186 protein-coding genes, 3 tRNA genes, 5 pseudogenes and 2 riboswitches (2 of these 196 only partly in view) are annotated in these 228,914 nt (G+C 60.8%); of the genes and pseudogenes, 81 read left to right on the top strand and 113 right to left on the bottom strand.

Translation table 11 applies throughout. The features are described 5' to 3' along the window. From ACNAZA_RS03810 to ACNAZA_RS03820, 3 genes are all read left to right on the top strand, one after another. Positions 1–493 carry the final stretch of a xanthine dehydrogenase family protein molybdopterin-binding subunit gene (locus ACNAZA_RS03810; RefSeq protein WP_415795095.1) on the top strand. The gene continues 1,757 nt to the left of window position 1, outside the view, so only the last 493 of its 2,250 coding nucleotides appear in the window; its start codon lies beyond the left edge, outside the window; it ends in the stop codon at positions 491–493. A 319-nt stretch (positions 494–812) separates the two neighbouring features. Then, positions 813–2,936: an elongation factor G gene (gene fusA / locus ACNAZA_RS03815; protein WP_415795097.1), complete on the top strand. Its 2,124-nt coding sequence runs from the start codon at positions 813–815 to the stop codon at positions 2,934–2,936. Between the two features lie 138 nt (positions 2,937–3,074). Beyond that, positions 3,075–3,560, top strand: coding sequence for a VOC family protein (locus tag ACNAZA_RS03820; RefSeq protein ID WP_415795099.1), 486 nt, complete (start codon positions 3,075–3,077; stop codon positions 3,558–3,560). Between the two features lie 58 nt (positions 3,561–3,618). Here ACNAZA_RS03820 and ACNAZA_RS03825 read toward each other — a convergent pair. Continuing rightward, positions 3,619–3,812 (bottom strand): annotated as a pseudogene (locus ACNAZA_RS03825) (transposase); the annotation flags it as partial. 126 nt (positions 3,813–3,938) lie between these two features. Beyond that, positions 3,939–6,038 carry an autotransporter-associated beta strand repeat-containing protein gene (locus ACNAZA_RS03830; RefSeq protein ID WP_415795100.1) on the bottom strand — a complete coding sequence of 700 codons (2,100 nt, stop codon included), beginning with the start codon at positions 6,036–6,038 and terminating at the stop codon, positions 3,939–3,941. A gap of 487 nt (positions 6,039–6,525) precedes the next feature. Here ACNAZA_RS03830 and ACNAZA_RS03835 point away from each other — a divergent pair, with 487 nt between their 5' ends. Continuing rightward, positions 6,526–6,894, top strand: a complete 369-nt coding sequence (locus ACNAZA_RS03835) for a DUF1428 domain-containing protein (RefSeq protein WP_415795101.1) — start codon at positions 6,526–6,528, stop codon at positions 6,892–6,894. 479 nt (positions 6,895–7,373) lie between these two features. Here the strand turns inward: ACNAZA_RS03835 and ACNAZA_RS03840 are convergent, their stop codons facing one another. The 5 genes from ACNAZA_RS03840 to ACNAZA_RS03860 form a co-directional block, all read right to left on the bottom strand. Beyond that, the gene (locus ACNAZA_RS03840) at positions 7,374–7,865 is read right to left on the bottom strand and encodes a DoxX family protein (RefSeq protein WP_415795103.1); all 492 of its coding nucleotides are present in this window, start codon (positions 7,863–7,865) and stop codon (positions 7,374–7,376) included. Beyond that, positions 7,858–8,646 (bottom strand): HvfC/BufC N-terminal domain-containing protein, encoded by a 789-nt coding sequence (locus ACNAZA_RS03845; protein WP_415795104.1) that lies wholly within the window; start codon positions 8,644–8,646, stop codon positions 7,858–7,860. The genes ACNAZA_RS03840 and ACNAZA_RS03845 overlap by 8 nt, the downstream gene beginning before the upstream one ends. Beyond that, positions 8,630–9,520, bottom strand: coding sequence for an MNIO family bufferin maturase (gene bufB / locus ACNAZA_RS03850; protein ID WP_415795105.1), 891 nt, complete (start codon positions 9,518–9,520; stop codon positions 8,630–8,632). Before bufB ends, ACNAZA_RS03845 begins: the two co-directional genes overlap by 17 nt. A 69-nt stretch (positions 9,521–9,589) precedes the next feature. Then, positions 9,590–9,955, bottom strand: coding sequence for a BufA1 family periplasmic bufferin-type metallophore (locus tag ACNAZA_RS03855; RefSeq protein WP_415795106.1), 366 nt, complete (start codon positions 9,953–9,955; stop codon positions 9,590–9,592). 123 nt (positions 9,956–10,078) lie between these two features. Next, positions 10,079–10,615 carry an RNA polymerase sigma factor gene (locus ACNAZA_RS03860; RefSeq protein WP_415795107.1) on the bottom strand — a complete coding sequence of 179 codons (537 nt, stop codon included), beginning with the start codon at positions 10,613–10,615 and terminating at the stop codon, positions 10,079–10,081. A 562-nt stretch (positions 10,616–11,177) separates the two neighbouring features. Between ACNAZA_RS03860 and ACNAZA_RS03865 the strand changes: the two genes are divergently transcribed. The 4 genes from ACNAZA_RS03865 (at position 11,178) to ACNAZA_RS03880 (ending at position 13,718) form a co-directional block, all read left to right on the top strand. Further along, complete coding sequence (locus tag ACNAZA_RS03865) at positions 11,178–11,669, top strand: hypothetical protein (protein ID WP_415795108.1); 492 nt, start codon at positions 11,178–11,180, stop codon at positions 11,667–11,669. Positions 11,670–12,220: 551 nt separating this feature from the next. Then, positions 12,221–12,427: a hypothetical protein gene (locus ACNAZA_RS03870; protein ID WP_415795109.1), complete on the top strand. Its 207-nt coding sequence runs from the start codon at positions 12,221–12,223 to the stop codon at positions 12,425–12,427. A gap of 111 nt (positions 12,428–12,538) precedes the next feature. Then, complete coding sequence (locus ACNAZA_RS03875) at positions 12,539–12,886, top strand: RNA recognition motif domain-containing protein (RefSeq protein ID WP_415795110.1); 348 nt, start codon at positions 12,539–12,541, stop codon at positions 12,884–12,886. Between the two features lie 313 nt (positions 12,887–13,199). Beyond that, positions 13,200–13,718, top strand: coding sequence for a DUF1697 domain-containing protein (locus tag ACNAZA_RS03880; RefSeq protein ID WP_415795112.1), 519 nt, complete (start codon positions 13,200–13,202; stop codon positions 13,716–13,718). A gap of 233 nt (positions 13,719–13,951) precedes the next feature. Here ACNAZA_RS03880 and ACNAZA_RS03885 read toward each other — a convergent pair whose 3' ends face one another. From ACNAZA_RS03885 to ACNAZA_RS03900, 4 genes are all read right to left on the bottom strand, one after another. Continuing rightward, complete coding sequence (locus tag ACNAZA_RS03885; RefSeq protein WP_415795113.1) at positions 13,952–14,476, bottom strand: GNAT family N-acetyltransferase; 525 nt, start codon at positions 14,474–14,476, stop codon at positions 13,952–13,954. 107 nt (positions 14,477–14,583) lie between these two features. After that, positions 14,584–15,816 (bottom strand): acyl-CoA dehydrogenase family protein, encoded by a 1,233-nt coding sequence (locus ACNAZA_RS03890; RefSeq protein WP_415795114.1) that lies wholly within the window; start codon positions 15,814–15,816, stop codon positions 14,584–14,586. Positions 15,817–15,839: 23 nt separating this feature from the next. Beyond that, positions 15,840–16,835, bottom strand: a complete 996-nt coding sequence (locus tag ACNAZA_RS03895) for a Bug family tripartite tricarboxylate transporter substrate binding protein (protein WP_415795115.1) — start codon at positions 16,833–16,835, stop codon at positions 15,840–15,842. A gap of 30 nt (positions 16,836–16,865) precedes the next feature. Then, a complete protein-coding gene (locus tag ACNAZA_RS03900; protein WP_415795116.1) occupies positions 16,866–17,711 on the bottom strand; it encodes an IclR family transcriptional regulator in 846 nt (281 codons plus the stop codon). Between the two features lie 114 nt (positions 17,712–17,825). Between ACNAZA_RS03900 and ACNAZA_RS03905 the strand changes: the two genes are divergently transcribed. Continuing rightward, on the top strand, positions 17,826–19,037 hold the full coding sequence (locus ACNAZA_RS03905; RefSeq protein WP_415795117.1) for a CaiB/BaiF CoA transferase family protein: 1,212 nt from the start codon (positions 17,826–17,828) through the stop codon (positions 19,035–19,037). Between the two features lie 56 nt (positions 19,038–19,093). Here ACNAZA_RS03905 and ACNAZA_RS03910 read toward each other — a convergent pair whose 3' ends face one another. After that, on the bottom strand, positions 19,094–19,918 hold the full coding sequence (locus ACNAZA_RS03910; RefSeq protein WP_415795118.1) for an IclR family transcriptional regulator: 825 nt from the start codon (positions 19,916–19,918) through the stop codon (positions 19,094–19,096). Positions 19,919–20,175: 257 nt separating this feature from the next. Here ACNAZA_RS03910 and sauS point away from each other — a divergent pair, with 257 nt between their 5' ends. From sauS to ACNAZA_RS03925, 3 genes are all read left to right on the top strand, one after another. Then, on the top strand, positions 20,176–21,615 hold the full coding sequence (sauS, locus tag ACNAZA_RS03915) for an acylating sulfoacetaldehyde dehydrogenase (RefSeq protein ID WP_415795119.1): 1,440 nt from the start codon (positions 20,176–20,178) through the stop codon (positions 21,613–21,615). After that, complete coding sequence (locus ACNAZA_RS03920) at positions 21,612–23,189, top strand: AMP-binding protein (protein WP_415795121.1); 1,578 nt, start codon at positions 21,612–21,614, stop codon at positions 23,187–23,189. The genes sauS and ACNAZA_RS03920 overlap by 4 nt, the downstream gene beginning before the upstream one ends. 220 nt (positions 23,190–23,409) lie before the next feature. Next, positions 23,410–24,714, top strand: coding sequence for an MFS transporter (locus ACNAZA_RS03925; RefSeq protein WP_415795122.1), 1,305 nt, complete (start codon positions 23,410–23,412; stop codon positions 24,712–24,714). A gap of 181 nt (positions 24,715–24,895) precedes the next feature. On the opposite strand, the gene prpF is transcribed toward ACNAZA_RS03925, so the two are convergent. Genes prpF through prpC form a run of 4 tightly spaced genes read right to left on the bottom strand, consistent with a single transcriptional unit; the run spans position 24,896 to position 30,626 of the window. Next, positions 24,896–26,092: a 2-methylaconitate cis-trans isomerase PrpF gene (prpF, locus tag ACNAZA_RS03930; RefSeq protein WP_415795123.1), complete on the bottom strand. Its 1,197-nt coding sequence runs from the start codon at positions 26,090–26,092 to the stop codon at positions 24,896–24,898. A gap of 54 nt (positions 26,093–26,146) precedes the next feature. Beyond that, positions 26,147–26,722 (bottom strand): 2'-5' RNA ligase family protein, encoded by a 576-nt coding sequence (locus tag ACNAZA_RS03935; protein WP_415795125.1) that lies wholly within the window; start codon positions 26,720–26,722, stop codon positions 26,147–26,149. Positions 26,723–26,731: 9 nt separating this feature from the next. Beyond that, positions 26,732–29,383 carry a Fe/S-dependent 2-methylisocitrate dehydratase AcnD gene (gene acnD, locus ACNAZA_RS03940; protein WP_415795126.1) on the bottom strand — a complete coding sequence of 884 codons (2,652 nt, stop codon included), beginning with the start codon at positions 29,381–29,383 and terminating at the stop codon, positions 26,732–26,734. Between the two features lie 40 nt (positions 29,384–29,423). Beyond that, complete coding sequence (gene prpC / locus ACNAZA_RS03945; protein ID WP_415795127.1) at positions 29,424–30,626, bottom strand: bifunctional 2-methylcitrate synthase/citrate synthase; 1,203 nt, start codon at positions 30,624–30,626, stop codon at positions 29,424–29,426. A gap of 154 nt (positions 30,627–30,780) precedes the next feature. Here prpC and ACNAZA_RS03950 point away from each other — a divergent pair, with 154 nt between their 5' ends. Beyond that, entirely contained in the window at positions 30,781–32,262 is a 1,482-nt protein-coding gene (locus ACNAZA_RS03950; protein ID WP_415795348.1) for a short-chain fatty acyl-CoA regulator family protein, read from the top strand. A gap of 189 nt (positions 32,263–32,451) precedes the next feature. Here the strand turns inward: ACNAZA_RS03950 and ACNAZA_RS03955 are convergent, their stop codons facing one another. Beyond that, on the bottom strand, positions 32,452–32,952 hold the full coding sequence (locus tag ACNAZA_RS03955) for a flavodoxin family protein (protein ID WP_415795129.1): 501 nt from the start codon (positions 32,950–32,952) through the stop codon (positions 32,452–32,454). Between the two features lie 405 nt (positions 32,953–33,357). Between ACNAZA_RS03955 and ACNAZA_RS03960 the strand changes: the two genes are divergently transcribed. Both ACNAZA_RS03960 and ACNAZA_RS03965 read left to right on the top strand, forming a co-directional pair. Then, a complete protein-coding gene (locus ACNAZA_RS03960) occupies positions 33,358–35,820 on the top strand; it encodes a putative bifunctional diguanylate cyclase/phosphodiesterase (RefSeq protein WP_415795130.1) in 2,463 nt (820 codons plus the stop codon). A gap of 85 nt (positions 35,821–35,905) precedes the next feature. Continuing rightward, entirely contained in the window at positions 35,906–36,235 is a 330-nt protein-coding gene (locus ACNAZA_RS03965) for a YnfA family protein (protein ID WP_415795131.1), read from the top strand. A gap of 333 nt (positions 36,236–36,568) precedes the next feature. Here the strand turns inward: ACNAZA_RS03965 and ACNAZA_RS03970 are convergent. From ACNAZA_RS03970 to ACNAZA_RS03995, 6 genes and pseudogenes are all read right to left on the bottom strand, one after another. Next, positions 36,569–36,861 (bottom strand): annotated as a pseudogene (locus ACNAZA_RS03970) (transposase); the annotation flags it as partial. Positions 36,862–37,126: 265 nt separating this feature from the next. After that, on the bottom strand, positions 37,127–37,882 hold the full coding sequence (locus ACNAZA_RS03975) for an SDR family NAD(P)-dependent oxidoreductase (protein WP_120970347.1): 756 nt from the start codon (positions 37,880–37,882) through the stop codon (positions 37,127–37,129). 174 nt (positions 37,883–38,056) lie between these two features. Then, the gene (locus tag ACNAZA_RS03980; RefSeq protein WP_415795133.1) at positions 38,057–39,016 is read right to left on the bottom strand and encodes a CobW family GTP-binding protein; all 960 of its coding nucleotides are present in this window, start codon (positions 39,014–39,016) and stop codon (positions 38,057–38,059) included. Further along, positions 39,013–40,680, bottom strand: a complete 1,668-nt coding sequence (locus tag ACNAZA_RS03985) for an amidohydrolase (protein ID WP_415795134.1) — start codon at positions 40,678–40,680, stop codon at positions 39,013–39,015. Before ACNAZA_RS03985 ends, ACNAZA_RS03980 begins: the two co-directional genes overlap by 4 nt. A gap of 91 nt (positions 40,681–40,771) precedes the next feature. Further along, positions 40,772–42,070 carry an MFS transporter gene (locus ACNAZA_RS03990; protein ID WP_415795135.1) on the bottom strand — a complete coding sequence of 433 codons (1,299 nt, stop codon included), beginning with the start codon at positions 42,068–42,070 and terminating at the stop codon, positions 40,772–40,774. Between the two features lie 45 nt (positions 42,071–42,115). After that, positions 42,116–43,291, bottom strand: coding sequence for a porin (locus ACNAZA_RS03995; RefSeq protein WP_415795137.1), 1,176 nt, complete (start codon positions 43,289–43,291; stop codon positions 42,116–42,118). Between the two features lie 319 nt (positions 43,292–43,610). On the opposite strand from ACNAZA_RS03995, the gene ACNAZA_RS04000 reads away from it, so the two are divergent. From ACNAZA_RS04000 to ACNAZA_RS04015, 4 genes are read left to right on the top strand one after another with little or no spacing between them, the layout of a single operon-like run. Next, positions 43,611–44,027: a Zn-ribbon domain-containing OB-fold protein gene (locus tag ACNAZA_RS04000; RefSeq protein ID WP_415795139.1), complete on the top strand. Its 417-nt coding sequence runs from the start codon at positions 43,611–43,613 to the stop codon at positions 44,025–44,027. A gap of 3 nt (positions 44,028–44,030) precedes the next feature. Beyond that, on the top strand, positions 44,031–45,182 hold the full coding sequence (locus ACNAZA_RS04005) for a thiolase family protein (RefSeq protein WP_415795140.1): 1,152 nt from the start codon (positions 44,031–44,033) through the stop codon (positions 45,180–45,182). Between the two features lie 16 nt (positions 45,183–45,198). Next, complete coding sequence (locus tag ACNAZA_RS04010; RefSeq protein ID WP_415795141.1) at positions 45,199–46,143, top strand: Lrp/AsnC family transcriptional regulator; 945 nt, start codon at positions 45,199–45,201, stop codon at positions 46,141–46,143. A 43-nt stretch (positions 46,144–46,186) separates the two neighbouring features. Further along, positions 46,187–47,743: an AMP-binding protein gene (locus ACNAZA_RS04015; RefSeq protein WP_415795142.1), complete on the top strand. Its 1,557-nt coding sequence runs from the start codon at positions 46,187–46,189 to the stop codon at positions 47,741–47,743. Between the two features lie 408 nt (positions 47,744–48,151). Here ACNAZA_RS04015 and ACNAZA_RS04020 read toward each other — a convergent pair. After that, positions 48,152–48,709, bottom strand: a pseudogene (locus ACNAZA_RS04020) (AraC family transcriptional regulator). 104 nt (positions 48,710–48,813) lie between these two features. Between ACNAZA_RS04020 and ACNAZA_RS04025 the strand changes: the two are divergent. Then, positions 48,814–49,626, top strand: coding sequence for a sulfite exporter TauE/SafE family protein (locus ACNAZA_RS04025; protein WP_415795144.1), 813 nt, complete (start codon positions 48,814–48,816; stop codon positions 49,624–49,626). An 88-nt stretch (positions 49,627–49,714) separates the two neighbouring features. Here the strand turns inward: ACNAZA_RS04025 and ACNAZA_RS04030 are convergent, their stop codons facing one another. Then, complete coding sequence (locus tag ACNAZA_RS04030) at positions 49,715–50,494, bottom strand: DsbA family protein (protein ID WP_415795145.1); 780 nt, start codon at positions 50,492–50,494, stop codon at positions 49,715–49,717. A gap of 120 nt (positions 50,495–50,614) precedes the next feature. Between ACNAZA_RS04030 and ACNAZA_RS04035 the strand changes: the two genes are divergently transcribed. The 3 genes from ACNAZA_RS04035 to mnmH all read left to right on the top strand — a co-directional run bounded on the left by ACNAZA_RS04035 (position 50,615) and on the right by mnmH (position 54,338). Further along, positions 50,615–51,238, top strand: coding sequence for a retropepsin-like aspartic protease family protein (locus ACNAZA_RS04035; RefSeq protein WP_415795146.1), 624 nt, complete (start codon positions 50,615–50,617; stop codon positions 51,236–51,238). A gap of 285 nt (positions 51,239–51,523) precedes the next feature. Then, the gene (locus ACNAZA_RS04040) at positions 51,524–52,903 is read left to right on the top strand and encodes an alanine/glycine:cation symporter family protein (RefSeq protein ID WP_415795147.1); all 1,380 of its coding nucleotides are present in this window, start codon (positions 51,524–51,526) and stop codon (positions 52,901–52,903) included. 367 nt (positions 52,904–53,270) lie between these two features. Beyond that, on the top strand, positions 53,271–54,338 hold the full coding sequence (gene mnmH, locus ACNAZA_RS04045) for a tRNA 2-selenouridine(34) synthase MnmH (protein ID WP_415795148.1): 1,068 nt from the start codon (positions 53,271–53,273) through the stop codon (positions 54,336–54,338). A gap of 87 nt (positions 54,339–54,425) precedes the next feature. Here mnmH and ACNAZA_RS04050 read toward each other — a convergent pair whose 3' ends face one another. Next, positions 54,426–55,043, bottom strand: a complete 618-nt coding sequence (locus ACNAZA_RS04050; RefSeq protein WP_415795149.1) for a LysE family translocator — start codon at positions 55,041–55,043, stop codon at positions 54,426–54,428. A gap of 205 nt (positions 55,044–55,248) precedes the next feature. Here ACNAZA_RS04050 and ACNAZA_RS04055 point away from each other — a divergent pair, with 205 nt between their 5' ends. Together ACNAZA_RS04055 and ACNAZA_RS04060 are read left to right on the top strand one after the other, a co-directional pair. Continuing rightward, a complete protein-coding gene (locus ACNAZA_RS04055; RefSeq protein WP_415795350.1) occupies positions 55,249–56,658 on the top strand; it encodes an aminotransferase-like domain-containing protein in 1,410 nt (469 codons plus the stop codon). Positions 56,659–56,763: 105 nt separating this feature from the next. Beyond that, positions 56,764–57,543, top strand: coding sequence for a hypothetical protein (locus ACNAZA_RS04060; RefSeq protein WP_415795150.1), 780 nt, complete (start codon positions 56,764–56,766; stop codon positions 57,541–57,543). Here ACNAZA_RS04060 and ACNAZA_RS04065 read toward each other — a convergent pair. From ACNAZA_RS04065 to ACNAZA_RS04130, 14 genes are all read right to left on the bottom strand, one after another. Beyond that, positions 57,540–57,872, bottom strand: coding sequence for a cupin domain-containing protein (locus ACNAZA_RS04065; protein ID WP_240467001.1), 333 nt, complete (start codon positions 57,870–57,872; stop codon positions 57,540–57,542). The genes ACNAZA_RS04060 and ACNAZA_RS04065 overlap by 4 nt on opposite strands. A 108-nt stretch (positions 57,873–57,980) precedes the next feature. Beyond that, positions 57,981–58,394: a hypothetical protein gene (locus ACNAZA_RS04070; protein ID WP_415795152.1), complete on the bottom strand. Its 414-nt coding sequence runs from the start codon at positions 58,392–58,394 to the stop codon at positions 57,981–57,983. Positions 58,395–58,465: 71 nt separating this feature from the next. Then, complete coding sequence (gene amaB, locus ACNAZA_RS04075) at positions 58,466–59,998, bottom strand: L-piperidine-6-carboxylate dehydrogenase (protein WP_415795153.1); 1,533 nt, start codon at positions 59,996–59,998, stop codon at positions 58,466–58,468. Positions 59,999–60,038: 40 nt separating this feature from the next. Further along, a complete protein-coding gene (locus tag ACNAZA_RS04080) occupies positions 60,039–61,130 on the bottom strand; it encodes a saccharopine dehydrogenase family protein (RefSeq protein WP_415795155.1) in 1,092 nt (363 codons plus the stop codon). Positions 61,131–61,410: 280 nt separating this feature from the next. Next, complete coding sequence (locus ACNAZA_RS04085; RefSeq protein ID WP_415795156.1) at positions 61,411–61,743, bottom strand: cupin domain-containing protein; 333 nt, start codon at positions 61,741–61,743, stop codon at positions 61,411–61,413. 4 nt (positions 61,744–61,747) lie between these two features. After that, positions 61,748–62,644 (bottom strand): 3-hydroxyisobutyrate dehydrogenase, encoded by an 897-nt coding sequence (gene mmsB / locus ACNAZA_RS04090; protein ID WP_415795157.1) that lies wholly within the window; start codon positions 62,642–62,644, stop codon positions 61,748–61,750. Between the two features lie 74 nt (positions 62,645–62,718). After that, the gene (locus ACNAZA_RS04095) at positions 62,719–63,138 is read right to left on the bottom strand and encodes a DUF488 domain-containing protein (RefSeq protein WP_415795158.1); all 420 of its coding nucleotides are present in this window, start codon (positions 63,136–63,138) and stop codon (positions 62,719–62,721) included. A gap of 18 nt (positions 63,139–63,156) precedes the next feature. Beyond that, entirely contained in the window at positions 63,157–63,648 is a 492-nt protein-coding gene (locus tag ACNAZA_RS04100; RefSeq protein WP_415795159.1) for a TfoX/Sxy family protein, read from the bottom strand. 34 nt (positions 63,649–63,682) lie between these two features. Then, positions 63,683–64,849: an acyl-CoA dehydrogenase family protein gene (locus tag ACNAZA_RS04105; RefSeq protein WP_415795160.1), complete on the bottom strand. Its 1,167-nt coding sequence runs from the start codon at positions 64,847–64,849 to the stop codon at positions 63,683–63,685. A 74-nt stretch (positions 64,850–64,923) separates the two neighbouring features. Further along, positions 64,924–65,283, bottom strand: a complete 360-nt coding sequence (locus tag ACNAZA_RS04110) for a lysozyme inhibitor LprI family protein (protein WP_415795162.1) — start codon at positions 65,281–65,283, stop codon at positions 64,924–64,926. Between the two features lie 170 nt (positions 65,284–65,453). Then, positions 65,454–66,977 carry a CoA-acylating methylmalonate-semialdehyde dehydrogenase gene (locus tag ACNAZA_RS04115; protein WP_415795163.1) on the bottom strand — a complete coding sequence of 508 codons (1,524 nt, stop codon included), beginning with the start codon at positions 66,975–66,977 and terminating at the stop codon, positions 65,454–65,456. Positions 66,978–67,214: 237 nt separating this feature from the next. Next, complete coding sequence (locus ACNAZA_RS04120; RefSeq protein ID WP_415795164.1) at positions 67,215–68,720, bottom strand: c-type cytochrome; 1,506 nt, start codon at positions 68,718–68,720, stop codon at positions 67,215–67,217. Between the two features lie 5 nt (positions 68,721–68,725). Beyond that, positions 68,726–70,507 (bottom strand): GMC family oxidoreductase, encoded by a 1,782-nt coding sequence (locus ACNAZA_RS04125; protein ID WP_415795165.1) that lies wholly within the window; start codon positions 70,505–70,507, stop codon positions 68,726–68,728. A 3-nt stretch (positions 70,508–70,510) separates the two neighbouring features. Continuing rightward, positions 70,511–71,221 carry a gluconate 2-dehydrogenase subunit 3 family protein gene (locus ACNAZA_RS04130; protein ID WP_415795166.1) on the bottom strand — a complete coding sequence of 237 codons (711 nt, stop codon included), beginning with the start codon at positions 71,219–71,221 and terminating at the stop codon, positions 70,511–70,513. Positions 71,222–71,529: 308 nt separating this feature from the next. On the opposite strand from ACNAZA_RS04130, the gene gntR reads away from it, so the two are divergent. After that, a complete protein-coding gene (gene gntR, locus ACNAZA_RS04135) occupies positions 71,530–72,609 on the top strand; it encodes an HTH-type transcriptional regulator GntR (RefSeq protein ID WP_415795167.1) in 1,080 nt (359 codons plus the stop codon). A gap of 64 nt (positions 72,610–72,673) precedes the next feature. Here gntR and ACNAZA_RS04140 read toward each other — a convergent pair whose 3' ends face one another. The 5 genes from ACNAZA_RS04140 to ACNAZA_RS04160 form a co-directional block, all read right to left on the bottom strand. Further along, positions 72,674–73,660, bottom strand: coding sequence for a Bug family tripartite tricarboxylate transporter substrate binding protein (locus tag ACNAZA_RS04140; RefSeq protein WP_415795352.1), 987 nt, complete (start codon positions 73,658–73,660; stop codon positions 72,674–72,676). 183 nt (positions 73,661–73,843) lie between these two features. Beyond that, positions 73,844–74,488 carry a maleylacetoacetate isomerase gene (gene maiA / locus ACNAZA_RS04145; protein WP_415795169.1) on the bottom strand — a complete coding sequence of 215 codons (645 nt, stop codon included), beginning with the start codon at positions 74,486–74,488 and terminating at the stop codon, positions 73,844–73,846. A gap of 9 nt (positions 74,489–74,497) precedes the next feature. Beyond that, positions 74,498–75,205, bottom strand: coding sequence for a fumarylacetoacetate hydrolase family protein (locus tag ACNAZA_RS04150; RefSeq protein WP_415795170.1), 708 nt, complete (start codon positions 75,203–75,205; stop codon positions 74,498–74,500). 129 nt (positions 75,206–75,334) lie between these two features. Further along, positions 75,335–76,465 carry a cupin domain-containing protein gene (locus ACNAZA_RS04155; RefSeq protein ID WP_415795172.1) on the bottom strand — a complete coding sequence of 377 codons (1,131 nt, stop codon included), beginning with the start codon at positions 76,463–76,465 and terminating at the stop codon, positions 75,335–75,337. A gap of 23 nt (positions 76,466–76,488) precedes the next feature. Then, positions 76,489–77,694 (bottom strand): 3-hydroxybenzoate 6-monooxygenase, encoded by a 1,206-nt coding sequence (locus ACNAZA_RS04160; protein ID WP_415795173.1) that lies wholly within the window; start codon positions 77,692–77,694, stop codon positions 76,489–76,491. Between the two features lie 251 nt (positions 77,695–77,945). On the opposite strand from ACNAZA_RS04160, the gene ACNAZA_RS04165 reads away from it, so the two are divergent. Both ACNAZA_RS04165 and ACNAZA_RS04170 read left to right on the top strand, forming a co-directional pair. After that, a complete protein-coding gene (locus tag ACNAZA_RS04165; protein WP_415795174.1) occupies positions 77,946–78,527 on the top strand; it encodes a MarR family winged helix-turn-helix transcriptional regulator in 582 nt (193 codons plus the stop codon). Between the two features lie 9 nt (positions 78,528–78,536). Then, positions 78,537–79,433, top strand: coding sequence for a LysR family transcriptional regulator (locus tag ACNAZA_RS04170; protein ID WP_415795175.1), 897 nt, complete (start codon positions 78,537–78,539; stop codon positions 79,431–79,433). Between the two features lie 202 nt (positions 79,434–79,635). Here ACNAZA_RS04170 and ACNAZA_RS04175 read toward each other — a convergent pair whose 3' ends face one another. The 7 genes from ACNAZA_RS04175 to ACNAZA_RS04205 all read right to left on the bottom strand — a co-directional run bounded on the left by ACNAZA_RS04175 (position 79,636) and on the right by ACNAZA_RS04205 (position 87,241). Continuing rightward, positions 79,636–80,067 carry a type IV pilin protein gene (locus ACNAZA_RS04175; RefSeq protein WP_415795176.1) on the bottom strand — a complete coding sequence of 144 codons (432 nt, stop codon included), beginning with the start codon at positions 80,065–80,067 and terminating at the stop codon, positions 79,636–79,638. 13 nt (positions 80,068–80,080) lie between these two features. Continuing rightward, positions 80,081–83,482, bottom strand: a complete 3,402-nt coding sequence (locus tag ACNAZA_RS04180; RefSeq protein WP_415795177.1) for a PilC/PilY family type IV pilus protein — start codon at positions 83,480–83,482, stop codon at positions 80,081–80,083. Further along, on the bottom strand, positions 83,482–84,021 hold the full coding sequence (locus ACNAZA_RS04185; RefSeq protein WP_415795178.1) for a pilus assembly PilX family protein: 540 nt from the start codon (positions 84,019–84,021) through the stop codon (positions 83,482–83,484). The genes ACNAZA_RS04180 and ACNAZA_RS04185 overlap by 1 nt, the downstream gene beginning before the upstream one ends. A gap of 7 nt (positions 84,022–84,028) precedes the next feature. After that, positions 84,029–84,781 carry a PilW family protein gene (locus ACNAZA_RS04190; protein WP_415795179.1) on the bottom strand — a complete coding sequence of 251 codons (753 nt, stop codon included), beginning with the start codon at positions 84,779–84,781 and terminating at the stop codon, positions 84,029–84,031. Then, positions 84,778–85,341, bottom strand: coding sequence for a type IV pilus modification protein PilV (pilV, locus tag ACNAZA_RS04195; protein WP_415795180.1), 564 nt, complete (start codon positions 85,339–85,341; stop codon positions 84,778–84,780). The genes ACNAZA_RS04190 and pilV overlap by 4 nt, the downstream gene beginning before the upstream one ends. Next, positions 85,334–85,885 (bottom strand): GspH/FimT family pseudopilin, encoded by a 552-nt coding sequence (locus tag ACNAZA_RS04200; protein ID WP_415795181.1) that lies wholly within the window; start codon positions 85,883–85,885, stop codon positions 85,334–85,336. The genes pilV and ACNAZA_RS04200 overlap by 8 nt, the downstream gene beginning before the upstream one ends. Before the next feature lie 663 nt (positions 85,886–86,548). Further along, positions 86,549–87,241 carry a glutathione S-transferase gene (locus tag ACNAZA_RS04205; protein ID WP_415795182.1) on the bottom strand — a complete coding sequence of 231 codons (693 nt, stop codon included), beginning with the start codon at positions 87,239–87,241 and terminating at the stop codon, positions 86,549–86,551. A 452-nt stretch (positions 87,242–87,693) separates the two neighbouring features. Here ACNAZA_RS04205 and ACNAZA_RS04210 point away from each other — a divergent pair. From ACNAZA_RS04210 to ACNAZA_RS04230, 5 genes are all read left to right on the top strand, one after another. After that, positions 87,694–87,770, top strand: a tRNA-Gln gene (locus ACNAZA_RS04210). A gap of 574 nt (positions 87,771–88,344) precedes the next feature. Then, the gene (locus ACNAZA_RS04215; RefSeq protein ID WP_415795183.1) at positions 88,345–89,175 is read left to right on the top strand and encodes a transporter substrate-binding domain-containing protein; all 831 of its coding nucleotides are present in this window, start codon (positions 88,345–88,347) and stop codon (positions 89,173–89,175) included. A gap of 88 nt (positions 89,176–89,263) precedes the next feature. Continuing rightward, positions 89,264–89,932, top strand: coding sequence for an amino acid ABC transporter permease (locus ACNAZA_RS04220; RefSeq protein ID WP_120968197.1), 669 nt, complete (start codon positions 89,264–89,266; stop codon positions 89,930–89,932). Positions 89,933–89,935: 3 nt separating this feature from the next. Continuing rightward, positions 89,936–90,721, top strand: a complete 786-nt coding sequence (locus ACNAZA_RS04225) for an amino acid ABC transporter ATP-binding protein (protein WP_415795185.1) — start codon at positions 89,936–89,938, stop codon at positions 90,719–90,721. A gap of 91 nt (positions 90,722–90,812) precedes the next feature. After that, positions 90,813–91,289, top strand: a complete 477-nt coding sequence (locus ACNAZA_RS04230) for an Lrp/AsnC family transcriptional regulator (protein ID WP_120968193.1) — start codon at positions 90,813–90,815, stop codon at positions 91,287–91,289. Positions 91,290–91,429: 140 nt separating this feature from the next. On the opposite strand, the gene ACNAZA_RS04235 is transcribed toward ACNAZA_RS04230, so the two are convergent. Beyond that, positions 91,430–92,689 (bottom strand): NAD(P)/FAD-dependent oxidoreductase, encoded by a 1,260-nt coding sequence (locus ACNAZA_RS04235; protein ID WP_415795186.1) that lies wholly within the window; start codon positions 92,687–92,689, stop codon positions 91,430–91,432. Between the two features lie 208 nt (positions 92,690–92,897). Further along, positions 92,898–93,956, bottom strand: coding sequence for a selenide, water dikinase SelD (gene selD, locus ACNAZA_RS04240; RefSeq protein ID WP_415795187.1), 1,059 nt, complete (start codon positions 93,954–93,956; stop codon positions 92,898–92,900). Between the two features lie 346 nt (positions 93,957–94,302). On the opposite strand from selD, the gene ACNAZA_RS04245 reads away from it, so the two are divergent. From ACNAZA_RS04245 to ACNAZA_RS04260, 4 genes and pseudogenes are all read left to right on the top strand, one after another. Beyond that, positions 94,303–94,803: a regulatory sequestration protein YfiR gene (locus ACNAZA_RS04245; RefSeq protein WP_415795189.1), complete on the top strand. Its 501-nt coding sequence runs from the start codon at positions 94,303–94,305 to the stop codon at positions 94,801–94,803. Beyond that, entirely contained in the window at positions 94,800–96,032 is a 1,233-nt protein-coding gene (locus tag ACNAZA_RS04250) for a diguanylate cyclase DgcN/YfiN (protein ID WP_415795190.1), read from the top strand. Before ACNAZA_RS04245 ends, ACNAZA_RS04250 begins: the two co-directional genes overlap by 4 nt. 2 nt (positions 96,033–96,034) lie before the next feature. After that, positions 96,035–96,538, top strand: a complete 504-nt coding sequence (locus ACNAZA_RS04255) for an outer membrane lipoprotein YfiB (protein WP_415795191.1) — start codon at positions 96,035–96,037, stop codon at positions 96,536–96,538. Between the two features lie 207 nt (positions 96,539–96,745). Beyond that, positions 96,746–96,949, top strand: a pseudogene (locus ACNAZA_RS04260) (DUF4287 domain-containing protein); the annotation flags it as partial. A 362-nt stretch (positions 96,950–97,311) separates the two neighbouring features. On the opposite strand, the gene fabF reads toward ACNAZA_RS04260, so the two are convergent. Then, on the bottom strand, positions 97,312–98,583 hold the full coding sequence (gene fabF / locus ACNAZA_RS04265; protein ID WP_415795193.1) for a beta-ketoacyl-ACP synthase II: 1,272 nt from the start codon (positions 98,581–98,583) through the stop codon (positions 97,312–97,314). A 108-nt stretch (positions 98,584–98,691) separates the two neighbouring features. On the opposite strand from fabF, the gene ACNAZA_RS04270 reads away from it, so the two are divergent. Next, positions 98,692–99,294 carry a TetR/AcrR family transcriptional regulator gene (locus ACNAZA_RS04270; RefSeq protein ID WP_415795194.1) on the top strand — a complete coding sequence of 201 codons (603 nt, stop codon included), beginning with the start codon at positions 98,692–98,694 and terminating at the stop codon, positions 99,292–99,294. A gap of 179 nt (positions 99,295–99,473) precedes the next feature. Here the strand turns inward: ACNAZA_RS04270 and ACNAZA_RS04275 are convergent. The 8 genes from ACNAZA_RS04275 to ACNAZA_RS04310 all read right to left on the bottom strand — a co-directional run bounded on the left by ACNAZA_RS04275 (position 99,474) and on the right by ACNAZA_RS04310 (position 110,379). Further along, a tRNA-Sec gene (locus ACNAZA_RS04275) sits at positions 99,474–99,569 on the bottom strand. A 156-nt stretch (positions 99,570–99,725) separates the two neighbouring features. Then, a complete protein-coding gene (gene selB / locus ACNAZA_RS04280; RefSeq protein WP_415795195.1) occupies positions 99,726–101,648 on the bottom strand; it encodes a selenocysteine-specific translation elongation factor in 1,923 nt (640 codons plus the stop codon). 96 nt (positions 101,649–101,744) lie between these two features. Continuing rightward, positions 101,745–103,208 (bottom strand): L-seryl-tRNA(Sec) selenium transferase, encoded by a 1,464-nt coding sequence (gene selA, locus ACNAZA_RS04285; RefSeq protein ID WP_415795196.1) that lies wholly within the window; start codon positions 103,206–103,208, stop codon positions 101,745–101,747. Positions 103,209–103,306: 98 nt separating this feature from the next. Further along, positions 103,307–104,281 (bottom strand): formate dehydrogenase accessory protein FdhE, encoded by a 975-nt coding sequence (gene fdhE, locus ACNAZA_RS04290; RefSeq protein WP_415795198.1) that lies wholly within the window; start codon positions 104,279–104,281, stop codon positions 103,307–103,309. A gap of 82 nt (positions 104,282–104,363) precedes the next feature. After that, positions 104,364–104,990 carry a formate dehydrogenase subunit gamma gene (locus tag ACNAZA_RS04295; RefSeq protein WP_415795200.1) on the bottom strand — a complete coding sequence of 209 codons (627 nt, stop codon included), beginning with the start codon at positions 104,988–104,990 and terminating at the stop codon, positions 104,364–104,366. Next, positions 104,987–105,916: a formate dehydrogenase subunit beta gene (fdxH, locus tag ACNAZA_RS04300; protein WP_415795201.1), complete on the bottom strand. Its 930-nt coding sequence runs from the start codon at positions 105,914–105,916 to the stop codon at positions 104,987–104,989. The genes ACNAZA_RS04295 and fdxH overlap by 4 nt, the downstream gene beginning before the upstream one ends. 10 nt (positions 105,917–105,926) lie before the next feature. Continuing rightward, on the bottom strand, positions 105,927–108,992 hold the full coding sequence (gene fdnG / locus ACNAZA_RS04305; protein WP_415795202.1) for a formate dehydrogenase-N subunit alpha: 3,066 nt from the start codon (positions 108,990–108,992) through the stop codon (positions 105,927–105,929). A gap of 214 nt (positions 108,993–109,206) precedes the next feature. After that, positions 109,207–110,379: an AI-2E family transporter gene (locus ACNAZA_RS04310; protein ID WP_415795203.1), complete on the bottom strand. Its 1,173-nt coding sequence runs from the start codon at positions 110,377–110,379 to the stop codon at positions 109,207–109,209. Positions 110,380–110,596: 217 nt separating this feature from the next. Here ACNAZA_RS04310 and ACNAZA_RS04315 point away from each other — a divergent pair, with 217 nt between their 5' ends. From ACNAZA_RS04315 to ACNAZA_RS04335, 5 genes are all read left to right on the top strand, one after another. Continuing rightward, positions 110,597–113,476, top strand: a complete 2,880-nt coding sequence (locus ACNAZA_RS04315) for a 2-oxoglutarate dehydrogenase E1 component (protein ID WP_415795205.1) — start codon at positions 110,597–110,599, stop codon at positions 113,474–113,476. Positions 113,477–113,538: 62 nt separating this feature from the next. Next, positions 113,539–114,780 (top strand): 2-oxoglutarate dehydrogenase complex dihydrolipoyllysine-residue succinyltransferase, encoded by a 1,242-nt coding sequence (gene odhB, locus ACNAZA_RS04320; protein ID WP_415795207.1) that lies wholly within the window; start codon positions 113,539–113,541, stop codon positions 114,778–114,780. Between the two features lie 101 nt (positions 114,781–114,881). Next, positions 114,882–116,309, top strand: a complete 1,428-nt coding sequence (gene lpdA, locus ACNAZA_RS04325; RefSeq protein WP_415795208.1) for a dihydrolipoyl dehydrogenase — start codon at positions 114,882–114,884, stop codon at positions 116,307–116,309. A 154-nt stretch (positions 116,310–116,463) separates the two neighbouring features. After that, a complete protein-coding gene (gene zapE / locus ACNAZA_RS04330; RefSeq protein ID WP_415795209.1) occupies positions 116,464–117,561 on the top strand; it encodes a cell division protein ZapE in 1,098 nt (365 codons plus the stop codon). Between the two features lie 60 nt (positions 117,562–117,621). Further along, positions 117,622–118,404: a hypothetical protein gene (locus ACNAZA_RS04335; protein WP_415795210.1), complete on the top strand. Its 783-nt coding sequence runs from the start codon at positions 117,622–117,624 to the stop codon at positions 118,402–118,404. 199 nt (positions 118,405–118,603) lie between these two features. Here ACNAZA_RS04335 and ACNAZA_RS04340 read toward each other — a convergent pair whose 3' ends face one another. Next, a complete protein-coding gene (locus ACNAZA_RS04340) occupies positions 118,604–119,383 on the bottom strand; it encodes a PP2C family protein-serine/threonine phosphatase (protein WP_415795211.1) in 780 nt (259 codons plus the stop codon). 110 nt (positions 119,384–119,493) lie between these two features. Here ACNAZA_RS04340 and ACNAZA_RS04345 point away from each other — a divergent pair, with 110 nt between their 5' ends. Beyond that, complete coding sequence (locus ACNAZA_RS04345; protein ID WP_415795212.1) at positions 119,494–121,542, top strand: ATP-dependent DNA helicase; 2,049 nt, start codon at positions 119,494–119,496, stop codon at positions 121,540–121,542. A gap of 70 nt (positions 121,543–121,612) precedes the next feature. Here ACNAZA_RS04345 and ACNAZA_RS04350 read toward each other — a convergent pair whose 3' ends face one another. Further along, entirely contained in the window at positions 121,613–122,407 is a 795-nt protein-coding gene (locus ACNAZA_RS04350; RefSeq protein WP_415795213.1) for an outer membrane protein assembly factor BamD, read from the bottom strand. 227 nt (positions 122,408–122,634) lie between these two features. On the opposite strand from ACNAZA_RS04350, the gene dnaE (ACNAZA_RS04355) reads away from it, so the two are divergent. From dnaE (ACNAZA_RS04355) to clpA, 3 genes are all read left to right on the top strand, one after another. Beyond that, complete coding sequence (gene dnaE / locus ACNAZA_RS04355; RefSeq protein WP_415795214.1) at positions 122,635–126,177, top strand: DNA polymerase III subunit alpha; 3,543 nt, start codon at positions 122,635–122,637, stop codon at positions 126,175–126,177. 261 nt (positions 126,178–126,438) lie between these two features. Then, entirely contained in the window at positions 126,439–126,807 is a 369-nt protein-coding gene (clpS, locus tag ACNAZA_RS04360; RefSeq protein ID WP_120968148.1) for an ATP-dependent Clp protease adapter ClpS, read from the top strand. 63 nt (positions 126,808–126,870) lie between these two features. Next, complete coding sequence (clpA, locus tag ACNAZA_RS04365; RefSeq protein ID WP_415795215.1) at positions 126,871–129,195, top strand: ATP-dependent Clp protease ATP-binding subunit ClpA; 2,325 nt, start codon at positions 126,871–126,873, stop codon at positions 129,193–129,195. A 156-nt stretch (positions 129,196–129,351) separates the two neighbouring features. Here the strand turns inward: clpA and ACNAZA_RS04370 are convergent, their stop codons facing one another. The 7 genes from ACNAZA_RS04370 to cyoA form a co-directional block, all read right to left on the bottom strand. Further along, positions 129,352–129,888, bottom strand: coding sequence for a response regulator transcription factor (locus ACNAZA_RS04370; protein ID WP_415795216.1), 537 nt, complete (start codon positions 129,886–129,888; stop codon positions 129,352–129,354). A 52-nt stretch (positions 129,889–129,940) separates the two neighbouring features. Further along, entirely contained in the window at positions 129,941–131,242 is a 1,302-nt protein-coding gene (locus tag ACNAZA_RS04375; RefSeq protein ID WP_415795217.1) for an ATP-binding protein, read from the bottom strand. A gap of 116 nt (positions 131,243–131,358) precedes the next feature. Then, positions 131,359–132,144, bottom strand: a complete 786-nt coding sequence (locus tag ACNAZA_RS04380; RefSeq protein WP_415795218.1) for an SURF1 family protein — start codon at positions 132,142–132,144, stop codon at positions 131,359–131,361. A gap of 8 nt (positions 132,145–132,152) precedes the next feature. After that, positions 132,153–132,578 carry a cytochrome o ubiquinol oxidase subunit IV gene (cyoD, locus tag ACNAZA_RS04385; RefSeq protein WP_415795219.1) on the bottom strand — a complete coding sequence of 142 codons (426 nt, stop codon included), beginning with the start codon at positions 132,576–132,578 and terminating at the stop codon, positions 132,153–132,155. Further along, positions 132,579–133,211 carry a cytochrome o ubiquinol oxidase subunit III gene (gene cyoC, locus ACNAZA_RS04390; RefSeq protein WP_415795221.1) on the bottom strand — a complete coding sequence of 211 codons (633 nt, stop codon included), beginning with the start codon at positions 133,209–133,211 and terminating at the stop codon, positions 132,579–132,581. Then, the gene (cyoB, locus tag ACNAZA_RS04395; protein WP_415795222.1) at positions 133,204–135,210 is read right to left on the bottom strand and encodes a cytochrome o ubiquinol oxidase subunit I; all 2,007 of its coding nucleotides are present in this window, start codon (positions 135,208–135,210) and stop codon (positions 133,204–133,206) included. Before cyoB ends, cyoC begins: the two co-directional genes overlap by 8 nt. 62 nt (positions 135,211–135,272) lie before the next feature. Then, the gene (gene cyoA / locus ACNAZA_RS04400) at positions 135,273–136,319 is read right to left on the bottom strand and encodes a ubiquinol oxidase subunit II (RefSeq protein WP_415795223.1); all 1,047 of its coding nucleotides are present in this window, start codon (positions 136,317–136,319) and stop codon (positions 135,273–135,275) included. A 338-nt stretch (positions 136,320–136,657) separates the two neighbouring features. Between cyoA and ACNAZA_RS04405 the strand changes: the two genes are divergently transcribed. Continuing rightward, positions 136,658–137,998, top strand: a complete 1,341-nt coding sequence (locus tag ACNAZA_RS04405) for an MFS transporter (protein ID WP_415795224.1) — start codon at positions 136,658–136,660, stop codon at positions 137,996–137,998. 111 nt (positions 137,999–138,109) lie between these two features. Here the strand turns inward: ACNAZA_RS04405 and ACNAZA_RS04410 are convergent, their stop codons facing one another. After that, on the bottom strand, positions 138,110–139,111 hold the full coding sequence (locus tag ACNAZA_RS04410) for a Bug family tripartite tricarboxylate transporter substrate binding protein (RefSeq protein WP_415795226.1): 1,002 nt from the start codon (positions 139,109–139,111) through the stop codon (positions 138,110–138,112). Positions 139,112–139,323: 212 nt separating this feature from the next. Between ACNAZA_RS04410 and ACNAZA_RS04415 the strand changes: the two genes are divergently transcribed. Then, complete coding sequence (locus ACNAZA_RS04415) at positions 139,324–140,235, top strand: LysR family transcriptional regulator (protein WP_415795227.1); 912 nt, start codon at positions 139,324–139,326, stop codon at positions 140,233–140,235. A 111-nt stretch (positions 140,236–140,346) separates the two neighbouring features. Here the strand turns inward: ACNAZA_RS04415 and ACNAZA_RS04420 are convergent, their stop codons facing one another. Beyond that, entirely contained in the window at positions 140,347–141,147 is an 801-nt protein-coding gene (locus tag ACNAZA_RS04420; protein WP_415795228.1) for an IclR family transcriptional regulator domain-containing protein, read from the bottom strand. Positions 141,148–141,333: 186 nt separating this feature from the next. On the opposite strand from ACNAZA_RS04420, the gene pobA reads away from it, so the two are divergent. From pobA to ACNAZA_RS04440, 4 genes are all read left to right on the top strand, one after another. Then, positions 141,334–142,509, top strand: coding sequence for a 4-hydroxybenzoate 3-monooxygenase (gene pobA / locus ACNAZA_RS04425; protein ID WP_415795230.1), 1,176 nt, complete (start codon positions 141,334–141,336; stop codon positions 142,507–142,509). A 224-nt stretch (positions 142,510–142,733) separates the two neighbouring features. Further along, positions 142,734–143,501, top strand: a complete 768-nt coding sequence (locus ACNAZA_RS04430; RefSeq protein ID WP_415795232.1) for a 2OG-Fe dioxygenase family protein — start codon at positions 142,734–142,736, stop codon at positions 143,499–143,501. 275 nt (positions 143,502–143,776) lie between these two features. Then, positions 143,777–144,166, top strand: a complete 390-nt coding sequence (locus tag ACNAZA_RS04435; RefSeq protein WP_415795233.1) for a hypothetical protein — start codon at positions 143,777–143,779, stop codon at positions 144,164–144,166. A gap of 137 nt (positions 144,167–144,303) precedes the next feature. Continuing rightward, on the top strand, positions 144,304–144,741 hold the full coding sequence (locus ACNAZA_RS04440) for a universal stress protein (protein ID WP_120971070.1): 438 nt from the start codon (positions 144,304–144,306) through the stop codon (positions 144,739–144,741). A 163-nt stretch (positions 144,742–144,904) separates the two neighbouring features. Here ACNAZA_RS04440 and ACNAZA_RS04445 read toward each other — a convergent pair whose 3' ends face one another. The 13 genes from ACNAZA_RS04445 to gcvT form a co-directional block, all read right to left on the bottom strand. After that, positions 144,905–145,882 (bottom strand): Bug family tripartite tricarboxylate transporter substrate binding protein, encoded by a 978-nt coding sequence (locus tag ACNAZA_RS04445; RefSeq protein ID WP_415795234.1) that lies wholly within the window; start codon positions 145,880–145,882, stop codon positions 144,905–144,907. Positions 145,883–146,435: 553 nt separating this feature from the next. Continuing rightward, positions 146,436–147,191 carry an SDR family NAD(P)-dependent oxidoreductase gene (locus tag ACNAZA_RS04450; RefSeq protein WP_415795235.1) on the bottom strand — a complete coding sequence of 252 codons (756 nt, stop codon included), beginning with the start codon at positions 147,189–147,191 and terminating at the stop codon, positions 146,436–146,438. A 101-nt stretch (positions 147,192–147,292) separates the two neighbouring features. Continuing rightward, entirely contained in the window at positions 147,293–148,006 is a 714-nt protein-coding gene (locus tag ACNAZA_RS04455; RefSeq protein ID WP_415795236.1) for an ABC transporter ATP-binding protein, read from the bottom strand. Then, positions 148,006–148,773, bottom strand: a complete 768-nt coding sequence (livG, locus tag ACNAZA_RS04460; protein WP_415795237.1) for a high-affinity branched-chain amino acid ABC transporter ATP-binding protein LivG — start codon at positions 148,771–148,773, stop codon at positions 148,006–148,008. Before livG ends, ACNAZA_RS04455 begins: the two co-directional genes overlap by 1 nt. 58 nt (positions 148,774–148,831) lie before the next feature. Further along, a complete protein-coding gene (locus ACNAZA_RS04465; RefSeq protein WP_415795238.1) occupies positions 148,832–150,070 on the bottom strand; it encodes a high-affinity branched-chain amino acid ABC transporter permease LivM in 1,239 nt (412 codons plus the stop codon). Continuing rightward, complete coding sequence (gene livH, locus ACNAZA_RS04470) at positions 150,070–150,996, bottom strand: high-affinity branched-chain amino acid ABC transporter permease LivH (protein WP_415795239.1); 927 nt, start codon at positions 150,994–150,996, stop codon at positions 150,070–150,072. The genes ACNAZA_RS04465 and livH overlap by 1 nt, the downstream gene beginning before the upstream one ends. A 99-nt stretch (positions 150,997–151,095) precedes the next feature. Further along, entirely contained in the window at positions 151,096–152,217 is a 1,122-nt protein-coding gene (locus tag ACNAZA_RS04475) for a branched-chain amino acid ABC transporter substrate-binding protein (RefSeq protein ID WP_415795240.1), read from the bottom strand. A gap of 266 nt (positions 152,218–152,483) precedes the next feature. Continuing rightward, on the bottom strand, positions 152,484–153,149 hold the full coding sequence (locus tag ACNAZA_RS04480) for an RluA family pseudouridine synthase (protein WP_415795241.1): 666 nt from the start codon (positions 153,147–153,149) through the stop codon (positions 152,484–152,486). Then, positions 153,136–155,319, bottom strand: coding sequence for a PAS domain-containing hybrid sensor histidine kinase/response regulator (locus ACNAZA_RS04485; protein WP_415795242.1), 2,184 nt, complete (start codon positions 155,317–155,319; stop codon positions 153,136–153,138). The genes ACNAZA_RS04480 and ACNAZA_RS04485 overlap by 14 nt, the downstream gene beginning before the upstream one ends. Positions 155,320–155,566: 247 nt before the next feature. After that, positions 155,567–156,316 carry a sulfite exporter TauE/SafE family protein gene (locus ACNAZA_RS04490; RefSeq protein WP_415795243.1) on the bottom strand — a complete coding sequence of 250 codons (750 nt, stop codon included), beginning with the start codon at positions 156,314–156,316 and terminating at the stop codon, positions 155,567–155,569. A gap of 100 nt (positions 156,317–156,416) precedes the next feature. Beyond that, positions 156,417–159,320, bottom strand: coding sequence for an aminomethyl-transferring glycine dehydrogenase (gene gcvP, locus ACNAZA_RS04495; protein WP_415795244.1), 2,904 nt, complete (start codon positions 159,318–159,320; stop codon positions 156,417–156,419). A gap of 89 nt (positions 159,321–159,409) precedes the next feature. Further along, entirely contained in the window at positions 159,410–159,784 is a 375-nt protein-coding gene (gene gcvH, locus ACNAZA_RS04500; protein WP_120968102.1) for a glycine cleavage system protein GcvH, read from the bottom strand. Positions 159,785–159,914: 130 nt separating this feature from the next. Beyond that, entirely contained in the window at positions 159,915–161,048 is a 1,134-nt protein-coding gene (gcvT, locus tag ACNAZA_RS04505) for a glycine cleavage system aminomethyltransferase GcvT (protein WP_415795245.1), read from the bottom strand. Between the two features lie 80 nt (positions 161,049–161,128). Continuing rightward, positions 161,129–161,233, bottom strand: a riboswitch (glycine riboswitch). Between the two features lie 25 nt (positions 161,234–161,258). Continuing rightward, positions 161,259–161,374: riboswitch (glycine riboswitch) on the bottom strand. Positions 161,375–161,807: 433 nt separating this feature from the next. Between gcvT and ACNAZA_RS04510 the strand changes: the two genes are divergently transcribed. Then, complete coding sequence (locus tag ACNAZA_RS04510; RefSeq protein WP_415795246.1) at positions 161,808–162,263, top strand: Lrp/AsnC family transcriptional regulator; 456 nt, start codon at positions 161,808–161,810, stop codon at positions 162,261–162,263. A gap of 126 nt (positions 162,264–162,389) precedes the next feature. On the opposite strand, the gene ACNAZA_RS04515 is transcribed toward ACNAZA_RS04510, so the two are convergent. From ACNAZA_RS04515 to ACNAZA_RS04535, 5 genes are all read right to left on the bottom strand, one after another. Beyond that, positions 162,390–163,865: an amino acid permease gene (locus ACNAZA_RS04515; RefSeq protein WP_415795247.1), complete on the bottom strand. Its 1,476-nt coding sequence runs from the start codon at positions 163,863–163,865 to the stop codon at positions 162,390–162,392. A gap of 538 nt (positions 163,866–164,403) precedes the next feature. Then, complete coding sequence (locus ACNAZA_RS04520) at positions 164,404–165,198, bottom strand: ABC transporter ATP-binding protein (RefSeq protein WP_120968096.1); 795 nt, start codon at positions 165,196–165,198, stop codon at positions 164,404–164,406. Positions 165,199–165,223: 25 nt separating this feature from the next. After that, positions 165,224–166,108, bottom strand: a complete 885-nt coding sequence (locus ACNAZA_RS04525; protein WP_415795248.1) for an ABC transporter permease — start codon at positions 166,106–166,108, stop codon at positions 165,224–165,226. 122 nt (positions 166,109–166,230) lie between these two features. After that, positions 166,231–167,199 (bottom strand): ABC transporter substrate-binding protein, encoded by a 969-nt coding sequence (locus tag ACNAZA_RS04530; RefSeq protein WP_415795249.1) that lies wholly within the window; start codon positions 167,197–167,199, stop codon positions 166,231–166,233. Between the two features lie 585 nt (positions 167,200–167,784). Next, on the bottom strand, positions 167,785–169,491 hold the full coding sequence (locus ACNAZA_RS04535) for an electron transfer flavoprotein-ubiquinone oxidoreductase (protein ID WP_415795250.1): 1,707 nt from the start codon (positions 169,489–169,491) through the stop codon (positions 167,785–167,787). Between the two features lie 249 nt (positions 169,492–169,740). Here ACNAZA_RS04535 and ACNAZA_RS04540 point away from each other — a divergent pair, with 249 nt between their 5' ends. From ACNAZA_RS04540 to ACNAZA_RS04555, 4 genes are all read left to right on the top strand, one after another. After that, positions 169,741–170,163, top strand: coding sequence for an acyl-CoA thioesterase (locus tag ACNAZA_RS04540; protein WP_415795251.1), 423 nt, complete (start codon positions 169,741–169,743; stop codon positions 170,161–170,163). 310 nt (positions 170,164–170,473) lie between these two features. Next, a complete protein-coding gene (locus tag ACNAZA_RS04545; RefSeq protein WP_415795252.1) occupies positions 170,474–171,871 on the top strand; it encodes a dicarboxylate/amino acid:cation symporter in 1,398 nt (465 codons plus the stop codon). A 76-nt stretch (positions 171,872–171,947) separates the two neighbouring features. Further along, on the top strand, positions 171,948–173,900 hold the full coding sequence (locus ACNAZA_RS04550) for a sensor histidine kinase (RefSeq protein WP_415795253.1): 1,953 nt from the start codon (positions 171,948–171,950) through the stop codon (positions 173,898–173,900). 23 nt (positions 173,901–173,923) lie between these two features. After that, positions 173,924–175,258 (top strand): sigma-54-dependent transcriptional regulator, encoded by a 1,335-nt coding sequence (locus ACNAZA_RS04555; protein WP_415795254.1) that lies wholly within the window; start codon positions 173,924–173,926, stop codon positions 175,256–175,258. A 44-nt stretch (positions 175,259–175,302) separates the two neighbouring features. Here ACNAZA_RS04555 and ACNAZA_RS04560 read toward each other — a convergent pair whose 3' ends face one another. Further along, positions 175,303–175,893: a peroxidase-related enzyme gene (locus ACNAZA_RS04560; protein ID WP_415795256.1), complete on the bottom strand. Its 591-nt coding sequence runs from the start codon at positions 175,891–175,893 to the stop codon at positions 175,303–175,305. A 233-nt stretch (positions 175,894–176,126) separates the two neighbouring features. Here ACNAZA_RS04560 and ACNAZA_RS04565 point away from each other — a divergent pair, with 233 nt between their 5' ends. From ACNAZA_RS04565 to ACNAZA_RS04575, 3 genes are all read left to right on the top strand, one after another. After that, entirely contained in the window at positions 176,127–176,603 is a 477-nt protein-coding gene (locus ACNAZA_RS04565; RefSeq protein ID WP_415795258.1) for a DUF421 domain-containing protein, read from the top strand. A 219-nt stretch (positions 176,604–176,822) separates the two neighbouring features. After that, on the top strand, positions 176,823–177,686 hold the full coding sequence (locus ACNAZA_RS04570; RefSeq protein WP_120968078.1) for a transglutaminase-like domain-containing protein: 864 nt from the start codon (positions 176,823–176,825) through the stop codon (positions 177,684–177,686). 150 nt (positions 177,687–177,836) lie between these two features. Continuing rightward, positions 177,837–178,340 (top strand): DUF6882 domain-containing protein, encoded by a 504-nt coding sequence (locus tag ACNAZA_RS04575; protein WP_415795259.1) that lies wholly within the window; start codon positions 177,837–177,839, stop codon positions 178,338–178,340. Positions 178,341–178,444: 104 nt separating this feature from the next. Here ACNAZA_RS04575 and katG read toward each other — a convergent pair whose 3' ends face one another. Both katG and ACNAZA_RS04585 read right to left on the bottom strand, forming a co-directional pair. After that, complete coding sequence (gene katG / locus ACNAZA_RS04580; protein WP_415795260.1) at positions 178,445–180,643, bottom strand: catalase/peroxidase HPI; 2,199 nt, start codon at positions 180,641–180,643, stop codon at positions 178,445–178,447. A 335-nt stretch (positions 180,644–180,978) separates the two neighbouring features. Next, entirely contained in the window at positions 180,979–181,521 is a 543-nt protein-coding gene (locus ACNAZA_RS04585; RefSeq protein WP_120968072.1) for a PAS and helix-turn-helix domain-containing protein, read from the bottom strand. A 74-nt stretch (positions 181,522–181,595) separates the two neighbouring features. On the opposite strand from ACNAZA_RS04585, the gene ACNAZA_RS04590 reads away from it, so the two are divergent. Together ACNAZA_RS04590 and ACNAZA_RS04595 are read left to right on the top strand one after the other, a co-directional pair. Next, positions 181,596–182,303 carry a CoA transferase subunit A gene (locus tag ACNAZA_RS04590; RefSeq protein WP_415795261.1) on the top strand — a complete coding sequence of 236 codons (708 nt, stop codon included), beginning with the start codon at positions 181,596–181,598 and terminating at the stop codon, positions 182,301–182,303. Positions 182,304–182,305: 2 nt separating this feature from the next. Beyond that, positions 182,306–182,947, top strand: coding sequence for a 3-oxoacid CoA-transferase subunit B (locus ACNAZA_RS04595; protein WP_415795262.1), 642 nt, complete (start codon positions 182,306–182,308; stop codon positions 182,945–182,947). A gap of 81 nt (positions 182,948–183,028) precedes the next feature. Here the strand turns inward: ACNAZA_RS04595 and ACNAZA_RS04600 are convergent, their stop codons facing one another. The 3 genes from ACNAZA_RS04600 to ACNAZA_RS04610 are packed head-to-tail and all read right to left on the bottom strand — an operon-like array spanning position 183,029 to position 187,197. Next, entirely contained in the window at positions 183,029–183,913 is an 885-nt protein-coding gene (locus ACNAZA_RS04600) for a hypothetical protein (RefSeq protein ID WP_415795264.1), read from the bottom strand. Next, positions 183,910–185,460: a hypothetical protein gene (locus ACNAZA_RS04605; RefSeq protein WP_415795266.1), complete on the bottom strand. Its 1,551-nt coding sequence runs from the start codon at positions 185,458–185,460 to the stop codon at positions 183,910–183,912. Before ACNAZA_RS04605 ends, ACNAZA_RS04600 begins: the two co-directional genes overlap by 4 nt. 24 nt (positions 185,461–185,484) lie before the next feature. Further along, positions 185,485–187,197, bottom strand: coding sequence for an OmpA family protein (locus ACNAZA_RS04610; RefSeq protein WP_415795267.1), 1,713 nt, complete (start codon positions 187,195–187,197; stop codon positions 185,485–185,487). 649 nt (positions 187,198–187,846) lie between these two features. Between ACNAZA_RS04610 and ACNAZA_RS04615 the strand changes: the two genes are divergently transcribed. The 4 genes from ACNAZA_RS04615 to dnaE (ACNAZA_RS04630) all read left to right on the top strand — a co-directional run bounded on the left by ACNAZA_RS04615 (position 187,847) and on the right by dnaE (ACNAZA_RS04630) (position 195,253). Beyond that, a complete protein-coding gene (locus tag ACNAZA_RS04615) occupies positions 187,847–189,193 on the top strand; it encodes an HD-GYP domain-containing protein (RefSeq protein WP_415795268.1) in 1,347 nt (448 codons plus the stop codon). A 150-nt stretch (positions 189,194–189,343) separates the two neighbouring features. After that, positions 189,344–190,255 carry a translesion DNA synthesis-associated protein ImuA gene (imuA, locus tag ACNAZA_RS04620; RefSeq protein WP_415795269.1) on the top strand — a complete coding sequence of 304 codons (912 nt, stop codon included), beginning with the start codon at positions 189,344–189,346 and terminating at the stop codon, positions 190,253–190,255. 11 nt (positions 190,256–190,266) lie between these two features. Further along, the gene (locus ACNAZA_RS04625; protein WP_415795270.1) at positions 190,267–191,835 is read left to right on the top strand and encodes a DNA polymerase Y subunit UmuC family protein; all 1,569 of its coding nucleotides are present in this window, start codon (positions 190,267–190,269) and stop codon (positions 191,833–191,835) included. Between the two features lie 7 nt (positions 191,836–191,842). Then, a complete protein-coding gene (gene dnaE / locus ACNAZA_RS04630; RefSeq protein ID WP_415795354.1) occupies positions 191,843–195,253 on the top strand; it encodes a DNA polymerase III subunit alpha in 3,411 nt (1,136 codons plus the stop codon). Between the two features lie 246 nt (positions 195,254–195,499). On the opposite strand, the gene ACNAZA_RS04635 is transcribed toward dnaE (ACNAZA_RS04630), so the two are convergent. Next, entirely contained in the window at positions 195,500–195,934 is a 435-nt protein-coding gene (locus ACNAZA_RS04635; protein WP_415795272.1) for an NUDIX hydrolase, read from the bottom strand. Between the two features lie 755 nt (positions 195,935–196,689). After that, positions 196,690–197,130: a hypothetical protein gene (locus ACNAZA_RS04640; protein WP_415795274.1), complete on the bottom strand. Its 441-nt coding sequence runs from the start codon at positions 197,128–197,130 to the stop codon at positions 196,690–196,692. A gap of 499 nt (positions 197,131–197,629) precedes the next feature. Between ACNAZA_RS04640 and ACNAZA_RS04645 the strand changes: the two genes are divergently transcribed. Beyond that, positions 197,630–198,619: a Bug family tripartite tricarboxylate transporter substrate binding protein gene (locus ACNAZA_RS04645; protein WP_415795275.1), complete on the top strand. Its 990-nt coding sequence runs from the start codon at positions 197,630–197,632 to the stop codon at positions 198,617–198,619. 138 nt (positions 198,620–198,757) lie between these two features. On the opposite strand, the gene ACNAZA_RS04650 is transcribed toward ACNAZA_RS04645, so the two are convergent. Further along, positions 198,758–199,549, bottom strand: coding sequence for an alpha/beta hydrolase (locus ACNAZA_RS04650; RefSeq protein WP_415795276.1), 792 nt, complete (start codon positions 199,547–199,549; stop codon positions 198,758–198,760). A gap of 430 nt (positions 199,550–199,979) precedes the next feature. On the opposite strand from ACNAZA_RS04650, the gene ACNAZA_RS04655 reads away from it, so the two are divergent. Both ACNAZA_RS04655 and ACNAZA_RS04660 read left to right on the top strand, forming a co-directional pair. Then, positions 199,980–201,329 (top strand): C4-dicarboxylate transporter DctA, encoded by a 1,350-nt coding sequence (locus tag ACNAZA_RS04655; protein WP_415795355.1) that lies wholly within the window; start codon positions 199,980–199,982, stop codon positions 201,327–201,329. Continuing rightward, positions 201,326–202,075: a GntR family transcriptional regulator gene (locus ACNAZA_RS04660; protein ID WP_415795278.1), complete on the top strand. Its 750-nt coding sequence runs from the start codon at positions 201,326–201,328 to the stop codon at positions 202,073–202,075. The genes ACNAZA_RS04655 and ACNAZA_RS04660 overlap by 4 nt, the downstream gene beginning before the upstream one ends. A 154-nt stretch (positions 202,076–202,229) precedes the next feature. On the opposite strand, the gene ACNAZA_RS04665 is transcribed toward ACNAZA_RS04660, so the two are convergent. After that, the gene (locus ACNAZA_RS04665; RefSeq protein ID WP_415795279.1) at positions 202,230–204,461 is read right to left on the bottom strand and encodes an AsmA family protein; all 2,232 of its coding nucleotides are present in this window, start codon (positions 204,459–204,461) and stop codon (positions 202,230–202,232) included. A gap of 120 nt (positions 204,462–204,581) precedes the next feature. Here ACNAZA_RS04665 and ACNAZA_RS04670 point away from each other — a divergent pair, with 120 nt between their 5' ends. The 5 genes from ACNAZA_RS04670 to ACNAZA_RS04690 all read left to right on the top strand — a co-directional run bounded on the left by ACNAZA_RS04670 (position 204,582) and on the right by ACNAZA_RS04690 (position 211,114). Next, positions 204,582–205,499: a pseudouridine synthase gene (locus ACNAZA_RS04670; protein ID WP_415795281.1), complete on the top strand. Its 918-nt coding sequence runs from the start codon at positions 204,582–204,584 to the stop codon at positions 205,497–205,499. A gap of 82 nt (positions 205,500–205,581) precedes the next feature. Further along, entirely contained in the window at positions 205,582–206,130 is a 549-nt protein-coding gene (locus tag ACNAZA_RS04675; protein ID WP_415795282.1) for a TetR/AcrR family transcriptional regulator, read from the top strand. A gap of 4 nt (positions 206,131–206,134) precedes the next feature. Continuing rightward, positions 206,135–208,336 (top strand): MFS transporter, encoded by a 2,202-nt coding sequence (locus ACNAZA_RS04680; RefSeq protein ID WP_415795283.1) that lies wholly within the window; start codon positions 206,135–206,137, stop codon positions 208,334–208,336. Positions 208,337–208,364: 28 nt separating this feature from the next. Continuing rightward, on the top strand, positions 208,365–209,615 hold the full coding sequence (locus ACNAZA_RS04685; RefSeq protein WP_415795284.1) for an HlyD family secretion protein: 1,251 nt from the start codon (positions 208,365–208,367) through the stop codon (positions 209,613–209,615). 29 nt (positions 209,616–209,644) lie between these two features. After that, positions 209,645–211,114, top strand: coding sequence for an efflux transporter outer membrane subunit (locus ACNAZA_RS04690; protein ID WP_415795357.1), 1,470 nt, complete (start codon positions 209,645–209,647; stop codon positions 211,112–211,114). A 36-nt stretch (positions 211,115–211,150) separates the two neighbouring features. On the opposite strand, the gene ACNAZA_RS04695 is transcribed toward ACNAZA_RS04690, so the two are convergent. From ACNAZA_RS04695 to ACNAZA_RS04705, 3 genes are read right to left on the bottom strand one after another with little or no spacing between them, the layout of a single operon-like run. Further along, on the bottom strand, positions 211,151–211,594 hold the full coding sequence (locus ACNAZA_RS04695) for a hypothetical protein (protein ID WP_415795285.1): 444 nt from the start codon (positions 211,592–211,594) through the stop codon (positions 211,151–211,153). 56 nt (positions 211,595–211,650) lie between these two features. Beyond that, positions 211,651–212,562, bottom strand: coding sequence for a heme o synthase (gene cyoE, locus ACNAZA_RS04700; protein ID WP_415795286.1), 912 nt, complete (start codon positions 212,560–212,562; stop codon positions 211,651–211,653). Between the two features lie 30 nt (positions 212,563–212,592). After that, positions 212,593–213,762, bottom strand: coding sequence for a COX15/CtaA family protein (locus ACNAZA_RS04705; RefSeq protein ID WP_415795287.1), 1,170 nt, complete (start codon positions 213,760–213,762; stop codon positions 212,593–212,595). Between the two features lie 495 nt (positions 213,763–214,257). Between ACNAZA_RS04705 and ACNAZA_RS04710 the strand changes: the two genes are divergently transcribed. Next, positions 214,258–214,331: transfer RNA gene (locus ACNAZA_RS04710), tRNA-Gly, on the top strand. Positions 214,332–214,639: 308 nt separating this feature from the next. Here the strand turns inward: ACNAZA_RS04710 and ACNAZA_RS04715 are convergent. Then, the gene (locus tag ACNAZA_RS04715) at positions 214,640–215,056 is read right to left on the bottom strand and encodes a hypothetical protein (RefSeq protein WP_415795288.1); all 417 of its coding nucleotides are present in this window, start codon (positions 215,054–215,056) and stop codon (positions 214,640–214,642) included. 344 nt (positions 215,057–215,400) lie between these two features. Here ACNAZA_RS04715 and ACNAZA_RS04720 point away from each other — a divergent pair, with 344 nt between their 5' ends. From ACNAZA_RS04720 to ACNAZA_RS04730, 3 genes are all read left to right on the top strand, one after another. Further along, the gene (locus ACNAZA_RS04720) at positions 215,401–217,116 is read left to right on the top strand and encodes an amidohydrolase (protein WP_415795290.1); all 1,716 of its coding nucleotides are present in this window, start codon (positions 215,401–215,403) and stop codon (positions 217,114–217,116) included. A gap of 476 nt (positions 217,117–217,592) precedes the next feature. After that, positions 217,593–218,261: a hypothetical protein gene (locus ACNAZA_RS04725; protein WP_415795291.1), complete on the top strand. Its 669-nt coding sequence runs from the start codon at positions 217,593–217,595 to the stop codon at positions 218,259–218,261. A gap of 87 nt (positions 218,262–218,348) precedes the next feature. Continuing rightward, on the top strand, positions 218,349–218,741 hold the full coding sequence (locus ACNAZA_RS04730; RefSeq protein WP_415795292.1) for a YfeK family protein: 393 nt from the start codon (positions 218,349–218,351) through the stop codon (positions 218,739–218,741). An 81-nt stretch (positions 218,742–218,822) separates the two neighbouring features. Here the strand turns inward: ACNAZA_RS04730 and ACNAZA_RS04735 are convergent, their stop codons facing one another. The 7 genes and pseudogenes from ACNAZA_RS04735 to ACNAZA_RS04765 form a co-directional block, all read right to left on the bottom strand. Next, entirely contained in the window at positions 218,823–219,458 is a 636-nt protein-coding gene (locus ACNAZA_RS04735; protein ID WP_415795293.1) for a CatB-related O-acetyltransferase, read from the bottom strand. 108 nt (positions 219,459–219,566) lie between these two features. After that, positions 219,567–222,758: a tetrathionate reductase subunit A gene (locus ACNAZA_RS04740; protein WP_415795294.1), complete on the bottom strand. Its 3,192-nt coding sequence runs from the start codon at positions 222,756–222,758 to the stop codon at positions 219,567–219,569. Between the two features lie 105 nt (positions 222,759–222,863). Next, positions 222,864–223,910: an NrfD/PsrC family molybdoenzyme membrane anchor subunit gene (gene nrfD / locus ACNAZA_RS04745; RefSeq protein ID WP_415795295.1), complete on the bottom strand. Its 1,047-nt coding sequence runs from the start codon at positions 223,908–223,910 to the stop codon at positions 222,864–222,866. Between the two features lie 12 nt (positions 223,911–223,922). Next, positions 223,923–224,786, bottom strand: a complete 864-nt coding sequence (gene dsrO / locus ACNAZA_RS04750) for a sulfate reduction electron transfer complex DsrMKJOP subunit DsrO (protein WP_415795296.1) — start codon at positions 224,784–224,786, stop codon at positions 223,923–223,925. A gap of 247 nt (positions 224,787–225,033) precedes the next feature. Then, a pseudogene (locus tag ACNAZA_RS04755) lies at positions 225,034–226,074 on the bottom strand (MBL fold metallo-hydrolase). Positions 226,075–226,186: 112 nt separating this feature from the next. Beyond that, entirely contained in the window at positions 226,187–226,750 is a 564-nt protein-coding gene (locus ACNAZA_RS04760; protein WP_415795298.1) for an NUDIX hydrolase, read from the bottom strand. A 136-nt stretch (positions 226,751–226,886) separates the two neighbouring features. Then, positions 226,887–227,582, bottom strand: a complete 696-nt coding sequence (locus tag ACNAZA_RS04765; RefSeq protein ID WP_415795299.1) for a fumarylacetoacetate hydrolase family protein — start codon at positions 227,580–227,582, stop codon at positions 226,887–226,889. A 147-nt stretch (positions 227,583–227,729) separates the two neighbouring features. On the opposite strand from ACNAZA_RS04765, the gene maiA (ACNAZA_RS04770) reads away from it, so the two are divergent. Continuing rightward, the gene (gene maiA, locus ACNAZA_RS04770; protein WP_415795300.1) at positions 227,730–228,395 is read left to right on the top strand and encodes a maleylacetoacetate isomerase; all 666 of its coding nucleotides are present in this window, start codon (positions 227,730–227,732) and stop codon (positions 228,393–228,395) included. Beyond that, positions 228,395–228,914, top strand: the 5' portion of a protein-coding gene (locus ACNAZA_RS04775) for a purine nucleoside phosphorylase YfiH/LACC1 family protein (protein WP_415795358.1). 398 nt of this gene lie beyond the right edge of the window; the window shows 520 of its 918 coding nt (coding positions 1–520); it begins with the start codon at positions 228,395–228,397; the stop codon falls past the right edge of the window. The genes maiA (ACNAZA_RS04770) and ACNAZA_RS04775 overlap by 1 nt, the downstream gene beginning before the upstream one ends.

Consider the following 228,914-nt stretch of genomic DNA (forward strand, 5'->3'; position numbering starts at 1 on the left):
CCACCGCGCCGCGCTGCAGCTGGCGGTGGACAAGAGCGGTTACGGCAAGCGAAAACTGCCGGCCGGCCGTGCCTGGGGCGTGGCGGTGCATGAATCTTTCAACACCGTAGTGGCCTATGTGGTGGAAGCTTCCGTCAAGGACGGTCAGCCGGTGCTGCACCGGGTCACCAGCGGCGTGCACTGCAATCTGGCCGTCAACCCGCGCAGCGTCGAAGCACAGGTGCAGGGCGCAGCGGTCATGGGTTTGTCGATGTGCCTGCCCGGCGGCGCCATCACCTTGAAGGACGGTGTGGTGCAGCAGAGCAACTTCGGCGACTTCGCTGTACCCCGCATCACCGACGTACCGGAGTTCGAAGTGCATATCGTGCGCAGCGCCGATGCTCCCACCGGCATGGGAGAGCCCGGTCTGCCGCCACTGGCACCGGCCTTTGCCAACGCCATCGTTCAGCTCACCGGCAAGCCGCTGCGCCAGCTGCCTTTCAACCTGGCTTGAACGGGGCCGCATGGGCGTCAGTTGCTGAGCGGCTCTCCGGCTTGGCGGTGGACACTTCACCGCCAGGCTTGGTGCGCATCAGCGACTCGCCGTGGCCGCTCTTGTAGCGGCGAGCTGACGCTTTCTTCCGCTTGTGCAAAGCTGTGCGATACGCCACATTAAGAGCCATGGCTCATCGGTGTTGCGTGGATTTTTACGCGTCGCTGGTTTGTCATATTGACAGTGCGACCGTGTTCGCACACCCAGCGTGACCCACTTTCGTCATGCTGTCGGCGCTGCGGATATGGCGCCTTTTTTCTCACCGTCAAGGGAGGTTGTCATGGCTCGTCATACCCCTATAGAGCACTATCGCAACATCGGCATTTCCGCGCACATCGATGCCGGCAAGACCACCACGACCGAGCGCATCTTGTTCTATACCGGTGTCAATCACAAGCTGGGCGAAGTGCATGACGGCGCAGCCACCATGGACTGGATGGAGCAGGAGCAGGAGCGTGGCATCACCATCACCTCGGCCGCCACCACGGCTTTCTGGTCCGGTATGGAGCACAACTTTCCTGCCCATCGCATCAACATCATCGACACGCCGGGTCACGTGGATTTCACCATCGAGGTCGAGCGTTCCATGCGCGTGCTGGACGGTGCAGTCATGGTGTATGACTCCGTGGGCGGCGTGCAGCCCCAATCCGAAACCGTCTGGCGCCAAGCCAACAAGTACAAGGTGCCGCGCCTGGCCTTTGTGAACAAGATGGACCGCGTTGGTGCAGATTTCTTTCGCGTGCGCCAGATGATGATTGATCGCCTCAATGCCCACCCAGTGCCTGTCGTGATCCCCATCAGTGCAGAGGCCGATTTTCACGGTGTGATTGATCTCATCAAGATGAAAGCCATCTTCTGGGATGATGAATCGCAGGGCGTGAAGTTCGAGTACCAGGACATCCCCGAGTCGCTTCAGGCCAGCGCCAATGAGTGGCGGATGAAAATGGTGGAAGCTGCTGCTGAGGCCACCGTGGAGCTTACCGACAAGTACCTGGAAACCGGTGATCTCAGCGCTGCCGAGATCACCGCAGGTCTGCGTCTGCGCACCATTGCCACCGAAATTCAGCCCATGCTATGTGGCTCTGCGTTCAAAAACCGGGGCGTGCAGCGGCTACTCGATGCCATGATCGAATTCATGCCGTCTCCGCTGGATGTGCCGCCGGTGACGGGTCATAGCGAAGACGACGATGCCAGCGAAATGCTGGTGCGGCATGCGGACGACAATGAAAAATTCGCCGCCCTGGCTTTCAAACTCATGACCGACCCCTTCGTGGGGCAACTGACCTTTGTGCGCGTTTACTCAGGCGTGCTGTCCAAGGGCGACGTTGTCTACAACCCCATCCGGGGCAAGAAGGAGCGCATAGGCCGAATTGTGCAAATGCATGCCAACGCCCGCCAGGAAATCGATGAAATCCGCGCCGGCGATATCGCTGCCTGCGTGGGGCTCAAGGATGTGACCACGGGCGAGACGCTGTGCGATCCTTCTGCTCCGATTGTGTTGGAAAAAATGTCCTTCCCTGAGCCGGTAATCGCACAGGCGGTGGAGCCCAAGACCAAGGCCGATCAGGAAAAAATGGGCTTGGCGCTCTCGCGTCTGGCGGCGGAGGACCCCTCGTTCAGAGTGCGCACCGATGAGGAGTCGGGGCAGACCATCATCGCCGGCATGGGCGAGCTGCATCTGGAGATCATCGTTGACCGCATGAAACGCGAATTTCACGTGGAGGCCAATGTAGGCAAACCTCAGGTCGCCTACCGGGAAACCATTCGCAAGAAAGTCACGGATGTGGACGGCAAGTTCGTGCGCCAATCCGGTGGCAAGGGCCAGTACGGCCATGTCGTGTTGACGGTGGAGCCCATGGAGTCGGGCAAGGGCTTCGAGTTTGTTGACGAAATCAAGGGCGGCGTGGTGCCGCGCGAATTTATCCCCGCCGTGGAAAAAGGCGTGCGCGAGGCTTTGACTTCGGGCGTGCTGGCCGGCTACCCGGTGGTGGATGTACGCGTGCGCCTGACTTTTGGCTCCTACCACGACGTGGATTCGAACGAGATGGCTTTCAAGATGGCCGCCATTCTGGGCTTCAAGGAGGCGGCCAGAAAAGCCAGTCCGGTGATTCTGGAGCCCATGATGGCTGTGGAAGTGGAAACGCCCGAAGACTACGCCGGCACCCTGATGGGCGATCTGTCGTCGCGCCGCGGCATGGTGCAAGGCATGGATGACATTGCCGGCGGCGGTAAAACCATCAAGGCCGAAGTGCCGCTGTCGGAGATGTTTGGCTATGCCACGCATTTGCGCTCCATGACGCAGGGCCGCGCCACCTACACCATGGAGTTCAAACGCTACTCGGAAGCGCCAGCGCAGGTGGTTGCAGCGATTTCTTCTTCACCGTCTGCCAGAAAGTCGGGCTGAACCTACTGGTTGAACAGGTGCAGTTAATAGCACCGGAAGCCCAGTCTGAATGTCCGGATGTTCGAGAACTCGTTGCCGAAAAAACGCTTTTTATTCAGTCGTTTAGACCTAACGTCAGTTGACAAGGAATCTAGCACCATGAGCCCCAAAAACACGGTATGCCTTTGGTATGTGGGTGATGCGCTGGAGGCGGCGAACTTCTATGCCCAGACTTTTCCGGACAGCTCTGTGGGAGCGGTTCACCGCGCGCCTGGCGACTATCCCGATGGCAAAGAGGGCGATGTGCTGCTGGTGGAGTTCACGGTCGCCGGCGTGGCCTGCGTGGGCCTGAACGGCGGTCCGCATTTTCAGCACAGCGAAGCCTTCTCATTCCAAATCGCAACCGACGACCAGGCCGAGACCGATAGACTCTGGAACGCCATTGTCGGTAATGGGGGCCAGGAAAGTGCCTGCGGCTGGTGCAAGGACCGCTGGGGTATCTCCTGGCAGATCACGCCGCGCATCCTGTTGCAGGCCATCGCCAATTCCGACCGCAGCGCCGCCCAACGTGCCTTTGAAGCCATGATGCAGATGGTCAAGATTGATGTGGCGACGATCGAGGCGGCAGTCAAGAACGCAGGCTAGTTTCTGTCGTTGTCGGGTGACAGCGTTAATGGAAACCGCAGGCAGAGTCACGCCACGTGAGCCGGGTGTTCTCCATTTCAGCTCTTTGAGGCGCGTGGCATCCAAGACGTTCATGCTGCCGAACTGACTGGGCCGCAGGTAGTTGCTGGCTTCCGAGAAGCCGTGCTTTCGGCGCAGCTCGGCCATGCTCAAACCGGCTTTTGCTTCTCTCAGGAAGTCAATGCTCTGCTCTTCGGAGAATCGCTTCTTCATATCCCAGCCAAGCGCTACTCAAAGTTGGGGCGGCGTCGCAATTTCCGTAGTGACTGAAAAAGTCCAGGCTTCAATATGAGAAAGGCCTGCGCCACAAAATCGCGCAGGCCTTTGCACTTGGTCCGATCAGTTGGCCAAGGTAATGGTCACGCTGGTATCGGCATAGCTCACAGTGGACTTGGCAAAGCCGTCCACCACCACATTGGCGAACTTGTTGTGCACGCCTTTGGCGGTCAGCACCACAATTTTGTCGCCCGTCTTGGGCGTATATCCGCTGATGAAGTTCAGATTCAAAGCACCGGCCAGTGCTGCATGGTCAGCCACAGCCAGCGTACCGGCGGTGCTGCTGGATAGCGCCAAGTTCAACGTCCCCGACTTCTGTGTGTAGGGGCCGGCCACCTTGATCTGGTTGCCGTTGGTCGCGAACGTACCGCCATCGATGTACATCGCGCCGGTGCCTATCGCCGTAGCAGAATCCGCGCGCAAGGTTCCTACTGAAACCACGGTGCCGCCACTATAGGTGTTGGCGCCTGTCAATGCCAGGGTGCCGGTTCCCCGCTTGGTCAGCTTGCCTGCACCGCTGATATCGTTGCGCCATTGGTCAAAAGTACAGAAACCCGAAACACAAAAGCCTTCGGTGCTGTTGTTCATGGTGACGGTTACATCGGCCTCCAGCTTGCCGTAGCCGCTGGCTGCATCGAACAGGTTCAGGCGGCCAAAGCCTTCCTCATCGTCAAGCACCGGGTAGCCGGAATCAATGGCCGTGGTTTTGAGCACGGCCCGTCGCTGCTCTGCCGTCAGATAGGGGAAGCGGGTTTCCAGCAGGGTTTCCATTCCCTTGGGCACCACGGCAGGTTTGCCAGCCTTGGTCTTGTCTTGTGCAAAGCCGAATGTCAGCCGCCTGAGGTATTCAGCCTTGGCATTCGCGAAATCCGCAAAGCGGTCATCACTGACCTTGGCCGAGTGCGCAACATTCCAAAGCTCCACGCCGGTACTCACGCCCAGCTTGGTACGCAGTTGTGCTTGCGCCTGCTGAAACACGACCTGACGCTGCGCTTCGGTATAGGCCAGACCGCGATCACCGGCACCCTTTAGAAAAGGCATCCATACCGACGAGCCGAGCATACGTCCGCCCATGACACCTAGTGCCGAGTGCATGCCGGCACGGATGCGGTTTTCGCCTGCTTCCAGCCCACGCGCCACTGCTTCATGGAAGCGCTGTGGTGCCACGTAAGCGATGGCCATCGAGTAGCGCACGAACTCAGCGGTATGGCCGCTGGGGAAGTCGGAGTCCTGCTGAGCCTTGGTCTGGGCCGCGGGCGCATCATCGCCAGCAGCGCGACGCGACAGCAGCTCGGGCAGGACCTTGACTATGGGAAGGCTGCTGTCTGCAGCCGACCAGCGATAAGGGCGGGCAAATTTGTAGAAGCCTTTGGGTCCGTTGTCCGACGCGATATTGCCGACCGTGGCGTTGTCAACGAACTGAAGCACCGCCCCGAACTCGGGGTTGGTTTGGGTATTGGTGTCGCCCCAACCGGAGCTGGGATTTTTGGCCAGATCATCCCAGGCCTTGCCCAGCGGCCCTAGCGAGCCACCCATGACCGTGCGCGTGACCTTGTTGCCGGTGTCGTCCAGCTTGATGTCTTCTTTCTGCGCGTCGGTGTAAGTGGTTTGCGTGGTCAGCTTGGAAGAATACGCCATGTTCTGCAGAAACAGCTCGCTCTTCTTGACCGTTCCAGTGGTCCCCGCTGTTGGAGCTTGGCCTGGCGTGCTGTTGGTGTTGTCTGCCGTGAGCACATGCCAGACACCGTTCCAGGTAGTAAGACCGAATGCATCGCAGGCTTCTTTTCCGATAACGTTGGTATCCGGTGTGGTCGCGCCAGCTGTAAAGATTCCCGCGTAATCGGACTTCTTGAAGCCGTTCATCTTTCGCTCGGAAGGCTCCCAGATATCGAGGAAGCCCGACAGAATGCGCAGCGTGCTATTGGTGGTGTGATCGGCATAGCAGGAGTTGTTGCCACTGGCCGTTGCATCATGTCTGCCGGAGTTAAAGACGGTGGCGTCTTCGCGGTACTTGGGCACATCCGTGCGCGATGCAGGCATGCTGGTCGCAGTTTGCGGTGTGACATTGATCGTTTCCGTGCCCAGCCCCGTGGGTGGACCGGGAATGACATAGCCTGCAACCGTTTCTTCATCGCCACCGCCGCCGCATGCGGCCAGGGTCAAGAGAGTTGCCAAGGCGACGGCACGAAGAGCGAATTTTTTCTTATGTGATGAAAAACGAACGAAAGTTTGCATACGCGAGCTGATTTCAAAGGCAAATAAGCGCGCAATGTTTATGGAAAATAATGAATCCTCTGTGACATATCAAGTCAGCGAGTCATAGTTATTTCTCATGCTGACTCACGTGGCTGTAAGTTGTGCTTTGCACCGACCCTGATTCGAGGTCATTCGAAAAATTCGACACCGAAGACAGGGCTCCAAATGCAAAGATTGAAGGCCAAGAAGCATGTGCATTGACCGCACTGGTCCTTCAGGTTGCCGTTCGCCCGACGTCGCGCTATAGACAATGTTGAAAGGCCATGCTCGGCTCGGATGGCTTGAGCGTGACCTGCGAGCGCAAAGGGTCGAGCACTACAGTGCTGAGCCTGGCGGTTATTCTGTAGCGGTGCTGTTTAAGCACTGGCCGTTCAAACTTAGCAGGAGTGAAAACATGTCATATATCGATGGTTTCGTGATCGCTGTCCCCACCGCTAACAAGGAAAAATTTATTGAGCACGCACGCAAGCTCGACCCGATATTCATCGAGCTGGGCGCAATCCGTGTGATCGAGGGTTGGGGTGATGACGTTCCTGATGGGAAAGTCACCGACTTCCGACGCTCAGTGCAGGCCACGGCCGAGGAGACGGTGGCTTTTTCCTGGGTTGAATGGCCGGACAAGGCTACGCGTGACGTCGCCATGAAGAAGATGATGGAAGATCCGCGCATGGATCCATCTGCCCCCGGCAACCCGCCCATGCCCTTCGATGGAAAACGCATGATCTTTGGGGGCTTCGAACAGGTAGTCGAAGTGAAGGCTTAAGGGCTATTTAAGGCCGTGTTCTGCCACGGCTTCCGACCAGAAGCGGACATGGTGATCTTTCTTGGGAACGTCCGCTTCCGTGGTTTCGTCGCATTTGAGCGATTACCTACATCGGTTGCTTGCGTTCGCGACGGTCACGAATAGCCTCCAATATACCTATCAGCCAGCAGGCGGGACAGCCTCTCATCAAGTAGATGGCCAAGCCCAGCAGACCTATCGCAGGCCAAAAGTGCGGCGTGATGGCGACAGCGCCGGCAATGGAGGCTGCCGCCAAAGCGCCGCGGAACAGTTGTGTCGATAAGGAAGTGCTGCAATACATGATGGGTTCCCTGTTATCTGCGAAATTGCGTTGAACAAACCAGGAGTTGCCGATGCATCCAGCCACCCGATAGTTCGTTCCCCTGGCCCCTAGAAGAGCAATACCCATCGAAGCAGGACGGTGCCGGCGGATGTTGTGAGCCCCAGAGATGATGGAGCGGCTATTGCACAGCCTTTGCTATCCAATGATCGAGTGACAGTCGACCCGGCCCGACGGCAATCAGCGCGATGGCCATCGTCGCCCAGGGCAAGTGAAAGTTGGCCCAACCGTCCGGCACGATGAGCTGGATCACCGCAGTCATGCCCAGCAGCCCAATGGCGCTGAAGCGTGTGCCCAGACCCAGGATCAGCAGGATTGGAAAAATGATCTCCGCCGAGCCGGCGGCCAAGGCGAGGATTTTCGGGGCGGGAAGGTCATAAACATGACCGAGGATGTGCAGCTTGAACTCTTCTTCGAAGAGAAAGGTGGTCACCGGAGACAGGGACAGAAAGCCATCCCATTTGGTGAGCCCGGATTTGAAGAAAGGCAACGCCAACGCCACCCGCAAAAATATCGGTGCAGCGATGGCTGCCGCCTTCGTCATTCCCGCCAGCGTACAGTTCACCATGCGAGGCAAACCGGTCAACTGCTTCACTTTTGGTACATCAATCATGATGGCTCTCCCCTGTACCCAGGTTGAAGCCCACGAAGGCCCCCATCTGGATTAGTTCCCGCAAGTTCTCTGACAAGTCGAACTCGGCATCGGTAGCCAGCGCGGTTTCCAACGCTTGCGCTAGCGTCATGCCCTGAGCCAGCGCAGCCATGAAATCATGGCTCGCAGGGAGTATCTGGCGTACATCCACCTCGGCGTCGGGGCGTAGCACCAGCGTGTCCTGGGATTCCGCGAGGTCGACCGGCTCCGGTGTGCCATCGGCGGCATTCATGCGCCAGATCGTGAAGGCTGGAAATGGAGAGCGCAGCAGGCGCACCGATGGGTGGAGCCTGAAGCGCAGAAACAGCGCTTGCTCGGGAGGTACGCCCGCGAACGCGCTGGGTAGTAAAGATTCCTCATCGCGTGCGTGGTATGCGTCGGTCCCGGCACGCTCGATGCGGGCCACGTCGGCGAGATAAGGAAGGGATGCGGCCGGCGGGAAGGACGCAATGAAATCCGGGAACTCGGCGCCGTAGTGCAGCAGCACGGGCGACCTAGGGGGATGGGCTGCGGCAAAAACACGAGCCATCCCCATGAAGAATTCATCCCCCACCAACTTGGCGGTGCAGGGAAAGCTCGCACGCAACGCATTGGTCAATCCGATGAAGACGTTGTTGCGGTAGACGTTGAAACGCCTCGTGCTCGGCTCGCCATCGGGGCCGAGCAGGCCCACGGGCGCAGGGAGGCTGGAATCGAGCAGCGCCGCAGCGAAGGCCTTCTGACGCTCAGCCAAGCGAGCCATAGCGTTGCTCCTTCGTTCCAACATCCATCTGCGCCTCGGCCATGACCGCCTGCGCATGTAGTTCGAGCCAGGCGGGCATGTTGGCATCCCATTCAATCAGCGTAGGCATCGGCCCGATCTGCTGGATGACCTGTCGAAACAGACGCCAGACCTGCTGGTCCACAGCTCTGTCGTGTGCGTCGATCAGCAAGGGATGACCTTTCTCGTCCGTCTGGCGGGCGTGGCCGGCGAGATGGATCTGTTGAACCTGGCCAAGGGGGAAGTCGTCAATGTAGCTGGAGGCATCCCACTGCTGGTTCGTGCTCGCCACGAAGGCATTGTTCACATCCAGCAGCAGGCCGCAGCCGGTTCTTTGGGCGATCTCGCGGATGAAATCCGTCTCGTGCCAGGTGCTTTCCTGGAACCAAAGGTAGGTCGCAGGGTTCTCCAGCAGCATCTGCTGGCCCAGAACGTCCTGCACCTGGTCGATGTGATGGCAAATGCGGTTCATGGCCTCGTCGGTATAGGGCACCGGCAACAGGTCGTCGAGGTAGCAGCCCTCATGCGAGGACCAGGCAAGGTGTTCAGAAAACAGACCGGGTTCGTAGCGCACTATCAGTGCCTTCAGGTGCAGTAAATGCGCAAGGTCGAGCGGCCGATCGGCGCCGATGGACAGGCCCACGCCATGCAGCGACAGAGGGTAGCGCTCGCGGATAGCCGTCAGATAGCGGTGAGGCGGGCCGCCGGCCCCCATGTAATTTTCTGCATGGACCTCGAAAAAGCCCACATCGGGCTGGGTCTCGAGGATGGTGCGGTAGTAATCGGCCTTAAGGCCGATGCCTGCGCGGGCGGGAACATCCCCTTTGGCGACACGTGGAATTTGGTGTAAGCCCATGACGACCTCGTTTCTATCTCGCTGGTGGACGGTAACGCCATGCTCCGCCCACCGGATCGGACGCTAGCCTCAGGACTTGGCTTCGAGGCTGCCGTAACCATTGGGTGTCGAAATCGTCGTGCAGGTGCCCTTGGCGACCATCTTCCAGGCATTGCCTTGGTAGTCGGACATGCTGGTACCCGCGCAGGTGGTTCCGGCGCCGGCAAAGCAGTCGTTCTGCCCCTTGAGGGCGACGCCATAGCACTTCTCGAACTTGCCGGTTTTCATCGTCTCCATGTTCTTGGCGCGGGTCTCCATCATCATTTTTTCCATGTCAGCCTTGCTCATGCTCTTCATGTCATGGGCAAAGGCCGGAGCGGAAACTACGCTGAGTGCGGCAACAAAAGCCGTGGCAACGGCTGCTGACAACATGTGGTTTGACACTTGGTTCGACATTTCAATCTCCTAGCAAATGCTGATGCAGCCGGATGAGCTGCGGGTGGTCGACTGGCTATTGCCAGCCTCACTTACTAAGAGTCGGCGAACATGCAAAACGGTTCGAAGAAAAACAAAAAGACATCACCGGCCGGGCTCTGTGCCCAGCATGTATTCGCGCACCAATGCGCGGGCACGGTGCAGTCGGCTTTTGACCGCACTGGAAGGTTCGTCCAACCGCTGCGCAATTTCTGCGATCGTCAGTTCCTCAAAGTCGCGCAGCAGCACTACTTCGAGGTAATGAGCCGGCAGCGATTCCAAGGCGCGCGCAAGGTCTATCCTCAAATCATCGCTGGGCCGGCTCAGCAGCAACTCTTCCGCTGCCTCGTCAGGTAATGGTTCGTGCCTGAACATCATGCGAGAGAGCTTGCGGCACTCATGCTTGATGATCGTGAACAACCAGGAGGAGAAGGCGGCGGCGGCTTTCAGTCCGCTGACCTTGCGAGAAATAATCAGCAAGGACTCCTGGACAGCGTCATCCACGTCGCTGGCATGGCAGTGCTTATATGCATAACGGCGCGCATCGGCCTGGCATACCGCCAGCAATTGGGTGATGGCGACCGCGTCGCCCGATTGCGCAGCAAAGATAAGGTTGTCGCGTGCACTAGCTTGAATTCGCATGGTTTGCTCCCCCACGTTGCCATCCAGAGAACTCCTGGAAATAGATCCGTCTGCTCCGAGGAACTCAGTGAGACAACTGAGGCATGGCGCTATTGCATCCGGGTTGGTGTCTCCGAGCTTTGGCCTTCTGGTACACACCTGTGGCAATCAAGGCAAGTGCAGCCACGATGCATACAGGACAGGCAAAACCTGCCAGAACAGTCGTTGCCGCAACATACCCACCCAGCCCCAAGCCCAGCCCGAGATAGAGCGTACTGTCGTACGAAGTTCTTTGGTCGGCTGCCGCATAAGTTTCTTGTTTCATATGGAAGACTTCCAGGTCGGCTTTCGCTTTCGAACGACTGCACGTTGTGCTGCCACTTGCTCCTTAGAGGCGTCGATACGAGGAAACGGTTCGGTCGATCCGCAAAATTGTTGAACGCGCGTCCAAAAAAAGCCCCTGCGTCGACCAAATCAGAGCATGTGTAGCCCAAGACGCCCGACCTTGGGATAGACCCAGTCTCACAAAACTGTATAAAGAAACAGTAGACTTGGGACTTGATTGCTCCAAAAAAGTCCAGACATGTCAGTAGAAATCGAACAAGAAGACGTCTCAATCTTCGAAGACCGCCTTTGGCATCACAAGGGCTGGGAAGCCCGCGTCATCAAGAATGAAGACGACGATGGCTGGGCAGTGTCAATGACCCAAGACGGCCAAGCGGAAGCAGCTTTGGTCGGCCCATGGACCATGGGGCGTGACAAGAAGAATCCTAAGCCACTTGACGTGTCGGCCTTCAACACGCTGGTGAAGACTGCCAGCGAAGTCATACGCCGGCATGAGCAGCACCAGGCAGCGCTGTTGCATAAAGCTATCCAGATCGAAGTTCGCGGATTGCGCGTAACGGTGGCTCTTGATATTGAGCCCGATGAGGAGAACCCCTCTGCGACTCTCACTGCCACCGCAGCGGGCGGCAGCGCGTTGGCCATGGTACGAGTCCGGCCGGACCACAACCTCACCCGTGCGTCCGCACAGCGCTGGGCAGATGCAGGCTACCCACGTGATAGCGAGGACTAAACCTCAGAATAAGGCTCTTGTTTCGCATCATGTGCGGTTCGACCCTCAGTGCTCAGGAACGACGGCTTTGATTCTAGAGGAGTGTTGAACTGGACATCGATCAAAGGAGCCAGGGTTGTGCACCCGGCTACCGCTCAAAAGTCAGATGGGCCTTTTAGGGTGACTGATGTGCATCGCAGCTTGGCTTTCCGCTTGATTGCGGACTCATGTTTGAGCACCTAAAAGCAGGCCATTGATAAGCAGGAGTTATCGAGGCTGGAGCAGTAGCCGGGCGAAAGAAGCACCATCACACAAAAAGATAGTTAAAAACCAAAAATAATAAAATTTTCCTTTTTTATAAAAAACGCTTATGATGGGCTTCGTTGCAAAATAACTTCAACTAGTCTGAACGCAACGCCTGTTAGAGGTCAAAAAATCCTCCAGCAAGAATTTTTCTGCGAGATTTATCGCACCGTTGGCTGCCGAGCAGCAGCCAATCGAGTTATCGAAAGCTCATGCAGGCCTATCGGGCTGCACTCTGATTGAACTAGATTCCACTCTCTCCTATTGCTATGGGCAAGTACTTCGTTACGCCCTCATCCCACAAGACCCATTGCGGTCGCTTTCAAGCTTCCTTCGCACTTCAGCGCACAAGGCAAAACAGCAGCTACTGCCGTGTTTTTCGCTTTGACAAAACATTTGCCTCGACCGAAGCAGCAAAAATCTATGCTGTGACTCAAGGCTGGCTGCAGACGTCCCTGCCGCCCTCAACGTGCTGAGCCTTTAACAAACGCTCAACCTCATCCGGTTGCTACGGACTCCCACTCCCCACAGCCATCGTCAAACGATGCGTCAGTTTTTGACACATCATTCATAAAAAGGCTCCTTCCATGAGCACCAAAATCTACGTTGGCAACCTGCCTTACTCCGTGACCGATGCCAGCCTGAAAAGCAACTTTGCTGAATTCGGCAGTGTTACTTCAGCCAAAGTCATGATGGACCGCGAAAGCGGACGTTCTAAAGGCTTTGCTTTTGTAGAAATGGCATCTGCAGACGCTTCTCAAGCTGCTATTGCTGCGCTGAATGGAATGTCCGTTGATGGACGCTCGATCGTCGTCAACCTTGCGAAACCTCGCGAAGAAGGACGTGGATCCAGTGGCAATCGCGAATTCCGCGCCAGCTCTCGACCCAATGTTGGCTATGGCAACGATGGCTATGGCGGTGGATCCGGCTACTGATTTAGCCACACACCCAAGAAAAACGCCCCACGCTTGAGGGCGTTTTTTTATGCCTAGAGGTTGGTACCGATAGGCCGGGTGAATCGACCAGATTTTATAGACCGTTGGATGACTGCAATGGGGCGGGCAGCGGCAGATACGCTAGAAGCGGGCGCCCGTGACTTCCCGCATGCATCTGCTCTCAACGGCGCGGTGTGCTGAATCCCTAGCCGACGCTCTTCTATCATTGACCCAGCAGCGGGCAAGAACACCACCTTGCATTTGCTGTTGGCCTCCATATGCTTGGCGGTTTGCCATCTATTACGAGAGAACCATGTCGCGATACATTGCCTTTCTTCGCGGCGTCAGCCCGATGAACGCCCGGATGACCGAGCTTAAGCGTTGCTTCGAGGCGGCAGGCTTTCTTGAAGTGAAAACGTTGCTCTCCAGCGGAAACGTCGTGTTCAACGCGCAATCGTCCTCGCTGTCTAGCTTGGAGCAACGCGCCGAGCATGCGATGCAAGCTGAGCTGGGCCACGGCTTCGACACCTTCGTGCGCCCGGTTTGCTATTTACAGGAGCTCATTGACTCTGACCCCTTTGCCGAGTTCAACCTTGCTCCTTCGGCCAAGCGGGTCATCACTTTTCTCCGCAGCCCGGTGTCGCCAGACTTGAAGCTGCCCATAGAGCGTGACGGTGCAGGCATTGTCAAGGCCAATGCCACGGAGGTCTTTAGCGCCTACGTGCCTGATCCGAAGAAAGGCCCCGTGTTCATGCGCCTGCTTGAACGCTCATTCGGGAAGGACATCACCACTCGCACGCTCGATACGGTCATCAAGTGTGCCAAGGCATAGGTTTCATGCGTCAGGTGATCCTCGCACCGCCTAGCTGAAATGGATCGACGGCACCATTTCGACGTCGATGAAAGCAGACTTTGTGATCCGGCAGGAACCCACACTTCCCATGAGTGTCCGGTTTGAGAGAAGGCGCGCATGTCAGGCCAGAGTATCGCTCTGGGTCATTTGTAGCATATTGCTATGTTAATGGTAGCAATATGCGATTTGATCGATTGGGCTAGAGCCTGTTTTTATTCAAAAGCCGGATGAAAGCCGATTTCACCTTGCATGGGGGCGTCGGCCACAAAGGCCAGAGCCTGAAAATACGCGGGCGGCACGCCGGGGACGGTAAAACCATGGTTTACATGAAAGCCAAAGCGCCCGTAGTAAGTCGGCTCGCCCAGCACCACCACGCCGCTGACGCGGTTCGGATTATTTGAATTTCGCTGCTGCAGGGTTTGCAGCGCCTGGCGAATCAGCTTGCTGCCAATACCCAGGCTTTGGCGCTCAGGTGCAACGGATACCGGAGCCATGCACAGCCAGCTGCTGGCCTGGCCGTTGATCTGCACGGGTGAAAAGCCCACATGGCCGACGATTTGCCCATCCTCTTCGGCCACCAGCGACAGGGCCAGCGCCTGTTCGCTGCGCAGGCGGTTGACGATGCGGTGCTCGGTCGTTCCCTGGCCCGGGGCGTGATGAGGATGGTTGTCAAAGGCGGCAAGAATCAGCTGCTCGATGGCCTCTATGTCTTGCGCGGTTTCGGTGCGGATCAGCATCGGTGAAAGCGTTGAAAGTGTTCAGGCTCCCATCATGCAGGCAAAACCCGCATGAAACAGCAGCCGAACGCGGTGCGATTCAGCTGCCTTGTCCACTCGACTGGCGGCTAGTAGTCGACCAGCGAACCCTCACGCAAGCTGGGGTTGCGCTGCGCGCTGCTGCTGCGGCGCACCACGTCGCGGCCGATGACGGTCTTGTGGACTTCGCTGGAGCCTTCGCCGATCTGGTTGAGCTTGGCATCCCGGAAGAAGCGCTCCAGGGGGAAGTCTTTCATATAGCCTCGGCCGCCGGTGAGCTGCAAGGCATCCGTCACCACTTTCATGCACAGGTCGGTGGCCTGCTGCTTGGCCATGGAGGCATAGATGGACACATCGCCATCGCCGCGGTCGTACTTCTGGGCCGTTATGGTCAGCAAGGCGCGGGCGGCTTCGATCTGCGACACCATGTCCGAGAGCATCCACTGCGCGCCCTGGTGGGCTCCCAGTGTCTTGCCAAACAGCGTGCGGTCGTTCATATAGGTGGCGGCAATTTCCACGGCACCGATGGCGCGGCCCAGGGCCATGGCCGCATGGCCCATGCGAGCACGCAGCAGCGCGTCCTGGGCCAGCTCGAAGCCGTCGCCGATCTTGCCAAGCAGATTGGCGGCGGGCACGCGAACGTTCTCGAATTCCAGAGAAGAGATGGGCACGCCATACCAGCCCATCTTGTCCACCTCTGGGCTGATGGCAAAGCCTGGGGCATCCCGGGGCACCAGCACCGCGACAAAGCGCGAGCTATCCGTCTCCAGGCGACCCACGACCATGAACCAGTCCGCCGTGGTGCCGCGGGTGATGAATTTCTTGCTGCCGTTGACGACAAAGTGCTCGCCTTCCTGGCGAATCAGGGTCTTCAAGCCGCGCACGTCCGAGCCGGCCTCGGGTTCGGTAAGTGCAAAGGCCGCCTGCAGCTGGCCAGAGCGCAGGCCCGGCAGCAACTGGTCCTTCATGCCGGGGCTGGCCCCCGCGACGATGGCCCGGCATGACAGATCCGCCCCCGTGATCAGCGAAGCCGAAGCGCTGCAGACGCGTCCCAGCTCCTCGATGATGCGTATGCGCAGCACCTGGCGGGCATCGGTGCCGCCGTACTCCACGGGAAAGGCGCTACCTATTACGCCCTCATCGGCGAGCAGTCGGAAAGTGTCCCAGGCAAATTCGTCCTTCTGCGCCACTTTATGGGCGTTGGGGCCGATATGGCTGACCACCAGGCCACGCACCTTGTTCAGCATCTGCAATTCCTGCGGATTCAAATCGTGCAGAAAATGCTCGCCAAAAAGCCGGCTCACCGTGTTTGTCTGATTCATTTTGTGCTCCTATCAATGGGTTTTTAGCTATTGGCCTGTATGCCGGCGCGTTTGATGACCTCGGTCCATACCGAAACTTCCTGTTTAAGGAATTCATCAAAGGTGGCTCCCGACTGGGGTGCACCCTCCAGGGCCAAGTCCTTGAACTTGCTCTGCACTTCGGCCAGCTTGAGGGCGGAAGCCACATCCGCAGACAGCTTGCTGACAATGGCTGGTGGCACTTTGGCCGGCGCCAGCAAAGCCAGCCAGGTACCGACCTGAAAGCCGGGCAGGCCTGCCGCCTCGGCTACCGTGGGCACATCGGGCAGGGCGGAGGAGCGGTAGTCGGTCGTGACGGCCAACGCTCGCAGCTTTCCCGCCTTGATATGCGGCAGCGCCAGCGAGGTGGACATGGGCATCATGTCCACCCGACCCGAAAGCAGATCCGTCATGGCCTCGGGCTGGCCTTTGTAAGGCACATGCGTGAGCTGGATATGGGCCATCTGGTTCAAAAGCTCGCCCGTCAGGTGCGAGGAGGTGCCCAGGCCCGAGCTGGCATAGGTGATGCTGCCGGCGTCCTTCCTGGCTAGGCGGAGGAACTCCTGCATGGTTTTGGCTTTCACACTGGGGTGCACCACGATCACATTGGGAATGGCGCCAAAGCCTGCGATGCCTTTGAAATCCCTGACGGGATCCCAGGCGGTGTTTTTCTGAAAAAACGGCATCACGGCATGCGAGGGCGACACCATCAGCAGCGTGTATCCGTCAGCGGGAGACTTGGCCACAAAGTCCGTGCCAATGGCGCCGCCAGCGCCCGTGCGGTTCTCTACCACCACGGGTTGGCCGTATTGCCTTCCCATGCGCTCGCCTACCACGCGGGCAATGGAGTCCACCACGCCACCTGCGGGGTAGGGCACGATGATGCGAATCGCCTTTGCCGGATACGCGGCGCTCTGGGCCCATGCCCCCAGTGGCTTGAGGGCGCTGCCGGCGACCAGTGCTGCGGCAATGCCGACCATGGACCTTCTTGATTCGTTCATGTCTTGTCTCCTTGAATGGTTTTCATCTCGCTAACCAGGGTTCAGTCCGTATGAGGTTTCGATCTCGTGAACGGTTTGCTTGAGCAAAGGCAAAACCTCGCTGACGAGCTTTTGCTTGGCATTCTTGTGGGCGTACAGCGTGCCGTTCATCGACAGCGGCGGCTCGCCGGGTGCGCCTTTCAGTGGCACGGCAATCGCATACAGCTCACGGTCCCAGGCGCCTGAGGAGAGGCAGTAGCCTTGCTCGGCAAAACGCTTTTCGTCCTCATCAAGGCTCTGGCTGTATTGGGCAAACAGCTCGCTGTCCTGCACTTTCAGGTAGTTCAGCAGCGCCACTTTCTGGACGCGCGGCAGGCCATGGATGAGCACATGACCCATGGAGCTGACCAGCAGCGGATAGGTGGAACCGATATCGGGCAGATACTCATTGCGGCCATCGGCACGTACCGAATCCACATAGACGATGTCGGTGCGATCCCGCAAGCCCAGGTTGACCGTGCAGCCCGTCTGCCTGGCGATATGGGCCATGAGCGGCTTGGCCAGTTGCCGGGTCTTCATGCTGGCCAGCAACGGATGGCCCAGTGCCAGCACGCCCGAGGCCAGGCGGTATTTTTGGGTGTCCGCATCCTTGGACATATAGCCCAGCAGCCCCAGGGTGTAGCTCAGGCGGGACACCGTAGGTTTGGGCAGGCCGGTGCGGTCGGCAATCTCGCGATTGCTCAGCACCGGGTGGGTGGCGGTGAAAGCGCGCAAGACTTCCAAGCCGCGCGCCAAGGTCATGGCGAATTGGCGGTCTAAAGCCAGATCGTGGGGGTTGATAAGCCCTGGAAGAGTGATGGAGGACACTTTGCGCTGCTTGGATGAATCTGCGGTCATGGTTGGTCACCTGGGTTTTGCCGTCAATGAAGTGTTTCGCATATCGAAACAAACATTGTTCCTTGCAGGCGGGCTCTGGATACTGGTGACTTCATCCAGATCACAAAGCCTCCAATGACAACTACGCAAAACTCCAAAGGTGCTCTACAGGGAGTGCGCATCCTGGACATGGCCACCGTGCTGGCCGCGCCGGTGGGCGCCACCCTGTGTGCCGATCACGGTGCAGAGGTCGTCAAGCTGGAACTGCCCGATGGCAGCGATGCCTTGCGCGGCCTGCAGCCGGTCAAGGACGGCTCGCCTCTGTGGTGGAAAGTGGCCAACCGGGGCAAGAAAGGCATCACCCTGGATGTGCGCAAGCCGGAGGGGCGGGAGATCTTTCTGGAAATGATTGCCGGCTTTGACGTGCTGATAGAGAACTTTCGCACGGGCACGCTGGACAATTGGGGCCTGGATATCGAGACTCTGCACGCTCAAAACCCCAGGCTGATCGTGGTGCGGCTTACGGGCTTCGGCCAGACGGGCCCGTACTCCCAGCGGCCGGGATATGCCCGCATCTTTGAGGCCATGAGCGGCTTTACCAATCTGACCGGTGAGAAAGGCGGCACTCCGCTGCACAGCAACTACCCCATAGGCGACTATGTGGCGGGTCTGTTTTGTGCTTTTTCCGTGGCCATGGAGGTGGCCCGGCTGCGTGGCGACCCATGCTTAGCGGGCACGGAAGTGGATCTGTCTGCCACCGAGGCCTTGTTCAGACTGCTGGACCCATTGGCCGTGGAATACGAGCAGCTGGACTATGTGCGCGGGCCCGAGGGCAACTGCGCCAGCTATACGGCGCCGTCGAATATGTACCGCACACGCGATGGCCGCAGCCTGTCGCTGGTGGCCTCGTCCAATCCCATCTTTGCCCGGCTGTGCGAGGCCATGGGCCAGCCGCATCTGGCACGGGATTCGCGATTCAGCACCAACCCGGCCCGGGTCAAGCACCTGGCGACTCTGGACAAGATCATTGCCGACTGGTTTGGCGAGCACGACATGGTGGACGTGGTGCAGGCGCTGGAGGCGGCCCAGATTCCGTTCAGCAAGACCAACTCCATCGTGGACATTTTGCAAGACCCGCACTTCCAGGCCCGTGGCGCCGTGTTGCGTCTGCCCGACCCTGACTACGGTTCGGTCCCTGGCCCCTGCATTGTTCCCCGTGTCGCAGGGCAGGTGCTGGAGGCACCGACCGCCGGGCCCGAGCCCGGCCAGCACAACGCCGAGATCTATGGTCGTCTGGGAATCGCTCCGCAGCGGCTTGAGCAACTCAGGGCTCTGGGGGTGGTCTAGCCCGGTCTTTCACCGAGAGGCGAGCGCAGCCGATATTGGCGTTCGCCGCCGGGCCCTTACGGCTGCAGCAAAACCAGCGGTGATTCTGCAGCCTCCAGCGGCTGAGGCAAGAGTTCGTCCGGCGCATCAAAGGTCTGTGCGAGTCGCTCGGCGACCCGGTGCAGCTCCGGCACCCACTGCATCAGATCGGCAATGGAAAACTGCTGCGCGCTGACCTGAATGGCGAGCGCGGCTCCGGCTCTTTGCGCACTGAGCATCACCGGAACGGCGATGGCGACCACGCCGGGAATGTATTCGCCCACATTCACGCCAAAGCGGCGTTTGCGCGTCTGCTCCAGGTCGGCGCGCAACGCGTCCGCCTCGGAAATCGTCCGCTCGGTCCAGCGTCTCAGGGGCAGGCGCTTCAGCAGGCTTTCGCGCTGCTGTTTGGGCAAAAAACTCATCAGCAATTTGCCGCTGGCCGTGCAGTGAAATGGCACTCGCGTGCCGGGCGCGAGCTTGGTGCCGGCGTTCCAGTTGGCCTCCACACGATCCAGATACACCACGGCATCGCCGCTGGAAATGGCCAGATTGCAGCTGGCCTGCACTTTGTCTGCCATCTCCTGCAAGATAGCGCGCCGCGCGGCGGCCGGGCCGGTGGTCATCAGCATATTGATGGCCATCTGCCGCACTCGGCTGGAGCACACATAGTGCTTGCCCGGCCCGTCACGGTTGACCAGCCAGGCGTTCTCCAGCTGCTTGAGCAGCCGGTGCACCGATTGCTTGGGCAAGTCCATGCGGTTGCTGATTTCCATGAGCGTGAGCGGCTGTTGCGCTTGCGCCAGCAACTCCACGATGCGAAAGGCGCGTATGGCTGCGGCGTTGGATTGGGTCGATGTCATGAAACTTCACCGTGGGGGCGCATTGATGGCCTGCGATGGGGGCGTGCTGCGTTTGGGCACGTAGCTGCATGCAATGCATGACAGGGATGGGGCGATCTTGTCCCGAAAAATGCATTTTTGAATACGGATTGCCCCGCACATCGCACAAAACGCAAATAACGGGACGCGCGAATTTGCCAAGCGTCTAGTCTGGGATTCAGACAGGCCCCAGGGCTTGATCTTCGACCCGCCAGACAACGATTTTCAAGGAGCAAGCAATGCAAGTGCAGGAGGCCCAAAGAGATCCGCTGCAAGCCACGCAGCAGGTAGTCTCAGATCTCGTCAAACGTGCGCGGGCAGCGCAAACCAGCTTCATACAACTGGGCCAGCAAGGGCTGGACGATGCAGTCTCGGCCGTGGGCTGGGCGATCATGGAGCCAGGGCGCAATCAACGGCTGGCAGAACTTGCCGTCCATGAAACCAGCCTGGGCAAGGTGGACGACAAGATCACCAAGAACCACCGCAAGACGCTTGGCTTGCTGCGCGACCTCAAAGGCGTGCGCACTCATGGCGTGATCGAGGAGGACAAGCTCAAAGGCATTACCGCCATCGCCCGTCCGGTCGGCGTGGTGGCGGCCATCACGCCATCCACCAACCCGGGCGCGACGCCGGCCAACAACATCATCAACGCGCTCAAGTGCGGCAATGCGGTGATTGTTGCGCCTTCGCCCAAGGGGCTGGGGGTGAGCAAGATGCTGGTGGACTTCATCCAGGCCGAGCTGCGCAAATGCCGTCTGCCCGTGGATCTGGTGCAAACCCTGCCCAGCCCCATCAGCAAGGCGCTCACGGCAGAGCTCATGCAGCAGGCCGATCTGGTGATCGCCACCGGCTCGCAGGCCAATGTGCGCATGGCATATACCAGCGGCACACCGGCGTTTGGCGTGGGAGCGGGCAATGTGGCGTCCATCGTGGACAGCTCGGCCGATCCGCAGCAAGCGGCTGCCCTGATCATTGCGTCCAAGACCTTCGACAATGCGACCAGCTGCTCGTCCGAGAACAGCATGGTGTTGCTGGACGACATCCGCAGCGAAATGCTCAAGGCCATGAGCGATCGCGGCGCCCTGCTGTTGACCGGCCAGGAGAAGGCGCGTCTGCAGCAACTGATGTGGCCCAACGGCAAGCTCAGCGATGTGGTCACCGGCAAGTCAGCCCAAGTGATTGCCGAACTGGCCCAGATCGACTGGCGCGGCCGCATTGCACTGGATGCGCCCACGGCGTTGATGGTGGAGGAGAGCGGTGTGGGCAGCGAGCATCCGTTTTCTGGCGAAAAGCTCTCGCCCGTGCTGAGCGTCTACAGCGCTCAGTCCTTCAACGATGCCTGCAGCACCGTGCGCAAGATCTACGGCTATATGGGGGCCGGGCACTCGGTCAGCCTGCACTCCGATGATGACGAACAGGCGCTGTATCTCGCGCACAGCCTGCCGGTGGCGCGGGTCATCCTGAACCAGGCGCACTGCTTTGCTACCGGCGGCAACTTCAACAACGGCCTGCCGTTCTCGCTGTCCATGGGCTGCGGCACCTGGGGCGGCAACAATTTCTCGGACAACCTCAACTACCGTCACTACATGAACGTGACGCGGGTGGCGCGCACGATTGCCGAGAACAAGCCAACCGTGGAAGACATGCTGGGCGACTACTTCCGGAGGTATGGCGTATGACCATCATCAAGCAACTGGGCAACATGGCCGAGCTGATCGAGGCCCGCGCCGCCGAACGAGGATCCGAGCCCTTTATGCTGGATGCGCCAAGCGGGGCCGCGCTTTCCTTCCAGCAGCTGAAGGAGGAGACCGACAAGCTGCGCAAAAACCTCGAAGCCAGCGGGCTTCAGCCTGGCGACAAGGTGTCGGTTTACATGCCCAACGGGCCGCTGCCGGCTATTCTTTTGCTGGCCATCATGGCCAGCGGGCTGCAGGTCAACCCCATCAATCTACTGAGCCAGCCCTCGCAGCTGGTTTACGTGCTCTCGCACTCCGATACCCGGCTGGTGTTTACCTGCAAAGAGTATTTGCCAAGCCTGGCCCAGGCGCTCAGGCAGGTGGAGCGCGAAGTGGCGGTGGTGGTCTGCGAGCCGGACTCCATGCAAGTGCCCGTCGTGCCCGTCGCGCCGGCTGTGGCCGGCGTGTCAGCGTCACCTGCTGCACCGCGTGTGCCTTCGGGTGTGCTGAGCGGTCAGCAGATACAGGCTGATGAGCCCGCGCTCATCATGTACACCTCGGGCACCACCGGCGTTCCAAAGGGCGTGCTGCTCAGTCATGCCAATCTGCTGGCGAATGCAAGCAGCACTTCCGAGGCCCACCAGCTCGGCGCGCAGGATCGGGTCATGGTGTCGCTGCCGCTCTATCACATTAACGCCCTGGTGGTGGCACTGATCACGCCGCTGTTTCATGGCGGTTCGCTGGTCATGTCGCCCCGGTTTTCGGCCCGCACCTTCTGGGCCGATGTCTGTCAATTCCGTTGTACCTGGATCAATGTGGTGCCAACCATCATTGCCTACCTGCTCAACGATGAAGCGGGTACCCAAGGCCATGACCTCTCGCAGTTGAAGTTCTGCCGCTCCGCTTCGGCAGCGCTGGCACCCGAGCACCACCGGGCATTTGAGGCCCGTTTTGGTCTGGGCATCATAGAAACCATGGGCCTGACGGAAACTGCGGCCCCGGCTTTCAGCAATCCCCTGGAGGCCAGCGCCAGACGCGTTGGCAGCGTGGGCCGCCCCACAGGAACGCTGGCCGCCATCATGGGCGCGGATGGACAGTTTCTGGCCGCCGGCGAGCGTGGCGAGATCGTTTTGCAGGGGCCGAATGTGATGCTGGGCTATTACAAGGACCCCGTGCGCACACAGGAATCCTTCACGCCCGACGGCTGGCTGCGCACCGGCGATGTCGGCTATCAGGATGCCGACGGCTTCTTCTACGTCACCGGCAGATCGAAGGAGCTGATCATCAAAGGCGGTGAAAACATTGCTCCGCGTGAGATCGATGAGGCCGTTCTCAAACACCCCAAGGTGCTGGAAGCCGCAGCCGTGGGGGTGCCGCATCCCGAATACGGCCAGGAAATCGCCGTCTACCTGGTGATGCGCGATGGTGCCGAGTTCGATGCGGCCGACATGCGGCGCCACTGCCTGGCCGAGCTTGGCAACTACAAATGCCCCAGCCGTTTTGTGCTGATGAACGAGCTGCCGCGCGGCCCCTCCGGCAAGCTGCAGCGCCTGCGGCTGCTTGAACCGGCCGCCTGATTGACGGTGCAAGCCTTGCCGCTTGGCAGGGCTGGTGTTTCAACCCCTTTCTTTGTGGAAGGCCGTTGTGTTCTCTGGATTGCAGCTCCCGCAAGAGCTGCGACGTATTGCTTGTGTTCGCGTGCGGACAGCGCACCAATGCGGCTGCCGCCATCTACCGTGAAGTGAACAAAGGCCGGCCGGGCGATTTTTGCCCGGACCGATGCCAAAGGAGACAAACATGCAACGTAGAGTCAAAACCCATCACATGATTTTGGGTGTGATGTGTCTGATGTACTTCATCGCCTATATCGACAGAGTCAATATGTCGGTCGCAGCGCCCATGATCAAGGAGGAAATGGGCTTGAGCACGCTGCAGCTCGGCCTGGTGTTCTCGGCCTTTGCCTATCCCTATGCCGCCATGCAGATCGTGGGCGGGTGGCTGGCCGACCGCTTTGGGCCGCACAAGGTGCTGGTGGTGCTGTCGCTGATCTGGGGCACGGCAACCTTGCTGACCGGCTTTGTCGGCTCGTTGGTTTCCCTGCTGGTGCTGCGACTGGCGCTGGGCCTGGGCGAAGGCGGCGCCTTTCCCACCGCTACCCGCGCCTTTACCTACTGGATTCCGCTGACCCAACGCGGCTTTGCCCAGGGGATTACGCACTCGTTTTCGCGCCTGGGTGGTGCGGTCACGCCGCCGCTGGTGATCGTCATCATCGCGCTGGCCGGATGGCGGGAATCCTTCATCGTGCTGGGCGTGGTCAGCCTTGGCTGGACGGTGCTGTACTGGCTTACTTTCCGCGACACGCCCCAGCAGCATCCCCGCGTGACGCCGCAGGAGCTGGCCGAAATCAACGAGGGCCGCACGGACAAACCCAAGGAAGACAAAGGCCCGACGCCCTGGAAGCGTCTGATTGGCGGCATGTGGAAAGTCACACTGGTGGACTTTTGCTACGGTTGGACCTTGTGGGTTTTCCTCACCTGGTTGCCTTCCTATCTGAAAGATGCGCGCGGTTTCAATCTCAAGGAAATGGCTTTGTACACGGCGCTGCCGCTGCTGGCAGGGGTGGTGGGCGACACGCTGGGCGGCATCATCTCGGACAAGCTGCTCAAGCGCACCGGCAATCTGCGCTTTGCACGTATCTCTGTGTTGGTGTTTGGCATGGTCGGCGCTCTGGTCTTCATGGTGCCCATGATCTCGGCGGAAAACGCGATGACGGCCGTGTTGCTGCTGTCGGCCTCGTTCTTCTGTCTGGAACTGACCAATGCGGTGCTGTGGAGTCTGCCTATCGATATCGCCGGTGATTACGCAGGCACGGCATCCGGCATGATGAACACCGGCTTTGGCGTGGCGGGAATGATCTCGCCCGTGGTCTTTGGCTATCTGATTCAGACCACCGGCAGCTACACCTTGCCCTTCATGATTTCGGCTGGCCTGCTGGGCCTGGGTGCGGTCATGGCGCTGTTCATCAATCCCACGCAAACTGTCAAGCGTCCGCCACGCGTCGCGCCCGACGCCATGCCGCTGCCCAGCGCCGGTATCGCCTGAGTTGGCCTCAGGCACAAGGCATAAAGCCAAACCCATGAAAAACCGCCACGCGGTCTGCGTGGCGGTTTTTTGCTTGATGACGGCGCTCAAGAGACGGGCTTAAGGCCTTTTATCTTGATATCCATCTCAATTTCATAGCTGAATGCGCTTGTACATAAAGCGCTATAACCTGATTTGATGGTTATTTCGCTTGCAACACCTGGTCGGGGACCCGAATCCAGCCTTCCATCAAAATCCGCGCGCTGCGGCTCATCAAGGCCTTGGTGACCTGCCACTGACCGTCCACCTGTCTGGCCTCGGCACCCACACGCAGCGTGCCCGAGGGGTGGCCAAAGCGCACCGCGCTGCGCTCGCCGCCACCGGCTGCCAGATTGACCAGGCTGCCCTCAACCGCAGCTGCCGTGCCTATGGCCACCGCTGCCGTGCCCATCATGGCGTGGTGCAGCTTGCCCATGGACAGGGCGCGCACGACCAAGTCTATGTCCTGGCTGTCGATGGCCTTGCCGCTGGATGCCGTGTAGCTTTGCGCCGGGGCGACAAAGGCAATCTTGGGCGTGTGCTGGCGTTTGGCGGCTTCGCTGAGTTCCTGGATCAAACCCATGCGGATGGCGCCGTGGGCGCGAATGGCCTCGAAGCGCTGCAGTGCTTCGCTGTCGTTGTTGACGGCGTCCTGCAACTCGCAACCGGTGTAGCCCAGCTCTTTGGCGTTCAGGAAGATGGTGGGAATGCCTGCATTGATCAAGGTGGCGGCAAAGCTGCCGACGCCGGGAACGTCGAGGCGATCGACCAGATTGCCCGTGGGGAACATGCTGCCCCCATCGTCACCTTCATCGGCCGGGTCCAGAAACTCCAGCGCCACCTCGGCCGCGGGAAAGGACACGCCGTCCAGTTCAAAGTCGCCGGTTTCCTGCACCTGTCCGTCGCTGATCGGCACATGGGCAACGATGGTCTTGCCGATATTGGCCTGCCAGATGCGGATGGTCGCTATGCCGTTGTGGGGGATTCTGTGGGCTTCAATCAGTCCCATATGAACGGCGCAGGGCCCTACGGCGGCGCTGAGGTTGCCGCAGTTGCCGCTCCAGTCCACAAAGGGCTGATCGATGGCGACCTGGCCGAACAGATAGTCCACATCGTGACCGGGCCGCGTGCTTTGGCTCAGGATCACGCCCTTGCTGGTGCTGCTGGAGGCATTGCCCATGCCGTCAATCTGCTTGCCATAAGGGTCTGGGCTGCCCAGGGCGCGCAAAAAAATGGCATCGCGCACGGCGCCGGCTTGCTGAGCCGTTTCAGGCAGGTCTTGCAGCTTGAAGAACACACCTTTGCTGGTGCCTCCGCGCATATAGGTGGCGGGAATGCGGATTTGCGAAGTGAGAGACATGGGATGGCAAAAAAACAAGGTATTCAAGGCTCAAGCCAGGGCTTGAGCCTTGAGTCAGTGAAACAGGCGCAGTTGTTGGGGACGAGGCGGAGAGCCGGAAGCCAATGGCCAGCGATGCAACACCTGGTAACGTAACTGCTTGCCTGTGCCGGTTCGCTCGACCAGCTGAATTTCGTCGATCAGCCAGTCAACAGGGTCGATACGCCGAGTGGGCAGGGCATGTAGAGCTCTGTAGCTGATGGTGATATGCGGTCTGTGACCGCCGTCCTTGAAGCCGTGAGATGCCGATTCGGTCTGCAGCATTGTCAGCAGCTGGTCGAAAGGCTGGGGACGCCCGCGGGTACACAAGGACCAGTGAATGTGCTCGCCTTCTTCGCCGCGAATGCGGTTAAAGCTTAACTCAAAGGCCCGCAGTTGCGCCGCCTGGACGGCATTGCCTGCGGCCAGCAAGGCGAGCAGTGCTTCTTGTCCGGAATCAAACGGGCCACACCAGGTTTGGTGCCAGTTATCTGGCGAGAACATGCGATCGCCCAGCTCTTTATCCAGGCCTAAGGCGCTGATCTGGGCACGCAAGCGACGACGTACCGGGCTTTGGGGCTGGGTGACAATCAGTATGCGTGCCTGGTTCATGGCTGCTCCTTAGCTCACAAGTTCAGCCGTTGACCTGGACTTGGCTGCAATGCTGTCCGTCAGGAAGTCCTGGGCAAAGCGCTGCAGCACGCCACCGGCTTCATAAATCGAAACCTCCTCCGCGGTATCGAGGCGGCAGAGTACCGGTACCTCGGTGCGGGCACCTGAGGTGCGCTGGATATGGAGTGTAAGCGCGGCCTGGGGTCGGCGTTGGCCAATGACATCAAAGGTTTCGCTGCCATTCAGCCCCAGTGTGTGGCGGGTCGTTCCCGGAAGGAATTCCAGCGGCAGCACGCCCATGCCGACCAGATTGGTGCGGTGAATGCGCTCAAAGCCCTCGGCCACAATCGCCTCCACCCCGGCTAGGCGCACGCCCTTGGCCGCCCAGTCTCGGGAGCTGCCCTGGCCGTAGTCGGCCCCGGCCACGATGATCAGCGGCTGCTTGCGCTGCATATAAGTTTCTATCGCTTCCCACATGCGCATGACCCGGCCCTCGGGCTCGACCCGGGCCAGCGATCCCTGGCGCACCTTGCCGGCGTCGTCCAGCACCATTTCATTGAACAGCTTCGGGTTGGCAAACGTGGCGCGCTGGGCCGTGAGGTGGTCGCCGCGGTGGGTGGCATAGGAGTTGAAGTCTTCCTCGGGCAGACCCATTTTGTGCAGATACTCACCGGCGGCGGAGTCCAGCTCGATGGCGTTGGAGGGCGAGAGGTGGTCGGTGGTGATGTTGTCCGGCAATATGGCCAGTGGGCGCATGCCGCGCAACTGGCGCTCGCCGGCCAGAGCACCTTCCCAGTAAGGGGGGTGGCGGATATAGGTCGATTGCGGGCGCCAGTCGTAAAGCGCTTCCGCCTTGGGGCCGTGGTCGGCCTGGATGGCAAACATGGGCTCGTACACGGCGCGAAACTGCTCGGGCCGGACGGCGGCCTTGGCCACGGTGTCGATTTCCTCGTCGCTGGGCCAGATGTCCTTGAGGCGGATTTCACGGCCCTGGTGCCGGCCCAGCACATCGTTTTCGATATCGAAGCGAATCGTGCCCGCAATCGCATAGGCCACGACCAGCGGCGGCGAAGCCAGAAAGGCCTGCTTGGCCTGCGGGTGAATACGGCCGTCAAAGTTGCGATTGCCCGAGAGCACGGCCGTGGTGTAGAGCTCGCGCTCCCTGATTTCCTGCGCTACGGCGGGGTCCAGAGCGCCGCTCATGCCGTTGCAGGTGGTGCAGGCAAAGGCCACCACGCCAAAGCCCAGGGCCTCCAGATCGCCCATCAGGCCGGCTTGCTGCAGATACAGGGGCACGGTCTTGGAACCCGGGGCCAGCGAGGATTTGACCCAGGGCTTGCGGCTCAAGCCCAGGTTGCGGGCATTGCGTGCCAGAAGACCTGCGGCAATCACATTGCGCGGATTGCTGGTGTTGGTGCAGCTGGTGATGGCCGCAATGATGACGGCCCCATCAGGCATCTGGCCCGGCGTGTCGCTCCAGGCGGCGGCAATGCCCTTGGCAGCCAGCTCGCTGGTGGCCACGCGGGCGTGCGGGTTCGACGGCCCGGCCATATTGCGCACCACGCTGGAAAGATCAAAGCGCAGCCTGCGCGCGTACTCGGCGTTTTCCAGCGCCTCGGCCCAGAGCCCGGCCTGCTTGGCATAGGTCTCGACCAGCTGCACCTGGGCGCTCTCGCGGCCGGTCAAGCGCAGATAGTCTATGGTCTGCTCGTCAATTGCAAACATGGCGGCCGTGGCGCCATACTCGGGCGCCATATTGGAGATGGTGGCGCGGTCGCCAATGCTCAGGCTTCTGGCACCCTCGCCATGGAACTCCAGATAGGCTCCCACCACTTTTTGCTGGCGCAGAAACTCGGTCAGGGCCAGGACCATATCGGTGGCGGTAATGCCGGCCTGGCGCTTGCCGGTCAGTTGCACGCCGATGATCTCGGGCAGGCGCATCCAGGAGGCGCGGCCCAGCATCACGTTTTCGGCCTCCAGTCCGCCCACGCCCACGGCGATCACGCCCAGCGCATCGACATGGGGCGTGTGGCTGTCGGTGCCCACCAGGGTATCGGGATATGCTTCGCCATTGATAGCATGGATCACAGGGCTCATGCGCTCCAGATTGATCTGGTGCATGATGCCGTTGCCCGGGGCAATCACCTCCACATTCTTGAACGAGCGCTTGCACCAGTCTATGAAGTGAAAGCGGTCTTCGTTGCGGCGCTCTTCAATGGCGCGGTTCTTGGCGAAGGCCTGAGGGTCGTAGCCGCCGCACTCCACGGCCAGCGAGTGGTCCACTATCAGCTGCACGGGCACGACAGGATTGACGGCTGCGGGATCGCCACCTTGTTTGGCAATCGCATCGCGCAGCCCGGCCAGATCGACCAGCGCCGTCTGACCCAAAATGTCATGGCAGACCACGCGGGCCGGAAACCAGGGGAAGTCGCGCTCGCGCTTGCCCTCCACGATCTGCGTCAGGCATTCGGTCAGCATGGCCGGATCGCAGCGGCGCACCAGATTCTCTGCATGCACGCGGCTGGTATAGGGCAGGGCGGCCCAGGTGCCTGGGCGAATGTCATCGACGGCGGCGCGGGCGTTGTAGTAGTGCAGCGCGGTGCCGGGCAGGGGCTGGCGGTAGATGTTGTGGCTATGGTTTTGGCTTGGGGGCGTGCTCATTGTTCTGTCGGCTTTCGTTGGCGTAGTTCAGTGGTGCAATTTATTGCCGCTCAGCGATGGGCACAAACTGCAGATCGTCCGGCCCGGTGTAGTGGGCGCTGGGGCGGATGATCTTGTTGTCCTGGCGCTGCTCGATGATGTGCGCCGCCCAGCCGCTGGTGCGCGCGATCACGAACAGCGGGGTGAACATGGCCGTGGGAACGCCCAGCAGGTGGTAGCTGACGGCGCTGAACCAGTCGAGATTGGGGAACATGTTTTTCACTTCCCACATCACCGACTCCAGCCGTGCGGCAATGTCATACATCTTGGTGCTGCCGGCCTCGTCCGATAGTTGCTTGGCCACGCCCTTGATGACCACGTTGCGTGGGTCGCTGACGGTGTAGACCGGGTGGCCGAAACCGATCACCACTTCCTTGGCCTGCACGCGGCGGCGGATATCGGCCTCCGCCTCGGCGGGGTTGTCATAGCGTTTCTGGATTTCAAACGCCACTTCGTTGGCGCCGCCATGCTTGGGGCCGCGCAGCGCGCCAATGGCTCCGGTGATGGCGGAATACATATCGCTGCCCGTGCCGGCTACCACGCGGGCGGTGAAGGTGGAGGCGTTGAACTCGTGCTCGGCATAGAGATTGAGCGAGGTGTGCATGGCGCGAACCCAGCTTGGGGAGGGCTTGGTACCGTGGAGCAGCTGCAGAAAGTGGCCGCCAATGGAGTCGTCGTCGGTCTCCACCTCAATCCTGCGGCCCGAGTTGCTGAAGTGGTACCAGTACAGCAGCATGCTGCCCAGCGATGCCATCAGGCGGTCGGCGATGTCGCGTGCACCCGGCAGGTTGTGGTCGTCTTTTTCGGGCAGGGCACAACCCAGGGCGGAGACGCCGGTGCGCATCACATCCATGGGGTGGCTGGCGGCAGGCAACTGCTCAAGCGCGGTCTTCACGCTGCCGGGCAGGCCACGCAAGGCCTTGAGCTTTGACTTGTATGCCTTGAGTTCGGCCTGCGTGGGCAGCTTGCCATGGACCAGCAAATGGGCGATTTCTTCAAACTCGCAGACTTCGGCGATGTCCAGAATGTCATAGCCGCGGTAGTGCAGATCGTTGCCGGTCTTGCCCACGGTGCACAGCGCGGTATTGCCTGCCGTTACGCCGGACAGCGCCACGGACTTCTTGGGCTTGAAGGCGGCTGCCGAGGTGGCCAGCAGCTGTGCCGTGCTGGAAGTTTGTGTGCCGGGTTCGCTCAGAGTGCTCATGCGGGGTCTCCTTGAAGATGGATGGAAGGCAGTCTTGTCTGCCATAATTCGCAATCTACGCAAACACATGGTGCAGAGATAGAGCTGAATTGGCGAAATCTTGCGAATGAAAAAACCATGAATTGCAAAGTTTGCGAATTTTTCAGGAGACATGGTGGCCAAGACATTCATGGGCGTGCGCCTGCGCAGCCTGCGTGCCGAGCGTGGCATGACACAGGCGGCATTGGCCCAGGCGCTGGAGCTTTCGCCCAGCTATCTGAACCAGATCGAGCAGGATCAGCGCCCGCTCACGGTGCCGGTGCTGCTCAAGATCCACAAGGTGCTGGGTGTGGATATTCAGCAGTTCTCGGAAGACCAGGAGGCGCGCCTCCTGGCCCAGCTGCGCGATGCGCTGGCCGCCATGCCCCTGCCCGAAGCGGCCGTGCCCCTGCCCGAGCTGCGGGAGGTGGCGGCCAAGCTGCCGCATCTGGCCCAGGCATTGCTGGCCATGCACCAACGTCAGCTGGCCGATGCCCAGAGGCTGGAGGCGCTGACCGCGCGCCTGGGCGACGGGCGTTCCGAGCTTGAAGACGGCAGCAAGCCGCTGTTGGCCGAGCCCGTGCGACAAATGCCTTTTGAAGCTGTGCGTGATTTTGTGTTTGCCCACCGCAACTACTTTGATACGCTGGACCGCGCAGCCGAAACCCTGGCCCAGCAAGCCAGGCAAGACAGTGCCGTGTCAGGCACCAGCCTGCAGGAATGGCTGCAAAACCGGCTGCAGCTGCGACACAGGGTGCAGCTGCAGCGCGGCAGCGATGCGAGCGCGAGTCAGCACAGCCACCGCCGCTTTGATGCCGCCATGCGCACGCTTTATGTGGCCTCCCAGCTGCGCCCGGCTCAGCAGGCGTTTCAACTAGCGACCCAGCTGGCGCTGCTGGAGTTCGAGAGCTTGATTGAAGAGCAGCTGCAATCGACGCTCTGGCCCATGTCGGCACAGGACGAAGCCACGCGCCGTCTGGCGCGCATGGGCCTGGCCAACTATGTGGCCGGCGCGTTCATCCTGCCTTATGGCGTGTTTCTGCAGGCCGCCGAGAGTCTGCAGTACGACATCGATCTGCTGGCCCGGCGTTTTGACGTGGGGTTTGAAACCGTGTGCCACCGCCTGTCCACCCTACAGCGGCCGCAGGCACCTGGCGTGCCTTTCTTTTTTATCCGGGTGGATCGTGCGGGCAACATCAGCAAGCGCCAGTCGGCCACGCATTTTCATTTTTCCAAGACGGGCGGCACCTGCCCGTTGTGGGGGGTGTACGAGGCCTTCACCCAGCCGGGGCGCATCGTGCCGCAGCTCGCGTCCATGCCCGACGGGCGGGTGTATCTGTGGATTGCCCGCACCATCACCCACCCGGGCCAGGGATGGGGGGCGCCGGGCAAGACCTTCTCCATAGGCCTGGGCTGCGATTTGCAGCATGCCGCGCGGTTGGTGTATTCCAAGGGGCTTGATCTGCGCAATCTGGAGGCGGCCACGCCCATAGGCATGGGTTGCAAGGTGTGCGAGCGCAGCGCCTGTCCGCAGCGTGCCTTTCCGTTCGTGGGCAAGCCGCTGCGTGTCAACGAAAACGAAAGCGGCTTTGTGCCCTATGGGGCTTTGGATGGATGAATTGCTCCTAGATCCGGCGCATCAGACTGGATAGACAGATGGCAGGCCAGCTGGCCCGTATCTTGCATATACAAAATCTGGTGCGGCTGCGAGCAGCCGATTTGTCTGAACAGGCGACGGTTTTTCGATTCAGAACTGCCTTGAGCCGATATTCATCATACGGTTTGCGCTATGAAGTTAATACCAGAGTCAGAACACTCCCAATACCAGACCTGTGGCAAAAGCCTGGCCCAGCTCCTGACAGAGTTGCAGATCGGCGGTAGAAATGTGTTTGGGGGCCAGTATGGCTTCGGGCGTTTGCGCGTGAGTGCAGATGATCAGTGGCTCGGCCACGGGCTTGAGCCGCCAGCCGGTGGCAATGCGCTCAATCTGCCTTGCGGCATTGTGGCCGTCGCTGCCGGCGCAGATCAGGCTGGCATATGGCCGGCCTTGTATGCGATCCAGAGCGCCGTAATAGCTGCGGTCAAAAAAGTCCTTCATCAGACCGCTGACGGCGGCCAGATTTTCGGGCGTGGCAAACAGGTAGCCGTCGGCCGCCAGCATTTCGGTAGGGCCCGCTTCGGGTGCGCGCAGCATGTGCACGGCAATGCCGTCTTCCTGCTCGGCACCGGCACGTGCCGCCTGCGCCATCTGCAGGGTGCCGCCGGTGAGCGAGTGATAGACGATGAGCAAGGTTTTGCGTGCTGGCATGTGGACATTGTGAGCAGGGTGGATAAATCAGGTCACTCAAGGGGTCTGGATGCCGAGATAAAGCATTTTTTGTTGTGTAAAACACACAAAATCCAACTTATTCATGAACCAGCGGTAAACCATCCATTTGTTTGACAAAAATTGACCTTTGTCATGCCATTTTTGTGACCTTGTCCGATGCTTGTGCGTCCGTCAGCAACGAGATAGCGCATGCGGCCTTGTCGGTTCTGCTTGTGCGATGTCTGGCTGGACCTCGGTCACGCGCCGGGTCCTCATGGCTTCAGCAGCCGTTTTCGTGGGTTTTATCCTACAAAATTTGGGATGACTGATGGACCCGGTGCGATGGCGGTTTGCCCCCCCGGTGGTCTGCATTTGTTTCGGCATTCCAGTTTCTGCTCACCTTCCATGCCTTCTTTGGATTCCAACCCGTCGTTGATGCCGCGCTTGCCTTGGCCTGCTTGGGTCGTGCTGCTGGTCGGCATGGGCGTCAGCACGGCTGGCAGCTGGGTGGTTTTCCGTGCCATTGGGAGCAGTGCCCATCTGCGGCTTTTGCCCTGGGCTGTTTTGTTACTGGGGGCGTTGGCCAGCGTGTTGGCGACGGCTTTGGTGGCACTTTGGTTGCAGCGGCGCGAGCCCTGGCATGCCAGGCTCAGGCGCAATACCCGTGCCATGCGCGACAGCGATGCCCGCTTTCAGGATCTGTGCGAGCAGGCCGCACTGGGCGTGGTGCAGGTCGACAGCATCAGTTTGCAGGTGCTGAGCGTCAATCAGCGCTATTGCTCGCTGACCGGTTATGCAGCGCACGAGTTGCTGCAGCGCAGTGCTCTGGACCTGTGCATGCCGCAGGAGCGCGGCGAATTTTTGCGTTTGCTCAAGGCCTTGATAGCAGGCGAGATACGCGATATTCGGGGCGAGCACGTATTGGAGTGCAAGGACGGCAGCCAGGTCTGGGTGGAAGTGAATGTCTCGCTGATCGGCTTGCAGCAGCCGCGCCAGATCCTGGCCTGGGTGCAGGACATCAGCGAGCGCAAGCGATTGCAGCAGCTGGAACAGCAAGGCCACCGGCAACTGCGTCGCCTCATGCAGCGCCTGCCCGTGGGCCTGGTGATGGAAGCGCACGATGGGCGGCTGGTGTACTGGAACGAGGAATTTTTGCGTCTGGCCGGCAATGCCAGCCGGCCCGATGCGAGCAGCGACCAGTGGTGGCAGCGCATGTTTGACAATCAAGCTGCGCGCGAGCGCATACGTCAGCGCTGGAAGAACGCCACCGGCAAGGCCAGGGCGGCTCTGAATGCCACCAGCGCCGAACCGACAGTTTGCCATGTGGCCACGCAGGAAGTGCTGCTGCTGGGCAATGATGGCCAGCGCCGGGCTGTGGCCTTGAGTGGCGTTTTGCTCGATGAAGGCTGTTTGATGGTCTTGCAGGACCAGAGTGAACGCAAGGCCGCCGAGCAGGAAGTCAAACAACTGGTGTTTTATGACCCTGTGACCGGTTTGCCCAATCGCCGTCTGCTGGAAGATCGCATGCAGCATGCCCTGGTGGCCGTGCAGCGCCGCAACGGCTTTGGCGGTGCTCTGGTGCTGGATGTAGACAACCTTAAGAGCTTCAACGAAAACTTCGGCCAGGCGCATGGCGATGCCGTGCTGCGCAGTCTGGGTGAGCGGCTGCAGGCCGGTGTTCCCGCCGGCGCCACGGTAGCGCGCCAGCGCGGTGATGACTTTGTGGTGATTCTGGATGATCTGGGCGACGACCCCGTGGCCGCAGCTTCGCGTCTGGAGTCGCATGCCCAGCACCTGATGGAGAGGCTGCGCGTTCCCCTCAGGGTGGACGGCGTGCAGCACCATGTCACTGTCAGCATGGGGATCAGCCAGTTCGGTGGCAAGGCCTTGAATGCGAGCGAGGTGCTGCGTCGTGCCGAGATGGCCATGTACCAGGCCAAGGGCCTGGGCCGCAATATGGTGCAGTTTTTCGACCCCCAGTTGCAGACGGCCTTGCAGTTGCGCCGTTCGCTGGAGCAGGACATGCGCGAAGGGCTGGAGCAGCAGCAGTTCGAGCTCTTCTATCAACCTCAGGTCGAGAGCGGTCAGGTGGTGGGGGCAGAAGCCTTGCTGCGCTGGAAGCATGTGCAGCGCGGTTATGTTTCTCCCGGCGAGTTTGTGCCGCTGGCGGAAGAAACCGGCTTTATTTTGACCCTGGGCGACTGGGTGTTGCGCAAGGCCTGCCAGCAGCTCGCATCCTGGGCGCGCCAACCCGCTTTTGCCCAGATGACGCTGGCCGTCAATGTCAGCCCCAAACAGTTTCACCAGCGAGATTTTGTGCAGCGCGTGCTGACTGCATTGGCCGAGCACGGCGCGGACCCCAGGCTGCTCAAGCTGGAACTGACGGAAGGGCTGCTGCTCACCGATGTGGACGACACGGTGGCGAAAATGGTCAGGCTCAAATCCCACGGCATAGGCTTTTCGCTAGATGACTTTGGCACCGGCTATTCGTCGCTCTCGTATTTGAAGCGTTTACCGCTGGACCAGTTGAAGATCGACCGCAGTTTTGTGCACGATGTGCTGAGCAATCCCAACGATGCCTCGATTGCCCGCACGATTGTGGCGCTGGCCGCCAGCCTGGGCCTGCACGTGATTGCCGAAGGTGTGGAAACCCAGGAGCAATGCCGTTTTCTGGCCGATATCAACTGCCACGCATGGCAAGGCTATCTGATGAGCCCGCCGGTGGCCGTTGCCGCATTTGAAGAACTGGTGCGCAATGCGCGCGCTCATGAGTCTCTCAAGCCCTGCATGCATACGGCCGCCGATGTTGTGGCGGGTGGGCCTGCCATGTCTGCAGCGCAGGCATCGGGAACCGAGTCGGTTGCCTGACGGATTCGATGGTGACCTCTGGGGCCGTGTGCCTGGCGCAGCGCAGGCACAATACCTGCCCCTGTAATCAGAACCCTGCCGATCTGTGACCGAAGTTAAAACCCTGCTGCTTTTTGCTCTTACCGCCGTGGCCGAGATCGTGGGCTGCTATCTGCCCTGGCTCTGGCTCAAGCAGGGCGGCAGTGCCTGGCTGCTGCTGCCTGCGGCAGCCAGCCTGGTGGCGTTTGTCTGGCTGCTAAGCCTGCACCCGGCCGCCGCCGGCCGTGTCTATGCCGCTTACGGCGGCGTGTACGTGAGTGTGGCCCTGGTGTGGCTGTGGCTGGTCGATGGCATCAAGCCCACGGCCTGGGATATGGGCGGGGTGGCCGTTTGCCTGCTGGGCATGGGCATGATTGCATTCGCGCCGCGTGCGTGAGGCATAGACGATTTCTTGCGCCATTGGGTGCGTAAGCCGCCATAGATAGCGCGGCAGTCACTGCAATTGGAAATCCGGTAACGCGTGGACGGCTGAAAACGCCCCATTGCTGTCCCCCGAACTTTGACTACAGATAACCGGTGTGCAGCGGTTGCGGTCCGCCAGTGACCTGACGAGGAAGAGCGGCTCTCGGCCAAAAGCAGTCGGTCGTGACACCAGCTTGACCGACTGCTTCAGCTGTTAGCCGTCATCCCGTTATGGTCGATCGATGAGTGCGGCCACTTTTACCGGTCATTGGACTATTCACTTCCCGAGTAACTGCAGCACCATCAAGTACGGCACATGGAATTGGAGACTACGCTGGCGGCGGCAAACTGTGCTGAAATCCGGTACGGGCCAGAGCAGTCCTGACAAATGCAAAAGGGACTCCACCATGCCCATGGCTTGGCAGCCGAACAGAGGTTCTTGATGGTCAAGCAAAAATGAATGGCAGCATCCGAGAACTTCGGGCCTCGCCCGCGTTTGTCGAGTCAGATGGTCAACGAGCCCCGTGACTTCAAAGCGGCGTTGTAGCTGGACCAGTTGATGGTGCGGTAGCAGGGGCTGGAACTGCGGAGTTTGCTCATGCAGCGAGCCTACCGGCTCAAGCGGACTAGTTTATGCAATAACGCCGGTTTAAGAAAAAACACCCTGCAGTTGCATACTGCCCTGTCGAACTGGTGGATGGCTCGTGCTCGCTTGCTGGTGAACCACCTCATCCAAGCCGATGAGGGTGGTCTAAAAGATAAGATGCCCGCGAAATGCGGGCATCTTGGGTGTGATGAAGTGTGGGTCAAGAGACCCATCCAAGCACTACCAGGCTTGCATTCGTTTATGCAGACCATCCTTGGCTCATGAGATCGTGGAACCCCCATCTGGCGCTTGAATCGAACCAGTCGTCATACGAGAGTCGTCTGATGCTAGATAGAGCGCAGTGAGCGCAATATCTTCAGGGTAAGCGAGGCCCAGATGATTTCGTGAGGCATGTCCACTTGCTCCGACGGCCGTCTTGATTCGCTCGGCCACGCGTGGCGTCATCGTTATAGTTGGCGCAATGGCGTTGACACGAATACGCTTGGAGGCAAACTCAACAGCAAGGGAGCGTGTGAGTGCCGCGACACCTCCTTTGGCGGCGGTATAGCAATCCACGCCGGGACAGCCAATCAACGCCACGTTCGAAGTTGTATTAATGATGGCTCCTCCTCCCGCCCTGACGATGTGAGGAATGACAAGTTTGCAACCGAGGAAAGTACCCCAGAGGTCAAGCTTGATGGCTCGCCAGAACTCGTCAACGGGTGCGTCGACCACATTGCTGTCTCGCGGAGTGGAACCTCCCGCATTGTTGTAGAGGATGTTGATGCTCCCGAAGGCGGACAAGGCCATGTCGATCATCGCCAACATGCTTTGTTCCTCGGTCACATCGGTACGCACCGCGATAGCGCGTCCATTGGTGTTTGCAATCTCCTCCGCAACTTTGCAAGCACCCTCGTGATCAATGTCTGCGATTACAACATTAGCGCCCTCGCGAGCGAACAGCAATGCTGAGCTGCGGCCAATGCCACTCGCCGCGCCCGTGATAATGGCAGTTTTTCCTTCCAGACGGCCCATTTAATGATCTCCTTGAAGAATCGTTGTTTAGAGAACGTGAAACTGTTTAACTAGCTTTTTCTGAGCTCAAATGAAAGATGCATGCAGTCGCAATGGCGTGTAGTTGCGCAGTTGAGCTCCGCCACTTTTACCGGTCCATTTCCCGAGTCACTACTGCACCTGAGGTGCTGAAGGTTACTGCGCCCGTGCCCGCGCAAACGCCTGGTCCAGCACCCGGAGGTCGAAATCTGCGGGCATGCCAATGGCCACCAACTGCGCTTCGTCGCCGGCACGATATTCAGGCGCAGGCGTCAACTGCCAGCGCCGGCCGGCCCATTGCAGCATTTGCCATTGCTCGGGCGCGTTGGACAGACGCACAAAGCCTTTGATACGCAGGACTTCAGCGGGCAGCTTGTCGAGCTGCTCTTGCAGGCGTTGAGCATCTAGCAGGCCCCGATCCAGGCATTGCCAGCGAAAAAATGCCGTATCGTGTCGCTTGACCTGCCAAGATCCAGGCTGACCCAAGCGTGCACTGCGCCCGTGCCCCCTCTCCTGCGGCGTGTGAAGCAGCAAGTCCAACGGCAGCGCGCCGTTCACGGCATTCAGGATGGGGGCACGTGGTGCGGTTTCGGCCAGCCAGGCGTGCAGTTCGCTGCGCTTTGCCGGGCTGATCAAATCGGTCTTGTTCAGCACCAGCATGTCGGCGGAGCGCAGTTGGCTCAAAACGACCTCTCCGACATAGCGGTCCCGCGCATGCTGGCGTACGGATGCGGCATCCACCAGCACGATCACGGCGTCCAGTCGCAGGCGCGGCCCTATCAGGCCGACCTGGGCAACTTTCCAAGGATCGGAGACGCCGCTGGTTTCGATGATGATGCGCTCGGGCGGCTGTTCCATGACACGCAGCAGCGCCTGGGAAAAGTCGCCTCCTACGCTGCAGCACATGCAGCCATTGGTCAGCTGTATGACGTCTCCAGACCGCCAGGCAATCGCGTCCGCGTCGATGTTCACGCTGCCGAAATCGTTGATCAACAGCGTGGTGCGCTCGCTCAAACCGCTGCTCAGGATATGGTTGAGCAGCGTGGTCTTGCCCGCGCCAAGAAAGCCGCCGATCACCGTCAGGTCGGTGACGCTGGAATGCAGAGCGGCCGTCATGCCTGATGCGCGGGCATGACGCGCCCACCCAGTACCGTGCCCCAAACCCGCACATCCTTGAGCCGTTCGGGAGCCACGACCAGCGGGTCGTCTTCCAACACTGCAAAATCTGCGAACTTTCCGCATTCGATGCTGCCGATTTCATGGTCCATCTTGAGCGTCCAGGCCGTGCCCAGCGTGATGGCATGCAAGGCATCCGCAACACTAATGCGCTCGCTCTCACCCAGCACACGCCCCGACAGGGTCAGCCGGCTGGTCGCACACCAGGCGGTGAACAAAGGCCCCAGCGGCGTCACCGGTGCATCCGAGTGCATGCCGAAAGGCACGCCACAGCGCAAGGCGCTCGCTGCGGGGTTCATGCGCTGCGCCCGCTCCGGACCCATGGTCTTGGCATAGTGGGCGTCGCCCCAGTAATAGATATGGTTGCTGAAGAAGTTGGCGCACAGACCCAGCTCGGCCATGCGCGCGAGCTGGGCTCCATCCACCATCTGGGCATGTTGCAGCGTATGCCGATGGCCCTGGCGCGGGTGCAGAGCCAGCACCTGCGAGACCGCGCCAATGGCCACTTCGGAGGCTTCGTCGCCATTGGTGTGCATATGCACCTGGAAGCCTTCGCTGTGGTAGCTCGCCAATTGGCTGGCAAGCTGGGACGGTGGCAGCAGCCACAGGCCGTTGCCGCTGGAGCCGGTGTTGCCCGGATTCTGGTAGTAATGCGGCCAGCGCAGGCGTGCGGTAAAACCCTGAATGGAGCCGTCCAACACCAGCTTCACCAGACCGAAACGCAGCTTGTCCGAGTTGTGCGCGCAGACCGCTTTTAGATGGGCCGGTCCCTCCTCGCCCTTGAACAGCATAGGTGCGAAGGCCGGCAGCAGGCGGATAGGAAAGGCCGGGTCATCGGTGGCGGCGCGCAGATGCGCCACACCGCTCTCGCTCAGGGGGTTGGCCAGATCGGTCGATGTTGTGATGCCAACCCGCCGCGCGACGTGCGCGAAATTCCAGGCCGTGTCCTTGTTCTCGCCCAGGCTGAAACCGGCTTTTTCACTCAGCAGCTGGAGCACCGGAAACATGGCAGCGAACTCCTGCAACTCGCCCGTGGGCTCGCCACTTTCATCCTTGGGAACGCCTTCAATGGCCGTGTGACTGCCCATGCCCACGGCGGCCAGCGTGGCGCGATTGACGTTGAGTAGGTGGTTGCTCATGTGCAGCACCACCACCGGGCGCTCGCGCGACACACGGTCCAGGTCCCGAGCCGTCATGCGCGGTTCATCGCCGAAGAAAATGGGATCGAAACCCCAGCCAATCAGCGGCCGCTGTGGGTCGTTCAGTTCCGCCTGGGCCGCCGCCAGCCGCGCCACCACTGCATCGATGGATTGCAGTCCCGGCCAGACCTTGCCACTGGGGTCGCGGCGGTCGAAATAGCCGACGTAGATGTGCTCCCACATACTGCCTTCGAGCAAATGGGCGTGGCCTTCGACGAAGCCCGGCATCAGCACCTTGTCGGCGAAGCGGTCGTCCCATGTTGCCGGGCCCCAGCCGCTGACTTCATCGCGGCTGCCAACCGCCAGGATGCGACCGTCGCGCACGGCGACATGGGTCGCTTCGGGGCGGCTGCGATTCATGGTGATGATTTTTCGAGCACTGAAAATGACGGTGCTGGCTTGCATAGGGAGCCTCCTCCAATGTAAGAAAGGCGGGCGATAGACAGCGCCAACCTGGGATCCTGCACGCGAGGGCGCAGGACGGGGATTCTGTTGGTCAGCGTGCCTTGTGCTCGCGGAACAGCAGCAGCGCCGTATACGAAATCGCGCCACATGCCATCAGGAACCAGGCCGGCACCAGCGGGTCTCCGCTGACGCGGATCAGCCAGGTAACCAGCAACTGGGCGCAGCCGCCGACCACGGAGACGCCGAAGCTGTAGATGATGCTCAGTGCGCTGGCCCGCACTTTCACGGGAAAGGCTTCCAGCAGCAGCAGCAGGAAGGCGCCACTGCCCATCGAGACGATGGCCATCATGCCGCCCAGCAGCAGCAAGGCTTCCCACAAGGCCTGCGTGCCCGTGAGCATGCTGAACAGCGGATAGACCAGCAGCGGCGGCAACAACATGGTGACCAGCAGGATGGGCTTGCGCCGCTGCATGCGGTCGGCCAGCATTCCCGAGAACGGCACGACAACCAGCAGCACGGCACTGGCGACAATGCTGGTCAGGTAGGAGGTGGAACTTGGGAAGTGCAGCTGCTGCATCAGATAAGTCGGCATGTACAGCACCACGATGTACAGCATCGACGAGTTGAGCAGCATCATCAGGATGCCCAGCACCACCGGGCGGCGATAACCTTTCCACAGATCGGTCAGCGGCGTGGCTGCGGCACTGCGGGTGGTATCCAGCGTCTCCGACATCTGCGCGCGGATGTACAGGCCCACGGGCGCAATGCTGAGGCCGATGGCAAAGCCTATGCGCCAGCCCCAGGACTGGAACTGCTCGGGCGGAATGTACTTGGTGAGCAAGAATGCGACCAGTGCGCCGGCCAACGTCGCAGCCCCCTGGCATGCGGTTTGCCAGCTGACCACATGGCCGCGCGAGCCTGTTGAACTGGACTCCATGGCCAGCGTGGTCGCTGCGCCGAACTCGCCACCCAGCGAGAATCCCTGCAGCAGTCGGCCCACCAGCAAGATGATGGGCGCGGCAATGCCGATCTGGCTGTAGGGCGGGCAAATGGTGATCAGCAATACCCCGAGGGCCATCAGCATGATGGTCACGAACAGCGTCTTCTTGCGACCATGGCGATCCGCCATGCTGCCGAAATACAGGCTGCCCAGCGGACGAATCAGAAAGCCGACGGCAAACACGGCCACTGACAGCATCAAGGCGCCGTAATCGCCGGCTGGTGCAAAGAACTGCTGGCCGATGACGATGGCGAAATAGCTGAAGATGGTGTTGTCATAGACCTCCAGGCCGCTGCCCAGGGAGGTCGAAAGAATCAGTTTGAAATTGGATTTGCGCGCAGGCGCTGTGGCCGCAGGCGCATTGATGCTTGCGTCGATGGACATGGTCATAGGTGTTCCCCCGCTTTCGGCCGGACCGCAGTCCGGCCTCAGAGTTTAGAAATGGTGGGTAATTCCAATGGAGGTGGACACCACGGACTTGTTCACGGCTGGCAACGGGAATGCATTGGCGCTATCGAAGTTGTAGGTCTGTGCGGATTTGGACCCGTTCTTGACAAAGCCCACGCGCGCATAAAGTGAGGTGCGCTTGGAGAAGTAATAGTCTTCTCCCAGCGTCATGCCCCAGGCGTGGTTGCCTGGCTGGGTCGTGTCGCGGTAGCCAATGCTGGCGCGCAGCAGATGACGGTCAACGCGTTTTTCCGCGCCCAGCGTCAGCATCTGGGATGAGAAGTTGCCCGCAAAGCGCGGCCGATTCCACAGATAGGCCGCAGAGCCGGTGAAGCTGCCGAAATCGTGCAGATAGGTCAGCAGGGCGTTGTCCGTGCGCACCGTCGGCTCCTGCGTGGCATCGCGCAGGCAAGGCGTCGAGGAGTTGGCACTGGCTTCGCAGTAGGTTTGCGAGTAGGAGGCTGTCGCGATATTGGTGGCATCGCGGTAGCTGATAGTGACCGAGGCGTTCTTGGTTCGGGGTCCTACCGTCGGATTGCTCTTGAACGCATAAAAGGCATTCACGCTGAAAGGCCCGAGTTGAGGCGTGGTGTAGCTAATGGAATTGTTAACCCGTGCCAGATCGACATAGGAGCCGTAGCCCAGGTCCGCATAGCCTGCCAGATAGCTAAAGATGGAGTGGCGGGCGCTGGCCAGAAACACGTCGGAGCCGATGGCCATCGCACCTTCGCCGCTCAGTTGCCGCCCCAAGGACAGATTGCCCCAGTGCGGGCTCGCCAAGCCGACATAGGACGCGCGGTTGAAGTAGGAGGTCTGGCTCTGTGCCGTACCGCTGTCGGCATTGAAAGCGCTTTCCAGGCGGAAGAACGCCGTCAGCTGGCCGCCCAGGTCTTCCTGACCATAAATCCCCCACTTGGATGCAAAGACATTGCCGCTCTCTATGCGCAGCAGGCCTTTGCCGTTGCCTCGGGTGTAACCCAGCCCCGCATCCACGGTGCCATACAGCGAGAGCATGTTTTTGCCCGGGATGACGCCGAAGACGCCAGGGCCTCCGCCAACAGCTTTCAAACCCATGATGTCGCGCATCGAATTGCCATCCGCCCAGGCTGGCATCAATGCAGCGCTGAAGGCGGCTGCGAGAGCTGCTCGTTTGATGTATCCCATATGTCTCCTTGAATCATTTTTTATCGATTTCACAGGGCTTACACGGTGGTGCGGGCCGGGGCCCGCTTGTCTCCATCGCCGGGTCAGCGCGGCCTGCTTTTGCGGCCGCCTTTCCCGTGAAGAATTCTAGGCATGAGTCTTTATTTTTTGCAAGCAAAACACAAACATAAAAATGTTACATGCATGTTTTGGACTTTAATATTTTTGTATTTCCACGCAATCATGTTGTAATATTTAAAAAATAAGTCGTATTGAGCTTTTCGTTTTTTGTGAATTCAGCCCGCCCGCAAGGCAGCGCTCCCCCCTGTAGGAGATGACCATGATTGAGATATCCGAGGCGCCCCTGGCGCACCCAAGCCTGTACGGAGTTGCACCGGGCGGCGCACCGATGGTCTTTGCCGCACGCTGTACCCAATGCAGCCGGATCGGCTTTCCTCGACAGAGCTATGGCTGCGAAGCCTGTGGCGCGCATGGCGAGGCGCTGGCCGATGTGGACCTGCCGGCCACTGGCGAGCTGATTTCTTTTGCCGAAGTGCACCGCCACCACGGCACCGATATCGACACCCCGTTCGTCATGGCGGAAATCCGCCTGGACAGCGGGCTGCTGCTGCGCGGCACGCTGGCACCGCAGCACGCGAACGGGCTCAAGATCGGCGTGCGCCTGTGCGGCACTCTGATCGCAGGCAAGCGACCGGGCGCTGCGCTCGAGTTGCGTTTTGCACCGGAAGGGAGCTGAATCATGCGCAATGCACTTTCCGCTCTGCGGCCGGTCTACGTGATCGGCGTCGGCAACCACCGCTATCAGCGTCGCTCGCAAACCTCCTATGTGGAGCTCGGACTCACGGCCGTGCGCGCCGCGCTGGCCGATGCCGGCATCGCCTGGCCCGCCGTGGAATCGGCTTATCTGGCTAGCACTCAGCTGGACATGTCGCCGGCCCGTCCCATGCTGCGCCACCTTGGATGCACCGGCATTCCCATGCAGCAGGTCGAAAATGCCTCGGCTTCAGGCTCTACCGCCTTTCGCAATGCGGTGATGGACGTCGCTGCAGGCATGAGTGAAATTTCCTTGGCTGTGGGCGTGGACAAACCCCGCTCCCTGACCCTCGGGCAGACGCACAACGGACTGGATTCGCTGGAGCGCGATCGCGTGTCACCCTTCACGCATTTCGCGCTGTTAGCCGAAAAATACGCGGCAGAGTCCGGCGCTACAGCAGCCGATTTCGCCCGGGTTGCGGTCAAGAATCTGGGTAATGGCGCGCGCAACCCCTGGGCGCACCGGCAGCAAGCCTACAGCCTCGAAGAGATCATGGGCGGCGATCCGGTGGCGGGCTTTTTGACTCCGCTGCAATGCTGCCCTGTGGGCGAAGGCGCAGCTGCCGTGTTGGTGGCCTCGGAGCAGGCCTTGCGCCGCTACGGCATTGAGCCGCCGCGGGCACCTCGCGTGCTCAATTCCACGGCGCGCAGCGAGCGCCTGTACCCCGATGCCACCGGCTGGGATGCGGCACTGACTCAGGAAACCGTGCTGCAGGCCTACGCCGAAGCCGATGTCAGGCCGGAGCAGCTCGACATTGTCGAAATGCACGATGCCTTCACGGTCGAAGAGCTGCTGTATGTCGAGCAAATGGGCTTGTGCGCACCCGGCACGGCTGCGGCCGAGTTGCGCTCCGGTGCCTTCGACATTGGCGGACGGGTCGCGGTGAGCCCCTCGGGTGGCTTGCTGGCCATGGGCCATCCTCTGGGCCCGACCGGCCTTGGGCAGATCTGCGAAATCACCCGCCAATTGCGTGGTGAAGCCCAAGGCCGCCAGCATCCGGGCGCCCGCACCGCCATGGCCCAGATGCTCGGAGCCGGCGCAGTCTGTGTGGTACATATTCTTCGCAACGAAACCTAGAGGCGAGGAAAGCACCGTGGAGAATCATCGGCCCGATGGCCTGGACTTTGACATCATCCGGCAACTGCGCGAGGACGGCCGGCGTCCCGCCAAGACGATTGCCTTGGCGCTTGGCATTACCGAAGCGACGGTGACTTCGCGCATCAACGCGCTGAGCGAAGCCAACGTCATGCGGGTCATGGCCCAGCGCAATGTCGCGCACCTGAAAACGCGCCTGTTCTGCTTCATCCGAGTCTGGATACGCGGACGCTCTGCGCAGGACGTGGCGACAGACATCGCGGCTGTTGCGGGCGCGGGGTCGGTGATGCTGATGATGGGCAGCCCCGAGATTCACATCACGGCGCTGGTCGAGGACAACGACGGCCTGCTGGCCTTGCTGCAAGAGCATATAGCGCAGGTGGAGGGCGTCGCTCGCCTAGATGCTTGCGTGACGCTCAAGGCCTACAAGTACCGCTACGACGTGGTGGTCCTGAGTTCAGCCCTGTCATTGGGCGAGCCTCAGGGTGATCCGCTGGACGATGCCATCATCCACCAGCTGCAGCTCGACGGACGTATCAGCAACCGCGAGATCGGGCGGGTGCTGGACGTTTCGGCCAGCACCATTCGCGAGCGTGTAAACCGCATGCTCACGAACCGGCAAATCCATATCGGCGCTGTGTGTGACTACCGCAAGATCGGCTTCGAGATCGCCGCCATGGCCTACCTCCAGGTGGAGCCCGCCCGAATCAAGCAGGCGCTCAAGCACCTCATGGAGCGCAAAGAGATCGGTCAGGTCAGCGCCATCAGCGGAAGCTCGAACATCTACGTGATCCTCGCCGCACGCAGCCTTGAGGATTTGTTCAGCATGGTGCGTCTCACGCTGGAGACCACCCCGGGCGTGATCGAGAGCACGGTGAGTTTGGTCACCCAGTCCATTAAGCACCGCGCCGACCTGATCAGTCTGGTCGAGTCGCCGGACTGATTTCACAACGCATAACGATTTCAACAACAACGGAGACACAGGAATGGCAATCATCGACTTCTTTGACCGCGGCTGGCAACGCAATCCGAACGGCGTTGCTTACGCCATGGATACGCGCAAGTTCACCTTCCAGCAGACAGGTGTTCTGTCTTGCCAGATTGCGAATGCCTTGCTGGCCCGAGGCCTGGCGCGCGAAACCAAGTGTGCCGTCTGGTCGCTGAACGACCCGGTGGCCTGGACCTGCGTACTCGGTGCCTGGCGTGCTGGCCTGGCCTGGGTTCCGATCAATCCGCGCAGTTCGATGGCCGACAACGCGCAACTGCTCGATGCCTTCGACTGCGAAGTACTGTTCTTCCAGCAAGCATTCTGGCCGGCGATTGCCTCCATTGTGGACAAGCTGCCCCAGCTGAAACTGCTGGTCTGCATCGACGGCGAAGCCGGTTCGGCGATGCGCCTGGAGACTTTGATCAAGGGTCAGCCCGAAACCCCGCCGCCCATCCATTACGCCATGGACGATGTGGTCGCCGTGCAGCCTACTGGCGGCACGACCGGCGCGCCCAAGGGCGTGATGAACACCCACCGCAGCGTGCAAATCATGGTGGCCCACGCCATGATGGCCTGCCACTACGGGTCTGGCGATGTGCCTGTGTTCCTGGCGGCCGCACCGATGACGCATTCGGCCGGGCTGGCCTCCTTGGCCTGCACTGCACAAGGCGGCACGACAGTGATCCTGCAGCAGGCCGACCCCGCCGGCCTGTGCGAGGCCATCGCCCGCCATCGGGTGACCGAATTGTTCCTGCCGCCTACGGTGATCTATGCGTTGCTGAGCCTGCCCGATATCCGTACGCGCGACTTTTCCTCACTGCGCTACTTCCTCTACGGCGCGTCGCCCATGTCGGTCGAAAAACTGCGTGAAGCGATTTCCGTCTTCGGCCCTGTGATGACGGAGTTCTACGGCCAGACAGAATGCCTGGGTACTATTTCCATCATGCGACCCGCAGAGCATTTGGTGGACAACCAAGTGGCCGACGACCTGCGCCTGTCCTCCTGTGGTCGGATTTCGCCGCTGGTGCGCGTCGCCATCCTCGATGACGACAGAAAGCCCTGCGCACCCGGCATGCCCGGCGAGATCTGCGCCAGCGGCGATCTTCTGATGAAAGGCTATTACAAGGCCCCGGAGAAGACCGCCGAAACCATCATTGATGGATGGCTGCACACAGGCGACATCGGTTACCTGGATGCCGATGGTTACCTGCATATCACTGATCGCAAAAAGGACATGATCATCACCGGTGGCTTCAATGTCTATCCCAGCGCCGTCGAGCAGGTGATCTGGGCTCACCCTGCGGTCCAGGATTGCGCTGTGATCGGCGTGCCCGACGAAAAATGGGGTGAGGCAGTGAAGGCTGTGGTCGAGCTTAAGCCCGGTTGTTCTGTCCAAGCCGAAGAACTCATTGCACAGTGCAAGAGCCGCCTGGGCAGCGTGCAGGCGCCAAAGAGTATCGACTTCGTCGCAAGCCTGCCGCGCAGCCCCAACGGAAAAGTCCTGAAAAAAGACATCCGTGCGCCTTACTGGATGAGCACCCCGCGGGTGATCTAAAACTGAACCGGCCAGCCTTGCCTGTTCAGCTTGAAGCCTCAAGGCACATGCTTGCGCCAACTACTCTGTATGACTGTTATGTAGAAGTGTCTGGAAGCTCGTGATCGAACATGACATACAGTAATCGCTAGAAAGCAGACCTTGGGCGATGGAACGCGAATGGCTACAACGGGTCGACAACAGTCAGCCAGGCGGCCCAGTGCGGACGGCGGCACCCAGCCTAAACCTGCCGTTCGTGGCCACGTGCCGGATGGCAGCTCCTGGCCGAACTCCGCCGTTCACATGCTTCATCACAGGGGCAGCGAGATGCCATCACTTTGCCGTCTAGTCACAAATTGTCATCGACAGTCGCAATGACTTTGGCGCACTACGCCGTGCCTGCGTGCGGAAAGTCCAGGTGGTCGCAAGCTAGAGGACTGTTGAGCCCGCGTTTTCGGATGGACTGAATCCCAGGCGCCGTTTGAACATTGTCGAGAACGTTCCCGGGGCTGTCGTAACCTAGCTCTAGAGCGACCGCAGTCACGGCCCGCCCCTCGGCCAGTCTGGCAAGTGCCGCGATCAGACAGGCGTGCTGGCGCCACTCGACGAATGCCATTCCCGTCTGTGAGCGGAAAAAGCGGCTGAACGTGCGTTCGCTCTGGTACAACAGCTGTGCCCAATCGGCCGCCAGGACCCGGATGTTTGGCGCATAAAGAAACTCCACGCACAGCACCTGGCTCTATGTACAGGCTGCGCGTGCTGACACCAACCATGCGCACCCGATGCGGCTTCATCGCAGGTATCCAGACCCTGCAGTGCGGCGGCACCATCGGCGGTGCCTACCTCCATGAGACCGGTTGCGCCATAGAGAAACTGGGCACGTCTATGACTGTGCATTTCCAGCAGCATGCCGGGCGCATAGTCCGTGCCTATGGCGAGTACGTCGCGCTCGATGCTGTCGACTCCACTCAGGGGCACATTTTTCATCCGCATTCCTTATTGGCCGAAACGCAAATATGGTTGACCTAACTTCGAAAGTGGGTCAGAGCGCAGAGCCATAACCTCGCAGTTCTTGACGAACGAGGATGTTTATGGAGTTCTTAATTTTGTTGACGGCCTGCGGCACTCTCGCAGGCGTGACAACGGTGCTGTTTGGCTTTGGCGGCGGTTTTGTCGTGGTTCCGCTGCTCTATCAGGCGCTGCAGTATCTGCCCGGGTCCGCAGAGCCGGGAGCCTCGCATGCGATGCAGATCGCGGTCGCCACCTCGACCTGCGTGATGATTTTTGGCTCCGCGCTGGCCACGGCAAAACATCAGCGTGCAGGCTCGCTTGATTGGTCTGTGATACGGCCTCTGCTGGCATTCATTGCCATTGGCAGTGCTCTGGGGGCGGCGGTCGCGACAGCCATTGAAGGCGGCTGGCTGCGCTGGGTTTTCATCGTCTACGTCAGCTTGACGATTCTGGATTGCTGGTTCAGACCCGGCTTTCTCTCGCAGCCAAGAAAGGTGGATACATCGACTCCCGCGAGGAGGGCGTTGACAGGTGTTGTCATAGGCTCGATTGCGGCGCCGCTCGGAGTCGGTGGTAGCGTGATGACGGTGCCCCTGCTGCGCCGTCAAGGCGTGAGCACGACAGGGGCGACAGCCACGGCCAATCCGCTGTCTCTGCCAGTGGCGCTGGTGGGAACTGCGACTTACGCCGCAATCTTCTGGGAGGTCATGCCGTCCCAAAGCAGCGGGTATCTGGGCTATGTGGACTTGCGCGCGCTAGTGGCTCTGGTCCTTGGCTCATGTGTGGGGATTCGCTTGGCCTCTGCGTTCATCGGATGCATTCCCGATCACATTCATGCCCGGGTGTATATAGGCTTGCTCATGGCTGTGGTGCTTGCAATGCTTCTGGCCTAGCCCGGCGTACAAAGCCCCATGCAAGCCTGCTCCCCGGGGAGGCAGGTCTGCATCGGAGCGATGCTTGTGAGGTGATGTCTGCTATGGCTTAGCGCGGTGGCAGTTCACAGCCGTCGGGGCCACAGCCGGGTTCTGCGGTGTCATCGGCCTGTGTCTTTTGCTTGATCTGAGCCACTTGTTCGGCCCACTCGGCCAGCTGTGTTTTCCAGCCGTCCACATCGCCCAGCCAGGAGCCCATGTCGATGCGCTGCACGGCGCGCTGGCCGGCTTGCTCGGGGTGATCGAATTCCAGCGCCAAAGTGGGAAAGCCCTGTCCTTGCACCATGCCCAGCCACTGGCGGCTTTCTGCAATGTGTTTTTGCGTTGCAGCGCCCGATAGACGTGCGTAGACAGCTTCAAAATCTGTAGCGTCTAGGCCCATGTCCTCGGCCAGTGCGCGCAGCACGGCGGCCTCGCTGATGCGCTTGCCATCCACGTAGTGGGCTTTTTGCTGGGCATGCAGCATCTCCAGGCCCTTGCCGGCCAGCTCCTCTGCGGCCAGCAAGGCCGTGGTGGGGGGCTCGGAATCCAGCGGCGCGCCTATATCGTTGAGCAGGCCGTTGAAATAGCCGTCACCAAACGGCTGGCCCGTCATTTCGGCAATGCGCTGATCGCTGGACATCACATAGTCGCGCCAGTCGGCGGTGATGGTGCGGGTGTGCTCGCCCGTCAGCATGCCTCCGCCATGCCATTGCACGGCAATGCCGGGCACGGTGCGCGCCGCGTCGACCAGGGGCGCAGCCCCGTAACACCAGCCGCACAGCGGATCAAAAATATAGTGAAGCACCAGTGGTGGCAGGTCTTGGGACAGTGGCTGTGTGTTGTTCATAGGAGTGAATCGGGAGCTAGAGGGCTGGCAAACTGCAATCAATCGTCAATGTAGTGGCTCAGGCGCCAGCCATGCCTTCAGTGACTGTGATGACCTTGGCACGATGTAGGCAAAATGGCCGTGAAATTCCTGTCCTCACGGCCCACGCTGCCCGCTTTGCTTTCATTGCCTCAATCTATGCGCCTGAACGCCTCTCCGCCCCCATCTCCTGCGCCCTCGGGCTCGAACGAACCCACACCCCAGTCGGTTGCCCGGCGCAGCACCTTGTGGTTTTTGCTGTTCTGGCTGTTGCTCATGGGCGTGATGTACTGGAGCATGCAGTTTTTTCTGGAGCCCTCACATGCCAAGGTGCAGGCCGATGGCTCGGTGCGCATAGAGCGCGGCCATGACGGGCACTTTCGGGTCAAAGGCAGCATCAACGGGCAAAGCGTTACCTTCATGGTGGATACGGGAGCGTCCTCGGTCAGCGTGACGGACGCACTGGCCGAAAAAGCCGGCTTGCAGGGCGGTGAACGGGCGCGGTTTCGCACGGCCAACGGCGAGCGCGAAGGCCGCATCGTGCTGGCCGATGAGGTGAAAGTAGCCAGCCTGACGGTGCGCAATCTGCGGGTGGGTACGGGCTATACGGGTGAAGATGTGGAAGACGCTTTGCTGGGCCAGAATTTTCTGCGCCACTTTGATGTGCAGATGAGTGGCGACCAGATGCTGCTGCGCCCCCGCAAATCGGGCGGCGGCGCGCAGTAAGCCAATCAGCCGGCACCGTTTCAATCAAAGTCTGGCACTCAGTGTCTTGAGCCGTATTGGGCCGTATTGGGCCGTATTGGGCGCGACTGGGCTCTGGCGGGTTTACAGTTGTCCGCTTTGCCAACCGGCAAACAGAAAACGGCTGTCTTGGCCGGCCCACATCCGGGCGTTCGAGGCGGTTGGGGCCACGCTCATGGGTGAAAGACATGTTCTTGGAGCTGTTGCCATTCGCTGTGCAACCCCAGAACGCGTTTCAGCGTTGCGCAGCTCATCGCTGAACTTTCAATGGACTGGCTGACTCATTTATTCAAGACTCTGAACGACCTTGTCTGGGGCGTTCCCATGATCGTGCTCATACTGGGCACGGGTTTTTATCTGCAAATTCGCCTGGGCTTCATGCCGCTGCGCAACATCGTGCGCGGCTTTCGCATGATCTGGCGCAGCCGCCGACCCGGCGATGCGGCCGATGGCGACATCACCCCTTATGCGGCGCTGATGACGGCTTTGTCTGCCACCGTGGGCACTGGCAATATTGCCGGCGTGGCCACGGCGATTGCCGTGGGCGGCCCCGGCGCCTTGTTCTGGATGTGGATGACGGCCTTGCTGGGCATGGCCACCAAGTACGGCGAAGTGGTGCTGGCCGTCAAGTTTCGCGAAAAAAATGATCGCGGCCAGTGGGTGGGCGGGCCTATGTATGCCATCAAGAACGGCTTGGGCCCTCGCTGGAAGTGGCTGGGCACGCTGTTTGCGCTGTTTGGCGGGCTGGCCGGTTTCGGCATTGGCGCCATGGTGCAGTCCAACGGCATTGCCTCGGCCATGCACAGCGCATTCGGGTTGGAGAACTGGGTGACCGGTCTGTGCATTGCCGTGCTGACCGGCGCGGTGGTGCTGGGCGGCATCAGCCGCATAGGCGCGGTGGCCGAGAAGCTGGTGCCCGCCATGTGTCTTGCCTATGTGGGCTGCGTGCTTTATGTGCTGGGCGTGTATGTTGATCGTATTCCCGCCGCTTTTGCGCTGATTTTCGAGCAGGCCTTCAATCCCACGGCAGCGACAGGCGGCTTCCTGGGCTCCACCGTGCTCATGGCCATCCGCATGGGGGTGGCGCGCGGCATCTTCTCCAATGAGGCGGGTCTGGGTACCGCCGGCATTGCACAGGCTGCTGGTGCCACGCGCGACCCGGTGTTTTCGGGTCTGGTGGGCATGATGGGTACCTTTATCGACACCATCATTGTCTGCACCATGACCGGTCTGGCAATTGTGGTCAGCGGTGTCTGGAGCTCGGGCGCCACGGGAGCCTTGCTCTCCACGCAGAGTTTTGAGGCCGCCATGCCCGGCGTGGGCAAATATGTGCTGGCGCTGTGCCTGTCCGTGTTTGCCTTCACCACCATTCTGGGCTGGGCCTATTACGGCGAGAAATGCTGGACCTATCTGGTGGGTACGGTTTGCGAAATCCCGTTTCGCCTGCTCTGGACTGTGGGAGCTTATGTCGGCGCCGTCGCCACGCTGGATCTGGCATGGCTGGTGGCCGATACGCTCAATGCGCTGATGGCGATTCCCAATCTGCTGGCGCTGCTGCTGCTCTCGCCCGTCATCGTCAAGTTGACGCGCGAGTATTTTGCGCGCGACGCTCAGAAAGATCAGTCAGGCCTGATTCCTAATAAGTGAGCGCGATGCGTATATCTGGAAAGGGCTGAAGCTAATTTTCATTGAAATTAGGGCTCCAAGGCACGGGGCGCAGAGGTTCTGGCAGCTGGGCCCCGTGCGGCTTTAAGGCAGCGCCAGGCCTTGCGGCAGCGGCTTCTGCGAAAATGCAGGCCTCTTCCAGGGAAGGCGGCGCCCGCATCATGTGGCTGTCCGTCGTGCGTATCGAGGCTCGATCCATTCCTTGTCCGTGCCTGCGCTCGCTTGTCAGCCGCAGGTCTTGTCGCAATGCCTAGCCTCGAGTCAGACTCTGTCTGGCTGTCGCCCGAACCTTGAGAGCTGCCGCCCAGGCACCTCCATGCCGGGCCGTGGCGCAAATGGATCGCCTGCCGTGTCCCATCGCCAGCCCGTACGTGTGCCTGAACGTCATCAGTTTGAAACCCTGATCGATGCCCGCACGCCTGCCGAATTTGAACTCGACCATATTCCCGGAGCCATCAACTGCCCCGCGCTCAGCAATGAAGAGCGGGTGCAGATTGGCACCATCTACAAGCAAGTCAGCCCGTTCGAGGCCAAGCGTCTGGGCGCGGCCATGGTGGCCGCCAATCTGGCGCGGCATCTGCGCGAGACTTTTTCCGACAAGCCCGCCAACTGGAAGCCGCTGGTCTATTGCTGGCGCGGCGGCCTGCGCAGCGGCTCCATGGTCACCTGGCTGCGGCTGGTGGGCTGGGATGCCCAGCAACTGGCGGGCGGCTACAAGGCTTTTCGCGGCCATGTGATCAGCCAGTTGGACAGCCTGGTGCCCCAGCTGCAGCTGCAGCTGCGCGTGCTGTGCGGTGCCACGGGCAGCGCTAAGACTCGCGTGCTGCACGCCTTGGCCGAGCATGGCGAGCAGGTGCTGGACTTGGAGGGCTATGCCAGCCACAAGGGCTCGCTGCTAGGCAATCTGCCCGGTATCGAGCAGCCCAGCCAAAAGCGCTTTGAGACCTTGCTGTCCGAGCAGCTGGAGCGTTTCGATCCCTCGCGTCCGGTGTATCTGGAGGGCGAAAGCGCCAAGATAGGCCGGCTGGGCGTGCCCCTGGTGCTGGTGGAGCATATGCGCAAGGCTGCGGTCATCGATGTGCGTGCCACCACCGAGGCACGTCTGTCCTATCTGCTGCGCGACTACGCCTATCTGGGCGACGATCCGCAGGCGCTGGCGCAAAAACTGGGCTGGCTCAAGGAGCTGCAAGGCAATGAGACCGTGAGCCGCTGGCAGGCCTGGGCGCTGGAGAAAAACCTGGCCCCGTTGTTTGAAGAGCTGATGCTGCGCCACTACGACCCGCACTATGAGCGTTCCCAGTCCAACCATTTCAGCCAATGGTCAAAGCGTGCCCTGCTGGAAACCGACGATTTGTCGGATCTGGGCATTGCCTCGCTGGCTGGACGCTGCCTGTTGCTGGAAAAAGCGGAAAGCTGAGCCTTGTGGGCTGGCAGGCCGGTCGCTGCCAGGACTCTAGACAACAAGCGCCCTTAGCTGCCATGGCTTCGGCGCTTGTTGCCGGTTTTAACCGTGGCTTGCCAGTATCGGCAGCAGGGACAGCATCAGCAAGCCCGCCATCAGCCAGTTGAAGCTGCGCAAGGCCTGGGGCGTGCGCAGGGCGCGGCCTACGGTGCTGCCAAATAGCGTCCAGACGCTGATGCTGGGGTAGTTCACCAGGCCCAGCACCAGGGCCGAGAGCACCAGATTGGCAAAAAAACCTTCACGTGGCGTATAGGTCGCAACCACGCCAACGGCCATGATCCAGGCCTTGGGGTTGACCCACTGAAACGCCGCAGCCTGCCAGAAGCTGAAAGGGCGGTGTCCTGCGTGGCCTTGATCCACACTGCCCGAGCGCGCAATCTTCCAGGCCAGCCAGACCAGATACGCGGCGCCCACATATTTGAGCAGGGTGTACAGGCGCGGCTCGGCTTCAAACACGGCGCCCAGACCGGCGCCGATCAGCAGCACCATGACCACCACGCCCAGGCAGATGCCCAGCATATGGGGCACGCTGCGGCGGTAGCCAAAAGTGGCTCCCGAGGCCGTGAGCATCACATTGTTGGGGCCGGGTGTGACGGAGCTGACAAAGGCGAACATGGCCAGTGGCAGCACAAAGGAGAGGGAGTCGGGCAGGGCAGTCATGGGAAGCACCGTGGATCAAAAGGCTGGGATGCTGTTCATGTTAATGGCATTAATCTGTACAGTAGCAGTACACTTGATGGGCCACTCAATAATCTGGCCTGCTTGTTTTATCCATACACTTTGCGAAAGCCCATAGAAAGCCAACACCATGCGCAACCCTGCTGATTTCGTGCTGCCAGCCTCGCTGCCTTCTCAAGCCTCCTTCATGGGCTGGCAGCCGCTGCGCTCGAGCAGCCTCAGCCTGGTGGAGCAATTGGTGGAACACTTTGGCAGCCTGATACGCAACCACGGCCTGCGCACCGGCATGCGTCTGCCTTCGGTGCGAGCGCTGGCTGAAAGCGCGGCCGTCAGCCGCGATACCGTGGTTCAGGCCTATGACAGACTGACCGCCCAAGGTCTGGTGCAGTCGCGCCGCGGGGCCGGATTTTTTGTCGCCGCCCAGCGCAGCGTGGCCACGCCTGCGGCCATGCCGGGTGCGACGCTTGCGCAAGGCGCGGCGTTTGATACTGCCTATCTGCTGCGCGGAATGTTTCGCCCGGGCTCCGAGCTTTCGGGCGGCGCGGGCCTGCTGCCGGCCAGCTGGATGGATGAGGACATGATCACCTCGGCCATGCGCTCGATTGCGCGGGCGCAGAGCCCTGGCTTGCTCAGCTATGGCGTGCCCCAGGGCTTTTTACCTTTGCGCCAGCAGATTGCTTCCATTCTTCAGGCGCAGGATGTTCCCGCACATCCCGAAACCCATTTGATGACGGTCAGCGGTGTGACCCACGGGCTGGACCTCATCATGCGCAGCTTTTTGCAGGCCGGCGATACGGTGCTGGTGGAAGACCCGGGCTGGTTTCTGATCTTTGGCCGTTTGACCGCCATGGGGGTGAATGTTGTCGGCGTGCCGCGCCTGCCCGGCGGGCCCGATGTGCAGGCGCTGGAGAGTCTGGCGCAGCAGCACCAGCCCAAGCTGTTTTTCGTCAACACCGTGGTGCACAATCCTACAGGCCAGACCTTGTCCATTGGTGTGGCGCACGAAGTGCTGCGCATCGCGGAGCGCCATGGCTTTTATCTGGTGGAAGACGATACCTATAGCGACTTTCTGCATGGCGCACCGATCCGCCTGGCCACGCTTGACCGGCTGCAACGGGTGCTGCTGGTGGGCGGTTATTCCAAAACCCTGTCCGGCGGGCTGCGTGTGGGCTATGTGGCAGCCAAGCCCGAACTGATTTATCAGCTCACAGATCTGAAGTTGCTCGGCGGCCTGACTTCTGCCTTGCCAAGCGAGCAGATCGTGCACCGCATTCTGGCCGAAGGCAGCTACCGCAAGCATGTGGACCGCCTGCGCGAGCGCGTGGACAAGGCACGCAGCCGCTGCCTGCGCAAGCTGGAACAACTGGCATGTCATGCGGCGTTTGAGCCCGTAGCCGGTACTTTCGCCTGGGTGGACTGCGGCATGGACACTGAAGTGCTGGCCCGCCATGCGGCAGAGCATGACCTGCTGCTGGCGCCGGGCGTGCTGTTTTCGCCGCGCCAGGCGCCCAGCCGCATGCTGCGCGTGCCGGTGTCCATGGCCGATCAGGCCTCCAGCTGGACGCTGCTGGAGCAGTTGCTCAGGCAATACCGTTGAGGCGGGTTGCCCTTCAATGCCAGGCATGAGCTTCATTCACGATTGATCACAATCGAGAACTGCGCAACGCGGAGCTGATCAGTTGGCTGCTGTTATGTTGTGACCATGACAGCAGCCAGATTCCCATCCCATGCCGCCGCCTTTTTTTACGCCGCCCCGCCGGCAAGGCGGTGCACGGCTTGGCTGTCATTGCTGCTTGTTATGGCTCTGGCCGCCTGCTCCAGCGCACCCACCACGCACGGAGAGGTGGAAGGCGAGAGCTTCCACGGCAAGGAGTTGCTGCAGTCCGACAGCAACCGCATGGCCACGCTGGCCATGAAAGAGAACCTGGAGAGCCTGTTTCTTCTAATGGACAAGCTCTACCGCCGCAACCCCGCAGAGTGGAAGAAGACGGCCGCCAGCCGCGAGGCCGCCGTTGCCTATGTGCGCATAGCCATCATGGAGCGCCAACCCTGGCTGGAGTTGCAGGAAAAGCGCGATGTGGCGGCGCTCTCGCTGGCGCTGCAGCCCACATTTACGGGGGACAGGGTGGCAGCTTTTGTTTATGCCGCAGCCGACACCATCATCACCGCCCATGGTGGCCTCACCTCGTTCACACTAATCGATGGGCTGGATCCGCAGCATGTGTTCAATGCTGCGCGCAATCTGGAGATTGCCAACTGGATACTGAATTCGCGCAAAGCCGCAGACGGCAAACCTTTGCTGCTCTCCAACCAAGCTGACGATGCACAAAGCAATCTGAGTTACGAGCGCGAGATGGGCAAGATCATAGGCCGGCTGGACCTGTTGGCCAGCTACACCACCGAACGCTATCGCCGCTCGGTGATCGGCTACGGCCAGGGACTGGTTGCCGGGCCGTTTTTGCAGTTCTTGCCGGTGCGCTAAAGGTCGCAGAGCACAATGGTGGCAATTGCCGAAGAGTCTTCTATGGCGCGCACGGCATGCGGCATATTGGATGGCAGATGCATCAGCTGCTTGGGGCCCAGTTCATGGATGCTCTGGCCGATCAGCACTTCAAGGCGCCCCTCAAGACAGTGCAGGCTGACACTGCCCGGCACTCTATGCGGCGGCAGGGTCTGGCCGGTGCGCAGTACCACGCGAATGACTTCCAGATCTGCCGCCTTGAAGAGTACGCTGGAGTGTGCGCATGAGAGCTTGGCGCCGAACGGAGCGACATCCAGAGCGCGGGCGGGCGTGGAGTGTTTGTGGTCCATGACAGCACCTTGGCGAAAGCGGCAATAGCACATTGTCACCCGCTTGCGGCGCAAGTTCAATCGCAGTTTGGTGACAAAGCTTTAAGGCTTGGACTTTGGCCCCAGTCTTTATCCCGGCGGTGGCGCTGAAATTGCATGGCCCCAGTGTTCGAGCAGGGTCAGATAGGCCTGATGGAAGAATTGCCTGGGTGCTTGAATGTTCCAGTTGCTTGGCAGATAAAAACCGTGCTCCTCATCGTCCTCCAGCAAGGCGACGAAGGGGTATTGAGGATCTTGCAGTGTGGCTGCCAGCGCTTGAGTCAGTGCCGCCCGATGTGCCGCAGTCCAGCCCTTGTTTGCCAAGGCCGTAAGCAGATGGCGCTCGAAAAGCAGTCGCAGCTGGGCATTGTCGTTAGGGTCGTAGGCATTGAGGTCCTGGCCCAGTGATTCCTCTCGGTCATAGACATCAAAAGGGCCGAGGATCATGGCTGGTGAGGCCTGGAATTCGATGTCGCTGTCGGGGTGTAGCAGAAGCTTGGCCATGGTCGCAGGCGGTTCGGATGATTGAGATTATCCGCTGTCAAAGATCCTGCGCGCCTGCACGCAGATGGCGTTCACCCAAAGTGAATGCCCTGGGCCAGCGGCAACTCGCGCGAGAAGTTGATGGTGTTGGTGGTGCGGCGCATGTATTGCTTCCAGGCATCCGAGCCGCTTTCGCGGTCACCACCGGTTTCCTTCTCGCCGCCAAAGGCGCCGCCAATCTCGGCCCCGCTGGGGCCTATGTTGACGTTTGCCATGCCGCAGTCAGAGCCTGCGGCACTCAAAAACATCTCCACCTCGCGCAGATCGTTGGAGAAGATGCAGGACGACAGACCCTGGGTTACGTCGTTGTTGCAGGCAATGGCTTGCTCCAGCGTCTCATAGCTGAGCACATAGAGCAGGGGGGCAAAGGTTTCCTGCTGCACGATGGCAGTTTGTGCCGGCATGTCCACAATGGCGGGTGCGGCGTAAAAGCCCTGGGGGAACTGCTGCTCCAGCAGGCGCTGGCCGCCGGTCAAGAGCTTGCCGCCCTGCTGAAAGGCCTGGGCGATGGCCTGTTGCATAGCTGCAAATGCTGCAGCATCGATCAGCGGGCCCACCAGGGTGTCGTTATGCAGCGGATCGCCTATGCGCAGGCTGCTATAAGCCTTGAGCAGCTTTTCCAGCAGCACCTGTTTCACATCGCGGTGCACGATCAAGCGCCTTAGCGAGGTGCAGCGCTGACCGGCCGTGCCTACCGCACTGAAGACAATTGCACGCACGGCCAGATCCAGATCTGCGGCCGGGGTGACCACCATGGCGTTGTTGCCGCCCAGCTCCAGAATGCGTTTGCCAAAGCGTGCTGCCACCTTGGGCCCCACGGAACGGCCCATGCGGCTGGAGCCGGTGGCCGACACCAAGGCCATCTGAGGGCTGTCCACCAGCGCCTCGGCCACATCGCTGCCGCCCAGCACGATTTGTGCCAGACCCTGCGGCGCCTGGTTGCCGAACTGGGCCGTGAATTGCTCTATGGCGCGTTCCAGTGCCTTGAAGGTGGCCAGGCCCGACAGCGGCGCTTTTTCCGAAGGCTTGAAGACCAGCGGATCGCCGCAGACCAGGGCCAGCGCAGCATTCCAGGCAAATACGGCACTGGGAAAGTTGAAGGCCGTGATGACGGCCACTGGCCCCAGCGGGTGGTATTGCTCCATGATGCGGTGGCCGGGCCGCTCCGAAACAATGGTCTTGCCATGCAGCTGGCGCGACAGGCCCACGGCATATTCGCAGATGTCCACGCCTTCCTGCACCTCGCCCAGGCCTTCCTGCACGATTTTGCCCACTTCACGTGAGATCACATGGCCTATGTCCGCCTTGCAGCGGCGCAGCTCCTCGCCCCAGAGCCGTACCAGCGCGCCGCGCACGGGCGCTGGCACCAGACGCCACTGCTCAAAGGCCTGCGTCGCGCGCTCAATCACGGCCGGCATGGCCGCTGCGGGTTGGGCGGCCAGCCGGGCAAGTTCAACCCCATCGATGGGCGAGCGCACGTTGATGTCGTTGCCCTGGTAGCTGGGCAGATCAATGCCGCAACGCTTCAAGACGGCCTGAAAGTCGGTGAAGGAGGTTTCAGTCATGGGCATCCGGTGTTGAAGTGGGTGAGAGGGCATCAAGGCATCAATTCACCAAGCCTTGAAAGTAGGAGCCCACGCGGGTCGCCATCAAATCGTCAAGCGTGCATTGCTCCTGGCGTACAAAGCCCTGCTGCGGCAGCTTGCCCGTGGCAAACAGCTCCACCGCACCCAGCATGCCGGCAGCGGTGGTCAGCTCGATGGCCGTGCGCTGCTTGCCGCGCAGCGTAGTTCCGTAGATGCGGGCGCTGCGGGTCAGTTGCTCCAGCTTTGCACCCCGCATGCCGGTGGCCATGGCCGCGATCACCACCATATCGTCACGGCTGTGGGGCACAGCGCCTTCGAGCACCTGGCGCAGCAGATCGCGCCGCTCGATCAGACGCAGACCGTGCAGTAGCAAATGCATGGCGTCGCGGTGACCGGGGTGTCGTATGGTCTTGTAGTTCAGATTGCGCACGCGGCCTTGCAGCGTCTCGCACAGCGTGCCCAGGCCGCCCGAGGTGTTGAAGGCCTCGAAGCTCTCGCCATCCAGAATCAACGTTTCCACATTCTCCAGCGGAGGCACGGTGACGGGCTGGCCGTTGGCAATGGTGTTGCAGGGCTTGCAGTACTCGTTGATGACGCCGTCCACGCTCCAGGTGAAGTGGTAGCGCAGCGCATTGGTGGCATGGCGGGTCAGCGCGCCCACGCGCAGCTGCAGATCGAAGAGTTCTTCGAACTGCTGGGCCAGATGGCCGCCCAGAATGCCTATCAGCCCCGGGGCCAGGCCGCATTGCGGCATCAGCACCGAGCGCGCCTGCGGCGCCAGCGCCTGGATGGCGCGCATGGCGGCCACGTCTTCGGTCAGATCAAAGTAGTGAACGCCATGCAGCGCAGCAGCCTGGGCCACGCGCGCGGCGCAAAAATAGGGCAGGGCGTTGATGACCAGGGAATGCTGTTGCAACACCGCAGCCAGCGCCGCGTCGTCCTGTATGTCCAGCTGCAGCGTCCGGATCTGCGCATCGTTGCGGGTTGATGGGGGCTGCATATCGGCCAGCGTGACGGTGGCACCATGTAGCTCGGCGGCCATGTCGGCGATGGTCGAGCCAATCTTGCCGGCACCGAGGATGAGAATGTCTTGTCCGGGCAGCTTCATCATGGATAACTCCTTGAGAGCAACGCAACTGTTTTTTCCTCTGCAGGCATCTTAAACACAGGGCCGCGGTTTGCACTAGCGATGCAAGCGTCAGCAGGCGCCGATTTGCAGGGGCAGACCAGAAGCCTGATGGCGACTGCCGGCTTGAAAAACAATAGCTTCCAGCGCTTATGCGATAAGGGCTGGAAGCTTAAAAGACTGAAAATCAATGCCTGAGGGGCAGCACACGACCACTGACAGATCGTGCAAGGCGTGCACGTCGCATTTGTACATTGCGAGGCCGCTAGCGGGCGTGCAGCGCTATGGTGAGCAAGGCCGATGAGTCTTGTTCGGCCTCGATCGCATGCATGGTCCCGGCCGGCAGAAACAGCATCTGCCCTGCGGCCAGTGACTGGCGGCTTTCACCCAGCTTGATGGTGAGCAGCCCCTCTATGCACTGAAGCGTCATCTCGCCCGGAGTCTGATGGGCGGGCAGGCGCTTGCCTGCCAGCAGAACCAGACGAATCACTTCCAGACTTTCGGACTTGAAGAGCGCGGTCGTCTGCTGGCTCCCCAGCCTGTTGCCAAAGGGCTGTACTCCAATGGGAACACCGGGGCTGGCGTGCTGGAGAGCCATGGCTTCAGGCCTTTTTCTGCAGCATCTTGATGACGCTGGAAAAGTCCTCTGCACCGTGTCCGGACAGGCTGTGGGCGGCGTAGATGGAGCGTGCCAAGCCGCCCAGCGGCGTGCTGGCCTGGGTGGCGATGGCGTTTTCCTGGGCCAGGCCCAGGTCCTTGAGCATCAGATTGGTACCGAAGCCGCCTGCATAGCCTTTGCTGGCCGGGGCGTTCTCGTGCACGCCGGGGAAGGGGTTGTATTTCTCCAGTGCCCAGTTGCCGCCCGAGCTGCGGCGCATGATTTCCGAGAGGACTTTGGGGTCCAGGCCGTTGGCCACGCCCAGGGCAATGGCTTCGCTGGTGCCCACCATCAAAATGCCCAGCAGCATGTTGTTGCAGATCTTGGCCGTCTGGCCGGCGCCCACCGCACCTGCGTGGAAGATGTTGGCCCCCATTTTTTCCAGCAAGGGCTGGGCGCGTGCCAGCTGGGCGTCGCTGCCGCCGACCATAAAGGTCAGCGTGCCGGCAATGGCGCCGCCGGTGCCGCCGGACACGGGGGCGTCGATGAAGTCAATGCCTGCGGCGGCAGCGGCCTTGGCCACTTTCTGGCTGGTGCTGGCCGCAATGGTGGAGCTGTCTATGATCAGCGCGCCCCGGGCTATGGCTGCCAGCAGACCGCTCTGGCCGTCCTTGCCAAGATACAGGCCTTCCACATGCTGGCTGGCGGGTAGCATGGAGATTACGACCTCGGCACCCTGGACGGCCTCCAGCGCGCTGGCGGCGCTCTGGCCGCCTTCGGCCTTGACGCGCTCCAGTGCCTCGGCGCTCAGGTCGAAGGCCTTGACGCTATGCCCTGCCTTGACCAGATTGATGGCCATGGGTGCGCCCATATTGCCCAGACCGATAAATGCCACTTGCATGCTTGTCTCCTTGGTTTGTTATCAAAATCAATAGCTGCTGGCGCTGTATGGATTAGTGCTGGCAGCTTGTTTTCCTAGTTCTCAATCGCTGCACCCTTGCCTGCCAGCAGCGAACGCAAGATGCTGCGGTGGCAGTGGTTTTCATCCTCGCAATAGCAGCCCAGGGCAAAGGCGCTGGACTGCGACAGCGCGGCCAGCAGGGCAAGCGTGTGCTCGGCGGCGGGCTCGGCCAGCTGTTTGCGAAACTGTTTTTCAAACTGCTGCCAGAGCTTGTCGGCCTGGGCCGTCTGGCCTGCGGCGCGCAACTTGATGGACTCCTGGGCCTGGGCCATCAGTTCGGCCTGAGGCGAGAGTTCGGGGTACCAGACGTCGTAATAGTTGCGGCTGGCAAATTCGGCCTTGGGCACACCGCGCGGCGGTCGGCGCACCGTGCCTATGCGCAGACCTTCACCGGGGGCGCGATCGCTGCCTAGCTGAATAATGCGTATGGGCATAAGCGCTGTCCTTGCTGCTTATTCGCTGCCGAAGATGGGATGCGTCTTGCGCCGACCGGTTTTGCCGGGGCTGGCGGACGTGTCTGCCGCCTCCTGCTTTGAAGGCGGGGTTGAAGGCGACAGCTTGCCGCTCTCGGTGGCAGAGCCGTCGGCTTTTTTGCGTTTGGGCGTGGCCTTGGCCAAAGGGTTGAAGGCCAGAGCGCCCTGAATCCAGTATTGCCAGGCCTCACGCGTGGCATAGCCGCTGGGGCCGACCCGGAAATAGCCGTCCATCAGCCCCTTGCTTGACAGCGGCCGCACACCGGCCATCTCTGCCACCTGGGCATGGCTGCCCGGCGACAGGCGCACCAGCAGCTCGTCGTTTTCCACGCCCAGGCACATCTTGCCGTTGACCATGAACACATGGCAGCCGAACATGGTTTTCTCTTCCACCTCGGCGCAATCCGCCAGCGCATCGCGCACGGCATCGATCAGCTGCAGGGTTTCGGGATCCAGTGGGCGGCGGGGCATGGCGGTGCTTGTCAATGAGTTAGTGACAAAGAGCTTAGCGAATCACCTCGCAGGCATCGCCGTCGAGCATGCGGCGGGCAATGATGACGCGCATGATTTCGTTCGTGCCTTCCAGAATCTGGTGCACGCGGGCGTCGCGCATCAAGCGCTCCAGCGGGTATTCGCGGATATAGCCGTAGCCGCCGTGCAGTTGCAGGGCCTCGTTGCAGACCATAAAGCCCGCGTCGGTGGCAAAGCGTTTGGCCATGGCGCAGTAGGTGCTGGCGTCGCGTGCACCGGCATCGAGTTTGCTGGCGGCCAGACGCACCATTTGCCGTGCGGCCACCAGCTCGGTGGCCATATCGGCCAGCTTGAACTGCAGGGCCTGAAAGCTGGCGATGGGCTTGCCGAACTGCTTGCGCTCCTGCATATAGCTTTGGGCCTGGGTCAGCGCCCCCTGGGCTGCGCCTACCGAGCAGGTGGCGATATTGATGCGCCCGCCGTCCAGCCCCTTCATGGCAATCTTGAAGCCTTCGCCTTCTCTGCCCAGCAGGTGATTGGCGGGAATGCGCACATTGTCGAAGTTGATGACGCGCGTGGGCTGGCTGTTCCAGCCCATTTTCTCTTCCTTCTTGCCGTAGCTCACGCCTTCGGCATCGGCAGGAACCACAAAGGCGCTGATGCCGGAGGCGCCCGAGTTGGCATCGCCGGTGCGGGCCATCAGCACCAGCACGTCGGTGGAGCCGGCTCCGCTGATAAAGGCTTTGCTGCCGTTAATGACATATTCGTTGCCCACCAGCTCGGCCCGGGTCTTGAGCGAGGCGGCGTCCGAGCCCGCGCCGGGCTCGGTCAGACAGTAGCTGGCCAATTTTTGGCCGCTGGTGAGCGCCTCGCCCCATTGCTCGCGCACGGCGTCGGTGGCCCAGGTGCCCAGCATCCAGGTCGCCATATTGTGGATGGTGATAAAGGCAGTGGTCGATGGATCGACGGCGGCCAGCTCCTCGAAGACCAGGGTGGCATCCAGGCGCGGCAGAGCCAGGCCGCCGGCGTTTTCGGGCGCATAGAGACCGCAAAAGCCCAGCTCGCCGGCCTTGGCGATGGCGTCGCGCGGGAAGATGCCTTCGCGATCCCACTCGGCCGCATGCGGAGCCAGCTCGGCCTGTGCGAACTGGCGGGCGGTATCGGCAAAAGCGCGCTGGTCTGCAGTCAGTTCAAAGTCCATCTTCAGTCTCCTTTATTGTTCTAATTAGCTTCAGGCGCTTATGGATCAAGCGCATTCAGCTATTGAATTCATAGTCATTGCGGTGGCCCCTGGTGCAGCCACTGCTTGAGCACGCCGTCGCGGGCCTGGATCTGCTGGGCTAGGCACTCGTGAAAGCGGCGCGGCCAGTCGGCCTGGGCTTCAAAGGCGGCCTGCGATTTTTTGCACAGCAGATTGCGGTCGCGCGTCCACTCGTTTTGCTCCTTGCGCAGAGCCGGCCGCTCATGGGCCGAGAGTGCGCGCATCACATCGCCATACAGAATCTGGTTGTCGGTGTCGGCTTGCTGAAAGCGCTTGATGGCGCAGGCATTGGTCTGGGCCACCGTGCCGCCGCTGACGCAGTCGGCCCCGGCCTGGGCATGGGATAGTGGGCTGAGGAAAGCAGTCAAAACCATAGCTGTCAGCGCTCTTGTATTAAAGGCTGCAGCCCGTTTTGATGTGAAATGATGAAAGGCAGAAATCATGCTCCCATCATCGCCGCAGATGGGGGTGCCAGAAGTCGCGCAGCACAAGCCCTGCCGTAGGTCTGGCGGGTTTGCGCTGCGCTGCTTCATGAGGCCTGGTCTTACTTCAAGCTGATGGTGGTGTTAACGCCATGGCTGGTGGTGGAATCGTCAAACCAGCGTGCGGTAATCGTCTTGGTCTGGGTGTAGAACAGCACGACCTGCTTGCCGTAGGGGCCCAGATCGCCCAGCTTGGACGCGCGGCTGCCGGTAAAGGAGAACAGGGGCACGGGCACGGGAATTGGCACGTTGATGCCGACCTGGCCCACGTCGATGTCTTCCTGGAACTTGCGCGCTGCCGCACCGCTTTGGGTGAAGATGGCCGTGCCGTTGCCGTTGGGGTTGGCATTGATGAGCTCGATGGCGTCATCCAGCGTATCGGCGCTGGCCACAGCCAGCACGGGGCCGAAGACTTCGTGCTCGTAAATGCTCATGCCAGGCTTGACGCCGCTGAAAATGGTGGGCGCCACAAAGTTGCCTTTCTCGTAGCCGGCCACCTGGGGCTTGCGGCCGTCGAGTTCCAGCACCGCGCCGTCGGCCACGCCGCGCTCGATCAGGCCTTCCACACGCGACAGGGCGGCGCAGGAGACCACAGGGCCCACATCGGTGCCGGCTTCGGTGCCGCCAGAGACCTTGAGCGTCTTGGCCTTGGCCACCAGATCGGGAATCCATTTTTGTGCTTCACCCACCAGCACCACCACCGACAGCGCCATGCAGCGCTGGCCCGCAGCACCGAAGGCGGCGCCGGCAATGGCGTTCAGCGTCTGCTCCTTGTTGGCATCGGGCAGCACGATGGCGTGGTTTTTGGCGCCCATCATGCATTGCACGCGCTTGCCGGCCAGCGAGGCGCGGTTGTACACATGGGTGCCGACCTTGGTGGAGCCCACAAAGCTGATGGCCTTGATATCGGGGTGGTCGCAGATGGCGTTGACCACGTCTTCGCCGCCATGAATCACGTTGAGCACGCCGGGCGGCACGCCGGCTTCAAGCGCCAGCTCGCACAGGCGCATGGTGACCATGGGGTCTTGCTCGGAGGGCTTCAAGACAAAGGTGTTGCCCGTGGCAATCGCCATGGGGAACATCCACAGCGGAATCATGGCCGGGAAGTTGAACGGCGTAATGCCTGCGCACACGCCCAGGGGCTGCATGATGGAATAGGTATCGACGCCGTTGGCCACGTTGTTGGCCAGCTCGCCCAGCTGTAGCGTGCCGATATTGGCCGCATGCTCCACCACTTCCAGGCCGCGGAACACATCGCCTTCGGCATCGGGCAGGGTCTTGCCCTGTTCGGCCGTCAGCAGTGCCGCCAGCTCCTTCATGTTCTCGCGGATCAGCTGCTGCAACTTCAGGAAGATACGGGCACGTGCGCCTATGGGGGTTTTCTTCCAGGTCTTGAAAGCCTGCTGGGCGTTGGCCACGGCAGCGTTGACTTCCTCGGGCGTGGCAAAAGGCACGCGGGCCAGCACTTCCTGAGTCGCAGGGTTGACCACATCGCGCCATTGCGTGGTTTTGGATTCGACCAGTTGCCCGTTGATCAGCAACTTGACCGTGGGTGCCAATACCTTGGCGGATGTAGGTGCGTTCATGCCGTGTCTCCTGGATTGCGCCGATGGGAAATCGTTGCGCGTGGTTGATTTGTGCTCCATGGTATGTGTGCGCATTTGCGCAGGCAATAGCAAATGCTGCACATAGGGTGTGCAAATGTGCACGAGTTGTCACTCTCTCTGCCAGCGCTGTCGCGCAGGCAAAGGTCTTGTGGCCGCTGCATGAAAAAGGGCTGCCGTAAAGGCAGCCCTAGGCTAGCGGCGCGGCTTGGGCGCGCCTCAGTGCTTTGCCGCTTTTTCTTGCGCAGCGCGTACCTTGCTGACCTGGGAGGCCGAGACCTGGCCTGCCTGGTTGCCCCAGCCTGCGCGTACAAAGCTGCTCACATCGGCCACCTGCTGGTCGCTCAGGCGCCAGCCAAAAGCGGGCATGGTGAAGGTGGAGGGCCGGGTGCGGGTGGCCGGGAGCTTGTGGCCTTGCAGCACGATGGCTACCAGATTGCTCGGGTCGCCGGTCAGCACGGCCGTATTGCCAGCCAGGGCGGGGAACACCTGGGCATAGCCCTTGCCGTCGCTGCGGTGGCAGGCGGCGCAGTTGTCCAGGTACAGGGCGGCGCCAACACGGCTGACATCACCCTTCCACAGCGCATTGGCCGTGTCGTCGCTGGCGGCGAACTGGCCGCCGTCGCCGCCAGAGCGGCCTGCGGGCAGGCTTTTCAGGTACACGGCCATGGCTTTGAGGTCGCTGTCGCTCAGGTACTGCGTGCTGTGCTCAATCACCTCGGCCATGCCGCCGAAGACGGCGCTGTGGTCGTTGCGCCCGGTTTTGAGCAGGGCGACGATATCTTCCTCGCTCCAGCGGCCCAGGCCGTCCTTGTCGTCGCGCAGGCTTTTGGCAATCCAGCCGTCAATGGGCGCATTGCCGCCCGCCAGGTACAGGTCTTCGCCAGCGGTCAGGGCTTTTTCGGCCATGGTGACGGAGCGGGGCGTGTGGCAGGAGCCGCAGTGGCCCAGGCCTTCGACCAGATAGGCGCCGCGCAGCTTGGCATCGACCGTGGGGGCCACGGCCGCCGCGCTTTGCTGCACCTGGGCGGCATCGGGCGCAAACAGGGCGCGCCAGATGCTCAAAGGCCAGCGCATGGACAGCGGCCAGGGGATGTCGTTTTCCCGGGTCTGACTTTCCACCGGCTGCACGCCCTTCATGAAGTAGGCATACATGTCCTGCATGTCCTGCTCGGTCACCCGGGCGTAGGAGGGATAAGGCATGGCCGGGTAGAGGCTGCCCTTGTCCTTGGCATAGCCGTGGCGCACAGCCTGGTCGAAATCGGCAAAGCTGTAGCTGCCGATACCGGTTTTGGCGTCGGGCGTGATGTTGCTGGAGTACATGGTGCCAATCGGCGAGGCCATGGCCAGACCACCGGCAAACGGCTTGCCGCCGGGGGTTGTGTGGCAGGCCACGCAGTCGCCCATGCGCGCTAGGTATTCGCCGCGTATCAAGGCATCGCCGGAGGTGGCGCCTGCAATCGGCTGGGTCGGCAGATGGGGCGCCACGGTCACCATGGGCTGCGGGCCTTCCTGTCCATGTGGCGGCACCAGATTGCTCTTGGCTGCTGTGGCTGCTGCTGCGGAAGTTGTAGCTGCTGGCGCAGCATGGCTGCTCGCCTGAGCTTGTTTTTGTCCCCAGGCGCTCAGGCCCAGAATGCTGCCGGTCGCGAGCACGGCGGCAAGCGCCGTGCCTTGAACGAAGCGGGCTTTGCGCGAGGAGAATGGCTGGTTTAGCATCTTCATCCTCCTCAAGCCTTGAGCAGCGCGCCGGGCTGCTTGAGGTATTGCGTGCGAATCGCCTTGGCCGACCAGTAGGCCAGCGCCGCTACCAAACCGGTTGGGTTGTAGCCCAGGCCCTGGGGAAAGGCCGATGCGCCCAGCACAAACAGATTGTGTGCATCCCAGTTCTGCAGATAGCGGTTCACGGCACTGGTCTTTGGGTCCGTGCCCATGATGGCGCCGCCGTTCAGGTGCGTGGTCTGATAGCTGGTGGTGTCAAAGCGCGAGCCGGGCTTTTTGCCATAGATGCCTATGGCATGGCCACCCATGGCCTTGGCAATGCCGCTCATCTTGTCGGCCATGAACATATTCATCTTGATGTCGTTGGGCTGCCAGTCCAGCGTCATGCGCAGCAGCGGGTTGCCGTAGGCGTCCTTGTAGATGGGGTCCAGGCTCAGGTAATTGCTGCGATAGCTTTGGTGGGCGCCATGGGCGTCCATCGATACGTGATGGGTGTAGTGTTCGGCAGTGGATTTTTTCCACGCGCTGCCCCAGCTGGGCGTGCCGGGCGGTGTGACCGATGCCGAAATCGGCTTGGTGCCGCCCTGGTTGAGCCAGAAAGGCGAGCCGCCCACAAAGCCTGCAGCTCCGTGGTCGAAGTTGCCGGCATTGAAGTCATCGATGGCAATGCCGTTGCCGCCGGCGCCCATGAAGGGGTTGGTGGTGTGGCTGTTCTTGTCGAAGAACACCTTGATGGTGGCCATGTTCTGGAAGGCAAAGTTCTTGCCCACTACGCCGGTATTGCTGTCGGGGTCGTAGGGCTTGCCGATTTCCGACAGCAGCAGCATGCGCACATTGTTGAACTGGAACATGCACAGCGCCACGATGTCGGCGGGCTGGAAGACTTCCTGGCCCATGGAGTCGATATAGGTCACGCCGGTGACCGATTTGCCGTCGGCCGACTTGTTCACGCGCGTCACCTGGCATTGTGCACGCAGCTCGAAGCGGGGATCCAGGCGTAGCGCGGGCAGGATGTTCACATTGGGCGAGGCCTTGGAATACATATAGCAGGCATAGCCGCTGCAGAAACCGCAGAAGTTGCACGGCCCCATCTGCGCGCCATAGGGGTTGGTATAGGGCCCCGAGGTATTGGCCGAAGGCATGTTGTAGGGGTGGTAGCCTAGAGATTCGGCGGCCTGGCCGAACAGCGAGGCCGACACCGAGTTCTTTTGCGCAGGCAGGGGGAAGTCGCTGGAGCGATCAGGTGCAAAAGCGTTGCCGCCCTTGGCCATGCGCTTGCCGTTCACCGTCCAGGCCGAGCCCGAGGTGCCGAACACTTTCTCGGCAAAGTCGAAATGCGGCTCCAGCTCGTCGTAGCTGACGCCGAAGTCCTGAATTGTCATGCCTTCGGGAATGAACTTCTTGCCGTAACGCTCTTCATAGTGGCTGCGCATGCGCAGCTCCATGGGGTCCACACGAAAGTGCACGCCCGACCAGTGCAGGCCCGCACCGCCCACGCCGTTGCCCGGCAGAAAAGCGCCGAGCTGGCGATTGGGCAAGGCCACATCCTGGCTGCTATGGCGGATGGTGACGGTTTCTTTGGAGATGTCCACAAACAGCTTGCGGCGCGAGTTGTAGGTCAGCTCGTCCATGGTCTGCGGATACACGCCATCGGGGTCGGTGTCCTGCATGGGGCCGCGCTCCAGCGCCACCACGTTGAGACCGGCTTCGGTCAATTCCTTGGAGAGGATGGCGCCGGTCCAGCCGAAGCCCACCACCACCACGTCTTTTTTCGCTAATGTCTTTGCCATCTCTTATCCCCGCAGGCCCTTGATCGAAACTGGCGGCAGCGGATATTTCTCGTCCCGCTCTATCCAGTCCATGAAGTCGGCGCGTGCGCCGGGAAAGCCTATGAGCTTCCAGCCCACCATGTCCTTGTTGCCGCCGTGAATGGGGTCGCTGAAAAAGCCTTCGCGGGTATTGCCCCAGAGCATGGAGAAAAAGGTGGCCGAAGGCAGGCTGTCAAAGCCGTCTATGCCGTTTTGCATGGCCGTCAGCGCCTTGTCCTGCGCATCTGCAGGCAGGTCGGCAAAGGGCTTGCCCATGTCCTGGCTGCACCAGGCGTTGGCCGCAGCAATGCCCAGGCGGTAGATCTCGCGCGCATTGAGCTTGAGCTGGTAGCCCATCTCCTTGGGAGCCGAAGGCTGGAACGGGCCTTGCATATACCAGTTGGCACCGGCCGCCCAGGGGGTGTTCATCTGGCGATCGATGAACTCGGGCACGCCGGCTTCCAGGGCGCCAGGGCCCAATTCGTCCTGGGGAATCAGCCGGGCCACTGCGGCCTGGAGAAAACGGTATTCCTCGGCGCTGAAGTAGCTGGGCTGGTAGGTGGCAGCCTCTGCCAAAGCCGTGTTGACGGGCGTGCCGGGAACGGGCGGCAGGTGATTGGGCTGACTGGCAACCAGGGTGGCGGCCCCGCCAGCGGCTGCGACAGCCGCCACGGGGATGATGGGCAGGGATTTCATGAAGAACGCACGCCGCTGCGGACTTCCCAAAGATTTGCTGTTATTCATCATATATAAGTGTTAGCGCTAACATTGTAATCATGCAAAGCAAATCTCTGCTTTGGATCAAGAGATTTGGCGCTTGTATGGGCTAGATGTCGGTTGGCTGTAACCGGGGTTTTGGCGAGTTCTTGATTGGTAAGTCATACAAGAATGAGGCCCTAAGCGTGTAGCAAGCGGCTGCAAATGCGGCGTCGGAGCTGCGGCAACTGCCGGGAGTGCTGCCCATTAGCGCTAACATGGCCCGCAAACTTTCAGAGGACTCTGCTTTGTCTGCTCGCCGCCCCGATAAACCTGCCCGCTCCGATAGCTCTGACCAGGCGCCCGCACCACGCGCCCGTTCCCCGCGTGCCAGCGGCCGCGTCACCTTGCAGGATGTGGCGGCGCATATCGGAGTCAGCGCCATGACGGTATCGAGAGCGCTGCGCGGCGGAGCCCGGGTCGATCCGCAGCTGCTGCAGTCCATACGCGAGGCGGCGCAGGAGATGGGCTATGTGCCCGACCCGGCCGCGCGTGCCCTGGCCTCCCAGAAAAGCAACCAGATCCTGATGCTGGTGCCCATGCTCTCCAACACCTTGTTTGTGGAGCTGATCGAGGCGGCCCATGCCGTGCTGTTTGCGGCGGGCTATCAGGCCATGATCGGTGTGACCCACTACGACCGCGAGCAGGAGTTGCAGCTGCTGCAGTCCTATCTGCCGCTGCGCCCGGCCGGTCTGCTGGTGACGGGCTTTGAGCAAAGCCCGCAGGCACAGACGCTGCTGGAGCAAAGCCGCGTGCCCTGCGTGCACATGATGGAACTCAGTGACGCCGCCGAGGTGGCTAGCGTGGGTTTTTCGCAGCAGCAGGCCGGGGCCGCCATGACTGCGCACCTACTGGACAGAGGCTATAGACGCATTGCTTTTTGCGCGGGCCAGCTCGATGCGCGGGTGATGCAGCGGGCCAGCGGCTGGCGGCAAACCCTTCAGCGCGCCGGCCTCTATGCGAGCGAGCTGGAAATCATGTGGCCGCAGCCCACGTCCATGGCCATGGGCGCCCAGTTGCTCCAGGCCACGCTGGCGCAGGACCCCACGGTAGATGCCATCTTTTTCTGCAATGACGACATTGCCCAGGGCGCTTTGCTGCAGGCCTTGCGCCTGGGCCTGGATGTGCCCGGCAAGCTGGCCATTGCCGGCTTCAACGACTTGCCCGGCAGCGACCAGATGATTCCACCCCTGACCACCATCCGCAGCCCGCGTGCGCGGATAGGCGATGAAAGTGCCCGGCTGTTGCTGCAGCTGCTGGACGGCAAGGCGCCCGCCGTGCTGCGCAGGGATCTGGGCTATGAGCTGGTGGTCAGGGCCAGCAGCTAGCGACAGCTGCCGTTCATGCGGCGTTGACCGGATTTGCTATTGACCCAATAGCGGGAAACGCCTGTCAATCCAGGCTGATATGCGCTTTTTCAATCAGAAGCTTGTATTGCTCTGACTTTTTCTTGGCGAACTGCTGCATCTCGGCCACCGTGAAGCCCATGGGCTGGAAGGCAAAGGTGGCGAATTTTTCCTTGACCTGGGGGTCTTGCAGCACGGCCACCACATCGGCGCGAATCTTCTCGCGCACGCCGGCATCCACGCCCTTGGGCGAGAGCAGGGAGACAAAGGAGTTCACATCCAGCTCGGCCGGGCCGCCGGCTTCGGCCACGGTGGGCACCTCGGGCATTTGCGCAATGCGCTTGGGCGCGGCCACGGCCAGGTAGCGGATCTTGCCGCTTTTGTAGATGCCCTGGCTGGAGGGCAGGCTGGCAAAACTCCAGGCCGGATCGCCGTTGGCCACCGAGGTGAACAGCTGGCTGACCTCGCGGTAAGGCACGTGGGTCATCTTGCTGCCGGTCAGGTAGTCCAGCCATTCGCCGCCCAGATGGCCGGGGCTGCCCACGCCCCAGGAGCCGTAGCTGACCTTGCCGGCATCGGCCTTGGCGGCCTTGATCAGATCCGCCATGTTTTTCCAGGGCGAGGCGGTGGGCACGGCCACAAAGAAAGGTGTCAAAAACAAGGGGGCCACGGGGTCGAAGTGATCCAGCGTGTTGAAGTTCCTGTTCTTGTACAGATAGGGCAGGGCCGAGATATGTTCGCTGTCCAGTTGCAGCAGCGTGTAGCCGTCTGGCTTGGCGCGGCGTGCATATTCAATCGCCACAAAGCCGCCGCCGCCGGGGCGGTTGTCCACGGTCACACCTTGCTTCCAGCGTGTGGCCAGCTTCTCGCCCACGATGCGCAGCACGGCGTCAGGCCCGCTGCCCACGGCAAAAGCGGTGACCACGGTCACCGGGCGGCTGGGGTAACTGGCGGCTGTGCTCTGCGCCTCAGCGCCACCCGCCAGAGCTAGCAAGGCCGCGCCCGCCACCAGACTGCGCCTATTCAATTTGATAGCTGTATGCGCAATATGGGTGTGGGCTGGGATGTTGTTTTGGTCATTTTTCACAGTTTGTCTCCTGGTTGAAAATTTTTGCTGTTCCTGCAGATAACCAAAGAGCGGCTTGCGCTGAGGCAAGCCACCGGGCAAGGCCTGTGGGGGCGGTTGCCTTGCTTCTGTCTCTCTCTCTCTCTCTCTCTATCCCCCGGCATCCGGCTGGGCCAGCGGTGCGGCCTTGGCAAACGCGGGCAGGGCATTGCAGGCCGCATCCACGGCGCTGATCAGCGGCCAGCGGCCCATGTCGACGCCAAAGCGGCGGGCGCTTTCCACCTGGGGAATCAGATAGACATCGGCCAGCGTGGGCGCATGGCCAAAGCAGAAGCTGCCGCGCTTGCCGTCCTGGGCCAGCAAGGCCTCGATGGCATCAAAACCGGCGCTGATCCAGGTGGCGCACCAGGCATTGACGGCGGCTTCGTCGGCACCAAACTGCTGGCGCAGCGTCTGCAGAATGCGGCGGTTGTTGATGGGGTGGATGTCGCAGCCCACGATGGCCGCCAGGGCACGTACCTGGGCGCGTGCCTGGGAACCTTCGGGTAGCAGGGCGGGAGTCGGGTACTGCTCTTCCAGCCACTCGATGATGGCCGGCGACTGGATCAGGGTCTGGCCGTCGTCCAGTGTGAGCGCCGGTACCAGGCCTTGCGGGTTGACGGCCTTGAAGGGCGCCTCGGCCTGCTCGTCCACGCGCAGATCGACGGGAATGTAGTCGGGACTCAAACCCTTGAGGTTGAGCGCAATGCGCAGCCGGTGCGAGGTGCCGCTGCGAAAAAAACTATAAAGCTGCATGCTGGCGTCTTACTCGGGCTGGCCCACGGTCAGGGCGATCTCGCCCACGCCTTCCACGCGGCCCGTGATCCGGTCGCCGGGCAGAACGGCGCCCACGCCTTCGGGCGTGCCGGTATAGATCAGGTCGCCGGGTTGCAGGTGATAGAACAGCGACAAATCGGCAATGATTTCGCGGATGTTCCAGATCAGCTTGTTCACATCGGACTGCTGCTTGACTACGCCGTTGACGGACAGCTCGATGGCGCCGGACTCGATCACCTGTCCGGGCATGGGCACCACGGCTGTGGCCACGGACGATTGCTCCACATCCTTGCCCAGATCCCAGGGCCGGCCCTTGTCGCGCGCCACCAGTTGCAGATCGCGGCGCGTCATATCCAGGCCGCAGGCATAGCCGTAGATGTATTCATGGGCTTCGCTTGCCGCAATGCGAAAGCCGGCTTTGCCTATGGCCACCACCAGCTCCATCTCGAAGTGATAGTTCTGGGTTTCGGGCGGGTAGGCCACGGTGGCGCCGGATTCAGTCAGCGTCTGCGGGGCCTTGGTGAAGTAGAAAGGGCGCTCCACGCTCTTGTCCACGGGGCGACCCATTTCCACCGCATGGGCGTGGTAGTTGCGGCCCACAAAGAACAGGCGGTTGATGGGCAGGCGTTGCTCGCTGCCTTGCACGGGCAGGGATTGAACCGGAGCGGGAGTCCAGAGATAGTTGGCTTGGGTCATGGGAGAAATTCCTGGTTGGTGATCGGTAAAAAATGCTTGAAACCGGCGCGTACTTGGTGTGAGACAGCAAGCAAGAGCCGCCTCGCAGCGAGGCTGTCGTCCCCCTTCAGGGGGAAGGCGCGCAGCGACTCAGGGGGTCTCCGTCCTATATGCGTTAACAGCTTCAAAAATAGGGGTGTCGGCAAAGCGGAACAGATCGAGCTGGGGCTGATCGGCATCGCAGCGGGCGGTGAAGGGCTGCCAGGAGGGCACGACAAACATGTCGCCGCGGCGCACCTGCCATTGCTTGTCGCCCACGGTGACCTGGCCCTGGCCGTCAAAGACCTGGAACACGGCCGAGCCCACCTCACGCCTGGGCTGGGTCGCCGCACCGCTTTGGATGCGGTGCATTTCGCAGCGAATCGTGGGCAGCACATCGCGGCCGTTGGTCGGGTTGGTGTAGCGCACGGCGGCGTGGCCGGGGCTTACGGTGGCGGCATAGCCTTCGGCTTCCAGCGCCAGCTGCTCGCTCAGGGCGCGGTCCGTGTCCACCCAGCGATAGGCCAGCAGAGGCGTGGCGGCGGTGGGCTCCGGATGCGCTACCGGGCGCAGGCCGGGGTGAGCCCACAGGCGTTCCGAGCGCGAGAACCGGGGCTGGATGCGCTCATGCGCATCCAGATGCAGGCGGCCGTGCTCGAAGAACTGGGACTCTGTGTAGTAGGCAAACGGAATGTCCAGGCCGTCAATCCAGGCCATGGGCTTGTCGGCGGCGTTGTGGTGGGCATGCCAGTTCCAGCCGCCCTGGGGCAGAAAGTCACCGCGCGACATGCGCACCGAGTCGCCGTTGACCACGGTCCACACGCCTTCGCCTTCCACCACAAAGCGAAAAGCATGTTGGCTGTGGCGGTGTTCGGGCGCATCTTCGCCGGGCATCAGGTACTGGATGGCGGCCCAGAGCGTGGGGGTGGCAAACGGGCGCCCGCCCAGTGCCGGGTTGGCCAGGGCAATGGCGCGGCGCTCGCCGCCACGGCCCACGGGTACGATGCGGCCGGCCTCGTCGGCCAGCTTGAGCAGATGGTCCCAGCGCCACAAATGGGGCAAGGCCTGGCTTTTGGGGTGGGCGGGCATCAGGCCGCCAATTTCCGTCCACAGCGGCACCAGCATTTCCTGCTCGAAGCCGCGGTACAGCTGCTCGAGTGCGGGTGTGGGTTCGGGCTGGCCGGGGCCGGCCACGGCCGATAGCTTGACGGGGGAGGGAGGTGTTGTTTCTGTATGGAGCATGGCGCTTGCTTTTTTGGGTTGACTCAGTCTTTGGCCAGGCAGGTTTCAGCCGTCCAGCCGTACAGCCATTCCATGGCGTCATAAAAACGCCCGGGCTGACGGCCTTTCCACAAGTCGTTGCGCACTAGGCGCTCCACTCCCTTGGCGTGGAAGATGCGGCCCATTTCTCGCGCCGAAAGCACCACACGTGCCGTACGGGCAATGCGCGAGCGCTCATAAAGTTGTAGCGTTGCAGGCCAGTCGTGCTGGCAGTGCTTGAGGGCCTGGCCCAGCGTGACGGCGTCTTCGAGCGCCATGCAGGCACCCTGGGCTATGTATTGCAGCGTGGGGTGGGCGGCATCGCCCAGCAAGGTGGTGCGGCCGAAAGTCCATTGGCCTATGGGTTCGCGGTCGGCCGTGGCCCAGCGCTTCCAGCTCTTGGGCAAGTCGATCAGCTGGCGAGCGCGCGGGCAGCAATCCTGGAAATAGCTTTGCACTTCCTCGCGGCTGCCTTCGCGCACGCCCCATTCCTCGGCCTCGCGGCTGTGAAAGGTGACGACCACGTTGTATTGCTCGCCGCCGCGCAGCGGGTAGTGCACCAGATGGTAGTTGGGGCCTACCCAGATGCTGGCGGCATTCCAGCGCAGATCCTGAGGAAAGTCGGCTTTCTCGACCACGGCGCGGTACACCACATGACCGGAGACACGGGCGGCATCGCCCACATGCTGCTGGCGCACCACCGATTTGACGCCGTCGGCGCCAATCAGTGCCTGGCCGACGTGGGCCACACCATGCTGGTCGTAGACGGTCACGGTGTCGCCGTTTTGCTCCACCCGGGTTATACGGGTGGCGGTCAGGGTTTCGATATTGCCGTGGGCCTGCGCGCCTTCCAGCAGCGAGCGGTGAATATCGGCGCGGTGAATCACTGCATAGGGATTGCCAAAGCGCTGGCGAAAGCCCGCGTCGGTGGGAATGCGTCCCACCAGGCGCTCGTCCAGGGCGTCATGCATGACCATCTCGTCGGTATAGACGGCGCGGCTGCGGGCCAGCTCGCCAATGCCCAGCGCATCGAAGGCGGCAAAAGCATTGGGGCCCAGCTGAATGCCGGCGCCGATTTCGCCCAGCTCGGGCGACTGCTCCAGCACCTTCACGGCATAGCCCAGACGGGCCAGCGACAGTGCCGCCGCCACGCCGCCAATGCCGCCGCCGGCCACCAGGACGGGAAGAGTTGATGAGCAAGGAGTCGTCATGGTTTCGCTTCTTTCTGGTGTCGCTTTCCACTCGGTGCTGATGCAAACCAGGCCCGTCTAGGTCTGCGTCATCGCCAAAAGCCGGGTGGCTAGTGGTCGCGGAAGATAAATAAACAGTGTACTGACGATCAGTGTAGTTTTGATTTATCTCAAAAGTTTCTGGGGTAAACCCGGTGGTCGAATGCGCGGTCTGAATCGGCCCGAATTCATGAGAACATTCCCCTGCGCACCGCAGCCACACAGAACAAGACATGCAATACCAACCCGCAGAACTGGAAAACTATCCCGGCTATCACATACGCCGGCTGCAGCAGATCGCCGTGGCTGTCTTCATGGAGGAGGTCGAGGCCTTTGGCGTCACGCCGGTGCAATACGCGGCCATGTCGGCCGTGCTGCGTCAGCCGGGCGTGGATCAGCGCACGCTGGCGCGCAACATCGGTTTTGACACTTCCACCATTGGCAGCGTGATCGACCGGCTGGAAGCGCGTGGCCTGATGCTGCGCAATCCCAGCCCCACGGACAGGCGGGTGCGCCAGCTGACGCTGACGGACGAGGGCCGCGAGTTGCTGCAGCAGGCCGAGCCTGCCGTGCTACGCGCCCAGCGCCGCATGCTGGAGCCGCTACCCGATGACAAGCGTGCCCAGTTCATGGAGCTGATTGCGCTGCTGATCCATGAAAACGACGAGTTCGCTCGCGCCCCCAGTGCCGTGGCCGAGCGCAGCGCAGAGGGCAAGCGCACGGCAGCAGTCAAGGCCGTGAAGTCCTTGACGGGCAAGGCGTCTGGCACCCGGGCCGGCAAGCTGGTCAAAGCGGCCAAAGCAGTCGTCGAGTAAGCCTGGCTCATGGACTGGGACCACCTGCGTTTTTTCGGCGAGCTGGCCCGCAACGGCAGCATGGCCGCAGCCGCGCGCCGCCTGGGCGTGGAACACTCCACGGTGTCGCGCCGCATTCAGGCGCTGGAAAAACAGCTGGGTGCGGTGCTGTTTGAGCGCACCGGCGGGCAATGGCGGCTGACGGAAGCCGGTCGCCAGCTGTTGACCGTGGCCGACAGCATGCAAAGCGCGGTCGATGGGCTGGAGCGCGGCCCGCTGGCGCTGGCCTCGCACAGCGAAGGCCCGGCCGGACTGGTGCGGGTGGGGGCTACCGAAGGCTTTGGCACGCAGTTGTTGGCCTCGGAGCTGGCGCGCCTGACTCAGCGCTATCCCATGCTCAGCATCGATTTGCTGGCGCTGCCGCGCATGCTGCATCTGTCGCGGCGCGAGGCCGACATCGTCATCTCGCTGGAGCGACCCAAGCGCGGCTCGGTGGTGGTTACCAAGCTGGCCGACTACCGGCTTTATCTATACGGCCAGCGCGAATATCTGGCGCGCAAGCCCCTGGTGGCCAGGACCGAAGATCTGCGCCACCACAGCTTTGTGCACTACGTGGACGATATGTTGTTTACCCGCGAGCTGCAGCTGCTGGACACTTTGCACCAGCCCGAGCGTTTTGCTCTGCGCAGCACCAGCATTACCGCCCAATACGAGGCCGTCAGAGCCGGGGCTGGCTTGGCCGTGCTGCCGGCATTTCTGGCCGACAAAGACCCTGTTCTGAGCCGCGTGCTGCCGGAGCAGGCCTGCTTTACCCGCACTTTCTGGATGAGCATGCCCGTGGAGTCGCGCCAGATTCCGCGCATTGCCGCCACCTGGAGCTTTCTGCGCGATACCGTGCAATCCATGCGCGGCTTGCTTTGTCCCTGAGACTCGCTTAATCGAGCAGGTGGCCGTCAGTAAAAAAGACACCCCGGTCACGCAAGCGAGCGGGGTGTCTTGGTTTTTCGCAGATATGGGGCTCGGGGCTGTGCGGGTAGGAGTGCTTATGCAAAAGTTTTCCAACTCTCGGCGCCAGCCTCATGAACTGCGCATCCGCTTAGTCACGACGCTGTAATCTCCAGCAAGAAGCTCACCAGCAATCTGTGCGATTGGCGCCCGTGCCGCCGTTGGCCCTGGTTCCCTTGTCGCTGAGTGTGTAGCTGCTGCAGACATCCTTTGCCTGCGCACCGGTTGGTGTGGCGGTTGCGGTCCAGGTCTTGCCGCTATCGGTGCTGGCTATTGACAACTGGTAGTAGGAACTGTTTCCCGACGAAGGTACGTCGTAAGGCAGTGCGCTGTAGCCCAGGTCAGCAGCTGCCAGCGAATACTTGTTGTTTACGCTGAAGAAGCGCTCCTGACGGCTGGCCAGATCCAGCAAGGTATTTTTTGCATCCACGCGACGAGATTTGCGCACGTAGTCTTGATACGAGGGATAAGCAATCGCAGCCAGAATGCCGACAACTGCCACCGTAATCATTAACTCGACCAGCGTAAAACCACGCTGGCGGTTGCTACAAGTCATTATCTTCATCTTCTCAACGGCGCTTGATCCAGGTGACGCGCTTGAAGTTGGCGTTGGCACTGGGGTTTAACTCGAAGGTCTTGGGTTTTCCCGAGGTGGTTTGCGTGGTTCCAAAGGTGCGTGAGCCAGAGCGCACGGTGATGATGGAGCCCACGCCACTGGCGCCATAGCCGGCAATCACCCCGCCGGACCATTCGCTGTTCTTGAAATAGCTAATTTCCGGCACGCCTGTGTCTGGAGGAAGGGCCATGGTGAACCCTGCTGCCGCTTGGGTATCGCAGCTGAGCAGTTCGGAGACTTCGGGAACCGTGGTGTTGAACAGGACCAAGCCATCCTGAAGCACCGGGTTGTAGAAGATTTGTTCATTCCTGCTGGGCAACTTCATACGCCAGCCGCGCTTGTTGCTGGGAGTGCAGGAAGTAGAGCCCTTCCAGCACAGTTTTTCCTGCGACACCGTTCGCACACCATTGACGCCCAATGTGTCATCGATATAGGTGGATTCGGTGATGGTACGCGTCAGCAACTCGCTGGTTGTCACCGTCGTCGCGGTACCGCTGAGCGTCAATGACTTGTAGGCGAAGGTGCTTTTGGCGTTCCAGGCATCCATATCCGAATCCCAGATGCCGTGCAAATAATGATCGCCGGTGGCCGAACCCCCAATATCGTCCAGCGTTCTCGGGAAAAGGCGACCCGTGCCGAAGTTCAGGATTACGCGATAGATTTCGTTCTTGGTTGTCGAACTGACGGCAATAGCCGTTGTTATCGGCTGGTCTGCCTTGAAGACCGGATTTGCGCCCGCGGCCCAGTCTGACGCTGTCTTGCTGCTCAGGTCAAAGCGCCAGATATTGCCCAGCATGTCGCCGCCATACACATAATCAGTGATGTGGTCGTTATCCAGGTCAGCCGCTGTCACTTGGCTGATTCCGTTGCGCTTGACAAAAGTGGTGCCTGACATCTGGGGGCCGGCAGCCTTGATGTAGCGGAATGTGCGTGAGCCATCGCTCTGGGCGACCGTCATGATGTAGATGCCGGCCTCGCCAGTTTTGCTGTTCTGTCCGTTGGGAAAGATCACAGCCCAGTTGCCGTCATGCAGTCGTCGCACCAACGGTGTACCGACGGTGCTGCCCAGGCTGTCCTTGCATGTGGTGTTGTTGGAACAGATCAAATTGTCTGAATTCCATTCGCCGAGAACATTGCCTGCTCCGAAACTGTCGGGGTTCGTAATGTCCAGTGCATAGATCGCGCCCTTGGAAACACTGGTGTCGTCTGCAACCACACCACCAATATTTCCCCCCAGGCCCAGACCGCCCACCAGCCAGGTGCGCCAGGCGCCCCCATAGTACAAATCACCTGTGCCTGGAGGAGCATCCACAAAGGCGTTATGGCCGTAAGACGTACTGGGCAGCGCCAGGTTGTCGTTAGAAGTGTTGTTGATGGTGCGCAGTACTTGGTCGGGCATGTAAGCAAACAACTCCTGTCCGTCGTTGTTCGTCATGTCCAGTGTTCCGTCGGTCTTGCTCTTGCCGCTGCGGAAAGCATGCAGAAAGCCATCATTTGCTCCCACGTAGACGGCATTCGTGCGGGTCTTTTGGGTGCTGGCAAAGCTGTCGTAGCTTTTGCTGGCTTCCGGCATCGTTCCTCCATGACGCAGATCCGTCCAGGTTCCGGCATAAGGCGAATTAGGTCCACCTACCCAAGTGGGATTGGAGCCGACGATATCGCCCAGCAAGCTGTCTCGCGCACGCAAACTGCCAGTGCCATCGCTCTTGCGCTCATTGGTGCGCGTACCGGTGAGCCAAGCCAATGCTGTCTGGCCCAATGTCGTTGTGGTGCCCAGTGCAGTTTGTTGAGTGGCACTCAGATTGCTCCAGGTCAGAGACTTGCCTCCTGCATTCCAGGTAAAGAGGTTGCGCGTGGTCTGGGCCGTCACGGTCTTGCCGGTGGAGTCGCAACTACCTCCGGTGAGTTTGCAACTCGCGTCCCAATTGGCGATTGGATTGATGGTGACAATGCCGGTGTCGGTATCTTCGACCAGGCCTTGTGCTGTCAGTTGGCCCCACCAATTTTGGGTGCGATAGGAGGCAATGTAGATCTGACTACCTGCCATCACTCGACTCAGCGGAGGCACATTGCCGGCAGCAGAAGATGAGGAGCCGGTAATCTGATCAGCCTTGAAACACATGATCTCGTGTACATTGCTGCCGCCACCCGTACCGCCAGTAAAACCAAAGCGGAAATTCTTGGGCAGAGGTCCGTTCGATGCGGTGATATCTCGCTTGTCCATCACCTGGATGCTCTCGCCCCCGTTATAGCTATAGGCAAAGCTCAGCAGGCCATCTTGCGTAATCTTGATATTGTAGGTAATGGGCGTGGCAGCTCCCCGCAAAGGCATATTAATAGCCTGCTGATTAAAAATTGCCTTTCGCTGCTTTCTCGCATTATCTGAATCCGAAGAATTCAGCTTGGCATCCATAATATCGCTGTGAATGATATAGGGGTAGTTATAGAAACCGCTGTAATTTGTTCCTGTGTTGGCTACTTCGGTATTTGTAACGTTTGAACCACTCTTTGTGTACCTATAAAGCTTGCCGTTTAGGCATGCCTGCTTTACGGCATTGTTTTGCAAAGTTCTGGTATTTAATATGCTGGATGGGTAATAACTGGCTTTATTCTCGCTGAGCCATTTCCAGTTGATATTCCCAGCGCCGCGCAAAGTGACGCGATTCCAGCCTTGGCCGGGTCCGGTATTAGTGGTATCTCCGGAATTGGAGAAATTACCGAACTCATCGATGCCTAGACCTATATATGCACCATAAAGACCATCGCTGCCGTCAGGATTGGAAGTGCTGACATCTTTGTTGTTTGCACAGCTATAGCCCAAACTTCCGCCAAAAGCACCTGTCTTTGTGCTACTGTTTACACTAGTCACTTGATCGGCATCGACCAAAAAGAAAGCAATGCCGTCAGCTCCGGATTTAACACTGGCATGGTTTGGATAGGCATTGCCACCATATGTCACAGTTTTAAAAGTGATATTGACGCCGGCATTGGATGGGAAAACATCTTTGGCATAAACCGCGCCCGTCTGGTTATTGCCATTTGATCCAGTGTTCGTTGCCCCGTTGGTCAATCGCAAAGCGCCCTGGCCCACTGCATCTGGCAAGCGCCCGGAAGCCCCGCCCACAAGAGTCGTACTACCGTAATACGGCAGGCCGGTGCAGGCTGGAATTGATCCAGTATTATTGCCGGCGGTCAAGCAGGCACCACCCAAAGATTGCCAGTTATATGATGATGCAGCCCCGGTTAAGGTGTCTTTTACCGAAATGGCGGCGTGACTTGGAATGATTGCGCCTAAGCCTGTCAGACAAATCCCGAAAATTTGATAGAAATAATTTTTTTTGAATGGCTTGCTCATCACAAATCTCCCAAATCAATCGAACTCAGTGAGAACGTGAAGGTGCTTTGCAGCACTGAAGCCGTGCTTTCCTGGCCTCCGTAGCCGGTAGCAGAGAGTTGGAAAAAATCTCCTCTGCGGTTTTTTCCAAGATAGCTTATATAGAGTTTTGGCTGCGCCAAATAATTAATGTCGCCATTGGATGCCAAACCACCGCCATTGCTGATGGTCATGTTTTCTGGTGTGTAGGTGGTATATCCTGTCCAGGAACTATCAGCCGGATTTGCCAATGCATTGGTACACACTCGCATTAGTGAAATGGTGTTTCCATCGACAGTGTCACTACAGTTTATATATTCTCCATGGTTGTTAAGAGACAACCACCATTCGCCATAGCGCAGTCCAGATTCAGCTGCTTGAAATGAGCGTTGTTTCTCCAGCGTATTTCCTGCTGCGCGCTCACTCAACGTAACATTGCGCATTCCGAAAATACCGAGTGACATTACCGCCAGTAAAACAAATAGGCAAACAATTATGACCACACCTTGCTGGCGGTGCATTCTCGGTCTAGTTCGGAATTTCATAGGTATTCATCAGGTTAACGTATTGCGTAACCACCTTGGGCATGGCTTTCTGAGCCGCTTCCGAGTTGTTGATGGTGTCCATCAAGGTCAAATCAATACGTACTGCGCGAACGTTGCTCCAACCAATGGCCGCTGTCTGCGTTGCGCCCAAATAGCTGTCCAGCACACCATCTGAATCGCTGTCTACGCCGTACAAGAAATCGAGTTTGGAGATATTGCGTGCCAACACGACAGTAGCGGGCGTGCCTCCATTGGTACTGGTCGTGCAAACCAGTTCATAACTGGCATTGATGGAGAAGGTGTTGACAAAGATGGCATTGGCTCCAGTGTCATTTTCTGAACCCGAGCAGTTCAAGATGCCGTCGTTCGCTTGGGCCTGGTAACGGACACTGAGGGAAGACTTTCCATTCGCCGAGGCGCCATAGATGATTTGCCCGGCAGTCGTAAAGCTTGTATCAGCACCAAAGACAGAAGCCAGGTTGTCAGTGAGAGGGTTCGCAAAAAAACCTGCGCTCTGAATGCTGTTAGTGAGCGTTGTCAAAGCAAGTCTTTGATTCTCCTGCGTGTTGACAAGGCTGTCCTCACTCAGAAAGTTTCGTTTGAGCGTGACATAGATTCCCGCCAGTGCCATGCTCAGAAAAATGCTGATGAGCATGGCGATCATCATTTCTACCAGCGTGAAACCGCGTGAAAGCGATGCCTTGCCATGCCTGATGCGTAGAGATGTCTGGTTCATGGCTCTACGTGCAGAAAGTAATTGCGCTCACCTGCGGTGGCCGCAGAAGCCGCAGCGGCATTCTTGCCAGAATCGACAAAGCGTTCGCTCCAGGAAATCTTGATGGTGCAGTTGTGCGCGGCATTGTCTGCGACTGCAGGGCAGGACACATCGCTTTTTGCATCGGGCAGGGCATTGCCCAAACTGGCTGCCCAGGTACTTGCCTCCAGCCCGGCCAACTGAGCCGGCGTGCAAGCACTGCAACTGGTTTGGCTGGTGTCAAGGTTGCTGCTCTTGGTTGCCAGGTTTGTACCGCTGGATGTGAAGCTGATGACATTCGCACGCGAAGCCCAAAAGGTGCGATTGGCATACATGGCTGCGGCGAGGCTGCTGGCTTGCATGGCAGCGATAGAGCGAAGAGAGGCGGTTTTGGCATTGCTCATTCCTTTAATGAGCAGGCTGCTGGTACCCATGATGCCAAGCGAAATAATCAATATGGAGACCAGCGTCTCGATCAGTGAAAAACCGGCGACTTTTCTTTTTGACGTGCAACGCATGCGGCAGCGCATGTTTCTAATCACAGTTCGCCTCTCCTTTTTTCCGAATGGCCGGATTGGCCGTCTGATTGATCACCAGACAGCGCTGAGCAAAGGAGTCTACAGGCGAGGTTTTCAGGGTGAAAACGATCTGACCTGCTGCCGGCAACTTGTAGGCAAAACCTTCGCCATTGATATTGATGCTGCTGACGTTACTGGATGCTGCGAGTGTGTCGCCTGCTCTCACGGCCTGCTCCTTGGCAATGACGGTTTCGCCACTGTCCATAGTCTGGTTTCCGTTTTTGTCATCAAAGACAATCCAGCCTGTCTCCCAAGCATTGCTGCCCGAGCAGCTAGTGCCGTTAGTCGATGCGCAAAGCTGAACCGCACTGCCGCGTTTGATGGCCTCACTTTTGGCTGTCCGAATGGCTGCAGACAAGGAGGTGATTTCGCCCGCTGTGCGATTGGAGCGAATAAGGGAAGCCATGCTGGGGGCAGCCAGGGAAGCAGCGATGGCGATGATGGAGATGACAGTAAGTAGCTCAACCAAGGTGAAACCGAGTTGCCGCGAGCTTTTTTCTAACTTCATCGGATGCCGCAATGTCTCATTTATCTATACAAATTGCTTTGTCTTAAAGCATCAACTCGAAAACAAATTCGTATATAGGTAGCAAATATTTTGTGTCAAATACTAACTTTTGTAGGATATTTTTTCAATAGGGGTAGCCCGGAATTGCAGAAAATCATGTTGCATGAGTCTGCATAAACATGGCTCATCTCATGGAGTTCGTTTTCGGCGATTCACTCATCTTTCAGAGCCAGAGTATTCGTCGAGGAGGGCTGGTGTTCACTCAGCTGAACAGGTTCAGCTGAGTGAATAACATTCCGTGCAGATTACAGAGTGGGTGCATTTCATGCTGAGTTACAGAGAGCGGGAAGGTTCTCGCAAAAAAGCATTGACAAGGGTGGGCTTGCTCAATGTCAAGCCATGGATGCAATCGCCATGGATTGCAAAAAAAATCTGGAAGGCGATGCCTTTTATGGAGCACATGCGGAAGTCCATAAGCACGGAAGCTTGCGGTCTTGTAGCAGACGGCAGCATTTACAACCAAGAGCACTCAGCAAGTGGAGCGCGCTGTGCAATTGACTGGGATTGCTTTTCTAAGTATTCAATTCACAAGTCACGGGAATATTCTCAATGAAAGACATCTGAGATGCAGGTCCAGTGGTCGCTTTCAGCTATGCATTTCGATCAAGTACTGGCTTGAACACCTTTGTTCGCAAACGTGGGACCGGTGGTGCCGGGAGTCCAGCCGGGATAGGTTTCCATCACTTCGGCAAACAAGGCGGAGTCTATCCAGCGTTGCAGCCAATCCTGCAGATGCGGCCAGGGCTGCTCGTCCCACTGCGCCTGGTCGATGCGGGCGTACTGGCGCACAAAAGGGCGCAAAGCCATGTCGGCCAGGCTGGGGTTCAGACCAAACAGGTAACCGGTCTGCTCGAGCTGGTCGTTGAGCTCGCTGAGCCAGATCAGTGCATCGGCCTGGGCCTGATTGACTTCCTCGGCGCTGTGGCGCTCGGGGTATTTGCAGCGATCCAGCGCTTTCTTGAAAAAACCGTCATTGCGCTCTATCAGCGACAGCATTTCGCTCAGTTCGCCTTGCGTGGGCGAGAGCCAGCCGTCGGGATCGTTGGCGGCAAGCGCATGCAGCATGATGTCCAGGCTTTGATCGATCACGGCTCCATCTGCACTGACCAGCACCGGCACCGTGCCCTTGGCCGATGCATCCAGCAGTGCCTGGGGCTTGTTTCTCAGATTGATCTCACGCAACTCGCAGGCCATGGCCGAATGCGCCAGCGCCAAACGGGCACGAATCGCATAGGGACAGCGGCGAAAGGAATACAGCACAGGCAGCGAAGAGGGTGAGGACAAGGAATCGGACATGAACAGCAGAGAAAAATGCGATGCAGCGTTGAAGGCTTTGCGTGCGCTTGGATGAGATTGGGAATGGAGCAGCCCACAGCCTAACCCATGTCTCATGCCGCCAGAGCTTGATCGCCTATAGATCACCTATAGCCAAGGCCGGTGGCTTTGCGGGCCTGGAAACGAGTCAAAGCGAATGCCAGAGTGCGTGAAGGCCAACTCGCGTGGCGACAGGGCGCAAGGGATTTTTGAAAGACGCAGTGCTATTTGGTGTGACCGTACAGCGCATAGGCGGCCATGCCATCCGGGTGCGGCCATGTGGCAAGTGAAAGGCCGCAGCGCTGATAGACTCTGCAGCCTGCGAGCGTTCGAGGCCGGGCAACCGGTCTTTGCTAGAAATTATGTGCGATTGCACAATTTTGTCGAACTTCGAAATTCATAGCGAAAAGTCGTTGTACAATTCGATTCATCGTAGGGGAGTCGCCAAGTTGGTTAAGGCACCGGATTTTGATTCCGGCATGCGAAGGTTCGAATCCTTCTTCCCCTGCCAAGATATAAAAACCTGTTCACGCAAGTGAACAGGTTTTTTGCTTTGTGCCTTTTGTTTTGGCTTTGCATTAACTTTTTCAGCTTGTTTTGTCATGCGTCCTGGTGAAATTGGCGCTCGCCGGGCGCAGGCGATACATGTCTGCAAATCCTGGTTATATGGATTCGCCTTGCTTCGTGATGCCGCGCTGCTTTTTCTGACGTTTTGCAGCGTTCAGCTGCAGTGCTTCAGTATTGATAGCTGCTTGTGCTCAACAGGTTTGCGTCTGAAGCCTGTTTGATACTTCGGCGGGCCAGTGTGACGGATTGTTTCGAGTCGAACGGGCTTTTGCCCATGGTGGCGGGCGATTTGAGGCCGGTGGCGGCGACCAAATTGGCTTTTTGCCTAAGTGTTACTACGGATACGTCAATAAATGTCGTTAAATTTCTTGCGAAATGATTCGATGATTGCGTCGAATCGTCAAAACAAAGAAATTTCACCTGCAAACTGCTTATAGACTGGCTCTCTTTTGTTCGACTTACTTTCGATAAATGTTCGATTTGAGTCGAAGTTGATCCGAACCCAGCAGGAGCGGCATATGCCCAGCAAATCTTCGATTCTCCAGACCGTGGCCCTGGCTGCCAGCCTGTGCGTTGGCGCGGCTGCCGTGGCCCAGGAATCCTCCATGGCCCGTGTAGAGCGCACCAAGACGCTGCGCGTGGGGGTGATTTCGGGTGCCACGCCTTATTTCCACAAGGATCTGGTGTCGCAAAAATGGGAAGGCTTTGGTCCCGACTTCGCCGCCAGCCTGGCCCAGAAGCTGGGTGCCAAGGTGGAGCTGGTGGAAACCACCTGGGGCAACTCGGTGATGGATCTGCAGACCAACAAGATCGATGTGATGTTCGGCATGGGTCCGACGCCTGCACGCCGTGAAATGGTGGATTTCTCGGAGATGCTGTTCAACAACACGCTCACGGCGGTCTGCAAAAAAGGCTATGGCCCTGTCAAGACCTGGGAGCAGTTGAACGATCCCAAGGTCAAGATCGTGGTGGACGTGGGCTCCAACCAGGATCAGTTCGCTACCAAGACCTTGCCCAAGGCCAATATTGCACGCCTGGAAAGCTCGGGCGCGGCCTCAATGGCCGTGCAGACCGGCCGTGCCGATTGCCAGATTCTGATGGTGTTGCTGGCCCAGCCGCTGCTGGCCAAGCGCCCCGATGTGGGTGCCATGTTTGTGCCCGAGCCCGTGGCCACCTCATCCACTCATATCGGCCTGCCCAAGAGCAGCAACAAGGACTTTGAAAAAGCCGTGAACACCTGGCTGCTGGATGTGCGCGCCAAGGGCGAGGTGCAGTCGGTGATCGTCAAGAACATGGAAAAGCTGGCCGGCGTCAAGCCAGAGAGCTTTCCCAAGCAAGTCAAGTTCTAAGCACTGACCCATAGATTCCGACTGGGACTTGCCCGGTCCCCTGTTGCGGCTGCCATGCAAGGCAGCCGCAAGTCGTTCAGGAGTAGCAATGTACGAATGGGATTTTTCCCTGTTGTGGAAGTATCGGACCCTGTTCATCCAGGGCATAGGCTATACGCTGCTGTTCACCGCCATCTGTGTGGCGGGTGGGCTGGCCGTGGGCCTGGTCGCGGGTCTGGGGCGGCTGTCGCGCCATAAATGGATCACCTTGCCGCTGCGTGCGTTTGTGGAAGTGTTCCGTTGCACGCCGGTGCTGGTGCAACTGGTGTGGTTTTACTACGCGCTGCCGGTGCTCACCGGCATCGAGATGTCGGCCCCGGTGGCGGCTGCGCTGTGCCTGTCGCTGTACGGCGGGGCCTTCTATTCCGAAATCATTCGCGGCGGCGTGATCTCCATCGATGCGGGCCAGACCGAGGCCGCTCAGGCCATTGGCATGACGCAGTTTCAGCTGATGCGCCGCATCATCTTGCCGCAGGCCTTCAAGCGCATGGTGCCGCCGCTGATGAGCCAGTCCATCATGCAGCTCAAGAACACTTCGCTGCTGTCCGTGCTGGCCGTGCCCGATCTGCTGTACCAGGGCCAGGTGATTGCGCATGACACCTACCGTCCGCTGGAGGTCTATACCTTCATCGCCGTGGCTTATTTCGTGATCCTGCTGCCGGCCACCATGTGGGCCAAGCGCATAGAGCAAAACAGCTCTCAAGCCAAGGAGGCATAAGCGATGTCTGCTCCTGTAATTGAGATTAAGAATCTCAAAAAGTCCTTTGGCGATCTGGCCGTTCTGAAAGACATTTCGCTGACGGTGGAGCGGGGCTCCGTCGTGGCGTTGATCGGGCCCTCGGGTTCGGGCAAATCCACGCTGCTGCGCTGCGTCAATCTGCTGACCGTACCCGATGGCGGCGACATCCGCGTGGGTGAGCAATCCATCACTTTCAGCGGTAAAAACACGGCACTGCCGCGCGACAAGGTGCTGGCCGGCTACAGAGCCCGCACCGGCATGGTGTTTCAGCATTTCAATCTGTTCCCGCACATGACGGTGCTGCAAAACGTCATGGAAGGGCCGGTGACGGTGCTCAGGAAAAACCGGCACGAAGCCGAGGCCAAGGCGCGCGAGCTATTGGCCAAGGTGGGTTTGGCAGACCGTGCCGATATGGTTCCTGACAGAATGTCTGGCGGCCAAAAGCAGCGCGTGGCGATTGCACGGGCTTTGGCCATGGAGCCTTCCGTCATGTTGTTCGACGAGGCGACCTCGGCGCTGGACCCGGAATTGGTGGCAGAAGTGCTGGGTGTCATCAAATCATTGGCCAAGGAAGGTATGACCATGATTTTGGTCACACACGAAATCGCTTTTGCCCGCGAAGTGGCGGACAAGGTGATCTTCATGCGCGACGGCGTGGTGGTGGAATCAGGCCCGCCCTCGCAGGTGATAGACGATCCGCAGCAGGAGGCGACACGCAGCTTTCTGGGCCGGATTCTGGGCAGCAGCCATGCGCCGGCCCGGACGTAGAGGTGTAGCGCATGAACGAGAGCAAGAACAGCATCAGGTACGGCAGCAGCAAGCTTTGCGCGTACCACAGCATGAAGAGAATGGGGTGAGCATGGAATACCGTTTGGACGAAACCGACCGTCAGCTGCTGCGGCTGCTGCAGACCAATGCGCGCGCCTCGACCGCGCATCTGGCGCGGCAGATGAACTTGGCGCGCACCACGGTGGTGGCGCGCATTGCCAAGCTGGAGCAGGAAGGCGTGATTGCCGGCTATGGCGTGCGCCTGGGCTCGAGGCTGGAGCAATCGGCCGTGCGCGCCTACTGCGGCATCCGCGTGCAGCCCAAGACGGCAACCTCCGTCATGCAGGCTCTGAACCGCTTTACCGAGGTGGAGGAAGTCTCGGCCGTCAGCGGCCAGTACGACTACATGGTGTTTGTGCGTTGCGAAAGCAATGAAAAGCTCGATGCTTTGCTGGACCGTATTGGCCTGATCGACGGTATTCAGCAGACCTATACCTCGGTGGTGCTGAGCCGCAAGATCGACCGCCGCACCACGGCCGAGGTGGTGGCAGACAACCAGGCCGGCTGAGAATCGGCCGCCCGCGTCAGAAAAAACACCCGTCAGCGATAGGCTGATCGGGTGTTTTTGCTATTTATACAATAGCTGTATGCGCTTCACTGCATTGGGCTAGAGGCTAGTTTGACCTTAAATTCACGGTTCTGAATGGCTTACAGAAAGCGGCTGGCACGGAAAGGGTAGGGGTCCAGCGGCAGCTGTGCATCGCCCAGCATGCGGGCTGCCAGCAGGGCGGCGGTTCCCGGTCCGGTGCTAAAGCCTATGTGCTGGTGGCCAAACGCCAGCCACAGGCCGGGACGGCCCGGCATTTCGTCGATCACGGGGCGGCTGTCGGGCAGGGTGGGGCGGCGGCCCATCCACAGCGGCTGCTCCAGGCGCGGCCCCAGCGGCAGAGCTTGGCGGGCAGCGGCCTCGGCCTGCTCCAGCTGCTGTGGCTTCATGGGCGCATCGCAGGCATTGAGCTCCACGCCGGTGGACAGGCGCAGGCCTTGCTCCATGGGCGAGAGCACATAGCCGCCTGCCGTGTCATATATCGGGCGTTGCAGGCGGGCGGCGGCCTCGCCCGCTGCGTAATGCATGTGATAGCCGCGCTCAAAGCCCATGGGTACATCGATGCCCAGACCAGCCAGGAACTGGCTGCTCCAGGGCCCCAGGGCGACCACGACGCGGTCGTATTCACGGATGCCGTCACCGTCCACCACGGACCAGCGACCCGTCACGCTCTGGCGCACGGTGCGCAACTCGGTGGTCTTGAGCGCGCCACCACGGGCCACAAAGGCCTGGGCATAGGCCTTGACCACGGCACCAGGGCTGTTGACGGAGTAGCTGTCCTTGATCCACAGGGCCTTGGCAAACACCGGCGCGAGCACCGGCTCCAGATCGCTGATGGCTGGCGCATCCAGCGTTTGCGTGGCAATACCAAACTGCTCCATGGTCTCGCGACCCAGCTGCGCGCCAGGGGCGTCAAACGCTTGCAGGCTGCGGTAGAGAAACATCCAGCCGTTGTCGCGCAGCCGGCCCAGTTCGTTGACTTCGCCCAGCAGGCGTTTGTGCTCTTCGGTGGACAGGCTGATCAGAGCATCCAGCGCGGCCGTGGTTTCGGCAAACACGCTGGCGCGCGCATTGCCGACAAAGCCCAGGGCCCAGCGCAGATTGGCGGCGACAAAGGCTGGGTTGTAGCGAAAGCCTGTGCCCTGGTTCTTGAGCAGCCCCGGCAGATTGCCCCATAGCTTGGGGTGGTTGAAAGGCATGAGCGAGCTGCGCGCAATCACGCCGGCGTTGCCGTACGAGGTTTCCAGGCCGGGAGCACGCCGGTCCAGCAGCGTTACCGCCAAACCACGGCGCTGCAACTCCAAGGCGATTGCCACGCCCACCATGCCGGCGCCCAGCACGGCCACTGTTTTTTGTGTCATGAGAATACACGCGCCAGCCCTAGGCCGGCTGGCGCATCAAAAGTCCAGATTGCGTTCCGCAGCGGCATGGCAAGGTGGCATGCCGCAGGGGGTAGACGGTATTGTCGGCGCGAACCGGCAGGGCTTTTTGCAACATTCGCATCCAGCTGAACGCTGAGCGAAAAAAAGAGAGCCGACGGCTCTCTTGGGCTGTAAGCGCGGGCGGCAATCAGTCCACAACCACCTTGGGCTGGCCTTGTTGCATATGGCCGATGACGGCAGCCTCGGCAAAGCCCTGGGCGGCAAACAGCTGCAGCACCTGCTCGGCCACCTCGGGTGCGCAGGAGACCAGCAGGCCGCCCGAAGTCTGAGGGTCGGTCAGCAAAGCGCGTTGGGCATCGGTGATCGAGGCCGCCAGTTCGATTTGCTCACCATAGGAGGCCCAGTTGCGACCCGAGGCGCCGGTGATGACGCCTTGCTCGGCAAAGCCTTGCACCGTGGGCAGCACCGGCAGCTTGGCACTGTCGATGCGGGCCGTGAGGCCGGCACCGCGTGCCAGCTCCAGGCCGTGGCCCAGCAGGCCAAAGCCGGTCACGTCGGTCAGTGCATGCACGCCGTCGAGCTTGGACAGATCGGCACCGGGACGGTTGAGCTGGGTGGTGGCCTTGACCATGGCGGCATAGCCGGCATCGTCGAGCAGATTTTTCTTGAGCGCGGCCGACAGAATGCCCACGCCCAGCGGCTTGCCCAGAATCAGCACATCACCGGCCCTGGCGTCGGCATTGCGCTTCATGTGCTTGGGGTTGACGATGCCAATGCCCACCAGGCCGTAAATCGGCTCCACCGAATCGATGGAGTGGCCGCCGGCCAGGGGAATGCCGGCATCGCGGCAAACGGATTCGCCGCCTTCCAGGATCTTGGCGATCACATCATGGGGCAGCACATTGATGGGCATGCCCACAATGGCCAGTGCCATCAGCGGCGTGCCGCCCATGGCATAGATATCGGACAGCGCATTGGTGGCGGCAATGCGGCCAAAATCGAACGGATCATCGACGATGGGCATGAAGAAATCCGTCGTCGCCACAATCGCCTGCTCGTCATTGATTTGATAGACGGCTGCATCGTCGGCGGTTTCCGTGCCCACCAGGAGGTTGGGGAAGAACTGCTTGGGCAGATTGCTTTTGGCCAGCAGCTCGGACAGCACGCCGGGTGCGATCTTGCAGCCGCAACCGCCGCCGTGGGACAGGGAGGTGAGTCGGGGAACTGGAGGGGTATCTGTGGTCATGGATGGAATCTGGCTGGCAATGAGGGCAAGCAGGCCTGCGATGGACGCGGGGCGGGCCGGTTGGGCGTATGTTGCATTATCGGCAGCCCGCACATTCCCTGTGCTTTAGTGGGAGGCCGCTGTTGCTGCCAAAGCAAGGTTTACACCTCTACTGCTAAAGATGTGAAAAAATGTACAAGATTAGAGGACGGAACCGGATAGCAAGCTTTCGCCGTCTCGTCTCTCAAGTCCTGTGCCTGCTGTTTTCATGGAGTCCTTGTTGTCACCGTTGTTGTCATATTGCAAGCCAGGTCGATGCCATGGAGCGCAGTCTCTTCGCCGCAACAGCGGCTGGGCATGCCTGCTTGTGGCCTGCCTGGCCTGGTCGGCCACGGCGGCCCGCTCGGATACGGCGGCCCAAGAGCATGTGCAGGCGGTAACGCGCACGGTGATCGGCATTCTGGGCTATACGCGCTGGCCGGCAGAAAATGCCGTGCTGCACCTGTGTGTGGTCGGGACCACGGAATATGCGAGCGGACTGATGCAAAGCTCCGGACAGGCGGTTGGCGGCCAGCGCCTCGAAGTCAGGCGTGTGGATCTGGAGCAACTTAAAACCTCCAACTGTGACGGCATCTATGCCGGAGAGATGAGCGAGCCGCAGTGGCGCAACCTGCTCAGGCAGGAGGCCGGGCGCTCGCTGCTGACCATCAGCGAGCGCAGCGCGCTGTGCCGCATCGGCGCCATGTTCTGCCTGCGGCGCGAGGGTGAAGGGCCGGGTTTCGAGGTCAATCTGGACTCGGTGGCCCGCAGCGGACTGCGCATCAGCCCCAAGGTGCTGCAGCTGGCACGATCGAAAGCTGCGCCATGAGTTTTCCCATGCGTGGCGGCAATGCCTCATTGCATGCGGTGATTCGCCGCGCCCATCTGCGCATGGCGGGCATGGCCATTGCGTTGGCCGGCGCGCTGCTGCTGCTGGTCGGGGTGGTGGTGCTGCGCTTTTATCTGCTCAACAACCTGCAGTTAATGGCCCGCTCCCTTGCCTATACGGTTGAGGCTTCCCTGGTCTTCAACGACCGCGATGAGGCCGGCCAGATGCTGGAGCAGCTGCTGCGCGGCGAGGATGTTGCGCGAGCCCAGGTGTTCGACGCGCAAGGACAGGTCTTTGTGCACTGGTCGTCAGGCAAGTCCGCTACGGGTGGCGTCGGCGAGGTGTTGGCTGCCGTCATCGGGATAAAGCCCGGGGAGGCGGAAGTCAGCCAGGACGGCAAGCCCATCGGGCGTGTGTTGCTCTACAGCGACGGGGCCGGTTTTGTGCACTTTCTCTATGCCGGCCTGGCCGTGTTGGCCTTATGCCTGGGCATCAGCGGCTATGTTGGCATGCGGCAGTCACGGCGCATGATGGCCGATATTGCCGAGCCGCTGCAACAACTGGCCCGGGTGGCGCGCGCGGTGCGGCGCGACCGTTCCATGGATCAGCGCGTGCCCCCGGCCCGTATTGCCGAGCTGCACGAACTGGGCGATGACTTCAACGCACTGCTGTCCGAGCTGCAGATGCGCCACGAGCGACTGCAGCAGCAGAACTCGGTGCTGGAGCTGCAGGCCTTGCGCGACGGTTTGACGGGTTTGGCGAACCGTGTCTATTTCGAGCAGCGTCTCCAGCAGGCTCTGCGCGATGCGCACGATGCCGGACACAAGTTGGCCGTGCTGTTTCTGGACAATGACCGTTTCAAGCACGTCAACGACGTTCACGGCCATGCCGCAGGCGATGCCTTGCTCAAGGCCGTGGCGGACAGATTGCAGTCGCTGGTGCGTGAATCGGACATGGTGGCCCGCTTGGGCGGCGATGAGTTCTCCATCCTGCTGTACCCGGTGGGTGGTGTGGCGGATGCCCAGTTCGTGGCGAACAAGATCCAGGAAGCGATGCGGGACCCCGTGATCACCGGCAACGGTGTGCTGCTGAATCCTTCGGTCAGCGTAGGCATAGCCGTCTTTCCGCAACACGGCCAGGATATGGAGTCATTGATGGACTACGCAGACCAGGCCATGTACGAAGCCAAGCTCGCGCGTCGTGCCGAGCACTCTTTACTTGAGGAATGAATATGCAATGGAATCAGAAGATGGGGCTTGGGCGGCGCATTGGCGCCTGGGGTTCAAGCCTGGCGTTGGTCTTGATGCTGGCCGCATGCCAGACACCGCCGCAGCCCAAGGGGCTGACGGTGAAACAGCAGCAGGTGCTGCGTGCACAGGGCTTCGAGCAGATGGATCAGGGCTGGGAACTGCAGATGCCGGGCAAGCTGCTGTTTGAATTCGACTCTTCCGAAGTCGGGTCCGCGGCGCGCGTCAAGGTGACTGAGCTTGCACAGGCATTGATGAAAGAAGGCATAGACCGCTTGCGCGTGGAAGGCCATACGGACGACAGAGGCAGTGATGCCTACAACCTCAAGCTGTCGGCACGCCGGGCGCAGGTTGTGGCCGAAGTGCTGATGGAAGCGGGCATGCCCAAGCAAAACATCGAGGTCAAGGGCCTGGGCAGTGCTTCGCCTCTGGTGTCGGGCAACGCTGCAGAAAATCGCCGCGTGGCGATTGTGGTGCCCTTGCTTTAAGCGTTGGCTTGGTGGTTGGAAGCAGCACCCAGAGAAACTTTGGTCAATGAGGTGTTGATGAGGGATTTTCTTATTTGGAGGTCGCTGTGGACACGGGGCATTGCTGATCACCCTTTGTCAATGCCGTGACATTCCGTCCAGCCTGGATGTGTCGATTTCCACCAGGATTGATTCCAGCATCACGTTTACTCTTTGAAGGAGCTCTTCATGGTCGAGATCAGCAAGGTAAAAGGACCCGCCTCCTATTTCCCATCCATCGAGAAGACTTACGCCCAGCCCATAGCGTATTGGATGGATATTCTTCAGGCTGCGGGACCGCTGAAGCACATGGAGCTCGTCAACTGCCTGAAAACCCAGCATCAAATGGGACATGGGCATGCAAATGCCCTGGTAGCGGCATTCCTTGCAAAGAAGGGCTCAAGCAGCCTGGCGAGCAGTGGTTCAAGCAGCCTAGCGGAAACCTTCGCCAGTCATGCCTGGCGGTCATGCAGCACAAGAGTCTGGCCCGAAAGACTGTCGCGCTGACCGCGTCGAGAGTTGAAGCTCTGAATTCCCGCCAGCCTACGTTCTATCGCGTAGGTATCGTGCCCATGCGCGGCATGCACGCGATTCCTACCGATGGCTTCATGAGCGAATCACAAGGGAGCTCAACGAGGCGGCCAAGTGTCTCTTCTGGCATTGGAGTCAATGCCGAGCTGTGCTTATCTGCTCAAAGAAGTCGTTTGTAACATCACTGCGGTAGCCGGCAATGGGTTGGCATGGAGCTGCGGTGCTCAGTCTGCATATCGCTTCAGAATCAGTGAAGCGTTCACCCCGCCGAAACCAAATCCATTGAGCATGGCGTGCTCTATTGCATGAGATCGCGCGTCTCCCGTGATCAGGTCAAGTCCATCTGCCAGTGGATCCGGGTTTTCCAGGTTGAGCACCGGCGGAGCGATCTGGTTGCGCAAGGCCAGTACCGTGAAGATGGCTGCTGCCCCACCGGCTGCCCCCAGCATATGGCCCACGGCGGATTTGGTGGCCGTGATGGAGGGGCGATGGCCGCTGCCAAACACTTGGCGAATGGCTGCCAGCTCACCTCTATCGCCGACCAGGGTAGACGTTGCGTGAGCATTCAGATGCTGGATATCACCGGCTTGCAGATTCGCATGGCGCAAGGCGATGCGCATGGAACGTGCGGCGCCGGATCCATCTTCGGGCCCAGAGGTGACATGGTGGGCATCGGCCGAGGTGCCGTAGCCCACCAGCTCTGCCAGCGGCCTGGCCCCGCGCGCCAAGGCATGCTCTAGCGACTCAAGCACCAGCAGGCCTGCACCTTCAGCCATGACAAAACCGTCGCGCGCCAGATCGAAAGGCCGGGACGCTTTGGCTGGATCGCCGTTGAAATGGGTAGCCACAGCTTTTGCTGCCGCAAAGCTGCCCAGTGCCACCCGGTCAATTGTGGCTTCGCTGCCGCCGCAGAGCGCCATATCCGCTTCATCATTGCGAATCAAACGCGCCGCATCGCCAATGGCTTGAATGCTTGCCGCGCAAGCCGTGACCGGAGCACCCAAGGGGCCTTTGAGCTGATGCTTGATCGATACCTGCCCGGCGGCCAAATTGGCCAGAAAGGCCGGAACCGTAAAAGGAGACAGGCGCTGAGGGCCCTTGCTGTCGGTGGTGCGCACTGCTTCTGTGATGGTGCTGAAACCGCCCACACCGGAGCCGATGATGGTGGCCGCACGCTCTTGCTGTTCAGCGCTTGGATGAATCCACTGCGCATGCGCCAGAGCCTGGTCTGCGGCACCCAGGGCAAATGCGATGAAGCGATCCATGCGGCGCAGTTCTTTAGGCGATATGACGGCCTCTGCATGCCATCCTGCCTGCGGGTCTTCGTCCAGGCCAGGGACTCGGCCGGCGATCGACACGCCTGTGCCTTCACCCACATCGGCATTGAGGCTGCGCACCCCAGACTGGCCGGCTAGCAGGCGCTGCCAGGCCAGCTCCACATTGCACCCAAGAGGGGACACCAAACCCAAACCGGTGATGACTACGCGTCGACCCATGCTGCACCTTTCGTTTGTCACATCCAGACTCCGCTAAAAGCTGGATACAACTTTATTGATGATGAGTGTAATCATAATTGAGTTTTGATGACGGTTATCATCTAACGAATGAAAGTCAGCAAAGCACAGGCCGCAGAAAATCGCGAAGGTATCGTGGACGCCGCTGCGCGCCTTTATCGAGAAAAAGGCCTGGACGGTGTGGGCGTGGCAGAGATCACCCGTGATGTTGGATTGACGCATGGTGGTCTGTACCGACATTTCGAGTCCAAAGATGCGCTTGCACGCGAAGCCTGCCTGCGCGCATTTGAATGGACGATCACGCCGCTAGACGGACTGGCGCCGCATGAAGCGGATACAGCATCCGCAGCCAGGTTTCACGCCATGGTGCACAGCTATCTTTCGGCAAACCATCGCGACCACCCTGGCGAAGGCTGCCCAGCTGCCGCATTGGCTGCAGATGCCGCGCGGGCCGGACCCGAAATGTCTGAAGTTTTTGCGCAAGGAGTGGAGCGCAATATCCAGCGTTTCATGGGCGTGCTGCAAGGTGATGACGTAGCCAAGCGCACGCAGACCATCGTGACCCTCAGCAGCATGGTGGGCGCATTGGTGCTCGCTCGCGCCACTGCCGCAGGCAACCCGGCGCTGTCGGAAGAAATCCTGGCCACTTTGCGTCAGCAGTTGGCGCCATCTGTGCCCGACCAGCCGGCCTAGGCTTGCATCGGTGTTGACATGCGAATATGGCGGATAGGCGCGATTCGCCTGAACTCTCATGCCGTGACCGATATTGGACTTTGCAGTTTTGAATGCAAGCCAAAACCTTTGCCTTACCGGGCGCAGGAATGAAGAAAGCCCCAGAAGGGGCTTTCTTGGATGGCGATTAGCCGTAATTCTGGCGGAAAGCAGCTGGAGTCGAACCAACCCGGGAGCGGCTGACGCCCCCCACCGGGTTTGAAGCCCGGCCGCACCACCGGGCACGATTGCCTTCCTTGTGTGCAAGAGCCGCAAGCGCAACTCTTGTAGAAGAGGTGCTGATTGTAGCCAGCATTGCCGCCGCCACGGTGCAATCGCCGCTTGGCCCAGTGCTGCAGTCTTCTATCAGTTTGATAGTAGGCTGCACAAGCGGTGATTGCGCATCAGGGCTTTTAGCTGGATTTCCATTGCACATCGGGGCGCAGCATATGGGCATCGCGCACGCGGCGGGTGTAGCCTATGCGGTCGAAGAATTCGAGGATCTGGATGGCGCGTTTGCGCCCCAGATCGGTGGCGTCGCGAAAGGCGCGGGCCTGGATTTCGCCATGGGGCGCTGCAGCCGCCAGTTCGGCCAAAGTGGTGGTGAGCTCGTCCATGCGGCGGCTGGCATAGAACAGGTCTTTGACCACCTGAAACAGCAGGCCCTGGCGTGAGAGTTTTTTGAGCAGCTGGCGCACCACTTCTTCGCCCGTGCTGTGATCGCGCGCCAGATCGCGTACCCAGGGCGGGTCGTAGCGGCCGGCTTCAATCGCTGGCAGCAGTTTCTGGGCCAGGGCTTGCTCGGCACTGCTGAGTTGAACGCTGTGTTCGGGCAGATGCAGCCAGGCGCCGCTGCTGGCCAGCTGCTTGGCTTGCAGCAAGGCCGAGACAAGGCCCTGGTAGAGCGCATCGTGGCTGGACTGCAGCAGGCCGGGCAAGGCCATGCGGCGCAGTCGGGCGGCGTTGACGCCGGGCTCGTCCGGCGATTTTTCATGAAAGCGGGCCAGCGCCTGCAGCAGCTGGGTTTGCAAGGTCTGCCAGCGCGCATCGGACAGTACCATGGCGTCGCCATTGGCCATGGGCAAGGAGATGGTGCCCGGCATCGGCTGCTGGCTGTCCAGCGCACGTCCGCTCAAACGCTGCAGTTGCGAGCGCGGTATGCCGTGCGGCGCTTGGGCAATCAGTGCGGCAAAGTCGCCGCTGTAGATGAGCTGCTCCAGCGCATCCAGATAGGCCATGCGCTCAGGGCTGCGGCGCTTGCGCGCCGGAGCATAAGGGTCGAGCACCATGCCGCCGGCGATGGTGCGGCTGGCCTGGGCGTTGCGCAAGATCAGGCGGTCGCCGGGGACGGCGAACACCGGCGTGTCCAGCACCAGCTGCACCCGGGCTTCGGTGCCGGGCTCGATGGCCGCATCCTGCAGCAAGGCCACATGGCCTGTGGTGCGCTTGGTGCCCAGATGCACGTGGACGGGCGTCCACTGCGCCATGGCCGGGGCCTCGGCCAGCAGGTGCAGATGGATGTCGATGCGCTCGGTGGCCTGCAGCAACTGCCTGTCCATGATCCAGTCGCCGCGCGTGATGTCTTCCTTGGCGATGCCCGCCAGATTGAGGGCGCAGCGCTGGCCGGCCACGCCGGATTCGCTGGCCTGGTTTTGTGCATGGATGCTGCGCACCCGCACCGTCTGGCCCGTGGCCGAATGCAGCAGCTGATCGCCTACGGCGACTTTGCCGTTGAAGACGGTGCCGGTGACCACCGTACCCTGGCCGGCTAGCGTGAAGGCTCTATCAACCGCCAGACGAAACAGGCCGTGCTGGGCACGTGCCGGCATGGCTTGGGCCTGCAGATCCAGATGCTGGCGCAGTGCCCAGACGCCGGGATCATTGGGCAGGGCGGCTGCGGTTTCAAACACTGGAGCGTGGGCCAGCGCGGTGACGCCGAGTATGGCGGCTATCTCCAGGCGCACCTCGTCAATGCGCTCGCGGGCCACGCGGTCCACCTTGGTCAGTGCCACCGTGCCCTGAGTGACGCCCAGCAGCTGCAGGATTTCAAGGTGCTCAATGGTCTGGGGCATGATGCCGTCGTCGGCGGCGATGACCAGCAGCGCATGGTCAATGCCCACGGCGCCGGCGGCCATGGTGTGCACGAATTTTTCGTGGCCGGGCACGTCGATGATGCCCAGCACATCGCCATTGGCCAGAGGCGCATAGGCGTAGCCCAGCTCGATGGAGATGCCGCGCGCTTTTTCTTCCTTGAGTCGGTCGGTCTCCACGCCGGTCAGGGCGCGCACCAGCGTGGTTTTGCCGTGGTCAATATGGCCGGCGGTGCCGATGATCATGCGAATGCTTTCCCTGCCCGCAAGGGCTGTACGGTCAAAAAAATCAAGCCAAATTGGCATGTGGCGCTTATTGGGTAAGCGCTATCAGCTATCAAATCAAGAGTTTTGGCTGCTGCACAGCTTTGCCAGCTGGGCAGTGAACTGCGCCTGCATACCGTCTTCCAGGCAGCGCAAATCCAGCCACAGGGCATCGTCATGCAGGCGGCCGATCACCGGGCGGGGCAGGGCGCGAAAACGCGCCTCCAGCTGGGTCAGCTGGCGACCGGCCTGCTTGCCGCTGGCCGGGTAGATTTTCAGGCCATGGCTGGGCAGGCTCTCCACCGGCAAGGCGCCGCTGCCGATCTGGCTGGTCATGGCGGCGGCTTCCACCACATAGGCTTCGCCCAGGGCGGCTTGCAGCGGCGCCAACAGGTCTTGGGCCTGGGTCTGCATGTCGACAGCCTGGCGGGTGAACAGGCGCAGCGTGGTCAGCTGCCGGGCCAGGGTTTCGGGGTTGAGGTACAGGCGCAGCGTGGGCTCCAGTGCGGCCAGCGTGATCTTGCCCACGCGCAGTGCGCGCTTGAGCGGATTTTTCTTGATCTGAGCGATCAGCGCTTTTTTGCCCACGATGATGCCGGCCTGCGGGCCGCCCAGCAGCTTGTCGCCGCTGAAGGTGACGATGTCGGCGCCCGACTCCACGGTTTCGCGCACCGTGACTTCATAGGGCAGGCCCCAGTCGCGCATATCGATCAGCGTGCCGCTTCCCAGGTCCACGATCATGGGCAATTCGTTCTCATGGGCCATGCGTGCCACATCGGCATCGCTGACGGCCTTGGTAAAGCCGGTGATGGCGTAATTGCTGCAGTGCACCTTCATCAGCGCGGCCGTGTGCTCGCCAATGGCGCCGAGATAGTCTTTTTCGTGGGTGCGGTTGGTGGTGCCCACTTCCACCAGCCGGGCCCCGGCCCGGGTCATCACATCGGGAATGCGGAAGGCGCCGCCGATTTCCACCAGCTCGCCGCGCGAGACCACTACTTCCTTGCCCATGGCCAGGGTGGACAGTACCAGCAGCACGGCAGCGGCGTTGTTGTTGACGATGGTGGCGGCCTCGGCGCCCGTCAGTTCGCAGACCAGGGCTTCCACCAGATCGTCACGGTCGCCACGGCTGCCGTCTTCCAGGTCGTATTCGAGATTGGCGGCCGATGTCATGGCCTCCACCACCGCATCCACGGCCGCCTGCGGCAGCAGGGCACGGCCGAGATTGGTGTGCAGCACCGTGCCCGTGAGGTTGAAGACGGGGCGCAGCCTGGGGGCAAAGCGCTGCTCCAGCCGCTGCTGCGCGCTATGCACCATGTCGCCCATGTCCACTAATAGCGGTACGCCCGGGGTCTCATCGCTGCCCAGCAACTGGCGGCGCAGGCCGGCCAGCACGGTGCGCACGGCCTCGGTACAGGCATCCAGACCGTAGCTCTCGCGCAAAGTCTGCATGGCAGGGGTCAGCAAGACCTTGTCCACGGCAGGCAGATGGGAAGGATGGGTGACTTCAGGCTTTTCTGGTGTCGGCGCTTGTGTGGCGTGCATGGGGTGCTGCAAAAAAGAAAGTGAATCCAAAACTGCGGGCCAATGGAAAAGGGCGCAGGGGTCTGCCCGGCGCCCTTGATTGTGACCCAGCGTCCGGCTTAAACGCAGGGGTCGATCAGCGTATTGTCCAGATCGCAGTCCTGCTCCTGGGCCACGGCCACGAACAGCAGGGGATTGGGGCTGGCGCGCTGGAACTGGGTTTCGCTCATCAGCAGATCCAGCATCAGCGTGGCCAGATCGTCGGCCAGCGGATCGACCATGGGGTCTTTTTCCTGGTTGACGATTTTGCGATAGCTGCCGCATTCATCGCAGGTCTCGGCCAGCACGGCTTCGCCCAGGCCTTCAACACCCTGGTAGTGGATGCCCTTGGTCGATTCGCAGTGCGAGCATTTGACGCGCACCATCTGCCACTCGCAGGCGCAGGTGCCGCAATGCAGATAGCGGTGGCCGGCCGCCTTGCCGCCAATGCGCGTGACGCTGGCCACGGGCTCGCTGGCGCAGATGGGGCAGATGGTGGCCGGTTCGGTGTAGGGAATATCGCGCAAGGCGATGCCGGCCGCGCGCTGGGTGAACGTGACTTGCAGCGCGGCCATGATGAACGGCGCCATGCCCACATGGCGGGCCGCTACTTCTTTTTGCAACAGCTTTTGGGCGATGTCGTCGCGCTCTGCGCTGCCCATGGCACGCAGTTCCTGAATCAGCGGCTGCAGAGGCGGGGGCAGACCCTGGCCTTGCTCGCTGCCTTGCAGCGTATCGAGCATGGTATCGAGCACGCCGTGCCAGGCCGGGTCGATGTTCTCTAGCGCCGGCAGCAAGGGCATGGAGTGTTCTTGGGCGCGCGCCATGAGCGCGGCATCTGGCTCTGCCAGAGCGGTGCTGGCCACGGCCTGGTGCTGGGCATCCATGATTTGCGCCACGAACAGCAGGTAGTCGGCAATCGGGTTGCCATTGGCCAGCTGGCGCAGGCGTGCGGCGCGTTCGGCAAACAGGCTGCTCGCTTGTGGCAAAAGAATGCGCGGGAAGCTGGTGTGATCCAGCGTTTCGATTTCGCCAGGTTGAAGAATGCGTTGCATTGACAGGGTTTCCAAATGAAGCAGCCGCCGAGCGCCGGTAAACGCTTGGCGGCTGGGTTGTTAGGGGACGGGACTAAAAGTCTTAGTCGTTGTCACCCGTCATCTTGCGGTACCAGCCGCGGTGGTGTTGTTTGGCCCAGGCACGGGTCACTGTGCCATAGAGCATGGCGCGAATCGTGCCCCGGGTCCAGATGGCTGCATACACGTGCATGATGATCAGGCCGATCATCCACACGGCCGCAATGGCGTGTACCACCGAAGCGGCGCGCACCACGTCGACGGGCAAGGTCCACCAGGCGCGCCACATCAGAAAGCCCGTGATCACGATCAGCAGCATGCCTATCACCAGGCCCCAGAACAACAGCTTTTGACCGCCGTTGTACTTGCCTTGTTCGGGCATGTCGTGGTCGTCGCCGTCGATCATCTTGTTGACGTTCTTGAGCCATTCGATGTCGCGCGGTTCAACGATGTTGAGCTTGGCGAAGCGGCAGGCCATGATGACGAAGAACGCGCCCATGACCACCCCGATATAGGGGTGCAGGATGCGGGTCCAGGGACCGCCACCGAACAGATTGGTCAACCAGAAGAAGGCCGGGTGAAAGAACGCCAGACCGGACAGGGCCAGCAAGATGAAGCAAATGCCTACCACCCAGTGGTTGGCGCGCTCCGATGCGTTGTAGCGCACGAGGTCGCGAGGATCGCGTTTCATTTGCCAGACTCCTTATTCAGCGCTTCGGCATCCTTGCGCTCCATTTCATCCTCAAGGTCCTTGGACACGTCGTTCGGTCCCTTGGTGATGTAGTGGAACAGGCTGCCAACGGCGGCCGCACCCAGAGCTGCCATGGCCAGAGGCTTGGCAACACCCTTCCACAGAGAGACCATGGGGCTGATCTTGGGATCGTCCGGCAGGCCCTTGTACAGCGATGGCTTGTCCGCGTGATGCAGCACGTACATCACATGGGTGCCACCCACACCTTGGGGGTCATACAGACCGGCCTTGTCGAAGCCGCGCTCCTTGAGGTCCACCACGCGGTGCGCAGCCTGTTCCTTCATTGCTTCCTTGGTGCCAAACATGATGGCGCCGGTGGGGCAAGTCTTGACGCAGGCGGGTTCCTTGCCCACGGCAACCCGGTCGGAACACAGGGTGCACTTGTACGCCTTGTGGTCCTTCTTGGAGATGCGCGGAACATTGAACGGGCAGCCGGTCACGCAGTAGCCGCAGCCAACGCACTGGTCCTGCTGGAAGTCCACGATGCCGTTGGCGTACTGGACGATGGCGCCGGGAGACGGGCAGGCCTTGAGGCAGCCCGGGTCTTCGCAGTGCATGCAGCCGTCCTTGCGGATCAGCCACTCCAGATTGCCGGTCGCTTCGTTTTCGTACTCGGTAAAGCGCATCACGGTCCACGAGTCCGCCGTCAGATCGGTCGGGTTGTCGTAGACGCCAGCGGCAGCGGTACCGATTTCGTCGCGAAGGTCGTTCCACTCCATGCACGCTGTCTGGCAAGCCTTGCAGCCTATGCATTTGGAGACGTCGATCAGCTTGGCGACTTCACCCGCATGCGCACCGCGCACGCTGGGGGAAGGTGTCGTCGTGGCCGAACGGCGCTTGATATCTAAAGACATGGTTGATGACATCAGCTGCTCCTTAGATCTTTTCTACCTTCACGAGGAAGGTCTTGGATTCAGGGGTCAAGCTGTTACCGTCACCCACCGACGCCGTCAGGTTGTTGGCCAGATAGCCCTTGCGTCCCGTGGAGGAGAAGCCCCAGTGAATCGGCACGCCCACGTGATGGATGGTCTTGCCATCGATCTGCATGGGCTTGATGCGCTTGGTCACCATGGCTGCAGCCTTCACAAAGCCGCGCTTGGAGCTGACCTTGACCTGTTGGCCGGTTTCGATACCCAGTTCCTTGGCCAGCGCTTCACCGATTTCCACGAACTGATCGGGCTGAACAATGTTGTTCAGCTGAACGTGCTTGGTCCAGTAGTGGAAGTGCTCGGTCAGGCGGTAGGTCGTGCCCACATGCGGGTACTCGGCAGCCGTGCCTGCGGTGTCCTTGACGGAGTCAAAGATGCGCATGGCAGGGTTGATGACAGCCAGCTTGTTGTTGGGGTACATGGGGTTGTAGCCCAGCGGGTTGTCAAATGCCTCGTAGTGCGTGGGGAACGGACCTTCGGCCAGGCCCTTGCGGGCGAACAGACGGGCCACACCTTCAGGGTTCATGATGAAGGGGTTGGTGGTCTCTGGCGGCATGGTCGGGCCCATGTCGGGCACGTCGATACCGGCCCAGTTCGTACCGTTCCACTTGACCAGGGTGCGCTTGGGGTTGAATGGCTTGCCTTCGCGGTCGCAAGATGCACGGTTGTACAGCACGCGGCGGTTGGCCGGCCAGGCCCAGGCCCAGTTCAGCGTATTGCCCAGACCGCTGGGGTCCGAGTTGTCGCGGCGTGCCATCTGGTTGCCCGAAGACGTCCAGCAGCCGGCCCAGACCCAGCAGCCACCCAGGGTGGAGCCGTCATCGCGCATTTCGCCAAAACCTGCCAGCTGTTCGCCAGCCTTGCGGATGAGCTTGGTCGGATCCTTGGGATCGTACAAGTCCACCAGCGCACGGCCGTTGTACTCCTTGGCAATCTCATCGGAGCCAGGGTGTTCCTGTTGCAGATAAGGCCAGTACAGCTTGGTGATGGGGTCGGGGAACTTGCCGCCGTCCTTCTGATAGAGCTCCTTCAGGCGCAGGAACAGGCCGGACATGATGGCAATGTCGGTCTTGGCTTCTCCCGGAGGCTCCGCAGCCTTCCAGTGCCACTGCAGCACGCGCGAGGAGCTCACGACTGCGCCATCTTCTTCCGCGAAGCAGGTGGTGGGCAGGCGGAACACTTCGGTCTGGATGGAGGCCGAGTCCACATCGTTGAATTCACCGTGGTTTTTCCAGAACTCGGAAGTTTCGGTGACCAGCGGATCCATCACGATCAGGAACTTGAGCTTCTTCAGGCCTTCGCGCACGTTGTTGCTGTTGGCCAGCGCCGCCAGGGGGTTGAAGCCCTGGGCGATGTAGCCATTGAGCTTGCCCTGACGCATCAGGTCAAACACTTGCAGCATGTCGTACTGCTTGTCCAGCTTGGGCAGGTAGTCAAAAGCCCAGTTGTTTTCAGCCGTCGCAGCGGGGCCCCACCAAGCCTTCATCAGGCTGACGTGGAACTTGGGCGTATTCGACCAGTAGTTCATCTGACCGGGACGCAGCAGCTTGGGCGTGCGCGAGGCGATGTACTGGTTGTAATCCTGTTCAGCTTCGTTTGGCAGCGTCAGGTATCCCGGTAACGAAGCCGACAGAATGCCCAGGTCCGTCAGGCCCTGGATGTTGGAGTGACCGCGCAGCGCGTTCATGCCGCCACCTGCCACGCCGATGTTGCCCAGCAGCAGCTGGATCATCGCGCCGGTGCGCAGCATCTGCGCGCCGGTGGTGTGCTGGGTCCAGCCCAGGGCGTACATGATGGTGGCCGAGCGACCTGGCACGGCAGTCGAAGCCAGCTTTTCGCACACATGCAGGAATTTTTCCTTGGGCGTGCCGCAGGCTGCTTCCACCTTCTCGGGGGTGTAGCTGGCGTAGTGCTTTTTGAGCCACTGGTAGACGCAGCGGGGGTGTTCCAGCGTGGGATCGACCTTGGCAAAGCCGTCCTCGCCCATCTCGTAGTCCCAGGTCGCCTTGTCGTAGGTGCGCTTTTCGGGGTTGTAGCCCGAGAAAATACCTTCGTCGAACGCGAAGTCCTCTCGCACGATAAACGTGAAGTCCGTGTAGTTCTTCACATACTCGTGGTGGATTTTGTCGTTCGTGAGCAGGTAATTGATCACGCCACCCAGGAACACGATGTCCGAGCCCGAACGGATAGGGGCATAGAAATCGGCCACAGAGGCAGAGCGGTTGAAGCGCGGATCGACCACCATGAAGTGAGCCTTGTTGTGCTCCTTCGCTTCGGTCACCCACTTGAAACCGCAAGGGTGTGCTTCGGCGGCATTACCGCCCATGATCAAAATAACGTCCGCGTTCTTGATGTCGACCCAATGGTTCGTCATCGCTCCACGGCCAAACGTCGGGGCAAGACCTGCCACCGTCGGGCCGTGTCAGACACGTGCTTGGTTGTCGAGTGCAAGAAGGCCCCAGGAACGGGCCACTTTGTGCGTGATGTAGCCGGCTTCGTTGCTGGAGGCCGAAGCGGCCAGCATGCCGGTGGTCAGCCAGCGGTTCACCGTCTGACCTTGTTCGTTCTTTTCGACGAAATTGGCGTCGCGGTCGTCCTTGAGCAGCTTGGCGATGCGGGTAAGGGCATCGTCCCAGGACAGACGCTTCCACTCGCTGGAGCCGGGAGCGCGGTACTCAGGGTACTTGAGGCGATTGGGGCTATGCACGAAGTCGAGCAGCGAAGCGCCCTTGGGGCATAGCGTGCCGCGATTGACCGGGTGGTCGGGATCGCCTTCGACGTGAATCACCGAAAGCTTGGCATTTTTGACGCCATCGCTGAGCGAGTGCATCAAGATGCCGCAACCGACGGAGCAGTAGGTGCAGGTTTGGCGTGTGACCGTGGTGGCTGACAGCTTGTACTGTCGCACCTCAGCAAGAGCAGCTGTAGGGGAGAATCCCATCAGTGCCAAGCTCGATCCCGCCAGAGTCGAACCAGTCACTTTCATGAACTGGCGTCTGGAGAATTGGACCATTGTGGGGGTACCTTTTCGTATGAACGCTTTTTGTGAATTTAAATTCTACGTTTACACCTCTTGACAGACCTAACGACATTCCCGGAGTAGTTGAGCGAATGTGTGCGACTTTGATTGCTTTGATTCGTTTATAAGTACTTATGAACGACAAAGAATTCATACCCGCCGCGTTCAAAGCAGGGCGGAATACTCTGTCGTCAGAGGCATTGTCTGCCTAGTTGCCTTGCTTGTCAGCGACTTTTGCAGGTGACGTATTGGCCGCAGCATTGGGCGCTGTCTCGTCTTGAAGTACAGCAGTTGGCTCGGTGCCGCGCAGGCTTTGCTGTAGCTGCAACTCTTCCTGTTGCTGCATGTTGGCAAAGATGTCCCAGGTCGCCATGAACAAGGCCGCAATGGCCGGGCCCAGTACAAAGCCCGTCAGCCCGAACACCGCCATGCCGCCCAGGGTGGAGATCAGCACCACATAGTCGGGCATCTTGGTGTCCTTGCCCACCAGCAAGGGGCGCATCACGTTGTCCACCAGACCGATGACAACCACACCATAAGTTGCAAGAATCAGGCCCTTGCTGACTTCGCCGGTTGCCAGGAAGTAAATGGCCACAGGGCCCCAGACCAGGCCTGCGCCCACGGCGGGCAGCAGAGACAGAAAGGCCATGACCACGGCCCAGAGTACGGCCCCCTGGATGCCGAGAATCCAGAAAATCAGCCCCCCCAGTGCGCCCTGAGAAGCTGCGACCACCAGATTGCCTTTGACGGTGGCGCGAATGACGGTGATGAATTTGACCGCCAGCTCATGCTTGTGGGTGGTATCTAGCGGCGTGGCGTTCCATAGGCGCTGCACCAGTGTCTTGCCATCGCGCAACAAAAAGAACATCAGGTACAGCATCACGCCAAAACCAATGACGAAGCCCAAGGTGTTCTGCCCCACGCCCACGGCTTTGGAGGCCGCCAGCTTGCTCGCCTGCAAGGCCAGGTTGGAGAGCTTTTCCTGCATTTCAGTCAGTGAGCCCAGATGCAGTTTTTCCAGCCAGGGGGTGAGCCAGGAAGGCAGGGCGTTGAACACCTGCTCCACATAGGCTCCGGCCGAAATATTGCCGTTGGCAATGCGCTCGTAGATGGCCGTGGTTTCCTTGACCAGCGAGATGCTGATCAGCACCAGAGGCAGGATGACGACCACCAGACTCAGCAGCAGGGTGGCCAGCGCGGCCAGGGTAGGGCTTTGGGGGATGCGGGCCGCAATGCGCTTGTGTAAGGGCGCAAAGACAATGGCCAGCACAATGCCCCAGAAGATCGCTACGGAATATTCCCAAAGCACCAAGCCAAAGCCGACGGTCACCGCCAAAAGCAAGAACATGAAGGCGCGTTTGTGTAGCGGCAAAAGGTGCATGAAAGTCCTTGTGAGTAATGGCCCTCACTGTAAGCGAGGTGGCCGAACGTAAACAGAGGTCATTTACAAGAGTCGGGCATTGAACAGTGGCACAATGCCAGTCGCAAACTAAGGCCCTTCCCAGCCACAGTCGCATCCGCCAATCGGTACAGCCGTGTCGCGGGGGGTTCCACAACCAACTAATGCTTCCCTAAGGGAAGCGGAGGTCAGCGCAGAAATGAGCGATCAGTCAACGGTCTATAAAGCCTATCAAGGCAATACGTACCTCTTCGGCGGCAATGCGCCCTATGTCGAGGAAATGTATGAAAGCTATTTGTCCAATCCTGGCAGCGTGCCGGATTCGTGGCGCGAATACTTCGACGCATTGCAGCATGTGCCTGCAGTGGACGGAACAGATTCCAAGGACATTCCTCACCTGCCCGTGATCAATGCCTTTGCCGAGCGTGCAAAGCAAGGTGGCACCAAGGTGGTTGTGGCTTCCGGTGCCGACTCCGAACTGGGTCGCAAGCGCACTGCCGTGCAGCAGCTGATTGCTGCTTACCGCAACGTGGGTCAGCGCTGGGCCGATCTCGATCCTCTGAAGCGCACCGAGCGCCCTGAAATTCCCGAGCTGGAGCCTTCTTTCTATGGCTTCACCGATGCCGACCAGGAAGTGGTGTTCAACACCAGCAACACTTTCTTCGGCAAAGAGTCCATGACTCTGCGCGAGCTGCTCAACGCTCTGCGCGAAACCTACTGCGGCACCCTGGGCGTCGAGTACATGTATGCCACCGACCAGAACCAAAAGCGCTGGTGGCAGCAAAAGCTGGAGACCATTCGCTCCAAGCCCGCTTTCAATGCCGACGAGAAAAAGCGCATTCTGGATCGCCTGACCGCAGCCGAGGGGCTGGAGCGCTATCTGCATACCAAGTATGTGGGCCAGAAGCGCTTCTCGCTGGAAGGTGGTGAGTCCTTCATCGCTGCCATGGATGAGCTGATCAATTCCGCCAGCGCCAAGGGCGTGCAGGAAGTCGTGATCGGCATGGCCCACCGTGGCCGTCTGAACGTGCTGGTCAACACCCTGGGCAAGATGCCCAAGGACCTGTTTGCCGAGTTCGATCACACCGCTCCCGAAGACCTGCCTGCAGGTGACGTGAAGTATCACCAGGGTTTCAGCTCCGATGTGTCGGCCAAGGGTGGCCCCATGCACCTGTCGCTGGCCTTCAACCCCTCCCACCTGGAAATCGTCAACCCCGTGGTGGAAGGCTCGGTGCGCTCGCGCATGGATCGCCGCGATGACCCGCAAGGCAAGCAAGTGCTGCCCGTGCTGGTGCACGGTGATGCCGCTTTTGCCGGCCAGGGTGTGAACCAGGAAACCCTGGCGCTGTCCGAAACCCGTGGCTACACCACCGGTGGTACGGTTCACATCATCATCAACAACCAGATCGGTTTCACCACCTCTGACCCACGCGATCTGCGCTCGACCACGTATTGCACGGACATCGTGAAGATGGTCGAGTCGCCTGTGCTGCACGTCAACGGCGATGATCCCGAAGCCGTGTGCCTGGCCATGCAGATGGCCCTGGACTTCCGCATGGAGTTCTCCAAGGACGTGGTGCTGGACATCGTCTGCTTCCGCAAGCTGGGCCACAACGAGCAGGACACTCCCGCTCTGACACAGCCGCTGATGTACAAGAAGATTGCCGCTCACCCCGGCACGCGCAAGCTGTACGCAGACAAGCTGGCCACTCAAGGCCTGGGCGAAACCCTGGGCGACGACATGGCCAAGGCTTTCCGCGCTGCCATGGACGAAGGCCGTCACACCCAGGAGGTGGTGCTGACCAACTTCAAGAGCAAGTACGCCGTGGATTGGAGCCCCTTCATAGGCAAGCCCTGGACCGACGCTGGCGATACCGCTATTCCCTTGGCCGAGTGGAAGCGCCTGGCCGAGAAAATCACCACCTTGCCCGCCAGCGTGAACCCTCACGCTCTGGTCAAGAAGGTGTATGACGACCGCGCAGCCATGGGTCGTGGCGATGTCAACGTGGACTGGGGCATGGGCGAAACCATGGCTTTCGGTTCCCTCGTGGCTTCGGGCTATCCCGTGCGTCTGTCTGGCGAAGACAGCGGTCGCGGTACCTTCACCCACCGTCATGCCGTGATTCACGATCAAAAGCGTGAAAAGTGGGACGAAGGCACGTACATCCCTCTGCAAAACGTGGCCGACAACCAGGCTCCGTTTGTCGTGATCGACTCCATCCTGTCCGAAGAGGCAGTGCTGGGCTTCGAATACGGCTACGCGTCCAACGATCCCAACACCCTGGTGGTCTGGGAAGCCCAGTTCGGCGACTTCGCCAACGGCGCACAAGTGGTGATCGACCAGTTCATCGCCTCCGGTGAAGTCAAGTGGGGCCGCGTCAACGGCCTGACGTTGATGCTGCCTCACGGCTACGAAGGTCAAGGCCCAGAGCACAGCTCTGCCCGTCTGGAGCGCTTCATGCAGCTGGCCGCCGACGCCAACATGCAAGTGGTGCAGCCCACCACGGCCAGCCAGATCTTCCACATCCTGCGCCGCCAGATGGTTCGCAACCTGCGCAAGCCGCTGGTCATCATGACTCCCAAGTCGCTGCTGCGTAACAAGGATGCAACATCGCCTCTGTCCGAGTTCACCAATGGCAGCTTCCAGACCGTGATCCCCGAGCAGGACGCCGCCGTGGTCAAGAACGCCGACAAGGTCAAGCGCATCATTGCCTGTTCGGGCAAGGTGTACTACGACCTGGTCAAGAAGCGCACCGAGAAGGAAAGCAAGGACGTGGCCATCATCCGCGTCGAGCAGCTGTACCCCTTCCCGCACAAGGCATTTGCTGCCGAAGTGAAGAAGTACGCCAACGCCACCGATATCGTGTGGTGCCAGGATGAGCCTCAGAACCAGGGTGCCTGGTTCTTCATCCAGCACAACATTCACGAAAACATGCGTGAAGGCCAGAAGCTGGGCTACTCCGGTCGCGCTGCGTCCGCGTCGCCAGCTGTCGGTTACTCGCATCTGCACCAAGAGCAGCAAAAGGCTCTGGTGGAAGGCGCATTCGCCAAGCTCAAGGGTTTTGTACTGACAAAGTAAGTCTGTAAACCCATCTATTACGTCGTTACGTATCAGACAAAACACTTTTGGAAAGAATCAAAATGGCAATCGTTGAAGTCAAAGTTCCCCTGCTGTCCGAGTCCATCACGGAAGCCACCATGCTCACCTGGAAGAAGAAGGTGGGCGAGGCCGTCGCCATCGATGAAATCCTCATCGAAGTGGAAACCGACAAGGTGGTGCTCGAAGTGCCCGCCCCCGCTGCCGGCGTGATCGTTGAAATCGTGCAAGGCGACGGCGCAACCGTGGCCGCCGAACAGCTGATCGCCAAGATCGACACCGCTGCCGTGGCCGGTGCTCCCGCTCCCGCAGCAGCTCCTGCCGCCGCATCCGCTCCTGCCGCAGCCCCTGTGGCTGCCGCAGCGGCCGGTGCCGACAAGAGCGGTGTGGCCATGCCCGCTGCCGCCAAGATCCTGGCCGACAACAACCTGTCCGCCACCAATGTGGCTGGCACAGGCAAGGACGGCCGCGTGACCAAGGGCGACGCTCTGGGTGCCATCAAGGCTGGCGCTGCCATCCCCACCGGTGCTCCCAAGGCTGCTCTGCCCCAGGTGGCAGCTCCTGCCGGCAAGCAAGAACTGGGCGAGCGCCCAGAGCAGCGCGTGCCCATGACACGTCTGCGTGCCCGTATTGCCGAGCGTCTGCTGCAATCGCAAGCCACCAACGCCATCCTGACCACGTTCAACGAAGTGAACATGGCTCCCGTGATGGACATGCGCAAGAAGTTCCAGGACTCCTTCACCAAGGAACATGGCGTGAAGCTGGGCTTCATGTCCTTCTTCGTCAAGGCTGCCGTGCACGCCCTGAAGAAGTTCCCCGCAGTGAACGCTTCGATCGACGGCAACGACATCGTCTACCACGGTTACTTCGACATCGGTATCGCCGTGAGCTCGCCTCGCGGTCTGGTGGTGCCCATCCTGCGCAATGCAGACCAGATGAGCTTCGCCGAAATCGAAAAGAAGATTGCCGAATTCGGTCAGAAGGCCAAGGAAGGCAAGCTGGGCATTGAAGAAATGACCGGCGGTACTTTCTCCATCTCCAATGGCGGTACTTTCGGTTCGATGATGTCCACCCCCATCATCAACCCTCCTCAGTCCGCCATCCTGGGCGTGCACGCCACCAAGGACCGCGCTGTGGTCGAAAACGGTCAAGTCGTGGTTCGCCCCATGAACTACCTGGCCATGTCCTATGACCACCGCATCATCGACGGCCGCGAAGCCGTGCTGAGCCTGGTGGCCATGAAGGACGCGCTGGAAGATCCTTCCCGCCTGCTGTTCGATCTGTAATTCCTTACGGGTCCATCAAGCGAAAACCCACCCACGGCCCCTAGCCCAGCGGTGGGTTTTTTCAAGCACTGAACGCAAGAGCTTTAAAAGAGATTTGAGTCATGAGCAAGCAATTTGACGTCGTCGTGATCGGCGCAGGCCCCGGCGGCTATATCGCCGCCATCCGCGCTGCACAACTGGGTTTCAACGTCGCCTGTATCGACGAGTGGAAGAACGCCGCTGGCGGGGCTGCCCCTGGCGGCACCTGCACCAACGTGGGTTGCATTCCTTCCAAGGCGCTGCTGCAGTCTTCCGAGCATTTCGAGCATGCCAAGCTGCACTTTGCCGACCACGGCATCTCCACCGGCAAGGTCGAGATGGATGTGTCCAAGATGGTTGCCCGCAAGGAAGCCATCGTCAAGCAAAACAACGACGGCATCCTGTACCTGTTCAAGAAGAACAAGGTCACTTTCTTCCACGGCCGTGGCTCCTTCGTGAAGGCCGTTGACGGCGGCTACGAAATCAAGGTTGCCGGCAAGGAAGAAGAAGTCATCACCGGCAAGCAAATCGTGCTGGCCACCGGCTCCAACGCCCGTGCACTGCCTGGCGTGCCTTTCGATGAAGAGAACATCCTCTCCAACGACGGCGCTCTGAGCCTGGGCAAGGCCCCCAAGAAGCTGTGCCTGATCGGCGCTGGCGTGATCGGCCTGGAAATGGGTTCGGTCTGGCGCCGTCTGGGCACGGAAGTGACCGTGCTGGAAGGCATGGACAAGTTCCTGCCCGTGGTGGACGAGCAAATCGCCAAGGAAGCCAAGAAGGCTTTCGACAAGCAAGGTCTGAAGATCGAGCTGGGCGTGAAGGTCGGCGAAGTCAAGTCCGGCAAGAAGGGTGTGTCCATTGCCTACACCAACGCCAAGGGCGAAGCCCAGACGCTGGATGTGGACAAGCTGATCGTCTCGATCGGCCGCACTGCCAACACCATCGGCCTGAACGCTGAAGCCGTGGGCCTGGCCCTGGACGAGCGTGGCGCCATCGTGGTGGATGATCTGTGCAAGACCAGCCTGCCAGGCGTGTGGGCCGTGGGCGACGTGGTGCGTGGCCCCATGCTGGCCCACAAGGCCGAAGAAGAAGCTGTGGCCGTGGCCGAGCGCATCGCTGGCCAGCACGGTCATGTGAACTTCGCCACGCTGCCTAGCGTGATCTACACCAGCCCCGAAGTGGCATGGGTAGGCCGTACCGAGCAGCAACTGAAGGCCGACGGCGTCAAGTACAAGGCCGGCACTTTCCCCTTCCTGGCCAACGGCCGCGCGCGCGCCCTGGGCGACACGACCGGCATGGTCAAGTTCCTGGCCGATGCCGAGACCGATGAAATCCTGGGCGTGCACATGGTTGGCCCCATGGTGTCCGAGCTGATCTCCGAAGCCGTGGTGGCCATGGAGTTCAAGGCATCGTCTGAGGACATCGCCCGCATCTGCCACGCCCACCCCTCGCTGTCCGAATCCACCAAGGAAGCGGCTCTGGCTGTGGACAAGCGCACGCTGAACTTCTAAAGTTTCCTTCAGTCTTGCGCGCAGGCTTATGACATGGCTGTAATGTGCCCGCGCGCAAGCTGAGTTTCTTTTGAATTTCAAGTAAAAATGGCTGCCAGTGCTTATGAATAAAGCGCTTGCAGCTATTGTTTTTTGAGCATCTGGAGACGAGACGGTGAATGTAAAACAGGCCTACGAGGCAGAACTGGCGGCCAAAGGCTTTCAAAGTGACCCTGCGCAAATGCGTGCAGTGGAGGCGCTGCAGCGCTGCGCCGACGAGTGGGCCGTCTACAAGAACAAGCGCTCCAACGCGCTCAAGAAACTGCTCAACCACCCCGATCTGCCCCAGGGCGTTTACATGTATGGCGGGGTAGGGCGCGGCAAGAGCTTTCTGATGGAATGCTTTTTCAATGCCGTGCCCCTCAAACGCAAAGTGCGTTTGCACTTTCACGAATTCATGCGCGAAGTGCACCGCGAGATGCACCTCATGCAAGGCACGCAGAACCCGCTCGATGCGCTGGGTGCCAAGATTGCCAAGAAGTACAAGCTGATCTGCTTTGACGAGTTTCACGTCTCCGACATCACGGACGCCATGATTCTCTACAAGCTGCTGGAATCGCTGTTTGCCAATGGCGTGGGCTTTGTCACCACCTCCAACTTCACGCCCGACGGCCTGTACCCGGGTGGCCTGCACCGCGACCGCATCCTGCCGGCGATTGCGCTGCTCAAGGAGCGCATGGAAGTGATCAACGTGGACAACGGCACGGACTACCGCCGTCGCACGCTGGAGAGCGCCAAGCTCTATCACTGCCCGCTGGGTGCCGATGCCGATGCCGCGATGCAAGACACCTTCGATCATCTGGCCGAGGCCCATGATGAAGAGCCGGTGATGCAGATCGAAACCCGCAAGATTGCGGCCAAGCGTCGCGCCGGCGGCGTGATCTGGTTTGATTTCCGCGAGCTGTGCGCCGGCCCGCGTTCGCAAAACGACTACCTGGAAATTGCCACGCAATTCCATACCGTGCTGCTGTCCGATGTACCGCAGATGCATGTGAACATGGCTTCGGCGGCGCGGCGCTTCACCTTGCTGGTGGACGTGCTGTACGACCGCCACGTCAAGCTCATTCTCTCGGTGGCAGTGCCGCCCGAGCAGATTTACACCGAAGGCCCGCTGGCCCATGAATTCCCGCGCACGGTCTCGCGCCTCAACGAGATGCAGTCCAAGGAGTATTTGCAGCTGGAACGTCGCGTGGTGGATACCCGCCTGACTTGAAGGCGAAGCGGTGCCGACGCCTTAAGATGTCGGACCCGCTCAATGATGGATGGACGACTGATGGCCAAACGCACCCGTATGCCTCTTGTGAAACAAGCGCTGCTCAACAGCCTGGCCGCACTGCTGCTGGCCGGCACGGCTGGCGTTGCGGCAGCCCAGCCGCTGCCTGAGGCCAAGAGTGTCGGCATGCAGGCTCAGGACGCCGATAGCAAGGCCGCCAAGAAACTGGCCCAGGACCAAGCGCACGCGCAGTCCAGGGCCGAGCGTGAAGCCCAGCAAAAGGAAATCGCCCAGCAGCGCGCCATCATTGCCAAGCAGCAGACCGAGGCCCAAGCCCGCTGCTACCAGAAGTTTGCCGTGCAAGGCTGCCTGGAGGAGGCGGCCCGCGTGGCCCGCGAGCAGGATGCGCCGCTGCGCGCGCAGGAGCTGAAGATCAACGAGTCCGAGCGCCGCGAAAAAGCCGCCGATCGTCTGCAGGCCATTGAAGAGAAAAAAGCGGAAAAGGCCGCCACGCCCATGAAGAGCCAGCAGCGCGAACCCAAGGGCGCGCGCTCGGTACCTCAGCCCACAGGTGCTGGTGCTCAGCCGCCGGTGGACGAAGCGGCTGCCCAGGCCCAGCGCCAGAGCGAAGCCCAGCAGCGTGCCACCAGGCAGGCCGATTACGTGCGCCGCCACAATGAAGAAGTGAGCCGCCGCGAAGCCGACAATGCCCAGCGCTCGGCCAAGGCACGTGCCGATCACGATGCCAAGCTCAAAGCGGCAGCACAGCGCAAAGCCAAGGCCGAGCAGGCCGCCAGGGAGCGGACCAAGACGGCTGCTCCTCTGCCGCCGCCTGCCAACTGAGGGTGAAAAACCAAGGTGGTTCAGCCTTGGTTTTGCCGAGATAGCTCTCGAAAAAATAGCTGCTTGCGCTGATCAATCCAGTGATTCATGGCTTTTAGGAGCTGAATTCATTGAAGGAGGACCGCAAGCAGCTTTGTTTTTGATAGCGTGAGCCAGGATGGACGGCGCGCCAGGCTCCGCTGCTTCTCACCAAACCTGATCAGGTCGCTGGTTGGTCTGTCGGTGCTATCGCCACCAGCTTGAGCACGGCCAGCGACAGATTGTCGCCATGGCCACGGGCGCGGCTACGCGCCTTGTCGATCAGAAATTCCGTGGCTTCGCGCGGCGTCAGCGCGTTCAACACCGTGCCCAGCTCCTGCTGCGTGAAATAGTGCCAGACGCCGTCTGAGCAGGCCATCAGCGTCTCGCCGGGGCGCAGGGCCTCGATCACATGGTGCTCCATGGGCGGTGGTGCTTCCGTGCCCAGGCAGCCAAGCAAGATGTTGGACTGGGGGTGGTTGTTGGCCTGCTCCTCGCTCAGTTCGCCCCGAGTCACCAGGGCCTGTACATAGGAGTGATCCTTGGTGCGAAACAGCATCTGATCGCCGCAATAGTGATAGACGCGCGAGTCGCCCGAATGCACGATATGGCAGCGCCCGCTGGGCAGCATGACAAAGGCGGCAAAAGTGCTGTGCGGTTCTTGTTCGGAAGACATGGCCGTGAGGCGAATCACGGTGTGCGCATCCTGCACAATGGTGCGCAGCATGCGGCTGCAGTCTTCGGTCTGCGGATCAAACTGCTCGAACAGCTGGCGGGCCGTGAGCATCACCTGATCGGAGGCCTTGCGCCCGCCGCTGCGGCCGCCCATGCCGTCGGCGACCACACCTAAGACGCAGCCGTTGACACGCGGATGCGACATCAGCAACACCTGATCCTGCTGATATTCCCTGTCGCCGCGGTGTATGCCGGTCGAGGCCTGGATGCGAAAGTTGGAAGACATTGACGAGCTGGAGCAGTGCGCCAAGTGGGCGACTGCTAACGGTTGGAGATAGATAACGAAATAGCAGACGCAATTGTGCACTGCATCGTGAGGCGGAAAGCGTATTGGTTGTGAGTTCCCTGCAAAACGCCGTGCTGGCGGCATTTTCCCCCGATGGCAGCCTGTCCGTGGCCGAGCCCGGCTTCAGGCCGCGTGCCGGCCAGACGGCCATGGCAAGCGCGGTGGCCGAAGCCATTGAAAACCGGGAGGTGCTGGTGGTGGAGGCCGGCACCGGCGTGGGCAAGACCTATGCCTATCTGGTGCCGGCCTTGCTCAGCGGCCAGCGGCTGCTGGTCTCCACCGCAACCAAGGCCTTGCAGGATCAGCTGTTTGCCCGGGATCTGCCGCGTCTGGTGGGCGCTTTGGGGCTGCCGCTGCGCATGGCGCGCCTCAAGGGGCGCAGCAGCTATCTGTGCCTGGAGCGGCTGGAGCGCGTGCGCCAGGGCAAGACGGCGCCGCAAGACCCGCAGGTGCTGCGCGCCGTGGCCGCGGTGGAGCGCTGGTCCAAAATCACACGCACCGGAGATCTGGGCGAGCTGTCGGCACTCGACGAACGCTCGCCCGTGGTGCCGCTGGTCACTTCCACCAAGGACAACTGCGTGGGCTCCGACTGCGCCCATTGGCAGGACTGTCATGTGAACCTGGCCCGCCAGGAGGCCATGCAGGCCGATGTGGTCGTGATCAACCACCATCTGCTGTTTGCCGATATGGATGTGCGCGAATCCGGCGTGGCCCAGTTGCTGCCCAGCACCGGCGTGGTGGTGATAGACGAGGCCCATCAGCTCAACGATATCGGTGTGCAGTTTGCCGGCGAGACCCTGTCCAGCCAGCAGCTCATAGGCTATGCCCGCGATGTGCTGCGCAGTACCAGCGTGCATGCACGCGGCATGGCGGACTGGCTGGTGCTGTGCGCCACGCTGGAGCAGGCCATGCGCGAGCTGCGCCTGCAGGCCGGCAAGCCCCCGGTAGGCGGCCGTCTGCCCTGGCAGGGTGTGACGCCCCAGGGCCTGGATGCACAGCGCTGGCGTGCGGCCCTGGTGCACCTGGGCCAGAGCCTGCGTGCCTTGCTCACGCCGCTGGCCGTCATGGAGGCCATGGCCGCCGATCTGCAGCGTGTCTATGAGCGCGGTGCCGAGCTGCTCACCCGCCTGGCGCGCTTTGCGGCCGCTGCCGATGAAGACTGCGTGCGCTGGCTGGAGGTGGGTACCCAGCAGCTGCGCATGCTGGAGTCGCCTCTGAGCATTGCCCGCATCATGCGGGAGCGTTTGCTGGGCCGGGTTCTGGATGAAGAAAATCATAGCGATCAGCGTAATCTGGACAAGGGCGCTAGCTGGATTTTTACTTCGGCCACCCTGGGACGGGATGCGCAGCTGAGCTGGTTTGTCGAGCCCTGCGGGCTGCGCGGCGCGCGGGTGCTCAAGGTGGACAGCCCGTTCGACTACCCGCGCCAGGCCGGGCTGTACATACCTCAGCCCTTTGCTGCGGCTGGCAGCGCCCAGCACAGCCAGCAGGTGGCACAGCTGGCGCTGGACGGTGCCCAGCGCCTGGGTGGGCGCACCCTGGTGCTGACCACCACCTTGAAGGCGCTGAACAGCATCAGTGCGGCCTTGCGCAATGGCCTGGGCCTTTTTGGCGAGCTGGAGGTGCTGGTGCAGGGCGAGGCGCCCAAGCTGGCGCTGATTCAGCGCTTTATGGCGGCCGGGGCCGCGCCGCAGGCGCCGTCGGCGCGGGGCTGCATTCTGGTGGCTTCGGCCACATTCTGGGAGGGTGTGGATTTGCCCGGCGACGTGCTGCAACTGGTGGTCATAGACAAGCTGCCGTTTCCGCCGCCCGATGATCCGCTGGTCGAGGCCCGCTCACGGCAGCTGCAGAGTGTGGGTCGCCACGCTTTTCAGGATTACATGCTGCCCGAGGCTGCCATGGCGCTCAAGCAGGGGGCAGGGCGGCTGATTCGCAGCGAGACCGATCAGGGTGTGCTGGCGGTGTGTGATGCCAGGCTGGCCACCATGGCTTACGGCGCCGAGCTGGTGGCTGCGCTGCCGCCCATGCAGTTGCTGCTCAGCCAGGGCGAGTTCGAAGCCAGGCTGGAGGCTCTGGCGCAGCGGCGCGACAAGGCTTGAATAGGGTCCATAAAAAAAGGATACGCATGGCGTATCCTTTTTTACTTTTTGAGGCTCAAGCCGGCAGGTCTTACCAGAGCTTCCACCAGGTCTTGGTCTTGTCGCCGCTGAGCTTGAGTTCAGAGTCGTCCTTGAAGGTGCTCTTCATCACGCGGTCTGCGTCATCGCGCAGCTGGGTCATGCCCAGCGCATCGTAGGATTTGACCAGAATCACCATGGCATCGCGCACGGCGGGCACGCCCTGGTAGTCCTTGATGGCGCTCTGGGCGCGGGCGATGGCGGCCACGTAAGCGCCGCGCTCATAGTAGTAGCGGGCCACGTGGGCCTCGTATTGCGCCAGCGAGTTCACGATGTACTGCATGCGCTGGCGCGAATCCTCGGCGTACTTGGATTCGGGAAAGCGCGTCACCAGCTCGCGGAAGGATTCGAACGAATCCTTGGCTGCCTTCTGGTCGCGCTCGGACAGATCCTGGCGGGTGAACCAGGAGAACAGGCCCAGGTTGTCGTTGAAGTTGACCAGACCCTTGAGGTAGAGGGCGTAATCCAGGGCCGGGCTGGCGGGGTGCAGCTTCATGAAGCGATCAAGCGTGGCCGTGGCCTGCACTTTTTCGCCGCTCTTGTACTGCGCATAGGCTTTGTCCAGCTGGGCTTGCTGGGCCAGCGGCGTGCCTGCGGCACGGCCTTCGAGCTTTTCGAACAGCGGCACGGCCTTGTCGTAGGCGCCGGAGGAGGACTCTTCGCGCGCTTCGGTGTAGATGCGATCGGGTGTCCACTTGGCCGTCGGGTCCTCCTTGGTGTTTGCGCAGCCTGCCAGCACGGCGGCAACCAACACGGCGGGGACAAGAGTCAGTGAAATACGCGGCATGGTGGACAGTTTTCTAACAATCATTAGCTGTATGAGAAGACATGCTGGGCAGCTGCTGCTGCATGGTTTGGCACGACGTTGGATCGCACACCATACACCAGCGCGCTGGAGGCACCCTTGAAAAAGGAATCGAAGCATTGTAATGGGCGCGCCGAAGCAGGTTGAGACTTTGGGCTTCAGAAGCATTGAGCCCGCAAGGACGAAGCGGGCTTTCTACAATAGCGCCCATGTTTGTCCATTTGCGCCTGCACACCGAATTTTCCGTCGTGGACGGAACCAACCGCATCAATGCCACGATCAAGGCCGCTGCCGAAGACGGGCAGGTGGCCTTGGCCATCACCGACTTCAACAGTCTGTTTGGCGGTATCAAGTTCTACCGGGAAGGCCGCTCCAAGGGTGTCAAGCCTTTGCTGGGTGCGGAAATCGTGATGGAAGGCATCAACGGTGCGCCGGCCTCTCGCATCATCGTGCTGGTGCAGAGCAAGCTTGGCTATCACAACCTCTGTGAGTTGCTGGCCCGTGGCTGGACGCGCGGCGTGGTACGCGATCAGGCACAGCACAGCTGGGAATGGCTGCAGGAGTTGGGCGAGGGCATGATTGTGCTGTCGGGCGCGCAGGCCGGGCCGGTGGGCATTGCCTTGACGCGCGGTGACGATAAAGGCGCGGCCGAGATTGCCCAGCGTCTGGCGGGTATGTTTCCTCACCGTTTTTTCATGGAGTTGCAGCGCGCAGGCCGCGCCGATGATGAATCCCATGTGCTGGCCGCCGTCAAGCTGGCCAGCCGCCTGAATCTGCCCGTGGTGGCCACCCACCCCTTGCAGTTCTTCAAGCCCGATGACTACGAATCGCATGAGGCGCGGGTCTGTATTGCCGAGGGCGAAATTCTGGGCAATGCCAAGCGGGTGCGCAAATTTACGCGCGAGCAGTATTTCAAGACGGCCGAGCAGATGAAGGCACTGTTTGCCGACATTCCCAGTGCCATCGAGAACACGGTGGAAATTGCGCGCCGCTGCAACCTGACTCTGGTACTGGGCGAGCCGCAGCTGCCCAATTTCCCGATTCCTGACGGCCTGACCATGGAGCAGTTCTTCCGTCAGGAGTCCTTTGAAGGGCTGGAAGAGCGTCTGAGTCATCTGTATCCCGACGTTGCCAAGCGCGATGCCCAGCGTCCGCGTTACGTGGAGCGGCTGGAGTTCGAGCTGGGCACCATCATGAAGATGGGCTTTCCCGGCTACTTTCTCATCGTGTCGGACTTTATCAAGTGGGCCAAGGCCAACGGCTGCCCCGTGGGCCCGGGCCGGGGCTCGGGTGCCGGCTCGCTGGTGGCCTATGTGCTGAAAGTGACCGATCTGGATCCGCTGGAATACAACCTGCTGTTCGAGCGTTTCCTGAATCCCGAGCGTGTGTCCATGCCCGACTTCGACATCGACTTTTGCCAGGGCAATCGCGACCGGGTCATCGACTATGTGAAGGACAAGTACGGTCGCAATGCGGTCAGCCAGATTGCCACCTTCGGCACCATGGCGGCGCGGGCGGCGATTCGCGACGTGGGCCGTGTCATGGACATGAGCTATATGTTCGTCGACGGCATCTCCAAGCTCATTCCCAACAAGCCAGGCCTGCACGTCACCCTCAAGTACCCGCCCAATCCGCCCAAGGAAGGCGACAAGTACACCTATGCCATCAAGGAAGAGCCGATTCTGGCCGAGCGCATAGAGAAGGAAGAAGACGTCAAGACCATCATCGAGATGGCGCAAAAGCTCGAAGGCATGTGCCGCAACATCGGCATGCACGCCGGTGGCGTGGTGATTGCGCCGGGCAAGCTGGCCGATTTCTGTCCGCTGTACCAGCAGCCGGGCAGCACCTCGGCGGTGGCCATGTACGACAAGGATGACGTGGAGCTGGTGGGTCTGGTCAAGTTCGACTTCTTGGGTCTGGCCACGCTCACCATTCTGGAGATTGCGCGCGAATTCATCATGAAGCGCCACAAGGGCCAGGAGAACTTCCAGTTCGAGAATATTCCGCTGGACGACTACCCCACCTACAAGCTGTTCTCCGACGGCAAGACCGAAGCGGTATTCCAGTTTGAATCGCGCGGCATGCAGCAGATGCTCAAAGAGGCCAAGCCTTCGCGTCTGGAAGACCTGATTGCCCTGAACGCCTTGTACCGCCCGGGTCCCATGGATCTGATTCCCAGCTTCATCGCCCGCAAGCACGGGCAGGAAGTGGTGGAGTACCCGCATCCGCTGGTGGAAAAAGTGCTGGCCGAGACCTACGGCATCATGGTCTATCAGGAGCAGGTGATGCAGACCGCCCAGGTGCTGGGCGGCTACAGCCTGGGTGGTGCCGACTTGTTGCGCCGCGCCATGGGCAAGAAAAAAGTCGAGGAAATGGCCAAGCACCGGATGATCTTTCGGGAAGGTGCGGCCAAGAACGGCTTGAACGAGACCAAGGCCGACGAAGTTTTCGACTTGATGGAGAAGTTCGCGGGCTACGGCTTCAACAAGTCGCACGCGGCTGCCTATTCGCTCTTGGCCTATCACACGGGCTGGCTCAAGGTCCATTTCACGGCTGAGTTCTACTGCGGCAATATGACCGTGGAAATGGACAACACCGACAAGCTCAAGGTGCTATACGAAGATGCGCTCAAGATGGGCATTACCTTCGAGCTGCCCGATGTGAACCGCGGAGTGCATCGCTTTGAGCCCGTGACCGACAAAGTCATACGTTATGGGCTTGGAGCCATCAAGGGGACTGGGCAAGCTGCTATCGAGGCGATAGTGGCCGCCCGCAACGGCGAAGGCACGGGCCCCAACGGTCACGAAAAAGGCCCGTTCAAGAGCCTGTTCGACTTCTGCCTGCGCGTGGACCGGGCTCGCATCAACAAGCGCACGCTGGAGGCGCTGATCAAGGCCGGTGCCTTTGACAACATCGACATGAACCGCGCGTCGCTGCTGGCTTCGGTGGATGTGGCTTTCGGCTTTGCTTCCACCTCGATTGCCAACGCCAATCAGGGCGGCCTGTTCGACATGATGGGCGACGATGCCGTGGGCTCCAGCACGGCCGAGCCGCCGCTGGCCGATGCCTTGCCCTGGGGCGTGAAGGAAAAGCTCACGCTGGAAAAAACCGCGGTGGGCTTTTACCTGACCGGGCATCTGTTTGACGAAGTCGAGGCCGAGGTGCGCCGCTTTGTGCGCACGCCGATTGGCGAGATGCGCGACAGCCGCGAGCCGCAGACCATGGCGGGCATTCTGAGCGGTTTTCGCACCATCAACGGTCAGCGCGGCAAGCTGGGCATCTTCACGCTGGACGACAAATCCGGCGTCATCGAAGCCTCGGCCGACGAGAAAGTGCTCAATGCCTGCAAGGACTTGATCAAGGACGATGAGTTCGTGGTGGTCTCGGGCCGCTTGCAGCCCGACCGTTTCAGTGGCGGACTGCGCATGAAGGTGCAGCAGATGTGGAGCCTGGCCGATGCGCGCTGCCGTTACGCCCGCTATCTGCAGATCAGCGTGGGCGAGGGGGCGGAGCAGATGCCCGATGTGCCCAAGCTGCTGCGCCAGTTTCCGGCCAAGGTGCAGGAGACGGAAACCGGCCCGCTCACCCATGGCATGAAGGTGCGCCTGGGCCTGATCTGCGCGGACGACCGAGGCTCGGCCAGTTGCGAGCTGGCGCTGGGCGATGCCAGCCGTTTCTACCCCTCGGATGAAGCGCTGGCGGCCTGGTATGCCGAGGCAGGGTTGGCCCAGGTCAAGGTGATTTACGAGTAAGCGCGCGGCGCCCGTCAGTGCCCCTGGCACCCACCGTCTCGGAGTCTGTGCTCCCAAGGCTGTGGGTGCTTTTTCATGGGTGCAGCCCTCCTACAGCATTCACAATTTTTTGCTTACTAAAAATCGTAGCGGTAAGCGCTTGCACTACAAAGGCTGGAGTGGAAAATAAAGCATAAATCTCGCTTTATGCGAATCCAGTCTTGAAATCCCTAACATCGCTATGCATATGCCAGCGCAAAAACACCGCAATCGCTCGCTAGAATGGTTTTCATGGCAACTCAACCCCCATCAATTCCCCCGGTAGTCCCTGGAGTCAGGAATACGCCTGACGAAGGCGGCTCCCTGGTGCTGGAGAGACGCCGCCAGCGCCTGCAGCCGCCGCGCATGTATCAGGTCGTGATGCTCAATGATGATTTCACGCCCATGGAGTTTGTCATCGTCGTGTTACAGGAGTTTTTCGGCAAGAACCGTGAAGCGGCCACCCAAATCATGCTCAAAATTCATCTCGATGGACGAGGCGTCTGCGGTGTCTTTTCCCAAGACGTAGCCGCCACCAAGGTCGAGCAAGTGCACCAGGCAGCCCATAAAGCGGGCCACCCATTGCAAGCCACATTTGAGCCTGTTGAATAAATGCTGGATGCCCTCAAATAAGGTATCAGTCAGTAATCCCTAGCAAGCCGAAAGGAGTCGCACATGATCGCTCAAGAACTGGAAGTCAGCTTGCACATGGCTTTTGTTGAAGCCCGTCAGCAGCGCCACGAGTTCATCACCGTGGAGCATTTGCTGCTGGCGCTGCTGGACAACCCCAGTGCCGCGGAGGTGCTGCGCGCGTGCTCCGCCAACATTGATGATCTGCGCTCGTCACTGTCCAATTTCATCAAGGACAACACCCCACAGGTCGACGGGACCGATGAGGTGGATACCCAACCCACGCTGGGCTTTCAGCGTGTGATTCAACGCGCCATCATGCATGTGCAATCCACAGGCAATGGCAAGAAGGAAGTGACGGGCGCCAATGTGCTCGTGGCCATCTTCGGCGAAAAAGATTCCCATGCCGTGTACTACCTGCACCAGCAGGGCGTGACGCGCCTGGACGTGGTCAACTACATTGCCCACGGCATCAAGAAGGGCGAACCGCCCGAGCCCGCCAAGTCCGAATCGCCGTCCGAAGGCGAAGAGGGCTCGTCCGGCGAGCGCAACGAGAAAGCCTCGCCGCTGGAGCAGTTCACGCTCAACCTGAACGTGGCCGCCAAGGAAGGCAAGATCGATCCGCTGATCGGCCGCGAGTACGAGGTCGAACGCACGATCCAGATTCTGTGCCGTCGCCGTAAGAACAACCCGCTGCTGGTGGGTGAAGCCGGTGTGGGCAAGACGGCGATTGCCGAAGGTCTGGCATGGCGCATCACCGAAGGCACGGTGCCCGATGTGCTCAAGGACGGCGTGGTCTATTCGCTGGACATGGGCGCACTGCTGGCCGGCACCAAGTACCGCGGCGATTTCGAGCAGCGTCTGAAAGGCGTGCTCAAGTCGCTCAAGGACAAGCCGCATGCAATTTTGTTCATCGACGAAATCCATACGCTGATCGGTGCCGGTGCGGCATCGGGCGGCACGCTGGATGCATCCAACCTCTTGAAGCCTGCGCTGTCCAGCGGCCAGCTGCGCTGCATTGGCGCGACCACCTTCACGGAATACCGTGGCATCTTCGAAAAAGATGCGGCCTTGTCGCGCCGATTCCAGAAGGTGGATGTGGTCGAGCCCACGGTGCCGGAAACCGTGGACATCCTCAAGGGCCTCAAATCCCGCTTTGAAGAGCACCACGGCGTGAAATACGCTGCCGAAGCCCTGCAGGCTGCTGCCGAGCTGTCTGCCAAGTACATCAATGACCGCCATCTGCCCGACAAGGCGATTGACGTGATTGACGAGGCGGGCGCCGCTCAGCGTATTGCCAAGGTCGAACTGCGCAAGGAGATCATCGGCAAGGCCGAGATCGAAGCCATCGTGGCAAAAATAGCCCGTATTCCGCCGGCCAATGTCAGCAACGATGACCGCAGCAAGCTGCAGACGCTGGAGCGTGACTTGAAGAGCGTGGTGTTCGGCCAGGACAAGGCGCTGGACGTGCTGGCGGCCAGCGTGAAGATGGCGCGCTCGGGTCTGGGCAAGCCGGACAAGCCGATTGGCTCCTTCCTGTTCTCCGGCCCCACGGGCGTCGGCAAGACGGAAGCCGCCAAGCAGCTGGCCTATATCCTGGGCGTGGACCTGATCCGCTTCGACATGTCCGAGTACATGGAGCGCCATGCGGTGTCGCGCCTGATCGGTGCGCCTCCGGGCTATGTGGGCTTTGACCAGGGTGGCCTCTTGACCGAAGCCATCACCAAGAAGCCGCATTCGGTGCTGCTGCTCGATGAAATCGAGAAAGCGCATCCGGACATCTTCAACGTGCTGCTGCAGGTCATGGACCACGGCACGCTGACGGACAACAACGGACGCAAGGCCGACTTCCGCAACGTGATCATCATCATGACCACCAATGCGGGTGCCGAGACCATGAACAAGGCCACCATCGGTTTCACGAATCCGCGTGAAGCCGGCGATGAAATGGCCGATATCAAGCGTCTGTTCACGCCCGAGTTCCGCAACCGTCTGGACGCCATCGTCAGCTTCAAGCCGCTCGATGAGCAGATCATCCTGCGCGTGGTGGACAAGTTCCTGCTGCAACTGGAGCAACAGCTGGCCGAGAAGAAGGTGGAAGTCACCTTCACCGATGGCTTGCGCAAGCATCTGGCCAAGAAGGGCTTTGATCCGCTCATGGGCGCACGCCCCATGCAGCGTCTGATTCAGGACACCATCCGCCGCTCGCTGGCCGATGAGCTGCTGTTTGGCCGTCTGGTCAACGGCGGTCGCCTGGAAGTGGATTGGGACGATGCCGCCAACGAAGGCAAGGGCGACATCAACCTGGCCATTACCGAGCTGCCCATGGACACGCCCAAGTCCGAGCCCGAAAACGCCGTGGCTGAATAATCCGCAGCTTTGGATAACAAAAGCCGACAGTGTCAAAGCTGTCGGCTTTTTCTTTGGGCCAATTTGTTTTGATAGCTGCTGGCGCTTTTCTCGTCTGGGTTCTGGGTCAGGTGTGAGCTGAAATCGAATACATACCAGTGGTAGTAGCTATCAAATTTATTTGACCTGGCGCTTTTCCAGCTTGCGTGCCAGCGTTCTGCGGTGCATGCCCAGGCGGCGTGCGGCTTCGGAGATGTTGAAGCCGGTCTCGGCCAGGGTCTCGTGGATATGCTCCCATTCCAGCGTCTTGATGGAGGTGGTCTGGTTGCTCACTTCCACATCGGTGCGGCCTTCCACGCGCTCGAAAGCGGCTTCGATATCGTCGGTGTTCGAGGGTTTGGCCAGGTAGTGGCAGGCACCGAGTTTGACGGCCTCCACGGCCGTGGCAATGCTGGCATAGCCGGTGAGCACCACGATAAGGGCTTCGGGATTTTGCTGGTGCAGCATCTGCACGCAGTTCAGGCCCGAGGCGTTGCCCGCCAGCTTCAGGTCCATCACCGCATAGTCGGGGCGGTGCTGGGCCAGCAGGGCTTCGACTTCCTCGCCGCTGACGGCATGCAGCACGCGATAACCCCGGCGCTCGAAGGATCGCTTGAGGGTGCGAGCAAAGGCTGCGTCATCTTCGACCAGCAACAGCAAACGGGTTTCTTGCATGCAAACAAATTCGCTTTAAAGGCGGCTCAAAAAGAGCGCTTTGGTATGAAAGTCAAATAGCCATGGCTGATTGAGGCAGGTGAACCTCCACCAGCGCACCGCCCCCATCTCTGGCAGACAGGTTGCGGGCCTGGACCCTGCCGCCCAGGGCGCGGGCCACGTTCATCACCAGAAACAGGCCCAGGCCGCGGCCGGGGCGCTCCTGCTTGGTGGAGACGTGGCACTGGCCCAGTTGCTGCAGCACGGTTTCGTCAAAGCCGGGGCCGTGGTCGCGCACCTGCAGCACCACCTGCTGCTGCACGGTGGCCATGCTCATCTCCACCCAGTGGGGCGAGGCTTCGAGTGCATTGTCCAGCAAATTGCAAATCATTTGCTGCAGCGCAGTATCCGAGAGCATGGCAAAGTCGTTCAGGCCCCGGTTGTTCAGCGCAAAGTGGCTCAGCGTGTGATGGCCTTGCCAGTGGCTGACAATGCCTTGCACAAAGCTCACAAAAGTCGTGCTCTCCGTGCCTTCCGCCCGCGTTTCGCCGGCCGAGAGGAGAACGCCGGAGACTATGGATTTGCAGCGCAGCAGCTGGCGTTGCATCTCCTGCAGATCCTCGCGCAGATCCTGGTCTTTCATCAGCGCCGGCATGTGCTGCCAGTCGCCCAGAATCACGGACATGGTGGCCATGGGCGTGCCCAGCTCGTGCGCGGCGCCGGTGGCCAGCAAGCCCAGACGCACAATGTGCTCTTCCTCGCTGGCGCGCTGGCGCATGTCGGAGATGCGGGTGTCGCGGCGGCGCATATTGTCGACAATGCGGGTGAGAAAGACGATGGTCAGGATGCTGGTCAGCGCAAAGCTGATGAGCACGCCCACCACGTACATACTGGGCAGGCCTTCCTGGCTTTCAAACTGCACATGCAAGGGCAGGTGGAACATGCTCAGCCCGATGACGCAGACAAACGAGGTGATCACCACGCACCAAGTGTAGTGGGGCCGCAGCAGCACGGCGCTCAGAATGCCTTGCAGCAGATAGAGGTAGATGAAGGGATTGCTGGCTCCGCCGCTCAGATACAGCTGAACCGTCAAGGCCAGCACGTCGGCCAGCAGGGCCCAGAACACGCTGCGCGAACTCAGCGGCCGGTGCAGGCCCTGGCTCCAGTAGATATAGGCGAGGTTGGTCGCCACCAGTGCCACCAGCACCAGAGCCATGGGCAGCAAGGGCAGGGCGATATGAAAACCGTAGTGCACCAGCGAGATGGTGACCACCTGGCCCACGACGGCAATCCAGCGCAGCTGTATCAGCAACTGCATGTTTTGCCGCTCTGTCAGGCGTGCGACCCGGAACAGGGAATCTGAGGTTTTGTTCACCCGTCAATTGTCCACGACAGCTCTGCCGTCAACCGCCTTGGGGGTATGGCAATTTGTTGTATATCGCCGTTTGAGTGCTCCATGAAAAAAGCGCTCCGTGTGGAGCGCTTTGCGGTTCAGGCCCGAGGCGGGATGGCCGCCTTGTCATGGCGTCTTACCAGCCATGCGCCAAGCAGAACCATTGCGGCCAGTCCATACCAGGTCAGGGCATAGACCAGGTGGGTGTTGGTGAATTGGATGACCGTCATGCCCGGGCGCAACATCTCTGTGGCCTCCAAGGGTTGATAGGCCGGATTGCTGGCGGGCAGCCCCTGGTCAATGAAGTAGGGCGCGACCTGGGTCAGGCCTTTGCTCTGGGCGATAGCGGCAACATCGCGCGAAAACCATTGCTGCGTATCCGCATTGTTGCTGCGCAGAAAGCCGCCTGATGGTTCGCTCATGCGAATCAGTCCTGTGACCGTCACCGTTTCGCTGGAGTCGCCGGCTTGCTCAATCTGCTTGAGCCATTCGACACGCTGCTTTTCCGGTGTGAAGCCACGGTTGATCAGAATGTGGCTGCCATCGGCCAGTTGCAGCGGCGTGAGCACCCAGAAGCCGGCACCGGCCTCGGTCAAGGCCTTGGTCAGCACGCTCAGCTTGTCCAGGCGCAGACCTTGAACCGTGACCGGCAGATACTCGGAGTTGGCGGCAGTGACCTGCGGCCATTGGCTGACCGTGGGGGCCGCTACCGGTGCGCTGTGCACGCGTTGCTCCACACGCTCGATCAGATCGAGCTTCCAGAACAGGCGCTTGACCTGCCAGGTGCCCAGCGCCATGAACCCTAAAAACAAGGCGATGCCCACTATCGCGAGCATCGCCTTGGTGAAGGGAGAGCGCTGACGCGCAGCGCTCTGGTTCTTCATGCTGTCAGTCAAGGGGTGACAGCTGCAGGAGCCGTGTGACCGGCGTGATCTGCATGGCCTGCTGCCTGGTGCATCTCATGGCCGGGCATCATGTTGGCGTTCATGTGGAACATGACCCACAAGGTACCGGCAATCGCGATGGACAGGAATATGACCGTGAAGATGGTGGACAGCATGGTCCAGCCACCCTGGATCTTGCCGTTCATGTGCAGGAAGTACACCATGTGCACCAGCACCTGAACAATCGCAAAACCGCCGAGCACGGCCACGGCCGTGGTGCGATCGGTGATGACGTTGTTCATGACCAGGTAGAAGGGGATGGCAGTCAGGATGACGGCCAGGATGAAGCCCTTCACATAATCGCCCATGGAGACGTGCAGATCGTCGTGATCGTGATGATCATCGTGACCGGCGTGGATATCGTGTGCGCTCATTTACAGCACCCCCATCAGATACACAAAGGTGAACACACCGATCCAGACCACGTCCAAGAAGTGCCAGAACATGGACAGGCAGTTGATACGGCGCACGTTCTCATTGATCAGGCCGTGCTTCTTGATCTGGATCATCAGGGTGATCAACCAGATCAGACCGAAGGTCACGTGGATACCGTGGGTACCCACCAGCGTGAAGAACGAAGACAGGAAGGCGCTACGGGTAGGGCCGGCACCTTGGTGGATCAGGTGGTGGAACTCATAGAGTTCCACGGCCAGGAAGGCGGCGCCCAGCAGGCCGGTGACGGCCAGCCACAGCAGCGTGCCGTTGACGTTCTTCTTCTGCTTTTGCAGCATGGCAAAGCCGAAGGTGATGGACGACATCAGCAGGAAGGCCGTGTTGATGGCCACCAAACCCAGGTCGAACAGTTCCTTGCCGGACGGACCTGCCGCGTAGTTGCGGCCCAGCACGCCGTAGGTGGCGAACAGAGCTGCAAAGATCAAGCAGTCGCTCATCAGGTAGAGCCAGAAGCCCAGCGAGGTGCCGTTTTCTGGATGAGGCTCGTGCGCGAGGTGGTACTCGCGCTTGGCCAGGGCGGCTGTGCCGCCAGCGTGGGTATGTGTATTAGACATGGGCTGCTGCAAGCTGCTTGGTGCGTGTTTCTTCCGTTGCGGCCACTTCGGCCGCAGGGATGTAGTAGTCACGCTTGTAGTTGAAGGTATGGATGATCGAAGCCAGAACGGTCGCGGCGAACGAAACGATCGCCAGAGGCCACATATGCCAGATCAGTGCAAATCCCAGAACGGTGGACAGGCCGGCAATCACCACGCCAGCGCCAGTGTTGGCGGGCATGTGGATGGGCTCGAAGCCAGTCAGCGGACGCTGATAGCCATGCTTCTTCATGTCGGTCCAGGCGTCAATTTCGTGCACCACGGGGGTGAAGGCGAAGTTGTACTGGGGAGGAGGCGAGGAAGTTGCCCACTCCAGCGTACGGCCTTCCCATGGGTCACCAGTCACGTCACGCAGTTCGTCACGCTTCCAGATGGACACGGCCAGCTGGATGAAGAAGCAGCCGATACCGGCAGCAATCAGGGCAGCGCCGAAGGCAGCGATGATGAACCAGATTTGCAGCGAAGGATCGTCAAAGTGGTTGGCACGACGCGTCACGCCCATCAGACCCAGGATGTACAGGGGAGTGAAGGCAACCCAGAAGCCGACCAGCCAGAACCAGAACGAAGCCTTGCCCCAGAACTCGTTGAGCTTGAAACCGAAAGCCTTGGGGAACCAGAAGTTGATACCGGCAAACACGGCAAACACCACGCCGCCAATGATCACGTTGTGGAAGTGGGCGATCAGGAACAACGAGTTGTGCAGCACAAAGTCTGCGGGAGGCACGGCCAGCAGCACGCCGGTCATACCGCCGATGGCGAAGGTGACCATAAAGCCCACCGTCCACAGCATGGGAACGCTGAAGCGGATACGGCCACGGTACATGGTGAACAGCCAGTTGAAAATCTTCGCGCCCGTGGGGATCGAAATAATCATCGTGGTGATACCGAAGAAGGTATTCACGCTCGCGCCCGAGCCCATGGTGAAGAAGTGGTGCAGCCACACCAGGTAGGACAGGATGGTGATACACACCGTGGCGTAAACCATGGAGGTGTAGCCGAACAGGCGCTTGCGGCTGAACGTGGCCACGATTTCGGAGAACACACCGAAGCAGGGCAGGATCAGGATGTAGACCTCAGGGTGACCCCAGATCCAGATCAGGTTCACGTACAACATCGGGTTGCCGCCGAAGTCGTTCGAGAAGAAATGCGTACCCAGGTAACGGTCCAGCGACATCAGCACCAGAGCGGCAGTCAGCACGGGGAACGAAGCCACGATCAGGGCGTTGGTGCACAGGGCAGTCCAGGTGAAGACGGGCATCTTCATCAGGTTCATGCCGGGAGCGCGCATCTTGATGATGGTCACGATCAGGTTAATACCCGAAAGCGTGGTACCGACACCGGCGACCTGCAGGCCCCAGATGTAGTAATCAAGACCCGTGCTTCCACTCTGGTGCCCCAGATTGGACAGAGCCAGCCAGCCGGAGGTGGAGAACTCGCCCAGGAACAGGGAGATCATCACCAGCACGGCGCCGCCGGTCGTCATCCAGAAGCTGAAATTGTTCAGGAACGGGAAGGACACGTCACGGGCACCGATCTGCAGCGGCACCAGATAGTTCATCAGGCCCGTCACAAAAGGCATGGCCACGAAGAAGATCATGATCACGCCGTGGGCAGTGAAGATCTGGTCGTAGTGGTGCGGAGGCAGATAGCCGAGGTTGTCGCCAAAGGCCATGGATTGCTGCAGACGCATCATGACCGCGTCGGCAAAGCCGCGCAGCAGCATGACCAGACCGAGGATCATGTACATGATGCCGATCTTCTTGTGGTCGATCGAGGTCAGCCAGTCGTTCCAGAGCGGAGCCCAGAGGCGGAACTTGGTGATGCCGCCGACTACGACGAGTCCGCCGAGCACCACGGCAATAAAGGTCATGAGCACGATGGGCTCATGCGTCATGGGAATCTGGTCCCATGTGATGCGGCCCAGCAGCCAGTGGGCGGCTGGGGTTGTTGTTTCAGACATGTTGAGTCTCTTTTGTCGTATTGGAGCGGCGGAGCTGGAGGCTCAGTCGCACCGTGAGCTACTTATTGCTGTGCGACAGCTCCGGAGGCTGCGACTTCGTCGAGCAGGGCGACAACGCGGTCAGCGTCTTTGGATGTGCAGACGTCCAGGGGCAGGATCACGCTGGAGGTCTTGCCATGGGGCTGACCACCGGCGGCGTCAATGGCCATCATCTGGCTCATGCACATCTTGCCGTCTTCTACGCAGCGGTTGAGGACCTTGTTGTACAGGCCTTCGTCCACAGTGCCGAAGCGCTCCACGGGGTTGCGTTCGCTGGGCTTGGCCAGGTCGAGGTAAGCGTCACGTGTCAGAGCCTTGCCTTCGGACTTGGCCTGGGCCACCCACTGTTCGAACTGCCCGTTTTCCAGGCCGTGGAAATTGAAGGTCATGCCTGCAAAGCCAGCGCCGCTGTAGTGCGAGGACTTGCCGCCGTAGACGCCGGGCTTGTTGATCACGGCGTTCAGCTCGGTCTGCATGCCGGGCATGGTGTAGATCATGCCAGCCAGATCAGGAACGTAGAACGCGTTCATGGTGTGGGTGGATGTCAGCTTGAAGTGAATGGGGCGGTCCACTGGAGCGGCCACTTCGTTCACGGTCGCAATGCCTTGCTCGGGGTAGAAGAACAACCACTTCCAGTCCAGAGACACGACCTGAATTTCCAGAGGCTTGACGTTGGGGTCAAGAGCCTTGGTCGAGGAAACGCGGTCCAGAGGGCGGTAGGGGTCCAGCTTGTGGGTGCTGATCCAGGTAATGGCGCCCAAAGCAATGATGATCAACAAAGGCACGGTCCAGATCACCAGTTCCAGCGATGTGGAGTGGTGCCATTCGGGGTCGTACTTGGCTTCGGTGTTCGACTGGCGGTATTTCCAGGCAAACAACAGCGTCAAAAAGATGACGGGGACGATGATGAGCAGCATCAGCAAGGTGGCCGTAACCACCAGATCGCCTTGTTGCTTGGCAACATCGCCGGCTGGGTTGAGTACGACAAGCTTGCTGCAACCGGCGAGGGTTGCAGTCAAAGCAGCCGCTGTGAGCCACGCGGGCCCACGGATTTCCTTGATTTTTAACATGCTGTAGGCGTGACAAAGTCGCGCTTAGGTGTAAACGCGGATTACTGGATCTCGGCAAATGTAATACCAAATGCCGTCTTGTCGATTGGACATTTTGTCCAAGGTCAAGGATGAGGGTCGAAAAATCCGCTATGTGACAAGGGTTTAGCTGTGGCTATGGGCTGCGCAGCTTGGTCGAAAATTGTGAATTTTTCGTGGTTTTTGGGCTCAAAGCGCCGGGGTCTACGCCTGCCGCCGACAGGGCTCAGGGCAAAAACTCTATTGCAGGTGCACATGCTTGGGCGTAGAAATGGATGCGTCAGCGTGACATGGCAAGTAAGACAAGGAGTTGTATCTATATGAGTAGCACGAACCCATCCATTGGTCTTACTCAGCAAGACTATGAGAACTCGGAAACCCTGGCTTATGCGGATACCGATGAAGATGTGACTCCGGGAGAAATCGCTGTTGGCGTGATCATTGGCCGTTCATCCGAGTACTTTGACTTTTTCGTTTTCGGCATGGCTTGCGTGCTGGTGTTTCCTTCCCTGCTGTTTCCCTTCCTCTCCAAGCTCGATGGCACGCTGGCGGCGTTTGCCATCTTTTCCCTGGCCTTTATTGCCCGCCCCATAGGCACGGCACTGTCCATGGCCGTGCAGCGGCGCTGGGGTCGTGCCACCAAGCTGACGATTGCGCTGCTGCTGCTGGGTGTCTGCACGGTGGGCATGACCTTTTTGCCCAGCTATGAGACTGCCGGCATGAAAGCCATCTGGGCGCTGGCCATCTTGCGCGTGGGTCAGGGTCTGGCACTGGGCGGTACCTGGGACGGTCTGCCTTCTCTGCTGGCCATGTCGGCGCCCAAGAACCGCCGCGGCTGGTATTCGATGATCGGCCAGCTGGGTGCACCTCTGGGCTTCATCATGGCGGCGTCGCTGTTTGCCTATCTGTACTCCAGCCTCACGGCAGACGATTTCATGAGCTGGGGCTGGCGCTATCCCTTCTGCGTGGCTTTTGCTATCAACGTGGTAGCGCTGTTCGCCCGTCTGCGCCTGGTGGTAGGTCAGTCTTTTGTGCAGATGCTGCAGGAGCGCGATCTGGAACCCATCAGCGTGACCAGTCTGATGCGCGATGAAGGTCGCAATGTGATGATCGGCGCTTTTGCCGCGCTGGCCAGCTTTGCGCTGTTCCATCTGGTGACGGTGTTTCCGCTGTCCTGGATCTCCTTGTACTCCCATCAATCCGTGATCGACGTGCTGATCGTGCAGATCATAGGTGCCGTCCTGGCAGCTGGGGCCATCATGCTGTCGGGCTGGCTGGCAGACCGTGTGGGACGCCGCAACACCTTGGGCACCATGGCCTGCCTGATTGGTATCTTCAGCTTCCTGGCGCCTTGGCTGCTGGGTAGCGGCACCGTGGGCAACAATGTGTTCATCATCGTGGGCTTCATCCTGCTGGGTCTGTCCTACGGCCAGGCCTCGGGCACGGTGACATCCAACTTCTCGGCGCATTACCGCTACACCGGTGCCGCCCTGTCCACCGACATGGCCTGGTTGATTGGCGCTGCGTTTGCACCGCTGGTGGCTTTGGGGGTGTCGGCCAAGTTCGGTCTGGTGGCCCTGGGCATTTATCTGCTGTCCGGCGCCTTGTGCACTTTGGCGGCTCTGGGTATCAACCGGGCCATCGAGGCACGTGAACAATAAGCCTGACGGCAAATAGAAAAAGCCCGCAGAGAGCATCAAATCTCTGCGGGCTTTTCTTCTAAATCATGAAAAAGCCATCCGCAGATGGCTTTTTTGTTTTCAGCGCTTCAATCAGTCCAGTGCCAGACCGGCTTTCTTGATCACTTCTCCAAAGCGCTTGCTTTCATCGGCCATGAATTGCTTGAACTCCGCAGGCGTGGGGTTGTAGCTCTCATAACCAAAGGCCGTGAACTTGTCCTTCACATCCTGGCCGGTCAGCGCCTGGCGCACGTCGGCGTGAATCTTCTCGACCACGGCAGCTGGCGTACCTGGGCGCACGGCCAGGGCGTTCCAGCCGATAACGGCATAGTCCTTGGGGCCGCCGGATTCGGACACGGTAGGCACGTTCTCGAAGCCTGCAATGCGCTTGGGGCCGGCCACGGCCAGGAAGCGCAGCTTGCCGCCGCGCACCAGCGGGCCTGCCGTGCCCAGCGAACCCAGAGCGAAGGTCAGCTCGCCATTGGCCACGCCCTGGTACAGCTGGCTGGTTTCCTTGTAGATGACGTGCTCCATCTTGGTGCCGGTCTGGTTTTCCAGCAGGGCCGAGCCCAGGTGCACCGGGTTGCCCACCGACCAGGAGCCGTAGTTGAGCTTGCCGGGGTTGGCCTTGGCGTCGGCAATCAGGTCGCCAATCGTCTTGTAGGGGCTGTTGACGGGAACGCAGACAAAGAAGAAGTTGCGGAACAAGGGCATCAGGATGTTGAAATCCTTGCTCAGGTCGTAAGGCAGCTTCTTGAACAGATGGGGATAGGCGGCGATGTGGACGTTGTCCAGCTGGATCATGTCCGTGCCGTCGGCCGCGCCACGCTTGAAGGCTTCAATGGCGATGAAGCCGTTACCGCCTGGGCGGTTTTCCACCACCACGGGCTGACCCCAGGCACGGCCGAGCTTGTCGGCCACCAGGCGCGAGACGCCATCGGGGCCGCCGCCTACGGGGAAGGGGTTGATGATGCGCGACGACTTGGTGGGCCATTTTGCATCGCCCTGGGCGAAGGACGGTGCGGCCACGGCTGCGGCAATGGCGCCCAGCGCGAACGCAGCTTGGCGACGGCTCATGGTGAGCTTTTGGGTCATGGTTGTCTCCCTGATCCTGAAACAGGTCTGTCGAAAATAGGGTGCGTGTTGGCTTTTGCGCTCACGCGTTTTGTTTGTTGGACTGAGGCCGGCACTGCACGAGCAAGGCCATCCTCAGCTGAGCAGATTGTGGCATCGCAACAAAAAACACCAAGTTCTAGCCGAGGCTATCAGCTATAGCAAAATGGCATAGCTTGATTGGAGGAGCCGGCATGAATCTGCAGCAGATAGAAACCTTTGTACATGTGGCCGAAACCGGCAGTTTCAGCAAGGCGGCCGTGCTGCTGGATACCGCCCAGCCAGCGCTCAGCCGCCAGGTGCGGGCGCTGGAGACGGAGCTGCGCGAGACGCTGCTGATACGCACGGGGCGTGGGGTCACGCTGACCGATGCCGGGCGCCGCCTGCTCGAGCACGGTCATGCCATCATGCAGCGCGTAGCCCTGGCCAAGGAAGATATAGGCAGCCAGCGCGACGAGCCCGTGGGTCGTATCACCGTGGGTTTGCCGCCCAGTCTGGCCAGGCGGCTGACGCCGCCGTTGATTGACGGTTTCAGCCGCGATATGCCCAAGGCTCGGCTGGCCGTGGTGGAAGGCTTTTCCATGAATATCGCGGAATGGCTGACTTCGGGGCGTATGGATCTGGGCCTGGTCTACACGCCCGAGCCGCATCCGCATATCGAGGTGACGCCGGTGCTGGAAGAGCGGCTGTGCCTGATCGGCCCGGCCAGCGCCCTGGCCGGACGCACCAGCGTGCCGTTTGCCCACCTGGACGAGTTTCCGCTGATCATGCCGCAGCGCGGCCAGATCTTTCGCAAGCTGATGGAGGCCCAGGCCACGCTGTCCCAGGTCAAGCTCAATGTGGTGTGGGAAGTGTCCAGCGTGCCGGCCATTCTGGATCTGGTACGCGGCGGCTATGGCTATGCCGCGCTGACCGACAGCGCCATGCGGGGCCAGGGAGCCGATCCTTCACTCAAAGAGGTGCCAATCAAGTCGCCACATATCGTGAGCACGCTGTGCCTGGTGCAGTCGGCCAAGAAGAAAACCACGCCCTTGATACGCCGCACGGCGGAGCTGCTGCGGCGTCTGAGCCTGCAGGTCTGTGCCGTGGAAAGCGGGCACTTATAGAAGTTGCTATGGATGTGCAAGCTGCTGGCGCATTGCTGTTCTGAGTTTCAGCAATCAATCCATTTGAAATTCAATCAAAGCAAGCGCAAGAAGCTACTGAATTCATAGTCATCAGATCAGCGGACGCAAGCTTCTTGCGCCTTCTAGCAGCAGGGGCAGGATTTCCTGCTCCATGGTCTGGGCGCTCATGCGCTTGGTGGCGCTGACCATATTCAGCGCCGCCACCGTGCGGCCCTGCATATCGCGCAGCGGCACGGCCAGGGCCTGAATGGCGACTTCGTGTTCTTCCAGGGCAATGCAGTAATCAAGCCGCCTGACTTCGGCCAGCAGTGCCTTGAGCGCCTCTTCCTCGGTCACCGTATGGGCGGTGAGCTTGGGCAGATCGTAGGTGGCTAGCCATTCATCCAGCTCGGCAGGCGAGAGCGCGGCCAGCAACACCCGGCCGGTGGAGGTGGCATGGGCGGGCAGGCGCGTGCCCAGATGCAGGCCGTGGGCCATCAGCCGCTCGCCCTTGTCATGCACGGCGCTGCGGGCCACGATGACGACCTCTCGCCCCTCGCGCACCACACAGGAATAAGACAGACCTGTCTGCGCCGCCAGCCGGTGGAGCACGGGCTGCACGATGCGCGGCAGCCGTGCCGAGGCCAGATAAGCCCCCGACAGCCGCAGCACCTTGGGTGCCAGCCAGAAAAAGCCGCCATCACTTTCCAGATAGCCCAGGTGGGCCAGCGTCAGCAAATGCCGGCGGGCGGCGGCGCGGGTCAGGCCGGCACGCTCTGCGGCCATGGTGGCATTGAGGCGCTGGCGCTCGGTATCAAAGCTCTCCAGCACGGCCAGGCCTTTGGCCAGACCTGCAATGAAGTCGGCATGGGCGATGGAGGAAGAGGAGGTGGGGGGCTGGTGCTCGGTCATGGCACGGTATGAACTCTGGATGGCGAAAACCGTGGTTTTGCGCGATTGTCGAACCAATTGTGCGATTGTCGCGCAAATGCGGTTTGCTGCTTCTCGGTTTGACGCAACACAAACCTTAGTCTTCAGGCCATGGGTTGCAAGCAGAAATTGCAGCGTGGTTGGGTGCAATACAAGGAGACATACATCGTGCGCACACAGGTAGCCATCATTGGTGCAGGCCCCGCAGGTCTGTTGTTGGGTCAGCTGCTGTACAAGGCAGGCGTGGAGACCGTCATCATCGAGCAGCGCAGCGCCGACTATGTGCTGGGCCGCATCCGCGCCGGGGTTCTGGAGCAGGTGACGGTGGACTTGCTCGAGCAAGCCGGGGCCGATGCCCGCATGAACGAGGAAGGCCTGCCCCACGATGGCATAGAGCTGCTGTTCAAGGGCCAGCGCCAACGCATCGATCTGTACGGCCTGACCGGCGGCAAGCGCGTGATGGTCTACGGCCAGACCGAGGTGACGCGCGATCTGATGGATGTGCGCGCCGCCGAAGGCCTGACCACCATCTATGAAGCCAGCAATGTGCAGCCCATCGATTTCGACACCGATCATCCCAAGGTGCGCTATGAAAAAGACGGCCAGCTGCATGAGATCGAATGCGACTTCATTGCTGGTTGCGACGGTTTTCACGGCATCTGCCGCGCCAGCGCGCCAAAGGACAAGATCAAGACTTTCGAGAAGGTCTATCCGTTTGGCTGGCTGGGTCTGCTGTCGGATACGCCGCCCGTCTCGCATGAGCTGATCTACGCCAATACCGAGCGCGGCTTTGCCCTGTGCAGCCAGAGAAGCAGCACGCGCAGCCGCTACTACCTGCAAGTGCCTTTGACCGACAAGGTGGAAGACTGGAGCGACGAGGCTTTTTGGGAGGAGCTTAAAAAGCGCCTGGACCCCGAAGCCCGGGCCAACTTGGTGACCGGCCCCTCGCTGGAAAAAAGCATTGCCCCGCTGCGCAGCTTTGTGACCGAACCCATGCGCTTTGGCCGAATGTTCCTGGCAGGTGACGCCGCCCACATCGTGCCGCCCACCGGCGCCAAGGGGCTGAACCTGGCGGCATCCGACGTGGGCTATCTGTCGCAGGCCTTCACCGAGTTCTACCGGGACGACAGCCAGGACGGCATTGACCGCTATTCCGAGCAATGCCTGCGCCGTGTGTGGAAGGCCGAGCGCTTTTCCTGGTGGATGACTTCCATGCTGCACAACTTCCCGGGCGAGGGCGAGTTCAACACCAAGGTGCAGGAAGCCGAGCTGGACTATATCGTTCACTCCGAAGCCGGCGCCACCTCGCTTGCCGAGAACTATGTGGGTCTGCCCCTGGTGTAACTTGCGGGTGATGCTATTGATGTTATAGCGTTAAACGACGCAAGCGCTGATCTTGGCGTTGGGTGGGACGGCCTGCATGGCTTGCGATGCAGGCCGTTTTTCATGGCGCTTGGCTATGGCATCCGGCGGCCATGATCCATGCAATTTGGTTGCTGCAGCCATGCACAAATTTTGATGCTGGCTGCGGACATTGACGGCGCTGGAGGAGTAAGCTTGCCGACCTTATGGCGCACATCATGTTCTCCCCTCCATATATTGCTGCCGAGCAGGCGGCTCAGTCATTGCGCGAACACGGCTCTGCCGTGCTGCGTCCTGAGGATTTTGCCGCCTGGATAGGCGCCAGCCTGCCCCAGCTGCATGCACTGGACCAGGACTGGAACGATTTGCCACCCGACGCCTTTCTCAAGGATAGCGGGCGCTATCGCAGCCGCCGCCACTCCTGCTTTGTGGCCGAGGCAGGCAGCTTGCAGCAGGTGCCGCACCGCGCACACTGGCAGCCGGTGGAGTACAACGCGTTGCACGGCGGCATGCAGCGCATGTTCGATCCCATGCATGAGGCTACGACGCAAAGCCCGGTGTGGGAGCTGATGCTGCAAAAGCTGGCCGAGCTCAGTGACCAGGTGTTCGGCAGCGCAGGTCTGCAGCGCTGGTTTGTGGAGTCGCACCAGTTTCGCATCGACACCACGGACGGCATTGGCCGGCCCACGCCGGAAGGCGCCCATCGCGACGGCGTGGATCTGGTGGCCGTGATCCTGGTGAACCGCCAAGGCGTCAAAGGCGGCGAAACCCGCGTGTTCGAAGCCAGTGGCCCCAGCGGCCAGCGCTTCACGCTGACCGAGCCCTGGTCGATCATGCTGCTGGACGACGCCCGCATGATTCATGAAACCACGCCGATACAGCCTGCCGAGCCCGGTGGCGTTCGCGATACGCTGGTGTTGACCTATAGGCGCGGCGCTTTTCAGGGCGCGGACCTGCAGGACGGGACGCCCTGATGGATGTGAAGCGTTTTGTTCTAAAAATTTGAGCAAAACTGTAACGTTTCCAGAGCACAAAAGTGCAGAGCGTGACGCGGCATGATGCGGGTCTTCTGGCGAACGCAAGATGCTTGCATCGACGCTTCGCCAAGCCATCCAACAAATGAAAACCAACTGGCCCAGGCCACGCCCGAAACGGCGTGGTTTTTTGTATGCATCGCCTTTCCGCCCTTAGTCTTTCCGCATTGACCGCTCTTGTCACGGTAGTTGCTTGTTCCCCTGCCGAAAATCCTTTGCCGCAGGCCCATATCAAGGAGCCGACCATCTATTTCCGCAACGGTCTGGAAATTACCATGGGTAACGTGACCGTGCCGATTCGCGGCGTGCAGGACTGCCCTTACGGTCTGGCGGCGCCTGCCGGGGCCGTGGTGGCCATGAACGATGCCAAGTGCATACGTCTGTCGGACGATACACAACAGATCACGGTGATGCTGGATATGCCCAGCGGTATCGTGCAGGAAGAATGGACTGTGCGCCGCGACGCCTCCAGCAAGCCGGATGAGCCCGCCTTCAAGCATGTCTCGCTGCTGCGCCCGGATGGCTCGCGCATCACGATCACCGACAAGTCCGACAAGCTGCTGGACAAATGCTACGAATACAAGGCGGCTCACGTCTGCATCTGATGGGCGCCTGAGGGCGGGACTTCAGGGTTGATTTAGGTCAACACGCTGAGGCATGATGAAGGCAGACTGAATGCATCCCATCACGGCATCTGCTCACTTGCATGCCGCCCGAACCCCTAAAGGAGAAGCCTATGTCCATGTTCAATCACATCCTCGTGCCGGTTGACGGCTCCAAGCCCGCGCTGCTGGCAGCGCGCAAGGCGGCGGAGCTGTCCAAGGTCTTTGGCAGCGCCATCACGGCGGTCTACGTGGTCGATCCCTATCCGTTTACCGGCGTGGGTGCGGATTTTGCCTACGGTCAGTCCCAATATCTGAGCGCAGCCACGGCCGAGGCCAATGCCACGCTGGATGCCGTCAAGGCCATCATGGATGAAGCTGGTGTGGCCGTCTCCACCGTGGTGGGCGAAGGCCATGCCGTGCACGAAGGCGTGGTGCGCGCCATGGAAACTTCGGGCGCCGATCTCATCGTCATGGGCTCGCAAGGCAAGCGCGGCCTGGAAAAGCTGATGCTGGGCAGCGTCACCCAGCGCGTGCTGGGTGCGGTCAAAATCCCCGTCCTGGTAGTTCGCGAATAAACAAGAACAGCTCAAAAACAAAGACCTCCAATTGGAGGTCTTTTGCATTACAGCTAACGACCTTAAATCAGGCACGTCCCAACAAAGAGACGGCAAGCAAGGGCCGCCCCGCAGCGAGGCTGTCGTCCCCCTCTAGGGGGAAGCGGCAAAGCCGCTCAGGGGGTCATTGAATGCTCGCGCCCGAGGCCTCGACAATCGCCTTGTTGGCCTTGAAGTCTGCCTGGAAGAACTTATCAAAAGCTTGTACCGTCATGGCCTGGGGCTCGGCCCCCTGGGTCTGGATCGCTTCCTTGACTTCGGGCATGGCCAGCAGCTTGTTGACTTCGGCGTTCACCTTGGTCACCACGGCAGTCGGCGTGTTCTTGGGCATGAAGATGCCGTACCAGGTGCTGACGTTAAAGCCCTTGAGACCGGATTCGGCCAACGTAGGTGTATCGGGCAGCGAGGTGGAACGGGTGGCAGAAGTCACGGCAATGGCGCGCAGCTTGCCTGATTTGATCTGGCCTATGGCCGAGGGCACGGAAGACACCAGCAGTTCCACATTGCCGGCCAGTGCGTCCATCATGGCGGGGTTGGAGCCCTTGTAAGGCACGTGGGTCAGCTGAATGCCTGCGGCTTTTTCCAGCATCACGCCGGCCAGGTGGATGCTGGTGCCGTTGCCTGGCGAGCCGTAGGTGACCTTGGCCGGATGCTGCTTGGCCGCGGCAATCACGTCGGCCAGTGTCTTGTAGGGCGAACTGGCAGCCGTGGCGATCACGATGGGCGTGTAGGCCACATGGGCCACAGGCGTCAGATCCTTGAGCGGGTTCCAGGGCAGGCTTTTGTACAGATAGGGGCCGAGCACCACATTGTCCTTCTGGCCCATCACCATGTCATAGCCCGTGGGAGCGGCTTTGACGGCTTCGGTGATGCCTATGGTGCCGCCGGCGCCGGCGCGGTTGTCGGGCACCACGGTCCAGTGGCTGACCTCCGTGAGCTTGTTGGCAATCACGCGCGAGAGAATGTCGGTGCCGCCGCCTGGAGGGAAGGGCACGATCATGCGCACAGGCTTGTTGGGGTAGTCGGTGGCTTGTGCAGCGGCGGTAAAGCTCAAAGCGGCGGTGGCCGCAGCAGCGGTGCAGGTGATCAGTTGGCGAAACATGAAAAAGAAACTCCAGAGACGAATCGGGTGTGCGGCATCGGGGCGCTCGGCTTTTGGCCGGGGCCTGCGTTGTCGCGGCTGGCAGCCTTGGCATCGATGCCAGGGGCCAGGGTCACGGAAGGTGGGCTTTTCGATGATCGGGGAGGGTGGTTCCGCCATCAATGGGTATTTGTCTTTACCGACAAGACCAGCGCATGCGGTACCGGCATGGCTGGATGGCATTCGCGCGCGGTGCCGTGCAGGGTGGCTGCATGGCATGCACGGAGGCAGCGTACCGATCAGGTGTCGCTGCCGATGTGGCCCACGGGCGCGGAGTGCGCATGAACCTGTAACTCAGGAACAGGTGAAACATTCTGCCATGGCTCCATGCCCGCCATGGCTTGGCGTGCGCAATAGTTGGGCCATGGGTTCGCGTTGCGTTTGTCCCGCCGTCTGAAGCGATGGCGCCAGTTCTGAGCGTTTGAACGCCCGGCTTCCATGCATCAGAGATGAAAAAAGCTGCAAGCCCTTTGCTATCAGGCGCTTGCAGCTATGCTTTTAATGGCGTCCAACTTCAGGGTTGGCGTACATCGGCAATGACTTGCTCGCCAAAGTCGGCGCGCTCCAGCCAGGCCAGCATGCGTGCGGCAGCTTCTTCGGGAGAGCTGAGCTTGCCCGATTCCTTGAGCTGGGCGAAATTGCCCACGTCGGGGAAGTCGCTGCTGTCGGCACTGCGCAGCTGCACCTGCATATCGGTGTCGATCACGCCGGGGGCCAGCGAGACAATGCGTGCGCCATTGGGCTTGGCGGCTTCTTCCAGCGCCACGCAGCGGCTGTACTGATCCATGCCGGCCTTGGCCGTGCAGTAGCTGGCCTGCGAGGCCATGGCTCGGCGACCCAGGCCCGAGGAGACATTGAGCACCTTGCGGGCAACATCCCAGTTCTCGGTGGCCGCCAGAAACGCGGCGGTCAGTGCCATGGGCGCTTCCAGTCCCACGCGCATGGCGTTGATGATGTCGGCTGCGCTGGTTTGGGACAGCGGCGCAATCGGCGGAATCACGCCCGCGTTGTTGATCAGCGTGATGCTAGCCCAGTCGCTGCTCTTGAGCGTGCCCAGCCAGGTGGCAAGGCGCTGGGCGGCAGCGGCGCTCTGGGCCAGGTCCTGCTCCCATTGCAACAACTGCTTGGGCTCGCTGGCGCTAGCCGCCAGCGCATCGCTGGTCTTGCGTGCAATGCTCAGCACATGGTGGCCTTGCTCTAGCAGTTGCTGGCCCATGGCCAGGCCCATGCCGCGTGAGCCGCCCGTCAAAATAATCAAATGCTTGGTCATGCATTTGATCTTACGGGCGTTTGATGTGGGCTGAGTGCTGGGCGCAATGAAAAGGCCCTGCCGACGGGTATCGGCAGGGCCTGGCGAGGTCGTGAAAGACTTTAGTGGCCTAGATAGGCTTTGCGCACCGCATCATTGGTCAGCAGATTGGCGCCGGTGTCCTCCAGCACCACCTTGCCGGTTTCCAGCACATAGCCGCGGTCGGCAATCTGCAGGGCGCGGTTGGCGTTCTGTTCGACCAGAAACACCGTCACGCCCGCCGCGCGAATGGTCTGGATGATCTCGAAGATCTGCGCAATGATCAGCGGCGCCAGGCCCAGCGTGGGCTCGTCAAGCAGCAGCAAACGGGGCTTGCTCATCAGCGCGCGGCCTATGGCCAGCATTTGCTGCTCGCCGCCCGACATGGTGCCCGAGCGCTGCGTGGCCCGCTCCTTCAGGCGTGGGAACAGCTTGAAGACATGCTCTATGCCATCCGCAATCTCTGCCTTGTTCAGAAAGAAGCCGCCCATCTGCAGGTTTTCCGTCACCGTCAGGTCCTTGAAGACGCGGCGGCCTTCCGGAGAGATGGCGATGCCGCGGCGCATGATGTGGTGGGTGGACATCTGGGTGATGTCCTCGCCCTCGAACACAATGGCGCCATGGCTGGCGCGCGGGTTGCCGCACACCGTCATCAGCAGGGAGGTCTTGCCAGCGCCGTTGCTGCCGATCAGGGTGACGATCTCGCCCTGGTTGACGCGCAGACTGACCTGGTTGACCGCACAGATCGCGCCGTAATGGGTGGAAACTTGGCTCAGTTCCAGCATAGCTTGGCTCATCAGGCCTCTCCCAGATAGGCCTTGATGACCCGTTCATCGTTGCGAATGGCTTCGGGCAGACCCATGGCGATGGGCTTGCCGTATTCCATGACCAGAATGCGCTCGGACACGCCCATGACCAGGCTCATATCGTGCTCGATCAGCAGCACGGCCACGCCGTATTGCTTGCGCAGCTGGTCGATCAGACCTTGCAGGTCTTTCTTCTCCTGAGGGTTCAGGCCGGCTGCGGGCTCGTCGAGCATGAGAACGCGTGGCTTGGTGATCATGCAGCGGGCAATTTCCAGGCGGCGCTGGTGGCCGTAGGCCAGATTACCGGCCTCGCGGTTGGCCATGGCGCGCAGGCCCATCACGTCCAGCCACTGCAGGGCGTTCTCGATCTTGGCTTCTTCGGAACGGCGATAGCTAGGCGTGTTGAACAAGCCACCCAGCACGCTGGAGCGGGACTGGCGGTGCTGGGCGACCAGCAGGTTCTCCAGCGCCGTCATGCTCTTGAACAGACGCACGTTCTGGAAGGTGCGCACCACGCCGTGATTGGCCACCTCGTGACTGCTCTGGCCGGCAATGCTCTTGCCGCCCAGCACCACCGAGCCGGCGGAAGGCTGGTAGAAACCGCTGATGCAGTTGAACACCGTGGTCTTGCCTGCGCCGTTGGGGCCGATGATGGCAAACACTTCCTGCGGACGCAGGTTGAAGGCCACGTTGTCCACGGCCAGCAGACCGCCAAAGCGCATGCACAGGTCTTTGACTTCTAGCAAATACTCGCTCATTCGCTTGCCCTGCCTGCGGTTGTAGTTATTGAAATGATAGCGTTCATGTCGGCGTGCATCATGATTTCACCTCCACCTGGTGGCGCTTCATGGGCAGCAGGCCTTGCGGGCGCCAGATCATCATCAAGATCATGACCAGACCGAAGATCAGCATGCGGTATTCGGAGAATTCACGGGCCACTTCGGGTAGCACGGTCAGGATGATGGCCGCCAGGATCACGCCCAGCTGCGAGCCCATGCCGCCCAGCACCACAATCGCCAGAATCAGGGCCGACTCGATGAAGGTGAAGGATTCGGGATTCACAATGCCTTGGCGTGCGGCAAAGAAGGCGCCGCCAAAACCGGCGAACATGGCGCCCAGCGTGAAGGCCGAGAGCTTGATCTTCATGGGGTTCAGACCCAGGGAGCGGCAGGCGATTTCATCTTCGCGCAAAGCTTCCCAGGCGCGGCCTATGGGCATGCGGATCAGGCGGTTGCTGATGAACAGCGTCACCAGAGCCAGCAGTAGCGCCATCAGGTAGACGAAGATCACCATGTGCATGGAGTTGAACTCCAGGCCGAAGAACTGGTGAAAAGTCGTACCGTCTTCGGTCAGGGGCGTGCGTGTCATGGGCAGGCCGAACACCGTGGGCTTGGGAATGCTGGAGATGCCGTCCGGGCCGCCCGTGAAGCTGGTCAGGTTGGTCAGCAGCAGGCGGATGATTTCGCCAAAGCCCAGCGTCACGATGGCCAGATAATCGCCGCGCAGGCGCAGCACGGGAAAGCCCAGCACAAAGCCGAACAGGGCTGCGGCAGCGCCCGCCAGCGGCAAGGCCTGCCAGAAGGACCAGCCGGCCCAGTGAAACAGCAGCGCATAGGTATAGGCGCCCACGGCATAAAAGCCCACAAAGCCCAGATCCAGCAGACCGGCAAAGCCGACCACCACATTCAGGCCCAGACCGAGCATGACGTAGATCATGGCCAGGGTGGCAATGTCCACCGCATTGCGTCCGGCGAAAAACGGCCAGGAGGCCGCCATCATCAGCGCCACAAAAATCAGCACGTTGCGCCCGCCCGATGAGACCTTGGGCAGGGCCGGCAGCGCCACCTTGGGCATCTTGCCGGCCAGCAGCGGCTTGAGCATCTGCACCGTGAAGACCGCGATACAGGCCCAGATCAGGGTGGTCCAGCTGGGGGCGATGACGGTGCGCGTGCCGGCGCGCTCCAGATGCAGGCTGAAGATGGGGATGACGACGATGGCCGTCATCAGCGTGGCGATCAGCGCATCACGAAAACTGGCAGAAAAGCTGTATTTCATCAGACCTTCTCCACTTCAGGTTTGCCCAGCAGGCCGGAGGGACGGAACATCAAAATCGTCACCAGCAGGCCAAACGCCACGATGTCCTTGTACTCCGAGGAGATGTAGGCCGCGGCAAAAGTCTCGGTCACGCCCAGGATCACGCCGCCCAGCATGGCGCCGGGAATGGAGCCGATACCGCCCAGCACGGCAGCCGTGAAGGCCTTGATGCCGGCCAGAAAGCCGATGAAGGGATTGAGCTTGCCCACGGCCAGCGCAATCAGCACGCCGCCCACGGCCGCCAGCATGGCGCCCAGGATGAAGGTGAAGGAGATCACCTTGTTGGTGTCAATGCCCAGCAGATTGGCCATGTGCATGTCCTGCGCGCAGGCACGCGAGGCACGGCCCATGCGCGAGTGCTTGATGTACAGCGTCAGCAACACCATCAGCACCACGGTGACCACGATGATGAGAATGCGCGAGTAAGGCACATAGACCTCGAAGCCGCCTTCGCTGCCAAACTTGAGTGCACCCGGAATCAGCGAGGGCACGGCCATATCGCGTGCGCCCTGGCCCAGGGCCACCCAGTTCTGCAGAAAGATGGACATGCCGATGGCCGAGATCAGCGCCACCAGACGCGGACTCTTGCGCACCGGCTTGTAGGCCACCTGCTCCACCACCAGGCCGTAGACGCCGGTGACGAAGACCGAGACCACCAGCATCAGGCCGATGATGGCCCAGACCGGCAGGCCGCTGGTCGTACCGACGGCAGACAGCGTGACCAGACCGATATAGGCGCCGATCATGTAGATGTCGCCATGGGCGAAATTGATCATGCCGATGATGCCGTAGACCATGGTGTAGCCAATGGCGATCAGGGCGTAAATGGCTCCGAGTGAGAGCCCGTTGAATAGCTGCTGTAGCAGCTGGGGGATGAAATCAGACATGCAATGCCACCCTTAAACAGGAAAAGGCCCTAGGGCCATATTGCAAACAACCGGAGGCACATGGCTTGCGCCACACGCCCCCGGTCATGGGAGGTGGAATTACTTGTTGGCGACAGACTTGCTGCCATCCTTGTGCCATTCGAACACCTGGAAGTCGAAGGACTTCAGGTCACCCTGCTTGTTCCAGGCCACGGGGCCCAGCACGGTGTCAAAGCTGCTCTTGTGCAGGTGATCGGCCACCTTGGCGGGGTTGTCGCCAGCGGCCTTGATGCTGTCCAGCAGCACTTGCGTGGCGGCAAACGAGGTCAGCTGGAAAGCGCCCGAGGGGTTGCGCTTCTTGTCCTTGAAAGCCTTCACGACGGCAGCATTCTTGGGGTTGGCCGAGAAGTCTGCGGGCAGGGTGACCAGCATGCCTTCGACGGCAGGGCCGGCAATGGCGTTGACTTCAGGATTGCCCACGCCTTCGGGGCCCATCATGCGCACCTTCAGGCCTTGCTCGGCGGCCTGGCGCAGCAGCAGACCCATTTCGGGGTGGTAGCCGCCGTAGTAGACAAAGTCCACACCTGCGCTCTTGAGCTTGGTGACCACGGCAGAGTAGTCGCTGTCGCCGGCGTTGATGCCTTCGAACAGAGCCACCGGCACATTGGCCTTCTTCAAGTCATCGCGCACGGAAGAGGCGATGCCCTGGCCGTAAGACTGCTTGTCGTGCAGCACGGCAACCTTCTTGGGCTTGATCTTTTCAATGATGAACTTGGCAGCGGCAGGGCCTTGCTGGTCATCGCGGCCGATGGTGCGGAACACGAAGTGGTAGTTCTTGCCGTCGGTCAGGGCCGGGGAAGTGGCGGAAGGCGTGACCACCACCACACCTTCGTTGTTGTAGATGGGGGCTGCGGCAATCGAGGCGCCCGAGCACACGGGGCCGACCACATAGCCGATCTTGCTGTTGACCACGCGGTTGGCGGCGACCGGGCCTTGCTTGGGTTCGCAAGCATCGTCCACGGGCACCAGTTCAACCTTCTTGCCGTTGATGCCGCCTGCGGCATTGGCCATTTCCACGGCGGTGGTCGCGCCTTCCTTGACCATGTCGCCGTATTGGGTCAGCGCGCCGGTGGTGGGAATCACCAGGGCGATCTTGATTTGCGCATGCGCAGTGGAGAGCAAGGCCGCACCAGCCAGGCCCAGGGCAGCGACGATAGTGTGCATGCGAAACGGAATGCTCATGAGGTCTTCCTTCAACTTTGGATAAAGTGTTCTGAAAAACGCAGGATGCTATTAGCGAACACTGCGAAAAGATGACCAGAATAAATCAGTGGCACCCGATTTCAAGAGGGTATCCCGGGGGTAGTGCAAACTTTCAAAATCCGCTATGCACTGTATAGCGGCTGCGCGTTTGCAGGCCTGCGCTTGCCTCTATTTTGAGCAAGATATTTCTGACCCCATCTCGCCGCGGTTTCAATTGGGTTTTTGGGTATTCGAGGAATATTGCGTCAGAACGGAGTTTTTGACTCGAACTCGAGAATCTGTCCGTTTATCGGGTGCTCCAAACGCAGCATTTTTGCGTGCAGTAACAGGCGCTGTGATTGCGCTGCAATCTCGGGGGCTGCGTACAGCGCATCTCCCACAATGGCATGACCCACGGCGGCCATGTGCACGCGCAACTGATGGGTGCGGCCCGTCAAGGGGCTGAGCAGCACCCGGGTGCAGTCCTGGTGTTGCGCCGTGTGCTCATGCGCCAGGGCGCGCCATAGGGTCTGGCTGCTTTTTCCCTGTTCTGCGTCAATCACGCGCAGGGGGCGGCGCTCCCAGTCGGCGGCAATCGGCAGATCGATCAGCTGCCAATCGGTAGCCAAAGGCTTCAACAGCCCGGCGACCACGGCCTCATAGCGTTTTTGAATCTGCTTTTTCTCGAAAGCCAGGCTCAGGGCACGTTGAACCGCCAGACTGCGCGCCATGATGAGCAGGCCCGAGGTGGCCTGGTCCAGTCTGTGCACGATGAGGGCATCGCTCCAGTGCGCTTGGGCGCGAGCGCTCAGGCAGTCCTGCTTGTCCGGGCCGCGTCCCGGCACGCACAACAGGCCCGGGGGTTTTTCCAGCACCAGCAGTGCTTCGTCTTCATACCAGCACTGCGGTATGGGGGTATCAATCGCGTTCATGGAGCAGTCGGTGGACGGTGGCGCACAGCTCTTCCACGTCATTGGGCTTGTAAATCAGGGCCTTGGCACCGGCGGTCAGCGCGGCGTGTTCGATTTCAGCCGTTACATAGCCCGAGGCCAGGGCAATCGGCAGGCCGGGGCGAATTTCCAGGGCCTCAACCACCAAGTCCAGGCCGCTATAGCCGGGCATGTTGTAGTCGGTCACCACCAGATCAAAGTCCTGCGGTTGATCGCGCAGAGCCTGCACGGCTTCATGCGGATCGGTAAAGCCGCTGACCACATAGCCGCGGCGGCGCAGCAGGCGCTGCACCAGAAACACCAGGGCCTGGTCATCGTCCACATACATCACGTGGCAGGAGGCGTTGGCATGGGCTTCATGGGCGGCCGGGGCCAGATGCGGGGCCGCAGCCGTCGTGTGGTGGGCCAGCGGCTCCAGCAGCACTTCGGACTCCGGCAGGGGAAAGTAGAGATTGAAGCGGCTGCCCAGGCCCGGTGTGCTGAAGACATCCACGGCGCCGCCATGGGTGCGCATGACGCCATGGACCACGGCCAGCCCCAGGCCCGTTCCCTGTCCCACGGCCTTGGTGGTGAAGAAGGGCTCGAAAATGCGCTGTTGCGTGGCCTCGTCCATGCCGGGGCCGTTGTCCTGCACCGTCAGCAGTATGTAGTTGCACCAGGTCAGCCCCAGCCGCTCGCACACCTGCCGCTCGGGCCGCAGCAGCTGGGCCTGCATCTGAATGCAGCCGCGGGCCTCGCCCATGGCTTGCATGGCGTTGCTGCAGAGATTGAATAGTGCCTGCTCCACCTGGGTGGGATCGGCCATCAGCAGCGGCAGAGGCGATAGCTGCTCGATCTGCAGCTCGATGGCCGGCGGCAGCGACACCCGCAGCAGCCTGGCCGCGTCCTGCATGACTTCGTGCACCTGCAGCGGGCGGCGCTCGGGCTTGTCATTGCGAGCGAAGGTGAGGATTTGCCGCACCAGATCGCGGGCACGGCGGCCGGCCTTCTCGATCTCGCGCAGGCTCTCCAGCGCGGCGGGGTTGTCCAGGCTGTCGGCCTTGGCCAGCTCCACATTGCCCAGAATGGCGCCCACGATGTTGTTGAAATCGTGGGCAATGCCGCCGGCCATGGTGCCCAGGGCCTGCATTTTGTGGGATTCGCGCAGCTGTGATTCCAGCGCATTGCGCTGGGCTTCCGCTTTTTTGCGGCTGGTCAGATCCCGGGCGAAGACGGTGGTGGTGTCGCCGCTGTGGTGGCGCTCGAAGGAGACGCTGACTTCCACCGGAATTTCGCGGCCGTTGGAGGTCAGGCCCGTCATCTCGCCCAGGATGGCCTGCGTGGTTAGCGGTGCAAAGCTCAGGGCCCGCGATGCGTCGGGCAGGAAACGATTGAGCGGGCTGCCCAGCGCATCGCTGGGCGAGCACAGAAATAGTGCCGCCGCCGTGGGGTTGAACACGGTGATGCACTGGCTTTGATCCACGCACATGATGGCGTCCAGCGCGGAGTTGATGACCGACTCCAGCCGCCGCTCGCTGGCGTGCAGCTGCTGGTTGCGCTCCTGCAGTGCCCGGCGCTCGGCCAGCAGCGGGCCCTGGTTGACCACGGCGCAGAGAAACTGCCGGCTCGGGGCTCCGTTTTGCTGGGGAATGTTCAGGCAGGCCACATGCAGATCGCAGCACAGCTGTATCTGATCGGTGATGTCGAACAGCACCTCATGCGCCAGCGCACGGCCTTGCTCTGCCGCCTGGGCAAACACCTGCTGCACGCGCTGCGCGTCCTGGGCATGGACGAAGGGCAGAAAGCTGATCAGCAGGCGATCGTTCTCGCTGGGCTGAAACGCGGCATGGGCCATGGCATTGACCTGGACCACCATGTCATGCTCGTCAATCACCAATAGAGGCAGGGGAATGCTGGCAAACAGCGCTTCAAAGCGCTCGGAAGCGCTCTCGGCCACGGCCTGGCTGTAATTGAGGACCTCGTTCTGAATCTCCAGCTCGCGCTGATAGTTGCGCAGCTCTGCCACCAAGGCCTGCAAAGGGTCTTGATCCTCGGGAACCAGAGGGCGGATGGTGCCGGGCCAGGACGGCAGGCCGGCCGCAGGCTCCAGCAAGGCCAGCAGCGGCAAAGAATCTGGATCATCAGCCGAAGCTGGGGGGTGTGAGTCGCTCATGAAGAACGGGGGCTGGCCCCGGGATGCGATGGAGGAAGATTCAGAACAGAGGGCCAGTGTAAGCGCTGGGCTACATGGGGGCGGCGGCATGGCTGGGGGTGAAAGCGCTGAAACCGACGGCCCCTCATTATTTGCGGGAGGCATCAGCTCTGACTTTTGATGCGCATCAAGCAGGGTGCATCTTAGTCACCGCCCGGAAAAGTGCAGGCCGTGGAAAACGGCGTATGTCTCCGGGGCCGGCCTGGGTTCACCGAATGCCCGAAGCCAGCATGGCCAGGCCGGCCAGGGTCAGTAACCCCAGCACCACCCGGCGAAACGCCTGGTCGCTGATGCGGTGGTAGAGCCGCCCGCCCCAGATGGAAGGCAGCAGCATGGCGGGCAGGGCCACGGCAAACAGCGGCAGCATGGAACTGCTGACCAGACCCGAGCCCAGATAGCTGGCAAAGGTGACGGCCAGCATGGTGAGGTTGAAGTTCTGGATGATCTGGCGCTGCGCATCCTTGGCCATGCCGCCGAGCTGGCACCACAGCGTGGGCACCACGCCGGAGAAACCTCCCAGCGCGCTCATGGCCCCGCCCGCCATACCGGCCAGTGCGTTGCTGACGGGGCGCAGTGGCCCTTGCATGTAGCGCCAGTCGCTCAAGCGGGGTAGCTTGTGCGCAAAAGCCATCAGCGGGCAAAACACCACCAGCAGCGTACCCAGCACGGTTTTGAAAAGCTGGACATCCAGCCGGGGCAGCAGCATCAACCCCAGCGGCAGGCCGGCCAGCCCGCCCAGCAGGAAAGGCCACAGCGCTCTCCAGCCAAACCCACGGCGCACGCTGAAGGCCTGAATGATCTGGCCGGTGAGTCCGCCAAACACGGCAAGCACGGCGGCCAAGGTCGGCTCCAGCGTCCAGGCCCAGAGCGCCATGGCAGTCATGCTGTAGCCGAAGCCGGACAGGCCTTGCACAAAGCCGGCCAATGCAGCGCCGATGATGATGACTATGATTTCCATAGCTTATAGCGTATATCCGGTAAAGGCTGCTGCAGGTTTTAGCATGAAAAACGGCCCGCATGGGCCGTTCTTTGGGTGAAAGCGTAATGCGTTCAGGTCATCAAGACTCGTAGTCTTCCACGGGCACGCAGCTGCAAAACAGGTTGCGATCGCCATAGACATTGTCCACGCGGCCTATGGGGCTCCAGTACTTGTTGCGGCGCAAGGCCGGCACCGGGTAGGCGGCCAGCTCGCGGCTGTAAGGGCGGCTCCACTCGCCGCTCAGCAGTGCTTCGGCCGTGTGGGGGGCGTTCTTGAGCGGGTTGTCGTCCTGGGGCAGGCGGCCGTCTTCAATCTGGCGGATTTCCTCGCGGATGGCGATCATCGCGTCAATGAAGCGCTCCAGCTCGAACAGGCTTTCGCTCTCGGTGGGCTCCACCATCAGCGTGTTGGGCACCGGGAAGGACAGCGTGGGTGCGTGAAAGCCGTAGTCGATCAGGCGCTTGGCCACGTCCTCGGCCATCACGCCGCTGCTTTCCTTGAGGCTGCGCAAATCCAGAATGCACTCGTGTGCCACATGGCCGTTGGCCGAGGCGTACAGCGTGGGGAAGTGATCCCGCAGGCGCGTGCTGATGTAGTTGGCGCTCAAGATCGCGGTTTCCGTCGCCGCCTTCAGACCGGACTCGCCCATCATGCGGATATACATCCAGCTGATAGGCAAGACTGCGGCATTGCCCAGCGGGGCCGCGCTGATGGCACCCACCTTGCGAGCGTCACCCGCCGTGGCATGGCCGGGCAGGAAAGGCACCAGATCTTCGACCACGCAGACCGGGCCCACGCCGGGGCCGCCACCGCCGTGAGGAATACAGAAGGTCTTGTGCAGATTCAGGTGGCTGACGTCGCCGCCGAACTCGCCGGGGGCCGCTACGCCGACCAGGGCATTCATATTGGCGCCGTCCACATAGACGCGGCCGCCGTGGCTGTGCACCAGCTCGCACAGCTCTTTGACCTGGGTCTCGAACACGCCATGCGTGCTGGGGTAGGTGATCATGATGCAGGACAGATTGGCGCTGTGCTGCTCGCATTTGGCCCTGAGATCGTCCATGTCCACATTGCCCTGCTCGTCGCAGTGGGTGACCACGACTTGCAGGCCCACCATTTGCGCGCTGGCCGGATTGGTGCCGTGGGCGCTGCTGGGAATCAGGCAGATGTTGCGGTGGGCCTCGCCACGGGACTCATGAAAGGCCTTGATGGCCAAGAGACCCGCGTATTCACCCTGGCTGCCCGCATTGGGCTGCAGGCTGATGCCCGCATAGCCCGTGGCCTGGCATAGCCAATCGCGCAGCTGCTGATCCAGCTCGGCATAGCCTTGCAGCTGGCTGGCGGGCGCAAACGGGTGCATGTTGGCGAACTCTGGCCAGGTGATGGGAATCATCTCGCTGGTGGCGTTGAGCTTCATGGTGCACGAGCCCAGTGGGATCATGGAGCGGTCCAGTGCCAGATCCTTGTCACTCAGGCTGCGGATATAGCGCAGCATGGCGGTTTCGGAATGGTGGGTGTTGAAGACCGGGTGCGTCAGATAGGGGCTGGTGCGCAGCTGCGATTCGGGAATCAGCGAGGGCCGGCCCTCGTCCATGGCCGCGATGCTGGGCAGGGGCTGGCCGTCCTTGGCGAAAATGCTCCAGATCAGTTCCACATCGGCGCGGGTCGTGGTCTCGTCCAGGCTGATGCAAAGATACTCATCCCAGGCTTTTCGGAGGTTTACGCCCTTGGATACTGCGCGGGCAGCTATGGAATTCGTAGCTTCCTTGGTGTGCAGGCTCAAGGTGTCGAACGCGGTGTCATGGTGGGTGGCCGCATAGCCCAGCTGCGCCAGGCCGCGGCTCAGAATGGCCGTGTAGCGCGCCACGCGCTGGGCGATGCGCTTGAGTCCTTCAGGGCCGTGGTAGACGGCATACATGCTGGCGATGACGGCGGGCAGCACCTGGGCCGTGCAGATGTTGGAAGTGGCTTTTTCGCGACGGATATGCTGCTCGCGCGTCTGCAAGGCCAGGCGGTAGGCGGGCTTGCCGTGCACATCCACGCTCACGCCGACCAGGCGGCCAGGCAGGGAGCGCTTGAATTCATCGCGGCAGGCCATGAAGGCGGCGTGCGGGCCGCCGGCACCCATGGGCATACCAAAGCGCTGGCTGTTGCCCACCACGATGTCCGCGCCCCATTCGCCGGGCGGCGTCAGCAGGGTCAGGGCCAGCAGATCGGTGGCGACGATGGCGGCCGCCTGTTTGGCGTGGATGGCTTCCACATCGGCTTTCCAGTCCGCAATCCAGCCGCTGGATGCTGGGTACTGGATGACGGCGGCGAACAAATCACCGGCCAGCGCCGCTTCCCATTCCTGCTGGCTGTTGGCGATCAGCACTTCGATGCCGATTGGCGCTGCGCGGGTCTGTATGACTTCAATGGTCTGCGGATGCAGATCACCGGCCAGCACGATGCGCTGGCTCTTGGACTTGACCGAGCGCCTGGCCAGGGTCATGGCTTCGGCGGCGGCCGTGGCTTCGTCCAGCATGGAGGCATTGGCAATCGGCATGCCGGTCAGATCGCAGACCATGGTCTGGAAGTTGACCAACGCTTCCATGCGGCCCTGGGAAATTTCGGCCTGGTAGGGGGTGTAGGCCGTGTACCAGGCGGGGTTCTCCAGAATATTGCGCAGGATGACGCCCGGCGTATGCGTGCCGTAATAGCCTTGGCCGATAAAGCTTTTGAGCACCTGGTTCTTGCCGGCGATGACCTTGAGCTCGGCCAGTGCAGCGGCTTCGGTGACGGGAGCCGGCAAATCCATGGGTTTGGCACGCGCAATGGCGCGCGGCACGATGGAGTTGATCAGCGCGGCACGTGAGGCCTCGCCAATCACGGAAAGCATCAGCGCTTCATCCGCGGCATCTATGCCTATGTGGCGGGGAATGAATTCACCGGGATTTTCCAGCGCTTCAAGGCTGGCAACGGGAGCGGGGGGCGACATCAGCATGGGAGGGACCTGTTCTCAAATACTGTGACTGACTGGGGGCGCAGGCAGAAAGAAAAACGGCCTTCGCAAAAGCGAAGGCCGTGGAAAAATCAATTGCTGGCAGCGAAGTCGTTATAGGCCGTCTCTTCCATCAGGCCTTCGAGCTCGCTGACATCGCTCATCTTCACCTTGAAGAACCAGCCGCTGTTCAAAGGGTCGCTGTTGGCCAGGGCGGGGTCGTCGCGCAGGGCTTCGTTGACTTCCACGATTTCGCCGGTCACGGGCATGTAGACATCGGCGGCGGCCTTGACGGATTCGACCACGCCAGCCACATCGCCAGCCTTGAAGGTGGACCCCACGGCGGGCAGGTCCACAAAGACCACGTCGCCCAGCGCATCCTGTGCGTGGACGGTGATGCCGACGATGGCTGCATTGGTGTCAGCCGTGTTGATCCATTCGTGTTCTTTGGAATATTTGATGCTCATGGAAAGCTCCAGATGGTGAATTCAGGGAAATCTGTGTTTTGAGAAAGGTCCAGCGCGCACTTTAGCGGCGTTCTGAGCACCGCCGGATGAATTGGCCTGCTCAAACAAGAGGCCGGGCCACGGCAGCGGTTCAGCCTCGGTAATAGTTCGTGGGCACAAACGGCGTGGCCGTGACCTTCATGGGCACGGGCTTGCCGCGCACCATGGCGAAGATCTCGGTATCCAGCGCCGCATAGTCGGGCTGCACATAGGCCAGCGCCACGGGCTGGTTGAGCGTGGGGCTGAGCAGGCCGCTGGTGATATGGCCGATATGCTGGCCGTCCATGTTCTCCAGCACCGCAGGCTCGCGCACGGGAATGCGCTCCAAGGCCAGCAGACCTACGCGCTTGCGCTGGAGCTGCTGCGGATTCTGTAGCTGTTCCAGCACGATGGAAGCACCGGGAAAACCGCCTTCACGCGCACCGCCGCTGCGGCGCACTTTTTGTATGGCCCAGTTCAGCGCCGCTTCCACCGGCGTGGTGGTTGTGTCTATATCGTTGCCGTAGAGGCAAAGACCGGCTTCCAGTCGCAGCGAGTTGCGTGCGCCCAGACCTATGGGGGCGACTTCGGACTGGGCCAGCAGCGTTTGGGCCAGGGCTTCGGCGCCGCCTGCAGGCACGGAAATTTCAAAGCCGTCCTCGCCGGTGTAGCCGCTGCGCGTGATGTAGAGCGCATGGCCTTGCCAGTCAAAATGGCCGCCGGTCATGAAGACCAGCTGGCTCACGCCGGATATCAGGCGCGCCAGCACCGTGACGGCCTGCGGGCCTTGCAGGGCCAGCAAAGCCTGATCGGGCAGGGGAATCACCTCGCAGCGCTGGCCTATGCGCGCCTGGATATGGGCGATGTCGGCCTGCTTGCAGGCACCGTTGACGATGACAAACAAATCGTCACCGCGGTTGACGAACATCAGATCGTCCAGAATGCCGCCTTGGTCATTGAGCAGCAGGCCGTAGCGCTGTTTGTGCACGCCGAGGTCTTGCACGTCCACGGGCATCAGCGTTTCCAGGGCGGCGGCAGCGTCGGCACCGCGCAGCAGCAGCTGGCCCATATGGGACACGTCAAACAGGCCGGCGGCCTTGCGGGTGTGCAGATGCTCGGCCATCAGCCCCTGGGGGTACTGCACGGGCATGGAATAGCCGGCAAAAGCCACCATGCGGGCGCCTAGCTGCTGGTGCAGGGCGAACAAAGGGGTGTGGCGCAGAGGTTGGTTGTCGGCGGCAGTCAAGGGGCAAGCTCCGGTGGTGAAACCAAATGAGTTGCCATGCCCGGCAATTGCAATAGATATCGCATTGCCTGGCGTGGCGGTCTTGCCCTGCTGTCCGCTTTACCTGAGAGATTCACTGCACGCGGGTGCAGCTTGCTCCTTCGGTGGGTGCTGCAAGCGCAGCACCTCTCTCCAGCAAGGAACGCTGTGGGCTGAGCTTCGCTCGCCCGTCAGCGCTTGTCAGTCCTTTTGCCTGAGCGTTCGGGTGCTGCATAAAGGCAGAGCCTGCGCCTTCGGCGGTGCGTTGCGGGTCAAACCCCGTGGGCACTCTCTCCTGACAGCAGGCATTCTAGCCGCCAGTTATTGCGTTGCAACATGGGGTTTGCGCGGGTTTGTACGAGGGTCGTGCATGCCGATCCGGCGGCGCTGGTTGCGAGATATGCGCATAAAAATCGCTTGAACTCCAATGAATAAAGGCGCAAGAAGCTATCAATTGCATAGTCTTCTCCGCGCTTTGCAACGCGGCCCAGAATGCGACAGGCCGCGCCACTGCGGATAAGTGGTGCGGCCTGGAACGGGTTCCGGTGGCGGATCAGACAATCTGGCGCTGACGGTAAACAGCGGGATCACTTGAATGGCTTTGCTGCGTTGGTGAACGCCGCTTCCATGGACTCAACTATGCATGTTGCAGTGCAGAAAAAGCTGCTTTGTTTTCTGCAGATATCGCTTTGCTACAGAAAATTTTGCTGCCAATGCTTAAAAAGCGATAAATTCAAGGCCATGGACACTTTGGATAAAAAGATTCTTGCTGCTTTGCAAGCCAATGCGCGGGCCAGCCTGCAGGAAATCGGCGCCGCCGTGGGCTTGAGCGCCTCTCCCTGCTGGGCACGCATCAAGAAAATGGAAGAAGCCGGCGTGATCGAGGGCTATACCGTGCGGCTCAATCCCCAGGCGCTGGGCCTGGCCGATTCGGTGCTGGTGATGGTGACGCTGGACAGTCACTCCGACAACACGCTGGAGAAATTCGGCGAAGTGCTGGCCACGATTCCCGAAGTGGTGGAGGCGCATCTGGTCTCGGGCGAATACGACTATCTGCTGCGCATTGTCGTCAAGGACACGCGTGACTACGAGCGTCTGCTGCGCGAGAAGCTCTACAAGATCAAGGGCATACGCCACAGCCAGTCCAGCTTTGTGCTGCGCACGCTGAAGCGGGCGGATTTGCCGCTGGGGGTCTGAAACCAAAGCCGCAACGCTTGGCGCGTTCTCTGCACCTTGCAGTCATGCGTCCGGAGGCTGGCAAAGCCGGCAAGAAAAAAGGCAGCGCCGTTGCCGGAGCTGCCTTGCTGCATGAAGGAGGCTGAATTAGCGCAGACCTTGCACGTCCATGTCTTTGTACTTCACGATGCGTGTGCCTTTGACCAGCTTGTAGCCCCACCAGATGATGAGGAACAGAGGCAGGCCGATATAGGTGGCAATCGCGCCCACCCAGTCGATCTTGTCGCTGAGGAAGTTCTCGTAGTTCTGGCCCAGGGTGATGATCAGGCACAGCACAAAGGCAAACACCGGGCCGAAGGGGAAGGCCGCTGCACGGTAGGGCAACTGGTTGAGGTCGAAGCCCTGTGCTTCGCAGCCCTTGCGAAAGCGGTAGTGGCTCACAGCAATACCGAGCCAGGCCACAAAGCCGCACATGCCCGAGAGATTGAGCAGCCAGATATAGACCGCCTTGGGGCTGAAGACATTGGTCAAAAAGCACAGGGCCGCGATCACCGTGGTGGCCAGCAAAGCCAGCACCGGCACGCCGCGTGCATTGACCTTGGCAAACATCTTGGGCGCCATGCCTTGGGTGGCCAGGGCATAAAGCATGCGGGTGGAGGCATACATGCCCGAGTTGCCGGCCGACAGCACCGAGGTCAGCACCACGGCATTCATGACGGCAGCTGCCGACAGCAGGCCGGCGCGTTCGAACACCAAGGTGAAGGGGCTGACGGCGATATCGCCCAGGTTGTTGCGCAGCAGCTTGGGATCGGTATAGGGGATCAGCAGACCGATGATCAGGATGGCGAAGACATAGAACAGCAAAATGCGCCAGAACACCTTGCGCACGGCGCGCGGCACGTTCTTGGCCGGGTCTTCGGATTCACCGGCGGCAATGCCGATCAGCTCCGTGCCCTGGAAGGAAAAGCCCACCACCATGGCCACGCCGATCAGCGCGGCAAAGCCGCCGACAAAGGGTGCGTCACCGGCGGTGAAATTGGCGATACCGCCCCAGAGGCCGTCGGGCGAGCCGCCTTGCATAATGCCGAAGATCATCATCACGCCCACGGCGATGAAGACCAGCACGGTGGCGACCTTTATGGCCGCAAACCAGAACTCGGATTCACCAAAGCCTCTGGCCGACAAGGCGTTGAGGCCGAACATCAGGGCCAGGAACAGGGCGCTCCAGATAAAGCCGTCGATGCCGGGGAACCAGTAGGCCATCACCAGCTGCGCAGCCACCAGGTCCACGGCAATGGTCACGGCCCAGTTGTACCAGTAGTTCCAGCCCAGAGCGAAGCCAAAGCCTTCGTCCACGTATTTGGCGCCATAGGTGGCAAACGAGCCCGACACCGGCATGTGCGAGGCCATCTCGCCCAGGCTGGTCATCAGAAAGTAAACCATCAGGCCGACAATCATGTAGGCCAGCAAGGCGCCACCAGGGCCGGCTTGCGAGATGGTGGCGCCCGAGGCCACGAAAAGCCCCGTGCCGATGGAGCCGCCAATGGCGATCATCGACATATGGCGCGCCTTGAGGGAACGGTGCAAGCCACCGTCTTCAGTTTTTGCTTGGCTATCGCTCATGAAAGATTTGTGTTTTTAGCAGGGCGTGCCGCCCAGGATGATCAGGCCGCGCGGGCCTGTGCCATGGCATGCATTGTGCTTAGCCGATGCCGCAAGGCATCCAGGTATCAAGGTGGTCAGCGCGATCGGCGATGACATGCATCGCCCTCAGCGGCTACCGACAGGGTGCAGATTGTGAGCGATTTACGCGCCCGGTGCAGGCGCTGTTGCGCGGTCCGGGCGTGGCGTGCTGCGATCGAGCCTCTGATATTTGCCTAAGTATTTGATTGTTATGGAGTTTTCTGTCTGTTTTTGCCGCTGGCGGAACGTTTGAAGCCTCTAGTCAAATCGTCATTTACGACATAAAAACCAACGACGGATAGGGGTTTCGTCGTGCATTCCAAACTGCTGTTTGGGCGATTGATATGCTCTTATCGTCGAAAAAAATAGCTATATCGTCATTATCAATGGCTGATTAATCATGTTTAGATAAAGAAAAAGCTGCCAACGCCTTGTATATAAGCGCTGGCAGCTTCTGTTTTTATAGCAAGTTGGCGACTCAGCTCAGCAGCAGTGCATCGTCGGCCAGCTTTTCGCCGCGCACCTTCTCGAACATGCGCAGCAGATCGGGCACATCCATCTTGGAGCGCTCTTCTCCGCTGACGTCCAGCACCACCTGGCCCTGGTGCAGCATCACGGTACGCGTGCCCACATCCAGCGCCTGGCGCATGCTGTGCGTGACCATCATGGTGGTCAGCTTGGCTTCCTGCACGATGCGCGCGGTCAGCTGCAGCACAAAGTCTGCGGTGCGCGGATCCAGCGCCGCCGTGTGTTCGTCCAGCAGCAAGATGCGCGAGGGCTGCAGTGCCGCCATCAGCAGACTCACGGCCTGGCGCTGGCCGCCCGAAAGCAGGCCGATGCGGTCGGTCAGGCGCTTTTCCAGGCCCAGGCCCAGGGTGGACAGGCGTTCGCGGTACAGGTCGCGGTTGCTGGCCTTGACGGCTTTGGACAGACCGCGGAAATTGCCGCGTTCATGGGCCAAGGCCATGTTCTCTTCGATGGACAGGTCTTCGCAGGTGCCCGCCATGGGGTCCTGGAACACGCGGGCCACCTGCTTGGAGCGCGACCACACGGGCATGCGCGTCATGTCGATGCCGGCAATCTCGATCTTGCCCTTGTCTACGCTCTGGTCGCCGGAGACGCAGTTGAGAAAAGTGGATTTTCCCGCGCCATTGGAGCCGATCACGGTGACGAATTGGCCTTCGGGAATGCTCAGCGACAGGCCGCGCAGCGCGCGGGTTTCAATGGGCGTGCCGGGGTTGAAGGTGAGTTCCAGGTTTTGTGCATTCAGCATGGTGTTCTCCGCATTTCCTTGGTTCTTATTTGCGCTTGCCGAGTTTTTTCTTGATTTGCGGAATGATCAGAGCGATGGTCACCAGCACGGCAGTGACGAGGTTCAAATCTTGGGCCTTGAGGCCGATGGCGTCGATGTTCAGCGCCGCTGCAATGAAGAAGCGGTAGACGATGGCACCAATCACCACGGCCAGCGTGGCCCAGATGATTTTGCGCGAGGGCAGGATGCTTTCGCCCACGATCACGGCCGCCAGACCGATGACGATGGTGCCGATGCCCATGGAGATGTCGGAGCCGCCCTGGGTCTGCACGAACAAGGCACCCGCCAGACCAACCAGGCCGTTGGAAATCGCCATGCCCAGCAAAATCATGGCGCCGGTGTTCACGCCTTGGGAGCGGGCCATTCGGGCGTTGGAGCCGGTGGAGCGAATCGCCAGACCGCGCTCGGTGGCGAAGAACCAGTCCAGAGCCAGCTTGGCCACGATGACAAAGCCCGTCAGGATGATGGGGCGCATCACATAGTCTTCGATATTGTCCGGCTGCAGCATGGTGAACAGCGTGGGCTCGTTGATCAGCGGCACGTTGGGGCCGCCCATGACGCGCAGATTGATGGAGTACAGACCGATCATCATCAGGATGGAGGCCAGCAGATCCATGATCTTGAGCTTGACGTTGAGCCAGCCGGTGATGAAGCCTGCCAGCGCGCCCGCAGCCGTGCCGGCCAGCGTGGCCAGCCAGGGATTGGTGCCGTGGGCGATCAGGATGGCGCAGACGGCGCCGCCCAGGGGAAAGCTGCCGTCGACCGTCAGGTCGGGAAAGCGCAGCAAACGAAAGGAGATGAAGACGCCCAGCGCCACCAGGCTGAAAATCAGGCCGATCTCAATCGCGCCGAGAATGGAAAATAAAGACATAGAGAGAGCGACAGGCGCGACAAACGTCTAAAAAAATCGGCAGGGCCATGTTAGCCATGGCGCCTGCCGCTGCGCTGGCGCTGCGGGCCCGATAGGCTGCAGCGCAAGTCACAGACCGGGGATTACTTGACCACGGTGGCCGCAGACTTGACCAAAGTCTCGGACAGCTTCACGCCCTGCTTTTCAGCAGCGCCGGGGTTCACGAACAGTTCCATCTTGGTGCTGACTTCAGGCTTGATATCGCCGGCTTTCTCGCCCTTGAGGATGCGCACGACCATGCGGCCGGTCTGCTCGCCCAGATCGCGGTAGTTGATGCCGTAGGCGGCCACGGCGCCGCGCTTGACGGAGTCGGTGTCAGAGGCGACCAGAGGAATCTTGGCGTCCTGACCCACCTTGACCAGCGACTCGTAGGCCGAGACCACGTTGTTGTCGGTGTTGGTATAGATCACGTCCACCTTGCCCACCAGCGAGCGAGCGGCGCTGGAGACGTCCACCGAGCGGGGAGCGGCGGCGGTGACCAGGGTCCAGCCCAGCTTGGGCAGCAGAGCCTGCAGCTCCTTCACGACCACGGCGGAATTGGCTTCACCGGGGTTGTAGACCATGCCGATGCGCTTGGCATTGGGCACGACCTGCTTGACCAGATCCATCTGCTTGTCCAGTGCCAGTAGATCGGACACGCCGGTCACGTTGTTCTTGGACGGTGCCCAGCTGGGAACCAGCTTGGCGGCCACGGGGTCCGTCACGGCGGAGAACACCACGGGCACGGTCTTGGTGGAGGCAATCACGGCCTGGGCCGAAGGCGTGGCAATGGCGACGATGGCATCGGGATTGTCACCCACGAACTTGCGGGCAATCTGGGCGGCGGTGCCGGTGTTGCCCTGAGCGCTCTGGTATTGCCACTTCAGGTTCTTGCCGTCTTCATAGCCTGCGGCCTTCAGCGCATCTTTCACACCGTCGCGCACGGCATCCAGCGCGGGGTGCTCGACGATGGCGGTCACTGCCACCGACTTGGTATCGGCCGCGTAGGCACCGGTGATGGTGGAAATGGCCAAGGCCACGGCACCCAGACGGGCCCAAGACTGCTGCTTCATGTGTATCTCCAGCGTTTGTTATGTGTTCCAGATGGTGTGTAAGACGGCCGGGTTGTAGCCTCAGCGCCTTGCGGCAAAGTCTACTGCACACATCTGCTTGTCTCGTTGTTCCTCTTAACCCGGTTTACACCTAGACGGCAATCGCCAAAAAATGACATGAAAGCTGCATGAAATGAAAACTGACGGTGTTAATCGTGCAGTAATTTATGAAAAACGACTGCAGGTTTGCGTCGTGTGGGCTTTGTTTTAGCGCTTCTGCTGCACTTTTCCTGCGTTGTGCTGCTCGAGGGCGGCTTGAGGTTCTCGAATTGCACGAATTTTGAGCAGGCGCAAGCCGCCGGCCCAGGCGTCTCAGGGGCTGCTGCGCTGGCGGAAATCGGGCTCCGGACGAGCCGGTGTGCGGCGCAAGCTAGGGTTTGTCTGGATTCCAGCCAGAATGTCAGAGCTTGCTTCTATTTTTATAGCTTTTGACGCAGCTGTCATATGGTCTAGCCATGAAAAAAGCCTGCAATGCAGAGCATTGGCAGGCTTTGGCGGGATTTTGGCTGCGGCCGGGCGAGTCGGCCCGTCCCGGCATGCGCTGGCTTACATGCCCGAGTAGTTCGGGCCGCCGCCGCCTTCAGGCGTGACCCAGACGATGTTCTGGGTCGGATCCTTGATGTCGCAGGTCTTGCAGTGCACGCAGTTTTGCGCGTTGATCTGCAGGCGCTGGGCGTCGCCGCCCTTGTCCACATCGGCCACAAACTCATAGACGCCGGCAGGGCAGTAGCGCGACTCTGGGCCTGCGTACTTGACCAGGTTGATGCTCACGGGCACCGAGGCGTCCTTGAGCGTCAGGTGAGCCGGCTGGTCTTCGCCGTGGTTGGTGTTGCTGATGAAGACGCTGGAGAGGCGGTCAAAAGTCAGCTTGCCATCGGGCTTGGGGTAGTTGATGGGAGTGCACTCGGCCGCAGGCTTGAGGTAGGCGTGATCGGGCTTGTCGCGGTGCAGCGTCCAGGGGATGTTGCCCTTGAGCACGAATTGCTCGAAGCCGTTCATGATGGTGGCCGTGGTCAGGCCCTTCTTGAACCAGGCCTTGAAGTTGCGGGCCTTGTACAGCTCGTCGTACAGCCAGCTGTTCTCGAACGCGGTTTCGTATGCGCTCAACACGTCGCCCTGGCGGCCGCCGGTCACGGCTTCGTAGATGGCGTCGGCGGCCATCATGCCGGTCTTGATGGCTGCGTGGCTGCCCTTGATGCGGCTGACGTTGAGGAAACCTGCATCGCAGCCCACCAGCGCGCCGCCGGGGAAGACGAACTTGGGCAGGCTGGAGATGCCGCCGGCCGTGATGGCGCGGGCACCGTAGGAGATGCGCTTGGCCGGCTTGATGCCGTTGGCCTCGTCACCTTCCAGGTAGTAGCGGATGTTGGGATGCGTCTTCCAGCGCTGCATTTCCTCGAAGGGAGACAGGTAGGGGTTGGCATAGTCCAGGCCGGTGATGAAGCCCAGGGTGACCAGATTGTCTTCCAGGTGATAGAGGAAGGCGCCTCCATAGGTCTTGCTGTCCATGGGCCAGCCGGCGGTGTGCAGCACCATGCCGGGCTTGTGGCGCTTGGGATCGATTTCCCACAGTTCCTTGATGCCCAGGCCGTAGGTCTGCGGGTCCTTGCCTGCATCGAGCTGGTATTTGGCAATGATTTGCTTGCCCAGATGACCGCGTGCACCTTCGGCAAACACGGTGTACTTGCCGTGCAGCTCCATGCCCAGCTGGAAGTCGCCTGTGGGCTCGCCATCCTTGCCTACGCCCATATTGCCGGTGGCCACGCCCTTGACGGAGCCGTCTTCGTTGTAGAGCACTTCGGCAGCGGCAAAGCCGGGGAAGATTTCCACGCCCAGGGCTTCGGCCTGTTCAGCCAGCCACTTGCTGAAAAAGCCCAGGCGCACGATGTAGTTGCCTTCGTTGTGAAAGCACTTGGGCAGCAGCCAGTTGGGGGTGCGCAGCGAGCTTTTTTCACCCAGGAAGACCATGGCGTCTTCGGTCACGGCCTGGTTCAGCGGCGCGCCTTTTTCCTTCCAGTCGGGGATCAGCTCGGTCAGCGCGCGCGGGTCCATGATGGCGCCCGACAAGGTATGAGCGCCGGGCTCCGAGCCTTTTTCCAGCACCACAACGGAAATGTCCTGGCCTTTTTCGGCTGCCAGCTGTTTGAGACGGATGGCCGTGGCCAGGCCGCCGGGGCCGCCGCCAACCACCACCACGTCATATTCCATGGCCTCACGCGGACCGAACTGGGCCAGGATTTCTTCGTTTGTCATCGGGAGTGTCTCGCTTGAATAATGAATCAGAAAATTGGCGGACGCGGCCTTGTCAATCTGTCGTCGCAAATGCCGCAATGCGGGCGATTCTATGTCGGTCTTTCCACATAAGGATGCGGATTAGGTGACAGCGCAAAACTACGTATTGCGGCAGAGTTGCTAGATTAGAGGGCGTATCGCCCGCTGCCATACCCCAAAACAACTAGCGCGCCAGGACGGGACCGAGGCGCAATGCAAGGAGACTGCTGCATGAAGATCGAGCTGCCGGAGCAGAAAAAACAGGTGTTCGAGATGCGGTTTCCTGTGCGCTGGGGCGATATGGATGCCATGGGCCATGTGAACAACACGGTGTATTTTCGCTACATGGAGACGGCTCGCATCGACTGGATGGCCAGCGCCGGAATCGATCCCGATCCGCAAGGCCAGGGGCCGGTCATCGTCAACGCCTTCTGCAACTTCTATCAGCAGCTGGCTTATCCGGACGAGGTGCTGCTTAAACTCTTCGTTAGCGACCCCGGGCGAGCCACCTTCGAGAGCTGGGCCACCATGGAGCGTCTCAGTGCGCCGGGCGTGATCTGCGCAGCCGGAGGCGGTACCGTGATCTGGGTGGATTTTCCCCAGCAAAAAGCGGCGGATCTGCCGGACTGGATACGCAAGCTGGTGATGGTTTGATGTTCGGAATTCCGGACACTTGGATTTTTTGACGTTCGGATTTCCGTTGAGTCTTATGCATGAGTGTAAGAAGGATATAAGTAAATCAATGGGTTGGAACTGAATTTTTGGTTGGCACGAAATGTGCTTTGACTGGTGCAGGCCGCGTGCGCGCGGTTGCGAATTCCGGTGTGGTGAACACGGATCTGAATGCTGATTCAGTCCCGTTTTTTCGTGACCGGTCTTGCTGCTCCAGGCCTGGGGGTCGATCGCTTGCCGATCGCCAGGCGGCTTGGGGCGGTACATCACGCATACCAAGACATCCAAAACAATGAAATCCAATCGCCTGACCATGATGGTCTTGCTGGCCATGGCTCTGGGCGTGGTCGTGGGCTATCTGGTCCACACCTACGCTGCCACGCCTGAATCGGCCCAGAACATTGCCAGCTATTTCGGCATCCTGACCGATGTGTTTCTCCGCATGATCAAGATGATCATTGCGCCGCTGGTGTTTGCCACTTTGGTGGCCGGCTTGGCGAATATGGGCGACTCTAAGTCGATCGGCCGTGTGGGCGGCCGCGCCTTGGGCTGGTTCATCGCGGCGTCGTTCATCTCGCTGCTGCTGGGCCTGTTCTACGCCAATCTGCTCAAACCCGGTTACGGCCTGAATGTGGAGCTGCCCACCAGTGCCGCAGGTCTGGGGCTCAAGACTTCGGCGCTGAATCTGCGCGATTTCATCAGCCACGTCTTCCCCAAGAACATTTTCGAGGCCATGGCCACCAATGAAGTGCTGCAAATCCTGGTGTTTGCGCTGTTCTTTGGTATTGCTCTGGGTCAGCTGAACCACCAGAAAAAGCACGCCATGGTGGGCTTTATGGAAGAAGCCTCCCACATCATGCTGCGCGTGACGGACTTCGTGATGCGCTTTGCTCCCCTGGGCGTGTTTGGTGCCGTGTCCGGCACCATTGCCATTCATGGCCTGGGCATGCTGGCTGTGTTTGGCAAGTTCATGCTGTGTTTCTACATTGCTCTGGCCACGCTGTGGGTGCTGCTGACGTTGGCCGGCTACCTGGTGCTGGGCAAGGATGTGTTCCGTCTGCTGTCGCTGATCCGCGGTCCCGTGCTGGTGGGCTTTTTCACCGCCAGCAGCGAATCCACGCTGCCCAAGCTCATGGAACAGCTGGAAAAATTCGGCATCAAGCCACGTATCACCGGTTTTGTGCTGCCTCTGGGTTACTCGTTCAACCTTGACGGCTCCATGATCTACACCACCTTCCTGGCCATCTTTATCTCGCAGGCCTACGGCATCGAGATGTCGCTGACGGCGCAGATCACCATGCTGCTGGTGCTCATGGTCTCCAGCAAGGGCATTGCCGGTGTGCCGCGCGCCTCGCTGGTAGTGGTGGCGGCCGTGCTGCCCATGTTCGGTCTGCCTGAAGCCGGTATCTTGCTGATTCTGGGCATTGATCACTTCCTGGACATGGGCCGCACGCTGACCAATGTGCTGGGCAATGCCATCGCCACCGCCGTAGTGGCCAAGTGGGAAGGCAATGGAGACGAGAGCGAGGACGCTGTCGTGAGCGCGGCGGCTCAGGCGCCTGCGAGCACCGTGGCGGTGAGCGCTGCAGACCTGGTGGGCGAGTCGTATGTGCAAGCTGCGCACATTGGTGCTGCCCGCATCGATGCCGGCCGCACCGAAACTGGCCGTACCGAAGCCATCCCGGGCTGAGCCCGCTGAAAGTCTGCGCAGAGGCTGAGCGGCTCAGTCCTGCGCAGCACAGGGCGCTGCTACGATGGGGTACACCATGACTGCCCCCGTTGTTTCCTCTTTGCGCCCTGGATCGGGTTCTCGAACGCTGCTTCGCTTTCGTCCTCGATTTCGCCTGCTGCTGGCCTGCCTGTGCTGGCTGGGGCTGAGTGCTCTGGGAGGCTGGGCGGTCTATCAGGGTGCAGAGCAGGCAGCCCTCGAAGAGGTGCAGGATGCCGGCCGCAACCGGCTGGCGCTGTATGCCACCAGCTTGCAGCGCGAGATCGATAAATACGCCTTCTTTCCCGGTATTGTGGCTTTGCAGGCCGATGTGCAAGCCGTGCTGGCCCAACCCGGCAACTCGGCGCTGCAACGCAAGGCCAATACCTATCTGGAGCAGCTGAGCAGCCGCGCCGGCACGCTCAGCGTGTATCTGGTGGATCGCAGCGGCCATGTGCTGGCATCCAGCAACTGGCGGCGCCCCGACAGCTTTGTGGGGGAAGACCTCAGCTTTCGCCCCTATGTACAGCAGGCTTTGCAAGGTGGCTCCGGCCGCTACTTTGGCATCGGCACCACGCGCGGCGAGCCCGGCTACTACCTGACCAGCACCGTCCACAGCGGTGAGGGCCAGGATGTGGGCGTGGCCGTGGTCAAGGTCGGGCTGGCCCAACTGGAGCAGTCCTGGGCCACGGCCGAGTCGCCGGTCTGGGTCAGCGATGAAAACAGCGTGCTTATCTTGAGCAATGTGCCGGCCTGGCGCTTTGCCACGTTGACGGAGCTCGATGCCGCGCAGCGGGCGCGTCTGGAATCTTCTCAGCAATACAACCGGCGCAGCCTCAAGCCTCTGGGCTGGAAGCTGGAGCAGCCGCTGGAAGATCGCGGCACCGGCCAGGTCGCGGGTGCGCAGCTGCTGCACATAGCCCAGGGCGAGCAGGACTCGCCTGCCTTCAGCAGCGGCCAGTTCCTGCTGCAATCGAAGGCCCTGGCAGGTACGCCCTGGACCTTGTCCGTGCTCTCGCCAACACAAGCTTCCATGCAACTGGCCCAAAGCCGTGCCTGGGTGGCGGGCGTGGTGATCGCCTTGATCCTGTTGCTGGCCGCCCAGTTCTATCAGCGCCGCAAGCACGCGCGCGAGCAACTGGCCGCCAGACAGAGACTGCAGCAGGCTTATGCGGTGCTGGAGTCCAAGGTGGAGCAGCGCACGGCCGATCTGCAAGCGGCCAACACGGCGTTGCAGCAAGAAGTAGGCGAGCGCATCCAGGCCGAAGCCACGCTGCGCGCTGCGCAGGACGAGCTGGTGCATGCGGGAAAGCTGGCCGTGATTGGCCAGATCTCCACCGAGGTCGCTCACGAGCTCAACCAGCCTCTGGCGGCCTTGCGCACGCTGGCCGGCAACAGCCAGCGCTTTCTGGAGCGCGGGCAGCACGAGGTGGTGCGCAGCAATCTGCAGCGCATGGCCGATCTGACCGACCGCATGGGGCGCATTACCGGGCAGTTGCGCAACTTTGCGCGCAAATCCTTTGGCAAGCCGGCGGCTGTGGAACTGGACAAGGCGCTGGATGCCGCGCTGGCCGTGCTGGAGGCGCGCATTGCCCGTAGCGGCGCCATCGTGGTTCGCAAGAGCGCCAGCCCGCCTGTCATGGCCTGGTGCGATGCCGGCCGGGTCGAGCAGGTGCTGGTCAATTTGCTGGGCAATGCACTCGATTCCATGCAGGACCAGGCTTTGAGCGGCAGGCGTCCCTGCGTGGAGCTGGAATGCGCGCGCAACCAGCAATGGGCGCAGATCACCGTGCGCGACCACGGCCCGGGCTTGAGCGAGCAGGCGGCCTCCCATCTATTCGAGCCGTTTTTCACCACCAAGCCCGAAGGTCAGGGCCTGGGGCTGGGCCTGTCGCTGTCGGCCAATATTGCCCAGGCCAGCGGCGGCATGCTGCAAGGCCGTAATCACCCTGAAGGAGGGGCAGTATTCACCTTGTTATTGCCGTTAGTGGATACTCAGCCGCTCGCCTGAACTGACTGCCTTTCTCCTTGCCCATGAATTCCTCCCTCCAAGTCCTCATTGTGGAAGATGACGCCGACGTCGCCATGGCCTGCGAGCAGGCCTTGCAACTCGAGGGCCTGGAGTGCCTGTGCATGGGCAGTGCAGAGCTGGCGCTCAAGCAGCTGTCGCCGGATTTCAAGGGTGTAGTAGTCAGCGATATCCGCCTGCCGCGCATGAGCGGGCTGGAGCTGTTGCACGCGCTTCGCGCCATGGATGCCGAGCTGCCCGTGATTCTCATCACCGGCCACGGCGATATCTCCATGGCCGTGCAGGCCATGAAGGACGGGGCGCAGGATTTTCTGGAAAAGCCTTTTGCGCCCGAGTTGCTGGTCAATGCCGTGCATCGTGCACTGGAGCGCCGTCGCCTGGTGCTGGAGGTGCGCTCCCTGCGCCAGCAGCTACAAAGCCGCGACAGCCGCGACCTGCTGCAAGGCCAGTTGCTGGGCCGCTCGCCCCTGGTGCAGCAGCTGCGACAGACCGTGCAAAGCCTGGCCGCCAGCGCGGCCGATGTGCTGATCATGGGCGAAACCGGCACCGGCAAGGAGCTGGTGGCCCGCTGTCTGCACGAGACCAGCAACCGCAGAAGCGGCCATTTTGTGGCGATCAACTGCGGCGGCCTGCCCGAAACCCTGTTCGACAGCGAGATGTTCGGCAGCGAGGCCGGTGCTTTTACCGGCGCCGGCAAAAAGCGCATAGGCAAGATCGAGCATGCCAGCGGCGGTACCTTGTTTCTCGATGAAATCGAAAGCATGCCTATCGCCATGCAGATCAAGCTCTTGCGCGTGTTGCAGGAGCGGGTGCTGGAGCGCCTGGGCTCCAACACCTTGATTCCCGTGGATTGCCGCGTGATTGCGGCGACCAAACTGGATTTGCTGGAGCTCAGCCGCCAGGGCCAGTTCAGGGCGGATCTGTACTATCGCCTCAATGTGGCCACGCTCAATCTGCCGCCGCTGCGCGAGCGCCGCGAAGATGTGCCCCTGCTGTTCGAGCACTTCGCCTTGCAGGCCGCCGCCCGTCACCAGCGCCCCGTGCCCGAGCTGACCTCAGAGCGCCTGAACCGCTTGATGGCCCACGACTGGCCCGGCAATGTGCGCGAGTTGCGCAATGTGGCCGAGCGCATGACCTTGGGCATTGAAACGGGATCGGCGCCGTTTGGCTCCCCGGCGACTGGCAATCCGCAGTCGCTGGCCGCCACCGTGGAATCCATAGAGCGTGCCCTGATCGCCGAAGCTTTGCGGGCCAACGAAGGCAGCCTGACCCGAACGGCCCAGGCGCTGAACACGCCCAAGACCACGCTGCACGACAAGATCCGAAAATACGGCTTGTGAAGCCGTGGCTTGGACGCTGAAATCCACGCCCGCAGCTTGGGGCTTCAGGCCTTCTTCTCGCGCGCTTCGCGGGGGATGCGGCCCATCAGATAGAACTCGGGATTGGGCGTCATGCCTGCAAAACTGGCCATGCGGTTGGACAGGCCAAAAAAAGCGGTGATGGCGGCGATGTCCCAGATGTCCTCGTCGTCAAAACCATGCGGATACAGGGCTTCGTAGTCGGCATCGTCAATTTCCTGGCTACGCAGGCAGACCTTCATGGCAAATTCCAGCATGGCGCGTTCGCGCGGGCTGATATCGGCCTTGTGGTAGTTGACGGCAACCTGATCGGCAATCAGCGGCTTTTTCTCATAAATGCGCAAGATTGCGCCGTGAGCCACCACGCAGTACAGGCACTGATTGGCCGCGCTGGTGGCGGTGACAATCATTTCGCGCTCGCCCTTGGTCAGCGATCCTTCTTCCTTGACCATCAGCGCGTCGTGATAGGCAAAAAAAGCCCGCCACTCCGCCGGACGGCGCGCAAAGGCGAGAAAGACATTGGGAATGAAACCTGATTTTTCCTGCACCTCGGCGATGCGATCTTTGATGTCCTGGGGCAGGGTGTTGAGATCGGGGAAGGGGTAGCGGTTCTTCATAGGTCTGTCTCCTGGAGGTGAGAAGACCCAGCATGACATGCCTGGCTGCCGCAATGCTGTCGTTTGTGTTGCAGATGCTGCCGCGGGTGGATGCCGATTTTTATGTCTGAATGGCCTGCAGTGCTTATCTATATTGCGCTGGATGCTATTGATTTATTGACACCTTGCTCAAGTATGGGGGGCGCAGAACCACCCACGCTATGCTGCTTGCATTCAGGACTCAGGAGCATGCAATGTGGCAAATGGCCGTCCCTTGGTGGGAGTTCGTGGTGCGCGGCGTGGCGGTGTATCTGTTCTTGCTGATTTTTCTGCGGCTCACGGGGCGGCGCCAGACAGGGCAGTACGCGCCGTTCGATCTGGTGCTGCTACTGATCCTGTCCAATGCGGTGCAAAACTCCATGAACGCGGGCGACAACTCCCTGGTGGGTGGGCTGATCAGCGCCACGACGCTGATCACATGTCACCTGGGACTCTCGCATCTGACGTTTCGCTTTGAAAGACTGCGCCATCTGATCGACGGCAAGCCCACGGTGCTGATCGAGGAAGGTCGGATCGATCCAACGCTGCTGCAGAGGGAGCAGATTACCTCGGATGATCTGGAGGCTGCCTTGCGGGCCAACGGTTGCCTGAATGCCCATGAGGTGCAACGCGCCACCATTGAAACCAATGGTCTGATCACCGTGGTGCTGCGGCGCCGGGCGGCCGAATGAAGCTGAGGCAAGCGTGCTACGCAGGGCCGCGGCAGGCTGTTGGCATGGCTTCACACGGACAGTCCGAACTGGTGTGATTGCCTGACAGCTGGCTCCGCTGCGCCGCTTCATACTGGCGCAAGCGCATGAATTTTCAGGCAGACCAGCATGCGTGGCGCAGATGGGAGTATTTCCTCAGCGGTAGGAATCCTCCTCATACTCTGGTGGCCGGAGACGGAAATGGTCAAACTCCAGCTGGAACTCGAGTTGTCGTATACGGTCTTTGAACCGGGTGCCGACTTCTTTTTCTACATCCATGCGGCATGCACGCAGTATCAGACGGTCTCGTTCGAGAGTCTGGACATTAGCCAGAAGCATGCCCGCTGGGAAGTGCAGCAAAGCCAGAATGTGGGCCAGCGTTGCCTGCGGCTGAGTGCCGAGCCTGGGGCCTTGCATGTGCGCTATCTGGCCACGGTGGCCATTACCCACTTTTGCGCAGAGCCTGCACAAATTGCCGAGGTTCCCGTCAGCCAACTGCCGCTGGAGGTGCTGCACTACATCTACCCGAGCCGTTATTGCCAGTCAGATCGGTTGGCCAATTTTGCGATGGGCCTGTTCGCCCACCTCCCTCAGGGCTATGCGCGGGCACAGGCGATTTGCGAATGGGTGAGGCAGCATGTGACTTTTCGCTCCAATAGCTCGAATGCCAGCACTGCGGCGGTGGACACGCTGGTCGAGCGGGTAGGGGTGTGCCGCGACTTTGCCCATTTGATGATTGCGCTGTGCCGGGCCAGCAATTTGCCTGCCCGGTTTGTAACGGGAACCGACTACGGTGCCGATCCCGCCCTGGGGCCTTCCGATTTTCATGCCTATGTGGAGGTCTATCTCGGTGGCCGCTGGTATCTGTTCGACCCCTCCGGCACTGCCATCCCCATGGGCATGATGCGGCTGGCAACAGGGCGCGATGCTGCGGACGTGGCGTTTGCCACCATCTTCGGCGGGGTGATGAGCGAGCAGCCCCGTATTCGGGTGCTTGCCGAAAGCGACGAGGCCCATGGCGTGAGCTTGCCCAGTCATACCCACCTGGCGCTCTCCACCGCCTAGCGCTGCGGCGCCAGAAAAAGCAGCGAGACTGAAAAATGCGGCCAGCGCCGGGGCCAGGAAAAGCCTATGGGGCGGGTGGCAAAAGCGACCAAAATCACAGTGCTCTGGATTGGACCGACAATCGCTGCCATTCGGAACACAGGATAGCGAATGAGCGAAGCCAACCCTATAGAAAACACAGCCCCGGACTGGGCCGCCTGGAGCCGCGAAGCCGTGCAAACCATGATGGCTCGCAATGCCGAATGGCCTGGCCAGTTTGGCCTGCAGGCATCACCTGCCTACCGCTGGGATCTGGACAAAGCCATTCTGGTGCTGGAAGGCGCGCTGCACAAAGTCGTAGCCACCGTATGCCTGGTAGGCACCAGCAGCGACAGCGAAGGCAGTTTCTTGTGGAGCTGGGCCAATGAAGCAGTGCCCCCGCAGCACGGCCAGGCGCTGGAGGTGGTGCATGATTTTGGGCGAGACAACCAGCTGGCGCTGCTAACCACGGCCAGTATTCAAGGCGGCCGCCCCGAAGCCACGGAATGCCTGTGCATCGCTGCCCGCCTGCAGCGCGCGATGGGCACTTTCATCGACAAGCAAGGCGATGTGACGCTGTACTTCAGCATCTTGCATATGCAGCTGGCGCCAGTGGAAGGCGCGCTGGCGAACTGAGCCCGGATGTGACGGGCAGCAGGTCAGAGGATTGAAATGAAAAACGCCCTTAGGGGCGTTTTTCATTTCGGACACTCAGCCAAGGCTCAAGGCCTTGGCACGCATCATTTCTTCAGATCGAAGCGATCCAGGTCCATCACCTTGACCCAGGCGGCCACAAAGTCCTTGACCAGCTTGTCCTTGGCGTCGGCTTCGGCATAGACCTCGGCCAGGGCGCGCAGCACGGCGTTGGAGCCAAAGACCAGGTCCACGCGGGTGCCGCTCCAGCGCTTGGCGCCGGTCTTGCGGTCCACGCCTTCGTAGCTGCCGTCGGGCAAGGCCTGCCATTGCGTGCCCATGTCCAGCAGATTGACGAAGAAGTCGTTCGTCAGCTTGCCGGGCGTGGCCGTCAACACGCCATGCTGGCTGCCGCCGGTATTGATGTTGATGGCTCGCAGTCCACCGATCAATGCCGTCATTTCGGGAGCGGTCAGCGTCAGTAACTGGGCCTTGTCGATCAGCAAGGCTTCGGCAGGGGCAGGGAAGCGGCCTTGCAGATGATTGCGAAAGCCATCGGCCTTGGGCTCCAGCGGTGCAAAGGATTCGGCATCGGTCTGATCGGCTGTCGCGTCGTTGCGGCCGGCATGGAAGGGAACGGTGATGTGCACGCCAGCATCGGCTGCGGCTTTTTCCACACCGGCACCGCCGGCCAGCACGATCAGATCGGCAAGAGAGATACGCTTGTCGCCATCGGCTGCCTTGTTGAACTCGCGCTGTATGCCTTCCAGCACGCCCAGCACGCGGGCCAGTTGCGCAGGCTGGTTGACGGACCAGTCTTTCTGCGGAGCCAGGCGGATGCGGGCACCATTGGCGCCGCCGCGCTTGTCCGAGCCGCGGAAGGTGGAGGCCGAAGCCCAGGCCGTGCCCACCAGCTCCTGCACCGTCAGGCCGGAGGTCAGCAGCTTTGCCTTGAGCGCGGCCACATCGGCATCATTGACCAGCGGATGCTTGACGGCAGGGATGGGGTCTTGCCAGATCAGCTCTTCCTTGGGTACTTCGGGGCCCAGATAGCGCTCGCGCGGGCCCATATCGCGGTGGGTCAGTTTGAACCAGGCGCGGGCAAAAGCTTCGGCAAAAGCCTGGGGATTTTCCAGGAAACGGCGCGAAATCTTCTCGTAGGCCGGGTCCATGCGCAGCGAAATATCGGTGGTCAGCATGGTGGGCTTTTTGTTGGGGCCGCCATGTGCGTCGGGAATCACGTCGCCCGCGTCCTTAGCCACCCACTGGATCGCGCCGGCAGGGCTTTTCTCCTGCACCCATTCATACTTGAACAGGTTCTCGAAGAAGAAATTGCTCCACTGGGCGGGCGTCTGGGTCCAGGTCACTTCCAGGCCGGAGGTAATGGCATCGCCGGCTTTGCCGGAACCAAAGCTGCTGGCCCAGCCCAGGCCTTGCAATTCCAGACCGGCGGCTTCAGGTTCGGGACCAACATGCGAGGCCGGGCCTGCGCCGTGGGTCTTGCCAAAAGTGTGGCCGCCGGCGATCAGGGCCACGGTTTCCTCGTCGTCCATGGCCATGCGGGCAAAGGTGTCGCGTATGTCGCGGGCGGCAGACAGGGGATCGCCATTGCCGTCCGGGCCTTCGGGGTTGACGTAGATTAGGCCCATCTGCACGGCCGCCAGCGGGTTTTCCAGATCGCGCTCGCCGCTGTAGCGGCTGTTGGGGTTGTCGGTGGGGGCCAGCCATTGCTTTTCTGCGCCCCAGTACACGTCCTGATCGGGTTCCCAGGTGTCGCTGCGGCCGCCGCCAAAGCCAAAGGTGCGAAAACCCATGGTCTCTAGCGCCACGTTGCCGCAGAGCATCATCAGATCGGCCCAGGAAATTTTTTTGCCGTATTTTTGCTTGATGGGCCACAACAGGCGGCGCGATTTGTCGATGTTGACGTTGTCGGGCCAGCTGTTCAGCGGCGCAAAGCGCTGCTGGCCACGGCCTGCGCCACCACGGCCGTCCTGGATGCGGTAGGTGCCGGCAGCGTGCCAGGCCATGCGAATGAATTGCGGGCCGTAGTGACCGAAGTCGGCAGGCCACCAGTCCTGAGAATCGGTCATCAGCGCACGCAGGTCGCGCTTGAGCGCTTCATAGTCCAGCGTGGCAAATTCATCGGCATAGTTGAAATCGACACTCTGAGGATCGCTTTTGGCCGAGTGCTGGCTCAGCAGGTCCACGCGCAATTGCTGGGGCCACCAGTCTTGGTTCGTGGTGCCGCCTGCAGCGGCCGTGCCACTATTGGCCTGGTGAAAAGGGCACTTGGATTCTGTGGTCATGGGGTTCTCCGTTTCAACATTTCCGACAAGTCGGGCCAGGTCAGGGCAGAGATATCAACGAATGGAAGATATCAATCAATTAAAATCGATAGCTGTTTGCAATCGACTGAAGTGAATTATCGGCGCAAGGCTTGCGCAGAGGCGGTTTTTTGCTATTGAAATTACTAAGCGCCACCATAGTAAAAATATACGAAGCCGTGTGGATGCGGTTGCTTGCAGCCCGCCGTTCAAGCGTAGGTGAGCCTGAGCATCTGCACAAGTGCGCAGGCTCAAAGTCTGGTGTTTGACCTGATGGAGGAGAGGCCGGAATGGGCCTTGGTCCAGACGCTGTGCTGCTAGCCTGCCACCAGCTTGTGCACCAGATCGGCGGCGGTGGAGGCTCCGTATTTGCGCATCAGCCGGGCGCGGTAAATCTCTACCGTGCGGTGGCTGATATTGAGGGCGCGGCCGATTTCCTTGGAAGTCAGCCCTTCAAGCAGGCGTGCTGCGACTTCGCGTTCGCGCCCGGTCAGTTCGGCCTTGACGGTGCGCTGGGCCGAGAGGTCTTCAAAGCTCCAGATGCCCGAGGCATGCGGGTCGTCTCTATCCAGCGTGCGACCGGTGACGTGGCACCAGAAAGCCTCGCCATTGGCGCGCTTCATGATGCGGTTGTCGCTGTAAAAGCCTTTGGTATTGAGGATGGGGGCAATCCGGGCGCCCAATCGCTCATACTCGTCAGCGCTGGGATAGAGTACCTGGAAGGACTGACCAATCAGCACCTCGCGCGAGGCATGGAACATCTCGCACAGTTGCCGATTACAGTCAATCATGGTGCGATTGCGTGAGATGACCAAGCCCACAGGAGCGGCTTCAAACGCCAACCGGTAATCAATCACCATAGTGCTGCTCTTTACGAAAAACTACTTACTCAACTACGTAGTATCGTATCGCATCTAATCTGAAGGAGACAGTTGTGAAAAAGCTCTACCCATCCGCAGACGCGGCGCTCCAGGGCGTTGTGGCTGACGGGCAATTGCTGGCCGTTGGCGGCTTTGGCATCTGCGGCATTCCTGAAGCGCTGATTGACGCACTGCGCGACAGCGGCGTCAAAAACCTCACCGTGGCCTCCAACAACGCGGGTATTGATGGTTTTGGTCTGGGCAAGCTGCTGGAAACCCGCCAGATCAAGAAGATGATCGCCAGCTATGTGGGCGAAAACAAGGAGTTCGAGCGCCAGTACCTGGCCGGTGAACTGCAACTGGAATTCACGCCCCAGGGCACGCTGGCCGAGAAGATGCGTGCTGGCGGCGCCGGCATTCCCGCCTTCTTCACCAAGACCGGCGTGGGCACGCTGGTGGCCGAAGGCAAGGAGCAGCGCGAGTTCGACGGCGAGACCTATGTGATGGAGCGCTCCATCGTGGCGGACGTGGCCCTGGTCAAGGCCTGGCGCGCCGACAAGAGCGGCAATCTGCAGTTCCGCCTGACGGCTCGAAACTTCAACCCGGCAGCGGCCACCTGCGGCAAGGTCTGCATCGTGGAAGTGGAAGAAGTCGTGGAAGTGGGCGCTATCGCTCCTGACGACATCCATTTGCCCGGCATTTATGTGCACCGTATCGTGCACAACGCCCATCCCGAAAAGCGCATCGAAAAGCGCACGATCACTGAGAAAGCAGGAGCCTGACCATGCCTTGGACGCAAGACCAGATGGCCGCACGCGCGGCGCAAGAACTCGAAGACGGCTTCTACGTCAATCTCGGCATCGGCATTCCCACCCTGGTGGCCAATCACACGGGTGACAAGGAAGTGTGGCTGCAGTCAGAAAACGGCATGCTGGGCATTGGCCCGTTTCCCACCGAAGATCAGGTCGATGCCGACCTGATCAACGCGGGCAAGCAGACCGTGACCACGCTGCCGGGCTCGTCCATCTTTGGCTCTGACCAATCGTTTGCCATGATCCGTGGCGGCAAGATCAATCTGTCGATTCTGGGCGCCATGCAAGTGTCTGAAAAAGGCGATCTGGCCAACTGGATGATTCCCGGCAAGATGGTCAAGGGTATGGGCGGCGCCATGGATCTGGTGGCCGGCGTCAAGCGCGTGATCGTGCTGATGGAGCATGTGGCCAAGAAAAAAGACGGCACGACCGACCTGAAGATCTTGCCCGACTGCACCTTGCCGCTGACCGGCGTGGGCGTGGTGGACCGCATCATCACTGACCTGGGCGTGATGGATGTGACGCCAGAGGGCCTGAAACTGGTGGAACTGGCCGATGGCGTGAGCTTCGACGAGATCCAGTCCAAGACCGGCGTGACCCTGCTCAGAGCCTGAGAGCCGATAAGGCTTTAAGCATAAAAAAACCCGCGAAAGCGGGTTTTTTTATGGATCCGATAGCGCGTTGATTGAAGGAGGCTATTGAATCTTGCCAAGCAGATCCGGTGTGCCAAAGCCTGCCAGCTTGGCGTGGGATGCCGTGAAATACTGCTCCCAGAAGGCGCGCAAGGCATTCATGGTTTGCGGGTCACGGTAAACGCCGTTTTTCTGAGTGTCGCTATCGATCAAGCCTGCACCAAGTACATAGATCTGAGCACCGCCAAAGTCTGCAGTGAGTTGATTGCTCTCCACTTTCTTCCACTCGGTCGCCACATCAATTTTGCGCACGGCCTTGCTGCTGTAGAAGCTGCTGACCGAGGAATTTTCCAGCATGTCCGACGCAAGCAAAACAATCTTGCGCTGGGCGGGTGAGGCCTGAACCTGGGTCGAGATGTCCTTGAGGCTGCCCAGCACATCCGATTTTGCGATGCTGGAGCTGGCCTGCGAGAGAATCTTGACCAGTGCCTCCTGTGTCAGCTTATGGATGCCTTGTTTCTGAAATACTAGGCATTGATCAAATTTTTGCAACAAGGCTTTTCCAGCATCGTCGCGGGCGTCGGCAGACATGGGTGCATCCATGCGAGCATGCAGCAGGCGGCGTGTGTAATAGCCCTGCGTGTAAGCAGAGAAGGCGAATACGGACAAGGCGTTGCCTGGGCTTAGCAAGGGCCCAATCTGCTGGGCCAGGGATTGGCGCAGCTCGCTGTTGAACGGCGTGGTCTGATCGATCACCACAAACAGCTCGGTTTGCACGCTGGCAGGCGTCTGGCGCTTGATCTGTGCGAACTGATAGCAGTCGGGCAAGGCATTGTTGCCCGTGTTTGCCAAGGCCGCCGTGCTGGTCAGGCCGAATGCCAATCCAGCTGCCAAGCCCATGCTCAGCAATCGCGCGGTGCGGCGGCCGAAGCTGAAGGATACCGTCATGACTGTCCTCCTTCGAGATTGGCCAATTCCTTTTTCATCTGCTCAATCTTGGCTCGGCGCTGGGCGTCCTTGCGCTCGGCCAGTTGACGTTCCAGGCGGGCCAGTTCATCGTCTTCAGATTCAGCTGGCACGACCGCGGGTGTGGATGCGGTGACAATTTCTGTGAGCACAGGCGCGGTGATGGCCGCAGAGCCAGGTGCGACGGCAGCGGTTGTTGCGGGAGCTACCACTGGCGCTGATGCTGGCACAGCCGGTGCCGGTACCTGAGCCGCTGTCGGAGAGGCTGTGTACGCCTGCGTGTGCTGGTGCTGGCTGTTGAGGTCGCGCACATCTTCGCTGCGCTCGCGATCCATGAACTCCTTGAAACTCATTTTGTGTGCTTGCGCTGCACTGCTGGTGCCGCTGCGGCCGCTTTCCTGGCGGCGCTGGTCCAGGCTGCTCAGCTGGGCTTGCGCGGCATCGGCCACATTGCGGTAATGCGCTCGCACATCTTCATAGCTGGTGAACCGGCCCTTGCCTATGGCTCGGAAAGCATCCGCGCTTTGTTTGCCTGCAAAACCCCATTTGTAGCCAAACAGCACGCCCAGGAACTGCAGGAACACAAAGATCACGGCCAGCACGATGAAGGTGCCCCAGCCGCCGTCGCGATCCAGATTCTGGGTGTCATGCAAGACCTTGTCCTTGCTTTCCTGCACCCGGGCCTGATCGTCCGTGGGCAGCACCAGTCCATCGAGTTTGAGTTCACCGCCACTGCCGGTGTTCAGACTCAGACTCAGGCCAGCGACTTCCTGTGTCAGAGTTTTTTCCAGCACTTTGCCGCGCACATAGGTTGCGCCCACAGCGACCATGGCCACGAAAATGACGGTGGCAATCGTGATCGCATATTGGGGGTGTGCACCCACGCGATTGATCAGCTGGGTGTAGACGGGCAGGTGATTGTCCACACTCTGGGGTTCGGCCAGTGCGATTTCCTTGGTGAAGAGGTCGCTCTTGCGGCCGCCATCGAGCCAGCTGCGGCGCGATTGCTTGATCTTGCCGGAGCGGTACAGTTCGTGGCCTGCGAAGTGGGTCAGAGCCACCAGCAGCACGGAGATCAGAAAGGCGATGCCCAGTGCACCCATTTGCTGGGTGTTCTCGCTGGCGCCTGGGATGGTATAGCCGGCCAGCACATAGCTGAACCCCATGGCTTCAACGAACACCAGCAAGGTGGTCAACAGCCAGATGAAAACCGGTGTGCCGCTGCGGCCCAGGTCGCCAGCCTTGGTCAGGTAGGTGATTTTTTCGTTGAAGTCATGCTCGTTGCGCAGTTGGATGAACTTCTTGTAGTCGCGGCACAGTTTCAGATCTCCCTGAAAAGCGCCTGTCTGATAATCGGTGCTGACGTCCTTGGACAGACGTGCCACATGACCGATCAGTGGAAAGCTGTACCAGGTGTTCATCCACCACCATTTGACTTTGTCCCACAGCGCAGAGATGACAATGGCGGCCAGCAGTACGCTGACAACGCTCCAGACAGCCACCGGGTAAGTGGTCAGAATTTCTTTCATGTGAATGACTTGGTTTGAGGTGATTTAGAGCTGCTGGCGAGGCTTGAAGTCCGTGGCAAACGGCTGCTCTACATTGCCGTAGATGAGCTTTCCGTCGCTGGCGCTTGTGCCCCCGTCCTGCGGGAAGAGAATGTCCATGCAGCGCGCGCCTTGCGGGCTGTTGGCAAATACACGGTAGAGAAGGCCGTTGCTGCCCTGATAGACGTTGACTGCCGGATGGCCACTCCAGACCGGCTTGGCCGTAGCCGACTTGCTGGAGTCATAGTCGGCGTAGAACTTCAGTTCTGGCGATTGTGGAGAGCTGCCGTCGCGCAGAACAGCCACCTTGTTGAGCACCACCAGATGACCATTGATCTGCTGCGCCCAGGTGGTTCCGTACAAGCCCTTCATGTGCTCGCTGGTGCGGTAGCTTTTGCCCGTCATTGTTTTGACATCGCCAATTTTGCGTGGGCGGTCATTGTCGCAACGGGCGATGAAGGGTGCGTCATTGCTGGCATGGGCTGTAGAAACCAGACCGAAGCCGCTCTTGGGTGGTGTTTGTGCGCCCAGGCTGACCAATCGTGTCTTGGCTGACAAAGGCGTTCCGCCAAAGTCCAGCACCCCAGTGGGCAGCACGGGGGAAGGGGCGGTCTGCCGGGATGCTGCTGCCGTCAGGCTGTTTATAGGGCGAACGGCATCTTCCTTGGTGGCAGCGGATGAGACTGGCGCAGCCTTGGCGCTTGCCGTGTGTTGAGGTGCCGCGGCCTTGGCGGATGTGCTTACCGCAGGTCTTCCATTTTTGGCTGGGCGAGCCTGGGCAGTTTTGCTGCGGTGGGTAAAGGCCGTGCTTTCGCCTGACTCTGCCGCTGATGTAAATGCAGATCCTGATGGCACGGCGCGATATAGCGCGTAATTGGCACGGCGATTTTCAATGTAGTAAGCCAGTGCTTCGTCGCTATAAACCTCTACAAACTCAACGCGCCGATTCTTACCTCGGCCTTGTTCCGTTTCATTATCAGCAATCGGATATCCTTCACCAGCACCTTGAAAATACAGCTGATCCTGAGGAACGCCATTTTGGCGTAGCAGCTGTGCCACGGCTTTGGCGCGGCGCTCGGAAAGATCGGCATTGCCCTGAGAGTTGCCGGTATCGTCTGTATGACCAATCAGCAGCAAACGGCGTTGCTGAACGGTTTTTTGCCAGGCTTTGACTTGCTCAGGTTTGGCGCCGGAGGGGGCCTGAGTATGTGCATATTGTTTTGCGATTTGCAGAAAATATTCTCTAGCGCGTGGCGTCAGCTGTTCTGAGTTGGGAAGAAACTGTGCAGAATCTCCCTGTGCATCACGCACTGTCATGGAAAATGCTTGCGAAGGCTCGTCTTTTTTCGCCTCTGCAGATACGGCTAGTGGAGTGAACTCCATATCAAGCTGGTATTGCTTGGCAATTTTGGATAGTTCGCAGCGCTTTTGATCAATATTCGCACCAATCAAGCCACCAACCAGGGCGCCAGTGGCGGCTCCTGCGATGGCCGCGCCCAGCTTGGCGTCCAGCACTTTGGATAGCAAGATGCCGCCTACCACGCCAACCGCTATCCCAATATTCCGGGCGTTATTAGCGCATGGGTCATCACTGGCAAAAGTGTCGGTCAATGTTTTTTGAACTCCGCCAGACCCATTGCCTGTGGTGGCACATCCTGCCAGCGACATCGCAATCACCAAACTTGTGAATCGATGGTAAGTATTTGCTTTCGCTAGCATTTTCTCTCTCTTGCTATGTTTTTTGATTTTTAGATATGATTTCCGCCAATCAGGATTTTTATGGGATTAATGCAAAATTTTGTGCTAGAGGTTTGGTATGGAAGACCTGACACAAAATACAGCTCGAGAATCGGTGAAAATTTGACTGGAACACGGAAATAACTTGATGATGGTAACAAAAAATAACAACTATCTAGGCACTTGGTTTTGCTTATTTAAATAGTTGGGGCTTACTTCTGTTTCCGGTGTTTGGGACGATTTTTTGAAGCCGGTGCATGAATGTGTTGGAATAAAATCTGAAGCTGAAAGATGGCGGGTGTTGATGTGGGTTGGTGTGCTCTGTTTGGTATTTGGATGCTTCAAGTTCGCTAGCTTTTTGCGTATTGAATCAAAGCGCTAGAGCTGGATTGAATTCGTATTCAAGCCATACTGGTGCTTATGCAAAGCCGCTAGGCGTTGTCTGTGGGTGGCCTTTCTGGTTGACGCTTGGACTGCTCATCCGAACCGCCCCACAGGGCTCATGTCTATCGTTGCTTCGTCGAGGACGCTGAGCCTTGCCGTCGTTACTTGTCGCTTTGTGTCTTGTCGCAGTCGTAAATCTGCGATGTGCCAGGTAGTACAAGCCACTCTGAATATCGAGAAATTTGCAATGAGTGAAAACACAGCGCAGAGGCTGAGTCAGCCGCAAGTGGAGCAGCACGAAGACGGTGCGCATTTTTTGCGCGCCGTTAGCGATATGGCCGAGCACACCAAGGTGGTGACGGGTGAGGCCATTTACACCGACAAAGGCATCAAGCTCATAGACAAGGGCGCGCGCATGGACAGTCGCATGTATGACAGGCTCATACAGCACAAGCTGCGCGACCCCATAGACAGTCATTTGCTGTCCGAGAATCTGGTGGACATTCCGGCGCTGCAGGCCCAGGCCATGGTGCAGTGCGAAACCGTAGAGTTGATGAAGCGCCTGGTGCAGTCGCAAGGCGGGGCTGAACGCCTGCTGGCTCCGCTGCGCGGCATCGAACTGCCGCCGCAGATCGCTTTCAAGCTCACGGTGATGCGTGAGCAGCGCCCCGAATTGTTTGCCCATAGTCTGCAGATGGCGCTGGTGGCCATTTACCTGGCGCGGCAGGAAGGCTGGAGCGAGCGCGAATGCGTGCCGCTGGCTACTGCCGCCTTGTTGCACGATGTGGGCATGCTCTATATGGACCCGGCCTGGACGGATGCGGCATACCGTCTCAGCGGCGAGGAGCGCAAGCATCTGGTGGCGCATTCGATCACGGCCATGCTGGTGGTGCGCAGTGCCGGCGTGTATTCACGCGCGGTGGAGATGGCGGTGCTGGAGCACCATGAGCGCATGGACGGTTCCGGCTATCCGCGTGGTGTGCCGGGCGATGCCATCTCGCCCATGGGGCAGATTTTGCTGCTGGCCGAAGTGGTGGCGGCTTTCTTTGACAAGTTCAAGCACATGCCGGGCCAGCGTTTGTCGCTGATGCTGCGCATGAACCACAAACGCTATCCGCTGGCGCTGGTGCACCGAATGCTGCCGCTGCTTTATGACGAAATCAGCCCCGGCACGCCGCTGGCACCACTGCTGGCCGAAGTCACGCATGGCGTGGCGGCGCTGTCTGCGGTGTTTCAGATGTGGGAAAAACTGCTGCAGACGGGGCAGGACGAGGGCAGGCAGGATCTGGCCAGTCATGAAGCCGCTTCCTTTGTGCAAACCAGCTTGCTGCATCTGCAAAAACAGCTGGCCGAGGCCGGCTCACACCCCGATCAGCAACTGGACGTACTCAACTACCTCAAGGACGATGCCGAGGGTATGAACGAGCTGGCATTGGTCAATCGGGAGGCCTTGTGGCAGCTGCAAGCCATCGTCAATGCCTGCCTGCGCCGCTGGCCGCCCCCGGCTGAGCCCGGCCATCCGCTGGATGCGGTGGTGAGCCAATGGTGCGATGCCTGTATGCAAATACAGGTGAAAGCTCCATCGCAGGATTGAGGCTTCTGAGCTTGATCCCCCAAAACGCCGGTTTCAGCCGGCGTTTTTCGTTGGTTTGCAGCTTTCAGGAGCTTTCAGGGTCATGGTTTTTTCCATCAAGTCTGTTTACTGTATATTTATACAGTTAATTGATTTTATGACTTTCAACCCATGTCCTTGCCTCTCAGTGTCTCTCTCGCCCCTGCCAACGCCGCAGGCCGGAGTGCGTGCGAAGAGGGGCTGAAGCGTGCTAGGCCCCAAGGTGCGGAAGCGCTGCAAGACATTGCCGGTGTCTGGCGTGGCGCGGACTGGCACGCCAGCCAGCGCAGCAGCACCTGGCCCACCGGTCATGCAGCGCTGGATGCCGAGCTGCCCGGCGGCGGCTGGCCGGCCCGTGGCCTGACCGAGGTGCTGCAGCCCGCGCACTGCCATGCTGAATGGGCTTTGCTGCTGCCCGCTCTGGCTGTACAGGCTGGGCAGGCCAAAGCTGCCGATCAGGGCCAGCCTTGCGGCAGGCTGGCAACGCGGAAAATTGTGTTGGTACAGCCGCCGTATCTGCCGTTTGCGCCCAGTCTGCAGGCTGCAGGCATTGCCCCCGAGCAGCTATGCTGCGTGTACAAACCGCCGGCTTTGCCTGCACATGAGCTGGCCTGGGCTTGCGAGCAGGCTCTGCATTGCCGGGATGTGCTGGCGGTGCTGGCCTGGTTGCCCTCATTGCCGGCCAGCAGCTTGCGCCGCCTGCACTGGGCCGCGGCATCCCAGGGGCGGCCGCTGTGGCTGTGGCAGGAGCTGAGCGTGCAGCAGCAAAGCACGCCGGCGGCCTTGCGCCTGCGCCTGGACAAAGCGCCTCAGACTGCCCAGGAAAATGCGCTACAGATTCAGATACTGAAACGCCGTGGGCCCACTCTGGAATTGCCCATACAGCTATCGCTTTCGCAGTGGGCCTGGGCGCCCATTTTGCAAGCCCAGGCCAGTCGCCGTGCCGCCCAGAGTGCCGAGGCCGCTTTGCTCATGCAAGGCCGGGTGGCGCAGTCGCTGGACTCCGGCGTCGCGGCCTCTCTGCATGGGGCCGCATCGGTCTGAGGGGAACAGCCATGACAGCCACCGCATTGCCTTCCCCGCACTGGATGGCCTGGCCTTTGGCCGCGCTGCAGCCAGACAAGGCAGGTGGTGCCGCGCCATCGTCGTCTCGATCTCCAACCGCATCGCCAGCCATATCGGCGCAGGCATCCACACAGAACAGCATGCAACCGCTGCAGGCCAGCGCCTGCTGGTGGGCACTGCAGCACTCGCCACGCGTGGCCGTGCTTGAAGAGGCTTTGCTCATGGAAACCAGCAGCGTCCAGCGCCTGTGGGGCGGGCGCGAGCCCACGCTGCACAGGCTGGCTCAGGCTTTTCAGCAAGCCGTGTCGCAAGCCGCAGAGCCGGGGGCTGCGGCGGTTGAGCCCCCCGCTTCGGGAGAGGGTCCCACGGCCTGGCAGGCGCTGGCGCAGCTGCGTCTGAAGTTGGGCGGCGAAAATGGCACGAGAGCAGGGCGGGGCACAGGGCAAGGCACAACGCCTCTGGATGCTGATGATTTCCCCTTATGGACTTTGACGGCTTTGCAGCAGCACAGCGCAGTGCTGCAGCGCCTGGGCTGTACGCGCTGGAGCCATGTGCGCGCTTTGCCGCGTACGGGGCTGTCGCGCCGCATCGGTGCCAAGGCCTTGCGTGTGCTTGATGAAGCCTATGGGCTCTTGCCTCAGCCGCTGAACTGGCTGCAACTGCCCGAGCAGTTTGGCCTGCGCCATGATCTGGGCTACCCCGCCCACCATGCCGATGCCGTGCTGCAGGCGGCTCAGCCTTTGCTGCGAGCGCTGCAGGCCTGGTTGCAGGCCCGCCACCGGGCGGTGCTGGCGCTGCAGCTGCGCTGGCACCACGACTTGCGCCGGGTGGACGGCCAGGAGCTGCCGCTGTGGGGCGAGCTATGCATACGTACGGCCCAGCCGGTCCATGGTGCACAGGCTATGGCGCATCTGCAGCGCCTGTTGCGCGAACATCTGGCCCAGCAGCGCTGGCGTGCGCCCGTGGACATGCTGGATCTGAATCTGCTGGAGAGCGTGGCCTGGGCGCCCGATATGCTCAGCTGCTTGCCGCAGCCGGGAGAAAAAGAGGGCGGCCAGGACAACAGCTTGCCCTGGCATGAATGGGTGGAGCGTATTAGCGCCCGCTGGGGCGAGGATGCCGTGCGCATGGTGACGCCTTGTGCCGATCACCGGCCCGAGGCCATGCAGCAATGGCAAAGCGCTAGCAGCGGGCTGCAGCCCCCAAAGCCGGCAGCCAGGCCGTTGGCGGCGATGAGCACTTGCTGGCAGTCGTTGTGCCCGCCATGGTTGCTGGCCGAGCCTCATGCTTTGCCGCTGCAAGGCAGCCGTCCCAGCTGGCACGGGCCGTTGCAGCTGCGCGCCGGGCCTTATCGGCTGGAGTCCGGCTGGTGGGGTGAGGCAGATGAGCTGGCCGTGCGCGACTACTTTGTGGCCTTTAACGCAGTGGTCGGCCATGTCTGGATTTACCGCCAGCGGGCGGCAGAGACTGAGCCTGGGCCTCATGCGGCAAGCGGCTGGGGCAGTTCAACTGGTGCTGGGTCTGGTACGCAGTGGTTTGCCCAGGGCATCTACGGGTGAGCCGGCCATGGCCGCCGCAGTTCTAAGCCGCAATGCACCCGCCAAGCCACCGGCGGCAGCGCCGGCCCAGCTTACGGCCCTGGGGGCGGGCAGGGGGCCGCTGGCCTATGCGGAGTTGCATTGCCTATCGCACTTCAGCTTTCTGCGCGGGGTTTCATCTCCGGCCGAGCTGGTGCACCGAGCCAAAAATCTGGGCTATGCGGCACTGGCGCTGACCGACGAATGCTCGGTAGCCGGTGCCGTGCGTGCTTTCGAGGCGGCGCGAGACTGCGATCTGCATCTGATCTACGGCAGCGAATTTGTCTGGGGCAAGCTGCGCATTGTGGTACTGGCGCGCGATCTGCAAGGCTGGGGCAATCTCTGCGAATTCATCACCGCTGCACGCGCCAGGGCCGCGAAGGGCGCTTATGTGGTGGATGCATCCAGCCCCTGGTCATTGCTGCACCAGGGCTGTGAGTGCGTGCTGCTGCCGCAGCGCGGCCTGGTTGCCGGTTTTGAAGATGCTTCTGATTTGATAGCTATCAGTGCTTGTATTCAAAGCGCTGCAAGTCATTTTTACTCAAAATCTCTATGGCTGGGTGTGGAGCTGCATCTGGCCCCCGACGACAGCCTGTGGCTGCAAACCCTGCAGCAGGTCGGCACTGCGCTGGGCTTGCCGCTGCTGGCCTGTGGCGATGTGCATATGCATGCCCGCTCGCGCAAGCCGCTGCAGGATGTGGTGACGGCCATTCAGTTGGGCAAGACGGTGGGCGAATGCGGCTTTGCGCTGCAGCCCAATGCCGAGCGGCATCTGCGCTCGCGCCTGCGGCTGGCGGCCTTGTATCCCAAAGCGCTGCTACAGGCCAGCGTTCGGTTGGCCGAACGCTGCAGCTTCATCCTGAACGAAATCAGCTACCAGTACCCGCAGGAAAGCGTGTTGCCCGGCATGAGTGCAGGCCAGACCCTGGCCTGGCATACCTGGCAAGGCGCGGCGGGGCGCTATCCCCAAGGCATTCCCGAAGCGGTGCGGGCGCAGCTGCAGACCGAGCTGGCGCTGATTGCCGACTGCCAATACGAGATGTACTTTCTCACCGTGCATGACATCGTGCGCTATGCGAGGAGCGTGGGCATTCTGTGCCAGGGCCGGGGCTCGGCTGCCAATTCTGCCGTGTGTTTCTGCCTGGGCATTACCGCCGTCAACCCCGTAGGCAACCATTTGCTGGTGGAGCGCTTCATCAGCAAGGCGCGCAGCGAGCCACCCGATATCGATGTGGACTTCGAGCATGCCCGGCGCGAAGAGGTCATCCAGTACATCTACGCCAAATACGGCCGCGACCGGGCCGCGCTGACCGCCGTGGTCAGTTGCTGGCGCAGCCGGGGCGCGTTGCGCGATGTGGGCAAGGCCTTGGGCTTGCCGGCGGACCTGATCGATGCGCTGGCCAAGGGCCAGTACTGGTTCAGCGAGCATGCCCAGGCCCAGGCCGAAAAAGCCGATGTCTCCGAGGCATCGCCCGAAGACGGGCCGGAAGCCCTGCCCGAAGACTGGGTGGAGCGCAAATTCAAGGAAGCTCAGGTGCTGGCCCAGGAAAAATTCTGTCCCGTGAACCAGAGCGTCAGCGACAGGCAACTGCGCCTGTGGGTGGAGCTGGCCTGGCAGCTCAAGGATAGGCCGCGCCATCTGAGCCAGCATGTGGGCGGCTTTGTGCTCACCCAGGACAAGCTCACGCGGCTGGTGCCGGTGGAGCCTGCAGCCATGGTCCATCGCTGCGTCATTCAATGGGACAAGGACGATCTGGACGTGCTCGGTCTGCTCAAGGTCGATGTGCTGGCCCTGGGCATGCTCACCATGCTGCGCAATGCGCTGGATGAGCGCGCCCGCTGGCGCGGCGAATCATGGGGCCTGGCCCAGATCCCGCAGGACGACCCGGCTACCTACGCCATGATTTGCCGTGCCGATACCGTGGGAACTTTCCAGATCGAAAGCCGGGCCCAGATGAGCATGCTGCCGCGGCTGCTGCCCCGCAAGTTCTACGACCTGGCCGTGCAGGTCGCCATCGTGCGGCCCGGGCCGATTCAGGGTGGCATGGTCCACCCTTATCTGCTGGCGCGCGAGCGTGAACGCCGGGGGCTGCCGCTGGTGCTGGAAAAATCCGAGTTGAAAAAAGCCCTGGGGCGCACGCTGGGCGTGCCCATATTTCAGGAGCAAGTCATGCAGATCGCCATGGAGGCGGCAGGCTTTTCGGCCGAAAAAGCCGATGCGCTGCGCCGCTCCATGGCCGCCTGGAAACGCAAGGGCGGCGTGCACAGCTTTGAGCGCCCGCTGATCGATGGAATGATTGCCCGGAAATATTCGCCGGAATTTGCCCGGGCCATCTTTGCGCAAATGCTGGGCTTTGGCGAATACGGCTTTCCCGAAAGCCATGCCATCAGCTTTGCGCTGCTGGCCTATGCCAGTGCCTGGTTCAAGCGCCATGAGCCCGCGATTTTTCTGCAAGCCCTGCTTAACGCCCAGCCCATGGGCTTTTATGCACCCGCGCAACTGGTGCAGGATGCGCGCCGCCACGACGTGCGTGTGCTGCCGGTCGATGTTTGTCACAGCCACTGGCTGTGCACGCTGGAAGCGCCTTTGCAAACCCTGCGTGGCGTGGCCCAGCCCCAGCCCGCCGTGCGCCTGGGGCTCAATCGCGTGGCGCATCTGGGTAAGGCTGCGGCGCTACGCATAGAGGAGCAGCAGGCGCAATCCCCGTGGTCGAATACCGAAGATCTGGCCCTGAGAGCCCAGCTGAGCAAAAGCGAGCTGCAAGCTCTGGCCGCCGCCGATGCGCTGCGCTCTCTCTCGGGCCATAGACGCCAGCAAATGTGGGATGCCGCCGCGCAAAACGACTTGCCGCCGCTGTTTGCCGGTGTGCCGGTCAACGAGTCAGTGCTGCAACTGCCCGCAGCCCGAGAGGGCGAAGAAATCATGTTTGACTACGCCGCCACGGGCCTGAGTCTGCGCCGCCACCCTCTGGCCCTGCTGCGCCCCAAGCTGGCCCGCCATGGCCTGCACACGGCCGTGGAACTGCGCAACATGCTGCCGGGTCAAAAAGTGCGCGCCTGCGGCATTGTCACCGTGCGCCAGCGCCCGCCCACGGCCAAGGGCACGCTGTTCATCACTCTGGAAGACGAGACCGGCACCATCAACCTTGTGGTCTGGGCCCAGACCTTTGCCCGCTGGCAGGCGCCGCTGCTGGCCTCACGCCTGCTGGCCGTGGAAGGCATCTGGCAAACCAGCACGGCTCCGCAGCTGGACGCCGAGGAATATGAAGGAACACAGGCTCAAGCCCAATCAGATAAAGCGCCAGCTGCTCATCATTTGGTAGTAATACGCGCCAAGAATATGACGCGCTGGCTGGGGCGCTTTGTGGAGGTCGGCCTGAACAGCCGCGATTTTCATTGAAGCCGTGGGTTACGGTGAGGGCGCTTGTATCGCAAGATTGTTCAACAAACTACGGAGTGGGCGGCCCGGAGCAGGGCGCAAACGCAGTCGGGCGGCAAGAAATTAAAGTGATTTTTAAAAGTAAAGGTGGGACAGCAAGGGCGGACTTTGCGCGCCATGCGAAATCCAGTGATTTTTTTACACCTAGGCAGGCTCGCTTGGTTAAGCGTCAGGCTTATATGGACGGCTGTAAACGACCCTAAGCCGTCAACCGTGCCCTGCAGGTAATTTGCTGGCGATGTATTTCAGCGCACCTTGAAATACCCAGTGCCATTGTTCATTCGGTTGCTGCGACAGTGGATGCCAAAAAAACTTGAAGTCATGCCCACCGTCATCGTCAGTTCTATATGTCCATGAGTCAGGCAGGCCGTCTATGTCACAAAGGTGGAGCGCCCAAATCTGGTTCTCGTAGCCAGAGACCCAAACACCTAAGTCTGCCAACGTTTGGGATGCGCTGAGACCACTTTCTTCACGTAGTTCACGGAGTGCCGCATCTCTAGAATTTTCGCCTGGCTCAATGGTGCCTTTGACCAGTTGGAATCCTGCCAAGGGATGCACAAATGCCAGAACTTCGAAAGCGTCTTGCCCCCGAACGACTACCGGACAAGCCTTATTAGGAGGGGACGTTGCTTCCGATTGCATGGGAGTATTTTCAACTATACCGGTGGCCGCTTCTAACTGGGTGCACAGGCTCTGGCCGACCCATTGCTGCCCTTCGGACTCAAGCCGCCAAGTTGATAGATGCGGGCTGTGATGCGCCAACGCAGTTGCTTGACAACGTCTGGGACTTAATAATCCCTGCTGCAATTTCGCAAAACCGTGGTGGCAACATGCGCAATCTTGCTCTTACTGTAGTAATCCTTTGGGGTGGGTTGGCTCACGCAATACAGCCTGTCGAGACAGGACTCCAGCCTCTGCTTGAGCGCCACAGGGGTATTCAACGCGAGCAACAGAAACTCAACGATTTGCTACAAAGCGCGACCACAGAGTCGGAGGCCCGAGCAGTTGCATACCGTGAGTACGTAAGCATTGATCTTGAGAAGCAGGCACTTGAATGCGAAATTAAAAAGGCGAAAAGTTTGGCCGCTTCGCCATTAGTGATGTACGCGACACCTACAGCTGAAAGTGCTTGCCTCGTCAACTTCACCCATCGTCCGAGCAAGTCAACACCCACGACTACTGAAGCTAAGCGGTAGCTGGCTTTCCTAAAGGTTCACTGTCCGTTTCTGGCCGATCTGCGACTGTCGCTGATCGCCCGTTGCGGACCTTCGCATGCGATCATGATGGGCCTGTTTTGCAGCGATTGCCGTCATTGATACAGCCAAGTCCACCGACCACCTCATGACACTCCTCGGCAGCTCGAGCCTGCGAGCAGGATCTCTGCGGGGGGCGCGCGCTCATACCTTGGCGAGGAAGGCCGCCGCATCACCCGCTTCACACTTCCAGTCTGCGAAGACCCCAACCAGATTGCATTCCACGCAGTGGCAAGCGATGTAGTACCAGCGCACGTCATGTGTGCCCTCGTACACGGAGACGCCGGACATCAGCTCGAACACCTCGTTCTCGCACACGCACTCGTGTGCCTCGGGGGCGGCCTCATCAACGTAGTCCGCGCTGTCGCCCATCAGGTGTTTCTGCCCGCAGTCGGTGCATGTGCGGATTGCCACGCCGGCTTCTTCATCGGTCTGCAGCGCAAAAGTCCGACACCCGCAATCGCATTTGGACTGGGCAAACCGGACGGCCTCATGGCGATTCGCAACGCTGTAGCTGCGCAGCTCGGCTTGGGTGTCGCCGGACGTCGTCCCGTACCAGAACTCGCCCTTCTTCGTCAGTGCCATTGATGTTGTTCCATTCTTCAAGGTGGGCTGCCCGGCAGACCTGACGCCAAGCTTGCCCCGATCATCTGGATTTTGCCTGAAGGCACGGTGAATCGTCGTCAATGGGCCGGATCCGGGTGGTCGCCGACAAGGGCTGCGGAAATCCTTGAATGCCGATTCTCGGAGATTGCAGCCAGAGTCCATCAAGTTCAGCTGTTGATCGCCGCAGACATTCGGTGTCGAAGCCCCTACCTCAGCTCTCAGCTTATAGCTGTCGTCCGGAGGTACACAGCGGCTGACCGCTACTGGCCGAACTCCGTCGCTCACATATCCCATCCAGGCCGTGCCAGCTGCCATCACGGCATCCCCCTGCCGCCATCAGCTTGGCGCGCCACGCCATGTTCTGGTTTCTATGTATTTCCTTGTCAAATAATTTAATGACAATGCAGTGAATTTTGTTGAGCAATCCATGGTGTATCGCTGATGGATTGCTTGTGCTTCCCGCTGTATACCTCTCGCTATGAATCTGACCCAAGCCGCCATCTCTAGACGCACTCTGCTTGCCTGCGCCGCAGCATTGTTGGGAGGCTCGTTGCATGCGCAAACCGCCTATCCGAACAAACCCATACGCGTTGTGGTGCCCTACGCGCCCGGCGGCTCGGTTGATATGGTGGGGCGGGTGATTGGCGATATTTTGGCCAAGCAGCTGGGCACTACCGTGGTGATTGAGAACGTGCCCGGCGCCGCAGGTGTGGTGGGTGCGCAGCGTGTGGTCTCGGCCAAGCCCGACGGCTATACCTTGTTGGCGGGCTCCAGCAACGAGATGGCGGGGACCAAGTTTGTCAACGCCGCGCAAAAGTACGATCCGGCTGTCGACCTGACGCCGATTGCGCTGACGGCTTCGGCACCCAATCTGTGGGTGGCGGGTGCCCATGTGCCGGTCAAGAACATCGATGAGTTCATCCAGCTGGTCAAGGCCAATCCCGGCAAGTACAGCTATGGCAGCCCTGGCATTGGCTCCACGCCGCACTTTTCGGGCGAGCTGATCAAGAAGACGGCCGGTGTTCACCTGGTCCATATTCCTTACAAAGGCTCTCCAGCGATGACCGGCGATCTGGGCGGCGGCAATCTGGATTTCGCCATCCTCTCGCCCATGGCCTCGGCGCCTCTGGTGCAATCGGGCAAGATCAAGATTCTGGGCGCCACCACGGCCGAGCGCATCAGCACCTTGAAGAACGTGCCCGCGCTGGCCGAGCATCCTGCGCTCAAAGGCTATGCCCTCAGTGGCTGGTTTGCACTGGCGGCGCCCAAGGGCGTCCCTGCAGACATCGTCGCCAGCTTGCAAAAAGCAGTGCAGGCCGGCTTGGCCGATCCTGCCATTCGCCAGAGGCTGGAAGCCGCAGGCACCCCGCCAGCCAACGGTACGGAAAGTCTCGCCCAGGTCATCCGCACCGATATGGGTAAATACGCCGAACTGGTGAAGTTCGCCAAGATCACGCCCGAGAACTGAGTGGCATTGCGCTGAGCCACAGCGCCTGCTTACGCGTAATGCCGCTCACTGAAGCCCAGAGAACGGCATGTGCAGCCGCAACCGTCTTTTTCATAGCTTTCTGCCCATGTCTGCAGGGCGTCGGCGGGCGATTTGGCTTCAGGGAGCCGGCTGTTTGATCCACTGAGCCATGGCCGCCACGGCCTGGGCTTCCATGCCGATATAGCCATGCCAGTGCATGGCGTGGCATGGATCACCAGACGGGTTGGCGCCGCCATCGACCAGCATGAGTTTTTTGACGGGTGCCCCGGTGAGCGCTTGCAAGACCTCGGGCAAGGCACTGGGCGGGCAGATGCGGCAGGCATCTCTGGCATGGTGAAACAGCAGCACCGGCACGCGGATACGGCTGAGGTTCAGGCTTTGCATGGAGCCGGGCTCTTTGGTATCCACAATGCTGGAGCTCAGCACTACACCGGCAATCACCCCATCGGGCAACTGGCTGGCAGCCACCGCTGCTGAGGTTGTGCCCCGGCTGGTGCCCACCAGCCAGATGGGGGCGGGGCTGCGCTGTTTGACGGCTTCAATCACCTGGCGCAGGTCTTCCATGTGCTCGGGCGACATGCGGTCTTTGGGTTTGAGTTCCTGGCCGTTGGCGCGGCCGAAGATGGCCACATTCAGGCCCTGGGCCACAAAATCCTGCTCGGCGCGCACCAAAAAATTGTCGCTGCTGGGCCGGCCTTGCTCCACCTTGCCAAAGCCGCCCAAACCGCCAGGAAGCAGCAGTACCGTGGCCGCAGACTGGGGGGCGGGGTCCCAGAAAATCGTGGTTTCCACGCCGGCCCTGGTGGGCAGTCTCAGCACCGACCCCTGCGCATATGCCTGGGCCGAGAGCATGAGCAAAGCCGTGCACATCCCGGCATATAGCGAACGAATCTTGGGCATGACCAGCATGGCGCTCTCCTTGAGACATTGGCTTGGCAGTGAAGCTGTACATCGCCCGCACGGATAGGGCCTGCAGCGCTGAAAGCATAGCCTTGCGCCCGAATCCTGCCTATCCCGGCTGCTGGCGCGCATATTGCTTGCATCAATTTCTATCAAATACATAGTTGCAGTGCGCCGCTGGGACTCCCTCTCAAGGATCTGGCTGGCATGCACCGTCTCCGGGCCTGTGCCCCATATGCGGGCATGTTGCGCAGTCCGTCTGCACTACAGCAGGGACGGCTTTGGATTTCATGCACGTAAGTCAGGACTGATCGTCTCTGAAGTGGCGCAAATCTGCAGGGAATACCCGCTTCTGGCACGGCTTTCGCTTATCTACATTCTTGTATGCAAGTTTTCGATGAACTTGCATACAAGAATCTCTAACTTGCGAAAGACGACTATGCGCCGCTTTGCCAAATCACTTTTCGGACAGGTGGTGATCGCACTCATCTTGGGTGTGCTCGCCGGACTATTGGCCCCTGAATGGGCCGCCAAACTCAAACCCTTGGGCGATGGTTTCATCAAGCTGATCAAGATGATCATCCCCGTGCTGGTGTTCTGCGTGGTGGTGCATGGCATCGCGGGCGCTGGTGACCTCAAGCGCGTGGGTCGCGTCGGCGTCAAGGCGTTGATCTATTTTGAAGCGCTGACCACCATTGCCCTGGTGCTGGGTCTGGTGCTGGCCTTTGTGTTCCAGCCGGGCACGGGCATGAACGTGGATACGAGCAAGCTCGATGCCTCGGCCATGAGCGCTTATGCCAGCAATGCCGACAAGCTGACCAGCGGCGGGACGGTGGACTTTCTGATGAAGCTCATTCCGACCACTGTGGTCCAGGCCTTTGCCACGGGCGATGTGCTGCAGGTGTTGCTGTTCGCCGTGCTGTTCGGCTGTGGCCTGAGCATGCTGGGCGAACGCGCGGCTCCCGTGAGCTTGCTGATCGATACGCTGTCGCATGTGCTGTTCAAGATCATGGGCATCATCATCAAGCTGGCGCCTCTGGGCGTGCTGGGTGCGATCTCGTTTACCGTGGGCCAGTACGGCATAGGCTCGCTCAAGCAGCTGGGCATGTTGGTGCTGCTGTTCTATGTGGCCGTGGCTTTTTTCGTCTTCGTGGTGCTGGGTCTGGTGATGCGCCTGTCGGGCTTCAGCCTGATCAAGCTGCTGCGCTATCTGCGTGAGGAACTGGCGGTGGTCTTTGCCACCACATCGTCCGACAGCGTGCTGCCTCAGATCATGGCCAAGCTGCGCAACATGGGTGTACGCGACTCCACCGTGGGTCTGGTGATTCCCACGGGCTATTCCTTCAATCTCGATGCGTTTTCCATCTACATCACGCTGGCTGCCGTGTTCATCGCCCAGGCAACGAACACGCCCATCAGCATGGCCGATCTGCTGACCATTCTGGCCATCGCCCTGGTGACTTCCAAGGGCGCCCATGGCGTGCCGGGTTCGGCCATCGTGGTGCTGGCCGCCAACTTGCATGCGATTCCTGCGATTCCCGCCATCGGACTGGTGCTGGTATTGTCTGTAGACTGGTTCATGGGCATTGCCCGCGCCGTGGGCAACCTGATCGGCAACTGTGTGGCAACCGTGGCCATCGCCGCCTGGGAAGGTGACATCGACCGCGAGCGTGCCCATGCGGTGCTCGACGGCCTGGTTGACAATCAGGAGTCTGTCGATGCTCCCAGCCCAGCGCCGCTTGCCCAGCCTGTGTCTCCCATCCTCCCTGCTCACCAAATCAGCTCATGAATCCTGTAAGCCCCCTGCATATCGCCGAGCGCGTGGTTGAATCCATCCTGGCCCAGAAGCTGGCGCCCGGCGAGAGGCTGGGGGAGCAGGAGCTGGCCGACAATTTCGCCGTCAGCCGCACCATGGTGCGCGAGGCGCTGATGCAATTGCAGGCCCGCGGCTTTGTACAGGTGCAGCCGCGCCGGGGCTGGTACGTGGTCCAGCCCACGGTGGAAGAGGCGCAGGACGCGTTTGCGGCGCGGCGCATCATCGAGACCGGTATCTTGAGCGAAGCCGGTCGGCCCATGCAAAGCGTGATCGGCCAGCTGCGCCGCCACATCGCTCAGGAGAAACAGGTCATAGAAGGCGCCGATGCCGCCACGCGTGCCTTTCTGCTGGCCGACTTTCACGTCTGCCTGGCCGAGCAGATGGGCCACCGTCTGCTGGCCGTCACGCTGCGCGATCTCACGGCCCGCACCACGTTGGCCGCCACGCTCTACCAGTCCACGCACAGCGCCAACCAGTCCTGTGCCGAGCATGAGCGCATCGTGGCAGCACTCGAGCGCGGCGACACCGAAGCCGCCAAGACCTTGATGCTGGAGCACATCGGCATGGTGGAGCGCTCGCTGGACATCCGTCCGCCAGCGCCGCCTCCCGGTGCCAGCGCTCGCCTGCGTGCCACGTTGGCACCGGTAAGCGCAGAGCTGCTGGCCGATTCGGTCGTGAAATCAACCCCTTCCGAGGTATGCATAAAAGCTGCGCTTTGAAGTCGAAGTTGATACGGTCATACCAGCAACTGCTTGAACGGCGTGGACTTGATTTGTTGGGCAGGTGGCAGCCAGCAGAGTCGAGCGCATGGATGGGCTTGGCTCAAGCCATGGTCGTAGCGATGCGTCATGTAATGCGCTTTACTCGCGATTCTCACTTGCCTTGCTCCTTGGCTTGAACCTGTACCAGCAATTGTCTGCAGTTCACATCGTCGTCGGCGGCGGGTACGGTCAGCGGCAGCAAGGCCAGTGCGGCCGGTGCAAAAACTGCCGCTGCTACCGCAGCACCGGCACGGGCTACCAGGGGGCCCGGTTCCAGGCCCACGTCTGGTTTGGCAAAGCTGCCGCGTACATACAGTGGCGTACGCAGCGAAAAGAATTTCCATTGGAGTGCTTCGGGCACGATGCGCAAATCCAGTGTTTCCTGCGCAAGATTGACTTGGCCGGTGGCTTGCACAATCGCTTCGGCAGTTGCCAGCTTGGCGTTGCGGGGCCGGGCTACGCCGTTTTGTATCTGAAGGTCTGCGATGGCGCAGCGCAGTTGCACTTCCTTGTCTGTGCCAAAAAGCTTGGAAACGACAACAGATCCGACGTTCAGCCCGGCCAGATCAAGCAGCTCGCGGCTGAAAGTACCTTCGCGCACATAAAGCCGCACCGAGCCGTTGCCGCTTCCCAGCCACTGCGCCAGGGAATCGCCACGGCCTTGCAAGGTCATGGCTCCATCTAGACGCCCCAGGCTTTTCTTCATTTTCTCTACTTTGGGAAAAAGTGCCGAGAGCTTGAGTGCGTTGACCCGGCCCGTGATCTGGGCGGAAACAGGCTTGGCATGGCTATCCACGGTGGTGCTCAAGTCCAGCGAGCCCTGGGCGAAGCCGAATTGCAGCGGCGAGAGCACGAGCTTGCCGTTGTCGAGCTGGGCGCGCAATTTGAGGTTTTGCAGGGGCAGGGCGTCGGGGCGCAAGATGTGGCTGCTTTCATAGCGCAGATCCATGTCCATCTTGTCCCAGTTGCCGGTATTAAAGCGGATTTGCGGCAGTACCTTGCCATTGTTGGGCCGCGGCTTGGCGCTGCTGCCAGACGGAGTGGCGCCGATTGTCGGGCCCAGATCCTGCAGGCGCAGCAGTTGAGATGACACCTGACCGCTGAGTTTGGGACGGGGTTTGCCGGACTGGTAGTGCAGCTCGCCGCGCACATCGCTTTGTCCCACCTTGCCTTGGAATTTTTCATAGCTCCATATGGCTCTGCCCGGTTGAAGGCTGCCGATCAGATGGCCGCTGGTATCAAATGGCGGAGTGGCAGGCAGCAGCAGACCGGTAAGTTCAAACAGATCGGCCATGCTGTTGCCGCGCAGTCTTACCTGAAAGTCCAAACCGTCCAGCGTTCTGGGATTGTCCAGAACGCCTTCGGCAAAGGCTTGCACGCTGCCGGCCCTGGCCGAGAAGCGTAGCGGAAAACGCAACTGCTCTCGCTGCAGATCCAGAACCGGGCCGGCCAGCCCTTGTGCCTGAATCTGCGCACGTTTTTTGCCTTGCTCCATATAACCGGTCAGGCCAAAGCGTATCCCATAAGGCTGGGTGGCAGTCACGGGCTTGCGCAAGCTGTCAATCCGAGCGCGCACGGCCATGCGTTTGATGCCATCGGCCCAGCCTATAACGCCATGGCGTATGTGCAACTGGCCCAGCTTGAAACTCCAGGGCGGTCCCTTGCTTTCAGGTGTTTTGAAGACCCAGTTGACATCGCCTGCCTTGTTGCGGGCCAGAACCATATCCGGAGCATCCAGTACCAGTTGGTCGAGCTGTATATGCCGTGCCAACAGCGGCAGCAGTCGCAAACTTGCGGTAGCGCTTGCGGCGGTAGCCATGGTGGAGGGCGTACGCTGGGGCGTTTGCGCGCCGGCCTCTGCGATTTCGTCGCTGTCATCCTGGGTGTCTGTAACTGCGGTACCTGTTGTGGGCTTCGTGGGTTGATCGCTGTGAGGCAAGCGTCCAGTGTTGAGGTCTTTGGGAGCCTCAGGCAAGGCTGGGAGGTCATCGCTGCCTTGGTTTGGTGCTTCTTCAACCAGCCAGCCCAGAGGCTGGGAAATTCGCAACTGCCCGGCGGTGACCACCACACCTGGAACCCAATGCTTCCAGCCGGTGTCCAGCGGCTGGGGCCAGGTCCAGTTCAGCCGCAGATCACCTTCCACAGCAAATTCGCGACCGGTAGCGGCACTGACTTTTTCATTGACCCAGGGTTTGAACTGGTTCCAGTCAATCCAGGCGATGGCTGCTGCGGCAGCCAGGCAGAGCACGACCAAGGTCCCGAATATTGCACCCAGCAGGCGCAGCCAGAGCCTGGGCTTGCGTTGGGCGGTTGTGGGGGCAGAGCTACTTGAAGATTCATTCATTGCAACCATGCTAACGCCCGGTTTACGCTATTTTTGGGGACCTTGTTTGGTAATCAGCGTAGGCAGAGGATGACGAAGCCATGCGAATGGCGCCTCATGGCCGCCCTAAAATTGCGAGCCATGCATAACACCCACAATCCCAAAGTCTTGCCGCTGCGCGACGGCGTCAGCCCCAGCTGCGTGGTGGCGCCCAGCCAGGGTGCGGGCTTGCTGCTGGATTTTCTGTGCGAACGCCTGCCCGATGTGGGGCGAGCACGCTGGCTGGGCCGCATCGAGACGGGTGAGGTGGTCAGTGAACTGGGCGAGGTGGCCACGGCGCAAACGCAGCTGCAGCCGGGAAGGCGCTACTACTATTACCGCTCGCTGGACGAGGAGCCAGAGATATCGTTTGCGGCCGAAGTCGTTTACCGCGATGAGCAGCTGCTGGTGGCCGACAAGCCGCATTTTCTGCCGGTCGTACCGGCCGGCCAGTATCTGCAGAACACTTTGCTGGTGCGCCTCAAGCGCGAGTTCGGGCTGGAGGAGCTGTCGCCCATACATCGCATAGACCGCGATACGGCGGGGCTGGTGGTGTTTTCAGTACAGCGCGCCACGCGCGGGGCTTATCAGGCGCTGTTTCGCGATCGGGCGATTCACAAGACTTATGAGGCCGTGGCGCCGTTCAGAGCCGGGCTCGACTTTCCGCGCGAGCATGTCAGCCGCCTGGAAGAGAGCGGGCAATTTTTTCGCATGCACGAGGTGGCGGGCGAGCCCAACAGCCAGACCTGGATGGAAATCATCGAGCACAACGCGCGCTGGGCGCGCTACCGGCTCTCGCCTGTCTCGGGCAAGCGCCACCAGTTGCGCGTGCATATGGCTGCGCTGGGCCTGGCGCTCAAGGGCGATCCGCTATATCCCGTGGTCAACGATCCCGAGCCCGGTGATTACTCAAACCCTTTGCAATTGCTGGCGCGCAGCTTGGCGTTTGACGATCCCTTGACCGGCGAGCGGCGCGCGTTCGAAAGTCGTCGCAGTCTGGCGCCACTGCCAAGCCCCTGAATTTCAGCCGCCGACCCTGACTGCAGCAGGGCGGCTGCTTCTCTGGCATTGAATCGGACAGTTTTGTCCGATAATGCTTCACATGTGTTCCAAACGCCCCCCTGCCGAAGAGCGCCGTACCCAGTTGCTGGATGCGGCGGATGCCGTGTTTGCCGAGTACGGAGTGACGGCTCCGCTGGACATGATTGTGGAGCGGGCCCAGGTGGGGCGGGCCACGCTGTATCGCCAGTTCCCCGACCGGCGGGCTATCACGCTGGCGCTGCTGGAGCGCTCGCTGAACAAGACGCTGGCCGCAGCCCATGCCTTGCGTGACGACGAGCAGGCGTTTTTCAAGCTGCTGGAGATGGTGGCGGATCGGATTGCGATTTCTGCCCCCATGGTCGACTATTGGCGTGCGGTGGACAGGGGCGACGAAATCCTTGCCAATGCGCGCCAGCAGCTTTGGCATGCTTTTGAGGAGCCGATGCAGCGTGCGGTTGCCAGCGGACTGTGCAAGCACATGCTGTCGCAAAAAGACCTGGGGCTGGTGCTTGGCATGCTGGGCGGGTCGCTGCGCGGCGAAACCGCACAGCAACGCAAGGCTCTGGCGCGCCGCGCTCTGCAGATCATTTTGGAAGGCATCAAGGCCTGAAGCTATGAGCCAAACCGCTGCAGCCACTGCTGCAACCAGCGCTGCCTCCGCTGCAGCTGGCGGCGCACCGCCCCAGGCGCCCATGATTTATCTGCGGCGTCCGCCAGACTGGGAAGAGCATGAAAAACCCAGTCTCCCGGGCTCGCCGGCCATGCCTTTTCACAAACCTTGGGTGCGTGTCTGCTATGGCCTGATTGCCGTGCTAATTGCTCTGACCGGGGGCTTGGGCAATGCCTTGTTCACGGCCAATCTACCCACCATCCAGGGACAGATGGGGCTGACGGTGACCGAGGCCGCTTGGCTCTCCGGCGCTTACGTCATGTTCAATGTGACTGCCAATTTGCTGGTCTACAAATTTCGCCAACAGTTCGGCATGCGTCTGTTTGCCGAAATCGGCCTGGGTGTCTACGCCGCTTTGTGCGTGCTGCATCTGCTGCTGGGCGGTTATGACAGCCTGATTCTGTTGCGCGCCGCCAGCGGCCTGGCCGCTGCCACTTGCTCCTCATTGGGCACGCTGTACATGCTGCAGGCCGCGCCGCGCACCTATGTGCTCAAGATGCTGGTGATTGGCGTGGGTGTGGGGCAACTCGCCGCGCCCCTGGCCTGGGTGCTATCGCCAGGCCTGCTCTACAACAGCGACTGGCACAACCTCTATATGTTCGAGGCCGGGCTGGCGCTGCTGTCCTTTGCTGCCGTGGTGGTGCTCAAGCTGCCGCCAGGCGTGTTCATCAAGACTTTCGAAAAGCTCGATTTCCTCACCATGGCCCTCATGGTGCCGGGTCTGGGTCTGTTGATCGCCGTGCTGGTGCAAGGCTACAGCCACTGGTGGCTGGATACTCCCTGGCTGGCCTGGATGCTGGTGGGCTCCATCGTGCTGCTGAGTACGGCACTGTATATAGAGCACCACCGCCGCAATCCCATGCTGCACACTCGCTGGTTCACGCAAGCGCCCACGATACGCTTTGTGGTGGGGGCGATCTTGCTGCGTTTTCTGACCACCGAGCAGACCTACGGCATGGTGGGCCTGCTGCGCACCCTGGGTATGACGCCCGACCAGATGAAGCCGCTGTTCTGGGTGATATTGGTTGGAACGCTTGCTGGTATTACGGTTTCTGCTACTACTTTTGGACTGCCGCATCTGGGCAAGCAAATCCTGGCAGCGATTTCCCTGTTTGCCGTGGCCGCGTTTCTGGATCTGCACCGCACCAGCCTCGATAGACCTTCGGACTTCTTTCTGAGCCAGTTTTTGCTGGCCATAGGCGCGGGTATCTTCATGGGCCCGCTGATGTTGACGGGCGTGATCCAGGGGCTGAAATACGGGCCCAACCATATGCTCACGGCCATTGTCACCATCTCCATGACGCAGGCCATGGGCGGGCTGATGGGTTCGGCCTTACTCAGCACCTACCAGTTGCACCGCGAGCAGGTGTACTCCGTGGCCCTGGTGGCCCAACTCGATCCCACCGACCCCGTGGTGGCCGAACGGCTCAAGATTCAGAACCAGATCTATGGCCGGGTCACGCCAGACCTAGCCATGCGCGCCAACCAAGGCCTGCTGCAGCTGTCGCAAATCGTGCGGCGCGAAGCCAATGTGCGTGCCTATAACGATGTATTTGCGCTGACGGCCGCCATTGCTGTGGCCTATCTGCTGTGGCTGCTGGGCGTGGTCGAGCGCCTGCGCAAGGCTGCGGCACTGGTGCGGGCCCTGACCTGGCAAAGCGGCAACCAGGGCGCGGCAGCGGCAGCAACGGATGGAGCACCGCAAAGAGCTTCCTCGCTGTCCTCCCAGGCCGCAGACCGTAGCCAAATCGCGGTGAACGAAGCCCAGCCCCAGGCTGCAGCAGGCGGTCAGCCCAGGTTTACCGTGGTGGTAGAGGAAAGCCAGACAGATGCCCGCGGCGACGATTTGGCTGGCTACGCCCAGGTGCCGGGCCAGACCCTGGTGATTGAAGGCGAGCAGGCCCTGGAGCTTTCGCAAGCCGCCCAGGCTGCGCAGTTGCAGGAAGCGGCGGTGCTGGCCAGCAGCGACCCGCTACAGGATAACGAGCCGGCGCTGGCGCTGAAAGAGCGTCTGGAAGCCGGCATAGGGCAGGCGGCGAAGGAAAAAGCAGCACAGGAACAGGCCAGCCAGACCGCGCTGCCAACTGCGGCCGAACCAGACAGCAAGCAAGATGCCCAGGCCAAGCCTGCGCGCAAGCCTGATTGAAGACACACAACACACAAAGATTCCGGGTATGAGCGAAAAACCATCCAACACCGCCGCTCCTGCGGCAACACCGGCGGCATCATCAGCAACAGGCTCTGCATCCTCCTCGGCATCGGCCGCACTGCCGAGCACGCCCAAGAAGATCAAACCCTCCACCCGCAGCGTGCTCATCATGCTGGTGGTGGCGCTGGCGGGCATCTTGCTGGTGCTGCGGGCCTGGAATCTCTGGCCTTTCAACAGCTCGGTGATCAGTACCGACAACGCTTATGTGCGCGGCGCCGTCACCATTCTTGCGCCCCAGGTCAACGGTTATGTGACCGAGGTGCTGGTCAAGGACTACGAACAGGTCAAGGCCGGCCAGCCTCTGGTGCATATTGATAGACGTAGCTATGAAGCCTCGCTGGCCCAGGCCCAGGCGCAGCTGGCCAACGCCAATGCCCAGCTGGCCAATGCCGACCAGACCCAGGCCCAGAACCGCGCCACCCTCTCTGCCAGCCGCGCCGGTTTGGCGGCAGTGCAGGCCGAGGCCGAGCGTGCTCAGGCCGAACTCAAACGCGTGCAGGAGCTGGCCGAGCGCGGCTCGGTCTCCTTGAACGAGCGCGACAAGGTGCGCGCCACGGCGCGTCTGGCGCTCAGCAATGTGGCCAAGGCTCAGGCCGATATTGAAATCAATAGCGAAAAGATCAAGGCCACCACGGTCAATCGAGATGCGCTCAAGGCCCAGGTCCAGATGGCCGAAGCCCAGCTGCAACAGGCAAAGATCAATCTGGACAACACCACCGTGCATGCGCCCAGCGATGGGCAGGTCAGCGAAGTCTCGATACGCAAAGGCCAGTATGTGGCGGCCGGAACTCAACTGGTGTATGTGGTGCCGCCCACGTTCTGGGTGGTGGCGAATTTCAAGGAAACACAGACCGCCCATGTGCAGATCGGCCAGGCCGTGACTTTTGGCGTGGATGCGCTGGGCGGTGCCCGCCTCAAAGGCCATGTGGTGGAAATAGCGCCGGCCACGGGCTCGGAATTCAGCGTGCTCAAGGCCGATAACGCCACCGGTAACTTCACCAAGGTGGTTCAGCGCCTGCCGGTGAAGATTTCCATCGACGAAGGCCAGGAACTGGCCGCCCGGGTGCGGCCCGGCATGTCGGTCATGGTGCGCCTGGATACGGCGCAAAAGCTGAGTAATCCTCAAAAACAGGAGCTAAAGGCGCAATCAGATAAAGGGGTAGATGCCGATTTTCCTTTGAATTCTGAGCCTGCAGACCAGAAGGCCAAGCCATGAAACAGCCCATGCTGAACCGCCGGGCCACGATGGCCTGGACACTCAAGCCGTTTGCCTGCGCGGCCTTGGCCCTGGTGCTGAGTGCTTGTTCCCTGCCTCGCATCAGCCAGGTGCCAGCCAGTGCCCAGCCGGCCGTGCCGGCGCAGTGGGAGCAGGCCGCGTCAGCGGCTCAAAACCAGGCTCAGCTTCAGTCGGCCTGGTGGCAGGCTTTTGGCGATGCAGGGCTCAACGCCTGGGTCGGTCTGGCTCTGGAGCAAAGCAATGATGTGCTGACTGCCATGGCCAGGGTGGATGAGGCCAGGGCCAATCTGGAGCTGGCGGGTGCTGCGGCGCTGCCCCAGGTATCGGCGGCCTTGCCTCTGTCTAGCGGTCGCAGCCTGGGCGCGCGCGGCTTGACGCAGACCCGCAGCCTTCAGCCCGGGCTGCAGGCCAGCTGGGAGCTGGATGTCTGGAACCGTTTGGGCGATTTGCGCAGCGCGGCTGATTTGCGCTTGCAAGCCAGCCAGGCCGATGGCGATGCCGTGCAGCTGGCGGTAGCCGCCACCACGGCCCAGGCCTATATAGGCTTGCGCTCGCTGCAGTCGCAGCTGAGCGTGGCCCAAAGCACGCTGCAGTCGCGCGAGGCAGCGGTGCGCCTGCTCACCGACCAGGTGCGGGTAGGCTATATCTCGCAGCTGCAGCAAAGCCAGGCGCTGGCTGAGCTGGAAAGCGTCAGGCAGTCCATAGAGCAGCTGACTTTGGCGTTGGAGCGCCAACGTCTAGCCTTGTTGCAGCTGGCGGGCGGCATCGGCGATGCGTCCGCGCAAAAGCTGATGGGCGAGACATTGCCAGGCCGCGCTGCCACGCAGCCGCAGGGCGACTTGGAGGCGCTGGCAGTGCCTGCGCTGCCGGCGCTGGGCTTGCCGTCCGAGTTGCTGGAGCGCCGCCCGGATATTGCCCGGGCCCAGTTGCAGCTGGCCGCTAGCGACAAGCAGCTGGCCGCGCAGCGCGCCGCATTTTTGCCCCAGGTAAGCCTGAGTGCCAATCTGGGTAGCTTGCTGATCAATGCGCTGGATTACCACCCGGCCACCGTCTGGGGCCTGGGCGGCAGCATTCTGGCACCGTTGTTCAGCGGCGGGCGTCTGCAAGGCCAGTTCGATGCGGCCAATGCCCAGCGCGATCAAGCCGCGTACGCTTATCGCGGCACGGTCATCAAGGCTTTGGGCGATGTACAACTGGCCCTGGTGAGCTGCCAATATCTGCAAACCCAGTGGGCCAGCGCCAGGCAGCGCGAGGCGGTGCTGCAACGCACTCTGGGTTTTGCCAAAGACCGCTACGAGGCAGGCTATGCCAGCTATCTGGAGGAACTGGACGCACAGCGCAATCTGTTTGCCGTGCAGCAGGAGGTGATACGCCTGCGCCAATCGCAGCTGGAAAACGCGGTGCAGCTGTATCAGGCTCTGGGTGGTGGTTGGCAGAAAGCTACGTCGGTAACTGTGACTGGTACTCCTGAAAAGTGAGCGTCCAGCCTATTTTCTGATGAGGCTTGGGCTGATTTAAGGCTTGCTGAAGTAATACCAGAGAACGGCGGTCGCAGCTGCTGCCAGCAAGAGTGCCAAAAAAGGCCAGCCGCTGCTGCGCGTCACTTCACCCGGTGACTGGTCGCGGTCTGCATGGGTTGGGGCTATACCCATGCGCTGTTCTATGCGCTGCTTGGCCTCCAGCAGGCCGATGCCCGTGCTGTCGCACAGCAGTTTGATGGCCTGCAGTTTCTCGCCGCTAGCCAGGGCCGCATCGATGGCCGTCATCACATCCTCAGGTGTGAAGCGCTGATGCCTTGCAGGGTTCGGCTTGCCTTGGGCATCTTCCAGCCGCTCTTCCAACAACTGCTTGGCCTGGGCCAGACCCAGGCCGTTTTGCTCGCGCAGCAAGGCAATGGCGCGGACTTTTTCGCCCTGGCGGGCCAGCTGTAAAATTTCTTCAGGGACGCGATGCGACATGGGGCTCCATTCATTCCATGCGGGTCGGCCCCCTGCAGGCTCAGCCCCCTGCAGGCTCAGCCCAGCCAGATGTAGTGATCGATCAGCAGAGCCAGAAACAGCAGGCTCAGGTGAATCAGCGAGAAGCGGAAGGTCTTGCGCGACAGCTCATCCGAGTAATTGCGGTACAGGGCAATCGCGTAACCGCAAAAGCCGGCGCCCAGGATGATGGCCGTCACCAGATACAGCCACGAGCTCATGCCGTAGATGAAGGGCAGCAGGCAGGCGGCAAACAGCACAAAGGTGTAGAGCAGAATCTGCAGCCGCGTGTACTTGCTGCCGTGGGTGACGGGCAGCATGGGCAGGCCGGACTGGCGATAGTCTTCCACGCGGTACAGAGCCAGAGCCCAGAAATGGGGCGGCGTCCAGAGGAAGATGATCAGAAACAGAATCAGGGCTTCGGGGCCCACATTGCCCGTCATGGCGGCCCAGCCCAGCACGGGAGGCATGGCGCCGGATGCGCCGCCAATCACGATGTTTTGCGGCGTGGCAGGCTTGAGCACCACGGTGTAGATCACGGCATAGCCCACAAAGGTGGCCAGCGTCAGCCACATGGTCAGCGCATTGGTGAAGATCCAGAGAATCGTTGCACCCACCATGCAGAGAATGGCCGAAAAGGCCAGGGCCTGCTGGCTGGAGAGCTCGCCGCGCGCGGTAGGGCGCCAGGAGGTGCGCTTCATCTTGGCATCGATATGGCGCTCCACCAGGCAGTTGAAGGCCGCAGCCGCAGCGGCCACCAGCCAGATGCCTATACAGGCCACGCCCATGTAAAGCCACTGGGAGGCCGAGGGCCAGCCGGGTACGGCCAGCACCATGCCAATCAGCGCGCAGAAAACGATCAGTTGCACCACGCGTGGCTTGGTCAGCGCGTAAAACTGGCTCACGCGTGAGGAACTGCTCTCTGTCAGGGAAATATCACTAGCACTCATGCAAACACTCTCAATTTGTGTGCGCCGCCTTCAACGGGCTGCACCAGTCGTGGGGCTTGGCGCTTGGGACGCATATTGCGTCGCACGGGTCACCGTCAGGCACCAGACCACAATCGTTACCAGAGCTGCAGCACCACCGGTGTGCAGCACGGCGGCAACCAAAGGCCAGTCCAACACCACGTTGGACAAGCCGGTTGCCACCTGCAAAATCAGAAAACCGCCGAGCAGACGCCGCTGCAGCGCCAGCGCCGGCACCAGGCGTAGACGCCACCACAGTGCCGCCAGCACGCCCACCACCACATAGGCCGCCAGGCGGTGCAGGTAGTGGATGGCGGTCAGCGCTTCGAATGCGATGCTGCTGCCATCGGCCAGAAAGCCCAGGGGACGCCAGATCTGCAGCGCCTGTTCAAAATTCATGGCCGGCCACCAGCTGCCCTGGCAGGTGGGAAAGCTGGTACAGGCCAGCACAGCATAATTGGTACTGACCCAGCCGCCCAGTGCCACCTGCATCACCACAATGGCCAGCGCTGACCACAGGCCAAGGCGCAAACCTCTGGAGATCAGCGCCGGCGCCTGCTGGCGTGCCGCCAGACTCATGGCTGCAGCCGGAATGCACAGCAAAGCCAGCAAGCCCGTGCCGCCCAGCAAATGCAGGGTGACGATGGCCGGGAACAGCTTCATGGTTACAGTCAGCGCGCCAAAAGCGCCTTGTATGCAGACCCAGACCAGGGCCGCCGTCGGCCACCAGGGACTCAGGGCGCCTGTGCTGGCTTGCCTGCCCAGTTGGCGTGCACGCCGCCATGCCATGACGGTCATGGCGATGATGAGCACGCCCACGGTGGTGGCCAGATAGCGGTGAATCATCTCCACCCAGGCCTTGCCATGCGTGACCGGGCCCGTAGGCATGGCGGCCTGCGCCTGTGCAATCTGCGCGCTGGCTGCAATCGGGCTGGATGTGCCGTAGCAGCCCGGCCAGTCGGGGCAGCCTAGGCCGGAATCGGTCAGGCGCGTGAAGGCACCGAACAGCACCAGGTCAAAGGTCAGAAACAGGGTCAGAGTGCACAGCGCCTGCAGGCGCTTGCCTGAGCCGGTGCCGCGATTGCGCCACCATACCCAGGCCAGCGGCCCCAGCGCCAGACCCAGGCCCAGAGCCATCAGCTCCAGCATCGGTGCCAGATCGTAGAGGGCGCTATGGGTCATTGCACTGCCTCAGCCAGGGTGTGCGAGCCGGTCTGCGCAATGCAAGCTGTCCATTGCTTGGGCATGGGCAAGAGAGGCTGTGATTTTTCGCAAAAGCGACAGGGCATGGCGTGGAACATGGGCCGCAGCAAAGGCTGCTGGCTTTTTTATCTGAACGGGACGGGCAAAAAACGGCGGCTTGGCGCCGGGGCTGTCAGGCATGGGCAGTTGCCAGGACAGGCATGGGCCAAGCCGCAAGCTTGGTGTTTGATCTTGAACAATTCTACCTGTGTGATTTATGGCAAAGGTCTACATGCTTCAGTGCCCCTAATAACGCAACGGCAGGCAGCGCCCGGCTTGCCCTGAATGCCAGGGAAACTTCCGGTCTGTTGAGAGGCGGCACAAGGCTTGTCAGCCCGGTTTCTTACCAGACCGCTAGCGGGCTTGCGGTACGATGACTGCTTGGCTCACGGCCGCGGCCGTGATTGGCTGCCACCGGCAGCAGTGCCAGACCATGCGGGCGTCGTTCAATGGCAGGACCTGAGTTTCCCATACTCAAGATGAGGGTTCGATTCCCTTCGCCCGCTCCAGCTTTTCAAGGACAAATCAAGCTTTTGCATCCTTGGATGCATCGAGCCGGAGCCGGCCTCAGGCTCCCTTTGGGGTTCAGTCAAATACAAGGCTTCATCGCCTCTTTGCTGCAGCTACGGAACTTCAAGTGCCTGCCATCCAACTCACTGGACTCGCTGCCGGTTTATGCAGAGGATGAGAAAAACCTGCGGTCTGATATCTGATTCAGGTATCCAAATGCAATGAAATCGATAGCTGTTGGCGCTTGATGCATAAGCGCTAGCAGCTAATTTCATCGTGAAAGTGGGGCGTAGGCAGCAAGCGCCTTTCAGCGCAGCTGAATCTGCGAGTGAATCAGCAAAGCATCGGCCTGGCGCGGCTGTGCATGCGCAGGCAGCTGCGGCACATACATGGCGCGCGGCTGGCGGTAGTGTTCGGGCTGACCCTTGCACTCGCGCTTTTCCTTGTATTCACCGTCTTTTTTCCATTCGCGCTCCACCTTGCAGCGGCCGTCACGAAACTTTTCCTGGTGATCGTGGTGGCGGTCATGCGGCCGCACACCCTTGCATTCGCGCTGCTCCTTGTACTCGCCATCGTTCTTCCACTCACGCTCCACCTTGCAAGGGCCTTCCCAGAACTCCTGCTTGCCTTCGTGACGGTGATGGTAGTCATCGCCAGCCCAGCTAGAGAGCGGGGCGGCAATCAGGATCAAAGGCAGGGCCAGCGCGGCGAACACTTTATGCATTTGGACTTTGAAGAGTTCAAGAGGCCGTAAGCCTAGCCTTGAAACGTCGTCGCCGGCTGTAAAAAAGGTGAGCGCAGTTTACGTAGTGCGCCTTGCGAAAAGCCTGCTTTTGTTGCCAGGACACATTTGATTTTCTATTTTTGATGTTTTTTATTTTGTTCTAAGAGATTTACTAGATTTTGTATTGGTGGAAACCACTGATTTTGTTTCTTTTGGTTTTTAAAGACGTGAATCATGCTTGGACTTATCAAAACATGCACCTTGGCTCTATGGAGAAATTTATATGAATGTTAAAAAAATATGCCTTTTCGGCATTCAATAACGTATTTGAATAGGGGGTGGGGATGAAGAAAATAATATCGAAAAATATACTGATATATGGCGCGTTTGCCGTTACGGCCATAACCGGTTTGGTCGCCTGCAATGGCGATGATGCACCTTCCGATGGTTATGCTCAGCTGGTTTATAAAAATGGGAATATATTGACCGTCAACAAAGACGGGCAGGTGGCTCAGGCCGTTGCGGTGAGAGATCGCATGGTCGTGGCGGCAGGGAGTGACAGAGCGGTGAGTAGATATATCGGCAAGGATACCCAGGTCATAGATCTGGCCGGTAAAACCATGATTCCTGGTATTTATGATGCACACAGTCATTTTTCCATGACTGGCATGAATTTAAAATTTGAAGCAGACTTGAATAGCCCACCCATTGGTGCAATCAAATCAATCGAGGAAATAATCAGTCTTTTAAAAACAAAGCAGTCAGAGCTGGGCACTGATGCTTGGCTGACAGGCTTTGGTTATGACGACACGCTCTTATCTGAAAAGCGCCATCCTACCCGTGAAGATCTGGACAGGGTCTCCACCACTCAGCCGGTTTTTGTGACCCATATTTCCGGCCATATGTCCGTCGCCAATACGGCTGCTTTAAAGCTGGCGGGCATTACTGCTGCCACACCCAATCCAGAAGGCGGTGTCATCGGCAAGGACGGTAAGGGTGAACCCACGGGTTATCTGGCCGAAACCGCAGCCCAATTGGTCAGCAAATTCAAACCGGCGTTTACCGCAGCACAACAGCAGGAAGGCCTGGCCGCTGCGGCGAAAATGTATGCCTCCAAAGGAGTGACGACTGCCAATGATGGAGCCACTGGCCCCGCAGGTGTAGAGGCCCTGGAGAAGGCTGCCCAAAGCGGCCGTCTGCCTGTGCGCGTCGTGGCCTGGCCCATGGGACTGAGTGCGCTGACCGGATCGAAAGCGATTGCGCTCACCAGCGGCAAGGTCAAGGTCGGCGGCATCAAGGACTTTCATGATGGCTCCATTCAGGGCTATACCGGCTATCTAAGTCATCCCTATCACACCCCGCACGACGACGATGCGGACTATGCGGGCTACCCTCGATCGAGTCGTGAAGCCTTGGTCGCACGTGCCATCGATGCGCAAAAAGCCGGTGTCCAGATGTTCATTCACGCCAACGGAGATCAGGCCATTGCCGATGTGCTCTACGCCTACCGCAAGGCCCATGAGGCCCATCCGCGCGCTGATGCACGCAATGTCATCATTCATTCGCAGATGGCGCGCGAAGACCAGCTCGACGAGATGAAAGAGTTGGGTGTGATTCCCTCGTTCTTTGAACTGCACACCTATTACTGGGGCGACCGCCATCGCGACATCTTCCTGGGTCCCGATCGCGGCACGCGCATCAGCCCGGTGAAGTCTGCGCTCAATCGCGGTATTCCCTTCACCCTGCATGCCGACACGCCCGTGGTGCCCATGGATCCCATGCTCATGCTGTGGGCCGCCGTCAATCGCGTCTCCACCAGCGGTGCCGTCATCGGCGCAGATCAGCGTGTGTCCGTCATGGAGGCGTTGCGTGGCATCACCATCAACGCCGCCCACCAGAACTTCGAGGAAAAAGAGCGTGGCTCCATCGAGGTTGGCAAATTCGCCGATCTGGTAGTGCTCTCTGCAGACCCTGTCTCTGTCGATTCCATGAAGATCAAAGATATCGAGGTGCTGGAAACCATTGTTGAAGGCAGAACCGTCTACAAGACGAGGAACTGACGCTGCTGATACAGGCCAGGTGGCCGAGGTCTCCGCATGAATGCTGCTTTATGGCGATTTGTACGGGGACTTCATTTTTGATAGCTGCTTGGGCTTGATGCATAAGCGCAAGCAGCGTATTTCACCACAATGCTCGCAGACCTTTCGCTCCCATATCCGCCCATGTGTCTGCGCTGTGGCCGGCGGTTTGTGCTCTGCTTGCGGCAATGTGCTTGAACGGAGCAACTTGCTGGGCCGTGATTTTGGCGCACCACAGACTCAATTGCGTCACGCAGGTTTGCCCGTGGCGAAGCGAACGTACGCAGAAAGTCGACCTAAGATGGCTTGCCCAGCCGCTTAGGTCTGCCCAATGCCTGAGCAGCACTTTGCGCACTCTCCTCTTTTGGCGCTCCCTGCTTGCGCCCTTTCTCATAGAGCACATAGCCTGCCGTCATACCGCAGCGAATGCGTTCACTCCTTGTTATCCCACCCAAAAGATGCATCCAACGATTCACCAAGCCGTCGCTTTTCTGGCACTGCCTTTGGCCGTCGCAGCGCAGGCGGCCGAGCCGCCGTCCCCGATTCCCGCGGCTGACTTGTATATCAAGACCCTGGTCAACCATGATGAGCAAGCCATTCGTCAGTTGAACGACTATCTGCGTCCCGACCGTTTGCGCTCCGGCCGCAGTGCCGACTATGCCGACCTGGCAGCGCTGCAGGCGGCGGACAAGGCCTTCCCCGGCGAAATAACGGAAATCGCGGTGAAGCTGTTTCCGCAAGCCATGCGAGAGGAGATGAAAGCGCCGCTGGAAAGCCTGATGAGCACTGTGCAGCAAGCCAGGCAGAAGTCCGAGTGCAAGGCCTTGTCGTCCGAGCCACCCACGATGGCCAGCAATGGCGTGTTGACGGCTCAAGTGGCTTTTGAGTGCTCGCTGGTCAAAACCCAGGAAACTTGGGCGGCCGCCATTCAGCGCTTGGTGCGTAGCAACGCCGATGTTGCCAAGAGCCGCAGCGAGCTGCAGGCGCTGCAAGCGGCGTATGCCGCGCCTGTCAGCGTCAGCTATCGCGGGGTGTTTCCGCTGAGCATGGTGCCCAAAGACAAGAACGAGGCCTGGCGCAATGACTTTGCCAGAGAGACATTTGACGAAATGCTGAACCAGTTCTGATCTTGTCGCCGGGACTGCTTGCCGTCGTCCTGGCTTTGCTAGCATGAGCGCAGTCAATCTCACGACTGTCAGTCGCAAGGAAGCAGGATGACCCAACTGAATATCGCCAAGGTGGTCTCGGGCTTTGCCCTGTCTCTGGCCGCCGGCACGGCACAACTGGCGCTGGCGGCAGCTCCCTCGGCCCAGGCCCAGCAGGAAATTGCGCATTTGCAGGCCTATCTGAAGAACTCGGGCTGTGAGTTCCAGCGCAACGGCAGCTGGCATAGCTCGGTGCAGGCGCGCGATCATCTGCAGAAAAAATACGACTACCTGGTGAAAAAAGACTTGCTGCAGTCGGCAGAGGACTTCATTGCCCGCGCCGCCACCGAGAGCAGCATCAGCCACAAAGCCTATGAGGTGCGCTGTGCCGGCAAGGCTGCCGAGCCTGCCAGCAGCTGGCTGCAGGCCGAGCTCAAACGCTATCGCGCCCAGCTGCGGTAAGCCTCAGCTCGGCCAGGCGTTGGACCAGTTTTTCCGGACGTAATCCGGTTAAAGCCCAAGACCAGTCTGCGCTTTCAGCTATCAGATTAAATGAACATCCCTGGCCGCCGCCTCCAGCGCGGCGATATCGCAAGCGCATAGCAGGGGCTGCAGACGCTGGAATGCGGCCTCGGGCCAGTCATAGATTTTCAGCGCCAACAACCGGGCGATCACATCGTCGCTGAAGCGCGATTTGATGTGCTGGGCCGGGTTGCCGCCCACCACGCTATAGGGCGCCACGTCGCGGGTGACAACGGCGCCAGCCGCGATCACCGCACCTTCGCCAATCGTGATGCCGGGCATGAGCATGGCCCGCATGCCGATCCAGGCACCGTCGCCGATGCGGGTAGGGCCTTTGGCCTGGTAGGAGGCCAGGATGTTGTCGGCAAAAGGGTAGAGGCTGAACCAGTCGGCTCTATGGGTGTTGTTGCCGCCCATCAAAATCACGGCCTCTGCGCCTATGCAGACATAGTCGCCGATATGGAGCGGGTCCACCTCCCACTGTGATTGCCAGTGCTGCCGGCTGTAGTCGTCGCCGTAGAGGTAGCGAACCACGGACTGCTCAAACGAGCCGCTCCAGGCATCGCTGTAATAGCTGTGCCGGCCTTTGAGGTGGATGTTGGGGTTGCGCACGGTCTCGTGCAGCATCTCGATCCGGGACCAGTGTTTCTCAGTCATATGCATCGCTTGATGGTGGCCCACGCCTTAAAACTGCCCCGCCGGGGCGGGCGAGGCTGATGAAGGCGGGCGCGGGGGTGTTAAGCCCCCAGGTCATGCGCGCCGATTCTAGGCTTTGCGCACTTTGACGGGCAGACCTTGCCGCACCACCGCCCCCGACACCCAGTCAATCCAGACATTGTCCTTTTCCGGCCGGGTCGGGTCGGCAAAGCCCAGTGCATTGAGGTTGACGCCATTGCCATGCTGCGGGTTGGCTGCGGTGGGTTTGCCGTCAACCTGGTGGGCTACGGTGCCCAGCTGCTTATGCCCATAGCCATGCTCAATAGCGATAGCACCCGGCGCAATACCGGCGCGCACTAGCGCTACGGCTTGCAGTTTGCCGCCGGGTGTGCTGAGCTCGATATGGTCGCCGTTGGCGATGCCCAGTTTTTCGGCGTCCAGCTTGTTCAGACTGACGGGGTTGTGCGGGTGCACCTGGCGCAGGCGCGAGGCGGCAATCGACATGCTGCTCATCAGGTTGGACTTGTAGCTGGTCATGGTCAGCGGCCAGTCCTGCTCGCTGAACACGGCGCGCATGTCCGCGCCGCTGGCTAGGCGCGTGGGGTACCAGGTGGGACAACCGCTATAGCGCTCTCCGGTCATGGAGTGGCGCATTTTGGACAGGCCCTCGTGCCAGAAGGTGGCGGGAAACTTGGCTTGCAGCTTGAGCTGGTCGCCCTTCCAGGCGTCTTCCTGGTGGTCAAAGCGGCCGCCGCGGCTCATGACCATGGCCACGCGGCGCACCTCCTCGGGTTTGACGCGGGCCTCGACCGATGGCATCCACTTTTTCAGGCCGGTGATTTCTATATCGTCATCGCTGGCTTCGGCCACGGGCTTGCCGGCCTGGTAGGCGATATTGCAGATGCCGCGCAGGTAAAAATCTTCGGCATTTTCCAGGTCCAGCGGCTCGCCGTCCTTGGTGGACATGGCGTTCTTGCCAAAGCCGGGCAGCTTCAATTGCTTGGCCACGGCAAAAATAAAGGTTTCAAAGCTGATGGGCTGGCCGTCGGCCGTTTTGGCGGTGACGGCTTGCACGGTAGGCCAGCGCACTGTGCTGCTCTTGGCCACCACGTCGGCCCAGGGCGCGCCAATGCCCCAGCTCTCATACGTGACGGTATCGGGCACGATGTAGTCGGCCAGGGCCGAGGTTTCGTTGATGAAGGGATCGACCGAGACAAACAGCGGCAGCTTTTTCACATCCTTGACCGAGGCCGCCAGTGCGTTCTCGAAGCCGCAGACGGCATAGATCGGGTTGCTCATGTGGTTGATCCAGGCCTTGACCGGATAGGGATAGCCCAGCATGCCGGCGGCTAGCATTTCGCTAGACAGTCCGCCGGTGGCGGGGTACCAGGGCGCCTTGGCCGGGTAGGGGTTCTGGCCGGCTTCCTTCTTGCGCTTGAATTCGCTGGTCTTCTCATACGGGAACTTGCTGCGCGACAGCGCCACGCCCGTGGGTTTGACCGCGCCTTGGAACTGCGCAAAGTTGTAGCGCGGGCCGGGGCCGAACGGGCCAAACGGCCCGGCATCCATCACCCAGCCGCCACGCACATTGAGGTTGCCGATCAGGTTGTTGAGCATGGCAATTGCGTAGGCGGTGTAAAAGCCCGAGCCATTCATGGTGCCGCCGTGCGAATTGGCCACGGCCTGTTTGCCATGGCTGGTGAATTCACGCGCCAGCTCCTCGATCTCCTTGAGCGGCACGCCGCACAGAGCGGCGTATTCCTCCAGCGTCTTGTGCTGCGCCTCCGTGCGCAGCTTTGCAAAAGCGGTGCAGATGGCAACGGGGGCAGGTTCCTCGGTAGCGTCGGCGGCCTTGATGGGCCTGAACTCACGCTCCACCAGCAGCTCGGCGCTCTGGCTCACGGTATGGGCGACCAGACTACCGTCGGCCAGTTGCACCAGATACACATCTTCGGCAGGCGTTTTTTCATCCACCGGCTCTGGAAGGGGTAAGCCGATATCGGCGCCGCGCAGAAACTGGCCGTAGCGGGGGTGCTTGGGCTCGTTGATCAGCAAATGCGTGGCGTTGCTCCAGCTGGCTTCGCCCACGGCGGCCATGGCGGCGGGGCCGGGCTGGCTCAGGAACTGCGCGTCGTAGCGCTGGTTGTCGATAATCCAGCGAATCAGACCCATGGCCAGCGCCAGGTCGCTGCCGGGTTTGACGGGCAGCCAGCGGTTGTTGTCGCCGGCTGCATGGCTGGACGAGGTGGGCAGCATGGGCGAGACGACCACGTATTGGTAGGTGTTCTCGCTGCGCGAGCGGGCTTCGGCCAGTTCGCGGCCCACGCGTTGAAACGGGTTGCCTGATTGCGCGGGCGAGGTACCAATGAACAGGCCAAAGCGCGAGTTCTTCCAGTCCGGCTTGCCATGGGGCATGCCCGCCATATCGCCCAGTGCCGCGCCCGTGCCCACGCGGTAGGTCTGGCCGCAGTACGAGCCGTGGTTGGACACATTGATGGTGCCGAACGCCTGCTTGGCAAAGCGGTTGACCAGGGGGGTGCGGCCTTCGTTGGCCGCTTCGGTGAACAGCAGCTGATTGGCCTTGGGGCCGTATTCGGGGTTGTTTGGGTCGATCAGCGTTTCAAGATCGCGGATGGAGGCCAGACCGTCCACATGGCCTTCGCCAAACAGATTGCCGCCGGCGCAGATTTCCTGCACCAGCTGCTCCAGCGTGATGGTCTGCCATTGACCCGAGCCGCGCGGGCCCACGCGCTTCAAGGGCTGAAGCACGCGGTGCGCCGCTTTCTGGTGCTCCAGCATGGCCGAGCCACGGGCGCAGCTGGTGGCGCGGCCTTCCAGACCGTTGTCGCCGCCCAGCATGGCATAGACCTCGCGCACCGGTGTTTCCATGGGCGCGGGATGGGTGGTGGCCAGTGGGTGGTAGGGGTTGCCGGCAATGCGGATGATCTGGTTGTGTTCGCTATCGACGCGCACCCGCACGCCGCACTGGGTCCAGCAGCCCAGGCAGGACGAGGGGCTGACCACTTGGCCGGGCTGGGTCGTCAATTTGCCGGTGACCGGGTCGATACGGAATTCCGGCGTCAGCGAATTGCCGCGCGTGGCGCTGGCCGTGGCTTTGCCCGATGTGCCGGTGATCAGCCCCTTGGCGCCTTTGACCACGGTTTCGCCATAGCCGGCGGCAAAGGCGGCCAGGCCGCCGGCCACGGCGCCGCCGCGCAGCAGCAGGCGGCGGCGTGCAACATTGGCGTCGGATACTGCGTCATCGTGAGATTGTTCGGGGGTGGGTTTCTTGTCAGTCATGGTGTGCCCCTTCTGGGCTGGTGCACGGCAGCGATGCTTTTAATTTGATAGCTGCTGCCGTTCTTCTGTTATGCGGTACAGGCCGATTTGGCTTGAAAAAATGCTTCAGGCCGTGGCCTGGCGTTGGGGGAACAGCTCCAGCGCCCAGGTCGCCAGGGTCACCAGCGCCACGCACAGGCCTGCCACGCCGACCATGCCCAGCAGTCCGTCGCCGCCCAGCGGCATGTGGTACAGATACAGCCCCGCGCCAAACTTGGGCACGCCTTGCACGCCCATGAACAAGGCCCAGCGGAAGGCCCAGGCCGATGCGGCTAAGCCAGCACCAAGTACCAGGGTGTAGCCCTTGGCGTGCAGACGACGCTCGCCGCGCAGCAGCGCCCCGACCACGGCTGCACCAAACAGCGCCGAGCCCAGCATGGATAGGCGCCAGACGGGAAATTCCCGGAACAGGCGCACGGCCATGTCAAACGAGGGGCTGTGGCCGGCGATGCCAGCCAGGGCCCAGGTCAGTGCGGAAATCACCAGGCCGGTGGCCAGCCACAGACCCAGATTGCGCAGGGCTTGCAGTGCCTGGGCATCGGGTTGCAGGGGGCGGGGCAGAAAGCGATACAGCACAAAGCCCATGCCTACCGTGGCCAACCAGCCGCTGAGCGCCAGGTTGATGGGCACCCACAGCGTGTTCCACAGCGGGCGCGAACGCACAGCCATGACTTCCGCGCCGGTGTAGACCACGATGCTGAGCGTGGAGACGATCAGCAGCGGTGCCAGCCAGCGCATCCAGCGGGCCTGGCCCAGCCACCACAGCGCGCACATCAGCAGACTGAGCAGCACGAACACCGGCATCAGCACCGCGCCCAGGCTCATCCACGACCAAGGTGTGAGATGGGCGTAAAAATGCCAAAAGCGTGCGGGCTGGTGCAGGTCGGCCAACAAGGCCACGGGCGCAGAGGCCGCGCTCACGGCCAGCAGCAGCACGGCCGTGGGCAGCAGGCGCTGGCGCAGGCCGACTTGTGCCCCGTGTCCGGGGCCAAAGACGCAGGCCGAGGTCAGCAGCGCCGCGCCGGTGGCAATGCCGACCAGAAAGAAATACTGCACGGCCCAGGGCAGCCAGGCGGCTTCGTAGGCAGGGGTCAGGAGTTCAATGATTTGCATGCTGGGACTCCTTTAGAGGTGCTCGGCCACCAGGCGGACGGTCGCCTGACCATCGACGCCATTGACGAATTCATCGGGCAGGCCGATATAAAACACATGGGGCTTGGTTTTCATGCCGGGCTTGAGCACCTTGATCTCATCCTTGTGCGCTGCAATTCGCTGGTTGATCTCGCTGTGCGCGTCGTTCAGATCGCCAATCACCCGCGCTCCGCCCACGCAGCTTTCCACACAGGCGGGCAGCAGCCCGGCTTCAAGCCGGTGCTCGCAGAAGGTGCATTTGTCGGCCGTCTGCGTCTCGTGGTTGATAAAGCGCGCGTCGTAAGGGCAGGCTTGCACGCAGTAGCCGCAGCCCACGCAGCGCTCGTTGTCCACCAGCACGATGCCGTCGCTGCGCTGAAACGTGGCCTGCACCGGGCAGACCGGCACGCAGGGCGGCTCGTCACAGTGGTTGCACAGGCGCGGCATGCTGACCATGGCCGGTGCGCTGCTGCCGGCTTGGTCGACTTCGTACTGCAGCACCGTGGTGCGGAACTGACCTATGGGCGGCTGGTTCTCTACCGAGCAGCTCACCGTGCAGGCCTGGCAGCCAATGCATTTGCGCATATCGACCAGCATGCCAAAGCGCTTGCCTTCCATGCCGGGGCGGCGTGGGGGCTGAAAGCTGGCGCTGCCAGGGGTGACGGCTTTGGCCGCACCCGCCAGGCCAAAGCTGGCGGCCACGGCAATCAGATCCTGCAGAAAGCCCCGCTTGGCAGAGGAGGGCACGCCTTGAGGCAGGGCGCCTGCCTCGGCTGCTGAAGTGCGATTGCAGTCGTTATCGCTTTGGCTGCTGCAGTCGCAGCTGCAATGGGAGGATGGAGGTTGGGGAAGCTGCATGGCTCTTGCTTTCATCGTCGAGCACAGCCGGGGTCGGCTATTTTTATGCATGAAAAAGTTTTAAATAAAAGCTTTTCATGTGCTTTTGACTATATTGAGCTGCACCAATGTGGTGCTTGATATGTATCAACCTGCCTGCTGGTTATCCCTAGGAATGCGCAATTTGCGGGCGTTGGCCGAAGTGCCCATGCAAAAAAGCCCAGACCGCGTTCAGTGCGGCTGGGCTTGTTGCTGGGGCGAGAACGGCTTAGCGCTGGATAGCCTGGCGCACATCGGCACAGTCGCGCCACCACAGGGAGCCGGGGTGGGGTGCATCCAGGTCGATGCGCTCGCCCATCATGGGCGTGGTCAGCTGCAGCTGCCGCTATTTGGCCAGCGCATGCACGCGCTCGAACGGATCCCACCAGGCATGCATGGACAGATTGAAAGTGCCGTTGTGTATGGGCAGCAACCAACGGCCTTGTAGGTCGGTATGGGCTTGCACGGTTTGCTCGGGCAGCATGTGCACATAAGGCCAGTGCGCGTTGTAGGCACCGGTTTCCATCAGCGTGAGATCGAAGGGGCCGAAGCGGCGGCCGATTTCGGCAAAACCGTCAAAGTAGCCGCTGTCGCCGCTGAAGAAAACACGCAGTCCGCGCGCGCTGCTCAGGTCTTCAATCACCCAGGAGGCCCAGAGCGTGCGGTTGCCGTCCCTGAGGCTGCGGCCCGAAAAATGCTGGGCGGGCGTGGCCGTGAAGCGCAGGCCGTCTATGTGCGTGCCCTGCCACCAGTCGTACTGCTGCACCTTGGCGGCGGGAATGCCCCAGGCGACCAGCCTGTCGCCCACACCCAGGGTGCACAGAAAGACTTCCACCTGGGGCGCAAGCGCCAGAACGGCGTCACGGTCCAGATGGTCGTAATGGTCGTGCGAGAGGATGACGCCGCGAATTCTGGGTAAATCGGCCAGCGCAATCGGCGGCGCATGAAAGCGTTTGGGCCCTATGAAAGACAGCGGCGAGGCGCGCTGGGCAAACACTGGGTCCGTCAGCCACCAGCCGCCGCGCAGCTTCATCAGCAAGGTGGAGTGACCCAGCCGGTACAGGCTGCGTTCGGGTGCCTGCAGCAGCAACAAGCGGTTGAGCGGCAGCACGGGCAAGGGCTGTGCGGGCTCGGAATTGGCGGGCTTGTTGAAGAAAAAATCCCAGTACAGCCGCGCACCGATCTTGGGCGAGTTGGCCGGGCGGGGCTGCAGATTGTGAAAGCGGCCCTGGACAAACTGGGGCGATGCACTGTAGTCGCCAGCGGCGATGGCAGGTGTTGGGGTGGTGGTCACGGCGATCGCAAGAGCGGGGGGAGCTACACAGTTTGCAGCGGCAGCTTGTGCCGACTCGTCAGATCAGACCGCCAGATCCCAGCCCGAATCACATGTTGAGATCCACGCAATGGATATGACCGCGTTCGAGCACGCCGGCCTTGCGGTCTTCGAAATAGCGCTCCAGCGTGATCTTGACGGTGCGAAAAGCGATTTCTTCCCAGGGGATATCGGCTTCGGCAAACAACTGGGCTTCCATGGTTTCGGGGCCTGGATAGCATTTTTCGGAGCGCAGCGCGGCCAGATAAAAGAAATGCACCTGACCGACCTGGGGCACGTTGATGAGGGAGAACAAGCGACCCATCTCGATGTCGGCGCCGGCTTCCTCGTCGGTTTCGCGGCGCGCGCCCATGGCCGTGGTCTCGGCCAGTTCCATAAAACCTGCAGGCAGGGTCCACTTGCCCATGCGCGGCTCGATATTGCGCTTGCACAGCAGCACGCGGCCGTCGTCCATCACGGGTAGGGTGCCCACGACGTTGAGGGGATTTTCGTAATGGACGGTATTGCAGTGAGGGCAGACAGCGCGCTCTCGCGTGTCGCCGTCATCGGGGAGGCGATAGGTGACGGCGGTGCCGCAGTTGCGGCAGAACTTGATCGGGCTGCGGAAAATCATCCCGCCACTATAAGCAAATCGGGCTGCAGTTGCAGGTAGTACAAGCGCAACAAGCTATGAAAAAGGGAGTTGACTCCCGGTGAAGGAATCTACTCCCTGTCAGCCCAATGCTGGGGTGCCTGATCTTCAGGCGTTTTTAGGCGATCTGGACCTTGATAGGGGTCAGGCCGGTGACACTGCCTTCCAGCAGGTCGCCGCTGACCACGGCGGCCACGCCTTCGGGTGTGCCGGTCATGATCAGGTCGCCGGGCTGCAGTTCCCAGGCAGCAGACAGGTGTTCGATGGTCTCGGCAATGTTCCAGATCAGCTTGCCGATGTGGCTGCGCTGGCGGTCGGCGCCGTTGACCTGCAGAGCGATTTCAGCGGCGGCGATGTCGCCGGCTTCGGCTGCGGGGGTGATGGGGCCGATGGGGGCCGATTGCTCGAAGCCCTTGCCAATGCACCAGGGACGGCCCTGCTTCTTCATCTCGTTTTGCAGGTCGCGGCGCGTCATGTCCAGGCCCACGGCATAGCCGTAGATGTGCTGCAGCGCGTCAGCGGCCTTGATGTTCTTTCCGCCCTTGCCGATGGCGACCACGAGTTCGATTTCGTGGTGCAGGTTCTGCGTCAGCGTGGGGTAGTCCATGCGGGCAGTGCTGCCTGCATCCACCACCAGGGTGGCGTCGGCGGGCTTGAGAAAGAAGAACGGCGGCTCGCGGCCGGTAAAGCCCATTTCCTTGGCGTGATCCTCGTAGTTGCGGCCTACGCAGTAGATGCGGTGAATCGGGAAGCGCTCGCCGCGGCCCACGACGGGCAGGCTGGCAACAGCGGGGGGATTGAACACATAGCTCATGAAAACCTCGGCAAAGACGGGTGCGCCGCTGGCTGCGGCATGGGTTGATGCGCCAAGCAGTGTGCCATGACGCAGGGCTGAGAATGGGCTGTTGCGCGGTGGTTTCTACGCATAGATAGGCCGCGCGCACGCTATGCTGGGCACACCATGAAGCTGCATACCTATTTCCGATCCTCTGCCTCCTATCGCGTGCGCATTGCGCTGCTGCTCAAGGGCTTGCCCTATGAATCCCTGCCCGTGCACCTGGTGCGCGGAGAGCAAAAGCAGCCCGCCTATGCCAGCCATGTAGGAGATGCGCTGGTGCCGTCGCTGATCACCGATGACGGCCACTGGCTGACTCAGTCCATGGCCATCATCGAATATCTGGATGAGACCCATGCCCAAACACCATTGCTGCCCAGCGATGCGCTGGGGCGTGCCCATGTGCGGGCGCTGGCGCAAATGGTGGCCTGCGAGATTCACCCGCTCAACAATCTGCGCGTGCTCAAGTATCTGGTCAAAGATCTGGCAGTTTCGGACGAGGCCAAGACCGGCTGGTATGCCCATTGGGTGCGTTCGGGTCTGGAAGCGTTCGAGCGCCAGCTGGCGCTGCTCGATGCCGAGCGCAAAGCCGACGGCCTGCCTGAGTCGCTGTATTGCTGGGGTGATACGCCTACGCTGGCCGAGTGCTGCCTGATTCCGCAGATCTTCAATGCCCAGCGTTTCAATGTGAACCTCGATGGGCTGCCACGCCTGATGGCGGTGGTGGAGCGCTGCAATGCCTTGCCCGCGTTTGCGGCGGCTCACCCTTCTGCCTGCCCGGATGCCGAATGATGGCCCATCCTGCATGGCCTGCCTCCTGGCTGGTTCCTGACTGGCCCGCGCCGCCTGGCGTGCATGCTGTGTGCACCGCGCGCGAGGGCGGCGTCAGCCAGGCCCCCTGGGGCAGCATGAACCTGGGCGATCATGTGGGCGACCTGCCCGCGCATGTGCAGCAAAACCGCGCCATCTTGCAGCGCAGCCTGCAGACGGCCACGCCCGGTGCCTGTTCGGCTTTTTTGCAGCAGGTCCATGGCGTGGATGTGCTGGCGCTGGACAAGGCCAATGTGGGCAGAGCCAATGGCTCTGCCTTCGATGCCTGCGTGACGCGCGATGCCGCTGTGGTTTGCACCATCATGGTGGCCGACTGCCTGCCGGTGTTGCTGGCCCATGCGGACGGAACCGTGGTTGGGGCGGCGCACGCAGGCTGGCGCGGCCTGGCCGGCATGCCGCCGGGGCGCAGCGCAGAGCAGTGCCCGCTGGTTCAGGGGGTGCTGGAGTCATTATTTACTTCATTCTGTGAGCAATTTAATG

The organism is Comamonas aquatilis (genome assembly GCF_965139575.1).
Taxonomy (GTDB): Bacteria; Pseudomonadota; Gammaproteobacteria; order Burkholderiales; family Burkholderiaceae_C; genus Comamonas; species Comamonas aquatilis.

Excerpts from the sequence above, each read along its gene's own strand:
- fusA (WP_415795097.1), top strand. The coding sequence starts at position 813 with ATGGCTCGTCATACCCCTATAGAGCACTATCGCAACATCGGCATTTCC.
- ACNAZA_RS03820 (WP_415795099.1), top strand. The coding sequence starts at position 3,075 with ATGAGCCCCAAAAACACGGTATGCCTTTGGTATGTGGGTGATGCGCTG.
- ACNAZA_RS03835 (WP_415795101.1), top strand. The coding sequence starts at position 6,526 with ATGTCATATATCGATGGTTTCGTGATCGCTGTCCCCACCGCTAACAAG.
- ACNAZA_RS03840 (WP_415795103.1), bottom strand. The coding sequence starts at position 7,865 with ATGATTGATGTACCAAAAGTGAAGCAGTTGACCGGTTTGCCTCGCATG.
- ACNAZA_RS03845 (WP_415795104.1), bottom strand. The coding sequence starts at position 8,646 with ATGGCTCGCTTGGCTGAGCGTCAGAAGGCCTTCGCTGCGGCGCTGCTC.
- bufB (WP_415795105.1), bottom strand. The coding sequence starts at position 9,520 with ATGGGCTTACACCAAATTCCACGTGTCGCCAAAGGGGATGTTCCCGCC.
- ACNAZA_RS03855 (WP_415795106.1), bottom strand. The coding sequence starts at position 9,955 with ATGTCGAACCAAGTGTCAAACCACATGTTGTCAGCAGCCGTTGCCACG.
- ACNAZA_RS03860 (WP_415795107.1), bottom strand. The coding sequence starts at position 10,615 with ATGCGAATTCAAGCTAGTGCACGCGACAACCTTATCTTTGCTGCGCAA.
- ACNAZA_RS03865 (WP_415795108.1), top strand. The coding sequence starts at position 11,178 with ATGTCAGTAGAAATCGAACAAGAAGACGTCTCAATCTTCGAAGACCGC.
- ACNAZA_RS03870 (WP_415795109.1), top strand. The coding sequence starts at position 12,221 with ATGGGCAAGTACTTCGTTACGCCCTCATCCCACAAGACCCATTGCGGT.
- ACNAZA_RS03875 (WP_415795110.1), top strand. The coding sequence starts at position 12,539 with ATGAGCACCAAAATCTACGTTGGCAACCTGCCTTACTCCGTGACCGAT.
- ACNAZA_RS03880 (WP_415795112.1), top strand. The coding sequence starts at position 13,200 with ATGTCGCGATACATTGCCTTTCTTCGCGGCGTCAGCCCGATGAACGCC.
- ACNAZA_RS03885 (WP_415795113.1), bottom strand. The coding sequence starts at position 14,476 with ATGCTGATCCGCACCGAAACCGCGCAAGACATAGAGGCCATCGAGCAG.
- ACNAZA_RS03890 (WP_415795114.1), bottom strand. The coding sequence starts at position 15,816 with ATGAATCAGACAAACACGGTGAGCCGGCTTTTTGGCGAGCATTTTCTG.
- ACNAZA_RS03895 (WP_415795115.1), bottom strand. The coding sequence starts at position 16,835 with ATGAACGAATCAAGAAGGTCCATGGTCGGCATTGCCGCAGCACTGGTC.
- ACNAZA_RS03900 (WP_415795116.1), bottom strand. The coding sequence starts at position 17,711 with ATGACCGCAGATTCATCCAAGCAGCGCAAAGTGTCCTCCATCACTCTT.
- ACNAZA_RS03905 (WP_415795117.1), top strand. The coding sequence starts at position 17,826 with ATGACAACTACGCAAAACTCCAAAGGTGCTCTACAGGGAGTGCGCATC.
- ACNAZA_RS03910 (WP_415795118.1), bottom strand. The coding sequence starts at position 19,918 with ATGACATCGACCCAATCCAACGCCGCAGCCATACGCGCCTTTCGCATC.
- sauS (WP_415795119.1), top strand. The coding sequence starts at position 20,176 with ATGCAAGTGCAGGAGGCCCAAAGAGATCCGCTGCAAGCCACGCAGCAG.
- ACNAZA_RS03920 (WP_415795121.1), top strand. The coding sequence starts at position 21,612 with ATGACCATCATCAAGCAACTGGGCAACATGGCCGAGCTGATCGAGGCC.
- ACNAZA_RS03925 (WP_415795122.1), top strand. The coding sequence starts at position 23,410 with ATGCAACGTAGAGTCAAAACCCATCACATGATTTTGGGTGTGATGTGT.
- prpF (WP_415795123.1), bottom strand. The coding sequence starts at position 26,092 with ATGTCTCTCACTTCGCAAATCCGCATTCCCGCCACCTATATGCGCGGA.
- ACNAZA_RS03935 (WP_415795125.1), bottom strand. The coding sequence starts at position 26,722 with ATGAACCAGGCACGCATACTGATTGTCACCCAGCCCCAAAGCCCGGTA.
- acnD (WP_415795126.1), bottom strand. The coding sequence starts at position 29,383 with ATGAGCACGCCCCCAAGCCAAAACCATAGCCACAACATCTACCGCCAG.
- prpC (WP_415795127.1), bottom strand. The coding sequence starts at position 30,626 with ATGAGCACTCTGAGCGAACCCGGCACACAAACTTCCAGCACGGCACAG.
- ACNAZA_RS03955 (WP_415795129.1), bottom strand. The coding sequence starts at position 32,952 with ATGCCAGCACGCAAAACCTTGCTCATCGTCTATCACTCGCTCACCGGC.
- ACNAZA_RS03960 (WP_415795130.1), top strand. The coding sequence starts at position 33,358 with ATGCCTTCTTTGGATTCCAACCCGTCGTTGATGCCGCGCTTGCCTTGG.
- ACNAZA_RS03975 (WP_120970347.1), bottom strand. The coding sequence starts at position 37,882 with ATGGGCCGTCTGGAAGGAAAAACTGCCATTATCACGGGCGCGGCGAGT.
- ACNAZA_RS03980 (WP_415795133.1), bottom strand. The coding sequence starts at position 39,016 with ATGACGGCCGCTCTGCATTCCAGCGTCACCGACCTGACGGTGATCGGC.
- ACNAZA_RS03985 (WP_415795134.1), bottom strand. The coding sequence starts at position 40,680 with ATGCAAGCCAGCACCGTCATTTTCAGTGCTCGAAAAATCATCACCATG.
- ACNAZA_RS03990 (WP_415795135.1), bottom strand. The coding sequence starts at position 42,070 with ATGACCATGTCCATCGACGCAAGCATCAATGCGCCTGCGGCCACAGCG.
- ACNAZA_RS03995 (WP_415795137.1), bottom strand. The coding sequence starts at position 43,291 with ATGGGATACATCAAACGAGCAGCTCTCGCAGCCGCCTTCAGCGCTGCA.
- ACNAZA_RS04000 (WP_415795139.1), top strand. The coding sequence starts at position 43,611 with ATGATTGAGATATCCGAGGCGCCCCTGGCGCACCCAAGCCTGTACGGA.
- ACNAZA_RS04005 (WP_415795140.1), top strand. The coding sequence starts at position 44,031 with ATGCGCAATGCACTTTCCGCTCTGCGGCCGGTCTACGTGATCGGCGTC.
- ACNAZA_RS04015 (WP_415795142.1), top strand. The coding sequence starts at position 46,187 with ATGGCAATCATCGACTTCTTTGACCGCGGCTGGCAACGCAATCCGAAC.
- ACNAZA_RS04025 (WP_415795144.1), top strand. The coding sequence starts at position 48,814 with ATGGAGTTCTTAATTTTGTTGACGGCCTGCGGCACTCTCGCAGGCGTG.
- ACNAZA_RS04030 (WP_415795145.1), bottom strand. The coding sequence starts at position 50,494 with ATGAACAACACACAGCCACTGTCCCAAGACCTGCCACCACTGGTGCTT.
- ACNAZA_RS04040 (WP_415795147.1), top strand. The coding sequence starts at position 51,524 with ATGGACTGGCTGACTCATTTATTCAAGACTCTGAACGACCTTGTCTGG.
- ACNAZA_RS04050 (WP_415795149.1), bottom strand. The coding sequence starts at position 55,043 with ATGACTGCCCTGCCCGACTCCCTCTCCTTTGTGCTGCCACTGGCCATG.
- ACNAZA_RS04055 (WP_415795350.1), top strand. The coding sequence starts at position 55,249 with ATGGGCTGGCAGCCGCTGCGCTCGAGCAGCCTCAGCCTGGTGGAGCAA.
- ACNAZA_RS04060 (WP_415795150.1), top strand. The coding sequence starts at position 56,764 with ATGACAGCAGCCAGATTCCCATCCCATGCCGCCGCCTTTTTTTACGCC.
- ACNAZA_RS04065 (WP_240467001.1), bottom strand. The coding sequence starts at position 57,872 with ATGGACCACAAACACTCCACGCCCGCCCGCGCTCTGGATGTCGCTCCG.
- ACNAZA_RS04070 (WP_415795152.1), bottom strand. The coding sequence starts at position 58,394 with ATGGCCAAGCTTCTGCTACACCCCGACAGCGACATCGAATTCCAGGCC.
- amaB (WP_415795153.1), bottom strand. The coding sequence starts at position 59,998 with ATGACTGAAACCTCCTTCACCGACTTTCAGGCCGTCTTGAAGCGTTGC.
- ACNAZA_RS04080 (WP_415795155.1), bottom strand. The coding sequence starts at position 61,130 with ATGATGAAGCTGCCCGGACAAGACATTCTCATCCTCGGTGCCGGCAAG.
- ACNAZA_RS04085 (WP_415795156.1), bottom strand. The coding sequence starts at position 61,743 with ATGGCTCTCCAGCACGCCAGCCCCGGTGTTCCCATTGGAGTACAGCCC.
- mmsB (WP_415795157.1), bottom strand. The coding sequence starts at position 62,644 with ATGCAAGTGGCATTTATCGGTCTGGGCAATATGGGCGCACCCATGGCC.
- ACNAZA_RS04095 (WP_415795158.1), bottom strand. The coding sequence starts at position 63,138 with ATGCCCATACGCATTATTCAGCTAGGCAGCGATCGCGCCCCCGGTGAA.
- ACNAZA_RS04100 (WP_415795159.1), bottom strand. The coding sequence starts at position 63,648 with ATGCCCCGCCGCCCACTGGATCCCGAAACCCTGCAGCTGATCGATGCC.
- ACNAZA_RS04105 (WP_415795160.1), bottom strand. The coding sequence starts at position 64,849 with ATGGACTTTGAACTGACTGCAGACCAGCGCGCTTTTGCCGATACCGCC.
- ACNAZA_RS04110 (WP_415795162.1), bottom strand. The coding sequence starts at position 65,283 with ATGGTTTTGACTGCTTTCCTCAGCCCACTATCCCATGCCCAGGCCGGG.
- ACNAZA_RS04115 (WP_415795163.1), bottom strand. The coding sequence starts at position 66,977 with ATGAACGCACCTACATCCGCCAAGGTATTGGCACCCACGGTCAAGTTG.
- ACNAZA_RS04120 (WP_415795164.1), bottom strand. The coding sequence starts at position 68,720 with ATGAAGATGCTAAACCAGCCATTCTCCTCGCGCAAAGCCCGCTTCGTT.
- ACNAZA_RS04125 (WP_415795165.1), bottom strand. The coding sequence starts at position 70,507 with ATGGCAAAGACATTAGCGAAAAAAGACGTGGTGGTGGTGGGCTTCGGC.
- ACNAZA_RS04130 (WP_415795166.1), bottom strand. The coding sequence starts at position 71,221 with ATGAAATCCCTGCCCATCATCCCCGTGGCGGCTGTCGCAGCCGCTGGC.
- maiA (WP_415795169.1), bottom strand. The coding sequence starts at position 74,488 with ATGCAGCTTTATAGTTTTTTTCGCAGCGGCACCTCGCACCGGCTGCGC.
- ACNAZA_RS04150 (WP_415795170.1), bottom strand. The coding sequence starts at position 75,205 with ATGACCCAAGCCAACTATCTCTGGACTCCCGCTCCGGTTCAATCCCTG.
- ACNAZA_RS04155 (WP_415795172.1), bottom strand. The coding sequence starts at position 76,465 with ATGCTCCATACAGAAACAACACCTCCCTCCCCCGTCAAGCTATCGGCC.
- ACNAZA_RS04160 (WP_415795173.1), bottom strand. The coding sequence starts at position 77,694 with ATGACGACTCCTTGCTCATCAACTCTTCCCGTCCTGGTGGCCGGCGGC.
- ACNAZA_RS04165 (WP_415795174.1), top strand. The coding sequence starts at position 77,946 with ATGCAATACCAACCCGCAGAACTGGAAAACTATCCCGGCTATCACATA.
- ACNAZA_RS04170 (WP_415795175.1), top strand. The coding sequence starts at position 78,537 with ATGGACTGGGACCACCTGCGTTTTTTCGGCGAGCTGGCCCGCAACGGC.
- ACNAZA_RS04175 (WP_415795176.1), bottom strand. The coding sequence starts at position 80,067 with ATGACTTGTAGCAACCGCCAGCGTGGTTTTACGCTGGTCGAGTTAATG.
- ACNAZA_RS04180 (WP_415795177.1), bottom strand. The coding sequence starts at position 83,482 with ATGAGCAAGCCATTCAAAAAAAATTATTTCTATCAAATTTTCGGGATT.
- ACNAZA_RS04185 (WP_415795178.1), bottom strand. The coding sequence starts at position 84,021 with ATGCACCGCCAGCAAGGTGTGGTCATAATTGTTTGCCTATTTGTTTTA.
- ACNAZA_RS04190 (WP_415795179.1), bottom strand. The coding sequence starts at position 84,781 with ATGAACCAGACATCTCTACGCATCAGGCATGGCAAGGCATCGCTTTCA.
- ACNAZA_RS04200 (WP_415795181.1), bottom strand. The coding sequence starts at position 85,885 with ATGAAGTTAGAAAAAAGCTCGCGGCAACTCGGTTTCACCTTGGTTGAG.
- ACNAZA_RS04205 (WP_415795182.1), bottom strand. The coding sequence starts at position 87,241 with ATGTCCGATTCCTTGTCCTCACCCTCTTCGCTGCCTGTGCTGTATTCC.
- ACNAZA_RS04215 (WP_415795183.1), top strand. The coding sequence starts at position 88,345 with ATGCCCAGCAAATCTTCGATTCTCCAGACCGTGGCCCTGGCTGCCAGC.
- ACNAZA_RS04220 (WP_120968197.1), top strand. The coding sequence starts at position 89,264 with ATGTACGAATGGGATTTTTCCCTGTTGTGGAAGTATCGGACCCTGTTC.
- ACNAZA_RS04225 (WP_415795185.1), top strand. The coding sequence starts at position 89,936 with ATGTCTGCTCCTGTAATTGAGATTAAGAATCTCAAAAAGTCCTTTGGC.
- ACNAZA_RS04230 (WP_120968193.1), top strand. The coding sequence starts at position 90,813 with ATGGAATACCGTTTGGACGAAACCGACCGTCAGCTGCTGCGGCTGCTG.
- ACNAZA_RS04235 (WP_415795186.1), bottom strand. The coding sequence starts at position 92,689 with ATGACACAAAAAACAGTGGCCGTGCTGGGCGCCGGCATGGTGGGCGTG.
- selD (WP_415795187.1), bottom strand. The coding sequence starts at position 93,956 with ATGACCACAGATACCCCTCCAGTTCCCCGACTCACCTCCCTGTCCCAC.
- ACNAZA_RS04250 (WP_415795190.1), top strand. The coding sequence starts at position 94,800 with ATGAGTTTTCCCATGCGTGGCGGCAATGCCTCATTGCATGCGGTGATT.
- ACNAZA_RS04255 (WP_415795191.1), top strand. The coding sequence starts at position 96,035 with ATGCAATGGAATCAGAAGATGGGGCTTGGGCGGCGCATTGGCGCCTGG.
- fabF (WP_415795193.1), bottom strand. The coding sequence starts at position 98,583 with ATGGGTCGACGCGTAGTCATCACCGGTTTGGGTTTGGTGTCCCCTCTT.
- ACNAZA_RS04270 (WP_415795194.1), top strand. The coding sequence starts at position 98,692 with ATGAAAGTCAGCAAAGCACAGGCCGCAGAAAATCGCGAAGGTATCGTG.
- selB (WP_415795195.1), bottom strand. The coding sequence starts at position 101,648 with ATGATCATCGGCACCGCCGGCCATATTGACCACGGCAAAACCACGCTG.
- selA (WP_415795196.1), bottom strand. The coding sequence starts at position 103,208 with ATGCACGCCACACAAGCGCCGACACCAGAAAAGCCTGAAGTCACCCAT.
- fdhE (WP_415795198.1), bottom strand. The coding sequence starts at position 104,281 with ATGCAACGCATTCTTCAACCTGGCGAAATCGAAACGCTGGATCACACC.
- ACNAZA_RS04295 (WP_415795200.1), bottom strand. The coding sequence starts at position 104,990 with ATGAAACGCGATCCTCGCGACCTCGTGCGCTACAACGCATCGGAGCGC.
- fdxH (WP_415795201.1), bottom strand. The coding sequence starts at position 105,916 with ATGTCATCAACCATGTCTTTAGATATCAAGCGCCGTTCGGCCACGACG.
- ACNAZA_RS04310 (WP_415795203.1), bottom strand. The coding sequence starts at position 110,379 with ATGCACCTTTTGCCGCTACACAAACGCGCCTTCATGTTCTTGCTTTTG.
- ACNAZA_RS04315 (WP_415795205.1), top strand. The coding sequence starts at position 110,597 with ATGAGCGATCAGTCAACGGTCTATAAAGCCTATCAAGGCAATACGTAC.
- odhB (WP_415795207.1), top strand. The coding sequence starts at position 113,539 with ATGGCAATCGTTGAAGTCAAAGTTCCCCTGCTGTCCGAGTCCATCACG.
- lpdA (WP_415795208.1), top strand. The coding sequence starts at position 114,882 with ATGAGCAAGCAATTTGACGTCGTCGTGATCGGCGCAGGCCCCGGCGGC.
- ACNAZA_RS04335 (WP_415795210.1), top strand. The coding sequence starts at position 117,622 with ATGGCCAAACGCACCCGTATGCCTCTTGTGAAACAAGCGCTGCTCAAC.
- ACNAZA_RS04340 (WP_415795211.1), bottom strand. The coding sequence starts at position 119,383 with ATGTCTTCCAACTTTCGCATCCAGGCCTCGACCGGCATACACCGCGGC.
- ACNAZA_RS04350 (WP_415795213.1), bottom strand. The coding sequence starts at position 122,407 with ATGCCGCGTATTTCACTGACTCTTGTCCCCGCCGTGTTGGTTGCCGCC.
- dnaE (WP_415795214.1), top strand. The coding sequence starts at position 122,635 with ATGTTTGTCCATTTGCGCCTGCACACCGAATTTTCCGTCGTGGACGGA.
- clpS (WP_120968148.1), top strand. The coding sequence starts at position 126,439 with ATGGTTTTCATGGCAACTCAACCCCCATCAATTCCCCCGGTAGTCCCT.
- clpA (WP_415795215.1), top strand. The coding sequence starts at position 126,871 with ATGATCGCTCAAGAACTGGAAGTCAGCTTGCACATGGCTTTTGTTGAA.
- ACNAZA_RS04370 (WP_415795216.1), bottom strand. The coding sequence starts at position 129,888 with ATGCAAGAAACCCGTTTGCTGTTGCTGGTCGAAGATGACGCAGCCTTT.
- ACNAZA_RS04380 (WP_415795218.1), bottom strand. The coding sequence starts at position 132,144 with ATGAAGAACCAGAGCGCTGCGCGTCAGCGCTCTCCCTTCACCAAGGCG.
- cyoD (WP_415795219.1), bottom strand. The coding sequence starts at position 132,578 with ATGAGCGCACACGATATCCACGCCGGTCACGATGATCATCACGATCAC.
- cyoC (WP_415795221.1), bottom strand. The coding sequence starts at position 133,211 with ATGTCTAATACACATACCCACGCTGGCGGCACAGCCGCCCTGGCCAAG.
- cyoB (WP_415795222.1), bottom strand. The coding sequence starts at position 135,210 with ATGTCTGAAACAACAACCCCAGCCGCCCACTGGCTGCTGGGCCGCATC.
- cyoA (WP_415795223.1), bottom strand. The coding sequence starts at position 136,319 with ATGTTAAAAATCAAGGAAATCCGTGGGCCCGCGTGGCTCACAGCGGCT.
- ACNAZA_RS04405 (WP_415795224.1), top strand. The coding sequence starts at position 136,658 with ATGAGTAGCACGAACCCATCCATTGGTCTTACTCAGCAAGACTATGAG.
- ACNAZA_RS04410 (WP_415795226.1), bottom strand. The coding sequence starts at position 139,111 with ATGACCCAAAAGCTCACCATGAGCCGTCGCCAAGCTGCGTTCGCGCTG.
- ACNAZA_RS04415 (WP_415795227.1), top strand. The coding sequence starts at position 139,324 with ATGAATCTGCAGCAGATAGAAACCTTTGTACATGTGGCCGAAACCGGC.
- ACNAZA_RS04420 (WP_415795228.1), bottom strand. The coding sequence starts at position 141,147 with ATGACCGAGCACCAGCCCCCCACCTCCTCTTCCTCCATCGCCCATGCC.
- ACNAZA_RS04430 (WP_415795232.1), top strand. The coding sequence starts at position 142,734 with ATGGCGCACATCATGTTCTCCCCTCCATATATTGCTGCCGAGCAGGCG.
- ACNAZA_RS04440 (WP_120971070.1), top strand. The coding sequence starts at position 144,304 with ATGTTCAATCACATCCTCGTGCCGGTTGACGGCTCCAAGCCCGCGCTG.
- ACNAZA_RS04445 (WP_415795234.1), bottom strand. The coding sequence starts at position 145,882 with ATGTTTCGCCAACTGATCACCTGCACCGCTGCTGCGGCCACCGCCGCT.
- ACNAZA_RS04450 (WP_415795235.1), bottom strand. The coding sequence starts at position 147,191 with ATGACCAAGCATTTGATTATTTTGACGGGCGGCTCACGCGGCATGGGC.
- ACNAZA_RS04455 (WP_415795236.1), bottom strand. The coding sequence starts at position 148,006 with ATGAGCCAAGCTATGCTGGAACTGAGCCAAGTTTCCACCCATTACGGC.
- livG (WP_415795237.1), bottom strand. The coding sequence starts at position 148,773 with ATGAGCGAGTATTTGCTAGAAGTCAAAGACCTGTGCATGCGCTTTGGC.
- ACNAZA_RS04465 (WP_415795238.1), bottom strand. The coding sequence starts at position 150,070 with ATGAAATACAGCTTTTCTGCCAGTTTTCGTGATGCGCTGATCGCCACG.
- livH (WP_415795239.1), bottom strand. The coding sequence starts at position 150,996 with ATGTCTGATTTCATCCCCCAGCTGCTACAGCAGCTATTCAACGGGCTC.
- ACNAZA_RS04475 (WP_415795240.1), bottom strand. The coding sequence starts at position 152,217 with ATGAGCATTCCGTTTCGCATGCACACTATCGTCGCTGCCCTGGGCCTG.
- ACNAZA_RS04480 (WP_415795241.1), bottom strand. The coding sequence starts at position 153,149 with ATGAACGCGATTGATACCCCCATACCGCAGTGCTGGTATGAAGACGAA.
- ACNAZA_RS04485 (WP_415795242.1), bottom strand. The coding sequence starts at position 155,319 with ATGAGCGACTCACACCCCCCAGCTTCGGCTGATGATCCAGATTCTTTG.
- ACNAZA_RS04490 (WP_415795243.1), bottom strand. The coding sequence starts at position 156,316 with ATGGAAATCATAGTCATCATCATCGGCGCTGCATTGGCCGGCTTTGTG.
- gcvP (WP_415795244.1), bottom strand. The coding sequence starts at position 159,320 with ATGCTGATGTCGCCCCCCGCTCCCGTTGCCAGCCTTGAAGCGCTGGAA.
- gcvH (WP_120968102.1), bottom strand. The coding sequence starts at position 159,784 with ATGAGCATCAAATATTCCAAAGAACACGAATGGATCAACACGGCTGAC.
- ACNAZA_RS04510 (WP_415795246.1), top strand. The coding sequence starts at position 161,808 with ATGGACACTTTGGATAAAAAGATTCTTGCTGCTTTGCAAGCCAATGCG.
- ACNAZA_RS04515 (WP_415795247.1), bottom strand. The coding sequence starts at position 163,865 with ATGAGCGATAGCCAAGCAAAAACTGAAGACGGTGGCTTGCACCGTTCC.
- ACNAZA_RS04520 (WP_120968096.1), bottom strand. The coding sequence starts at position 165,198 with ATGCTGAATGCACAAAACCTGGAACTCACCTTCAACCCCGGCACGCCC.
- ACNAZA_RS04525 (WP_415795248.1), bottom strand. The coding sequence starts at position 166,108 with ATGTCTTTATTTTCCATTCTCGGCGCGATTGAGATCGGCCTGATTTTC.
- ACNAZA_RS04530 (WP_415795249.1), bottom strand. The coding sequence starts at position 167,199 with ATGAAGCAGCAGTCTTGGGCCCGTCTGGGTGCCGTGGCCTTGGCCATT.
- ACNAZA_RS04535 (WP_415795250.1), bottom strand. The coding sequence starts at position 169,491 with ATGACAAACGAAGAAATCCTGGCCCAGTTCGGTCCGCGTGAGGCCATG.
- ACNAZA_RS04540 (WP_415795251.1), top strand. The coding sequence starts at position 169,741 with ATGAAGATCGAGCTGCCGGAGCAGAAAAAACAGGTGTTCGAGATGCGG.
- ACNAZA_RS04545 (WP_415795252.1), top strand. The coding sequence starts at position 170,474 with ATGAAATCCAATCGCCTGACCATGATGGTCTTGCTGGCCATGGCTCTG.
- ACNAZA_RS04550 (WP_415795253.1), top strand. The coding sequence starts at position 171,948 with ATGACTGCCCCCGTTGTTTCCTCTTTGCGCCCTGGATCGGGTTCTCGA.
- ACNAZA_RS04555 (WP_415795254.1), top strand. The coding sequence starts at position 173,924 with ATGAATTCCTCCCTCCAAGTCCTCATTGTGGAAGATGACGCCGACGTC.
- ACNAZA_RS04560 (WP_415795256.1), bottom strand. The coding sequence starts at position 175,893 with ATGAAGAACCGCTACCCCTTCCCCGATCTCAACACCCTGCCCCAGGAC.
- ACNAZA_RS04565 (WP_415795258.1), top strand. The coding sequence starts at position 176,127 with ATGTGGCAAATGGCCGTCCCTTGGTGGGAGTTCGTGGTGCGCGGCGTG.
- ACNAZA_RS04570 (WP_120968078.1), top strand. The coding sequence starts at position 176,823 with ATGGTCAAACTCCAGCTGGAACTCGAGTTGTCGTATACGGTCTTTGAA.
- ACNAZA_RS04575 (WP_415795259.1), top strand. The coding sequence starts at position 177,837 with ATGAGCGAAGCCAACCCTATAGAAAACACAGCCCCGGACTGGGCCGCC.
- katG (WP_415795260.1), bottom strand. The coding sequence starts at position 180,643 with ATGACCACAGAATCCAAGTGCCCTTTTCACCAGGCCAATAGTGGCACG.
- ACNAZA_RS04585 (WP_120968072.1), bottom strand. The coding sequence starts at position 181,521 with ATGGTGATTGATTACCGGTTGGCGTTTGAAGCCGCTCCTGTGGGCTTG.
- ACNAZA_RS04595 (WP_415795262.1), top strand. The coding sequence starts at position 182,306 with ATGCCTTGGACGCAAGACCAGATGGCCGCACGCGCGGCGCAAGAACTC.
- ACNAZA_RS04600 (WP_415795264.1), bottom strand. The coding sequence starts at position 183,913 with ATGACGGTATCCTTCAGCTTCGGCCGCCGCACCGCGCGATTGCTGAGC.
- ACNAZA_RS04605 (WP_415795266.1), bottom strand. The coding sequence starts at position 185,460 with ATGAAAGAAATTCTGACCACTTACCCGGTGGCTGTCTGGAGCGTTGTC.
- ACNAZA_RS04610 (WP_415795267.1), bottom strand. The coding sequence starts at position 187,197 with ATGCTAGCGAAAGCAAATACTTACCATCGATTCACAAGTTTGGTGATT.
- ACNAZA_RS04615 (WP_415795268.1), top strand. The coding sequence starts at position 187,847 with ATGAGTGAAAACACAGCGCAGAGGCTGAGTCAGCCGCAAGTGGAGCAG.
- imuA (WP_415795269.1), top strand. The coding sequence starts at position 189,344 with ATGTCCTTGCCTCTCAGTGTCTCTCTCGCCCCTGCCAACGCCGCAGGC.
- ACNAZA_RS04625 (WP_415795270.1), top strand. The coding sequence starts at position 190,267 with ATGACAGCCACCGCATTGCCTTCCCCGCACTGGATGGCCTGGCCTTTG.
- dnaE (WP_415795354.1), top strand. The coding sequence starts at position 191,843 with ATGGCCGCCGCAGTTCTAAGCCGCAATGCACCCGCCAAGCCACCGGCG.
- ACNAZA_RS04635 (WP_415795272.1), bottom strand. The coding sequence starts at position 195,934 with ATGCAATCGGAAGCAACGTCCCCTCCTAATAAGGCTTGTCCGGTAGTC.
- ACNAZA_RS04640 (WP_415795274.1), bottom strand. The coding sequence starts at position 197,130 with ATGGCACTGACGAAGAAGGGCGAGTTCTGGTACGGGACGACGTCCGGC.
- ACNAZA_RS04645 (WP_415795275.1), top strand. The coding sequence starts at position 197,630 with ATGAATCTGACCCAAGCCGCCATCTCTAGACGCACTCTGCTTGCCTGC.
- ACNAZA_RS04650 (WP_415795276.1), bottom strand. The coding sequence starts at position 199,549 with ATGCTGGTCATGCCCAAGATTCGTTCGCTATATGCCGGGATGTGCACG.
- ACNAZA_RS04655 (WP_415795355.1), top strand. The coding sequence starts at position 199,980 with ATGCGCCGCTTTGCCAAATCACTTTTCGGACAGGTGGTGATCGCACTC.
- ACNAZA_RS04660 (WP_415795278.1), top strand. The coding sequence starts at position 201,326 with ATGAATCCTGTAAGCCCCCTGCATATCGCCGAGCGCGTGGTTGAATCC.
- ACNAZA_RS04665 (WP_415795279.1), bottom strand. The coding sequence starts at position 204,461 with ATGAATGAATCTTCAAGTAGCTCTGCCCCCACAACCGCCCAACGCAAG.
- ACNAZA_RS04670 (WP_415795281.1), top strand. The coding sequence starts at position 204,582 with ATGCATAACACCCACAATCCCAAAGTCTTGCCGCTGCGCGACGGCGTC.
- ACNAZA_RS04675 (WP_415795282.1), top strand. The coding sequence starts at position 205,582 with ATGTGTTCCAAACGCCCCCCTGCCGAAGAGCGCCGTACCCAGTTGCTG.
- ACNAZA_RS04680 (WP_415795283.1), top strand. The coding sequence starts at position 206,135 with ATGAGCCAAACCGCTGCAGCCACTGCTGCAACCAGCGCTGCCTCCGCT.
- ACNAZA_RS04685 (WP_415795284.1), top strand. The coding sequence starts at position 208,365 with ATGAGCGAAAAACCATCCAACACCGCCGCTCCTGCGGCAACACCGGCG.
- ACNAZA_RS04690 (WP_415795357.1), top strand. The coding sequence starts at position 209,645 with ATGGCCTGGACACTCAAGCCGTTTGCCTGCGCGGCCTTGGCCCTGGTG.
- ACNAZA_RS04695 (WP_415795285.1), bottom strand. The coding sequence starts at position 211,594 with ATGTCGCATCGCGTCCCTGAAGAAATTTTACAGCTGGCCCGCCAGGGC.
- cyoE (WP_415795286.1), bottom strand. The coding sequence starts at position 212,562 with ATGAGTGCTAGTGATATTTCCCTGACAGAGAGCAGTTCCTCACGCGTG.
- ACNAZA_RS04705 (WP_415795287.1), bottom strand. The coding sequence starts at position 213,762 with ATGACCCATAGCGCCCTCTACGATCTGGCACCGATGCTGGAGCTGATG.
- ACNAZA_RS04715 (WP_415795288.1), bottom strand. The coding sequence starts at position 215,056 with ATGCATAAAGTGTTCGCCGCGCTGGCCCTGCCTTTGATCCTGATTGCC.
- ACNAZA_RS04720 (WP_415795290.1), top strand. The coding sequence starts at position 215,401 with ATGAAGAAAATAATATCGAAAAATATACTGATATATGGCGCGTTTGCC.
- ACNAZA_RS04725 (WP_415795291.1), top strand. The coding sequence starts at position 217,593 with ATGCATCCAACGATTCACCAAGCCGTCGCTTTTCTGGCACTGCCTTTG.
- ACNAZA_RS04730 (WP_415795292.1), top strand. The coding sequence starts at position 218,349 with ATGACCCAACTGAATATCGCCAAGGTGGTCTCGGGCTTTGCCCTGTCT.
- ACNAZA_RS04735 (WP_415795293.1), bottom strand. The coding sequence starts at position 219,458 with ATGACTGAGAAACACTGGTCCCGGATCGAGATGCTGCACGAGACCGTG.
- ACNAZA_RS04740 (WP_415795294.1), bottom strand. The coding sequence starts at position 222,758 with ATGACTGACAAGAAACCCACCCCCGAACAATCTCACGATGACGCAGTA.
- nrfD (WP_415795295.1), bottom strand. The coding sequence starts at position 223,910 with ATGCAAATCATTGAACTCCTGACCCCTGCCTACGAAGCCGCCTGGCTG.
- dsrO (WP_415795296.1), bottom strand. The coding sequence starts at position 224,786 with ATGCAGCTTCCCCAACCTCCATCCTCCCATTGCAGCTGCGACTGCAGC.
- ACNAZA_RS04760 (WP_415795298.1), bottom strand. The coding sequence starts at position 226,750 with ATGATTTTCCGCAGCCCGATCAAGTTCTGCCGCAACTGCGGCACCGCC.
- ACNAZA_RS04765 (WP_415795299.1), bottom strand. The coding sequence starts at position 227,582 with ATGAGCTATGTGTTCAATCCCCCCGCTGTTGCCAGCCTGCCCGTCGTG.
- maiA (WP_415795300.1), top strand. The coding sequence starts at position 227,730 with ATGAAGCTGCATACCTATTTCCGATCCTCTGCCTCCTATCGCGTGCGC.